We start from the raw sequence: 199654 nt of genomic DNA, 5'->3' as shown, positions 1-199654 counted from the left end.
CAACATCTACAACAACTTCTACTACAACAGAAACTACCACAACATCAATATCAACCACTTCTGAGGCAACAGAGATGACAACTACATCTGCATCAACAACCTCTGAAGCTACAGAGACAACAAGTACATCAACTTCGACTACATCTGAAACTACAGAAACGACAACAACATCTGCAACTTCAATATCAACTACTACAGAAACTACCACAACATCTACTTCTACTACAACTTCTGATACGACTACTGTTTCAACTACATCAACACCTGCAACAACCACAGAACCTATAGATTACACCGCAGGCGATGTAGATAACAGCGGAACTATCGATGCAGTAGACGCTTCCTATATCCTCGCTTACTATGCTCGCGTTTCTACAAATAAGGACGGCGGTTTCACCGTTTCACAGAAGCTTGCAGCAGATATAGACGGCGATGGTAAGGTAAATTCCGTTGATGCTTCTTATGTTCTTGCATTCTATGTTTACGTTTCAACAACAAAAGAAGACATCGTGACCATAATAGAATTTATTAAGAAAAAGTAAAATATTTTCTGCACGGAACTCCCCTTTTGGGGTAATGTCATTAAGCTAAGGAAAAGTAAAATAATCACAGGAATCAAAAAGATCCTGTGATTATTTTTTATGTATATAATGTAAATTTTTGCAAAAAGGTATTGACAAAAAGCCAAAAATGTGCGGCGCAGCTAATCAGATATACACATCTGATTGGAGGTTTTACCGTGCAAAAATACTGTAATATCGTCAAAAACAAGCTTAATACTCTTATCAGCAACATGGAGAAAAATATCTCTGATTTTGTAGTTGATCCTAAGAGAGATTTTGTTCGTAAAAGTGAGCTGTCTTTCTCAAAAACATTGAGATTCATTCTCGGAATGGGCAGCCAGACACTTGGCAAGGAGCTTGTAGAATTCTATGATTATGATTCAAAAATGGTATCTGTATCTGCTATCGTTCAGAGAAGAGCTAAGATACTTCCTGCTGTTTTTCAGTATCTGTTCCATAAATTCAATGAAACATTTTCTCAAACCAGTTTCTTTCACGGCTACAGGCTTTATGCTGTGGACGGTTCTGATATACATATTCCTACCGATCCTGATGATAAGGATACTTTTTATCGTGCAAATAATGATGTAAAAGGCTATAACCTCATGCATCTGAATGCTTTGTATGACATTATGAACCGTAGATATATCGATGCTGTATTACAGGACAGTCGCAATGAAAATGAGCATTCTGCTCTCATAAGTATGCTTGAAAATATCGGACATGAGTCCATTATCGTTGCGGATAGAGGATATGAATCCTACAACACGATCGCTCATCTTGAAAATAACGGCTTGAAATATGTGATGCGCATCAAGACAAGCGGTGGAATTGCTCATAAATTCAACATTCCCCATAATGAGGAAGCTGATTTTGCTGCAAATATTATTATTACAAGAAGACAAACTAATGAAGTTAAGGCTAATCCTGAACTTTATCGTTATCTTCCGCACTCTTCAAATTTCGACTTCCTTCCGAAAGAATCGAAAGATACATATCCTCTTAAATTCAGGATAATAAGGCTCAAGATATCTGAAGATAACTATGAAACCATTGTTACCAATCTCTGTGATGATGAGTTCTCTGCCGAAGATATAAAGATGATATACAAAATGCGCTGGGGGATCGAGACTTCATTCAGAGAACTGAAGTACCAGGTTGGTCTTATTGCTTTCCATTCAAAGAAAAAGGACTGCGTGATACAGGAAATCTTTGCAAGTCTTATCATGTATAACTTCTCTATGCTGATCACCGAAAATATCACCATAGATGACGATAAGCATAATGATTACCGCTATAAAATCAATTATGCTTTTGCTATAAATATCTGCATCAAATTCTTTCGCTCTGCACACGCAAATCCTTTTCTTTTGGAAGAGCTGATAGCAAGAAACAAGTGCCCTGTCAGACCTGATCGTATTGCTGATAGGAAAACTCGATATCATTCTGCTATTCCCTTCAACTACAGACTATCATAATTCTTCGATTATGTCAATCTTTTTTCGGGCAGATCTCGGATCTGTCTTTTCGTCATGCATTTTTTGCGAATGTAACAGCAGGAGTATGTCTGGTCATATTCCAAACATACTCCTGTTCTTTTTCGTATTTGATTAGCTTAATGACATTAACCGATTGGGAAGTCCTTTTGATATAAATAATTTCGTTTTCTCGTTCAGTTAAAGAAATAGGTGTTCACTCAGCTGTCGTGAACACCTATTTATAGCATTTTTTATTGGCAGAGCATACTAAACTCTAACTCGTAACTCCCACACTGCCCGAGACTACTTTTTCATTTCGCCAGAATTAATAATCTCAGATAATGCATAAAGCCACAAATCTTTAAACTAAGTAGTCTCTTATATTAAGGTTTTCTTCTGTACGCTGTTCCTCATCTATTATTCCAGGAACCAATTCGGTAACATATGTTTCTCCAGAAACAGGCTCAATGTAATAGCGGGTTTGTGCACCGGTATAGGATCTGTATAACACAACTATTTCATTGGCATCATTTGTTGTGACCTCCCAATAAACAGTGTATTCGTCCGAATCTGCCATATTTTTTAAATCAGGGTTCTTTGTTAAGCAATAATTCTTGATTGCATTCAAAGCCTGATCTTCTGTAATAGCTTCTGCTTCACTTGGCTCGGATGATGTTTCCTTGTTTTTATCAGACTGATCATCCTCAGTTTGATTATGCAGAGTATCCTCTGTTTGAGTGGGCTGAGTCGGCTCTGTTGTATTGTTTATCTGCTCAGTCTCTGTTACAGAGCTTGATTGTGCCTGCTGTAAAACTGTATTATCGGTTTTAGTGCCGCAAGCACATAAACCAACACACATAAAACATAAAGCAAATAATATCGTTTTCTTTTTCATAATCACTGTTCCTCCTAATTGTAGCATAGTCTATACTTTTCATACATCAAATAATAAAAACAATAATTTGAAATATATACATACAACATAAAAAATTATATCATAATGTTCTGTTAGAAACTAATCAAAAGTTGCTAAATTTAAAGGACGGCATAAAGCCGTCCTCATGTTTTTTAAGAAATTCTGTTAAGGTCTGCTTTGGCTTGACTGTTACATGGTATGCGTACATTTAATGCTTCATAAGGCTATTTAAAAGTCCCTTGCAGCCTTCTTCAATATCTGCGTAAGCTCTGCCAAAATCGCGGCTGTACCAAGGATCTGAAACGTCGTCGCCTCTGCCTGCAAAGGTAAGCAGTTTGTATATTTTGCTGTCTCTGTCGCTACCAAAAATACGGTTCATATTGCGAATATTGGCTGTATCCATACCAATGAAGTATTCATATTTTTCGTAATCCGCTTTTCTGAGCTGAACTGCAGTTTTTCCTGCACAGCCTATACCGTGCTTTGAAAGTTCAGAGCGTGCAGGAGGATAAACAGGATTTCCCAACTCTTCTGTGCTTGTGGCACTTGAAGCGATACAGAAACAGTCGCTGAGCCCTGCTTCTGAGACAAGCTTTTTCATTATAAATTCAGCCATAGGTGAGCGGCAGATATTGCCGTGGCAAACGAACATAATTTTTATCATATGTTTTTTCCTCTCTGCTTTGCTCTGTATTGTCATATGCTGCGCGATTTAACGTTATTTATTATTCTTACTGCCAATTTGACAAAGCAAAGCAAAAAATACAAAATGCGACAGGATTTTGCAAATTACAGACATCATTAGTAGTAGAAATCGTGAATTTTTACTACTAAGTGTTTATCGTTTCAATTCGCTTTCTTAATGCCCCTCGATATTATTTGCGAAAGGCGCACGTTTACACAGGAAAAAAAGGTATTCTCCTGCTTTTTCTGTTTCTTCGACATAGCAGCTCAAATCGTTCCATTCATAAGTGTCATCCAGTTTATCTCGCACATCAGACAGAGAAAGCTCTGATGTAAAAGTAATCTGTGTCAGACAGTCCACATGATTTCCCGTACCTGTAGTATTGCCGGTCTGAGATTCGGCAGAAATTATCTCGGTATTGGGAATTGCATCAACAATGTCACGGCGCAGACAATTTGTCTGTATACTGGTCGAGGCGTGATTGACGATCATACCGAAAATTTCAAATATTATCAAAAATAATGGTATGGCAACGATGCCGATAAAAACCTTTTTCATCGTTTTCATAATAACCTCCTAAAACAGCAGTTTTTTTAGCACGAAGGAATTCATATATTCCATCGAATGAGCTTTATTCCATATCATTATACCATAATTCTTACATTTCATCAAGACAAAAATGGCAATCCCCCCCGTTTAACGTTAATGACATTACCGAAACTGCGGAGCTTTTGTAATTAATATGCATGGAATGGTTGGCGCTTACGAATAAAGTCGAATTTGTTCGATTTTTATATCCACTTTCTTGAAAAAGGAAAAACAAAGCTAATTACTAATGAAAATAAGAATTTGCGGCTTTTCGTATAGCAAATATGACACAAGCCCCAATCATAACACCGCTCGTATTTAATATTATGTCATCAATATCTGTATGCCTTTCGGGACATAGCAATTGGGACAGCTCAATAAAGATAATAAAACAAATACCGGCAAACACAGTTTTTTTGATATTATCAAGCTTTCTAAAACAGATAGGCCATACTATTCCTACAGGTATAAACATTGCTATGTTACCGATAATATTGATAAGCCATCCATCATATCTGTCAAAGAGAAAAAAGAACGGGATTAAACTTATCATGTCAAACGGTGTCTTTGAAAATCCAATCGTTAGTGTACCTATTTTTCCATCAACAAAATGTAACGGGAAGTATACAAATCTAGCAATAACTATAAGGCATATGTATACAAGAAGCATCTGTATTTCGCGTTTTACCGAAAATTTCTTGAATCTGATCGCAATTATGAATCGCACAAGTATCCAAATGAGAGTTATAAAAATAAACATCTGTAGATAGGAAATCTCAATCATCGTCACTACATCATCCTTTCTTTAGCAGATAGCTTGATAAATCCCGATTTTTATTATTATTGTAAATTTATAAATCCAAGAATTTTTCGATAACGGTCATAATCTCCTCAAGACGCTTACCGCCGATACCTTTGATTTTACTCAGCTCGACTTCCAGTGCAGGAAGATCTATCGTCTTACCCTGATCTCCGAGCAACTCATCACCGTACTGAAGGATAAACTTTGTCAGAGTTTCACGATCCATTTTCTTTATCTTCTTATAGGTATCTCTATCAATTATTTCTTTTTGTGCCATTTTGTCACTCCTGTTCCGTTGTACTATTCTTCATATCAGTCTCAATTAGACTCATTATGAGCTCCGTCAGACTCATGCCTTTGGACTGAGCGTATTCCTTGTATTCGTCCTTTTTTCCTTTAGGTAAGTTTATGGTAAGCTTGTCACGGCTTCCTTTCATATACCTTATAGTTCTATTCTTGGCATTTTCGTTATACATAAATAGCTCCGATCCCGTTGCTACTTGTAGCAACGCAGCATATTTGGTACTCATAATTGTATCATATAGGGACGTTCCAGTCAAGCCAAAGAAAAAAACTGTAAATCTGCACAAAATAATAATTCGTATAGCCGTCTATATGTGTGCACTTATCCGAAAGCACATAAGAAATGTGATCATTTCACAGAAAAATATTGACGTATAGCCGTCTATATGCTATAATCTAAGCACAGAATTGAAAAAATATCCCGAAAACCAGTCAGCTGACCTATCGGCTCAAAAGCGGGGAGAAAGGAACTGTTATGAAGGAAACATATAGATCACTTGTTAAGCTTTATAAGTACAAGGGACACGAATATGCCATTGTTCAGGGAATTCATGACGGTATCATCAGAGCAATCAATTATAATTGTCTTGATGAAAACGGAAAAACTACTCAACCGTTGAACGGAATCGAGATGTTTTGCTCCAAGGAAGCCAATACGGTTGAGGAGATAATCAAGCGGATTAACCTAAAAATCGACTTTGATGAATACATCAAGCAAAATGACATTGACACCTCTGATATGAAAACTCTTGCAAGAGCATATAAGAGGTTCTATGAGAAGAATGAGAAAAAATCTTCCGTACAGGAAGAAGGACGGACAATATGAAAACAGGGGACGGTAAACTACAGTCCCCTTGTTATTATGATTTAGTCCTCATCGTCATCATCAGACCATGATGAATTAAAATGAATATCTCCTGTATCCATATCCATAGCCATATTATCGCCCATGCGCATCATAAAATCTCCATCTGAGTCGATAGCCATATTGTCGGAAATTGAATGGATAAAGTCACCGTCATCATAATCAAAGATGTTCTTACACATAATAATCCTCCTGTTCATTTCACTCTTTTGATTTCATGGTTGCTTGTTCCTGAAATGCGATGCACCTGATAAATATTACCATCAATATGAAAAGTAACCTTATTTCCTGCAAGAGAGTTTGTTATCATATTAGTACAAAGAAGATTAGCTTCATCATTCTTTCCACCAATCGAACTTGGAAAAATATGATGTATATTCCAGCCGCAAAAGATTTTCTTTCCTTTCCTTACAACGCAGAACTTACTATTACCATAAGCTGATTTACACATAAGGTTTCCGTGAAAGTCTTTCGCAAACTGTTTGTTTCCGAAATGCTGAGTCCATAAGCGCAGCGCATTTGTTTTTGTGATTTTCATAAATTCACCTCCAAACTGATTGAAAAATAAAAGTCCATACATTAATTGAGTGTAAGGACTTAATAGAATCAGTATTGAAGTAGCTTTACACACAACCTTAAAAAGACAGTTGTTTAAAACAATTGCCTTAATAATATATGGATGGGTGTAAAGCTTGGAAAACGAACGAAAAGTTCAAGACAAATTTGTCTATCGATAGCATAACGAGGGTGTACTGCTAAAGATAATCTCCGACAGGGTTACGGTATAGACATCGCAATGAATCTTGCTGAACTTCAAGGATACCTCGACTATCCCGATAATGGATTTAATAATCACATTATGTGTCTATCGATTGACCGAGTTCCCACACTCAATCAAACATGATATAGCAGTAACTGCATATATCACGCTTAAAGTATATCACTGATTAATCGTTTTGTCAAGGTGCGATTATATAAATCATTACCATGTGTAGCGGATAGTAAACATAGAAGAACCAACGATTGATTTTCTTTTTCAATGGAGTGCTGCTGCGGTCACGCTCACCGCTATATAGATGTATCGGTATCAGAGCGAGAAGCGCACCATAATTGAAAGTGAAGGAGGCAAAGCTGTCGTAGTATTTTAAGAATGTAATCGGCAGAATTATTATAGTTGCTGTGATAAATGCAACCAGCATCTTACACCTGTCTTTATTGAAAAAGAAAAATATTATAGTCCAGATTGGAATTATATAGCCCCAGTCCACAAACTGTGCAAATGAAATTGTAATTGCAGTTAATATACCTTTGGCTGTAAAGTCCAGCTTATCATTCGTCAGGATCAGCAAGCAGATGAACGAAAGCACCAACGCAAATAAGAAGTTCAGACTACATATAAACCGCAGTACACTGTCGGGTACACTTCCGTATACATATATATAATATACAGGCTGACTTATAGTAGCAAACAATAATAATCTTATGAAATACTTTTTTCTGTCATGCGTATATCTGAAACCTTCAGCGAGAAAGTAACACATGATAGGAGCCGTTGTCTTTCCTATCATGTGTAGGATATAATGCAGTGCTGTTCCAGATGGAACGAAAGTAAAAGCAATGTGGTCTAAGGTCATAGCTATTATCGCTATGACCTTTACTTGTGTTGCGGTCAATTTTCTCATAACTGAAATACTCCATTGGGCAGAACGTCAGCGTTTCGATGAATGTTCTCTTTGCTGACAAGCTCCTGAACATAAGTGCCAGCGCGAACCTGTTCGGCAATGGAGATAGCTCCGCTGAGTTCACGTATTTCTTTCTCAAGCTCTTTGACATGAAAGCGGAGCTAAAAAAATGTATTTTATTTCTTTTTGATATAATTTTCAAGAGAAATTATATCTCCTTTATCAGCAGTCGAAGCATAAGCATAGTAAGACAGTATCAGCGAAGCATCAATTGCATTTATTGCACCGTCGTTATTCACATCGGCAGCAAGCTCCTGATCAACGGTATATCCTCCGTCCTTATCGGTGGATATACGTGCGTAATACGCAAGTACTGATGATGCGTCTATGGCATTTATTAGTTCATCGCTGTTTATATCTCCGAGCTTGGCTAACTCTTTAAAGGTATAGCCGAATTTCTCAGCATATTTTTCAGCAGTAGAACCTTTATAACCCTTGATAACGCCCGAAAAATCTTCATCAGTATTAGAAATGGTCGTAGCCCAGCTATCACAGATCTTACATTCGGGATTAAATATGTATATCTCCTCAAGAGACTCACACTTAAAAAAAGCCTGTTGTTTGATCTCTTTCACTGATGCAGGTATTGTCACCGTTTTAAGAGAGGAACAGCTTAAAAAGGCGTTAAAGCCTATTTCGGTGACGGTTTCTGGAATGGTCAGCGAGGTTATTTCCGAACGTCTTTCTACTGCCTGATCGCATATTTTATTGACAGAAGAGGGAATGACCACATCTCCCGAAAGATCATAGTACACATAAACTAGCAGCCCGTTTATTATTATGAAAGGATCATCAATACTTTTCTGAGATTCAAACCACGGCGTATCCAAAAACGCAAGAGCACCGATATATGTTACGGACTTGGGTATGGTAATACTGCTCAGCTTTTCGCACCTTAAAAAAGCACTTGAACCGATATTTGTGACTCCGTTGGGGATAACTACTGATGTAAGGGATTTACAGCCCACAAATGAATAAGTATCTATGTTTTTCAGCGTGCTTGGAAGGGATAATGAGGTAAGGTTATTGCAGTAGCTGAACATTCCCATACCTATACTTGTGACGCCCTTGCCTATAACGACTTTTTTTATATCGTCCTTTAAGTCCTTCCACGGACACGGGGTCCTATCAAGAGCTTCGTCCATTTTTCCTGTACCGCTTACGGTCAGAGTACCTTTGCTGTCAAGCTTCCATGTGAGATCTTTGCCGCAGGTACCGCTGTTGCTGCTGTCGGCAGCTGACGCATAACGCAGGTTATGAGCAGGCACTGCTGTTGGAAGGAACATTCCTGACAGTATAGCAGCACCGAGAGTCATTGCAGTCATTCTTTTAGCTTTCATAATATCATCTCTCCCCATGACTTTTTATTTATCATAGCATATTCATGCTGAAATAGCAACAGATGCAAAAAAGTTTTTTCATTAAATATAAATCATGGGCATAATTGCCGTGTTATCCTGTGGAGCTTAGTCTGCATATGCCTGTATAAAAGCGAAACGCCGTCCATTGAGGACGGCGTTTTGCATTTTGAAATATAAGAACCTTTGCTATGTATTTATTTCATGTTTTTTATATTTTGAACTGAGTATTTTGAAAGGATTTATTTGAAACTGTATTTTATTATTTAAATGCGTATCTCATGAATGTATAGAGATGAGGCTTTACAGAATCAGCGCCGTGTCCGCCGCCAGGGATTGACTGGTAAACGTGTTCAACGCCGTTTCTTGTAAGGATATCGCTGTACTGCTTAGGGAATGTACCAACAACAGAGTCGTTTGTACCGCCTGTGATCATGAATACAGCGGGTTCAGGACCAACGTTTCTGAACTTCATTTCGCTCTCCTGCATACAACCGGGGTGTGTCATGAACATATCGCTGCCGGGTGTGATACCGGGAGCAGGGCAAGCACCGCCGACATATCCGAAGAGGTCAGGACGCATAAGACCGATGTAGATAGCCTCTCTGCCTCCCATAGAGAAGCCTGTGATAGCTCTGTTTTCTCTGCCTGTCTTTACAGGGTAGTTAGCCTCGATATAAGGGATAAGGCTGTCAGAGATATCATAGAGGAAGTTATCATATGCTTCGCAGGTCTCCTGATTGATACCGAAACCGCCGCCGCCGTTGCCGTTCTTGCTTGTGTACTGGCTTGGAAGAACGATGATCATTTCCTCAGCCTTACCTGCTGAGATAAGACCTGCAAGGAGCTCCTGAACACCCATACCGCTTACCATGCTGTTCTCGTCACCGCCGATGCCGTGGAGCACATACATTACAGGGTACTGCTTGTTAGGATTATAGTTAGGAGGAAGAACAACGTTACAGCTCTTCTGTCCGCCTGTGAATTTACAATTATATGTTTTCTTCTCGACCTTGCACTGACCGCTCTTCTCAACACCGCCGGGAACTGTAGTAGGCATATCCTGTCTGATCTGAGCGTTCAGACCTGAAGTAGCGTTACCGCCGTTGCCTGCGTCAGTACCGATAGTGTTGTTTGTGTCGTTGAAACCGCCAGCCATGCCGTTCCAGTCGATGTTTCCGCCGTTGTTCTGGTTGTTCCAGTCAAAGCCACCGTTATTCTGGTTGTTCCAGTCAAAGCCACCGTTATTCTGGTTGTTCCAGTCCCAGTTATTGTTGTTCCAATCGTTGTTTACAACACCGTTCCACTGGTTGTTGTTCTGATTGTTCCAATCCCATGTATTGTTCTGGTTCTGGTTGTTCCAGTCATTATTCTGACCCCAGCTGTTCCAGTCGTTGTTCTGCTGACCCTGATTGTTCCAATCAAAGCCGCCGTTATTCTGACCGCTCCAGTTGCTGAACTGGCTCCAGTCATTGTTCTGGTTCCAGTTATTCTGATTATTCCAATCCCAGTTATTATTGTTCCAATCGTTGTTTACAACGCCGTTCCACTGGTTGTTGTTCTGATTGTTCCAGTCCCATGTGTTGTTCTGGTTCCACTGGTTATTGTTGTTCCAGTCGTTATTCTGATTCTGGTTATTCCAATCGAAACCGCCGTTGTTCTGATTCCAGTTATTCTGGTTATTCCAGTCCCAGCTCTGGTTGTTCCAATCATTGTTTACAACACCGTTCCACTGGTTGTTGTTCTGATTGTTCCAATCCCATGTATTGTTCTGGTTCTGATTATTCCAGTCATTATTTTGACCCCAGCTGTTCCAGTCATTGTTCTGGTTCCACTGGTTATTGTTATTCCAGTCATTATTTTGCTGACCCTGATTATTCCAGTCCCAGCCGTTATTCTGATTCTGGCTGTTCCAATCGAAGCCGCCGTTATTCTGACCCCAGCTATTCCAGTCGTTGTTTTGACCCCAGCTGCTCCAGTCATTAGTCTGACCAAAATTGCCCCAGTCATTATTCTGGTTGCCCTGATTCCAGTCGTTATTCTGATTCTGGTCGTTATTCTGGTTCCAGTCATTAGTCTGCTGACCGCCGCCTGCACCTTCTGTAACAGTTACGCTCTTTACGTTTGCAGAACCGTTTGATCTGTAACCTTCAATATTGAGTGATACTTCGTAGAGAGTACCAGACATATCAAGACCTGCTTTTTCCCAAGCTTCGAAGTGCTTTGATACGTCAATAGTGCCCTTCATGTAGTTAGTCTGGTTGTTAGCCGAACCGCTCTGTGTACGAACGCTCCAGTACTGTGGGAATGTAGCTGTACCGTCGAGAGATGGCTGATTGTAACGCATAGACTTGCGTATGTCGTAGGTATTGCCATTGAGAGTTACAGTACCCTTGTTTTCGCCGTCATTTCCGGGTGGTCTCCAGTCGCCCCAGCCTTCTACGATGTAGTATTCCATGAGAGGGTTTCTGGTCCAGCCGTAAACACACATATAAGAGTTGCCTCTTGGTGTGTACTCGACGTCATAAGTAAGAACGATATTTCCGAAAGCCTTGTAATTTTTCTTCTGGCTGTCGTAATTCTTACCCATACGCGCAAGGAAGTTTTCAATGTTGCTCCAGGAACAGGTGAAAGAGCCTGCACCGGGGTTCATTGAAACCTGACCCTGACCGTTCTGGTTCCACATTTCGTAGTCGTATCCGCCGATATTGCCTCTTGTCTGCTGGTCAGCAGCTGAAGCAACAGCAGGGATAGCGGCTGCGAGCATCATTGTGGACGCGCCTGCGCCGATGATCCTTTTGATTTTTTTCAAATTCACTTCGCTCACTCCTTCTGAGTCTTTTTTTAGATTAAGTTATCCCTCAGAATTTAAACGAGCTCGTATGTCTATCTGTACATAATTATAGTATTTTGACGATCTGCAATACAAGCCAAAAATTGCTGTTAAAATAATAACTGACCATAAATTGCTATAATTTACTCTTGCTTTTGGCGGTTTTTCGTTTAAATAATGTTGTTTACAGCAATTTGGGGAATTTAACTTAAAATATAGTTAAGCGCATATTTTTACCAAAAATGATTAAAAATGAATATAAAAGCCAACGGCAGAATACAGACGTATATCTTGAAGCAAAAAGAAGCACCCGACTTTTGTGCAAGTCGGGTGTTTCAAATTCCATTATAAATAAATATTCAAAAACTGTGGTATCGACCGAAAAAGAAAATGGTATTAATAGTAGTAAATTTTAGTATAAATCGCCTATTATTCTCTCTACTCTTTTTAATGTCACAAGGCATTCTGCAATAAGTTTTTTGTCATCTTCGTGCATTAATTTCTTTATTTCCTGTTTCCCCCGTACAGTGGTTTCCTGTTTTCCCCATTCAACTACATCTGGTGTTTTTTGGTCGTATGAATTATTAAGGTTACCGAACATTTCAATACACATTGTCATTTCTCCTTATTATGTAGATTATAAAAATTGATTAAGCTTGGTATCTTAGTGTGATTTTTGGTTTTCGATCAATGTAGTTTTTGAATAAATTAAATGCAATTGGTTATCTTTTTCTTTCAGGATATTTTTTATAAAACTCCTCCTTATCGGCGTACATATTACTGTCCGCAGTTTGAAGGGCTTTTCTTATAGTTCCGACAGTAGCGTAGCACCAGCCTGCGGCAAAGCATACGTTGTCGGGAGATGAGGTCATTTCCTTAAAGTGTTCGACCTTTTTTATAAATACATCTTTGTCAGCTTCAAGTGCAAGCACCATGAATTCATCGCCGCCTGCACGGTAAACTTCATACTCAGGAAAGTGCTTCTGCAAGGTGAGGGCGGCGTCTTTCAGCAGCAGGTCGCCTGCAAAGTGTCCGTCGTTGTCGTTTACCTGTTTAAGTCCGTTAAGATCAGCGAATACTATTCCTACTGGCTCGTCGGAATCGGAGTTGTCTGCAATGAAGCCGTCAATGCGGTTATTCATGGCATTTCTGTTCATAACTCCCGTGAGAACGTCCTTTGAACTCAGAGTTTCAAGGCGGTTGAAAAGCTGGTGATTAGCCAGCTCGGAAGCTACGAAATAGGTAGTCAGTTCCAGAGTCTCTTTGATCTTCAGCGTCTGACTTACATCAAAATTAGTAGCCCAGATGAAACCGAGTATATCATTGCGGTATCTCAGGGGAAAGAGTATGATATTATTCACACCGCCTGACTTTATTGAATTATACCACACTGAATTGATCTTTTTGAGCCTTTCCCAGTCCTGATCGTCCTTTATGATAGCACAGGTACTGCCTGCAATAGTTTCATGCCATGTATCAACAATAGAAAAGAAATCATCAGTGACATAATCCTTCATAGGAGCCAGAGAAGCATTTTCTTTGATTGCTTCGCATAAAACAGAGCATTTTCTCTGTCCGAAATCAGTTGTAAGGATACAGCAGCGTTCAGCAGTGCTTATGCTGCGTATATCTGATATGACCTCGCTTATGGCGCTCATAAAATCATTGGCACCGCGGAGCTTCATACATATCTGCAATACATTTGATGCGATATCCGGAGCAATATTGGTCATCAGCTCATAATCGGGCATTTCCGAAAAGCTTTGCACATATGCACAGTAGCCGATGTTTGGCTTGTCTGATCTCAGCGGAAAAGCTGTCAGATGTATCCAAATAGGCATTCTTTCGGGATGTATATATGTATGCAGCGTTTCGCCGCGGATAGCACTGTTATAGCAGAATTCCTCAAAATTCTTGTCCTTGGGGATATAATGCTCATAAGGCTGATTCGGGACAAACTCGGTATTATATATACCTTGTTCGCCGATCTTATTGCGGTTTTCTTCCGTATTTTTGAAGAAGATACTATTACCTGTAACAAGGCGTATGTTTCCGTAAGTTCCGTCAGGGAATACTTCAACTGAAAAAACACTTGCCATTGCATTTATATGTTCTGAAAAGAAATGGAAGTCAGAATTCATAAAGATCCCCCTTGAAGCTGCAACAGCTTATATTTTATTATAAATGCGTCTGCTGATTGAGTCTAATCAATAATTGCGATTGTGAGTTGAAAATTGCTATTTTTTATATCCTTATAGTAAATATTATATAGCGTTAAGCGAATTGTATAAAAATACATAATACAAAGACGCGTTTTTGTGCTTATTATTGTACCATAATTAAATTAAAAAGTCAACCTGCGAAAAATAGTGAAGGAAAAGTGGATGTTTTATTTTTATATGTCCGAAAAAGCCGATATAACATTGATTATCAGTCCGAAAAGAAAAGAGCTCCCAGAATAGGGGAGCTCCTTTCGGAAAAGTTTACTTTTTCTTAATAAATTCTATTATAGTCACGACAGTTTCTTTAGTTGTTGAAACGTAAACATAGAATGCAAGAACATATGAAGCGTCAATAGAATTTATCATACCGTCACCGTCTACATCTGCTGCAAGCTTCTGTGCCTCGGTGAAGCTGCCTTCCTTATTTGTGGAAATGCGTGCATAATAAGCGAGTATAAGTGAAGCGTCTACAGCATCAACAGTACCTGTATTGTTGATATCGCCGGGGGTATATGTTATTGGCTGTGTAGTTGTAGTAGTTGTTGTCTGTTCGGGCTGTGAAGTTGTTGAAGTGGTTGTTGTGGTTGTTTCTGTAGACTCAGAGGTTGTTGAAGTAGATGTAGTAGTTGTTTCTGTAGACTCAGAAGTTTTTGATGTAGATGTAGTAGTTGTTTCTGTAGACTCAGAAGTTGTTGATGTGGATGTAGTAGTTGTTTCTGTAGACTCAGAAGTTGTTGATGTAGATGTAGTAGTTGTTTCTGTAGTCTCAGATGTAGTTGAAGTTGTAGTGGTTGATGTTGTAGAAGTGGTAGATGTAGTTGTCTTGCTTGTTGTAGTTGTGGTCTTTGAAGTTGTGGAAGTGGTAGATGTAGTTGTCTTGCTTGTTGTAGTTGTGGTCTTTGAAGTTGTGGAAGTGGTAGATGTTGTAGTCTTGCTTGTTGTAGTTGTTGGTTTTGATGTTGTAGAAGTGGTAGATGTAGTTGTCTTGCTTGTTGTAGTTGTTGGCTTTGATGTTGTAGAAGTGGTAGATGTAGTTGTCTTGCTTGTTGTAGTTGTTGGCTTTGAAGTTGTGGAAGTGGTAGATGTTGTAGTCTTGCTTGTTGTAGTTGTTGGTTTTGATGTTGTAGAAGTGGTAGATGTAGTTGTCTTGCTTGTTGTAGTTGTTGGCTTTGAAGTTGTGGAAGTGGTAGATGTTGTAGTCTTGCCTGTTGAAGTTGTTGTAGTTGATGTTGTTACTGTCTTGGCAGGAGCGTTTACACCTACGTTTATATCGCAGGTCTTTCCGTCGGAAGCCTTGACATTGATAACAGCTTTACCTGCTGCTATAGCACTGATAACACCGTTCTCGTCAACTGTTGCCACCTTCTTGTCTGAAGATGTGTATTCAAGCTTAGTATAATCAGATTTGATAGTGTAGGTATCTCCTGCTATCATTGAGATGTCCTTAGGACCTAAAACAACTTCTCCGTCAAGAGGAACGAATTTGTATTCGTTTGCTGCTGCAAATTTCTTTGCAATAGAATCAGCGTAGCCGTAGATAGTGCCTGCGTAATGCTCATCAAATGACTTGTCAGCTATAGAGCAATCCTTGCTGTAGATATATACATCTGCTGTATCGCCTATGAAAGTACCTGTCTTGATGAAGTTAACACCGTCAGGTACCTCAACATATCTGAGAGCAGGGCAGTTGTTGAATGCATAATCTGCGATCAGTTCAATATCTGAATCGTTTATATCGACTTCTCTGAGAGTTTTCATACCAGAGAATGCATACTGTGGTATCTTATCTCCGCCTGTAACAGTTATCTTTGCGATCTTATACGGTGAGAAGTCCATTTTATCGTTTTCCCAGCTCCAATTTTGTGAAAGGAAGAGATCGGCAACTGAGCAGTGCTGATTTATGTCACCGTCCATATCAGTACAGGTCTTTACTGTTCCTGCATATGGGATAGTAAGTGTTTCAAGCTTTGTGCAGCCGTTAAGCATAAGTGTTCCCATAGATGTTATGGAATCAGGGATAGTAAGAGTATGTATTCCTGTACAATTCTTGAAAGCATATTCTCCGATAACTCTAAGGTTCTTTGGAAGCTCGAAGTTTGTCATCGACTCACAGTTTGTAAATGCATATGAGTTTATGTTTTTCAGAGATGTAGGTAATTTGAGAGTTGTGAGATTTACACAGTTGTTGAATGCGGCATCTCCTATAGTTGTTATCTTAGTGTTGCTGAGATCTATCTCCTCAAGGTATTTCATTCCCGAGAAAGCATATTTAGGTATTACATCTCCACCTGTGATAGTAACTTTTGTAAGAGCATATGTTGAGAAATCCATATTGTCATTTTCCCAACTCCAATTCTGTACAAGGAATAAGTCAGCAACAGAACAGTGCTGGTTGACATCTGCGTCACCCTGAGTACCCTTTAATGTTGTAGCAGCATATGGAAGAGTAAGTTCCTTCAGTGATGTACAGCCGTTGAATATCTGTGTACCAAGTGATGTAACTGTAGGAGGTATAACAAGCTTTTTAATGCCCTTACAATTCTGGAATGCATAGCTTCCGAAGCTTGTATAGGACTTAGGTATAGTGATGTCGCCGAAGTTCTGACACTCTGCGAATGCGTAACTGCCTACTGTCTTGATATGTCCGTTATCAGGAAGTTTTGTGATTGGTGTACCATAGTAAGAATAATTGCCGATTGATGTAACAGTATCAGGTATCTTTATTTCAGCAAGTTTACTGCAATTCCAGAATGCGTAATCACCTATTGTATTAATAGAAGTATTGCTGAGGTCGATCTCTTCAAGAGTCTGCATATGTGAGAATGCGTATGAAGGAATCTTGTCACCGCCGGTTATGGTGATTTTTCTGATAGCATAGTTTGAGAAATCCATACCGTCATTCGGCCAGCTCCAATCCTGAGTAAGGAAGAGATCGGCTACAGAACAATGCTGATTTACTTCGCCGTCAGAAAAAGTACAGCTTTTTAATGTGCCTGCGTATGGAAGCTGTAATTCTTCAAGTTTTGTACAGCCGTTGAATATCTGTGTTCCCAAAACTGTAATTGTATCAGGAATTATCATTGATGTGATTTTTTCACAATTCTGGAAAGCACGTCCACTGATAGTATCAAGTCCGTCATTCAGAGTAATCTCAGGTAATGCTGTGCAGTTTCTGAATGCATATTCACCGAGCGTATGAAGTGAATCAGGTAAAGTTATCTTTTCAAGTGCAGTACAGTCGTTGAAAGCGTACTTGCCAATAACAGTAAGTTCTGTACCGCTGAGGTCGATCTCCTTAACGCTTGTCATGTGCGAGAATGCATATGCCGGAATTATTTCGCCGCCTGTTATAGTGATCTTTTCAAGATTATATGATGGAATAAATTCCATATCTGAATTATCCCAACTCCAATCTTGACTGAGGAATAGGTCAGCAACTGAACAATGCTGATCGAGAGCACCGCTTGTAAGAGCACAGCTGTTCTTTGTTGCTGCATATGGGAGAGTAAGATCTGTCAATGCAGTACAGCCATTGAACATTTGTGTACCAAGTGTTGTAACTGTTGCCGGAACAACGAGTTTCTTTATTCCAAGACAATTCTGGAATGCATATGCGCCGATAGATGTGTATGATGCTGGGAATGTAGTGAATGTAAGCTTTGAGCAGTCAGCAAATGCATATTCACCTATTGTCTTTATCTTTCCGTTGTCAGGAAGAGATGGTATAGCGGTATTGTAGAATGCATGACCGCCGATATTCATAGTTGTTTTAGGGAGCTTTATTGTTGTAAGGTTTTTACAGTTCCAGAAAGCATAGCTGTTTATATCGTATATTTTTGACTTGCTAAGGTCGATCACCTTAAGAGTGGTCATATTTGAGAAAGCATAGTCTGGTATTCTGTATCCGCCTGTTACAGTGATGTTTGAGATGGAGTAGTCGGAGAAGTCCATGCCATCATTTGTCCAACTCCAATCCTGAGCAAGGAATAGATCTGAAACCGAGCAGTGCTGGTCAATTTTGCCTTCTGCGTCTGAACAGCTCTTGGAAGTTGCTGCATATGGTATTTCAAGATTTACAAGAGAAGTACAACCGTTAAATATGAGATTACCCATATATGTAACAGAACTTGGGATAGTGAGGTCTGTTAAGTTAGTACAACTGTAGAATGCCCCCTTTCCTAAAGATGTATATGTCGAAGGAACAGTTACCTTTTTCAGATTTGGGCATTCACCAAATGCATAATTTCCTGCTGATGTAATTGCACCGTTATCAGGAAGAGCAGTTATCGGGTTTCCGTAATATGAATAGTTTCCGAGTGTTGTAACTGTCTTTGGAAGCTTGACTTCTGTGAGATTATTACAATTCCAGAAAGCATAGTCTCCTATTGCACTGATAGAAGTGCTGCTGAGGTCTATATTCTTCAGTGTAGTCATGTGAGAGAATGCATAAGAAGGGATAACTTCGCCGCCTGTTACAGTGATATTTGCAATAGAGTAATCGGAGAAGTCCATACCGTCATTTGTCCAGCTCCAATCCTGAGAAAGGAACATATCTGCTACTGAACAATGCTGATTGATCTCAGCGTCCTTGAGAGTATAGCTCTTATCTGTTGCTGCGATTGGGAGAGTGAGATCGGTAAGAGCAGTACAGCCGTTGAAAGCAAGTCTGCCGATAGCTGTAACTGAATCAGGGATAACAAGCTCTGTTATGCCTGTACAGTTCTGGAATGCGTATTCGCCGATGCTTTCGATCTCCTTGCCTAAAGGAAGATTTTTGATAGCTGAGCAGCCCTTGAAAGCATATGCTCCTATCCTTTTAAGGTGCTCAGGAAGGAGGAGTATATCCTCTGTTGGTTTAACACCATGTGTACAAGTCGAATTATTTAGTGAAGTAAAGCCGTCAAATACGTGATTTCCTATGCTTGTGATAAAGAGATCTTCTTCAGGTGCTTTATCCTGGAAAAAGATCTGCTTTACCATTGCTCCATGTGAGAAAGCAGGTGAGTTGAAATCATACATATCGCCGTAGCCATAAATATTAAGATACCCATTATCGTAAATAGTACCTGTAATGTGGTCGCCAAGCTGTATTGATTCTATCGTTCTCGGAGCAGGCTTAGGATTTGCAGGCTTACTTCCGCTTGAAGCAGAAGGGAATACTTGCTGCGTTGTTGCAGGAGGTGAAACAGGTTCTCCGCTATTATTATTGTCATTGTTATCTTGTGATGAAATTACACCGCCGTCTTCGTTTACAGTTATTGTACCTGAGACGGTAACTGTTTTGCTTGAATAATAAACGTCAAAGTCTTCATGGAAAGTTTTTCCGTCAACTGTTACATAAGCAGTGTATGACTTGCCTTTACCGTCAACTGCACCTTTACAATAGACTCTTTTTCCCGAAGGTATTGTAACGTCGTCAATTTTTATTGAAAGCTGATTTTTGGGAACAGTTGTTTCTCTTGGGGTTCCATCAGCACTTATAGTTTCACGTGTGATTTGAGGATCTATTGTAATTTGGTATGCTTTGATAGGGCATTCAGAGAGAAGATTTAACTGTAGTTTTGAAAGGGATGAAGATAACCAGTTTGAATCGTTCTCTGGATCAATAGTTTCAGCAGATGGATCAAATTCACCAAGTGAAAGATGATAATCACCTGCTTTGTCAGAGTACGATAATAAAGTAATACTGTTAGAAAATTTTAAAATAGGAAGTTTGTCAAGGAGCTTAATGTCAAGGCCAAAAGAACCAACAAGTGAAATTTCACCAGTTATACAGGTATCGCAGGCGTGTATTGAATCACCTGACATACTTGAAGTACATAATATATTTTTGGTTCCTGTTATATTCGCTTTGTTTTTTCCTGCTGTGTCATCGCATAGATGACCTGTTATTTGTATTCCAAATTTTCCGAACATTGATATTGAAGCAAGATCTTCATCTATTATCGCACATCCGAGGCTAACTTTTAGTCCAAAGTATATAGTACCAGATATTTTGACATCGGTACAGGTTCCTGAAGACAGACCTATCTTAGTTAGTCCATTATCATTATCATAGTAGAAGCCAATTTCAACAGTGGCTTTATATGACACTTTTAATTCACCTTTTATTTCAAAAACAAATTTTACTGTTATTGGAACTGTAAGTCCAGGGATAGATGTAGCGACAGTGATGCCAAAAAGCTTGATACCATCTTCTTCTGCTTTGTCTGTAACTAATGCACCAGTTCCTGTTAGAGCTATAGATATAGAAAGCTCTGATTCTAATTTCAAATCAAATTCAACATTTACATCCAAACAGTCCTGATAGAAATTTACGGTCAGCGAATATTTGATAGTTGCAGAAGGAGTTATCTTAATATTGGCGTTATCTGGTCCAAATTGTAAAGGGAAACTATCAGAAACTATTCCTGTTACGGTGTCACTGTAATTATATTCGTTATATTGTTGCATTTCTTGAGTAATATGATATGCAAGATCATCCGAATCAACTACTATCTTATCATCTGAGCCGTCCTCGCTTTTCTGAATTTCATAGCCGATACCTGTATCTGAATTATCAACAACACCATCAGCAACAGTTGAAACAGATTCGAATTTTACGAAATCAAACATCTCTTGTATATCATTGTTACCTTTAATAGTTGTTATGTTGTTTTTGGTGCTGATATCATTTACTTTGATAGCAATTATATCCTCTTCGTTAGGCTGACAGTAGAGATACTGACCATTTTCCACATTGAGAAGGATTTCATCTGCGTTTTCAAATTTATAGATGTTATTGTCATAGTCAACGGAAATGAGCTGATTCTTGTCTTCAGAAACATCGACCTTGACTGTATCGTCGCTTAGAACGATAAAGTTGGTATTTTCACTTTCATCAAAGTTAACTACCTTATCCGAGTCGAAATCATTGATGTCTGTGGCGATGAACTCGTGTACCTTTTCTGTATACTGTGTTCTGGTATAATCAGCGCAGAGTCTTGTGCCAAATCTGTCAAGAAGATGAGCTTTGACAACGAAGTATTCAGGAAGAAGCAGAGTATCAATATGACCTACGCTTTCAATGACTTCTCCTTTTTCAACGTTGATCTGAGTTGATGTGATCAGCTTGTTGGACTCATCATCAAAGAAATCGACTTCTACTGTACAACTTTCAGACTGAGTAGAAAAGACATGGATATCTCCTGTTTGGGGATCAAAATCAAGAGCTGTGATCTCAAATTGTCCTTCAATTAAGTCGTTTTTGAATGATAGTTTTTGGACTTTGTTTTTGTCTTCGATTGTTTCCTGGAAATATTTTCCAAGAGAGTTTGTCGCCTTCAGTTCTGCATCGGAAGCATTGACATCAGCCGAACTGCTTCCTCCCGAGCCTTTTTGATAAAGCCCCGGATAAGAACCTGAAGTGACCGCCGATGCACATAAGACAGCACTTAGTGCAATAGCAATGGTTCGTTTGAACATTTTACCACTCCTTACATAAAAATTAGGATAAAACCAATTGTGTGAACTTAATCTCACAATTTACGTAAATTATATCGTATTTTATACGAATAGTCAATATAATATAAGAAAAAAGTTAACAAACCACGTTTGAATTTGTATGATATACAACTTGTCGAAAAGCTATAAATAGGCTTTTGTGGTGAAATATGAAATGAATAGTTTTCTGTATCGAAAGAGAGCAGTGATGAAATACGGCTGTTAAATCATAAAATGAAAAGCTGAAAATAACGCAGCAGCGTTAAAAAATCCCGATTGGCATTTTTGATGAATTTTATCTGTGCGATTTGTGTATTATGCAGACTCGTTTTTCAAAAATCATAGGCTCTGATCTTCGTGAAAAAAGAGAAGCGTATGAAAAAAATAATACTTTCAGGATTTTTTTGTACAAACTGCAAAATGCATTTATTTGTCCGAATCTTATAAAAGAACAATAATATGGTAAAATTTCTATGTTAAAAGATAAAAATAATATTATGTTTTGTTTTTTTTAAGTATTTTTTTACATCTTGTAAAACAGCTCCTTTTGGTTAACTATTGTAAGTAGATACGTTGTTTTGGGCTTGTTTACGCCGTAGAGATATGCATATCCGATAGCAATTTTTGATTAGTTTGAACTATTAGGGCAAAAAATGACTTGTAAAATATATTGCCAAGAAATATAATTATGACATAAAGAAAGCACCAAACAGGGAAATTACTTAATTCTGAAATTACTTATTATTTTTGTAAAAAAACAAAGGAGTGATTAAGAATGAAGCTTACAAAACTCAAAAAGATCATTAGCGCAGGCGCTTCTGCAATGATGATCGCAGCAAGTATCCCTGCTGTTGCTTCAGCTGCTGATCAGCAGACAAGAGGTAATATCGGCGGATACGACTACGAAATGTGGAATCAGAACGGTCAGGGTCAGGTTTCAATGAACCCGGGTGCAGGTTCATTTACTTGCTCATGGAGCAATATTGAAAACTTCCTTGCACGTATGGGTAAGAATTACGACAGCCAGAAGAAAAATTACAAGGCTTTCGGAAATATCGTTCTTACATACGATGTTGAGTACACACCAAGAGGAAATTCGTATATGTGTGTATACGGATGGACAAGAAATCCTCTCATGGAGTACTATATCGTAGAAGGCTGGGGCGACTGGAGACCACCCGGAAATGACGGTGAGAATAAGGGTACAGTAACTCTTAACGGCAATACATATGATATACGCAAGTCAATGCGTTATAATCAGCCATCACTTGATGGTACAGCAACATTCCCACAGTACTGGAGCGTTCGTACACAGAGTGGTTCGGCTAATAACCAGACAAACTACATGAAGGGTACTATCGACGTATCAAAGCATTTCGAGGCTTGGGAAAAGGCTGGTCTCGATATGTCAGGTACACTTTACGAGGTATCACTCAATATTGAAGGCTACAGATCAAATGGTTCCGCTAATGTAAAGAGTGTAACTGTTACAGAAGGTGCAGGCGGCGGTGGCGGCCAGCAGTCAAATGACTGGGGCGGTCAGCAGCAGAACAACGACTGGAACAATTGGGGCGGTCAGCAGCAGAACAATGACTGGAACAATTGGGGCGGTCAGCAGCAGAATAACGACTGGAACAATTGGGGTCAGCAGAACAATGACTGGAACAATTGGGGCGGTCAGCAGCAGAACAATGACTGGAACAATTGGGGTCAGCAGAACAACGACTGGAACAATCAGTCTTGGGACTGGAACAACCAGGGTCAGCAGAATAATACATGGGATTGGAACAATCAGAACAACAACCAGTGGAATGGTGTTGTAAACAATGATTGGAACAATCAGAGCTGGGACTGGAATAACCAGGGTCAGCAGAACAATGACTGGAACAACTGGGGCAACCAGAACAATGACTGGAACAACTGGGGCCAGCAGAACAATGACTGGAACAATCAGTCATGGGACTGGAACAACCAGAACCAGAATAATACTTGGGACTGGAATAACCAGAATAACAACCAGTGGAACGGCGTTGTAAACAATGACTGGAACAACCAGAGTTGGGATTGGAACAATCAGAATAACTGGAACCAGAATAACGACTGGAACAATAACAACCAGTGGAACCAGAACAACGATTGGAACAATAATAACCAGTGGAACCAGAACAATGACTGGAACAACAATAACCAGTGGAACCAGAATCAGGGCTGGGACTGGAATAATCAGGGTCAGCAGCAGAACAACTGGGACTGGAACAACCAGAACAACAATCAGTGGAACCAGAACCAGGGTTGGGACTGGAATAACCAGAACAACAACCAGTGGAACGGCGTTGTAAACAATGACTGGAACAACAATAACTGGAACTGGAACAACCAGGGTCAGCAGAATAATGACTGGAACAACTGGGGCAACCAGAACAATGACTGGAATCAGGGTCAGCAGAACAACGGCGGTCAGCCTCAGGGCGGCGGCGTACAGGCTGGCAAGAAGCTCTGCGCTATCTCATTCGATGACGGTGCATCAGCTACAAGCAAGTCAGATCCGGGTTACAGAATCATTGACGCTCTTATCAAGAACAACATGACAGCTACATTCTTCATCGTAGGTGACTGGATCAAGACAAACGATCAGGTCAAGTACGAGTACCAGAACGGTATGGAAGTAGCTAACCATACAAAGTCACATCAGTCACTGGGTTCACTTGGTTCACAGCAGATCAGAAGCGAGTGGGAGCAGTGCAACAGCAAGCTCAAGAGCATCATCGGTGCTGAGCCTTCACACCTCATGAGACTTCCATATCTCGATGGCGGCGGACAGGTTAAGTCAGCTCTCTACGATGTACCGCTTATCAGCTGTGCAATCGACACTCAGGACTGGAACGGCGCATCTAAGGATCAGATCGTAAACACAATCAAGCAGGCTGCTCAGAACGGCTCACTTGAGGGTGCTATCGTACTCTGTCACGAGAACTATGCTACAACAGCAGCAGCTATGGAAGAGGTTCTCCCATGGCTCGCACAGAATGGTTACCAGAACGTAAACATCTCTGATCTTGCAGCTGCAAAGGGCAAGACTCTTGCAGGCGGACAGATCCACACACGTGTTTGATCTTAACTTACTAATAGACCGATAAACTATCGTGCCGATCATCTGATCGGTGGTCGGCACACTTTAATCAAGATTTCTCCAATTTTAATATCCCCTGAAAGGCAGTCGTTTTACGGCTGTCCTTTCTTTTTTATGGTATATTATAATAGGAAGAGAAGAAAAAAAGTGTTTTAGAACAAAAAGAAATTCTTTTCTCTGTCGGTGAAAAATAAGTCGGCGGAGGAAATTTTTTTGTGTTTTTTTATCCCACGAATATAACGTATCACGGTCGTTTGAACGTTTTGCGGCTCTTTGCTGTAAAAAAATTTTTCCTTTTTTTGTCCGATTGTGGTAAATGGGTGCGATTATTATTTATAGAAGCGATCGCCCATAAAAACAGAAGGGAGGAATGCAGGTGACTGACAAGGAACTCAGAGCAAAGATGAAAAAGTCCCCTGCGGAAGCAAGAAGAGCATTTTTTGATGAATATTGCAATTACGTATACGCTATTGTGATAAACAAGCTTAGAAATTCATGTAGCCGTGAGGATATAGAGGAATGCGTAAGTGATGTTTTTCTTGATTTCTTCAGAAGTTTTGATACTATAAGTAAGCGAAACGAAGAACTTAAAGGCTTTATAGGCGTTATAGCTAAACGCCGTGCTATAGATACATACAGACGTCTTAGCAGAAGCATTGGGAAAACGGTTTCAATCGATGATGATGACCTCGACGAAATTGCGTCGTCTGAAAACGTTGAGCGTGAAACAGAGAGATCCGAGAGAAATGAATTGCTGCTTAAAAAAGTGCATGAACTCGGTGAACCTGATTCGACCATAATCATTCAGCAGTATTACTATAACCGAACAACTATTGAGATCGGAAATGCTATATCAATGACTGCTGCCGCAGTTCAGAAAAGAAGCGTGAGGGCGCGAAAAAGGCTTAGATCAATGCTGACTGAGATCGGTGTCAGTATATAGGAGGATAAAATGTCAGAGAAAACCGATTTTTTTGATGAAATTATTGATGAGAAGACAGTGGAGAAGATATCAGAGGACTATCCCGTACTTTCAGATGAAGAAAAGGATAGGATATTCTCTATTGTTGAGAGAAAACTGAATATAGATAAAGCTGTAAACAATGACCACAGCGGAGAGGTAAGCGGAGTTGAGGAATATACAAGACCGCGCTTTATGAATATTATAAGCATTGCTGCGTCGGCAGCCGTATTGTTCGGAGGTATCGGCAGCAGCCTGTGCCTTATGCGTAATATGAAAAAAGGCGCCCCTGATGATCCTGCACCGGAAATCGTCACAGAGTCTGTAATTCCTTCTTCTGAAAAATCTGTTGTATCGGATGAGACAAGAAAAACGGCTGAAAACCAAAACAATTATCCCGTACCAAAGGCCACAAAAGCCGTGGAAGACCACCTTGCCGAAACTGATGCAAAGGATAATACAGCAAAAACTCCCGCTGTGGCCGCTGTTTCAATGAAAAATGATGAAGCAGCGGAACAGGATATAACATCTGCTTTTATTGCAGATACAACAGAGGCAGAAACGAATGAGCCTCATGAAGATATTCAGACAGATACAGCGGTCACCACGGCGGTGACGGCTGTATCACGTGAAAGTATACAGACTACAGCTGTACAGAGCACAGATGATTACGAAAAGCTTGTTGATACGGCAGAGTGCCTTATCGCAGATTATGATGCCATAAGGAATATCACAGATGTAAAACTTCCTGTTATTGAGGGCAGTACTATAACTGTTACCCACAAAATGGCAACTCCGTCAGGTGATGGAGTGTTTAACAGGCTTCTGGAATACGGACAGGTAGATCCTGATGTATACCCCGATATACAGACCTTGAAGGAACGTTTTTACTCTGTGATGTGCAGCTCGATTATAGAAAGCGATGTATTTGGCGATGAGTTCTCCTCAGGCTCATCTCCCGAAGGTATCGTGGTCGATCACGCATATTCGTACATCACATATGACGGCAAGCTTTACAGGCTTCTGGGACGGGAAAAGCATGAGCTTGAACCGCTGCCGTATGAAAAAGCAATTGTTTACAATGTAAGCGAATGTGCGTTTACAGCTGAAAAGAATTATATTGATCTTACTGACGGCAGTACCGTTACGGTAAAATACGGTGTAGTAAGAGATTTTAAGGCCAACAAGTGGTCTTTATTGAATGTCACATCGGACTGAAATGATAAATAAAAGGATAAATATGATCAGCAATATAGTATTGCATTACAGAAAGGAAAAAATTATGATTAAGAAGATTTCTGCATTCGCAGCAGCACTCGCACTCACAGCTTCAGCAGTAAGCGTACTTCCTGTCGCAGGCGAAGCTAACATATTCACAGCATCAGCAGCAGAGAACACTGAGTTACCAAGAAAGCTTGACTTGACAACAAGCCCGTTTTTCCCTGAAATAGATAATCAGAATTACGGTGACTGCGGAGCTTTCTCAACAACATGGTATCAGTTTACTTATGAGGCAAGAAAAGCACTTTATAATAAGTATAATCAGTATTTTGACGTTACTTATTCTCCTGTTTCAACCTTTAATCTGCTTAACCGCGGATTAGGTGAAGCAGTATGCCCTGATCAGGTATATGATCTTATTAAGGAAAACGGTGCTTTGACTGTCGATCAGTTTGCATATTACGATGAAAATCATAAAGCTATCTCTGACAGGATATTCCCTAATGATGCTGCAGAGCTTTGTAAGGGTCTTGGTGTAAGAGTAGTAAATGTTAATGATAAAAAATTCAATTGCTCAACTGCAAATGGTACACGTAAAGGTATCCAGTTTATAAAGGAAATGCTCAACAATGACAGCCCTGTTGTAACTGTCGGAGATTTCTGGTATGGTGATTATCTTGATTATGATTATGACTACGATAATAATAAATGGGTATACTACGTAAAAGATGACGCTAAGAGCTGGGTTAAGTCAACAACCAATGCAAAGGGCGAAGAAGAGTTTGTATTTACTCAGGCTCTTATGAAGAAAATCGGAAAAGACGACAAGGGAAAAGATAAGGAAAACAAATTCGGTGAAGGCTGCCACGCATTCAATATCGTAGGTTATGATGATGATTTCGAGGTAGAGCTTGACGATCATACAGTTATGAAGGGTGCATTCAAGGTTGCCAATTCATGGGGTGAATGGGCAAACAGCGGCTGCATCTGGATCATGTACGATGCTCTTAACCTTGAAAGTGCTCAGGGACTTACATATGATTCCGAAAAATATACAAGATACGGTGCATTTGAATGGGCAGGTCAGGCACACAACTGCTTCATATATACTATCGAAGCAGGTTTACCTGATGTTAAGCTCATATCAGAAGCAGACATTATGTCTACAAACTACTATGGTCTTAATGTTGAAACCAAGGACTTCGCAACCGATAAAATGAGAAGTCTTAATTACAATGACTTCTACAGTGCACCTGATAAAGATGGCAACAGAACATACGGAGGAGCAGTATTCAATGGTCCTATCATCACTGATATCTCAAATATGTATGATAGCAATTACATTGATGGCAAGACCTTCTCAATTACCGTAAGCAACAATGACCGTGATTCAAAATTCTTTGTAAAGTCTGTTGCTCTGAGAGATAATTTAGGAAACCTTGTTGCTGTAAAGGATCTGGATTATGATACAAATGATTTCGTTTCTTCACTTAGCAGCAAGGACAACAGATATAAGGAAAACATTACAGCTTCTATCACACTTGATCTTAAGAGAGGTGATATTGACTATGACGGAGATATTGACCTTGATGATCAGGATATGATAAGAGAGTATCTTGCTGCAAACGATCAGCTTGCTAAGGATAAGTTCTCATCACTTCAGAAGGACCTCATGGATACAAACAATGACGGTGTAATTGATAAGAAAGACCTTGAGCTTGAAGATTTCTTCTTTACAGAAGACGGAAGATACGAGGATAAGAACGGTGCAATTTTCACAGGCTGGCATCTTATCAACGGAAATTATTATTTCCTGGATGAAAACGGTTACAAGGTAACAAACAGATTTATCGAAGATGAGAACAAGGGTGAGACACTCTTTGTTGATGAAGACGGACGCGAAGTTGTAAATCGCAGATTTGCTTTCAACGGTAATCAGTACTGTGCAGATCAGTTCGGACACATTGTAAAGGACAGAGAGGTAGCATTCTATATCTACGGCATCAACCGTACATATTACTTTGACGAGAATGGCGTTCAGGTAGTTGGCTGGAACGCAGACAATACAAAGTATTATTCTGATGCAGGTATGCTCACAGGCACTCATACAATTGACGGCGTAAGCTATACATTTGATGAGAACGGCGTACTTGTTCAGGGCTGAGACTAAGCTGTCACTGAACTTTATATAAAAGCCTCATTTTCGGAGTACAATTTTCTGTGATCTCCAGTACTCCGAATGAGTATATATGCTGATTTCAGACAAAATGAGCGCGCTGAAAGCAGCTAAAGCCCCGACATTCCTGAGTCGGGGCTTTTTGTATATATAGCTGTTCAGCTTCTGAAAAGGGTCAGAATCCGTATAGGCTTTTGTGCATTCTGTACAATATATATGTTTTTTATATTAGTACATTTCGTTTGGCAATACCATTTATTTTGGTTGACACATGAGAAGTGTTGTGATATAATAATATTGTCGATACGGACAATGAATTTTTTGTTACTGATGCATATAACATGGATTTTATAAGGCAGTGTACTCTCAATGCTGCTGAGTGCTTCTTTCCTCAAAGAAGCAGTAAAAACAGTAAACTCCATACAAACATATACCATTATCAGACGATGCCGCACTTTAAGTGCGGTATTGTCGTTTATACCGTTTTAACGTCTTGACCTGTGTCACAGACGTTTTTTTGTTATATAATGTATTATCATGTTGCAGAAGCGCTTGTTATAGAGTATAATAAAGTATGTGTAAAATAACAGACGATCATTGCGCAACATTTCAAAATTGTAATGTTGCGTAATGTTAAAAGCACGACATTAATACTGATAAGAGATATAATAAGATCATGGAAACGACAACAAAGACCGAAAGGAAATGATCTTATGAAAAAAATGTCAATATACACATTAAAAAACATTGCGAGGATAAGCAAGCTTATCTGCGTTCTGCTGAGCTTTGCGGTATTATATGATATATTCAGGGTGAAAGCGGTAAATGATCAGAGAAACGATCTGCTGACTATTATCTGGAGTCTTGATCTTGTTGCTGATTATTTTCTGAACAGGTATGTGTGCAGCCACAGCCATAATAACACAATAGGAATGAATTGAGGAGAAAGAACAATGCCATTACTTAAATTAGAGAACGTTGAAAAATACTACGGAAGCAGATCATGCCTTACAAAGGCTGTAGACAATATCTCATTCGATGTGGAAAAGGGTGAGTTCACAGCTATAATGGGTGCTTCGGGAAGCGGCAAGACTACACTCCTTAACTGCATCTCTACTATCGACCGTGTAACAGCAGGACATATTTACCTTGAAAATACAGATATAACAGCCTTGAAGGGCAAGGCTCTGAATAAGTTCCGCCGTGAAAAGCTTGGATTTATCTTTCAGGACTTTAACCTTATGGATACACTTACTGCTTATGAGAATATCGCTCTTGCACTTTCCATACAGAAGTATGCTGCAAAGGACATAGATAAAGCTGTAAAGACAGTTGCGGAGCAGCTTGGCATAACAGATGTGCTCAGCAAGTACCCTTATCAGATGTCAGGCGGACAGAAGCAGAGGGTAGCTTCTGCAAGAGCTATCGTGACAAATCCCAAGCTTGTGCTTGCAGACGAGCCTACAGGAGCACTTGACTCAAAGTCATCAAAGCTGCTTCTTGAAAGACTCAGCTATCTCAATCACGAGCATGATGCTACTATAATAATGGTAACCCATGATTCGTTTTCAGCAAGCTATGCTTCGAGAGTTCTTTTCATCAAGGACGGCAAGGTTTTCAACGAGATAAACCGCGGAGCAGATACAAGAAAGGTATTCTTCAATAAGATAATAGATGTACTTACACTTCTCGGAGGTGACGTAAGCGATGCTCTTTAAGATATCAATGAGCAATATCCGCAAGAGTATCAAAGATTACACTGTATATTTCTTTACTCTTATAATAGGTGTTGCTATATTCTATGTATTCAATGCTATAGAGACTCAGACAGCATTCCTGAAAATGAATGAAGATCAGAGGGAAATGATCAATATCCTCATAAAAGCTATTGCAGGTGTAAGCGTATTTGTAGCGGTAGTGCTTGGACTTCTTATCGTATACGCAAGCCGTTTCTTAATGAAGCGCAGGAACAAGGAGTTCGCACTTTATATGATGCTTGGCATGAGCAAATGGAAAATATCCTTGCTTCTGCTTTGTGAGACAGTCATTATCGGTGTAGGCTCACTTTTTGTGGGACTTCTGATAGGTATCGGACTTTCGCAGGTAATGAGCGCAGTCGTTGCAAATCTCTTTGAAGCCGACATGAACAGCTATAGATTTACGGTATCTGCATCAGCTATATTAAAGACCATACTTTACTTTAGTATCATGTATGTGGTCGTAATAATCAGAAGCGGATTTGTCATCAGCAAGTGCAGGCTCATAACTCTTATGCAGTCGGGCAAGCGCTCGGAAAAAATAACTATGAAAAATCCGTGGGTATGCGTTATAGTGTTCATACTTTCAGCCGCAGTCCTCGGATATGCTTACTACATGGTAGGCTGGGATTATCTCCGTATCAGCGGAAACAAACTGGTCACAGCTATCATAATGGGTGCAGTTTCCACATTCTTTATCTTCTGGTCAGTTGCAGGAATGCTTCTGAGAGTTATAATGTCAATGAAGGGCGTTTACAATAAGGGACTCAACAGCTTTACCTTCCGTCAGATAAGCAGCAAGGTAAATACAACAGTTGCTTCTATGACAGTTATCTGCCTTATGCTCTTTCTCACTATCTGTACACTTTCTACAGCTTTTGTTATCAGAAACTCTCTGAACAGGCAGGTACAGGAATTTTACCCTGTAGATATGTACGCTGAGTTCGGAAGAACAACAAGCGCTGAAACACCCGAAGAAGCAAAAAATTTTACTGAAAAGCCTCTTTATACAAGTCTTAAAGATGAATATGAAAAAAAGGGCTTGGATCTATATGAGGAATTTGGTGAATACTGCGATTTTCATAACTATGCAGACCCGAATTTTACTTTTAATACATTCCTCAGCGAGGCAAAGGATGAGTTAAAAAAGGAACTTCCTTCAGTGATAAGTACAGATGATGATTATTGGCTGGAGATCATAAAGCTCAGTGATTATAATAAATTAATGAAGCTCTATGGCTTAAAGACTCTTGACATCAATGATAACGAGTATGTTTTATGTGCGTCATTCGGGGGAATGATGGGATTTTACGATGAGATACTAAAGGATAAGGCAGAGATAAATGTATTCGGAAACACCCTTGTTCCTCATTTTAACAAGACATACAAGGGATTTATCCGCCCTGCGGTACAGCCGATAAATGGAGGGCTTTTCATCGTTCCCGATTCAGCGGTTGATGAGAATGCGGCGTGTGATAATATAATAGTCGGCAATCTGAAGGCATCTGATGCAAAAGAAAAGCAGAAGCTTGAAGAGAAATTCCGTGAAAAATGGGGAAATGTCATGGGAAACCTTGAAGGTGAAAAAGGAATAGGCTATTCCGAGTATATGTCCTCAAGACGAGAGGAGGCAAATTCCACTGTCGGTCTCAGCGCAATGGTAACATTCCTCGGTCTTTACATCGGATTTATATTCCTTGTATCCTGCGGCGCTATCCTTGCACTTAAAGAGCTTTCGGAAAGCTCAGACAGCGTTCCGAGATATACAATGCTCAGAAAGATCGGTGCAGAGGAAAAGGAAATAACAAAGTCACTGTTCATTCAGTCAGGAATATTCTTCCTGCTGCCGCTGCTGCTTGCCTGCCTGCACGCATTTGTGGGCATGAAATTCGGTATGTTTGCAATATCAATGATAGTAACAGGCGGTATGTTGAAGCCGATACTCTTTACAGCCGCAGTAGTTGTTCTCATTTACGGCGGATACTTCCTGCTGACATTCCTCGGCAGCAAAGCAATAACAAAGGAACAAAAGTAAAAAAAATTCCATGATATAGTTTTTGTGGCTCTCCGAAAGGGGAGCCCTTTATATTGTGCGGAAACATCGTATTTCTTATCATTTCCTTAAATCTTTCTTAATCCGTTGACTTCTGTATCGCTGATATGCTACAATTTTATTAAAGGGGGCGGTAATATGAAAAAGTTCGATAGACCAACGGATATAATACCCGAAAAGATACATAAACGGCTTCATCTTATATACTTTACGCTGAAAGCCTTGATAGGGGCTACGATTTTTTTAATATTGTATCTCGCCTTGTTTACAAAGATAATGGGACTTCCCGACAGAGGGACAGAGGAGTCGCCGTTCCTTTTCCACCAGTACTGCGGAACGTTTTTCGTTGAGTTCGACCGTGCCAATTCCTTTGCTTCCGATGCGGACTATTCTGCGTATCTTGAGCGCAGCAATGCAACTGTTGAACCCACAACGGCAGAGAATGTCCTGAGTTATCTCGGCATGATCCCAAGTTTAGTTCTTGTTGCTGCTATGATACTGGCACTTCGCAGCGGCGACAAGAAGCGTATTTTCTGCGGCAGGGCATGGCGTTACTTCCTTTTTGGCGGAGCTTTGTACGCAGCTGGCAATATTTATGCGTATATAGACAGCAATTTTATCAGTACGACCTCGGATTTTGACGGTATGACAAGCGTATTCACCGAGCGTCGGCAGTACTGCCAGATATACGATATACTTGGTATACCGTTCATTATGATATGCGGAGCATTTGTGCTTCTGATGTATGAAAAACAGCTTAATAGCCAAAACTCCGTAAAGGTTTCCGATACACTGAAAACGCTGTCAGCCCTAATTATTGCAGGCTCGGCAGGCTTCATAGCATGGAGGCTTGGTGTGCGTACCTATGAGCTTATCCGTGTTATGTCGGGCGATAAGTACAGCGTATGGCTGCCTTTCACAGTAATGGAGAGCCAGACGAGATATATGTGCAGGCTGCCCTTTGAGGACGCAGTTTCGGCTCAGGCTTATAAAAACGTGATACTGTTCAGATACCTGCGTGACCTGCCCGTTTTTGCACTTACAGGTGCGGCAGTATGGGCGTTTGTACGTGTACTGCTGAATACTGCAAAGGGAGAGTTCAATACAAAGCGCAACAGGAAGTACCTTCGCAATTCAATGCTTCTGCTGACAGCGGCGTCACTGATACTGAATATTGCAGGCTGGTTTGAGACAGACCTTTTTGACAGGAGCTTCACAGGCATATTCGGTAATACCACCTATACTATTGCATTACGCGCCATGACAGAGCCTCTGCTTTATGTTGCAGTCATATGGTTCTTCGGAACATATCTACAGGCTATACCCGAAAGTAAAAGTGAGTAGATAGTGGAGAAATAGAATGAACAAGCCCCGAGGTAAAACTCGGGGCTGACCTTTTGTATACTAATAACTAATTACTATGCACTATTCATTAACCACTGATACCTTCTTACTTATTAAAATGCTGAATGATTTCTCCACCAAAGACAGGAATATATATAAACCTACAAAATTTTCAGCCTCGTTTGAAATCTCTTGAAAACCGCTATTTTTAGTAGTATAATAGTAAACGTTGCGTGTCTTTAATAGAGAATTTTGAGAAAGAGGTTAGAAAAATGGCTGAAAAAGCATTGAAACCAACGGAAGAAAAGCTCAAACCAAAGCTTTTCTCGGTAATGAAGACCTATTCAAAGGAACAGTTCATCAAGGACATAATCGCAGGTATAATCGTTGCTATCATAGCCCTTCCGCTTTCCATAGCACTTGCACTTGCTTCGGGAGTAGGTCCTGAGCAGGGACTTTATACTGCTATAATCGCAGGCTTTATCGTTTCATTCTTAGGCGGAAGCCGTGTACAGATAGCAGGTCCTACGGCGGCATTTGCCACAACAGTTGCAGGCATCGTGGCTACAGAGGGAATGGACGGACTGGCAATATCCGCTATAATGGCAGGTATAATCCTTATAATCATGGGCTTCTGCCGTTTCGGAGCACTTATCAAATACATACCCGGTACTATAACCACAGGCTTTACATTCGGTATTGCTGTTACTATCCTGATAGGACAGATAAAGGATTTCCTCGGGCTTACGTTTGATAAGGAAGTAATGCAGGACAAGCTCGGTATTTCTTCTCCTATCGAGACAGTTGACAAGGTAAAGGCTATCTTCCTGTTTATGGATTCTATCAACTGGCAGGCACTTGCTATCGGTGCAGCTTCACTTGTAATACTCATACTCTGGCCAAAGAAGCTGGAAAAGATACCTGCTTCACTTATTGCCGTTATCGTATGCTCAGCTATCGTAAAGCTCAGCGGCATCAAGGTGAATACAATAGGCGACCTTTATCAGATATCAAATTCACTTCCTAAGCTCACAGTGCCCGAGGTAACATTCGGAAGAGTAAGAGCACTTATCCCCAATGCATTTACTATTGCAGTTCTTGCAGCAGTTGAGTCGCTTCTCTCCTGTGTTGTCGCAGACGGTATGGTAGGTTCAAAGCACCGCTCGAATATGGAGCTTATCGCTCAGGGTACAGCAAATATCGGTTCTGCATTCTTTGGCGGTATCCCTGCTACAGGTGCTATCGCACGTACAGCTGCTAACGTAAAGAACGGCGGACGTACACCTATTTCAGGTATGGTACACTCTGTAGTCCTCGTTGTAATTCTCGTAGTCCTCATGCCTTATGCTTCACTTATCCCTATGCCGACTATCGCAGCTATACTCTTTATAGTTGCCTATAATATGTGCGGCTGGAGAAATATCAGAAACACAGTAAAGACTGCTCCAAAGAGTGATATCGCTGTACTTTTCGTAACACTGATACTTACAGTAGTATTTGACCTTGTAGTTGCTATCGGTGTGGGTATGGTAATGGCTGCACTTCTCTTCATGAAGCGTATGGCAGATGTTACCGAGGCTCATGCATGGATAGATGTGGACGATGAGGACACCGATCCCGATAATATCCTCCTCAAGAAGATACCTCATAATACAAGAGTATTCGAGATAAACGGACCTATGTTCTTTGCAGCTACAGATAAGTACAAATACGTACTCAGCGATAAGGATATAGACGTACTCTGCATCAGAATGAGAAATGTTCCTGCTATGGACGCTACAGGCGTTGAAGCACTTATCCGCATAGTTAAACGCTGTCAGAGACATAATGTAAAGGTCGTATTCTCTCATGTAAACGAGCAGCCTATGAAGGTAATGACAAAGGCTGGCTTCATCGAACAGGTAGGTAAGGAGAATTTCTGCGATCATATCGACACTGCACTTCTCAGAGCAGAAGAGATAGAGAAGGAAATTGCTGCAAAAAGATCCTGATATAAAGAAAAAAGCGAACTTCGGTTCGCTTTTCCTGTGTTTTTTACACTTAATCTGCAAAAAATGAGTTGTATTTGACACGATAAAATGGTATTATACTATCAGAGAAGAGATCCAATGGGGTTTGTTCTCTGTTGAGAGCATTTGATGCTTTCTCTGAAGCCTGCGAGGGCTTAAATAAATCATCCTCATTGAACCGATACCGAAGTTTCAGTGTTCTTCGGTGTCGGGATTTTTTTGTCTTGATATAAAATGGTTTTTAAAAGCTATAATAAGCCATTTTTAGTTGTTGAGCAGACATTAATTAGTGAATCATTAAGAAGCTGGCGATCACTCGGTAATACTGCGTTATCATTGTTGAAAAGGGCGGAGTTCCTACAGAGGTGTTCAAAAATCAGCTTGGCAGGGATAAGATTTATTTAACAAGGTATTATTTTGCACAGAGCAGTACAGATAAAATAAAAACTCCCCGAAAGGGGAGTTTTTGGATATGAGATGTTATCCGACGTTTGTAAGGTCAGTGCCGAACCAATTGACGGATATTTCGGCAAGCTTGCCGTCCTGCTTCATGGCGGAGAGCTGATTCTGCACTTCATCGTGTAGAGTAATGTCGTCTTTTCTGAGGACGACATTGTGCAATACCTCTTCAAGACTTCCTTCGAGCTGGGTATAATTTTTTTTGAGTGTTTTTATGTAATAATTTGAAGCAGCGGTGTCGAGAAATACAGCATCTGATGAACCTTTGTCCATATCGCTTAGGGCATCTGCTATATTTTCGGCAGGAGCAAGTTTTATATCTTCAAAGACAGGAGAGAGTCCGAGGAAATTCTGAGCAGGAGAACCTGCCTTGACGCCGACGGTCATTCCTTCGAGGTAGTTAATGGAAAGGAGGTCACTGTAGGACGGTATAACGAATACCATTTCGGTTTTTACGATAGGCTTTGAAGCGTTTACAGTCTCATCACTTTCGATATCTGAGGATATGGCAGAGTTCCAGATAATGTCGACCTTGTGGTCGTTCAGTGCTGATTCGGGCTTATTTGAATCAACAGGCTGTTTTTCGAGCCCTATATCCATTCGGTCGCATAATTCCTGAGCAACGTCCACATAGAAACCGATGATCTCATTGTTTTCATCTGTAAAGCTCATAGGCACTGCACTTGTATCAAATCCGACAACAAGCTTTTTATTATCGTATACATTCTGTAGCGAAGGATCAAGCTTTGAGGTATTATCGGGATTGGCTTCTTCTTCCGCAGAATACTTCGTGTACGGCTGAGTGGTCGAGGCGGTGACAGCCTTCTTCTCTGAGGCAGTGCAGCCTGTCATAGCCGTCATTGCAATTACAGCAGTAATACCTGCAATAAAACTGCTGAAAAACTTTTTTCGCATTAAAAACCCTCTCTTTCAGTATCTTATATAGCTGATAAACCTATAATAGCACATTTCGACCTGTGTGTAAAGGAAGTAACAAAGGTTTTGGAACTTCATATAAATAATCACGTACTTACGGCGGTAATTTGGCGATTATTTGAAAAAAGCGGAGCTGAACGGCGATATATGGCGGCCTGCACTTTACAAGCCGTCCATAATATGGTATAATGGACAATGTTGTGCGGTAAATCATAATTTTGCAGCGTGACGCTGCACCCTTGCTCCGCGCTAAAATACTTCTGATATAGAAAAAAACCGCGAGAGACAATAAATTATTAGGGAAATATCATCGCGTGATTTGCTAAATGATGAAGCCTTTAGCTTTTTGCCATTAGGAAGCGGCTTCGCCGCTTTATTAGTGGGCGGATAATATCCGCCCCTACAATGGGCTAACGGCTAATGACTAACGGCTCAAATCATAATTTTGCTCCGCAAAATTATGATTTACGAAGGGAGAAAATATGATAACAGTAAGCAATGTGAGCGTGCAGTTCGGCGGCTCAACACTTTTTAAAAACGTAAATCTTAAATTCACTAACGGTAACTGCTACGGTGTTATCGGTGCAAACGGAGCAGGCAAATCCACATTTCTCCGTGTGCTCTGCGGCGAGCTTGAACCTGCTTCGGGTGAGGTCGTAATGCCAAAGGAGGAGCGCCTGAGCGTTCTCAAGCAGGATCACTTTGCATACGACGAGTACACAGTCCTCGACACCGTTATTATGGGCAATGCCCGTCTTTATGAGATAATGCAGGAAAAGGACGCTCTTTACGCAAAAGAGGACTTCTCTGAGGAGGACGGCGTAAAGGCTTCTGAGCTTGAAGGCGAATTTGCCGAGCTCAACGGCTGGGAGGCTGAGGCTGACGCTTCAAAGCTCATACAGGGACTCGGACTTTCCGAGGATATACTCTATACACAGATGTCCATGCTCTCAGGTAATGAAAAGGTAAAGGTACTGCTTGCACAGGCACTTTTCGGCAATCCCGACATCATACTCCTTGATGAGCCTACCAACCACCTTGATATAGACGCTGTACGCTGGCTTGAGGAATTCCTTTCCGAATACTTCGGTACAGTCATCGTGGTATCCCACGACAGACACTTCCTCAATAATGTCTGCACACATATCGTTGATATCGACTATAACAAGATAAAGATGTACGTAGGCAACTACGAATTCTGGTATGAGTCCAGTCAGCTCATACAGCGAATGATAAAGCAGCAGAACAAGAAGAACGAAGAAAAGATAAAGGAACTGAAAGACTTTATCGCACGTTTCTCAGCAAATAAATCAAAGTCAAATCAGGCTACATCACGCCGCAAGCTCATTGAAAAGCTGACAGTTGAGGAGCTCCCTGCATCAAGCAGAAGATATCCGTTCATAGGCTTTGATATGGACAGAGAGCTCGGCAAGGATATATTGCAGGTAGACGGCATCTCAAAGACCGTTGACGGCGTAAAGCTCCTTGACAACGTAAGCTTCACACTTGGCAGAACAGACAAGGTAGCATTCGTAGGCGAAAGCGAGCAGGCTATCACTATGCTGTTCAAAATACTCATGGAAGAGGAGCAGCCTGACAGCGGAAGCTTCAAATGGGGCGTTTCTGTAACAACATCGTATATGCCTGTTGACAACTCAGAGTATTTCAACGGCTGCGAGCTTTCTATACTTGACTGGATAAGACAGTATTCCGTAAAGGACGAGACAGAGACATATCTCCGCGGCTTCCTCGGACGTATGCTGTTCTCGGGCGATGACGTATACAAGCCCGTAAATGTACTTTCGGGAGGCGAAAAGGTGAGATGTATGTTCTCACGAATGATGCTTTTCGGCTCGAATGTACTCCTGCTTGATCGTCCAACAAACCACCTCGACCTTGAGAGCATCACAGCTGTAAACAACAGTCTTATCAACTTCAAGGGAGTTGTACTTCTTGCGTCACACGACCATGAGATAATGCAGACTACTGCGAACCGCATAATCGAGATACTTCCTGAGGGCTGCCTTGACAGACAGGGCACATATGAGGAGTTCATCGACTTCAAAAAAGCAAACGGAATGATATAATACAAAAAGTCCGAAAGCACGGGGGGATTGTACTTTCGGACTTTTTTTATACTTCTGATAGTTCACGGGGCAGCAATTCTTCACTGCACTTATTGCGCCATTCGCTGTAGTAGCTTTGGCTGTGGATAAGGTCTATGACTTCAGACGCCGTTTCGTCCTGTATCATACTTTTGTATGACTGAGTGTACTCATAGGCACGGCAGGCGTTGCTGCCTATAACAAGGTCGATAAAGCTGTATTCTGTCTCGATTACATCGGGATCAAAAGCAGCCTCTGAAGCTGTATATATGCTTCTTGCGCTGAAGGGGTCGATACCGCCTATGAGAGAATGCAGCTTTTCAAGCTCGTTATCGTCCAGAGCTGTAAGCTCGGTGATATTGCTGAAAGGCAATTTAGCCTCTTTCGCATTTCCTGTAAGAACAGCGTCGAACCAGATATCGTCCTCAAGCTGATAGTTTGAGGTATACTCCGTATCGCTTGTCCATAAACGGTTGAATTTGTCAATAGTACCTTCTTCACTCATGTAGAAACCGCACCATACTCTGCCATCTGACTGGATTATCAGGTCGGATTTGATATCTGAGTTTATATTGTAGAGCTTTTCGCGGTAGATTATCGTACTTGCCGCGATTTTTTTAGGAGCTGATGAAGGGGCGTTTGCGACTTCGGTTTTTATGACATTATCGCCCTGCGGTATTTCAGACTCGTTTTCAGATGAGCGTGAAACACAGCTTATGAGCATTATGGCAGATAAAGCGGCTGTAACCAGTCGTTTCATATTAAACCTCCTAAATTCGGGAGAAAACTTCTCCTATTCTGTCGCAGATGAGAAGATCTGCGCTGTTATCCATTTGGGTAGGTGCCATGTTGATAATAACTAAGTTGTTTCCGTTAAAGTAACGTATAAGACCTGCGGCAGGATATACGTTAAGGGAAGTGCCGCCGATGATAAGGGTATCGGCAGCAGCTATAGCGTGTACAGCGCCGCTTACCGTATCATCGTTGAGAGCTTCTTCGTAAAGGACTACATCGGGTTTTATAATGCCGCTGCATTCGCATTTGGGTATGCCTTCAGAGTTTGCGATGTAGTCAACGCCGTAGAATTTACCGCATTTTGTGCAGTAATTCCTGAGTACGCTTCCGTGGAGCTCATATACCTTTTTGCTTCCTGCTGCCTGATGCAGGCCGTCTATGTTCTGTGTAACAACGGCTGTGAGCTTGCCCTCAGCTTCGAGCTGAGCAAGCTTTAAGTGAGCAGCATTCGGCTTTGCATCAAGGCAAAGCATTTTAGCTCTGTAGAAGCGATAGAATTCTTCGGTCTTTTCCATAAAGAATGTGTGACTGAGAATAGTTTCGGGCGGATATTTCCACTGCTGATTGTACAGACCGTCAACGCTTCTGAAATCGGGTATGCCGCTTTCGGTGGATACTCCCGCGCCTCCGAAAAAGACGATGTTTCGGGAGTTTTTTACTATATCCGCAAGTTTTTCGATATTATCCATAACTCAATCTCCTATGACCTTGACGAAGAACTTTCTTGTTCTCGGGCCGTCGAACTCGCAGAAATAAATATCCTGCCATGTACCGAGAAGGAGTTTTCCGCCGCTGATGATAATAGTTTCACTTGCTCCGACAGCTGATGATTTAAGGTGAGCATCGGAGTTTCCCTCTGCGTGCTTGAAAATAGATAAGTCAGGGAACACCTTATCTATACCGTGAATGAAATCCGTCTGGACATCGGGATCGGCATTTTCATTTATGGTTATAGCCGCAGTGGTATGTGGACAGTAAACTATGCATATCCCTTCGAGAACACCGCTTTCTTTAACGGATTCACTAACCTCGCGTGTGATATCCACAAGCCCCTCAGCAGGTGTGCTCAGTTTGAAATTAAATAACATATATCAGTAACTCCTTTCGTGTAGATAGTTTTATTTATATGAAAAATATCGAAATTCAGTTTTGATAGAACCTACAGAAGTAATTCAGCGGACAGATATCGCATTTAGGCTTACGCGCATTGCAGATATCTCTGCCGAACTCTACGGTCCTGTGGCAGAAATCCGAGGATACTTCGGGAGGTATGAGCTTTACAAGGTCTTTTTCCACCTTTGCGGGCTCTTTGTTCTTGGTAAGACCAAGTCTGCCGGTAATGCGTATGCAATGGGTATCGGTCACCATTGCAGGCTTGCCGAAAACATCACCCAGCATAAGATTGGCAGTCTTTCTGCCTATACCCGAAAGGGTGAGGAGCTCCTCCATAGTGTCGGGGACTTCGCCGCCGAAGTCGTTTATGAGCTGATTAGCCATTTCCTTGAGGCTTTTGGCTTTGTTATGGTAAAAGCCGCAGGGCTTTACGTCCTGTTCAAGCTCGGCAAGGTCGGCATTGGCAAAGGCTTCAAGAGTAGGATACTTCTTGAAAAGTGTCTCCGTGACTACGTTTACTCTCGCGTCGGTGCACTGAGCCGCAAGACGGGCTGCGAACATAAGCTCATAGGGCTTATCGTAGTTGAGAGTACACGCTGCATCGGGGTAGAGCTTTTCAAGCTCCTTTACGGCAAGCTCGGCAATTTCCTTTTTGGTCATTAGTCAGACTCCTTCAGCTTTTTCTGTTTTTCAAGTATCCCGTCATAGACCTTGTACATCTTCTGCACAGTATTTTCAAGGAAGTAGTAATGCTTGATATAGAATGCAAGGAGCACAAGTATCATAGTGACCAGAATAAGTACGGGGATACTTGTTTTGAATATTGTAACAGCCATGAATATGGTGAGAACAACAGCGAAAAGCATAGTCACAAGAAAATGAACTATCCTCTCATGCTGCATAAAGGCGATCTTGTCCTTATGCTCTGACATTATCTCGTCCAGTTCATCAAGGCTTGAACAGCTTTCAAGGCGCTGCTGAATGTATTTCATGTAATTAGTAAGGTATTCGGTCATTTTCTCACGCTCCATGAACAAAGTAAACGAAACTCTAATCAAATTATACACCTTTTTATATAAAATGTCAATATATACTCGAAAAAATATGTAGAAAAAATGACTTTATTAACACTTTAGTAATTTAAGCTTAAATTAAGCTGATTTTTGCACTATATGTCAAACTTGTTTTCTCCCAATTGTGCGTGTATACGAAAATTATATACAATATAAAAACATTGCGATGTACTTATTGATTTTAACTGAAATTATTACTATAATTAAAGTACAGAAATTTTTATTTAATAGGAGGATATTAAGCATGGGAATTAAAATTCTTAAAAAAGCAAGCTCTGCAATCATGTCAGCAGCCCTTCTGCTGAACTGTGCTGTTTACAGTGCTCCCACGGTAACAGCTGCCGATGCTCCCCTTAAATTCGAGTTTGAGGACGCAAAGTATACAGGCACTATAACCGTTGAAAAGGACGCAAATGCAAGCGGCGGTTCTGCACTTAAAATGACAGACAGCGGAACTATCACAATGACAGTAAAGGTCGATGAGGCAGGTCCTTACAAGCTTATTTTCCACGCTTTCGGAATAGGCACAGACAAGCAGCAGAATTTAAGTGTCAACGGCACTTCACAGGGCGCACTTGGAATACCTGAGGGTACAGATTATCAGGAGATAGCACTTCCTGCCATCGTACTCAAAGCAGGTGAGAACACAATTACTATCGACAAGTCATGGGGCTGGTCACAGTTCGATTGTCTCGAAGTAGAGCCAATGGGCGCAACAAAGATAGAGGCAAAGCAGACAACTCCCTGCGATCAGTTGGCAACAGTGGAGACCCAGAGCCTTATGGCTTATCTTGCTGAGGTATATGGCAAGAACATAATCTCAGGTCAGCAGGAGATATACAGCGGCGGACCTCACGGACTTGAGACCGAGTTCGAGTACTTAAAGGAAACAACAGGACATTATCCTGCTATCCGCGGCTTTGACTACGGTAATTTCTGCTGTCCGCTCTATGGCAGCGATGACGGCTCTACAAAGCGTATCATCGACTGGGTAAAGAACAAGGGCGGTATCGCAACAGCTTCATACCACATCAACGTGCCTAAGGATTTCGCAAACTATACTATAGGCACAAAGATGGACTGGTCATTGTCCACCTATACAGCAAAGGATACGGACTTCTCGCCTTCAAAGGCTGCAACTCCCGGCACTAAGGAGAACGAGTATTATCTCTCCACACTGAAAACACTTGCCGCAGAGTTCAACAAGCTTGAAGCTGAGGGCATACCTGTTATCTGGAGACCTCTCCACGAAGCCGAAGGCGGCGGCGGTGAGGACGGTTCATGGTTCTGGTGGGGCAGAGAAGGCTCCGAGGCTTACAAGAAGCTGTGGATATACACATACAATACCCTTACCAACGACCTGAACTGCCACAACCTTATCTGGGAGTGGAACAGCTATAACTACGCTAATTCCGCTAACTGGTATCCGGGCGACGCATATGTTGATATAATCGGCTATGACAAGTACAACTGTACTGTATACCTTGAAGAGAATGGCTGGCAGGCTTCGCTGAGACATGACGACAGCCCGATAAGCTCCACATTCTACGGTATCATAGACAAGTATAACGGAGCAAAAATGGTTGCAATGGCTGAGAATGACTGCTTCTCAACACCTGACAAGCTTCAGGAGGAAAAGGCAGGCTGGCTCTATTTCTGCACATGGTATGACGGCGGAAGTGATAACAACAACTTCCTTACTAATCCGATCTTCAATACCAAGGAAGACACGATCGCAATGTATCAGAGCGATTACTGTATAACTCTTGACGAACTTCCAAAGGATCTCTACAAGAAGGAAGGCATCACTCCTCCCGATCCTTCCAAGACTACAACTACTACCACTACAACTTCTGATCCCAGCGTAACGACCACGACAACGACTGCTCCTTACAAGTTCTCGATTCAGAAGAAGAGCGTAACTATCCCTGAAAAGCCTGAGCTTGCTTTAGGCAAGACTATGGCAATAGAAATAACAGGCGCACCGAATGCATCTATCGGCGGAGCAATAGGCTACGGTACAACTGCTGATGACTGGGTAAATGTTGAGTGGAAGGGCACAGCCGACAAGGACGGCAAGCTTTCATTAAACGTTGATATCAGTGATATGCCTGACAGCTTCAAGACCTGCGAGGTACAGGTATGGTGGTCGAATGTATGGAATTCAGCTGCTGAAAAGGCTGTCGATCAGCCTTACACTATCGACAGCTGCGAGGTACACTACCTCATGGGCGGCGATAAAGACCCGTTATGGGGCGATGCAAACTATGACGGCGAAGTTGATATGAGCGACGTTGTACTTATAATGCAGTCTCTTGCAAATCCGAACAAGTACGGACTTGAAGGAACCGATCCGTATCATCTTATTAAAGAAGGTGCAGATCTTGCAGACGTTGACAGATCAAGTGCAGGCATCACATCAAACGATGCTCTGAGGATACAGGAGTATCTCCTTAACAAGGTAGATACACTTGATCCAACAGCAAAATAAAACGAAAAAGCTGCACTTTATGTGCAGCTTTTTTGTTGACATATCAGGCTTTCTGAGGTATAATCTTAGTAAAATAGATCAAAGGAGCAAACAATGTATAAATATATGCGTATTCAGGGCAGAGATGATTCCTATATAACCAAATATCCTAAAGGTGTATTCAGTCTGTGCTGGAATTTAATAAATAATAAGGTAATGAATGATGAAGATGAATAGCTGTTCATTTCAATTAATGAATGGTTCAAGGAAAATCTTCCCGAACCTGAGTCCTGTAAAAATCACGAACAAGTCATAACATTTTTTAAATGCGAAAGCACTGAACACATGATAAAAAAACTCGAACCTGCCATAATGCTGCTGGAGAAATATAAAAAGCCTTATGATGTTGTGTACACCAACTTCGTCGGCACTATAGTTTATGAAGATGATTGGCAGGTGGCTGTTTCGGTACAGGACGGGAAAATGGTCTGATACATTATAGTGTATGATAAAAATAAACCCGAAAGCGTTCGGATAATGAAGCTTTCGGGTTTTGTCAATTTGTGTATTTCTCGCACGGGTGAGCGGAACTCGTCCCTACAAGCTAACGGCACGGAACGCCGAGGCGGCGTTCCCTACTTTGCCATGTTACGGTATTGGTTAGGCGTTACGCCTACCGTTGCAAGGAACTGACGCAGGAAGTATTTACTGTCCACATATCCGCACTGCTCAGCTATCTCCGCCATACTCAGCGGTGTCACCGTCAGGCAGTAGGTAGCCTTTGCCATACGTGCGTTGATGCAGTCCTTATGTATGCTCACGCCGAAGCACTTCTTATAAACCTCACGGAGATGTCCTGCACTGTAGGGATAGAGCTTGCGAAGCTTCTCCGACTCAAAGCTGTCCTGAGGATTGCTGTAGATATAGCTCCTTATACTGAGCATATCCTCATAATGCGGACGCATACGCATTTCCATTTTCTCGCGCTGACGCTCGGCAAGTATATCCGTGCACAATGCCGTAAGCTTTGTATATGATTTTTCTCTGCACTTTATGGCAGCACATACGAAGGAATCAAGTCCGTACTGGTCTATATAGATATTGTGCTGGAGCATTATAGATGTCAGCCTGTTCTCAAGAAGCTCGGTATCTGTTTCGCCCTGTATTATGCAGGCAAAGGTATTATCATTGACCCTTCCGCAGATATCATTGCTTCCGCAGAACTGGTTTATAGCCTCAGCCGCGTCCATTACAGCAGGTATCTTGCCGTTGAGCTCATAAAATCCCGCATTTGCAATACCTATCCTCATCATTACGATAGAATACTCCTGATTGTCTATATCAAGCGTATGATAAGCCTTTCTCATACCCGTCTCGTTATACATTCCCGTAAGGGTATCACGCATATCCGAAAGGTTCTGGCACTGGGTAAGATACTGTATATCATTTTTCATGCGCAGGAATTCAAGTCCGTTGGATACGGATTTGAGCCAGTTTCTGTAGATATCGTCATAGGTATCTGGATCATGGTATTTGAGCACAAGATGTCCGAAAATCCTGTCATTGAAGAACAGCGGATTGAAATAATATACCGCAGGCTCATAATTCTTGGAAAGAAGTGCCGAGAAATTGAATTTGTGCATATCAAAGGGAGTTCTGTCCTCCCAGTTGACCATGCTCTGACACGACAGTATCTCGCTCAGCTCTGCATCTGTATCATACCAGTTTTTGTAAAGACACAGATAAAAGCTCTGGATACCGCGCACCTGCCAGTGAAATTCACTGCATATATCCGTAAATTCACCAAGTGTACGGCACTCAGTCAGCTTCTGATCAAGAGGGTTGAACAGATTCCAGTTGTCGTACTCCTTTTTGGTACGGGCGTATTTCAGCTCCTCCTTGTACTGTATACGGTCTATGCCGCAGGTGCAGCTGGTACCGCATATCATCTCGCCCTTTGGCGGTGCAAAGAGAAATTCACGCTTTTTCAATTTGCTGTATACAAAATTTGCCGCGTCCTCACCTATAGTTTCACGGTTTCTCTTGTAAGTCGTGAGCAATGGCGAATGCATAAAACGATCGCCTACGAATTCGTAGCCTACTACCGTAACTTCGTCAGGGACTCTTATGCCAAGCTCATCAAATTTGTCTATAAGTCCGTAAGCCATATAATCATTGGCACAGACTATAGCCTGCGGCAGAGGAAGCTCGCCGCTGTAATAGCGCTCGGCAAGCTCTTCGCCTGAATTCATCCAGAAATTTCCGTAATGGACACGCTTTTCATCGTACTCGATACCATGCTTTTCGAGGGATTTCCTGTAGCCGTTTACTCTGAGATTTGATGCTTCGATAAAATCATAGCCCGTGATTATATCTATTTCCGTAAAGCCGTGTTTTTCTACAAGATGGTCGGTAAGATCCTCGATATCATTTTCGTCGCTGGTATTTATAAATGTACACTGCGGCATATCAAGCTCGGCAAGGTACGTGCCTACAACGACTATGGGTATCGTCTTGCGTGACAGAAGATCTGCGATCACCTTGCGCAGCTCTTCATTTACAAAAGATTCTGAAATGATTATCAATCCGTCGATCTCGTCAGAAAGGATAAGATCGTATATCCTGTTTTCACAGAAAAGCTCCTTTTCCTTTATATTAGGATTATAATTGTTGGAGAAAATGACCGTATCCACTCCGACGCACTGATCGAACCTTGCAATTCCCTTTATGACCTGACGCTGTTCAATACTGTTCGCCTCAGCAGCTACAACGCCAAAAATCATTCTCTTTTTTTTGATCACGTTTTCCACCCCTATATTAGAAGTTACATATATTATACATGATTTATTAAGAATTGTCAATGAACTTTTCTGCGTTTTTTCCACCATAAGAGCATTTTTGTGGGTTGAATATTTATATACCGTTATAATCCACAATCAGACGCTTTACATTTTGTTTAAATCGCTGATTTTATACATTTTTTGCAGCAATCTGCATTCTCAAAGACACATAGTTTATGAATTCGAATTCAAAGGAGGGATCCACATGAATGACTACTCAGCAGATGTCAGGCTGGCACGTGAAGGAAGTACAGAAGCATTCTCAAGACTGTATGCAACAGTTTACGAGGATCTGTATCATATAGCCCTTTACAGTCTGCGAAGCCCCCATGACGCTGCCGATACAGTAAGCGATACCGTACTGGACGCATTCTGTTCCATAAAAAAACTGCGCAACCCCGAAAAATTCAGAAGCTGGATAATGACTATCCTTGCAGCTAAGATAAAAAGAAAACAGCGCTCTTATTTCGAGCCTGCCGATGAACTAAACGAAAACACAGACCTTACCGAAAGCTTTAACTATGAATCAGTGGAGCTTCGTGAAGCAGTGGATAATCTTGATACACAGTCACGACTGCTGCTTTCCATGTCTGTACTTGAAGGCTATTCAAGCGATGAGATATCCAAGGTCTGCGGAATCAAGCCAAGTACCGTCCGTTCACGGCTGACGAGGATAAAGCAGAAGCTGAAACTGGAGCTTACTCCCGAAATATGAGTCCGAAAGGAGAATACATATGAACAATGACGAAAAGCTCAGAGAGATGATGAACAAAGAGCCTGTTCCGGACTCTCTCAAACCTGAAAATATAAAGAAGATGCTTGACGAACAAGCACCAAAGAAAAAGAGAAGCGGCATAAAGCTTGCAGGGCGCATAACCGCTGCTGCGGCTGCTTGTACCATTATCGGCGGTACGGCTGCATATTCACTGAACAACAGAAATACAAATAAATATGATGACAAGGAAGTCACTGTTACCGAGCCTGCTACGGCACATGATATCAACAGCACCACAGATCAGGAAATAAAGAAGCAGGGAAGCTATATGAGCGGTGCTTCCGACTATGAACAGGTATATACCATGTTCAAGAAGTCCTACTCAAAGGCTGAAAGAGAGAACAGAAGAAACAAATATAAAAATGCCATTGCAGATGAAATGGTCGAGGAAGCTGTATTTGATGATGCAGATATCGGAGCAACAGGTGCCGAAGTCCCTGTTTACGGCAGCGATGAAGATTTCGGTGCAAGCACTTCACCTAAAACATCAGGCGGACCTGATACCACAACATTTGAACTGCCCACCGAGGCTGAGACAAAGCCTGCTACTGCTGTAGAAACCCCAGAAACTGAGCCTGCTACAGAAACTTCCGAGCCCGAGGAAACCGATCCCGAGCATTCCGATACCTATAATCAGGAACAGGACGTTCTCGAAGCTGATATCGTAAAGACTGACGGAAAACATATCTATTATGTTTCCGGTAATTATGATATGTATCGTAATACGCTCTTCGTTGCAAACGCAAAAAACGGAAAGTTCACCCACAGCTTTTCTATAAATATCAACGAGGCTATTGGTATAGACGACGAGCATTATACAAATATCAACGATATGTACGTCTATAACGATATGATAGTTGTTATAGGTACAGATACTACCTATGACAGTTCAGTTAATTCGTCATACGTCTATACATTTGCAGCTTTCTTCACCACAGGTGACGAGCCTGAGCTTATAGATGTTTACAAGCAGGACGGCTATTGCAATGACGTAAGAATATCTCCCGAGGGCTATATGCTCCTTATCTCAGATTACTCGACCTGCTCATTCGATACAGTCGAGGACTGTGAGGATACGATACATTATATACCACGCTATGGCTTCAAAAAGAACTATGACGTTATCGCAGCTGAGGATATACTCCTCCCCGAGTGCGGCTTCGGCAGCTCATACTCCCTCAGCTACAGCGTTATAGGAAGTGTTGACCTTAACAAGTCAGGCGAGCCGAAGGCTAATGATATAAAGACTCTCGCAGGTTATTCGGGAAGCGTTTACTGCTCCGCAAATAATCTCTACACAGCTACTACACGCTATGACGACGAGAACGGTGTTTACAATACCTCCGATATCACACGTATATCTATCGCAGGCGGTGCTATCGTTCCCGAAGCAGGCGGCATTATCAAGGGCTATGTAAAGGATCAGTTCTCAATGAGCGAGTATAACGGCTACTTCCGCGTAGCTGCTACCTATAACGAGCAGAAAAGAACGTTCTATAAATACACTGATGATGATAAGACTTTCATTGAGGACATATGGGGCACTCTCACAGGCGATGATGAGGACGGCTACTACACATATGAGAATGTCAAAACAGATACTCATGTCTATGTCCTTGATATGGATATGAACTTAGTCGGCGAAGTTGGTGACCTCGGTGTGGGCGAGCAGCTCAAATCTGCAAGCTTCAGCGGCGATATGGCTTATGTTGTAACATTCCGTCAGACTGACCCGTTATACGCTGTTGACCTCAGTAACCCTGCCGAGCCCGTTGTACTTGACGAATTCAAGATAAACGGCTTCAGCACATATATGCAGAGCTGGGGCGAAGGACTTCTTCTCGGCTTCGGTCAGGACGCTGACGACGACGGCAGAATATCAGGCCTGAGACTGACTATGTTCGATAACTCCGACCCTAACAACTTAAAGTCTGCCGACGTATTCACATGGAACAATGAGGACTTCCAAGACTACGACTACGGCGATGATACAGGCACAACGGCAACGTGGTATGAATCAACGGCAGTTTGGGAGAGAAAGGCTCTGCTTATAGCTCCCGAGAAAAACCTTATAGGTGTACCGATATCAATATCATTAGAACACTACAGCAATGAAAAAGGCTGGAGAGCTTCAACAACATCTCAGTATGTTTTCTTCAGCTTTGAGGACGGTAAATTCGTTGAAAAAGGCACTATCTCAGAGAAATTGAACGACGAGAACGATCTTGCCCGCACTAATCGACCGGGCTTTGAAAGAGCGATATATATAGGCGACTATGTATATGCTCTATCCGGCAGCAAATTCGTCGCAGCATCTATTGACACACTTGAAGTTACTGATGAACTGGTATTCTGATAAAAAAACTCCCACGGTTAACCGTGGGAGTTTTTTATTCAAAAATACGGCATGGAACGTGACATACTGAAGAAATTGAAAACTATCATACAGAATACTATGATAAACGTTCCGGAAAAAACAGCCATAAAGCACGCTATTGCGCTTTTGGGACGTCCTGACAAAATATTTATAATGAACATCATTACACCTATCGGCATGAACAGCGATATCAGCACCATAAGGATATTCGGCTTGTCGTTAGGATCATTTTTTATAGGGAAACCAATATTTCTCAATTTATCCTGCATATCCTCTATATTTACGGTTGTCTTTTTTGTATCAAGATAAGAATCACAATACGGACATTTCTCTTCTGCATCGGAGATCGAAGCTCCACAATTTGGACATCTCATATAAAACTGATACCTCATTTATATATCATACAAAAAACGCAAAAGTTATTTTATCAGCCAAATAACAGTGAATAAAACACAGCCAGTATTGAAAAGAGAATCGGTAATAAAAAGAAGGAACACCCTATTAATAAATAAACCGTTCCGCTTTTCTTCATTCCGGCTGTAATCAATATCGCACCAATTATTACACCGAATATCGGAATAAACGAAACCAAAAGCAATACAAGTCTTATTTTATCATCTTCAGGCTTGAAATTACTTGCAAAAGAATTACGCGGCTCAAAATTTGCTTCATCACGCGACTTATAAATTATCTTTTCAGGATCATTTTCAAAATTATGTTCAACAAACGAATCACAATACGGGCACTGTACTTTAAACTCAGATATTGAAGCTCCGCAATGTGGACAGATCATACCATTTACCTCCTTAGTATCTTAAATCAATAATGCGAAAAAAGAAAAGAAATGAAAAACAATGGAAAGAACCAGAAGCAGCAAAATAACGTATCTTGCCGCAGCAGCAAGCAGATAGGCATTTCCTGCTCTTTTTTCGCCGTTTTTCAGGCAGATGCAGCCAAATATTATCCCAACAAGAGGGACAAGCAGAGAGAGTATTATTATACCTGTTTCGGCAGGTGTATCATTTGGCTCATAGCACGGCATACCGCTTCGCTGGTCAACAGGCGGCACCAAGCCGTGAAACTGTGAATTATTTACGCCTGCTCTCGGTGTTTTACAGTAAGGACAGCATGGCTGTACGTCATCGTACATCGAACCGCATTTCTGGCAATACACCGATGATCTCCCCTTTACCTCATAAATATATAAGTTGTGTATCCTGCATATACCGCAAGCATCAGTGCGCCGTGCCACCTGAGCAGCTTTTTCTTCGGCAGACACAGTATAAGCACCAGCAGGCTCATAGCTATAAGAACAGCGGTATCTATAGTGTTCTGCATAGTGAAGGCTATAGGCGATATAGTCGAAGCTATACCGAGTACGAACAGGATATTGAATATATTTGAGCCTACTACATTTCCCAGAGCCATATCCACCTCGCCTTTTCTTGCGGCTACGATAGATGTTACAAGCTCGGGAAGGCTTGTTCCGAGAGCAACTATGGTCATACCTATAAGGTTGTCCGACATTCCGAAAGCACGTGCTATATCAGAAGCACCGTCAACGACCATTTTTCCGCCGACTGCTATGGCAGCAGCTCCGCCCACTATACAGACAAGGCATTTCCACACAGGCATTATCTTGTATTCGTCCTCTTCTGTAAGCTCTCCTGCATCTCTTGCTTTTTTAGCTGAGCTTATCATCATATAGAGGAAGATCGCAAAAAGCGCAAGAAGTATAATTCCTCCCCAGCGCATTACAGTTCCTGTTATTGTTCCGAGAGCAAGAAGCACACCTGCTACTATTATAGAGAAAGGCAGGTCTTTTTTCAGGGTCTCCCTGCCTATAGCCATAGGACAAAGCACCGCACAGACTCCGCAGACGACCATAAGGTTAAATATATTCGACCCCACGGCGTTGCTTATGGCAAGATCATTCTTTCCCAGCACGGAAGCACTTACGCTCACCGATGTTTCGGGCAGACTTGTTCCCATTGCAACTATAGTCATTCCGATTATCAGAGCAGGTACTTTCAGGCGCTTAGCCACCGCCGAGCTTCCGTCAACAAAAAAATCCGCTCCTTTAATAAGAAGTATGAATCCGACTATGAGCAAAATATATTTAAGCATTAAAAGATCTCCTTACAGCAGTTTATAAATTCAAGTTCACAAGAACTCTTTATAAGTTCTTTAACTCCTTAATCTGTATATCTTATTATATCACATAATTATGAATAAAGCAATACACATCAAAAATTTTTTTGTTTTTGCCGCCGAAAGGCTGAAATGTTTTATTTTCACGAATATTTTTGACGGCACAATAACAAAAATATCTGCACTTTTCAATTAAAAAAGTACAGCTTATCCAAAATTCGGCATTTCAGAAAAAATATCAATATTTGCCTTGAATTACATCCCCTTTTGTGCTATAATTCGCTATGGTATATTTCCTATTAAATAGGAAAGGTTTTATTACGCGGAGCTGTTCCGCTCTTATGGAGGTTTTTTAATGACAGCAGCACAGATCTTTGCCGTTATTATCTTCGTAGGAATGTTCATTATGATCGTTCTCGACAAGATAGAAAGGCACTATGTAACCCTCGGCAGCGGCATCCTTACGCTGGTAGTCGTTTTCGGCATATGTATGCACAACGGCACAGCTATCATGGACACCCTCGCTTTCAAGAATTTCGCTACAAAGGACTTCTGGTATCAGGTCACTGAAAGCGAAAGCAAAGGCATAAACTGGGCGACTATAATCTTTATTGCAGGTATGATGGTCATGGTAGAAGGCATGGCGAAAGCAGGCTTCTTCAGATGGCTGTGTATGAAGATAGCCTATCTCGTAAAATGCAAAACTATCCCGATATTCATTACATTTATGGTAATGTCCGCTGTACTCTCTATGTTTATCGACAGTATTACAGTTATCATGTTCCTTGCAGCTGTCACTATAGAACTTGCCTCACTACTCAAATTCAATCCCGTACCTATGATACTTTCTGAGATATTCTGTGCTAACCTTGGCGGTTCGGCAACAATGTGCGGTGATCCTCCGAATATCATCGTTGGTACTTCACTGGGCTTTTCATTCTTCGACTTCCTTACAAATACAGGCCTCTGTGCAGGTATTTGTCTGGTAGTTTCGGTACTTTTCCTCTACTTTGCATTCCGCAAGGAGCTTGCATGCAATGGTAGTGATCCTGTGGATATGAGTAAATTTCCTAAGCCCTCAGAGGCTATCACTAACAAGAAGGACTTTATCATCAGCAGTATCATCTTCGCTTGTGCTGTTATACTCCTTGTTACTCACGCAACTACTCACCTCACTGTAGCAACTATCGGTCTTTTCATAGCAGCTATCACTCTCATAGCTTTCGGCAAACACGCTCTTGAGCTTCTCAAAAAGGTAGACTACAAAACACTTATTTTCTTCATCGGACTCTTTATCGTTGTAAGCGGTCTTGAAGAAACAGGCATACTTAAACTCATAGCAAACTTCATCGGTGACATCAGCGGCGGCAATATAAAGCTTATGATAGCTATTATCCTCTGGGTATCCGCTATCGCAAGTGCTTTCGTAGACAATATCCCGTTCGCAGCAACTATGGTGCCTATTATCCAGAGCCTTGCAGAGACATCGGGCGTTCCGATATCAACTCTTGCATGGTCACTTGCTATCGGTACAGATATCGGCGGAAGTGCTACTCCTATCGGAGCTTCCGCAAACGTTGTGGGTACTTCTGTTGCACAGAAAAACGGTTATCCAATCGGCTGGGGAAGATACTGTAAGAAGATCGCTCCTGCAACCGTTATAGTACTCGCTATCTCAACCGTTTATCTCTTTGTACGTTATTTATAATTTAATTTAAGGGGGAATATATATGTCACAGGTAATCATTTCAGTAGGTCGTGAATTCGGAAGCGGCGGTAAGAATATCGCCGAACAGCTCGCAAGGCGCTTCAATATCCCGATATACGACCGCCATCTCATCACAGAGATCGCCAACAAAACGGGCCTTACTCCCGAGGAGATCGAAAAGTACAACGAAAAGCCCAAAAATCATCTCCTTTCACGCAGAGTAAACGGTTACAGCAATTCCATTGAGGACAATATTGCCGAGATGCAGTTCAACTTCATCAGAGAAAAGGCTGCAAGCGGCGAGTCCTTCGTAGTTGTAGGACGCTGCTCAGAGACTAAGCTCCGCGATTTCAAGTGCCTCGTTTCACTGTTCATACTCGGTGATATGGACGAAAAGATCAAGCGTGTAATGAACATTTACGAGCTTTCCGAGGACAAGGCAAAAGCTTTCATCGACAAGAAGGACCGCAAGAGAAAGCGTTACCACAACTATCACTGCGACGGTCACTGGGGCGATTCAAGGCTCTATGACCTCAGCATCAACAGCTCACGTCTCGGCATCGACAGAACTGTTGATCTGCTTGAAGAGTATATAAAATCAAGAATGACAGAGGACTGATGAGCCATTAGCTGTTTATCAGCCGTTTGCCTTTAGCCTTTAGCCATTAGCGAGGACGCCCATAGGGCGTCCTTTTTATTGTATTCTGAATCACCGGTAAAAACGGGGAGGTTCAGAATACAATAAAAGCCGCAGCACGTAAATGCTGCGGCTTTTATCATTTTATTAATGTGCGGATAATATCCGCTAATTATCGGGACATCGAGGACTCCCAACAGGAGCCGCGACCCTCTGTCAGCTTTGCTGACATCTCCCTGTACTACAGGGAGTCACCGCCCCCTACAAATGGCTAAAGGCTTACTTAGCCTTACCGAGGAATGCAGCACCGATGATACCTGCATCGTTGCCGAGCTTAGCGATAACGATCTCTGTATTCTTAGGTGAGTTGCGTGTATATACTTCCTTAGCAACAAGCTCCTTCATAGGGAGGAGGAGCGGATCGCCCTCGTTGCAGACACCGCCGCCGATGCAGAGAATATCAGGCTGGAAGATATTGATAGTATTTGTGATACCTGCTGCGAGATACTTTATGTACTTGTCAACAACAGCCTTAGCGTATTTGTCGCCTGCTCTCATGCAGTCAAATGAAGTACGTGCTGTTACCTTGCCCTTTTCCTTTTCTGACTGAGCCATGATACAGTCAGGGTGTTCAGCGATAGCTTCCTTAGTCATGCGGATAAGACCTGTAGCTGAGGAATAAGCCTCAAAGCAGCCCTTTCTGCCGCATGAGCACTGTGCTCCGTCGACCTCGATAACAGTATGACCAATCTCAGCACCTGCAAAGTTAGAGCCTGAGTAGATCTTGCCGTCGATAATGATACCGCCGCCAACGCCTGTTCCGAGAGTTATGCATACAGCGTTCTTTGCGCCCTTTGCAGCACCTGCTACGAATTCGCCGTATGCAGCAGCATTAGCGTCATTTTCAATAAATACAGGCTTGTCGATAGTCTCCTGAATGTACTTGACCATAGGAGTATCCTTGAAGCCGAGATTGTTTGAGTACTCGATGATACCTGTTTCGCTGTTAGCGATACCGGGAGTACCAACGCCTATCCATTCGATCTGATCCATTGAAAGCTTTGCGTTCTTTACAGCTTCGATAGCCATTTTTGCCATATCGTCAGCGATAGCCTTTTCCGGACGTGGGCAGTTTGTCTTTGTGCTTGCCTTTGCGATGATATTATAGTTTTCATCAACAACACCTGCAACGATATTAGTACCGCCAAGGTCAATTCCTACATAATATTTCATTTTATATCCTCCTTATGGAATTGTGGTGATAATGACATCACAATTTCCTTTTATAACGTAATTTCCTGTGCCTGCGGGAACAAAAATACTTGTGCCCATTTCAAGGCTTATGCAGCAGTCGTCTGTGCTCAGCTCGCCGCTGCCGCCGATAACGAGAACATGAGAGAAGGAACTGTCGTCGGCGAAGAGCTCAGCCTCCTTGATAAGTCTCTCTCTGTTGACGTTGAAGTAATCACATTCAGCCAGAAGCTGTATAACTACGCCGTCAAGCTCCATGCCATAGACAGGTTTGTGCGGGTCAAGGGGCTCTGTGTTAGTTACTTCGAGAGCCTTTTCAATGTGGAGCTGTCTCGGTTTGCCGTCAGCACCAAGTCTGCCGTAGTCGTAAACGCGGTATGTAACATTGGAGCTCTGCTGTATCTCGGCAATGAGTATGCCCTTGCCGATAGCATGGAGAGTGCCCGGCTCAATGAAGAAAACGTCGCCTTTTTTGACAGGAACGCGATTCACCTTGTCCATGAGGGTATTGTCCTCAATAGCCTTGCGGAACTCGTCCTTTGTTGTCTTCTCCTTGAAGCCGTAAACAAGCTCTGCATCGGGCTCGGCATCGATAACGTACCACATTTCGGTCTTGCCGTTGTCGTTTTCGTACTTCTGAGCGTATTCGTCACAGGGATGTACCTGTACCGATAAGTCATTTTTAGCGTCGATAAGCTTTACAAGTACGGGGAAGCTGCTGAATTTCTTGCAGTTCTTTCCCAGTATCTCGGGATGCTTTTTTATAAGCTCGGAAAGCTTCATGCCGTCGAATTCGCCGCCGCTGACAACAGACTCGCCGTCAGGGTGACAGCTTAGCTCCCAGCTTTCCGCGAGGCGTTCCAGGTCGCTTTTCTTGCCGAAGATATCCCTCAGCTTTGTGCCGCCCCAGATATAGTCTTTAATAGGTGCATTGAGTAAAAATGGTTTCACGATAGTGCCTTTCTGTATGGAACACCGCCAAAGTGTCACGTAATATTTGTCATGATATTGCTTTTTTATTATTCGGCATGGGGAATTCCTTTTCAAATTCTTCCACAGAGCCGTTGTATACGTTGAAGTCGATATGCTCTTCGTCGCCGTCATAGCCTGTAAGAGTGCCCTTGTCGCTGTACTGCCAGAACTTCCAGTCGATGAGGTCGGGCTCGCAGTTAACACTTCTTATCCACAGCGGATAATCCGAAAAGCTGCCCTTTACGTATCTGTAGTACACAGGCAGGGTAGTATATATTATGGGCTTGACGCCGTAATACTCCTCAATCCTTGTGATAAGCGGACGAAGTATCTTTTCGGTCTCTTCCTTTGAGGGCTTGTTTCTGCGCTTGTCGGCATAATACTCTATGTCGATAACAGGCGGAAGGGCTATTTCATCAGGGCTCACAGACGAGATAAAATTTTCAGCCTGAGTTTCACCCGCGCTGTCAAAGCTGAAGAAGTGGTAGGCTGAGACTCTGATGCCTGTTGAAGCTGCTCTGTCAAGATTTCTGCGTACCGATTCGTCAGTGTGACCACTGCCCTCCGTAGCCTTTATAAAAGCGAATGATACATTCTGTGATTCAAGCTCCTGCCAGTTGATATCGCCCTGATAGTTTGAAACATCAACGCCGAATACAGGATATTTCGTCTTGTTGACCTTAGCTGTGGCAAAGAACAAAGCCGAAGCCGCAGCAGCGGTTATAAGAAATGAGCCCAGCAGAGAGCAAAGGATATTTCTTTTTATGATATGCATATCAGATGCAGCCCCCTCCAAAGCTCTCGGACGCTCCCTTATCGGAACACACTGAGCCAAGAATCCAAAAGTCATACAATATATATAATAAACTAAAAACTGAAAATAGTCAACAGTTTTTTTGAATTTCTTTTCTGCGGTGTGTTGACAAATGAGTAGAAAAATGATAGAATTTATTTAACAATGCATCAAGGAGGCAGTGGTACTGTGGATTTTGAAGAAGAATACAAGCAGAACAGGACACAAATGAAGAAAATAAAAAAAGATGACACCAAAATGTTCGTAATATTTATGTGTAATATCGCTGTTGCAATATTGTGCCTTATTGCATTTGTACTTTCGGGAAATATGGGGGCGCTGCTTGTTTCTTCACTGGCTGCGGCTGCTTCGGTAACAGGTCTTATCAGTGTATATAATAAAAATATCGCGCTTTCTGTAGTCTCGGGAGTGCTTCTTATAGCGGAGATAATATCTATGTTTTCTGTTGGCAGTTTTACTATTCTCGGATTTGTGGAGTTCGCCGCATTCGTATGGGTCGCTGTCAGAAGCTTCAAGAATATAAAGCAGTATCAGTGGCTTGCACAGCAGGATGGCTTTCCTCAGTTCGAGCCAAAGCTGAAGGAATATGACATGAACAGGACTAAGTGGGAGACAAAGAATCCGTACGCTCAGAAAATGGCAGAAAGGCAGAAAAACTCCTCAGGCAGCATGGAAGAGCTTTAAAGCTTCGTATGGATGAGATATACTGAATATGAAAAAAGCAGCCGACAGGCTGCTTTCTTTTTATATAATACCGAAGAACTGTTTTTTGTCACGTGGGTCAAAGGGTACAAGCCTGCGGCTGCCGCGGGAAAGTACGTATCCGTTTGTACAGCCGAGAGGAGTCAGGGTATAAAGACCGTCCCGTCTGTGAGCAGCTCTGAAAATGCTGCCGAGATGAGAGTTTACGGGTATTCCGTTATGCTCAAAGGTTATGCCTTTTTCCGTTACCCTGACTTTAAGGGCAGGCATATCTGAAAACGGGTGGCACACCATTCCGCTGACAATGTAGTGTCCGCGCAGGGGAGTTACCTTTGTATCGCGGTAAAAGCGGTAGAGAAGTGCTGCAACAGCCTGCTCTGTATCGTAAAGACGTTTTTTTATAGTATATTCCGGTGCAGTGAAAAGCTCATGTGCAGCTTGGCATATAGCGGCTGAATTGGTATTTATCGCAGTCGAGAAGCTGCTTCGCATTGCAAAGCGGCGGAGATGAGTATAGTTTATATGCTGCTCGGGCACAAACTCGGGATACATTACCCGTGCCAGTTCCTCATAACGGATATGAACACTGCGAAGCTTCGAGAAGTAGGTCATTTTTGCTGCGTGTGGGAGACAGCACATATCCGACATCATATGCACAGCTCTTGCAAGATAGACTGCACCCTGCTTTACAAAGCCATTCTGGTGCATAGTCAGAGCCATTGTGTAGTCCTCCTCGAACATTGTACGGGCACTTTTGGCGAAGAGGTCCTTGCCGTTTTTATAGTAGCCGCAGACAGGTCTGAGGGGCTTTCCGTTTGTGTTGCAGGCGCAGTAATAATGCCTGCCTGCGCCGTTTTCGCGGTCATCATTGTCGTCGGCAATAACTGTATACGGAAGCATTATGTTGAGCTGCGGACGTATGAGCTCGGCAGCTTCGGGAGCGGTCTCATCAAGGAGCTTCAATGCTCTGATGAGGATATCCTCATGTATCTGCGACTGCGGCTGAGTTTTTATTGTTGTATATTGTTTGGTAAGTCTTTGAAGTTCGTCAGTGACCTTTTTCCATTTATTATTCACATTATCACCTTATATACTTTATATTGAATCTGTAGGACGGAGATGTCCGCCCGAGACTGATACGCTGTTATTACCTTATTAAATTATACATCACTTGTCAAAAATTGTCAATGATGTTGATGTGGAAGTACATTATTGCTGAAATATTGCTGCTTTCACTAAATCATCACATTTCAGCTTTATACTTATATAAGTATGTTTATTTGAAAGGAAAATAATTATGAAAAAAACAAGAATTGCTGCATTCTTATTTGCGGTATGCTTAGGTGCAGTTTCAATGACAGCCTGCGGCGACACCAAGGACAACAAGAAGACAAAGACAAGTTCAAAATCTGCTGAGGACATAGACGAAAAAGACCTTGAGGACGCTCTCAACAAGCTCGATGAAGAAACATCAAAGGAGCTCGCAAAGGAGAAAGAAGAGGCAACAGAAGCTGAAACAGAGCCTACAACTGCTGCTGAGATAGTATATGAGCCCACAGAGGAGATAAAGAACGCTTCGTTCAGGTCGGGATATATTCAGATAGGCGATACAGTATTCCGAAACGGCTGCTATATCACAGTTGCGGATTTTGTTGATAAATATGGCGATAAGTTTGATATGTCCGAAATAGCTCTTGATGAATATTTAACACCGGGAGAGCTTAAGGTTTCATCTGCTCCGTCTTTAGAGGATACAAGGATTACATTGAAAGTATGTTATGGGAAAAACCATGCTGAAGATAATGAGAGAGTAAAAATCCAAGATGCTATTGTATCAACTGTATCAATAGATGGCGATGGTGAAGGTATTGTTTATTATCCTACAGGAGTATATACAATGGATTATGATACTGCGAAATCTTGCATTACCGATATGGGATTGAAAGAAATTAAGGAAGTTGGCTTTACTACGTTAGATAATGACGCTTATATAGAACAGAAAGATTATTTTTACACTGATATTGACGGAGATGAAGATAATTTGTATGGGGTTAAACCTAAATACTTTTATATTTTCAGCTTTGACCCAAGTACTTTGAAAGGAACTAAAATTTATATCGATAAATTATGGAGCTGACTCTAAATATCCTTATACGTTTTGATTGAAGTAAAATTTATATAGTTAATTCAGCATATATAGGCACTCAAATCGAGTGCCTTTTCTTTGTATACTGACATACAAAAAGGGCGTTCGCAATGAACGCCCTTGAATGTTGCATATATATCAGCTATTAGCCGAGCTCTGCAAAGTACTTGATTGTTCTTACCATCTGTGATGTGTAAGAATTCTCGTTGTCGTACCATGAAACAACCTGTACCTCGTAGAGGCCGTCACCGATCTCAGCTACCATTGTCTGTGTAGCATCGAAGAGTGAACCGAATCTCATGCCGATAACGTCAGAAGAAACGATCTGATCCTCGTTGTAACCGAATGACTCGGAAGCAGCAGCCTTCATAGCAGCGTTGATGCCTTCCTTAGTTACGTTAGCACCCTTAACAACAGCTGTGAGGATTGTTGTAGAACCTGTAGGAACAGGAACTCTCTGAGCGCTGCCGATGAGCTTGCCGTTGAGCTCTGGGATTACAAGACCGATTGCCTTAGCAGCACCTGTGCTGTTAGGAACGATGTTTGCAGCACCAGCTCTTGCTCTTCTGAAGTCGCCCTTTCTGTGAGGACCGTCAAGGATCATCTGATCGCCTGTGTAAGCGTGGATTGTGCTCATGATACCGCTCTGGATAGGAGCATAATCATTAAGAGCCTTAGCCATAGGAGCGAGGCAGTTTGTTGTGCATGAAGCAGCAGAGATGATCTTGTCATCCTTTGTAAGAGTCTTCTCGTTTACGCTGTAAACGATTGTAGGAAGATCGTTGCCTGCCGGAGCAGAGATAACAACCTTCTTAGCACCTGCATCGATATGAGCCTGTGACTTGTCCTTTGAGCAGTAGAAACCTGTGCACTCGAGAACTACGTCAACGCCGATCTCACCCCATGGGAGCTCTGCAGCGTTAGCCTTAGCGTAGATTGTAAGTGTCTTGCCGTCTACAGTGATTGTGCCCTTTTCATCATCAGCAGAAACTGTGTGAAGGTTCTCACCGATCTTACCACAGTAACCGCCCTGAGCTGTATCATACTTGAGAAGCTGAGCGAGCATTGAAGGCTTTGTAAGGTCGTTGATTGCAACTACCTCATAACCTGGAGCGTCAAACATCTGTCTGAATGCAAGACGACCGATACGGCCGAAACCGTTAATAGCAACTTTAACTGACATTGGATATACCTCCTAAAAATTTGTATAGATTAATTATACCGCAACTCGGAAAATTTTGCAAGTGGTTCGATAAAAAAATAACAGATTTTTTTGTAAAAGTACATATTAAACAAATGTCAGGAATACCGCCTAAAAATTTTTGTTATAAATTTCTGTGGCAAAAAATAGGCTTCGGCTATTTCATTTCATTTTAAAATGTAGTATAATATAATATATTCATTTTTTGTATACAAACATTGCGATCGGAGAAAATATGGACGAGAAAAACGAGCTTCGGGACTTTTTTGAAAGTCCTTTTGCCAAGGATTATATAGCTTATACCGAGTATCTCGTGAGGCGTTCGGTAACAGGTATATCGGCTTCTTGCGAGCTTTTAAGAGAGATTGCCGACAGGCACGGAACAAAAAAGGAGAGCGAGCTGATAGAGGGGATACTGACAATGTGCTGCGACCTTATGAGAAATGCAGAACTGAGTAAAGCCCTTATCGCTTCCCCCGACGACGCAGAGAGAACAGGCACTGTAAGGACAGATACCTTCCTTGCTGATCTTGCCGCTAACTGTGAGGCAGTTACGGCAGGGAAGTGCAGGATAACAGTCATGGAATGTTCGGCATCATTTGTTCGTACCAACAGTGATATACTCAGATTGCTGCTGCTCAGCTTTATCAGAAAGTATATGCTTGCAAGCGGTTCTGAAAAAAACATATTTGAAGCCTTTTGCAAAGAAACTGTTGAAAATGTCAAAATTTGCATAAGAGCCGCAGGGACATTTGTGGACGGAGAAAACATCGGTCTGCCTGATGTATTTGAAAATTATCCCAATGAGACCGTGCAGGGACTTGCTGCCCGTATCGGTGCGGAAGCAGTGTTTGGCGATAACGAGATAACAGCCGTAATACCGCTTTCTGACGGTAATGCGTCGGCGGTGCTCGAAGCGCCCTCCGCAGAATTTGGCGAAAGCTTTTTCAACCCGTTCAATCTTATGCTGAGAGATCTGCCCCTTTAAAGGTGACAAGTATGTGACAGTATGATAAAACTTAGCATTTTAGACAGAATAAATCAGGATTTTTGTTGACATTATTCAAAAAAAGTTGTATAATGTATATGTTGAAAGATTTCAACTTTTACGGAGCAGTATTTTTGCTTTTGGGAGCGTGCTTTATGAGTAAATCATATGAGATCGAAAGAAAATTTCTCGTTGAGTTCCCCGATGTTTCCACTCTTGATGTGAAGCGCAGGATCGGTATTGTCCAGACTTATCTGAAAAGCGGACAGAACGGTTCCCAGCGCAGAGTCAGATCGGTGGATGAGGATGGCAATGTTAAATATACCTATACGGAAAAGATCTTCCATACTCATGTCACAAGGGAAGAAAATGAGTTTGAGATAAGCGCAGAGGAGTATCAGAGCCTTCTCAGCGGTGCGCGGAGAGACTGTCCGCCTGTTGAAAAGGTGCGTTACTGTTTTGATTATCACGATCAGCTGTTCGAGCTTGATACTTACCCGTTTTCGGATAAGCTTGCAATAATGGAGCTTGAACTTGGGTCACCCGAACAGAAAATAGATTTTCCCGATAATGTCAGGGTGATCATGGAGGTCTCGGACGATGTGCGCTATTCCAATGCAGCACTTGCAAAAGCAGGAGCTTTTCCCGAGCAATAGATTGGAGAATTAGTTGATGTCAGAAAAATTTGTGCCCGCAGACAGTCCCGAACAGCTTTCCGCTCTTTTCGGACAGCTTGACGGAAATGTGGACAGAATACAGAAAAACTTCAATGTTACCGTCGTAAGCAGAGACGGCGGTATAAAAATAATCGGAGATGATGAGAATATCGGCGGTGCGGAAAAAGCTCTCAGGGCTTTGATGACTATGGCTGATAAGGGCAACGCTGTAAATGAACAGACGGTGCGCTATGTCTCATCTATGGTAGCCGACGGCGCAGAGCAGGAGCTTCAGGAGCTTGGCGGAGATGGTATATGTGTTACAGCTTCGGGTAAGATACTCCGTCCGCGTACAGTCGGTCAGAAGCGCTATACAGACGCAATAAAGGACAATACTATAGTTCTCGGCATCGGCCCTGCGGGTACAGGCAAGACCTATCTCGCTGTTGCAATGGCAGTAAAGGCATTCCGCGAACATAAGATAAAGAAGATAATCCTTACCCGTCCCGCTGTTGAAGCAGGCGAAAAACTGGGATTTCTTCCGGGTGATCTTCAGGATAAGGTAGACCCTTATCTCCGTCCGCTCTATGACGCTCTTTTCGATATGTTCGGAGCCGAGAGTTTTGCAAGATACATGGAAAAAGGCATAATCGAGGTCGCTCCGCTTGCATATATGCGCGGACGTACACTTGATGAAGCCTTTATCATTCTCGATGAAGCACAGAATACTACATCGGAGCAGATAAAAATGTTCCTGACCCGTCTCGGAAACGAGAGCAGAATGGTCATCACAGGCGATATTACACAGATCGATCTTCCTGATACAAGAAAATCGGGCCTTGTTGAGGCTATAAAAGTGCTTAAAGGTATCGACGATATCAGCATACATCGCTTTACCGAAAAAGACGTTGTAAGACACAGACTTGTACAGGATATTATTAAAGCTTATGAAAAATATAACGAAGGGAGAAAAAATATTCATGGCTAAGTTAAAGGTATATGTTAAGAATAATCAGACAGAGGTGAAAGTCCCCGTTGGTATAAGACTGCTTATCAGAAGATGCTGTCAGGCAGTTCTCACGACTGAAAATTTTGGTAAGGACGCAGAAGTAAGCGTTTCATTCGTAAGCAATAACGAGATAAAGAATCTCAATAAAATATACAGAAATAAAGACAGCGTTACAGATGTGCTCTCATTTCCGCTCACAAGCGAGGACGGCACTGTTGAGGTAAATCCCGAAACAGGTGCAGTACAGCTCGGTGACGTTGTTATTTCACTGGAAACTGCTGTCAAGCAGGCTCAGAACTACGGTCACTCACTTGAGCGTGAGGTAGGCTTCCTCACAGTACATTCAATGCTCCATCTTCTGGGCTACGATCACGAGACAAGCCAGCTCGATCAGCGCATCATGCGTGAGAAGGAAGAGTCTGTACTCGAAAAGCTTGGTATCTCACGTGATGTTACTTTCGTTGTGAACGGAGATAATAACTGATGTCAAGGACCGCTTTCGTTACTATCGCAGGACGCACAAATGCAGGAAAATCCTCTCTCCTCAATGCTATCGTGGGAGAGAAGATAGCTTCTGTCAGCAGCAAGCCTCAGACTACCCGTACACGTATAACGGGTATACGCAATATAGATGATGTTCAGCTGGTATTCTTCGATACTCCGGGACTGCACAAGCCTGTAAACAAGCTCAGCGAGCATATGCTCAACACTGTCAAGGAGTCCGTCAGCGATATTGATGCAGTAGTATTTGTTATGGACTGCACAAAGAAGATAAACGAGCAGGAGCTTGAACTTCTGAAGTCCATGAACGCATCTAAGATGCCGATAATACTTGTGCTCAACAAGATAGACCTGCTGAAGAACAAGGACGAGCTTGCCCCTGTGATCGCCGATCTGACTTCAAAAGTGAAGTTTCAGGCGGTCGTACCTGTTAGCGTGACCGAAAACAGCGGCGTTGATATCGTGATTGATGAGATAATCGCAATTTCTGAAGAGTCAGTACACTTCTTCCCTGATGATATGATAACCGACCAGCCCGAAAAGGTGCTGGCAGCAGAGATGATACGCGAGAAGCTGCTGATGCTGCTCAGCGATGAAGTACCTCACGGTATTGCTGTTGGTGTAGAGCAGATGAGCGAGCGCGAGGACAAGGATATCCTCGATATATCGGCTGTTATCTACTGTGAGAAGGAGTCCCACAAGGGTATAGTTATCGGCAAGGGCGGAGCAATGCTGAAAAAGGCTTCAACTGCCGCAAGAATGGAGCTTGAGGACTTTTTCCAGATAAAGGTCAACCTCAAATGCTGGGTAAAGGTCAAGGAGGACTGGCGAAACAGGGAAAATCTCATCAGAAGCTTCGGACTTTCCGAGAAATAATTACCGCTGATATTATGACCGATACCGCAGAAGATATTATGGGGGATATCCCCGTATCATCAACTGCGGAGGTAAAAATGTCGGAGGATATACTTTGGAATAAATTTGCCGAAAGCGGCAGCATAGAGGACTATCTGCAATATTCGGCGCATAAGGAAGATAACCATGACAACTGTTGAAGGCATCGTCCTTAAAGAACGTTCTGTTGGTGAACAGGACAAATTCATTGATATACTGACGGGAGAGAGCGGAGTTATCGAGGTTTCCGTAAAAGGCGCAAAGAAAATAAACGGAAAATCGGGCAGCTCCACTCAGCTTCTGGCATATTCACGGTTCTGCATAGACAAGAGAGGTAAATATCTGTACCTCAACAGTGCAGAGCCGATACATATTTTTTACGGACTTCGTGATTCGCTTTCAAAGATATCTCTGGCTAGCTATTTTGCCGAGATAATGCGCTTCTGCATCAAGCCCGAGGCTCAGAACGGTGATATAATGCGGCTTTTGCTGAATTCACTCCACTACCTCGAAACAGGTCAGCGTGATGAAAAGCTGCTGAGATCCGTGTTTGAGATGAGGCTCATGTCCGAGATAGGCTATATGCCCGATGTGGTAGCTTGCAGAGGCTGCGGAGTTTACGAGCCCGAGGAGCTGTTTTTCTTTATGGAGAGCGGCGGCTTTTACTGTTCTGACTGCTTTGAAAACGACACAAAGGAAAACTATATGAAAGTAAAGCTGCCTGTGCTGAGCGCGGTGCGGCATATAGTGCTTGCTGATTTCAGCAGGCTTTTCAATTTCCGCGTATCTGAGGAGACTCAGCAGAAGCTCTCCGCACTTACGGAAACATATGCACTTACTCACCTTGAACGCAGCTTCGGCACATTGGATTTTTACAAATCGCTTTTGAGTTGTTAGAAAGTATAAAAGTTGAGAGTTGAGAATTGAGAGTTGAGAGTTAATGTAGTTACTGGGCTCACATTATTTCAATTTGTCGCCGTAGACGACACCGCAACTCTCAACTCTAAACTGAATAAAAAGGATAATTATGGATAAATATTTGAAAACACTTGAACTGGACAAGATACTTGAAATGCTTGCCGAGCTCACCTCAAACGAGGAGACTCACCGCATGGCATTGGCGGTACGTCCCGACAACGACCTCGAAAGAGTGCGCTATGAGTGTCTTAAAACCTCACAGGCACTGTCTCTTTCAGTACAGTTCGGAACACCGCCTTTCGGCAATTTCAAGGACATAAGCTCTGTAGCTGCAAGAGCAAAGTCGGGAGCAGTCATATCGCTCCGCGACCTTATGGATATAGCAGCAATGCTGAGACAGATAAAGTCTTTGGCGGACTGGTATGCTCACTGCGAAAACGTTGAAACTGAGCTGAGCTACCTGTTTTCAAGATTGCAGCCCAACGACTGGCTGCTTGAAAAGCTTGAGCGTTCGATAATCTCCGAGAACGAGATAGCAGACGCTGCAAGTGCGGAACTGGCTGCAATACGCCGAAAGATAAACCGCGCAGGTATGCAGCTCCGTGAGACTCTCGACAAAATGATAAAAAACAAGACCACACAGCAGTATTTGCAGGAGAGCAATGTCACTATCCGTGACGGACGTTTCGTTCTGCCTGTAAAGTCAGAATACCGCGGACAGGTAAGCGGTCTTATACATGATACATCGGCTACGGGACAGACTATATTCATCGAGCCTATGGCAATTGTCGAGGCTAATAATGATATACGTCTCCTTGAAGCAAAGGAGCAGGAGGAGATAGAACGCATTGTCCGTCAGCTCTGCCGCGAGTGCGGAGAATATGCGGACATACTTGCGGAGAATTACAAGGTCTGCACAGAGCTGAACCTTTATTTTGCAAAGTCTAACCTTGCCGCAAAGCTCAACTGCTCGCTGCCCGAGATAACCGATGACGGAAAGATGTACCTTAAAAAAGCCCGTCACCCCCTTATCGACAAGAACAAGGCTGTGCCTGTTGATATAAGTCTCGGTGAGGACTATCAGGCACTTATAATCACAGGTCCTAACACAGGCGGTAAGACTGTATCGCTTAAAACCGCCGGGCTTCTTGCGGCTATGACAATGTGCGGACTCCTTATACCCGTTGCTGACGGAAGCAGGATATCCGTATACGATCATATCCTCGCTGATATCGGCGACAGCCAGAGCATAGAGCAGAACCTTTCCACATTCTCGTCCCATACAAATAAGGTTATCGAGATACTTCGCACTGCCGATGAGCAGTCACTTGTACTCCTTGATGAGCTTGGTTCGGGTACAGATCCTGTTGAGGGTGCGGCACTTGCCATATCAATAATCCGCCGCCTTATGCAAAACGGCGCGAAAATAATGGTAACTACTCATTATCAGGAGCTTAAAGTCTTTGCTATCGACGGTGAGGGCATCGAGAATGCTTCCTGTGAATTCGATATCGAAACTCTGAGACCTACATACAAGCTTATCGTAGGCTCTCCGGGTAAATCCAACGCTTTTGCGATCTCAGAAAGTCTCGGTATGCCTGCCGATATCATCGCGGACGCGAAAACAAGAGTAAGTGAAGCAAATACCCGACTTGAAGAGGTAATAGGCAAGCTTGAGAGTACACGACTTGAGCTTGAAAAGCAGAAAGAGGAGATATCACGCCTGAAAGCTCAGACTGCCGAGCATGAAGAAGCTATCAGGACAGAGCGCGAAAAGCTTGAAGCTGCAAAGGCTGACGAGCTTGAAAAGGCAAGACTCCGCGCTATGACTATCATCGAGCAGACTAAGGCTGAGTCCAACGAGCTTATCGACGAGCTTGAAAGACTTCGCAAGGAGAAGGATAAAAAGGACTTCAGCGCAAACGTTTCAAACGTTAAATCCAAGTCAAAGCAGAGCTTCAACAAGATGTACGATACGGCTAATCCTATCGATAAGCGTGATCCCAACGAGGGCTATGTGCTGCCGAGAAAGCTGCGCCGCGGCGATACGGTCTATGTTGTTGACTTGCAGCGCAAGGGCATAATCTCGGGCGACCCTGACGGCAGCGATTTCGTATACGTACAGATGGGCGTTATGAAAACTAAAATGAACATATCCCGTCTGCGTCTTGAAGAACCCGAAAAGGTAACTGTGAGCAACAAGTCCATACGTCCTAACCGCAAGATGAACAAGGTAGGCGTAAAGGCTGAGCGCAGAGGCAAAATGGAGCTCGATATACGCGGAAGCGCCTGCGATGACGGAGTTTACCAGCTTGACGCATTTCTCGATCAGGCTGTTATGTCCAATATCTCAATGGTGACTATTATCCACGGAAAAGGCACGGGACTTCTGAGACAGGCTGTGCACAAGAGACTGAAATCACACCCGTCAGTCAAGAGCTTCCGTCTGGGACTCTTCGGCGAGGGCGAGGACGGAGTAACTGTTGTTGAGTTAAAATAATAGCAAAATAATGGTAAAATAACGGCAGAATACCGACATAACTGATATGATGAAGGCATATTTTTTTTATAATTCTTGTATAAGAGTTGAAAAAATATGCCTTTTAGTGTATAATAACAATAAGACTTATTTTATACGAAAGGGGGATCTGTTGTGAAGAAACGCAAGACTATAGCAGTCATCGCAGCCGATGTTTTCAACAGCTACATGAATCGCATATTTATCGGCATTTCCGAGCAGTGCAGATCTCTCGGATATGATGTGCTCACATTTCTTATGGCTTTTAACCTTGACAGCGGCGGACTTATACAGCAGGGCGAGGAGAATATCTTCTCACTTATAAAAGCCGATGTTATCGACGGAGTTATACTCCTTGCGGGAAATCTTGCCAGCCAGAATCTTGTGGATAAATTCGTAAAGGTATTTTCACATTGGGGAATACCTGTAGTAGCTCTCGATCACGATTTTGATTTCTGCGACAGCCTATATGCTGAGGATACTGAGCTTTTCGAGCAGATGACAGACCATTTTATAGAAGCTCACGGCTGCAAGAAGATAATGTGTCTTACAGGTCCTGAGGGAAGCCCTCCTGCAATGTCAAGACTTGAGGGATATAAACGCTCAATGAAGAAGCACGGACTTGAAATAGCCGAAGATGATATTATTTACGGCGACTTCTGGAAAATAGTTTCGCAGCGTCTGGCAAAGCAGTTCATTACGGGCGAAAGACCTATTCCCGATGCTGTTGTGTGTGCAAATGACGATATGGCAAGAAGCCTTTGCAACTCAATGGTAAAGGGCGGCTACAGGATACCCGAGGACTTCAGGATATCGGGCTATGACGGCTCTAATAAGGCTGTACTGGAGATACCCTCCATATCTACTTTGTGTCCCGAAAATATACGAATGGGCGCGAGAGCGGTATGTATACTTCATAAGAAGATAACAGGCGAAGACGCTGAACCTCTTGAAACACTGGAGCGCGGCAGGCTTATTCTTGCACGTTCATGCGGCTGCGGCAGCAATACACTGTACAGCGTCAACGTCGGCGAGGCATTCAGTAACAGGATAAAGCGCTATGATGACTATTATACAAAGAGCTGTATGCTGGACGGACTTATGGAGGAAGAAAACCTTGACAGTCTGCTGCGCAGGCTTAACGGATATATATATACCATAAAAGGTCTTGATACCTATATGCTCTGTCTTTGCCGCAACTGGGACAATGTTGAGAATGAAAAAGACGATGATTATATACGTGAAGGCTATGCAGATATAATGGAAGCCAAGATGATATACACAAGAAGGCAGACTGAGTTCATAGGGCGCGACTTCAGATCGGCAGATATAATCCCCGATTTCATGGACGAATACTGCGAAGGTCCGTCGGTATTTTTCCTGCTTCCTCTGCATTATATGGACAGATGTTTTGGTTATTCGATATTCAGATTTGATGATATACGCAATGCCGAGAGCAAGGTATTTGCGGAATGGAACAGGAATATAGGTCTTGCACTTGAATATCTCCGCGTCCGTACAAAGCTCACAAGTATCAATCAGCGTATTTTCATGAACTCTATCCGTGATACCCTCACGGGAATATACAACCGCAAGGGATTAAAGCGAATGGCGGAAGGTCTATTCCGAAAAGCCTGCGAGGAAGGTGAGATATTTTTTGTTATCATCGCTGACCTTGACCGTCTGAAAATGATAAATGACAATTACGGCCATATTGAGGGTGATAACGCTATCATCGTTGTTGCTAATGCATTGCAGTCCTGCTGCGGAATGAATGAGGTATGCGCGAGAATAGGCGGAGATGAGTACGCCCTTATAGGCTGCGGAGATTATTCGGAAGAGAGTGCGGAAAAGTACTTTGGTTACATACGCAGCTATTTAAAAAGATATAATAAAGCATCAGGCAAGCCCTATAAGGTAGAGGCGAGTCTCGGCGCATTCTGCGGTGTCCCTGAAAAGGGCTCGAATATCGACGGATATATCAGCAAAGCTGACGCAAAAATGTATGAGGATAAGCAGAAGCGAAGAAAGCTGCGCGAGGACTGAAAAATGCTTTTTTAAAAGGGCTGAAAAAACGGCTTTTTCAACGGAAAAGCATTGAATATCGGAAAACGATACAGGATATTCGTTTATATGCATAATTAGCAGACTGCATAATTGTGAAAAACTTATAATGCGGACAGGGATCGCTGTTTTCGGCGTTCCCTGTTTTTTGTGTGCGCTCAAATGAAAAACAGGGATAAAATGCGGTTTTAAGTATTGACAAAAACATGAAAATATGATAAAATAAACTGAATTGCAAAAGAAGCTTAGGTTTCGGAGCAAGACTATTGACCACTCCTTTTTGGAGTCGAGGCCATACGGACAGCCGGGTCAAATGCCGACCGCCGATTTTTCGGCTGGCAACTTCTGTTGCCTTATTGATTCGACTGTACGTCGATAAAGTTTTTATAAGTTCTCATCAGCTTGTGAAAGGTCAATAAGAGTAGTAAAAGGTAGTACTTGCTTGTATAGACTCTGAAACCGTAAATGAAGTTTCTGCGCACCGCGAAGATATTTCATGCACACAATGGCTGGTAAGGTCTTTTGTGTGCATTTTTTGTTTAAAGGTGTGGTTTTATGGAGAATAAACTGAAGCTTTATGGGTTCAACAACCTTACAAAGTCGCTTAGCTTTAATATATATGATGTCTGTTATGCAAAGACAGCCCGCTCACAGCAGGAGTATATCGCTTATGTTGATGAGCAGTACAACTCTGAGCGTATAACGGACATAATGACCCATGTTACTGAGATGATAGGAGCACAGGTGCTCAGCGTATCCCGTCAGGACTATGACCCTCAGGGCGCATCGGCTACTTTCCTTATTGCCGATGATACCATGATACCTGTAGGCGGTAATGAGACTGTGGCACATCTTGACAAGAGCCATGTCACTGTTCATACCTATCCCGAATTTCACCCCGATACTTCTATCGCTACATTCCGTGTTGATATAGATGTTGCTACCTGCGGCAAGATAACACCTCTTACCGCACTGGATTATCTTATCGGCAGCTTTGATTCGGATATCATCACTATGGATTACAGAGTAAGAGGCTTTACGCGTAACCTTGACGGTGAAAAGCTCTTTATCGACCACGATATAACTTCCATACAGAACTATATCGACGCTAAGGTGCTTGATAAATACGATGCTGTGGATATAAATGTCTATCAGGCAAATATGTTCCACACAAAGATGCTTATAAAGGAGCTCGATCTTCAGAACTATCTGTTCAATACAGATGTTAACGAGCTTCCGCCGAGACGCAGACTTGAGATAACAAATGCGCTCCAGCGGGAGATGATAGAAATTTTCAGCGGAAGGAACGTGTTCGGAAATGGCTGAGCTTTCCCAAGTAAATGCTCCGATATATGAGGCTCTGAGAAAATTCAGAAGAATGAGAGTCGTTCCCTTCGATGTGCCGGGACATAAGCGCGGCAGGGGAAATATGGAGCTTACCGAGTTTCTCGGGGAGGACTGCATGAACGTTGATGTCAACTCCATGAAGCCTCTGGATAACCTCTGTCACCCTGTTTCCGTCATCAAGGACGCGGAAATGCTGGCGGCAGAAGCCTTCGGTGCGGCAAATGCCTTCTTTATGGTGGGCGGAACTACCTCTGCGGTACAGAGCATGATAATGTATGCCTGCAAGGAGGGCGACAAGATAATCATGCCCCGAAATGTCCACAGAAGTGCCATAAACGCAATAATCCTTACGGGAGCTGTTCCCGTTTATGTAAATCCCGACGTAAACCACAAGCTGGGCATCGCTCTCGGTATGTCGGTGGCTCAGGTGGAGCAGGCTATTCTCGAGAATCCCGATGCAAAGGCTATAATGGTCAACAATCCCACATACTACGGTATATGCTCGGATCTGAAAAAGATAACCGAGCTTGCTCATGCTCACGGTATGCTTGTACTTGTGGACGAGGCTCACGGTACGCATTTCTACTTTGGTGAGAACTTTCCCGTAACTGCTATGGCTGTGGGAGCTGACTGTGCTTCGGTAAGTATGCATAAATCGGGCGGAAGCCTTACACAGAGCTCTTTCCTGCTCATGGGTAAGAATATAAATTCAGACTATATGCGTCAGGTAATAAACCTTACACAGACTACAAGTGCTTCTTATCTGCTGCTTTCAAGTCTGGATATTTCCAGAAAAAGACTTGCTCTCGGCGGCAGGGAGATATTCGCACAGACTGTGGAAATGGCTGAATACGCCCGCTCCGAGATAAACGAGATAGGCGGATATTACGCTTATTCACGTGAGCTCATAAACGGCGACAGCATATACGATTTCGATGTGTCAAAGCTGAGTATTTACACTCTGCCTATCGGACTTGCAGGTATCGAGGTCTACGACCTTCTCCGCGACGAGTACGATATACAGATAGAATTCGGCGATATCGGAAATGTGCTTGCCTATATCTCTGTAGGCGACAGAAAGCGCGATATCGAACGCCTTATAAGTGCGCTTGCCGAGATAAAACGCCGCTTCGGAAAAAGTGAAGCCAATATGCTGACACAGGAGTATATCAGTCCTGTGGTTGCGGAAACTCCGAGAAAGGCATTCTACTCAAGCAAACGCTCACTTCCCCTTGACGAAACAGCAGGAGAGGTTTGCAGTGAATTCGTAATGTGTTATCCTCCGGGAATACCGATACTTGCTCCGGGTGAGCTTATCACTCCCGAGATAATCGAATATATAAAATATGCAAAAGAAAAAGGCTGTCAGATGACAGGTACGGAAGATCTTAATATAGAAAGACTTAATGTTATAGACAAATAAGGGATTTCAGAAAAACAATGTATACAAAACGGGGTATTAATTTTTTCAGGAGGATCAATTTATGAATATGAAAAAAATCGGATTACAGATGAATATACTTATGGCGGTAACACTCAGCTTCTGCCTTTCACTTTTAGGCAATCTCACTTCGGGACATTTCACGGTTCAGGGATTTCTTATGAGCTTCGGAATAAGCACTATCATAAGCCTTATCATCGGCTTTTTAGTACCCATGAAAAAAGTAGAGGACGGACTTGTACGCAAGTGCGGTCTTGAGGAGCGCAGTCTCCCTGCAAGACTTCTTTCAACTCTTGTATCCGATCTTATCTATACACCTATTCTCACATTTTCAATGGTGTTCATGGCATACAAGCAGGCAACTGCACACGGTTCAAAGATGCCGTTCCTGCCTTCTTTCATCAAGTCACTTATACTCAGCCTTATAGTTGCATATATCGTCATTTTCATCATAACACCTGTATTCCTTAAATTCGTTATGAAGCAGAATGGTGTATCGGGACCGCCCGCAGGAGGTCCTCCCACAGACAGAAATTAAAAACGGCTATGTAAGGGGCGATGCCCACATCGCCCCGATCATTTATCTCGGGCAGATGTAGGTGTCTGCCCCTACAATAGTAGTGGCGGATATTTTTCGCCAATATGCTTAAATATCAATTGTATCGGCTGCATTTGCAGTATACATTTCATTTAAGAACGCTGTGAACGGCGTTTCTTGCTGATCAGTTATTACTATCCGCTGATCACTAAGGGAGGTATAGTATGGAATTATGGTTTACGGAGAGACATACTCCGAATGTAAAGTTTTCAATAAAGGTGGATCATCAGCTCTACAGCGGCAACAGTGAGTTCCAGCGCATAGATATATTCGATTCAAAGGAGTTCGGACGCTTCCTTACTCTTGACGGCTACATGATGCTGACGGAAAAGGACGAATTCATCTATCACGAGATGATAACTCATGTGCCTATGGCTGTTCACCCTAATCCAAAGAATATACTTGTAATAGGCGCAGGCGACGGCGGAGTAGTACGCGAGCTGACACGCTATCCCTCTGTTGAGAATATCGACCTTGTGGAGATAGACGAGCTGGTCGTTGAGGTGTGCAAGAAGTATCTCCCGACAACAGCCTGCCGTTTCGACGATCCGAGAGTCCACGTGTACTATGAGGACGGCGTTAAGTTCATTCGCCGCTGCACTGATAAATACGATGTTATTATCGTTGATTCCACCGATCCCTTCGGACCGGGTGAAGGACTCTTTACAAAGGAATTCTACGGAAGCTGCTTCAAGGCACTCCGTGAGGACGGCATCATGGTAAATCAGCATGAAAGCCCGTTCTACGATGAGGACGCAGCTGCTATGCAGCGTTCACACAAGCGTATAGTTGAGAGCTTCCCCATAAGTAAGGTCTATCAGGCACATATACCGACTTATCCGTCGGGACACTGGCTCTTTGGCTTTGCTTCAAAGAAGTATCACCCCACCAACGACTATAATGGCACAAAATGGAGTATGCTTGGTTTGAAGACCAGATACTACAACCCAAGACTTCACGTAGGCTCATTTGCGCTTCCGTGTTATGTAGAGGAGCTTCTCAGAGATGTTGAATAAGAATATACAGACTTTTATTGCCTGCGATGTCGAATACGATGAGGCTAAGATAGTACTTTTCGGAGCAGGCTTTGACGGCACTACAAGTTTCAGGCCCGGTACACGTTTTGCTCCTTCGGCAATAAGGAACGAAAGCTTCGGTATCGAGACATACAGTCCTTATCAGAATAAGGATATGACAGACTACAGCTATTTTGACAGCGGCGATCTTGAACTCCCGTTCGGAAGTACGGAACGCGCTGTAGATGATATATCTGACCGTGCAGATGTGATAATTGCAGATGATAAGCTGCCCTTTATGATAGGCGGCGAGCATCTTGTGACTCTCGGTACTGTAAGGGCAGTCAAGAACAAATACAGCGATCTTTATATCGTTCATTTTGATGCTCATGCAGATCTCCGCGATGACTATCTCGGTCAGAAGCTCTCACACGCCTGTGTACTCAGACGCTGCCATGAGCTTGTGGGTGACGGGCATATCTTCCAGTTCGGTATCCGCAGCGGTGATCGTGAGGAATTCCGCTTTGCGGACAAGCATACGGAAATGCACAAATTCAGCTTCGACGGACTTGAAGAAGTGGTTGAAAAGCTCAGGGGCAAGAATGTTTATTTTACACTTGATCTCGATGTGCTTGACCCGTCAATATTCCCGGGTACAGGAACTCCCGAGGCAGGGGGAGTTACATTTGACGAGCTTAGAAAGGCTGTAACACTGGTGTGCAGCAAGCTCAATATAGTTGGCTGTGATGTGAACGAGCTCAGCCCTGTTTACGATCAGAGCGGAGTTTCCACAGCAGTTGCCTGCAAGATCATAAGAGAAATGCTGCTTGCACTTTCATAAGCATCATAAGAGAATATCTGTACGAATGACGGCTTCACGGATGAAACGAAGTCACATTCATATAAATGATATGGAAAATCGGGGAAGAAAAATGAAAAATCATGACAATAACAATTATGAAAACTACAATAATGATCACAGAATAAGTTACAAAGATCCTGAATTTGATTCTCTTCCTGATGAAGAAAAGGTGAAATATCTGACAAGAGGACAGAAACGCGGCGTTATGTCCTGCGCGGTCATTTTTTGCGGAATTATAACCTTGTTCTTTGTGGCGGTAGGAGTGATCTTTATAAGATCAAATCTGAACGGTAAAAAATCATTGGAAAAGGATCATAGACAGTGCTCTGAACTGGTTGAAGGAATCGTGACAAACATAAACAGCAAGGAGTTCACTGAAAGGGACAGTGATGACAATATTACAAAATGGACAGGCTATGCTCCTGAATTTACATACACATATAATGGACGTGAATATACCTACCAATCACATTATTACAAGCATAGGCAGATTTATGAGATCGGTGATTCAGAGCAAATCTATATAAACCCTGATGATCCTGCTCAGGTATATATACCTTATTATGATTCCAGAAAAGATAATGGAAATACAGGTCTTATTATCGGTATAATAATTATAATAGCTGCTGTCGGAATATTCCTGACCGGTATTATTGGGTTAGGAATTAAACTGTATAAAAAAAGTGATTATTAAAGGAGATATAAATGAATATATTCAGAGCACAGAATGCTTCGGGACTGGCGGATATACGTATAAAATATCTCCGCGAGGACTTTCCCGAAATGACAGATGCAGAGGCTGCTAAAATAAAGGCAAGGCTTCCGCGGTATTATGCCGATCATCTAAACTGCGATTTCTTTGCATATCTTGCAGAGGACGGCGGAAAGCTTGTGGGCTCGGCTTTTCTTACAGTAGGAGAGCTGCCGCCTAATCCAAGTTTCCCTAAAGGAAGAGTCGGAACGGTGCTCAATGTTTTTGTCGAGTCGGACTATCGCAGACAGGGAATAGCTACAGAGCTTATGAAGCTGCTTATAGCTGATGCGAAGGTAATGGAGCTTGACTATATCGAGCTCAAAGCTTCCGTGGACGGCTATCCGCTGTATAAAAAATTAGGATTTGAAGAGACAGTATCATCATTCACACCAATGAAGCTTGTTTTTTGAAAGTAAAATGATAATATTGATTGTGATTGTTCTTTTGATTTTTTTAGTGCCGGGCGTTAGGATAATAATAAATGTGATAAAATCAAAGAAAAAGTGTACAGAGTATGCTGATGCCACTGTTGTAGATTTCGAAACAAGATACAACAGAAGAGGAAGAGTTTCATATTATCCTGTTTTCAAATATGAATTTGATGGAGTGGATCATAGAAGAGCGAGCAGTTTTTATTCTGAATTTCTTGGATTTAATGTGGGCGATAAGACAGGACTTTACATTGATCCTGATAATCCTGAAATGTTTTACTGTCCGAAGGAAACAATACAGAAAGTTATTGCTAATCTGATAATTTGCGGTGAGAGAGCATTTGTTGTGTTAATTATTTATTTTAAATTTGGTATAAAAAATTATATCTGATTTTCGTTCGGTATTTTAATCCCGAAAAACCTAAATCATATTTTGTCCTGCAGAAGAAAGGCATGTTAATATACCGACCATAAAAGTTCTTTTTATCGTACTTGGTGTTATACTGGTCATAATACCGTGTATCAAGCTGCTTAATATATATTGTACACGCATCTGAGATTTAATGATAAAAACAGGAAAGTGAGGAAATGATAGATTAATGTTAATTTTTTCCATTATTTTTTTGTGGTAGGTGCTTGGGGAATAATAGATATAATAATAAAAAAGAAAAGGTGTACAGAGTATGTTGAAGCGATTGTTGTAGATTTTGAAATAGAACGCAGCACTGACAGTGATGGTAATACCAGTTATTCATATTACCCTGTTTTTGAATATAGATTTGAAGGTAAAGATTATATGAAAAATGGGGGAGTATCTTCTCCATTTCTCACTTGGCATAAAGGTGATCGTGTAGGTCTTTACATTGACCCTGATAAGCCTGAAAGTTTTTACTGTCCGAAGGAAACAATACATAAAATTATTGGATTTCTGATATTTGCTGTTGCGGGAGCAGTCGTTATGTATCTTCTTGCTTTTAAATGATACATAAATATTATTATATGTTTTTTATTCGGCTCAGGTTATTGATCTGAGATAAGACAGCGGCTCTTACTGAAAAGTGCCGATAGTTTATGTGGATAAAACAGAAAGACAGGTTAGGCATTGGTGAAAGAAAATGCAGGATATAGAGAATGTAGAAGAATACCTATTATGGAAATTTGTATTGCTGATACCGACAGTAATAGCTCTGGTGGATTATTTAGTTATCAGAATGCTGAGACGCAAGTGTACAGAGACGGTCAGAGTCATGATCAAAAGAACAGGAGTATACTATGACGGGAAAGAAAAACTCGAATTGGTCTATGAATATGATAATCGGCTGTATGAATCCGCAAACGATACAAGTTTGATCAATCATTTGGAAAGAAGCGGTCAGCGTGAAATTAAGGTAAATCCAAATAACCCTGAAATGTATTATTGTCCTTCAAGACAGAAAAAACATAACTTTACAGATCTGCTTTTAGCGGCAATTGGCATTTATTTGGTAACACATATAAATTTTTAAAGATACGGAGGAAATAAAAATGGGAAAATGTATGATCATCGGCTGCGGAGGAGTTGCTTCCGTAGCAATTCACAAGTGCTGTCAGAACAGCGAGGTATTTGAGGGCATAATGATAGCAAGCCGTACTAAGTCAAAGTGCGACGCGCTGAAGGAAAAGCTCCAGCCTACAACAAAGACAGTCATAGAGACTGCTCAGGTAAACGCTGACAATGTTGACGAGCTTGTTGCTCTTATAAACAGCTATAAGCCTGATGTAGTGCTGAACCTTGCACTTCCTTATCAGGATCTTACTATCATGGACGCTTGTCTCGCTACAAAGACTCATTATGTTGATACAGCTAACTATGAGCCTCTTGATACTGCTAAATTCGAGTACAAGTGGCAGTGGGCATACCGTGAGAGATTTGAAAAGGCAGGCATCACAGCTCTCCTCGGAAGCGGCTTTGACCCGGGCGTAACAGGAGTATTCTCGGCTTATGCTATGAAGCATCAGTTCGACGAGATAAACTACATTGATATCCTTGACTGCAACGGCGGCGACCACGGTTATCCTTTTGCTACAAACTTCAACCCTGAGATCAATATCCGCGAGGTATCTGCAAAGGGCAGCTACATCGAGGACGGCAAGTGGGTAGAGACTGAGCCTATGGAGATAAAGCGCGTTTACAACTTCAAGGGCGTAGGCGAGAAGGATATGTACCTTCTCCACCACGAGGAGCTTGAGTCCCTCGCACTCAACATCAAGGGCATCAAGCGTATCCGTTTCTTCATGACATTCGGTCAGAGCTACCTTACACATCTCAAGTGCCTTGAAAATGTAGGTATGACATCTATCGAGCCTATCATGTATGAGGGCAAGGAGATAGTACCTCTCCAGTTCTTAAAGGCTGTACTCCCCGATCCTGCATCACTTGGTCCGAGAACAGTTGGTAAGACAAATATCGGCTGTATCTTCCGCGGAAAGAAGGACGGCAAGGACAAGAATTACTACCTCTATAACATCTGCGATCATCAGGAGTGCTACAAGGAAGTGGGCTCACAGGCTATTTCCTATACAACAGGCGTACCTGCAATGATCGGTGCTATGATGATAATGACAGGCACATGGAAGAAGGCAGGCGTTTACAACATCGAGGAATTCGATCCCGATCCGTTCATGGAAGCACTCAACAAGTGGGGACTTCCTTGGGAAGAGGACTTCGATCCTACTCTTGTTGACTGATATGAGGGCTAAAAAGCTTATAGTTTTTGCTCTTTTTGCAATATATGCCGGTGTTGCGTATTATCTGCTCTTTTATATCAGGAGCAGCTTGCTGAACTTTTACACCTATGGCGAATATTTCCGTGAGAATACCAATTTCGTACCCTTTCGCACCATAGCAGAGTTTGTCACGTATTACCGTGCAGACGATGCAGTGTACGGGGATTTCTCCTTTGACAATCTTTGGGGAAATTTAGCGGTATTCATGCCTGCGGGAGTATTCTTCCCTGCGCTGTGGAAAAAACAGCGCAGCTTCAGGGTGTTTGCACTGACCATTGCGGCAGTTGTGCTCGGAGTGGAAGCATTGCAGTTCCTTACAATGCGCGGTGCCTGCGATATAGACGATTTTATCCTGAATGTTTCTGGAGCGTTCATAGGCTTTGCATTTTCAAAGCTTAATATAGTAAGAAAGCTGCTATTTACGGATAACAGCGAAAAAGGAGAAAAATAAATATGAAGAGTTTTAAGAATATCAAAAAGATGTTCACAGCTGCTTTGGCAGCTACTATGCTTATGATGACAGGCTGCGGCAGTTCTGGTTCATCTGACTCAAAAAAGAACGAGACTACTACAGCAGCAGGACAGTCGGGCAATACAATTATTATCACGCTTTATCCTGATAAGGCGCCCATTACCTGCGCTAACTTTGAAAAGCTGGTAAACGAGGGCTTTTATAACGGACTTACTTTCCACCGTGTAATTGACGGATTTATGGCACAGGGCGGCGACCCTGAGGGAACAGGAATGGGCGGCAGCAAGGAGACTATCAAGGGCGAGTTTTCTGCTAACGGCGTTGACAATCCTACTTCACATCAGCGCGGAGTAATATCAATGGCTCGTTCTCAGGATCCTGACAGCGCATCAAGCCAGTTCTTTATCTGCTACTCAGGACAGTATTCATCTTCACTTGACGGCTTCTATGCTGCATTCGGCAACGTTACCGAGGGCATGGAGGTAGTTGATGATTTTACAAAAGTACCTCGCAAACAGGGCAGCGACGGAGAGATGTCATCACCTGTTGATCCTATCATTATGGAAAAGGTCGAGATGATCGACCCTGATGAGAATGGTGCTCCGAGAGTTAAGATCACCATGAACGATTTCCTTAAATAAGCTTATGTTTGATAATACAAAAATGCCGACTCCCTGCTATGTAGTGGACGAGTCGGCACTTATTCACAATATGGAGATACTCCGCGGCGTTTCACAGCGCACGGGAGCTAAGATACTCCTTGCTCAGAAGGCTTTTTCATGCTATCATGTCTATCCGCTTATGAAGGAATATCTCGACGGAACAGCTTGCAGCGGACTTTTCGAGGCAAAGCTGGGATATGAAGAAATGGGAAAGGAAAATCACGTTTTTTCGGCTGCTTACCGCGAAAATGAAATAGACGAGATAATATCCTACTGCGGACATATCATCTTCAATTCCTTTACTCAGCTTGACAAGTACCGTGACCGCGTACTTGCGGCAGGAAAGAAGATAGGGCTTCGTATCAATCCAGAGTTTTCAACTCAGGAGGGACATGAGATATACGATCCCTGCTCGCCTAAGTCACGACTTGGCATCACGCGGAAGAACTTCCGTACAGATGACCTTGACGGCGTTACGGGAATACATTTCCACACTCTCTGCGAGCAGAATTCCGATGACCTTGAAGCTACACTTGATGCTGTAGAGGAAAAGTTCGGCGATGTGCTTGAAAAGATGGAGTGGATAAACTTCGGCGGCGGTCATCATATAACCCGTGCAGATTACGATATACCGAGGCTTGAACGCTGCATACGCCGTATGCAGGAAAAGTACGGACTGGAAGTATTCCTCGAACCCGGTGAAGCAGCCGCTCTCAATGCAGGCTGGCTCGTGACTGAGGTGCTGGATATCACGGAAAATGATATGCCAATGGCGATACTTGACACCTCCGCAGCCTGTCATATGCCTGATGTACTGGAAATGCCGTACCGTCCGCCACTTGTTGGTTCGGGAGAGAAAGGCGAGAAGAAGTACAGCTACAGACTTGGCTCACAGACCTGTCTTGCAGGCGACTCTATCGGCGAGTACTCCTTCGATGAACCGCTGCATATAGGTGACAGGCTTGTTTTCGGAGATATGGCGATATATTCAATGGTCAAGAACAATACCTTCAACGGTATGCCGCTGCCCTCGATACTTCTGCTGAAAAAGGACGGCAGCTTTGTGACTCTTCGCAGCTTCGGCTATTCTGACTTTAAGGAGAGACTGTAATGACTAATATTTACTTTGTACGTCACGCACAGCCCGACTACGCTTTCGCAGATGCGGCAAAACGTCCGCTTACCGAGGAGGGAGAGAGAGATATTCTTAAAGTTGTGGAAGCAATGAAGGATATCCGTATCGACTTCGCTGTTTCAAGTCCGTATAAGCGCAGCTTTGATACCATAAAGCAGACCGCAGACGAGCACGGGCTCGATATTGCCATCGACGAGCGTCTGCACGAGCGTATCAACGGCAAAAACAGCAATAATCTTGAGATGTTCCGCAAACGCTGGTCTGACCTGAGCTACAGTGAAAGTGACGGTGAGTGCTTGCAGTCTGTAATGGACAGGAATATTGCAGCGGTAAACGATATACTTGACGCGCACAGAGATGAGAATATAATGATAGGCACTCACGGTACTGCTCTTAGCACTATACTCCACTATTATGACAACAGCTTCGGAGTTGATGATTTTATGCGTCTTATCGACTTTATGCCCTACATTATCCGCCTCGGATTCAACGGCAGGGAGCTTGTCGAAAAAGAGGAGATACTCATAGTCAAAAAGGAATTCAAAGGCGGTAATAATCGATAAAAAAGGACAGCGAAAGCTGTCCTTTTCTTTTATAAATCAAAATTTGCAGCGTCACGCTGCAAAATTATGATTTATAAGAATATGTATTTAAGTACAAAGAGTACCGCAAGGATATACATGATAGGATTGATCTCCTTGTACTTCTTGCAGGCAAGGTTTATAACAACGTAAGATATAACACCGATAGCGATGCCCTCGGAAATGCTGTAGAACAGCGGCATAGCTATAACACTGAGATATGCAGGAATAGCCGATGCGTAGTTCTTCTCGTCAACCTTTATCTCAGACACGGTGCTGAACATGAGGAAGCCGACGAGTATAAGTGCAGGAGCAGTTGCAAATGCAGGTATTGCGATGAATATAGGTGCAAGGAACATAGAGAGCAGGAACAGTACAGCTGTTGTAAGAGCTGTAAGACCTGTTCTGCCGCCTGCTGCCGTACCTGCTGAGGACTCCACAAAAGTAGTAGTGGTAGAAGTACCAAGCACTGCACCTGCGGTAGTTGCAACAGCGTCAGCCATAAGAGCAGGTCTTATTGCAGGGAGCTTGCCGTCTTTGTCGAGAAGTCCTGCCTTTGTACTTACGCCGATAAGAGTGCCGAGAGTGTCGAAAAGGTCAACGAAGAGGAAGGAGAATACAACAACTATAAAGTTGAAAATACCAACAGCATCAAAATCCACGTTGAAGCACTGACCGAACGTTTTGCTGATAGATGTGAAATCAGTCATATGGAAAGAGGGTATAAGTGTGTAAGCACCCATATCAGCATCAGGCACGTAAAGTCCAGCAAGCTCGCATATGATACCGAGAATCCATGTTGCAAAAATACCTATTAGGATAGATCCTCTTACTCTTTTGATGTAGAGTATCGCCATTGTGAGCAGTCCTATAACAGCAAGGAGAGCGCAAATTCCCGTGGTACTGAAGTTTTCACGGAAGTCCACAAGCTCTACGAGAGTTGCGGAGTCTACTGCAAGACCTGCATTCTGAAGTCCGATAAATGCGATGAAAAGACCGATACCGACCGATACCGCACGTTTCAGCGACAGTGGGATAGAATCGAAGATAGCTTCTCTTACCTTTGTAAGTGAGAGTATGATGAAAATGATACCTTCGATAAATACCGCAAGGAGTGCCACCTGCCACGAATAGCCAAGATTTCCGCAGACTGTATAAGCCATGTATGCGTTAAGTCCCATACCTGCGGAAAGTGCAAAGGGCAGATTAGCCATGAATGCCATGCAGACAGTACCGATAAATGAAGCAAGGCAAGTTGCAAGGAGTACGGCAGTTGCGTCCATACCTGTGCTTGAAAGGATATTCGGGTTAATGGCAAGTATATAAGCCATAGTCATAAAAGTGGTGATACCTGCCGCAATTTCAGTCTTTACATTAGTTCTGCGCTCTTTGAGTCTGAATAGTTTTTCCACCATTTTAGCCACCTCATTCGCTGAATTCCGCTATATACGGTAAATTTCTGTAGAATTCACCGTAGTCGAGTCCATAGCCTATAACAAAATAATCGGGGATAGTGAAAAGGGAATAATCGGCTTTAAGCTCTACTATGCGGCGATCGGGCTTGTCAAGGAGAGTCATTATCCTCAGAGACAAAGGATTCCTGACACCGAGTATCTTTTTTATTTCGTTGAGAGTTCTTCCGGTGTCGATGATATCCTCAACAATGATGACATGATACTGACTGATGTCGTGTTTTAAGTCCATAGTTATCTCAACATGACCTGATGAGACAGTGCCCTCAAAGTAGCTTTTTGCCGCCATAAAAGCTATCTCACATGGAACAGTGACTTCGCGGCACAGGTCAGCCATGAACACGAAAGCGCCCTTCAGTATGCTCACAAGGAGTATGGGCGAACCGTCGTATAAAGAGTTGATGTATGCACCTGCTTTTTTGATCTCGCTGCGTATTTCCTCTTCGGAAATTATTACTCGCTTGATCTTGCTTTTCCATTCTTCTGTGCTGTCAAATTTCATAATAAACCTCCTGAGTTGTAATGATATAAATAATAGCCTGATTTAATTAAAGTCTGCTCAATAACCGCCTTCTGGCGGTTATTACGTACACATTTATTATACCATTTTGTAGTATGTTGTCAATAAGGGAAAACACAAATTTGCCTTAAAATAGGGGGGGATATATCATTTAAGGATATTTTACCCAAAGAGAATAAAGAACCATTGTATATATCCACAAAAATTAATGTAAAATTAACGATTATATTTACATTTTGTAGTGAGTATGTTATAATTATGGTGTATAGGTGCATATTCTGCGGAGTCTTTTCCTGTAAGCTCGCGAATTGTGCCAAGAAAACAATTTCAGGCTAAGGATCGCGCTTTAGGCAGTGTAAGATCCCAAAATTCAAAAGGAGTGATAATAATGGTCGGCAGGACACGAAAGCTCAATCTACAGATCATTTCGTTTGTTTCAGCCATGATCGTATTACTGGCATCATTTGCCGTAGTACAGCCATTGAGATCCAATGCAGCAGGTACAGACCTGTATGTCGGATACTCGGGCAGAAACAACAACTTTTCCACAGTGCAGGCTGCTGTTGACAAGGCAGCAAGCCTCAATCCCTCATCAGAGGCTAACCGCGTTACCATACACATTGCCCCCGGTACATACCGTCAGCAGGTAATTGTACAGACACCGTACATTACATTTGTAAATGACGAGCCAAGCAAAGGCGATGCTGTACTCACATGGTACTACGGTATCGGCTATAAGTATTACAGTGCAAACTCAAAGGGCTATTACGATGCAAATCTTGCCAATTCAAAGAGCGGCAAGAACGTTTCAAACTATCGCTGGGGAGCTACAGTACAGCTCTGGCCTAAGGCTACAAACTTCAAGGCTAAGAACATAGTATTCGAGAACTCCTTCAACCGCTACCTCACACAGGAAGAGTTAGCAGACGGCGTTGAGTGTACAAACGAGACACTGAAGGTACAGCGCTATAACGGCGTTGATGTGCAGTCAAAGGCTTATACAGAACGTGCAGCAGCTCTCTCAGTAGATACAGGCTATGCTGAGTTCCTTAACTGCAAGTTCCTGTCAAGTCAGGATACACTTTACACAGGCGGCTCACCGCAGTATTACAAGAACTGCCTTATCGAAGGACAGACAGACTATATCTTCGGCGGCAGCAATGCAGTATTCGACAGCTGCGAGCTTCGCTGGAAGGGCTACAGCAGCGGTTCTGTAGGCGGATATATCACAGCAGCAAGAGAGCAGGGAAGCCCGTATACAGGCTATCTCTTCAAGGACTGTAAGGTAACTGCAAATTCACAGCTCACAGTAAGTGCAGGTTATCTCGGCAGACCATGGGGACAGACTGCAAAGGTGCTCTTTGTAAATACTACTCTTCAGAACAGCAATATGATAACAGCAGCAGGCTGGACTTCCATGAGCGGCGTACAGCCCGAGAGCGTTGACGGCTTCAAGGAGAACGGTACAAAGCTCTCAAACGGACAGAGAGTTGACCTTTCACAGCGCAAGGGACATACCGTATCGGACAGTGACGCTGCAAACATCAATATCACAAGCTATATGAACAACTGGACTCCTTCTTTCCTCAATGGTGAAGGAAATACAAGCGGCAATAACAATCAGCCTTCATCAAATGTTGAAGGTGCAATAAAGACCTGCGGCGGCTGGTATGAAGAAGCCTTCGTAGAGTGGGACAGCTCAAAGCTTGGCAATAATGTCAAGGTAAGCTACGCACCCGAGGGCAGTTCAAGCTATACAGCTGTAGACTCACAGCTTATAAGAAATTCAAGAGTCGATATTCCCGGACTCAAGGGAAATACATCTTATACAATAAACGTTTCGGGCTCTAACGGCTCTGCAAGCTGCACAGTCAAGACAATGGCATTTGACCGCAGCGGCTACGCTCACTATAACACATCAGAAGCTGTGGGCGCTTACAATAACGACGGTACTCTGAAATCAGGCGTTACAGTCATCTATGTGAACAACTCAAACAAGGACAGCATTACCTACGGCGGTCAGACAGGTCTTTACAACATCTTCTACAGCGGAAAGCCTAAGAACGTTGTATTCAGACTTATTGGCAGCATTGATGTGCCAAAGGGTGCAAAGGCTAACGACGGTCAGCAGAACGACGGCTCAAATATGCTGTATCTCCAGAACGCTGAAAACGTTACTATCGAGGGTATCGGCTATGATGCCGCACTCAATCAGTGGGGCTTTGAGATGAAGCGCTCAAAGAGCTGCGAGGTCCGCAACCTGTGGCTGGGCAAGTACCCTGATGACGGCGTATCCATGACAGGCTCTGCCGACAACAAGTCAAATCATATGTGGGTACACAACTGTACTATCGAAAAGGGCTATAATGCTTATGCAGGCAACGGTATAGTAGATGCCGACAAGGCAGACGGCGACGGTTCACTGGACATAAAGTGGAGTGAGTATATAACAGTTTCATATAATCTGTTCAAGGATGGTCACAAGACCTCACTTGTAGGCGGCGGAACCAATCATGAGCAGGACTGGATAACCTATCACCACAACTGGTTCAACAATACCGAGTCACGTAATCCCCGTGCGAGAAACGCACATATCCACAGCTACAACAACTACTTCTACAATAACAAGCAGTACGGTATCGGAGCTTCCTACAACTCAAAGGTGTTCTCTGAGGCTAACTACTACGAAAAGACAAATCTTCCTCTTGATGCTGAGAATATGGGAAATGACGCATATTCGGGAACTATCAAGTCCTACGGTGACAAGTTCGACAGCTGCAATATGGGCAGCGGACTCGCTTATCAGATAGTAAATTCAAGAACTGCACAGGCTTACATCAACAACCTCAAGAGCGGCGGACAGGGCTATGATAACTTCGATACAGATTCATCGAAGATATACACCAGCTACAAGGTGCAGTCCGCAGACGCTGCTAAATCCGAGGTAATGGCTTATGCAGGAAGAATGCAGAACAAGGCATACAATGCAGGAACAGTTTCTGATGGCGGAGATCCAGTAGTTATCGACGATACACTTAAGAGCGAACTCATTGCTAAGCTTGAGGTCAAGGACGCAAGCTACGGCGCACAGTGGTCTATCGTTGAGAACTTCAGCACAGGCGATAAGGCATTCGGCGACCGTGAGCACGTTATCGCTTCTGTTCCTTCAAGCATCAGCGGCGGTGAGCTTATCCGCACAGCCTGCAACTCGAAGAATACTGATTCCGACCTTGCTGTAATTACTGCTGCAAAGGATATAACAGTATTTGTAGCTATGGACGAGAGAGTAACTTCTATCCCGTCATGGCTGTATAACTTCAGAAAGACAGGCGAGATCGTTGAGATCAACGACAGCGAGGCTGTTAGACCTTTTGATGTATATGCAAAGGAGATAAAGGCAGGCGAGACCGTAACTCTCGGCACAAACGGCATGAGCGGAGCTTGTATGAACTACATTGCTTTCGTTAAGGAAACACCTGTAGTTACTACAACTACCACGACAACGACTACAACCACGACAACAACTACTACCACTACAACTACCGCAACAACACAGCCTCCGCAGGGACTTGCAGGCGATGCAAATATGGACGGCATTGTTGATCTGTCAGATGCAGTTCTTATCATGCAGTCACTGGCAAATCCGAATAAGTACGGCATAAACGGTACAGACGAGCACCACCTCACCGATCAGGGAGCTGCAAATGCAGATGTTGAGGGCAGAAACGGAATAACCTCCAATGACGCTCTTGCAATTCAGCGTTATCTGCTTCGTCTTGTAGATGCACTTCCGATCAATTGATATAACAAGCGTTCAGAATATAAAAGTACAGCCCCGAAGTGATGTAAACATCGCTTCGGGGCATTGTTTTGATCTGAAAACTTATAATGAAAAGGGCTGCACATTTTGTGCAGCCCTGATTTATACTGATTATTCAGCGTCCTCAGCAGGAGCTTCCTCAGCCTCGTCCTCTTCATTCTCAAGAAGAGCACGCATTGAGATGCTGATTCTCTTTGACTCTTCGTCGATATCAATGATCTTAACATCAACCTCGTCGCCTACTGAAAGAACGTCCTTGACATTCTCTACCTTCTGGTCAGCGATCTGTGAGATGTGGATAAGACCGTCAACGCCGTCGATGATCTGAGCGAATGCACCGAAGCTTGTGATAGAAACGATAGTAGCCTTAACTACATCGCCAACCTGATACTGTGACTTGAAGATCTCCCAAGGATTGTCCTCAGCCTTCTTGAAACCGAGAGAAATTCTGTTAGCTTCCTGATCGAGATCCTTGATGTATACCTCAAGAGTATCGCCAACGTTAACAACTTCGCTTGGGTGCTTGATTCTCTTCCATGAGAGCTCTGAGATATGTACCATACCGTCGATGCCGCCGAGATCAACGAATGCACCGAAGCTTGTGAGTGACTTTACCTTACCTGTGTAAGTCTTGCCAACCTCAGCTGTCTCCCAGAATCTTGCCTTAGCTTCTTCCTTCTTAGCGTTCTGAACAGCCTTGATAGAACCAACGGCTCTCTTTCTGCCGCCCTCAGAAACCTCGATAACGATGAACTCTACCTTCTTCTTGAGAAGCTGATCGAGCTCTGCGCCTCTTGGAAGGCCTGTAAGTGAAGCAGGGATAAATACTCTTACGCCGAGAACTGTGAGAGTAACGCCCTTGTTAACAACGCTCTGAACAACGCCCTCAAGAACTGTGCCTTCCTGCTGAGCCTTAACGATCTTTTCGTAGCCGGCCTGCTCGTCAACCTTTCTCTTAGAGAGAGCAACTGTACCCTCAGCATCGTTTACCTTGATAACAACAAGGTCGATTTCGTCGCCGACGCTGACAATGTCAGAGGGCTTTTTTGAAGGATCATCTGTAAGATCATCAAGAGCAACATAGCCTGTGTGCTTTGTTCCGAGGTCAACGATAACTTCTGTATTATTTACAGCGATAACTGTGCCTTTAACTTTCTCTCCTGTATGTATTTTTTTGAATGACTCATCGATCATCTGAGCGAAGTCGATATCCTCATTCTGATTAGCTGCAAGAATTTCATTTTCTGCCATTTTGGTTTGTACCTCCTTGATTATATAGGCGGGGGTTGATGCGCCTGCAGTGATGCCTATTCTATCGGCATTTGGAAGCTTTAAAGACCGAAGCTCGTCCGAATTCTCTATATGATACGTTTTACAGTAGCGGCTGCAAACCTCGTAAAGCTTGACAGTATTTGAACTGTGTCTGCCGCCTACCACAAGCATGATATCCGAGTTTTTCGCAAGTTCGGCAGCGTCAGTCTGACGTGTGTCCGTTGCGTTGCATATCGTATCATATATAACAATGTCGGGGTCGTCCTTCGGGATCACGTTTAAACACTCACCCCATACTACTATATTATACGTCGTTTGCGCCACAATTGCAAGCTTTTTTTGCAAATTTTTATAATTTTTTTCAAAAAAGGCTTTTAGCTCAAAGTTGTCCTTGAAAACGAGGCAATTTTCGTCACAATGACCAACAATGCCCTGTACCTCAGGGTGATCGCGGTCACCTGCAATGAGGATAAAATAACCTTCTGCGGACTTTTCAGCCACTATTTTATGTATACGCGAAACGAAAGGGCAGGTAGCGTCAAGCATTTTGTTGCCTTTAGCCTCAATCTGACGGTATATATCGCTGCCTACGCCGTGGGAGCGGATAACTACAGTTTCATCGGGAGCGAGCTCGTCAACGGAATTTATTATCCTGGCGCCTTTTGCCTGCATATCGTTGACAACGTCCTGATTATGTATGATAGGTCCCAACGTCGCCACATGGGTATTTTTTTCAAGCTCGCCGTAAACCATTTTCACGGCTCTGTCCACTCCGAAGCAGAAGCCTGCGGACTTTGCAACAGTTACCTTACTCATTGCTGTCGTTCTCCTTTACTTCGATCTGTTCCTCGGGCTCACCCTCGACGAGGAGCTTGATATCTGCCATATAGCGGTTCTTGAGCTTTACAAGCTGACGTGGATTGGGTTCATCGCAAACCTCGCAGTATTCTGTGGGTTCGATAGGAGTTCCGAATTTCAGAGTGATGGGAGTGCGGAATTTCAGCTTTTCACCGTAGCATATACCTGCCGGGACAATAGCCTTTCCCGAACGTGCGGAGATAAGAGCTGCACCTGTGTGTCCGCGTCCCACCTTGCCGTCCTTTGAGCGAGTACCCTCGGGGAATATCATAAGGCTTCTTTTACTGCCAAGTCTTTCAACGGCAGTGTCGATAACTCCGGTATCGCCTTTACCGCGGGCAACAGGGAAAGCTCCGAGGGAACGTATCAGCCACGCGAAGAGCTTGTTTTTGAAGAGCTCCTCCTTAGCCATGAAAGCGAATTTGCCCTTTGACCATGCACCCAGCAGCGGAGGATCGGCGTTGCTTCTGTGGTTGCAGGCGTAGATGACAGTAGTATCATCGGGAATATTCTCCTTGCCCTCAATGCTTATCTTGTACATCATGCGGAAGTATAAACGAACCAGAAACTTGACTATGTAATACATATTGTTTCACCTCTGTACAGGCTTTTTATCAGCCTATCTTATCTTTGATGACCTTAACGATAGCTGCTGCGGACTCTTCTAAGTTAAGCTTTGTTGTGTCAACGAGTACAGCGTCCTCAGCCTGTTTCAGCGGAGCAGTCTCGCGGTGCATATCCTGATAGTCGCGCTTGATGATATCGTCAAGTATCTCCTGATATGTGGGGCAGTTCGGCTTTTCTGCAAGTTCCTTGTAGCGGCGGTTTGCACGCTCCTCGGCAGAAGCTGTCAGGAATATCTTAACGTCAGCATTTGGCAGTACCACTGTACCGATATCGCGTCCGTCCATGAGTACGTTGTTCTCACGGGCTATCTTCTGCTGAGTCTCGAAGAGGTATGCTCTAACAGCAGGGATAGCAGATGTGTGTGAAGCAGCCATTGATATCTCGGGAGTTCTTATCATATCGGATACATCTCTGTCACCGAGGAAAACTCTCTGTGCGCCGTCGATGAATTTAAGTGAAACGTCAGCCTTTTCAAGAGAAGCTTCGATGTCCTCATCGGCAATGTTGTTTTCGGTTATATAAAGCGCGATAGTGCGGTAAAGCGCACCTGTGTCAACATAGATGTAGCCAAGCTCCTTTGACACCATTTTTGCGATAGTACTTTTTCCTGCACCTGCAGGTCCGTCGATAGCGATGTTGATAGTTTTCATAGTTTTACTCCTTTATTTATAAAGCATAAATGCTTTTTTATCTGTTCAGATATGTTTTTCGGAATTTCCGTATGCTGAGTATCAGCATGAGAAGTCCAAATGCTATTATTACTATCCCGCCGGGGACTGTCTTTTTCAGTGTCCAGATACCTGCAATGAATATGCAGACGAAGAAAGCCGCAAAAAACAGTATTGTCAGACCTATTAGGATATAGCGTAAAGGCTTTGGTACTTTTGGGCTCTTGCTTGCTTCGTAAATAATCTCCATTATAAGTACAACGACCAGTCCGAAAATATGCTCCATAACATCACCTGTCCTTCAGAAGCTGATATACCGAGATGACAAAATCGGTGATTATCACAGCTGATATGGTGATACCTGCGCCGATGCATACGGGCTTCGGCAGCTTTTCGCTGAGCTTTCCCGAAATTGGGTGGAGCACATAGAAATACACCACGGCAAGAAGCCCGAATATGGCGCTTGATATAAGGCTTGATCTGTCAAGTATGGAGAAATACCAGTTGTGATAGGTCCAGAACTGCTTATGGAATATGAATTCCAGCAGGTATGCAGAACCAAGCTCAAACAAGGTCGTTACTACAAGGGCGAACAGGAATATGAAAACGGGATTTCGTTTTTTTCTGAGCATAGCCAGAAGAATGAACGCTCCCACTGAATATATTGGTACTATGGGCAGATGAAGTATGCCGCGGTTCTCGAAATAGTGGTTCATCGCCCATGTTATGCCTACCTCGTACAGCCAGCCTACAAAGCCTGCAACTGCAAATTCAAAAACGTATCTGAAGAAATTGCGTGAAATATCTTTTTTCATGTCGTTGTGCCCTCCACTCAGTCAAAAATAGGATAAAAGCTGTAGAGGAGCAATGGCATTGCTGCACAGATACAGAAAGCAGTCAGATAAGCTCTGCCGAGCTTGGGGCTTGATGCTTTGATGAGTGCCATTAAGACAAGCTCTATGATGGCAAGAACGCCGTAATATACGAGTCCGACCGTGAACAGGAGTCCCACAGCGACCTCACCGTAATACAGTATCCTGCGTACAGTTTCCGTATCTTCCGATACTGCCTTATTTGTCAGGTTTGCAGCCAGTATTATCAGTGTTGTGATAAGAGGCGGAAGTGTCAGAACAAGCTGAGCGATACCGCATTTTTTCTCTTTTTTACCGTGATTTGTCATGGATATCACGGCAAGTGTCAGCAGAAGCAGCGGAACAGTATATACAATAATTATTTTTATCATGATACAGCCCAGCCTTTACTTTACTTCAGCGCCAAACGGCATAAGTGCCAGCTTGGCAAGCTTGAACATCTGCAAGCCGAATGGTATACCGATAATAGTGATACAAAGCACCAGACCGATAGCTGCAAATTCTATAGCCATTACAAGTCCGCCGAATATGAGCCACAGCAGATTTACGAGGAAGCTTACAGTGCTGCCGCCGTATTCCACCTGTTTGCCAAAGGGCATGAAGGAAAGACCTGCTATTTTGAAGCACTGCTTGCCTACAGGTATGCCGACTATGGTTATACACCACAGCAGCCCTGTCAGACACCAGCTGAGACCGCTGAAAAAGCCTCCGAAAATGAACCATAAAAGATTGCCAATACATCCCATATATCATTTACCCCTTTTTACATATTTACTGCCGCAGTATAGGCAGTAGAGAAAGCTATCTGTAAATTGAAGCCGCCTGTGTAAGCGTCAACGTCTATGACCTCCCCTGCGAAGTAAAGACCGCTCACCAGTTTTGACTCCATAGTTTTCGGATCAATTTCCTTTACAGATATCCCGCCGCTGGTGATGATAGCCTCATCAATAGGGCGGAACCCCGATATCCTTACAGGAAATGCCTTTATAAGCTCTCCGAATTTATGACGCTGCTCCTTTGTTATGCCGTTTATCTTCTGCTCGGGAGATATTCCCGAAAGCTTTACCATAACGGGTATCAGCTTTGCAGGGAGCAGCTTTCTGATACCGTTCTGGAAGTCGCGGTTGAGATTTTCGGCAAAGTCGCGCTGTATCCTTGCATCGAGCTGCTCGGGAGACAGTGCAGGCTTCAGGTCTATGAGCAGCCTGAAGCGATTCGGCTGCATATCTCTTATATGAGAGCTTGCGCTCAGTACCAGCGGTCCCGATACCCCGAAATGCGTAAACAGCATCTCACCGAGCTCGCTGTATATTTTTTTATCCCTGTCGAAAAGGTTAAGAGTAACATTCCTAAGTGAAAGTCCCATCATCTCCGCGCAGTATTTATCGGGAGAGGTGAGGGGGACAAGGCTCGGTTTCAGCTCGGTCACTGTGTGTCCCAGCTCCTGTGCCAGTGTATATCCGTCACCTGTAGAGCCTGTAGCAGGGTATGACTTTCCTCCGCAGGCTATCAGCACCGCAGCCGAGCGGTATTCCTCGCCGCCTGCCTTTACGCCGCATACTGCGCCGTTCTCCGTGAGTATCTTCGTGACTCGCTTTTGTATGACCTTAACACCGAGCTGTTTCATTTCATGTTCCATAGCGTCCGCGATGTCGTTGGCGTTGTCGCTTACGGGGAACACCCTGTTTCCGCGCTCTGTTTTCAGAGGTACGCCTAACTCCTCGAAGAATCTCATGGTGCACTCGGCATCGAAGCTTGCAAAGGAGCTGTACAGAAACCGCGGATTTACGGGGATATTCTTCATGTGCTCCTCAGAGGAGCTGTTGTTGGTTACATTGCAGCGTCCCTTTCCCGTTATGCGCAGCTTTCTGCCAAGCTTTTCGTTTTTCTCGAAAACCATAACGGACTTTCCGTATCTTGCGGCTGTAACAGCTGCAAAGCAGCCTGCTGCACCGCCGCCGATTATGATAATATCAGTCATTTTTTCCTCTTTTATCAGTTTTGTTCAAAAGCCTTTTAAGCCGTTTTGCTGTTCGGCTCCGTCTTTGCTCTGTGGCAGCCTTATCCACAGTCCACGCCCTGTTATAGGTGAGAACATCGCCCTCGGCAGCATTTTCGGGGAGCAGGCTGCGCTCAACGTTTATCATGCCGTCGTCTGTTTCAAGCACAGCGAGATCTCCTTCAAATCTGTCAATTATTATCATTCCGTGCTCCTTTCGGGAGTGAGGGACAGCTTTTTGCCGTCGGATTCTATGACAATAGTTCCGCATACGTCGGTGCGGTAGATGTGGTCGGTGTACTCTTTCAGCCTTTTTATGGTACTGTCGGCAGGGTGACCGTAGGGATTTTCCATGCCGCAGGATATCACAGCTATGTCAGGTCGGATAACTGCAAGAAGATCTGAGGTCGAGGAGTAAGCACTGCCGTGATGACCTGCCTTGTAAACAGTTACCTTGCCTACCTTTTCGGTTTTCAGCATCTGAGCTTCTTCATCAGCCTCAGCATCGCCTGTCAGCAGGAATGAATTGTTTCCGTGATACAGCATAAAGCTTATGGAGTAATTGTTTATATCCTCCTGAAATGTGTTGTCCGGAGCTATTATCTCTGCCCTTGCATCACCTATATTTATTATCCTTCCCACATTTGCGGCAGTTACAATAGTTTCTCTTTCCTCGCAGGCATCAAGAAACCTTTCGTAAAACATTGTTGTTGGGATCTGTTCCTCGGGCATCAGCGGTATCATCACTTCGCCCACATCGAATGTCTCGATGATGCGGTACATACCGCCCATATGGTCTGAGTGCGGGTGAGTAGCAATAACATAGTCAAGCCGTCCGATGCCGAGTTTTTTCAGATACTTTATGATCTGAGCCGATACCGCATCTTCGCCGCAGTCCACAAGCATAGTAGTACCGTTTGCGGCTATGAAAGTGCAGTCGCCCTGTCCAACGTCAATGAAGTGTACTTCAAGTATATCCTTTGCAGGAAATGTATGTGCAGGCTTGCTCCAGTAGTGTCGGCAGGCAAATATGATAATGCCGACTATGAGCAGAAATCCGATGAATTTTAATGTTTTTTCTTTCCGTGCGGAGCGTTCTTTTTCCCGTTCCTCTGCGAGCTCCCGAAGGTACTGTTTTTGCTGCGCATTGAGCTTGTATTTCTCTCCTGCTGCTTCGACGAAGCTTTCCGTGTCTTTGAAGTATTTTGCCACGACTTGTCACCGCCCTTTCGGGGAGCATTTCCCTGTTTGTGAGAGTCTCCCTCTATGAGGCATTTCGGCGACGAGCCTATAAGGTCGCGCCTGCCTGCGGCTTTGAGAGCTTCGAGGACTATCTCTCTGTTCTGAGGGCGGAAATATTGCAGCAGAGCGCGCTGCATAGCTTTTTCCTTCGGAGTTTTCGGTACGTATACCTTCTCCATTGTATACGGGTCGAGCTCCGTATAGAACATAGCCGTTGAGATAGTACCGGGAGTAGGGTAGAAGTCCTGCACCTGCTCGGGACGTATCTTGTTTTCCTTGAGGAAAACGGCTAAGTCGATAGCTTCGTTGAGAGTGCTTCCGGGGTGTGAGGACATGAGATAGGGAACGAGATACTGCTCCTTTCCCATGCCTTTTGTTATTTCGTAGAAACGCTTCTGGAAGCGTTTGTAGGCTTCGATATGGGGCTTGCCCATTTTGTCAAGGACTACCGCCGAACAGTGTTCGGGAGCGACTTTGAGCTGACCGCTTACGTGGTGCATGATAAGCTCGCGCATGAATTCGTCGTCCTTGTCCTCAATGAGATAATCATAGCGTATACCCGAGCGGATAAACACCTTTTTCACTCCCTTGACCTTTCGTATTTTTCTCAGCATTGAGAGGTATTCCGTGTGGTCGACTTTAAGTGCGGGACATGGTGTTGGTGCAAGACATTTCTTGCCCATGCAAAGTCCTTTGGTTATCTGCTTATCGCAGGACGGACGGCGGAAATCAGCGGTCGGACCGCCAACATCGTGTATATATCCCTTGAAATCGGGCATCTGAGTAATTCTTTCAGCTTCTTTGAGTACCGATTCAACGCTTCTTACGGTTATGCGTCTGCCCTGATGAAGAGCTATCGAGCAGAAATTGCAGTAACCGAAGCAGCCGCGGTTGTGAGTGATAGAGAAGCGAACCTCCTCGATACCGGGGACACCGCCTAAAGCCTCGTAGGACGGGTGTATCGCACGGGTATAGGGGAGAGAATAAATGTGGTCAAGCTCCTCGGTGGTGAGACTGTAGGCAGGGGGAGTCTGTACCAGCATCATTTTGCCGTGACGCTGTATTATGGTCTTTCCGTAGACCTCGTCCTGCCAGTCATACTGTATTTTTACTGCCTTTGCGTATTCGGTCTTGCTGTCGCGCACCTGCTCGAATGAGGGGCACTGTGCTGCACCGATAGGCGTATTGACAGGCTCTGTGAGGTAGCATATTCCGCGGATATCAGTCATATTGCGGATACTTTCGCCTGCGGCAAGACGTGGACATATCTCCTGTATCTGATGTTCGCCCATGCCGTACATGAGTATGTCCGCACCGCTGTCAACGAGCACAGAGGGGCGAACAGCGTCGTCCCAGTAGTCATAGTGGGCAAAACGGCGCAGTGAAGCCTCAAGACCGCCGATAGCTATTGGTATGTCACCGAAGTACTCGCGGAGCTTCTGACAGTAGACGATAACAGCTCTGTCGGGGCGTTTGCCAGCAACGCCGCCTGCGGTGTAAGCGTCATCGGAACGCTTGCGCTTTGCGGCGGTATAGTGAGCCACCATAGAGTCGATATTTCCTGCGGTAACGAGGAAAGCGTACTTAGGCGCACCGAAGCGGCGGAAGTCCTTGTCCGTATGCCAGTCGGGCTGTGAGATGATACCGACAGTATAGCCCATATCCTCGATAAGCCTTGTGACGATAGCCGCTCCGAAGCTTGGGTGGTCAACGTAAGCGTCGCCTGTTATGTATATAAAATCGAACTGTTCTATGCCAAGCTCGTCCATTTCTTTTTTTGTTGTAGGCAGAAAGCCTTCATACATGGTATCACCTCCTGCAAAACATATTTTTGCGGAGCAAAAATATGTTTTGAGCCGTTAGCCGTTAGCTGTTAGCCCATTGTAGGGGCGGATATTATCCGCCCGAAATGTAGGGGACGGCGCAGCTAACAGCTGCACATACCTTCTGTCAGCTTTGCTGACATCTCCCTACACTGTAGGGAGTCACTCGACGTCCCATTAAGGGAACGCCTTCTCTTGCAAGGCGTTCCCTCTTCAAAAACAGTCCACTGGACTGTTTTTGAATTCACCCTTTGCGATGCGCCTTCGTATTATTTCGCTGTTCATTAAAAAATGGGAACAGCGACCAGAGACGCTGTCTCTGGACTCTGCCAAAGGAACACAGTCCCTTTGGAATCCCGTTCATACGCTCGGCAAGTTAAGCTGTTAATTATAATTCAGAAAATCACGCGATGATATTTCCCTAATAATTTATTGCCCCTCGCGGCTATAATTTGTTTATCAGATATATTTCAGCGCGGAGCAAGGGTGCAGCGTCACGCTGCTAAATTTTGATTTATTCGTCCATTCTGCGAAGCCGCCATTCGTCGTACTGCATTTTTGACATGAGCACCTTACGGGGCTTAGCACCTTCGCTTGCACCGATAACTCCGCGTTCTTCAAGCTCGTCCATGATACGTGCAGCCCTTGCGTAGCCAAGCTTCAGCTTTCTTTGCAGCATTGAAGTTGAGAGCTGACCTGCTTCAACAGCTACCTTTATAGCTGATTCAACGATATCCTCATCACTGCCGCCGCCTGACGGAGCGCCGCTGTCAGCTCCGCCTGAGCCGTTCTGAGACTGGGGCGAATATCCCTCAACAGCACCTGTGATAGCGGGATCGTATGAGACATCTACCTGAGACTTTACATAACGGACAGTTTCCGCGATATCTTCATTTGACGAGAAACAGCCCTGTACACGGACAGGCTTTCCTGCACCTATAGGCATATACAGCATATCGCCGTTTCCGAGGAGCTTGTCTGCACCTGCCATATCAATGATAGTACGGGAGTCTACCTGAGACTTTACGGAAAGAGCTATACGGCTGGGGATATTAGCCTTGATAAGACCTGTGATAACATCGGTAGTAGGACGCTGAGTAGCAACTACAAGGTGCATACCTGCGGCACGTCCCATTTGTGCAAGACGGCAGATGAAGTCCTCGACTTCTTTTCCTGCCACCAGCATCATATCAGCAAGCTCGTCGATGAATATAACTACCTGCGGCATAGGTGAGCGGTCGCCGTCCACTTCCGCAAGCTCGTTGTATGAGCGCAGATCGTTTGCACCCGCCTCTGCGAAGATGTTGTATCTGCGCATCATCTCGTTTACAGCCCAGCACAGCGCACCTGCGGCACGTTTGCAGTCTGTTACGATAGGTATGAGAAGATGGGGGATATTCTCGAATATCTTGAATTCAACTATCTTTGGATCGATAAGTATGAGCTTGACCTCATCGGGAGTTGCGTTGTAGAGGATACTCATTATAATAGAACGTGTGCAGACGGATTTACCCGAACCTGTAGTACCTGCAATGATAACGTGAGGCATTTTTGCGATATCACCGAGAATGATATTGCCTGTGATATCCTTGCCCACTGCAAATGTGAGCTTGCTCTTTGACTCTCTGAATTCGGGAGAAGCTATTATCTCGCGGAGAGTTACCATATCCTTTGTGGTGTTAGGTATCTCGATACCTACAGCAGCCTTTCCGGGAACAGGAGCTTCTATACGAACGCCCTGTGCAGCAAGGCTGAGAGCGATATCGTCCTCAAGTCCCTTTATCTTTGACACCTTTATTCCGGGACCCGGCTGTATTTCATAACGGGTGATAGACGGACCTCGGAATATATCCTTTATTTTTACTTCGACACCGAAGCTCGAAAGTGTATTCTTGATGACCTCAGCCTTTTCACGCATTTCCTCAACAGCCTCGGCACGGTTTGATCGTATTTCGGGGCGTGTGAGTATATCTATAGGCGGAAGGAAGTACATTGGCTTTTCTTCCTCGGCTTCGATCTCTTCCTCGATGATCTCTTCCGTTGGAACAGGCTTGCTGTCGGCAGCCTTGCTGATAAGCTGCTCCAGACCTTCGTCTGTAGGTTCGGGTTCGCTTATTTCCTCAACAGGCGGAGCAACATTATGTACAGGAGGAGCAATATCCTCTTCTATCGGCTGTGCAGCCGCAGGAGCTTCTTCCTCGCCGTAGTCGATAAGGTGGTCGGTAGGGAGCGGTATATCGAAAAATCCATCAGGGAGTGCCTCGACATTTTGCTTGTCCTGAGCTTTCTTTTCCGAGGGCTTTCGGCTTGATTTTTTTGTGTTGGTCATGCTGATGGCCTCAAGGTCAGCATCGAAGTCCTTTCGCTCCTTGTCGTCATCAAGGTCATCGTCACCGAAAGCGTCAACGAATTCGCCGCCTACGAACATATTCTGTATACCGTTTATGCATTTTCCTATGAATACGAAGGGAGTAGCCAGAAGCTTCAGAAAATCGGTAAGATTACGCCTTGAAAGGAGCATACCGAACACGAAGAACAGCACCAGAGAGATGAGCCGTGCGCCAAGCTTTCCAAAGAGCTTCAGCAGGGGAGCGGCAAATACCATACTTGCAACGCCGCCGCTTTCGTATTTTATTCCGCCTTTGTATAAAGCCTTTACCTGATTTAAAAAGCGTATTTTTTCGGGCATAGATCCCACAGCGAATATCTGGAAAGCCGCACTTGCCAGAAAAATTATGGCTACACACCAGACAGCTCTGATACCATTGCCTCTGTCTTTGCTGTTATCTGACGGTTCTGCACCGAGCTTTATAGCCGAATAGATCAGGGCTATTGGCACAAGATAAGAAGCTATGCCGAAAAGTCCGCGTAAAAGATGATGCATGGCAAGCCAGCCCTTTGTACCGGGTATGAGTACCATCAGAGCTGCAAGGATACCAAGTGCAAAGAGGATTATAGACCAAAGCTGATTGTTTTCTTTTTGTTTTGCCTTTGCATTGTTATTTTTGGCAGGTTCTCTGCGCGGAGCTTCGGATTTTTTCTGTGTTTTTCCCGAAGCCTTCTTTTTAGTTTGTGTTTGTGCCATGTTAGCCTCCGTTTTGTTCTATTGTATATGTAGCTGTGCCATTATAGCATATTTTCGGCGCAAAAAAGCGCGTATCGGCACAGCTGCGGTCAGTCCGCATATCTTTTTTCTGTATGTTCTATCATATCGTACAGACAGTCCATAGCGTCTCCGAGACTGCCGAGGCTGTCGATAAGTCCCAGCTCTACGGCTTTTTCTCCCTCGATAACGCTTCCCACATCCAGTACAAGCTCCTGAGTGTTCATCAGCAGGGTGCGGAAGTTTTCCTCCGTGATATTGCTGTTCTGAGTTACAAACCTCACTATCCTGTCCTGCATCTTGTCAAAGTATGAGAGAGTCTGCGGAACTCCCAGTACAGTACCGTTCATGCGTACAGGGTGGATAGTCATTGAAGCAGTCGGGACTATAAATGAATGCTTGGCACATACCGCAAGGGGAACGCCTATGGAATGTCCGCCGCCGACCACAAGTGAAACAGTGGGAGTTTTCATGCCCGAGATTAGCTCGGCAATGGCAAGCCCTGCCTCAACATCTCCGCCGACGGTGTTCAGGATAATGAGCAGTCCCTCAACGCTCCTGTCCTGTTCGATAGCCACAAGAGCAGGGATAATGTGCTCGTATTTGGTAGTTTTGTTCTGTTCGGAAAGGACATAGTGCCCTTCTATCTGTCCCACAACTGAAAGGCAGTGTATAAGGTGCTTTGAGTTGCGTGAAACTGTCTGTCCGTTTTCGCGCGCAAGCTCAGCGTCGTCAAGAAGCTCTTCCGAAGGGGACTTGTCCTGTTGTTTTTCGTCTGACATTATATACACCTCCGACAGCTATTTTGCGCAGCTTTCAAGAGCGTATACATTATTATTATATACTTTTGCATTTCAAAAGTCAATACTTGGAATGGTCAGCAGCCGCCGCTGCTGACAGCTTGTACTGAGCGTGCCGCGTCGGGGAGTAGTTCCAACAGCCTTAAAGCACCTCGGATAACCGTTTTGAGCAGTAATAACGTTGCTTCTCCTGACAGCAATAAATGAAAACTCAGCAATAAACAGTAAACAAAATGTACAATAATTATATGCTTAGTTTGTGAGAAATGATAGATGCAATGATTTTTTTATTCGCATTCCATAAAATATTGACTACATAAATCACAAGTGCTATAATATGGCTTGAAATTTCTCGGGAATTGTCCTGAGAAAAATAAAAAGGAGAATATGAGTATGAAAAAGAAGTTATTAGCTATCGCTCTCGTTGCTATGATGGGACTTACTGCCTGCGGAAAGTCAGAGAGCTCGGAAAAGTCTGAAAAGAAAAAGACTGAAACCACTACAGAAGCTGAAACAACTACTGAGGAGGAAACTACCGAAGCAGAGACTACAACTACCGAGGAAGCTACTACAGAGGCTGTAACTACTACAGAAAAGTCTGATGAAAAGGATGAAGATAAGGACAAGGACGAAAAGAAGTCTGATCCCAAGCCTGTTGAGGGCCTCAGCGCGAATTATGCTGATCTCGATAACAGAAGCTTTGCTTATGATGGAAAAGTATTCACGGTTGGCGAAAATACTTTACAGGATCTTATTGATGCAGGAGTTCCTTTCAAGGAGAATGACGCTGCAAACTTTGATAACAACGTAAATAAGAACCACAGCACTGCCTGGTATTCTATAAAGATATCAGATTATTCATCACTTCAGTTCCAGTTCAGCAACTATACAGACTCAAATCTGAAGGAAAAGGAATGTGTACTTTCTTATGCAAGATGGTTCACTATCTACACTCCTCTCAGCACCTTTGAGGAAGACAGAAACAAGGATATAGCCGCAGATCTTGACAAGGCTGCTGAGGTCGTATCTTTCGCATTCCCGATCACTCTCAAGAAGGACGAGCTTCTTGCTAAGTGCCCTGAGCCTACTGAGCAGAAGGAGAATATGAACAGCGTCCTCTATAAGGTGGATTCAACTGTTTACTACGGCAGCAGCGGATACGAGTTTCAGTTTGAAAAGGACAACGATCAGCTCAAGGACGTTTACATCACATGGCTTCCATAATGATAAATATTTGACCGTAAGCAGTACAGCCGCAGGGCTGTACTGCTTTTTTGTGGAAAATGGTATTTTTTACTTGACAAATCGGTGCGGATATTGTATATTTAAAATGTATAGGTGTGGAATTTACCGTGCCTTAAATATTTAATACGAGAGGGGTATTAAAAATGATAATCAAAAAAATAACGGCAGCAGTTTCTGCACTTGCAATGTCAGCAGGTGTACTTGCTTATATGCCCGTCAGCACATTGGGCAGCGTAGCAACAGCAGCAGATTCGGCTTCCAAGTACAACTACGCAGAGGCTCTCCAGAAGTCCATGTTCTTCTATGAGGTACAGCAGTCAGGAAAGCTTCCTGAGTGGAATCAGGTAGCATGGCGCGCAGACTCAATGGTTGATGAGGACGGAAATGAGACAGACGTTGTTCCGGGCGGCTGGTTCGACGCAGGCGACCACTTCAAGTTTACTCTTACCAATGCTTACTCAGCATCTATCATGGCTTGGGGCTATATCAATTATAAGGATGCTGTTGACAAGGCAGGACTTGGCGAGGTATACCGCAACAATATCCAGTGGGGTATGGACTACGTTATGGCTTGTGACAAGGGCGGCGGCGAGATGATCGGTACTATCGGCGACTTCAAGGGCGGCTCTACAGATCATAACATCTGGTGCAGTGCCGAGGTATATCTCCGTAAGCATCATCTCAACAGCGGCGACTGGAAGAGACCTTATGATACTATAAAGAATGCTTCTGTAGCAGGACTTTCAGCAGCTTGTCTCGCTGAGGGCTACATTATATTCAAGGATACACAGCCTGAGAAGGCAGCTCAGTATCTCAAGCACGCAAAGGATCTCTTTGAGGGTGCTGACAAGATCAGAGCAAACAAGGATATCGGCGGCATGACAGGTATGTACAATACCGATTCTTGGCTCGATGACTGTATGTATGCTGCTAACTGGCTGTACATTGCTACAGGCGACAAGAGCTACCTCGACAAGATCGAGAAGGACTATATCCCTAACTTCCCACTTGAGAACCAGTCAACTGAGCGTAAGTTCACATGGGGACTCTGCTGGGACGATACTTCACAGGCAGCTGCTTTCCTCTATGCCCTTAATACAGGCAATAAGGAGTGGACAGAGCACATTTCTCACCACCTTGACTACTGGATAGACGGTTACGGCGGAAAGAAGGTAGACTATACACCTGACGGCCTTGCATGGCTCTTCAACTGGGGAAGCGCCCGTCACGCTACAACAACAGCATGGCTTGCTAAGCTTGCAAGTGATACTTTATTCAAGGACGATGCTGCACTTTCAAAGAAGTACAATGACTGGGCTAAGTCTCAGATGGACTATGTATTCGGCGATAACGGTCTGAAGATGAGTTACGTTCTCGGTATGGGTGACAATCAGCCGACTGCATTCCACCACAGAACAGCTTCAGGTATACACGATGACCACTGGAACGACCTCGGTCAGAAGTCAGGCGGAGATGAGGGCTGGCAGACAGAGTATGCACATACTCTCTACGGTGCTCTCGTTGGCGGACCTGACAAGTCAGGCAGCTATAAGAACAGTGTTGCTCAGTATGAGTATTCAGAAGTTGCTATCGACTACAACGCAGGCTATACAGCTTGTCTCTGCGCAATGGTAGACGATTACGGCGGAAGCATTGATGCTTCGTTCCCGCCTGCTGAGACTCCGAAGTGGGCTGAGTGGGAGGTAGCCGCAGTTATCAACGGCACACCTGCTGCAAGCTATACAGAGATCAAGGCATGGGCTATGAACCACACAGCTTGGCCTGCAAGAGTTGCAAAGGACGTTGAGTACAGATACTTCTTCGATGTATCAGAGGTTATCGAGAACGGTCTTTCTGTTGATGATATCAAGGTAGAAGGAAAGTCACAGCAGTACGAGAGCGGACAGGGTCACGCTACAGTTACAGGTCCTCACAAGTACGAGGGTGATCCTACAGGAAATACATACTATGCAAGCATCAAGTTTGAGGACGGCAGAGCTATACAGCCTACAGGTCAGAGCGAACACAGAGACGAGGTACAGTTCAGAATTTCTATCCCTGATGCAATAGACGGCAAGTCAACAGCAGGCGCTTGGGATACTTCAAATGACTGGTCATATCTTGGCGGACTTGCAAAGGCTACAGACCTCAAGAAGGCTGACTCTCTCAACGAGCATATGCCTATGTATGTAGACGGCGTTATCGCATGGGGCGAAGAGCCTGACGGCACAAAGTTTGTTGCAAAGCCATGCGTAAAGAATGGGAGTAACGAGCCGACCAACGTCACGACCACAACAACAAAGCCTGTTACAACAACTACTACAACTTCAACAACAACTACAACAGTTACAACAACTGTCACCACAACAACAGAAGGAAATGAAACACCTGCTGTTACAAAGTGGGGAGATGCTAACTGTGACGGCGAAGTTGATTTTGCAGACATCGTTCTCATAATGCAGAGCCTTGCAAATCCGAATAAATATGGTGTGGACGGAACTGACAAGTCACATATCACAGAGCAGGGAATAGCCAACGGCGACGTTTATGACAACGGCTCAAAGCTCACAACAAATGACGCGCAGACACTTCAGAAATACCTGCTTCATGTCATTACAGAGCTCCCCGAGAAAAAATAATAATCAATTCACAAAATAGAAATAAGAGGGAAATTATTCCCTCTTATTTTTTTTACCTTTTTGTTTATTGTGTACAGAATTATGAAACTCCCATTAGAGAAATGAACGAATTTCAAGAAAACTATTTACTTTTTTTTTTCGATATAATATAATATGATTGATGAGTCGGATTAGTGCAGAGTCCGACAGGACGTAAAGGCTCATTGCTCGAATTTACGGTATATATACGCGGTGTTTGCACTGACGCTGCGTTATAAACTATATTCTTAAATATTCAGGGAGGGTATTCAAATGCACAAGAAAACTAAAAAAGTTCTTGCCGGCGTTATGGCTATGGCTACAATTGCTCCTGCTGTTGTTTCTACAATAGCACCTTTAACAGCATCAGCTGGCCTGGTAGTTGGCGAAAGCTCTTTCACACACAAGGCTCTGCCTTGGCACACTTGTGAATCATCACCTGCTAAGCAGAACTTTAACCTTGAGGACGGCACATTCCACGTTGTTGTTGAAGAACCGGTAGGTGCAGACAAGGAAAAGTGGGATCTTCAGGTAAGACACAGAAACCTTAACTTCAAGGCTGGCCACGAGTACAAGGTTAGCATGAAGGTAAAGGGCAGCAGAGCTGGTATGGAGCTTTGCTCAAAGATCGGTAATATCGCTGGTACAGAAGAGTATTTCGAGCTCGACGGCGGTTCAAAGGATATGCACATGGGACCTGATATGGGCGGTCAGTGGCCACAGGCTGCTGTAAAGCTCACAACAGACTGGCAGACATTCGAGGGTACATTCAAGCCTACTAAGGATCTTGAAGCTTGTGAGTGGTGCTTCCACTATGCAAAGGGTACTCAGTATCAGGGTAATGCTCAGAAGGGCGACGAGATCTGGTTCGACGATCTTTCTATCGACTGTGTAACTTGTGGTGACAAGGAGCCGGGCGAGGGCTGCTGCAACGCTGATCCTAACGAAGGCTACGGCGCTACAAACCGTGACTACAGTGCTAATACAGATGCTAACCTCAAGAAGGGCGGCAAGACTGTTAACTTCATTTCCGTAAACCAGGTTGGTTACTTCACAAACTACGCTAAGATGGCTACACTCGGCGATAACAAGGGTGATGTTCTCTATGGCGCAACAACAATCAACCTTTCAGGTTCATATACTTGGGAGCTCGTTGACGCTAAGTCAGGTACTGTTGTTGAGACAGGTGAGACAACTACAGCAAAGGCTGATAAGGATTCAGCTGATACAGTTTGTAAGATCGATTTCTCAAAGGCTAAAACTCCAGGCAGATACTATCTCCGCATAAAGGGCGAAGACTGGAGATCTATGGAATTCAATATCGGTGATGACATCTACACAGACAAGTCACACGATATGCTCAAGAATGCTCTTAACTACTTCTATCAGAACCGTTCAGGTCTCGATATCGAAGAGAAGTATATAACATCAGGCGATAAGTCTACTCTTGCTCATGAGGGTGGTCATAAGACTGATACAGCTTATGTTCAGACTGAGTGGCACAACGAGTATTTATCAAACTCAGAAGCTACAAGCACATACGCTTCTTCAAAGATCACAGCTAACAAGGGCTGGTACGATGCCGGTGACCACGGTAAGTACGTTGTTAACGGCGGTATCTCTGTATGGACTCTCCTTAATATGTATGAGAGAGCTACATACAACAGCAATACAAAGGATAAGTTCGCTGACGGTTCAGGCACAGTAAATATCCCAGAGAGCGGCGACTCAAAGAAGATCCCTGATATCATCGACGAGTGTCTCTATGAGCTCGAGTTCATGACAGCTATGAAGGTTGACGCTTCTGAGCCTACATGGGGCAAGAAGTGCGCAGGCATGGTTTACCACAAGCTCCACGACCATAAGTGGACAGGACTTGCTACAAGACCTTGGGACTATTCAGGAAAGACACTTTCCGACGGTTCAAAGGGTTGGGAAACTGAGCGTATCGTTAAGCCACCAACGCTTGCTGCTACACTGAACTACTCAGCATGTTCAGCTCAGATGGCAAGACTTATCAAGCCATACGATGCTTCTAAGGCTGAGTTCTATCTCCAGGAAGCTAAGGACGCTTATGAGGCAGCTGACAAGAACTGGTACGAGGCAACTTCAACAGAAGAGTCAAACAAGACTTCACTCTATGCTCCGTTCAATCAGGCTAAGGGCGGTGGTCCTTACGGTGATAACGAAGTAAGAGACGATATGTACTGGGCAGCTTGTGAGATCTTTACATCTTGTAAGGCTCTCGATGATGCTGACGCTGATACATACCTTACAAAGCTTTCTAAGTATGAGAACGCATTCAAGATTCCTGAGAGAATCACAGGCGGTGAAAACCAGACAGGTACATTCTCAGTTCTTAACTGGGGTAATACAGCTTCTGCTGGTTCAATCTCACTTCTCCTTAACAATAAGTACCTCACAGATGAGCAGAAGGATACACTTATCACTTCACTCAAGAAGACTGCTGATGCATACATCGAAGAGGAAGAGACACAGGGCTACGGTATCCCATACAAGTATGACGGACCCGGATACACTGATGAAAACAACCTCTCCAAGGATATCATCATCAAGGGTTATGAGTGGGGTTCAAACTCAATGGTTATCAACAACCTCATGGCTATGTCATACGCTTATGATGTTACAGGCGATGCGAAGTACATGAACGGTGTTCTTACAGGTATGAACTATCTCCTTGGCTGTAACCCGCTTTCATTCTCATATGTAACAGGTTACGGTACATACAAGGAAAAGAATCCTCACCACAGATATTGGTCTTACGAGCTTGATAAGACTCTGCCTATGGCTCCTGACGGAGTTCTCTCAGGCGGTCCTAACGCAGGTCTCCAGGATCCATATGTACGTGCTCTCGGATTCGTTCCCGGTGCTGAGGATAACCCGTCACAGAGATGCTTCGTTGACTCAATCGAAGCTTGGTCAACAAACGAGGTTACAATCAACTGGAATGCTCCTCTTGCATGGATCGTTGAGTTCCTCCAGGATAAGGACGAGGAATACAGCTATCTTAAAGATAAGCCGCCAGTATCGACAACTACAACAGCTACAACTACAAAGCCTGTTGTTACAACAACAACTGTTTCAGGCGTTACACCTTCAGTTACTGTATGGGGCGACGCAAACTGCGACGGTGATGTAGATATGTCTGATATCGTTCTTATCATGCAGAGCCTTGCTAACCCGAACAAGTACGGTGAGGGCGGTACAGATAAGTCTGCTATCACAGCACAGGGTAAGGCAAACGCTGACGTTGATACATCAAGCAAGGGCATCACAACTCAGGACGCAGTTCGTATCCAGAACTACCTCCTCAACAAGATCTCTTCACTTGATCCAACTAAGTAATAACAGGATATAATTCCTATTAGTAAACCGAGCGGTGTATCCGCTCGGTTTATTTTTGTATATATGCCTATTGAAAATATGACAGAAAAGTGATATAATGATATATAAAGAAAGAGAACAAAAATTGCATCAAAATTATATAATCTGATTTGCGGTAATACTTTTATTGTATTCCAATATTTTCAGACAGGGGTGAATTTTTTGGCGAACATTCTTGATTACCTCGACTGGCGGGGAGATGTTCCGTTTTCAGCTGATCCGTTCAATGAGATAGACGGACTGATCTTATCACAGTTTTGTTATGTTCCTCTGGAGGACGTAGTTCCCGAAAGTTTTTCTGAAAGTATCTCTATTCCCGAGGCATATAAAATATATGATCCGGAAAAGGTCGATAAAAAGAGGCGTATCATAACATTTGAGCAGGATAATATGCTGTTCAGAAAGCTTGCGGAGTCAAGGCGCTACCGAGGCACATTGCTGAGCGGATATGTGTGTATGGTCGAGCATTCTGAGGATATGCAATTTTCTGCACTTACCTATAGTCTTCCCGACGGAAGCGGATTTGTAGCATTTCGCGGGACTGACGGCACAGTTGTGGGGTGGAAAGAGGATTTTAATCTCAGCTTTATGCAGCAGACCGCAGGTCAGCAGCAGGCAGTCTGTTATGTTGACAAAGCTTTTTCGGGCACAGATATACCCATTCGTCTCGGCGGTCATTCAAAGGGCGGCAATTTTGCGATATATAGTTCTATGTTCTGTGACGAAAACATTCGCGGACGAATAAAGGAGATATATGCTTATGACGCTCCCGGATTCAGGGACGAGATAATTGATTCAGATACATATAAAAAAATGCTTCCGTATATCAGAAGCTACATACCTCAGGTCTCGATAGTAGGAATGCTTCTTGGGAGCAGCTGCGAGCCGAAAATAGTAAAGAATACGGCTATAGGACTCAGTCAGCATTTTTCCTACAGCTGGGAGCTTCGCCGGAACCGCTTTATGCTTGCGGATAAGCTGAAAAAGTCGGGTGATGTAATAAATAAGGCTATATCGGGACTTCTTGAGGAGTTCAGCGACATAGAGCGTCAGATATTTACCGACTCATTGTTTGAGGTGCTGAATTCCACAGATAAGGATACTTTGAAGGAGATAAACAAGCTCCGTCTTTACCCGGCGCTCATAAAGGCATATTCCAAGCTCCGCCCTGAACAGCAGGCGATAATGAAGGGAGCTATCAAAAAGATAGCAAAGGACGGAACAGGCGCTATATTCAAACCTCAGCAGACATAACACAATAACAAAAAGGCTTCACAGAAATGTGAAGCCTTTAATATTAGCTATTATTTATCAAACACCGTACTTAGCTGTAGCAACAGGAACACCGGGACCCATTGTTGAAGTAACTGTGCAGCTCTTGAGGTAAGTACCCTTAGCAGCAGCAGGCTTTGCCTTAACAACAGCTTCCATAAGTGTGTTGAAGTTTTCTTCGAGCTTAGCAGCACCGAATGAAGCCTTACCGATAGGACAGTGAATGATGTTTGTCTTATCGAGACGATACTCGATCTTACCAGCCTTTGCCTCTGTAACAGCCTTTGCAACATCAGGAGTTACAGTACCAGCCTTTGGATTTGGCATAAGGCCACGAGGTCCGAGAACCTTACCAAGACGACCAACGAGACCCATCATGTCAGGTGAAGCGATAACAACGTCGAAGTCCATCCAGTTTTCCTTCATGATCTTGTCTACGAGATCCTGACCGCCAACGAACTCTGCGCCAGCACCCTGAGCAGCCTCATACTTGTCTTCCTTGCAGAATACGCATACACGAACAGTCTTACCTGTACCGTTAGGGAGAACAACAGCGCCTCTAACCTGCTGGTCAGCGTGTCTTGAGTCAACACCAAGACGAATGTGTGCCTCTATAGTTTCATCAAACTTAGCCTTTGCGTTCTTGCAAACTAAGTCAAGAGCCTCTGCGGACTCATACTGCTTTGCATAATCAACAGCCTTTGCGCTGTCAACATATTTCTTGCCGTGTTTCATTATATTTCCTCCTATTTAAGTGGTAATACCGAGAAGCTTATAGCTTACCCGATTAGCGGAATTTTCCTCCCACCAATAGAACTCTGAACGGGAATAACTCCCACTTCATCATTCAAAAAATTGATTAGTCAACAACTACAACGCCCATTGAACGAGCTGTACCAGCGATCATGCTCATAGCTGCTTCGAGTGAACCTGCGTTGAGGTCAGGCATCTTTGTCTCAGCAATCTTCTGAACCTGTTCCTTAGTGATGTTAGCGACCTTAGTCTTGTTAGGTACTCCTGAACCGCTGTTGATATTGCAAGCCTTCTTGATGAGAACAGCTGCGGGTGGAGTCTTAGTGATGAACGAGAATGAACGGTCTGCGTAAACAGTAATAACAACAGGGATTATCATACCGATGTCGTTCTTTGTTCTCTCGTTGAATTCCTTTGTGAATGCCATGATATTAACACCGTGCTGACCGAGTGCCGGACCAACAGGTGGTGCAGGAGTAGCCTTTCCTGCTGCGATCTGAAGCTTAATGTAGCCAACTACTTTCTGTGCCATGTATTCGCACCTCCATAAATGTGGTAAATGGCGAGGCAAGAATTATTTTACCTCTCCCACTGAACCCATACTGCGGGTTCTTTTTGACCTGAATTAATCCTCCACCAATACGACCTGGCTTATAGGCAGGGTAGTGGGGGTCTCACGACCGAACATTGAGACAAGAAGGTCTACAGAACGGTCTTCAAGATTGATATTCTGAACGACACCGATAAATCCGTCCATAGCAGTACCTGAGATACGTACACTATCGCCGACCTTGAAGTTAACGGTAACAGAAGCGACCTCAAGACCAAAGAGCTTTTCGACTTCCTCTTCTGAAAGGGGAGTAGGCTCTGAAGCAGGACCTACGAAGCCTGTACAGCCTCTGGTGTTACGTACAACATACCATGAATCGTCGTTCATTATCATCTTAACGAGAACGTAACCGGGGTAGGTTTTGCGTTCTACTTCTTTGGTTTTTCCATCTGTGATCTCAGTTGCTCTTTCAGTAGGAACTCTGACCTCTTGGATAAGTTCATGAAGCTTACGGTTTTCTACAACCTTTTCAATATTCTGAGCTACCTTATTTTCATAGCCTGAATATGTGTGGATAACATACCACTTTGCTGCTTCTGACATAATTCTCCTCCTGATCTCCTCTGAATTAGTGAGCGTTATAGATCAGACGCATTAAAGCGTAAAAGAGCTGATCAATAGCTCCTACGAAAATTGCTGATCCAACGATAACACTCAGAACGACTGAAGTGTTATTGATAACAGTTTTCTTGGATGGCCAAACCACTTTTTTGAATTCTACTTTGAGGTCCTTGAACCATTTGCGGATCTTTCCGCCTTCTTTTTTCTCGGACTTCTTTTCCGAAGTTGTATTCTTAGCCATAAAAATACCCCTTCCGATTACTTTGTTTCCTTGTGAAGAGTATGCTTTCTGCAGAACTTGCAATGCTTCATCATTTCAATTCTGTCAGGGTCGTTCTTCTTGTTTTTCTTGGAAACATAGTTGCGCTGCTTGCACTCTGTACAAGCTAAAGTAACCTTTACTCTCATATCGGCACCTCCTGAATTAGTACTTCCTTTGTTACCAAAGGTAGGTTGTTTGCCTCCCTCGCACGGGGACAAAAAAATAAACCCCCAACGAGGTACTACTATTATAACACATATAAACGCCAATGTCAAGCTTTTTTAGAAAGTTTTTGATTTATATTGCTTAGTGGTAATTGCATAGTGATTAGTGGTTAGAGTTGTAGGGACGACCATCGGTCGTCCGCGCCTTATGCAATAAATATCATGAGTGCACTGTAGGGGCGAGTTACGCTCGCCCGTGTATACCTAAAGATGCAAACAACATGAACGCACTGTATGGCGGCGTTACCTTATTAATGTATGTGTCACGCGATGATACATATTTTTCGTGTATTTTATCTCGCGGCTTAAATTATGTCCGGTTTAAATACTGTGCGCGGAGAAAGGGTGCAGCGTCACGCTGCCCGTGTCGAGAGGCGACTGCCCTTTTGATGATATCCACCCGAGTAAGGGAGCGCAGGCTCTGCGCCGTCACGCTGTCGCTGCATGCTATTGACTTTTGACACCTAAAAGCATATAATATAATAGTATAAAATAAGCAGCAGGGGAGATGATGGCTATTTCGGACAATATTATCATATCAGTCATAGTGCCTGCACATAACGAAGAAAAGTATGTTGTGCGCTGCATAAATTCGGTAAAACAAGCAGCTTCACGTGTAAAATGCGGAGTTGAGACAATTATCGTCTGCAACAGGTGTACAGACAGTACAGCCGATCTTGCACTTGCAAACGGAGCACGTGTTGTTACAGATGAGAGCAGGTGCATAGCCACAGTCCGAAATGCGGGCATCAATGCTGCACGGGGAAAGGTAATAGTTACCATTGACTGCGACAACCGTATGACAGAGGATACCCTGCGCGAGATACTTGGTATGCTCAACAGCGGAAAGTACATAGGCGGCGGAGCACCTCTGCGCTTTGAGAGGTATTCGGCAGCACTTTGGATAAACGATATTATCTGTCGGCTTGGATTTAAGCTTACGGGACTTTACTGTGGTATATTCTGGGCGAGAAAGTCCGATTTTGATGCTATAGGCAGCTTTGTTGAGAAAAAAGCTGGTGAGGACATCGCCACAGCCAAGGCACTGAAAGCCTATGGCAGAAAGAAAGGTAAGAAGTATGGCTGTCTGAGGAAAAATCATCTTATCAATTCCACGCGGAAGTACGATGATATGGGGGACTGGCTTTACTTCAGGCTCATATTCAAAAATGCAGGGGCACTGATAAAAGCTGCATTAGGTGACCGCAGCGGCTACGATAAGCTTATGGACGAAATGTTCTACGATTACAATAAATAATTTTTCTGTTCAGCCCTCAGCGAATGGCTGGATACGGAGGTATATATGAAGTTAAAAAGGTGCATATCAGCCGTGCTTTCTGCGGCAATAATAGCAGGAGCAATCCCAAGCGGCTATATATTCACAGGCAATGCAGGCGGAGCTCAGGCTTCAGAGTATTCCATTGCCACATCATCAGGCATAACATATCATAAATACTCAGACCACGTTGAACTGAGCAATGCAGCGGTATCGGGAAAGATAGAGGTACCTTCACAGATAGCAGGACTGCCTGTAACTATTATCGGCGATAATGCATTTGCAGGCAGAGAAGTAACGTCGGTCACATTGCCGGAAAGTGTTGCTGAAATAGGCAGATATGCTTTTAAGGACTGCCGAAAGCTTGAGGAGATAGTGATATACAATAAGAACTGTACTGTATCAGACAGCGGTGATACCATATGCAACTCAGCAGGCAGCGGAAGCAATGCGGCAGTATACACCGGAAAGATAGTCGGAACTGAAAGCTCTCCTGCCTCTGAATATGCTGCCAAGTATAAGTACAGCTTCGAGGCATTGGCGGTCAAAACTCTTGCAGCAGCCACATCAACAACGTCAAAAACTACCACAACTACATCAAAAACTACCACTACAACATCTAAAACAACCAAGACTTCCACAACTACTTCAAAGACAACAACTACGACCTCAACTACTTCAACTGCATCTACTTCTACTACCACCACACGTACAGCAGTACAGGGCAAGCCAATATTTAAGCTCAGCCGTACAGAGGTATATCTAAGTGAGGCACAAAACCGTAAAGAACAGGTCACTATCACAGTTGAAGGCGCAGAAAAGCTCTACAGTGAGACGGTGCTCTATGTTTATTTTGACAGCAGACTTAAAATAGGGGAAGCCACAGCAGGTCAGGCTATCGAACAGCTCACAGGTGAACAGGCTTTAGGCGACACTAAGGACTTCATCGTCCTTACAACAGGCGGAGCGACCGACGCAGGCAAGGACGGACTTATGTGGACAGTAGATGTTACACTTCCTGCTGACTGCAAGGTTGGAGATGTGTTCAGCTTTGAGGTAGGAAAGTCAAAATACGGGAAGATACAGCCTCTCTTTACTAATTTTGCCAACGATGACAAGGGCAAGACAATGACTAAATTCATATTCAGCGACGGACTTGATAAGGGCAGCATAACCGTAATAGCTGATCCGCCTTACGCAATGGGCGATATAAATAACGATAAGCTTGTGGATTCAGTTGATGCTTCTGTACTTATGAAAGAATATGCATATATATCCAGCGGCAAGGAATCTACATTCAAAGATGCACGACAGGCACTTGCAGCAGATGTAAATAATGACGGCATGGCAGATGCAGTCGATGCGTCACTGATACTTGCTTATTATGCATTTAATTCGGGAACTGATGAAAAAACAGACTTCAGTGACTTTATCAAAAACAGAAAATAGAAGATGAGCCCCGAGGCAAAGCCTCGGGGATTTTTGTAGGGGACGCCCTCTCTTGCAGGGTGTCCCCTACATTTCGGGCGGATGATATCCGCCCCTACAAACTAATCACTCCTCACTAACCGCTAACGGCTTTTTTGCGGTTTTACAGCAGCAGGCGCAGTGTACTGAGACTGCGCCGTTTTCTTTTATCACGGCGGTAAGCTCACGGAGCGTACTGCCTGTAGTGCAGATATCATCAACTATGAGGACGCGCTTGCCTTTGAGCTTTTCACCGTCAGCAGAAAAAGCATTTTTCAGATTGAGCGATCTTTTCAGATGGTCGAGCTCTTTCTGAGCGCGGGTGCGCCGTGTCTTGAGAACAGCTTTTGCCTCAACGGGAATACCGAGGATACGGCTTATCTCTTCAGCGATGAGCTGTGACTGATTGAACCCTCGTCTGCGCAGATCCTTTTTATGCAGCGGTGCAGGAACGATAATGTCAATTTTCTCATTTATTCCCTCAGCTGATAAACGTTCGGCGAGTATACTTCCGAGAGCGTAATCAGCGTTGCCGCCTATACCGTTTTTCATAAGGAATATAGCAGGCTTTATCGAGTCGTCATACTCAAATGCAGCTGTAAAGCTTTCCGCACCCGCGATACTGAACTTTCCATCATAAACATTCAGCTTTTCTTCGCAGGACTTGCAGAACTTGTCCATAGCACCGATGATGTCGCCGCATACGGGACATCTTGTGGGAAAGAAAATGTGCAGTATCCTTCTTTTAGTTACAAATCTCATATCATCACCTAAATCAAAAGCTCCGTGGTCACGGAGCTTTTATCTTTTAAAAATACATATATAACTGGCACTTTATCATGCCGTTGTAGAGCTTTCTGCGTTTGTGAGCATCTGCTCCGAAGAACTTCTCAAACTCCTCATGGGGGGAGATGATGTAGCTCTGCTTACTGCCGCCCTTGCCGAGAACTTTTCCCATTTTTCTGTAAATATTCTCAGCCTCTCTCAGCTCAAGGAGTCTCTCGCCGTAAGGCGGATTACAGATAACAATGGAATTTTCGGGCTGAACAAACTTAGTTATGTCAGCCTGTTCAATAGTGAGTCGTGACTTGATACCGGCTTTATGGGCATTGTCAAGAGTAAGAGCAACTGCCGCATCGTCGATATCAGCGCCTATACCGTGGAACTCGGCAGACCTGTCAACACTGTCGATAGCTCTTTTTCTTTCCTCCTGCCAGATCTTTGAGTCAAGAGAGCCCCACTTTTCAGCAGCAAATCTTCTGTTGATACCCGGAGCTATTTTCAGAGCCTTCAGAGCGGCTTCGATAAGGAGAGTACCACTTCCGCAGAACGGATCGCATACTATGGAATCAGGACGGACTCTTGCAAGGTCGATAATTCCTGCTGCTAAAGTCTCCTTGATAGGAGCTGCATTTGAATTCCGTCTGTAGCCGCGCTTGTGGAGTCCCACACCGCTTGTATCCAGATATATGGATACAACATCTTTAAGTATGCTGAACTTTATCTGTACCGTAGGACCTGTTTCATCGAACCAGTTTATACCGTACTTGGCTTTCAGCCTTTCAACAGCAGCCTTTTTGACTATGGACTGACAGTCGGGAACGCTGTGCAGAGCCGAGTTAAGTGAATGACCCTTTACAGGGAAAGCATCCTGAGGACCTATATAGCGTTCAAGCTCTATAGCCTTTACGCCCTGGAAAAGCTCTTCAAAGGTCGTAGCCTTGAATTCGATAAGCTCAATGAGCACACGCTCGGCAGTTGACAAGCAGAGATTAGCACGGGCGAGGATATTCTCGTCGCCCGTGAAGCTTATTTTACCGTCGCTGACCTTTAAGTCAGTACCGCCGATCTTTTGTATTTCGTACTTTAATACGCTTTCCAGACCGAAGTGGCATGGACAGCATAATCTTATTTTATCGTTCAATTTATCACCTGTTTTTAGTATTAAACGCCGCCTGCGGCATCTCCGCCGCCAACAGCAGCACCACCGCCTGCGTCACCGCCGCCAACAGCAGCTCCGCCGCCTGCATCACCGCCACCGGTATATCCGCCTGCACCTGCGTCACCGCCGCCTGTATATCCGCCTGCGCCTGTATCGCCGCCAGCAACAGCACCGCCGCCTGCATTTCCTCCTGCTGCGGCTCCGCCTGCCGTGTCACCGCCTGTTGCAGCATTTGTAGTTGTCTGAGCAGGAGCAGTATAATGAGCGCCCTGACAGTACGGTGGCGAGTAATTATCAGTAACCTCTGACTTCCAGTAGCCGATAGCTCCCTTTCCGCAGCCTGCGCCTGCGATAAGACCTGTGCTTGTACACATAGGCATTTCGATTACAGTCTTGACCTTTTCAAAGTCGCTCGGTGTATCAGGATAGTGTGTATTTGCCCAGTCGCCAATGATATTTCTCCAGATCTTTGCAGAGATACCCGACGGGATATTAAGAGGATCCTGCTTGTACTTGAAACCTGTGGTTATACCGCTGATAAAGTCAGGTGTAAGACCAACAAAGACTTCATCGTACCAGTCCTCGGTAGTACCTGTTTTACCGCAGACTGTCTTATTTGAGAGTATTGCGGCTGTACCTGTACCGTTCTGGACAACGTTCTTGAGGAGACGATTCATAACATAAGCAGTCTCATCTGAGATGACCTGTCTCGGATTACCGTTGTTCTGATAGATTATCTGCTGAGTGCTGTCCTCTATCTTTGAGATTATGTGAGCTTCGTTGTATATACCCTCATGTCCGTAAGGGAGATAAGCGTTAACAAGGTTTTCAAGAGTAACACCTTCATGGAGAGAGCCGAGGGTAAGAGGTGAAGGACCTGATTTATCGTTGGGAACAAGATCAAGTCCGAGCTTTTCAGTAGAGAATTTCCATATTTCATCAACGCCGAATTTTTCACAGAGCTGAGCAGGGATGGTATTGAATGAGTTCTGGAGAGCTCTCCATACAGGGATCTGTGCGCCTGTACCCGCAGCTCTTCCGTAGTTGTAAGGCCATGGATTGCCGTCCTCACCTGTCATTGTAGCTGAATCGGGGAATGTGGTGCTCCAGTGGAGGAGATTGTTTTCAAGTCCGTAGCCATAGCCGGATATAGGCTTGATAGTAGAACCGACCTGACGCTTGTTCAGTACTGCGTAGTTATCAACGAGAGAACCTGTCTTTTCGCCTACATTTCCGACTGCACAGAGTACCTCACCGTCATAGTTCATAGCGATGAAGCCAACGTGAGGAGTATATACCTCAGGCTTTCCGTCGGGGTGACCGAGAGGCTCAAGGTCAAGCTCGTGAGTTACCTGACTTACATAAACAGGGTAGAAATTCTCGAGGCTTGACATTTTTTCCTCGACGTATTTCTGCATCTGGTCGTCATATGTGGTATAAACTCTGTAGCCGCCCTTCTGGAGTTTTGTCATCGCCTTTGAGTAATCAAGGTCGAACTTGTCCATGAATATCTTGACAGCTTCATAATAAGTAGCATCAACTACCCATGTATAAGCCTTTTCTCTCTCTTCAAGCTCCTTAGCGTCATCTTCAGGGTGGAGCTTTTTGTACTCCTCGGAATTTCTGAAGAGAAGGGGAGTAACAAGGTATTCCTGATACTCGTCGTAGGTTATTGCGCCGTTCTCATAGAGCTTGTAGAGAACGTATTCCTGACGGGGCTTGTTGTTGGCACGTCCGTCAACTACGATAGGCTCATTTGGATCGTTGTCCCTGTGATAGATAACATCGGGACCGTATTCCTCAGGGCTCTTTGGTATAGCAGCAAGAACAGCAGCCTCGGGGATAGTGAGGTCGTCAACGCTCTTACCGAAGTAAGTGATAGCAGCCTGCTGTATACCGTTTACAGGACCGCCGAAGCCGATATAGTTGAGGTACTCTTCGAGTATCTCGTCCTTTGAGTAAGTTTTTTCAAGCTGCATAGCCGAGAAGATCTCACGTATCTTACGTGACGGAGAAGGCTCGTCATCACCTGTAAGGTTTTTGATGAGCTGCTGAGTGATAGTCGAACCACCCTGTTCTGTATCATAGAAGTGGAGGAACAGGTTGAGAAAAGCGGAGAAAGTACGCTTATAGTCAACACCGTCGTGTACGTAGAAACGCTCGTCCTCGGTATAAACAAAGGCATTTCTTACGTGCTGGGGTATTCTGTCGATAGAAACAGGGATACGCTGGAAGTCGCTCTTTATTCTGTGGATAACAGCAAGCTCCTTTTCGCCGTTCTCATTTGTTTCGTTTCCGTAGAAGTAGGTATCGCTTCCCGATTCAAGCTGCTGCAGTGTAACGTTTGTGGAGTCGTCCATAAAGTTGAGTACATAAGCAGCCATAGCTGTACTTACGATAGTACCCGTGATTATGATGACCAGCAGCAGAGACAGCAGGGTAGTAGCGATGACAGTCATCAGCTTTTTGAAAACAATGTATACCTTGCTGTGTTTTTTCTTTTTCTTTTTTGGGGGTGTCTGGCGGACTACTCCTCCGTTGCCGTATGGACTTTGCTGAGGAGAAGCGTCGAAATTTTTATCTTTCATTTTGTCAGAATGACCGTCTTAAAGCGGCGGCAGGCTCCTTTCAAAGATTTTATATGTATTTGGTTATGTATATAAATATACATCTTATATTATAGCACGTTTGAGATGAAATGTTAAGAGCTTTCGGAAAATTCGGCAATTTGTATAATATCGAAAAAACGGGCGATAATAATTAAGGCAACACCGCACAGATTAAGCGAATATCCGACAGGTGCTGCCTGAGTGATAATACTTCAAGGGAGTAAAAATATGACATACAGAAGTGCAAAGAGAATATATTTTACCATAGTTTCTGCCATAACAGTCTCAGCCTTTATGGTAATATGCACACTTGGTCAGGCTGTACGCAGGAAAAAGGTCGAAACGCGGCTTGCAGCGGCTGCCATAGAGCAGGAAGAGCCCGAATATACAGTCCGCGAGTACGGCGGACGGGCGGTAGTGTTCCGCTGCGGCAGTGATGAGCCTTATATCTATGTAGACGTTGATATGTCACTGCTTTCCGATATGGACAGGGAGCAGCTCCGCGAGGGTATAAGCTTTGATACCGACCGTGAGCTGCGGCAGTTCATCGAGGATATCTCCTCATGACTTCTTCGGCGGCTTTCGGTGCTTTTTCTTTTTTCTGACGGAGAAGCCGAAATCCCCAAGCTTTCTGCCGATAGCGAAATACTCACCGTGAGCGAAAGCCATAAGTCCGCACTGCTGCAAATTCAGCTTGCCCTTGCTGTCGATGTATTTTTCATCAGCGTCGATACCGACTATCTCAGCAAGAAACATGGTATGAGAGCCGAGAAGCTTTGACTCCGTAACTCTGCACTCAAGACTGAGAGGACATTCCTCGATAAGGGGTGCACTGACCTTTTGAGCGGGTACTGCGTGAAAGCCGCAGGCTGCAAGCTTATCCATATCCCTGCCGCTTTTGACTCCGCAGAAGTCAGTCTCGCGGCACATCGCCGAGGTAGTGAGATTTATGACGAATTCACCCGACTCCTTGATGATGTCGTGGGAGTAGCGTTCGGGACGTACCGAAATATAGGTCATAGGCGGTCTCGTACATACGATACCCGTCCAGCCGATAGTGAGGACGTTAGTTTTTTCCACAGTGCCGCAGGTAACGAGGGCGGCAGGCACGGGAGCAAGCAGGGTGCTGCCCTTCCAGAATTGTTTAGCCATTTTTTCTCCTTTGGTGATCCTTGTTTTTTACAGGCGACGACTGACTGCCGCCGATGAGATACTTGTAGTCTCTGAGGTTGTATTTTCCCTTTTCACGGGTGACTGTTCCGTAAAATATCGCGTCCTTCGGACAGTTTCCGATACACGCCATGCAGTGTGTGCAGGTATCGCCCCATACAGGCTTTTTGTTCTTTATGATGATATTGTTCAGCGGACATACTCTCGCACATTTGCCGCAGCCGATACAGCTGTCGGTGGTGAAAAAGTCCTTTGCTTTCATCTTGTACTTTGACCATACGGGATTGAAGGGGATAGTGATTATCTTTTCAAACAGGAAGATATACCGCGATTGCAGCTTTTCGCCCTTTCTGATCTTATCTGCGATCTCGTTCACTTTCTCACAGGCGTTGTCAAGACGCTCCTTTATTTCTTCCTTTGTCTGCACGGGATAATGGCTGATAAAGTAATTACGCGGCATTACTATCTCGTTATATCCCTTGAAGCACAGCTTCTTGTGCCTTGCTATCTTTTTGGCAAGATATCCCGATATACCGCCGTAGCCTGCACTGTTGACGATGAAATATACGTCTTTGCTGCCCTTCAGCGGCACTTTTTTTATGTAATCACTGAAAAAGCGCGGCATTTCGCATACATACACGGGAGCACATATAACGAAGGGCTTATCCGAGCGTATCTCGGAGTAGTCCTTATTTTTTATCCTTTTAAGGAGATTAAGGCACTCATCGCCTGTCTTTTTTGCAAGCTCGGAAGCCAGAAACTCCGTATTTCCCGTAGCTGAGAAATATAATATCATATTATTCCTCCTAAAACAGTTGCTAATCCATTATAGCATTATTGGAACCGACTTGCAACTTATTTTATGCTTTTTTCAGAAAAACACTTACAGGGTGTGAGTTTCGACAAAATCCTGCATCATGCAGTGGTATAATGAGGCATGAAAAGGCTGCAAAGGGCAGCGAAAAGGAGGTACAGCATTGAAAATAGATATAAAAAGTGAGAATGGAACGGCAATTGCCACTCTCAGCGGTGAAATTGACCACCACAACGCAAAGGAGCTCCGCGCAGAGCTTGACCGCTTCATAGTCAGCGCACAGCCGCGGCAGCTTGCCATAGACTTCGGCGGCATAACCTTTATGGACAGCTCGGGCATAGGACTTATAATGGGCAGGAGCAAGCTGATGAAGGAGTGCGGCGGCGCACTTGAGGTCCGCAATCCGCAGCCATACATAAGACGTGTGCTGAAGCTTTCGGGCATAGAGAGGATAGTAAAAATACGATAAAGGAGAAGAAAAATGGAAATACTCAACGAGATAAAATTCACCATGCCGTCACTTTCGGTAAACGAGGGGGCAGCAAGAGCAGTGGTGTCATCATTTCTGATACAGGCAGACCCAACTGTGGAGGAGCTTTCCGACATACGGACAGCAGTATCGGAAGCAGTGACTAATGCGGTAGTCCACGGCTACAGGCATAAAAAGGGGAATATCGAGCTTACAGTGCGGCTGCTGCCCGAAAGAGTGATATACATAAGAGTCAAGGATAAGGGCTGCGGTATAGAAGATGTGGAGCAGGCGATGGAGCCGCTTTTCACCACAGCTCCCGAGGAAGAGCGTTCGGGACTGGGCTTTTCGGTGATGCAGTCCTTCATGGACAGGCTTAAAGTGAAGAGCACTCCCGACAAAGGTACTACCGTCATCATGAGAAAGAGGCTTTCAGCACATGGAGACTGAAACAAAGAAGCCTGTTGCGGAAGAAAATCTGGGACTTGTACACCTCTGCGCAAACCGCTTCCGCGGACGGGGCATAGAGTACGATGACCTGTATTCAGCAGGATGTATCGGACTGCTCAAAGCGGTAAAAGCATTTGACAGCGGACGTGGAGTGAAGTTCTCAACCTATGCCGTACCTGTGATACTCGGTGAGATAAAGCGGCTTTTCCGCGACGGCGGAGCTATCCGCGTCAGCCGCGGTCTGAAAGAGCTTTCCCTGCGTCTGCAAAGGCTTTGCGAGGATTTCCGACAGCGTGAGATGAGAGAGCCGACTATCACGGAGCTTGCACAGCTTTCCGGTGCAAAAGAAAGCGACGTATCCGAGGCGTTATGCGTGAGCCAGCCCCTCATATCTCTTACAGCAGGTGACGATGACGAGGGGCAGACTGATATCCCTACGGAGTCCCCCGACGAGAGCATAACCGATCTGCTTGCCCTGCGCCAGATAATGTCACGGCTCGAACCAAATGACAGAGCACTTCTTGAGCTGAGATACTTCAAGGGGTTAACTCAGTCAAAGACCGCAAAGGCACTTGGTATGACGCAGGTGCAGGTGTCAAGACGCGAAAAGAAGCTCCTCACACAAATGAGGGAGGAGCTTCTGAGCTGAAACCTCATGTTTTTTCATGCAAAGTCAAAGTCAGAAAAAACTCCTGCACCAACACTTGCGGCAGCGGCAGGCAAATGACTGATTATTGCTGAAATATGCAAAATATCGTTGACAATCAGGACAAAATGGGTTATAATGATGTTGACAATTTCGTAAAATTGCTGAAAATTTATATTGAGAGGGGTCTTAATATGTCAAAATCATTTTTTAAGAGGCTGGCAGCAGTTTCAGCAGCTGCCGCAGTATTCATTCCTGCTTTAAATCAGCTTCCCGAGAGAGCGACTATCGCACTGGCTGCTCCCGACGAGTACCACGATGACTGGCTCCATGTCAATGATAAAGCACAGATCGTTGATATGAACGGCAATGAGGTATGGCTGACAGGTGTAAACTGGTTCGGCTACAACGTAGGAAGCCAGATCTTTGACGGTGCATGGTCGGCAAACGTTCATGACTGTCTTGATCTTATTGCAGATCACGGATTCAATCTTCTCCGTGTACCTATGTCCACAGAGATACTTCTCCAGTGGAAGGCAGGGAAGCCCGATCCCATAATCAAGCTCAACGAGTACAAGAACCCTGAGCTTACTGTTGAGGGAGTTGAGGGCGGTACTCCTATGTACAGCTTCGACATCTGGAACAAGGTAGTTGAATGGTGCAGAGAGGACGGCATCAAGATAATGATGGATATCCACTGCGCTACCACTAATTCCGCAGGTCATAACTTCCCGCTATGGTACGACAGCAGCTTCAGCGAAAAGGACTGGCTCGATGCACTTGCATGGTTCGCGGACTACTACAAGGACGACGATACCGTTATCGCTATCGACTTAAAGAACGAGCCTCACGGCAAAAAAGACGAGGGAAGCTTTGCAAAATGGGATGGTTCCTCCGATGCCAATAACTGGCGTTACGGCGCTGAAAAGGGTGCTAAGGCTTGTCTTGACAAGAACCCTAATCTTCTTATAATGGTAGAGGGTATCGAGGTATACCCGAAGATCGAAAAGGGCTATGACTGGAACTCGCCTTCTACCGACTACGCTCACTATGGTGAGTCCGAATATCAGCCGTATTACGGCGCATGGTGGGGAGCTAACTTCCGCGGTGTAAAGGATTTCCCCGTAGACTTAGGCGAGCATCAGAGCCAGCTGGTTTATTCTCCGCATGATTACGGTCCGTTCGTATATGAGCAGGAGTGGTTCCACTTAACAGGCACAAAGCCGAACTGGACAAGCTATAAGTTCGATGAGGAGTCTCTCCTTAAAGAATACTGGTACGACACATGGGCATATCTCGTAGAAGAACATAAAGCTCCGCTGCTCATGGGCGAATGGGGTGGCTTCATAGACAAGGTAAATGATCCGTCAGGTGCAAATACTCACTGGCTCACAACTCTTCGTGACTACATGATAAAGAAGCGTATCCACCACACATTCTGGTGCTTCAATGAGAACTCCTCTGATACAGGCGGACTCATGTACGATAACTTCCAGAAGTGGGACGACGAGAAGTACGAATTCGTAGAGCCTTCACTCTGGCAGACAAAGAGCGGCAAGTTCATAAGCCTTGACCACAAGATCCCGCTCGGAACAGCAGGCAACGGCGTTTCGCTTGGTGACTTTGTAGCTTCGGGCGAGGGCAGCAATATGGACGGCGGTACAAATGGCAGCGGCATAGTTGTTCCAAAGACAACAACTACTACAAAGCCTGTAACTACCACCACTACAACAACTTCTGCAACAACGAGCAAGACCACAACTGAAACAACTACAACTACTACAACAAGCAAGACAACTACTTCTGCAACAACTTCGACTACAGTAACAACTCCTCAGACAACAACGAGCGTTATTGATACTGACGGAGTATGGGGCGATGCTAACGGTGACGGCACAGTAGATATGTCAGACGTTGTTCTCATCATGCAGAGCCTTGCAAATCCTAATAAATACGGTGTGAACGGTACTGACAAGAATCATATCACAGCAGCAGGACTTAAATACGGTTCTGTTGTAAACAATAACGGCAGCGTTACAAACGGTGATGCTCTTGAGATACAGCTTTTCTTACTCGGAAAGCGTACTGATCTTACCCCTAAAGCTTAATAAGAACTGCGGCACGGTATTTACCGTGCCGTTTTTTATACTTCAAAAAATACTTTACAAACCACGGGATTTCTGGTATAATCATAATGAGTAATTATGTTTGAAAAGAGGTAAAACATTGGCTAACGACAAGATCAGAAATTTCTGTATTATAGCACATATAGATCACGGCAAGTCCACTCTTGCCGACCGTATTCTCGAAAAGACCGAGACTGTTGCCATTCGTGACATGGAGGATCAGCTTCTCGACAATATGGACATCGAGCGTGAGCGCGGCATCACTATAAAAGCCCGTGCAGTCCGTCTGAAGTACACAGCTAAGGACGGTGAGGACTATATATTCAACCTCATCGACACTCCCGGTCACGTTGACTTTAACTATGAGGTATCACGTTCACTTGCAGCCTGTGAGGGCGCTATCCTTGTAGTTGACGCATCACAGGGTATAGAGGCACAGACACTTGCAAATACTTACCTTGCTATCGAGCACGACCTCGAAGTCGTACCTGTAGTAAACAAGATAGATCTCCCCTCCGCAGACCCTGAGAGAGTATGCAACGAGGTGGAGAACGTCATCGGTATACCTGCAATGGACGCACCTAAGATATCAGCGAAAATGGGCATAAATATCGAGGAAGTCCTTGAAAAGATAGTTACCGATATCCCTGCACCTCAGGGCGATCCCGAAAAGCCGCTGAAAGCTCTTATTTTCGACAGCTATTACGACTCATACAAGGGCGTTATCATTTATGTCCGCGTAAAAGAAGGAAGAGTCAAGGTGGGGGACAATATCCGCCTTATGGCTACAGGAGCTGTTTTCAACGTAGTTGAGGCAGGCTTCATGGACGCTACCAACCTTGTGAACAACGGCAGCCTTGAAGCAGGCGAAGTTGGATATATAGCTGCATCTATCAAGAGCATCGGCGATACACAGGTAGGCGATACCGTAACTAATGACGAATGCCCATGTGATGAGCCTCTCCCCGGATACCGCAAGGTAAATCCTATGGTATTCTCGGGTATTTATCCTGCTGACGGAGCAAAATACGGCGACCTCCGCGAAGCGCTTGAAAAGCTCCAGCTCAACGATGCATCGCTTTCCTTCGAGCCTGAGACATCTATTGCCCTCGGATTTGGTTTCCGCTGCGGCTTCTTAGGACTTCTCCACATGGAGATAATACAGGAGCGACTTGAGCGCGAGTATAACCTCGACCTTATCACAACAGCACCGTCGGTTATCTACAAGGTAACACTTACCAACGGTGAGGTTCAGTATATCGACAACCCTACAAACTACCCTGACCCTGCGGTCATACAGGTGGCAGAAGAGCCTATGGTAAAGGCAAGCATTCTTGCACCGTCGGACTACGTAGGAAATATCATGGAGCTTTGTCAGGACAGACGAGGTGTATTCAAAGACATGAAGTATCTTGATGATACCCGTGTTGAGCTTCACTACGAGCTGCCGTTGAATGAGATAGTGTACGACTTCTTTGACGTACTGAAATCACGTACAAAGGGCTATGCTTCATTTGACTATGAGATGATGGGATATGTGCCCAGCAAGCTTGTCAAGCTGGATATACTCCTCAACGGCGATATCGTTGATGCCCTTAGCTTCATAATCCACACCGACAAGGCATATTCCAGAGCACGTAAGATAGCAGAAAAGCTTAAAGAAAACATTCCGCGCCAGATGTTTGAGGTACCGATACAGGCAGCTATCGGCGGAAAGATAATTGCCCGTGAGACAGTAAAGGCAATGCGCAAGGACGTACTTGCAAAGTGCTACGGCGGTGATATCACACGTAAGAAGAAGCTTCTTGAAAAGCAGAAGGAAGGTAAGAAGCGTATGCGCCAGCTGGGAACAGTAGAAGTTCCGCAGGAGGCATTTATGAGCGTTCTGAAGCTTGACAGCTGAGAACGGGAGGATATTATGATAAACTATATCATTATCGTACTGCTTGTGGTCATACTTGCCGCAAGTCTGATAACAGTCATCACCGAATACTTTATACCAAAGAATACAGACGCAGGCAGAGTACTGCGTGCAGTAAGGATAAGACTGCGTGAGAAGTCATTTACGAGCTTCTGTGTAGCTGCATTGGTCATCATGATATTTGCCCTTGTGACGGGTGACGATAATATGCGTGTGGTGCTCGCATCGCTTATAATAATGCTTATCACGCTGATAATCCTTCACCCCGAGGACCTGATAAGCATTTTCAGACACAGAAAAAAGAAAAAGAAAGCAGTACGTCTCGGACTTACTCCCAAGCTTGCAGGCGAAGTTCCCCTTGCAAAGCCTGCAAAGGAGCTCGAACCCGTAGTGGTGGAGGCTAAGGCAGTATCTGAGGAAGGAAAGGAATAATAATGAGTGTATATACTTGTCCGCACTGCGGCGAAAAGACATTTACTCCCATAAGAAAGGCTATGGCAGGGAATATGAAATCCAAAGGCAAGCCCTGTCCGAAATGCGGAATGCTCTGCGTGAACGGCAAGGGAGCAACTATATTTGATGCTATATACTGCCTTGTTGCATTTATTTTCGTTATCTATGTCTATCTTAACGGAACAAAGAACGAATGGTGGTATTATCACGAATGGCCAATAGTCTTTGGACTTGTCATGTCAATGCTTATTGTTCCGAGGATAGTTCATGCGTTTTTCTTCAAGCTTACAGAGTCCATACGCATAGACGCATACAAATGAGTACATTAGGTATATATATCCACGTACCTTTCTGCGGCAAAAAATGTGCTTACTGTGATTTTTATTCCGTAAACTGGACTAAATCACAGGCAGAGGAATACGTCGGGGCAGTTCTGCGGAATATCCGTCATTACGGTGACTGCGGAGCTAAAGTTGATACTGTATATTTCGGCGGCGGTACTCCGTCGCTTCTTTCTTCTCTACAGCTTGAAAGCATTATGACCGAAATAGGCAGATGCTTTTCTCTTGACAGCGATGCGGAGATAACTCTCGAAGCAAATCCCTGTACCCTTACCGTGGATAAACTGAAAGAACTGCGCAGTGCAGGCATAAACCGCCTTTCCATAGGCGTTCAGTCCATGATAGATGACGAGCTTAAAACTCTTGGCAGAGTACATTCTGCGGTGAGAGCGGAGCAGGCTGTAACAGACGCGGCAGATGCAGGCTTTGAAAATATCTCCTGTGACCTTATGATTGCGCTTCCCGACCAGAAAAAGGAGAGCCTGCAATACTCAGCGGAAAGGCTGACGGCTCTGCCTGTACAGCACATCTCGGCTTACATACTAAAGACCGAGAGCGGCACTCCCTTTGACTGCGAGGAGATACGCCTCCGACTTCCCGACGAGGACGCGGCTGCGGAGCTTTATCTCGAAATGGTGAAGCTTCTTGAAGAGCGCGGTTTTATGCAGTATGAGGTGTCGAATTTTGCAAAGCGCGGCTATGAGAGCAGACACAATAGCCGCTACTGGAAGTGCAGCGACTATCTCGGCATAGGTCCTGCGGCGCACTCCTGTTATAAGGGAAAGCGTTTTGCGGTTGAGCGTGATGTTGCGGATTTCATAGCAAGTGAATTTCAGAACATAACGGTAACGGACGAAAGTCCATGCGGCTTTGAGGAGTTCGCAATGCTCAGGCTAAGGCTGAAAGAGGGACTAAGGCTAAGCGATGTTTCTGAGCATCGCAGTGATATAGAAAAGAAAATGCCGTCTCTTATCAAGGACGGCTATGCAGAGACAGACGGAGAGCGGATTTGGCTGACCGCAAAAGGCTTTCTCATGTCAAATTCCGTTATCGAATATCTTATTTTCTGATTATTCAGGTGGTGAATCAAGTGGAAGATGTAACCGAATATAAATGCCCGTCCTGCGGAGCACCAATGCGCTTTGATATAAACGACCAGAGCATGGTATGCCGCTTCTGTTCAAAAAAATACGACATTGAATATGCACGTTCACATTTTGATGAAATAGCCGATGATAAGCTCTCGGATTTCGACTGGGTAGACAGGACGAAATATGTGTGGGAGCCCTATGAGCAGGAAAAGCTTGAGGAATTTGAATGCTCTTCATGCGGCGGAAAAATAGTAACAAAGTCCTTTTATGCGTCTGCCAGATGTCCTTACTGCAAGCACTATGTGATAATCCACTCTGATCTTGACGGCGATATCCGTCCCGATAAGGTGATACCTTTCAAAGTGACCTCAGCGGAGTTCTGGGATAAGTATACCGAATATCTGTCTGAGTTCAAAAGAGTACCGAAGGAGTTCCACAGCAAGTCCGCCAAGAAGGATATTATCGGATACTATATCCCAATATGGCGGTACAGCTGTAAATACGAACCCGAGGAAAGCTACAGCGTGATCGTAAATGATTATCCTATACTTGCCAATGATGCAGATGTGAAAGAAGATGTCTTTTATGCGCTGCTGCCCTATGACTACAGCGAAGCAGAGGAGTTCAGCGAGTCATGTCTTACTGGATTTTGTGCCAGCAGATATATTATCGGTGCGGAAAACGCAATGAAAATGACAGACTCGGTCTTAAGGATGGATTATAACGTTTACATAAACGCTGTTTTTTTACTGAAAAAGGATGATGAAGAGCCTTTGGATACAAGCGAAAAACTGGACAGGCTTATGAATGAAAGTCTGAATCAGTATATGCGTAACCGAAAGCTTGCATATTATCTTGTACCTGTATGGCTTCTGAAAATAAAGTATAACGATGAAGAATTCACGTATGCCATGAACGGACAGACTGGAGAAATGAGAGTTGACAAGCTTCCAAGAAAACCAAGACTGAAATCCGTTTTCTGGTCAGCGTTTGCGTTGATAGTTTTATTTATATCGCTACTGTTCATTTATAAAAACAATGATCTTTTAAGGAGCTCCAGTGTGGTATTAATATTTTTTCTGTGCATAGGGATCATTTTAATAATAGCGTTTTATGCCTTTGCAAGGGAAGTAGTCAATGCAATACCGATCAAAAAAGTCTACTACAATTCAAAGCGTTATGACGAGCAAAAGATCTGGAGCTTAGACGACTTCTCATCAAAACACCTGTCCAAACGAAAACGCAGAAGATAAAAACCACCCTTAACGGGTGGTTTTATTTATGTAAGGTCAGAGATGATACGCTCAAATGTAGCGATATCCTTATCGTAGGTTTTCTGCATATCTGCCTGTGAAGCGTCCATTAAATCTTTAGGCTTGCGGAGCGCAAAGAACATATCATCGGTTATGTAACTCTTCGGGATCCCCAGCTTTTCAGCAAAATCAGTGTCCTTGAGGTAGAAGAAATATTTTTGTACATGAGGATTATCCGGATACAATGTACTGAGGTCTATCAGTGACTCCTCAGGTGTGACGATAAGATCGGTAATGGTTTTTTCATTGCCGATTATCATAATGCCTTCATCGTTATTGAGGTAAGTAGTAAGCTTATTTGTAACTCCGTTCTGGTAATTTGCGTAATCGTCATCGCCGTAGGGAATATAGTATACTGAGACCTCTGTTTTGCCGTTTTTATTTGAGTCCTCGCCGAATTCACTGAAGTATTCTTCAAGGTAAACCGAGTTGCCCACAGCAGCGTTATCGCAAAGCATAAGTATTATCATATCGGGACGGGGCTTTGTAACAATGTCGTATATCAGGTAAGAGCCAAGAAAGACGAAGAACACGGCAAGTCCCAGCCACCATTTGTTATGATAGAAGAAATTGCTTATCTTTTTTCCGAAGGTGAGTTTGATCTCTTCTTCCTTTTCCTCGTGAATGGTCTCGCTTTCTTCAATAATTCCCTGCTTCAAGCGCATAAGCTCGATCTTTTCATCAAGGAGCTTTTTTTCGTAAGCCTCCTGTTTTTCCTTTTCGCGCTGAGCGTACTGACGTTCAAGCTCTGCCTGCTTGGCTTCAAGCTCTTCCTGACGCTTCTGCTGCATTTCCTTATTTACTTGGAAAACACTCTTTTGTATGTCAAGCTTTTCATCGTCATCTGTTAGCGGTCTATTGTTCTGATTATCCTTCATGAATATATCCTTTTATGGTAATGGGCGGCAATTGCCGCCCTTATGTTTTTATTTATCAAGACTTTTAAGTGTGGGGAAGAGCAGTACGTCTCTGATAGACGGACTGTTTGTGAGAAGCATTACAAGACGGTCGATACCGTAGCCGATACCGCCTGTAGGAGGCATACCGATCTCAAGAGCATTGAGGAAGTCCTCGTCTGTACGGTTAGCTTCTTCGTCGCCCTGACTGAGAGCTTCTTCCTGAGCCTTGAAACGCTCACGCTGGTCGATAGGATCGTTGAGCTCAGAGTAAGCATTGCACATCTCTCTGCCTGTGATAAAGAGCTCGAAACGCTCAACATAGTCGGGAGCATCAGGCTTCTTCTTGGTAAGAGGAGATATCTCTATGGGGTGATCCATGATAAATGTAGGCTGAATGAGGTGCTCCTCAACATAAGCCTCAAAGAAGAGGTTGAGGATATCGCCGCGCTTATGGCGGTTCTCATACTCTACGCCCTTTTCGTCAGCTATTTTGCGAGCTTCTTCAAGAGTCTTTATCTCGTTGAAGTCAACGCCTGAATACTTCTTTACAGCATCTATCATAGTAAGGCGCTCGAAAGGCTTGCCGAGGTCGATCATGTGCTCACCGTAAGGAACGCAGGTAGTACCGCATACCTCCTGAGCAACATGGCGGAACATATTCTCTGTAAGATCCATCATTCCGTAGTAATCAGTATAAGCCTGATAGAGCTCCATGAGAGTGAATTCAGGGTTATGACGAGTATCTACACCCTCATTGCGGAAAACTCTGCCGATCTCATAAACTCTTTCAAGTCCGCCTACAATGAGTCTCTTTAAATAAAGCTCAAGACTGATACGGAGCTTTACATCTTCATCGAGAGCGTTGTAGTGAGTCTCGAAAGGTCTTGCAGCAGCACCGCCTGCATTGGAAACGAGCATAGGAGTCTCAACTTCCATAAAGCCCTGATCGTCAAGGTAACGTCTGATAGAAGATATTACCTTTGAACGCTTGATGAAAGTGTCCTTTACCTCGGGATTGATAACGAGATCGAGGTAACGCTGACGGTATCTTGTATCTGTATCTCTGAGACCGTGCCACTTTTCGGGAAGTGGGAGAAGTGACTTGGTGAGCAGAGTAATGCTCTTTGCGTGGATAGAGATCTCGCCCTTGCGAGTTCTGAAAACGTATCCCTCAACACCGATGATATCACCGATGTCCCACTTTTTCTTGAATTCCTTGAAAAGGTCTGCACCAACATCGTTGGAACGTACATAGACCTGTATACGGTCAGACTTGTCACGAACGTCGATAAAGTTAGCCTTACCCATATCTCTCCAGCTCATGATACGGCCTGCGATACGGATAATATTTTCGTTAAGCTTTTCAAGCTCAGCAGCCTTTTTCTCTTCGTCATCGCCAACAGCAGCAAGTATCTCGGCTTCCTTTGCCTCGTACTCCTTCTTGTAGTCAGCAGCGTGACCTGTAACGTCAAACTTGGTTATAGTAAACGGGTCGTGACCAAGCTCACGGAGATCAGCAAGCTTATCGAGTCTGTCCTTCTTGAGTATATTGATATCCTGTACAGGCTCTTCCTCAGCCTGAGCAGGGGTGTTTACCTGATTTTCGCTCATTTTAAATGTCCTTTCGCATTTTACTTGGAGATCTCAACGACCTCGAATTTCAGCTCACCTGCGGGAGCTTCAACGATGAATATATCGCCGACTCTCTTTTTCATAGCAGCCTTGCCGATAGGGGACTCGTCTGAGATAAGTCCCTCTCTTACGTTAGCGTGGTTTGTACCAACGATAGTGAAAGTCTCGATCTTGCCGTTGTCAAGGCGTTTGATAGTGATCTTGGAGCTCATACCGATCTCGTCAACGGAAATGCTTTCGTCGTCAACGATCTCAGCGTTGTCAATGGTATACTGAAGCTCCTGAATATGAGCTTCGAGGATAGCCTGCTCGTTTTTAGCTTCGTCGTATTCAGCGTTCTCGGAGAGGTCTCCGTAAGAACGTGCGACTTTAAGTCTTTCGGCAACTTCCTTACGTTTATTGATTTTAAGGTCATCGAGCTCAGCAACGAGCTTGTCGTAGCTTTCTCTGGACATCTTCTTTGTAGCCATATCAATGCACTCCTTATATATTTAATAATAAATAGCATTACATACAATTATACTATATTACGCAGAAAAAGTCAACCCTGAGCAGTCAGAAAAATAAGAGCTAAGAACTAAGAGTTAAGAGTTTAATTTTCGTTGGATTAAAGTTTAGAATTGAGAGTTGAGAGTTTGAGGAGAGTATTTCTCCGCCTGTAAGCCTTGATGTGTCAGTAAATTCCTTTGTTATCAAACAAAAAGGCGCACAATGTGCGCCGAAACCAATCATTTATTATTGTCCGAGGAGAGACATAGCAGCGTCTATAGCTCTGTTTTTCTGTTCATCGTACTCCTCAAAGGTGTTTTCAACAGTATAATCGGGTACAAGTCCCACGCCGTCGTAGCACTCCGAGACAGTAGTTTTGTACTTAGCGACTGTAAGGACTACAGCGCCGTTTTTGTCGAATTCGGTAGTCTGCTGCATAACGCCCTTGCCGTATGTTCTTTCGCCCACAAGGACAGCACCGCCGAAATCACGGAGAGAAGCTGCAAAAAGCTCTGCTGCACTTGCAGTATTGTTGTTTACCAGCACCACCATTGGGATATCAAGCTCGGTTGCGTCCGAATATACGAGAGTCTCACTGTGACCGTCCTTGTATTCAGCTGTAGCTATAACTCCCTCAGGGAGAAGCGGATCAACGCAGTCTGAAAGTGAGTCAACTATACCGCCGCCGTTATCACGTACATCAAAGACAATAGCCTTAGCGCCGTTTGAAGTAAGACGCTCAAGGGTATCAATGAACTGCTGTGGAGTATTCTTTTTAAAGCCTGATATCTTGATATATCCGACCTGTTCGTTTATCATTTCGCCGCTGACCGTTATCATTTCGATAGAGCGTCTTGTGAAGGTATAGTCCTTGTCGATACCGTCTCTGCGGACAGTAAGCTTGATCTCTGTGCCTTCTGTACCGCGCATGGACTCAACAGACTCTTCAAAGCCTGCTGCAAGAACGTCAACACCGTCAATTATGGTGATAACATCGCCTACCTGAAGTCCTGCATCTACAACAGGGGAATCCTGCATTATTTCAGCAATACGGATATATCCGTTATCGTCCTTGCTGAGAGTAAGACCAAGACCAACCAGCTGACCTTCGTCCTCACTTTGCTCGCTGAGGTACTCTTCTTCGGTAAGATATCTTGAATACTTATCGTCAAGGCCTGAGATATAACCCTTTAGGATACCGTCGCTCAGGTCGTTTTCGTTGATATCGCCGAGATAGTTCTCGCGGACGTAGGAATCCAGCACCTGAAGCGAATTGTATTTCTTACTTTTTTCGTTTACATCGACGACCTTTTTGTTGAAGCTCTGGAGTGAGAAGAAGGAAGTCAGTATGAACGTTACCGCAGAAGCGATAGCGATAAGGCTCAGTGCAAGACCGAGGCTGATTTTCTTATTCATATTATCATCGCTTTCTGACAAAAATTCGGGCAGTTGAGTAAACTGCCCTTGTTTTTGATATTAACTTTTTTACGGACTAACGTAGCCCATAGGATCCTGAGCAACACCGTTCACACGCACCTCGAAATGGAGATGAGCGCCTGTTGACCAGCCTGTAGAGCCGATATATCCGATTACCTGTCCCTGAGATACGTACTGACCTACAGAAACTGCTGCTGAAGCAAGGTGACCGTAGAGAGTAGAGTATGTACCATCGTGGGATATTACAACATAGTTGCCGTAACCGCCGCCGCATCCGCAGCTGCTGTTTTTAGCATAGTCATGAGTACATGAGTTGCATACAGAGATAACAGTACCGTCCTTTGCGGCGCAAGCAGCACCGCCGTGGATACCTGCATCACCGATATCTATACCTCTGTGGGTAGTACCCCATCTGTAACCGTAGCCGCTTGAGATATAGCAGAAGCCGGGTGCAGGCCATGCAAAGCCTGATGCAGAAGGAGCGGGGATATAAGCAGGTTCGCTGTATGTAGGAGTATAGGACTCGCCGTTCTGTGCAGCCTGCTGAGCTGCGGCAGCCTGAGCCTGACGGGCAGCTTCCTGTTCGGCAGCTACTCTTGCCTCGTAAGCTCTCTGAGCTTCTTCAGCCTGTCTCTGTATCTCAGCCTGTATCTGAGCGTCGAATTCTGCGTTCATAGCAGCAAGATCAGCCTTATCGCTTTCAAGTGTCTGCTGCTCGAGGGAGAGACGATCTATCTCAGCCTGACAAAGTCTTGTCTTTTCGTAGTAGATCTCCATTTCAGCGTCTTTTTCTTCCTTGCGCTTTTTCTGCTCGTCAAGTCTCATTTCGAGAGTGAGCTTTTCAGACTCAAGGTCTTTCTTAGACTGCTCCATGGCATCGATCTCGCTGAGTATCTCGTTTATAAGCTCCTCATCGTAAGAAGCTATACGGTTTACCATTTCCACTCTTGAGAGCATATCGTAAAAGCTTGATGTACCGACTACAACAGTAGCGAGGTTATCGTTGCCTGTAACGTACATAGCGCACAGACGTTCCTTGAATACCTCGACCTTCTTGTCGATAGCTTCCTGCTGGTTTACGATAGATGCATCAAGTGTATCAATGTTGTTTTCTGTAGTTTCGATATCCGAATTGATGCTATCGAGCTCCTTGTTGAGGAGAGCGATATTGTTCTTTATGATCTCTATCTGATCATTAAGGGTTGCCTGATACTGTTTTTCCTCGTTTTTGTTTCCTTCGAGTGAGTCGATCTGTGACTGAAGATCTGCGATCTTTGCTTCGTTTGCTTTTCTTTCTTCCTGAAGCTCTGCAATAGTTTTAGCAGATGCCTTTGTACCGCCGTTGTTCGAGTAAATAGTGTAAGCGGTGATCATACCTAATGATAATGCGGAGCAAGTAACGAAAGAAAGAGTTTTTTTGACAATATTTAGCTTTTTCATAATTAAGCTGCGTATCGGACCGAGAAATTGCTGTCCGAATGCACACTCCTTTCATAAAAAATTTTCATATTACTTCTTTCAGATCAAACGTCAATATGCTTTCTTGTACTTATAACACTACCGAGAGCGCCGATAAGAGCACCCGCAATAAGGTAAGCAAGTACGACTATTAGTCTGATTTTGTCGAACGGGATAAGACTGTTTACACCAACGGTATTCATTATCATACCCTGTTCTGTTATCATGTCATAGACTGAGTTGTAAACAGCCCATGTGATGAAATACGCGCCTGCGCCTGCGAAGAAGCCTGTTACCATACCTTCTACGAAGAAAGGCATACGTATGAAGGCGTTCGTAGCACCAACGTATTTCATTATCTGTATCTCCTCACGGCGGGCAAAAACGCTTGCCTTTGTGGTATTGGAGATAATGATCATAGAGATTATCGAAAGAGCGATGATTATAGCACCTGCGATAATAGATACCATTTTTCTGAGCTCTCTCAGGAATTCAGCTACCTGCGGTGAAGCAGATGCGCTCTGTACATTTGCAACAGCCGATATCTGAGCGGTAGTATCAGCGATCTTGTCTGTATCCTTTACAGTTACGCTGAAGCCGTCAGGCATAAAGCTTGCATCAGAGCCTATATATTCATCGAATATTTTCTGAGCATTAGGAAGGTTTTCCTTCTGTCTTGAAAGACCGTCCTCTTTAGAGATAAATGTTACCTTATCAATATTCGGGATAGCCTTGATAGCTTCCTCGGCGGCTGAATTTTCTTCCTCGGTAGTACCTACCTTCATGAATACAGCGACCTCGTTCTGGCTTCCCAGACCCTTTATCATGGAATTCAGGTTCACATAGAAGAGAGCCGCGATACCAACGAGAAGAAGGGATATGAGCAGCACACAGAAGGTAGCGAAAGCCATCATTTTATTTTTCCAGATATTTTCAACGCCCTGATTGGCGAGATATCTGACACCGCTTATTTTCATTCTGCACCTCCCTCGGTTTTTTCGGTCAGTGCAGCCAGCAGAGCTTCAGGTGATTCGGGATCATCTTTCTTTATGCTCTTGCTGAGGTCAACGTCGATATTGTCCGCAAGCTTCTGCATATCTTCTTTTTTCTCCTCGGAAGAACCGTCGGGGATACCGCCTATAGCGGATATGATATCATCTGCGGTCATATTTTCGATAGGAAGGTCTATAGCCTCCTCGGTGTTGACCATTTCGGCTTCATCAGCTTCATGAGGCGGCATATCGTTTATTCTTTCAGCCTCGCTTACGGCATCAGCCATAGCGTCGGCAGGCATCTCTGAGCCAATATCTGCAAGCAGCTCGTCATTGGCACCTGAGATGACTTCATCGAATACGATCTCACCTTCGGTTATGTTGATGATACGTCCGCCGAAGTGACGGACAAGATCATGCTCATGAGTTACCATGAGTATTGTAGTACCCTGATCGTTGATACCTTTAAGAAGCTCAACGATCTCATATGAAAGCTCGGGGTCGATATTACCTGTAGGCTCGTCTGCGATTATGAGCTGAGGATCGTTTACCAGAGCTCTTGCGATAGCCACACGCTGTTTTTCACCGCCCGAGAGTTCATCGGGGTAAGAGTTTGTCTTTGCGTGGAGTCCTACGAGACTTATAACGTAAGGGACTCTTTTGCGTATGTATTTGATCGGTGCGTCGATAACTCTGAGAACGAAAGCGATGTTCTCATATACTGTCATTGACGGGATCAGTCGGAAATCCTGGAATACAAAGCCGAGTGTACGGCGGAATTCAGGTATTTTTCTTTTTTTCAGCTTGTTCAGGTTATAGCCGTTTACGGTAACTACTCCGCTTGTAGCGTCTATTTCCTTGAGAAGCAGTTTTATCATAGTACTTTTGCCCGCACCTGATGAACCTACAACGAAAGCAAAGTCGCCGTCGTTGATCTTGAGGCTGACGTTATTGAGAGCGTCAACGCCGCTTGAGTAGGTCACGGATACGTTTTTAAGTTCTACCAATGGGTTACACCTACCTTAATCTTTGGGACGGGGGGAACGTCCATAGTTCAGACAACGGATATACCGTTATCAGAACTTGACAGGATTAGCAGACAGGTACTTCTTTACCATGAGGGCGATCTTGAATATGATAGCGTGATCGAACTCACGAAGATCGAGACCTGTGAGCTTCTTGATCTTTTCGAGTCTGTAAACGAGTGTATTTCTGTGAACGAATAATTTTCTTGAAGTTTCTGAAACGTTGAGGTTGTTCTCGAAGAACTTCTGGATAGTGAAGAGAGTTTCGTGATCGAGTGACTCGATGCTGCCTACCTTGAATACTTCGTGGAGGAAAGTCTCACACAGAGTTGTAGGAAGGTGGTAGATAAGACGAGCGATACCGAGGTTGTCGTAGCTTACGATCACCTTGTCTGTATCGAATACCTTGCCGACTTCAAGAGCCATCTGAGCTTCCTTGAATGAACGTGCAAGATCCTTGACGCCTACAACAGCAGTACCGATACCAACGTTTACTCTTGTATAGAACTCACTGCTGAGAGTATCAGCTATAGAGCGAGCAAGCTTTTCGAGATCCTTTGAGTCAACAGCACTCTTGAGCTCCTTGACGAGGACAATATCAGTCTCAGTGATATTGAAAACGAAGTCCTTGTTCTTGTCAGGGAAAAGGTTCTGGATAACATCATAAGCGGAAATATCATTAGCAGAGATTATTCTGATAAGGAATACAGCACGGCTTATCTCGGCATTGAAGTGAAGCTCTCTTGCCTTGATAACGATATCACCGGGGAGTACATTATCGAGGATAACGTTTTTGATGAAGTTGTTTCTGTCATACTTCTCATCATAGTACTGCTTGATATTTGAAAGAGCTATAGCGAGGATGCTTGCATATTTAGCGGCAGCATCGTCAACGCCCTCAACGAAAACCGCATAGTCGGGCTTTACTCTTGAGCCGAAGGGCTTGTATGTGAAGCCGTCGCGGATGAAAATGTCGTGCGAATCGCTGAGATCGAGTGAAACGAACTCATTTGTAGTGCCTACACGAGTCAGATCGCTGCAGGCGATGATTGTAGCGGTCTCGTCAACAACACCGATAGTAGCGTCGATAGAGTCGCGCATCTGATGAACTAAACCCTGAAATAATCTGTTGGACATGATTTACATCCTTTCTCTTAATAAGATCTTTATTTTGAGCGGACCTTCAAGGAGAGTCGCGGAGCACATAAGCTCCTCAATATATTACAAATTGTAACACATTTTTGGCTCGAATTTGTTAACAAAGTGTTAACATTCGTCTGAAGGCTCACAAACATGACTTACATATATGTTGATTTTTGTTAATATTTCACAAAGGAATTAGATTCTTTGTAACCAAGCTGTAATTTTTAAGGTGGAAAATGTAATTTTTACATTTTCTCAGGTCTGTCGATATTGAGTATCTCCAGAGCGTTCCTGAGAGTCTGACGAACAGCAACACTGAGAAGTATACGTGCATCTCTAAGCTGTTCATTCTCCGCATTCTTTACGCTGCAAGCGTCGTAGAAGCGGTGGAAGAGAGTAGCAAGATCAATTGCGTACTTTGTTATCTTTGCAGGATCGTAGCTCTTAGCCGCTGCATCTATCTCCTTCGGAAGTGAAGCGAGATGACGGATAAGCTCTATCTCTCTCGGGTCTGTAAGGAGGTCAAGGTCTGCGGACTCGGGCACGTTTATGCCTTCCTCGGCGAGAGCCCTGAGCATACTGCAAATTCTTGCATGAGCGTACTGAACGTAGTATACAGGATTCTGCGAGGTCTTTTCAATAGCAAGACCGAGATCAAACTCGAACTGTGAATTGGCTTCACGGAGATTGAAGAAGAAACGAGCTGCGTCTATCGGTATCTCATCAAGGAGGGTGACCAGTGTGATAGCCTTGCCGCTTCTCTTTGAGAGCTTTACTGTTTCGCCGTTGCGGACAAGTCTTACCATCTGCATGAGAACTACGTCCAGCTTTGTCTCGTCAACGCCGAGAGCATTGAGAGCAGCTTTAAGTCTCGGAACGTAGCCGTGGTGGTCTGCACCGAGAACGTTTATAGCCTTGTCGAAGCCTCGTGTTACCAGCTTATTATAGTGATAAGCGATATCGGGGACGATATATGTGTAAAGACCGTTGCTTCTCTTCAATACGAAATCCTTATCCATTCCGTATTCCGTAGCCTTGAACCATATCGCACCGTCCTGCTCGTAAGCCTTTCCTGCTTCCATGAGCTTGTCAACGACCAGCTTTGTCTCATTCTTTGCGTGGACTGTGCTCTCTCTGAACCAGTTATCGTAAACGATACGGTACTTTTTAAGGTCGCGCTCCAGACCTGCTATATTAATAGGAAGGGCGTAGTCAACGAGAGCCTTGCGGCGTTCCGCCTCAGAGACAGTCTCCATAGCCTTTCCGTTGATGTCGTAGAAGTTCTTTGCGTGTTCGATGATATCAGTTCCGAGATAAACGTCCTCGGGCATCTCGAACTCTCCGCCTTCACCGCTGCCTTCGTAAATTACAGAGCAGAGCTTGTCGGTGTCGTCCTTGTACTGAGCAATGAGCTGCTGACCCTTGTCGGAGCAGAGCTGTAAGTATCTGAGCTCAAGGGACTTTCCGAACTTTTCGATCTGATTGCCTGCATCGTTTACGTAGAACTCGCGCTCTGCGTGATAGCCTGCCCATTGGAGTACGCTTGCGAGACAGTCGCCGATAGCACCGCCTCTTGCATTACCGATATGCATAGGACCTGTGGGGTTTGCGGAAACGAACTCAACGAGCACTTTCTTGCCCTTGCCGAGCTCGGTCTTACCGTAGTTTTCTCCCTCTTCGAGAACATTTTTTACAACGTCCGAGAACCAGCTTCTTCCTAAGAAGAAATTGAGGAATCCGGGACCTGCAACTTCGGCTTTCTCGAAGATAGTGCCTTCGAGGTCAAGCTTCTCACATATCATCTCAGCGATCTTTCTCGGCGGCATTTTCAGAGCCTTAGCGCATACCATTGCGGTATTTGCTGCGAAATCGCCGTGCGACTTGTCGGCAGGTATCTCAATATTGAATGACGGAAGCGGAACTGCGGGAACTGCTTCCTCGGCAACCAGTCGTCCGAGAGCTTCCATGATTATCTCACGGAGTCGGAGCGATGCGGAGTTTATAAGGTCTGACATTATATCTATCCTTTCTTGTCAGGTTCAGTTCTGAGCCTGCATTGTCATGATTATCTCGTTATCTGAAAGATACGAGGAATTTAAGTCAAGGGTATACTTTAAATAAAGCCTTCCGTTTTCGGCGAGAGTGTTTTCGATAGCGTGAGTATAAACACCGATCTGAAGGTTTCCGTAGGGAGTACCGTACTGACAGAAGTGCTTGCGTCCTATCTCAAGGGAAAGGACAGAATTTGCAGAGCCTTCACGGGTTATGGAAGCGTTTTTGCAGTCATCTACTTTAATAGTAGTGACCGATCCCTCAAAGCCTGTTGCTGAGGTATCTTCGTAGGAAATTATATCCCAGCCGTTTTCTCTTTTGAAATTGGCTTTTGTGAGAAGCTCTGTTTCATTTTTTTCATCTTCCTGCCACTGGATACTCGTAAGGGAAATCAATACGTTATTTTTCAAAACAATCTCCTTTATAGCATCATGATTTATTTTATGATATCATACTGGTATCGGAATGATATCAGTGTGATATTAGAATGATATCAGTATGTTCTGTCTGCGTTATCGACAGCCTGTTCGATAAGAACATCTATAAGCTCGTCGTGTGAAAATCCAAGTTCTTCCATAAGCTTCGGGAAAACGCTGTTTTTTCTGAGGCCGGGCATAGTGCCTATCTTGTTGAGGAGAAGCTCGCCGTCCTCTGTGAGGAAGAGATCGACTCTTGCCATGCCCTTGCAGCCCAGTGCCTTGAATGCCTTTATTGCTATATCCTGAGCGGCTTTTTCTACTTCCCTTGAGATGTTTGCGGGAATAATAAGATCATCGCCTGTACTAACGTTAAAGTTGGTGGGATCGTAGTGCTTGTTTGAATCCTTTATCTCACCGATAGCTGAACAGACAGGGGAATCATAGCCGTATACAGCTGCTTCGAGCTTGCGTGCCTTTACGTATTTTTCCACAACTACCTTATTGTCGCTTGAAAAAGCAAGCTTTACTGCACTTATGAGCTGTTCCGCATTTTCGGCAAAGCTTGTACCTGCGTTGCTGCCGCTGTTGGCAGGCTTTACTACCAGCGGAAATCCCAGTTTTTTGGCAATATCTGCGCATCTTTCGTCGAGCATATTTATTTCGCGCTGAGTGATGAGCTGCCATTTTGCAGTTTTTATATCGTAATCGTCCATTACCATGTGGGTGTGGGATTTATCCATACATGAAGCGGAAGCAAGTACGCCGCTTCCCACGTAGGGAATCCCCGAAAGATCGAGAAGTCCCTGTATAGTGCCGTCGCCGCTGCGCTTTCCTGTGAGTATCGGAAATACAACGTCTATTCTTTTTACCGAGGTCTCACCGTTTTCGATAGTGATTATTCCTCTGTGCAGCGGATCGGGTGATATCAAAGCGGAAGTGCAGTCTGTATTCTGCTCCCATGTTCCGTCGGCTATCTCGTCTGGAGAGCCCGGAAAATAAAGCCATCTTCCCTTACGGGTTATTCCTATGCTGATTACCTCATATTTATCCCTTGGAATGTTCTGTATGACCTCCGCAGCAGAGGCAAGAGACAGGTCGTGTTCGCGCGAGGTGCCGCCAAAAATCACAGCAGCCTTGATCTTTGCCATATGTTTCTCCTTTTAAATAGTAGTCTCTTTTTTTTATTGTCATTTTCAAGTATCACTATATTTTATCACATTTCACAAAAAACTGCAAGTATTTTTTGCGAAAATGCGGAATAGGACAGTGAATTTCGCAAGGATAACGCACAGCGGACAATTTTCAACTATTGAAATTGTGCATAATGACAACAAAAAATTCGGCTTTTCATCAATTTGACGGAATACCCCTTGTTAAAAATGACGAAGCATAAAGCAAAAAGAGACTGTCGTAAGACAGTCCCTTTTCATGAAAGTGAGTGATTTAAGATGTTGCCATAAAACAAATACCATTATCTGATACCAAGTGTATCATCTTCGGGCTGAAGCTTGTCATACTTCAGAATATAATCATATATCTCCTGAACAGTAGTAAAAGCGACTCCCACATAGCTGTCTGCACAGCCGTAATATATAGCGATGCGTCCTGTATCTGCATCTGTGAGGGTTGCGCACGGAAAGCACACGTTCGGCACAAATCCGCGTTCTTCATACCACTCCTCTGGGGTGAGGATATAATTCGAGCAGCGGTGAAGTAATTTTGAGGGTTCATTAAGATCAAGTATGGCTGCACCGATGCTGTATACGTAGCCGTTGCAGGTGTTAACCACACCGTGGTAGAAAATGAGCCAGCCCTTGTCAGTCTCTATGGGAGCAGCTCCGCCGCCTATTTTCAGGCTTTCCCACCAGTTCTCGCAGCGTCCCATGACATGGCGGTGACGTCCCCAGTAGACCATATCCTTACTCTCTGTGAGGAATATGTCGCCGAAAGCCGTATGACCGTTGTCACAGGGGCGGGAAAGCATTACGAAATTACCGTTGATTTTACGAGGGAAAAGTACCGCATTGCGGTTGTAGGGGAGGAAAGGGTTTTCTAATCGGGTGAAGGTTTTAAAATCGGTAGTTTTCGCAATGCCTATCGTAGGACCGAATGCGTCCTGACACCACATTATATAATATGTGTCCTCGACTTTTACAAGCCGCGGGTCATAAGCGTATATTGGCATGAAGGGCTCGCCGTCTGAATTTGTGAAAGGGATCTTTTCTTCGTCAAATTCCCAGTGAATGGCGTCCTTGCTTCTGCCGAGGTATATATGAGGGATACCGTTTCGCTGTTCACCGCGGAAAACACCGATATATCCGTCACCGTAAGGCATTACGGCACTGTTGAAGATCCTTGCTACATTTGGGAGAGGGTTTCTGTCGATAATGGGGTTTTCGCTGTATCTCCATACAGGAGAGGTGCATTTTTCGGGCTTTTCCTGCCACGGCATTGAGGGCAGACTGTTTCCGATAATTTTAATATCCGCCATGATATACTCCTTTAATTAAGAGTGACTTAATCGCCTGATTAAATCATACCATGTTTTTACATAAATGTCAAGAGGCGAATTAAAAATTAAGTGATAATTTAAAAATGCAACTTAGTCACCGCGGATACTGCATGAGCTTAAATTTACAGAATGTTATAGACTATGGGCGGCATATGAGGTATAATTATATAAAACGGAGGGAAACACCATGAAATACACAACGGAACATAATAAGAAATTCGGCGGCATACATTACTTTTGTGCGGAAATACTCGGTTCTCCCGTTACCTGTTATGTGCTCAGAGGCAGGGACGGCGATATGCTTATAGATACGGGGATACCCTTTATGCGCAGGGCGCTTGAGGAGTACCTTTCAGACTTCGATATCCGCTATATACTGCTGACTCATGCTCATGTTGACCATGACAGCAACGCGGAGAAGCTGCGGAAAAGTCTTGGTGCGGAGATTCTTCTCGGAGAGCGTGACAGGGAGCTTATAGGACATTACGGCAGACAGCCTGTGAAAGCGACTCTGAGACGGTACAGGCTTCGCAATATACAGCAGAATGTTTGCGGCAGAATGAAGCTTTTCAGCACGAAGCCCTATGTGCCCAATTTACTCCTCAACAACCATAATACAGGCGTACTGAGAGGGCTTGGCTTTGACGCAGATGCTGTCATGCTCCCGGGACATACTCTCGGTTCTGTGGGGGTACTGTCTGAAGATGTGCTGTACTGCGGTGACGCATTCACGGCAATGTGGAAAAAGCCTGATATCACACCCCATGCAGCTTCTGTTGAGGCTATGGCAGGGTCACTTGAAAGAATAATCGGTATCTCTCCGAAATGGCTCGCCTGCGGTCACGGACTGCCTGTAGCTATGAGAGATGCAAGACCTGTGATGAAAAAATACCTGTTTTCATACCGAAAACGTTAACTTAAATAATCGCTTAAAGGAGATAATGTTATGAAGATATATGAACTTATCAGCGGTCTCTCGGACGGCAGATTTGATGATCAGCTCAAAAGGCTTTACGGCTCTTCCGAAAAGGCTGTTATCAGGAACAGAGCCCGTTATCTCAGTGCGGCTGAGAATTTTTCAAGGCTTTATCCCGAATGCGAGGAGATACGCGTATTTTCGGCTTCGGGAAGAACGGAGGTCGGCGGAAATCATACCGATCATCAGCACGGCTGTGTATTTGCGGCAGCTGTAAGCCTTGACATTATCGGCATCGTAAGATTTCATAATGATGGAGTGATACGCATAAAGTCCGAGGGTTATATGGCTGACGAAATAAAGCTTTCATCTTTTGAGGTAAACGATGCGGAAAAGGGAACGCCTGCTGCGCTTATTCGCGGCATAGCTGCAAAATTTACGGAAATGGGTGTGAATATTGGCGGCTTTGACGCTTATTTCACTTCGGAGGTGCTGAGCGGAAGCGGACTGTCATCATCTGCGGCTTTTGAGGTGATAATAGCAACTATAATAGATTACGGATATAATGAGGGAAGTTCGGACGCAGTTGAGATAGCAAAAATAGGTCAGTATGCGGAAAATGTATATTTCGGCAAGGCAAGAGGTCTTATGGATCAGATGGTTTGTGCGGCAGGGGGATTTGTTGCTGTTGATTTTGCCGATCCTGATAAGCCTGTTATTAATTCTATTGACTTTGACTTTGAAAAGGCAGGATATTCCGTATGCGTTACTGATACAAAGGGGAGCCATTCTGAGCTTACAGAGGATTACAGTGCAATATCAGCAGAGATGAGGCACGTTGCCGAGGCTCTGGGCTGCGAATATCTGCGAGATGCGGACGAAGGTGAATTTTACGAAAAGCTGCCTGAGCTGCGCAAGAGCTGTACGGACAGAGAGCTTCTGAGAGCGGCTCATTTCTTTGCAGAAAATGCAAGAGCGGTCGAAGAGGCAAGGGCTCTTATGGAAGGGGATACAGAGTATTTCTTTGAGCTTGTGAACCAATCGGGAGCTTCATCGGCGGAGCTTTTACAGAATCTGTATCCGTCGGGCGAGCCTCAGTCTCAGCCCATAACACTGGCAATAATGCTGAGTAAGCGTTTCCTTAACGGCTCGGGTGCTGTTAGAGTTCACGGCGGCGGTTTTGCAGGTACGATACAGGCTTTTGTGCCTAATTACCTCACTAATGATTACGTTATGGAAATGGAGCGTGTTTTTGGTGAGGGCAGCTGCTATGTGCTGTCCATAAGACCTGTGGGCGGTTATGAGCTTAGTGAGCAGTAAATACTTATAGTAAGAGATTATAGCGAAAGGAATTATAATATGGATTTCCCTGAGTTTATGAAAAGAGAAGCGAACAAGATACCTGCTCAGCAGCAGAATACTCCCGATATTGAGGGCTATTATTATACAGCTCCCGACGGAAGTCAGATGGCGTTCTGGACTTACATGGCTGACAGAGTTTCAAAGGAACACGTTCACGATTATGATGAGTATATGATCTGCGTTGAGGGTGAATATACGGTTACGATAAACGGTGAGGCTACGGTGCTTCATGCAGGCGATGAAATGTTCATACCCAAAGACTCGCTGCAGGGCGGAAGCTGTAAGGCTGGCACAAGAACCATACACGCTTTTGGAGGAGAAAGGGTAAAATGTACGAAATAAAGAAATTCTCGGCAGATATGCAGCAGGACGTAAACGAATTTTTTACGAATGTCTTTCCAGAGTCGGGAAAAGCTTACGAGCCTGAAGGCAGACACGCTCTTTTTGCTGACGCTGAGCATAACTTTATCGGTTTCTGGTGTTTGTTTGATTATGATAAGCTTATCGGTACTGTTGCGGTGAAAAAACTCAGCGATACCGAATGCGAGCTTAAAGGGCTTTACCTTTATGAAAAATACCACGGACAGAAGCTGGGATACCGCCTTGCAAAAACTGCGGTTGATATCGCAGGAGAAATGGGATTTTCCGTGATGAAGCTGGATACGATCTCAACTTATGATAGGGCTGTGAAGCTCTATCGACAGATCGGCTTTGTTCCCACGGAACGATATAATGATAATCAGAAAGCGGATATTTTTATGTCATTGATGCTTTAAGAGGTGAGGGTATGATAAGAGAGATAAACGAAAATGATTTTGACGGGCTTATGAAGCTGTATATGGAACTTCATAACAATCCGTTTCCCGAAAAGGATCAGCGGGTTATGTCAGTATGGGAGAGGATAATCTCGGATAAAGATCATCATATTATCGTTGCAGATGAGGACGGCATCATAGCTGCAAGCTGTGTATGTGTCATTATCCCTAACCTTACACGGGGGCAGCGTCCTTATGCCTTTATCGAAAACGTGGTGACTTCTGAGAAGTTCAGAAGAAAAGGTCTGGGGACTGCCTGTCTTGACTATGCCCGCGATATCGCTGTCAGTCATAATTGCTACAAAATGATGCTGCTGACAGGTTCAAAGGAGCAGGGGACTCTTCGCTTTTACGAAAAGGCCGGCTATAACAGTTCCGATAAAACTGCTTTTATACAGTGGCTGTGAGGAGAAATTAAGTGAAGATAAGAGATTTTGTAAGCTCAGATGCCGAACATATCATAAGCTGGATATCCGATGAGAGAGAGTTCAGATTATGGTGTGCTGACAGATATGAGCGATATCCTGTTGCTGCCTCCGATATCATCGAGCAGTATTCGGAAAGCTTAAAGGGCGGACGGTTCTTTCCATTTACTGCCGTAGATGATAATGGTGCTCCTATAGGTCATTTCATTCTCAGATATCCAACCGATGATAACAGCGTCCTGCGGTTGGGCTTTGTTATCCTGAGTAATTCAGCACGCGGTCACGGCTTTGGACGAGAAATGATAGAACTTGCTAAGGAGTACGCTTCCAAAGTCCTTAATGCTCGGAAGCTTACATTAGGCGTTTTTGAAAACAATACATCTGCCTTGAAATGCTACCTTTCAGCCGGCTTTGTCCCAGTTGTCGAATCGGGGTCTGTTGCATTTTTTGATGAAAACTGGAAGTGTATAGAAATGGAAATCAGCCTTTAAAAGAAGTATATAAAACGAGATACTATTGTTAAAATAAAAAAATATTTGCCTTACTGTTGACATCACCCTTCGATCGTGATATAATAATATAGTCGCAGATGATACTGCACAATATATCGCGGTGTGGAGCAGCTAGGTAGCTCGTCGGGCTCATAACCCGAAGGTCGTTGGTTCAAATCCAGCCGCCGCAACCAGAAACAAGGACTATGTTGCTTAACATAGTCCTTTTGCTTTATGGCTTAGAATAGCAGTTTAAGACGATATTGCTACAAGAATCTATGGCGTTAAGTAACTATATTGCGTACAAAAAAGAAAGTAGAGCGGAGCTTGGTATAAGCTTCATTTCCGTTGTATTTCCGTTATGATGGTGAAAAGTTAAGTCAAGTGACAATCAAATATGAACCATACAGTCAGTACGATTGACCTTTCTTCCTATCTGTGTTATAATTGTAACTAACATAAATCGGAATTTATAGCAGAAAGGGATATTACAGTATGAAAAAAACAGTCACACTACTATTGCTCCTTGCAATGACACTATCACTAACATCCTGCAATAAAGCTGCAGAGGACTCATACAGCTCCGCATCCGTAGAGCAGACCACCGAACAGACGCAGGAGATTTCTCCTACCAAGCTCACGAATAAAATGACAGAGACAGAACTCGACACAGTGACAAAACACGCTCTCACTCTGCTGGACGAGCCGCCAAAGCTCAGTTCAGACCCGAATGCCGAACACAAGGTCAGTATCGAGTTTCAGACGATAGACATTGAAAACTGGCGCTCCTCGATCAATGAGAACCGCGATGAGATGACCGATGACGAATATAAGGAAGCAATGGAAGCGATACAAAAGGCTGAAGAAACTGGAGAGGGCCTGCGGTATCCGCTCCCACCAATTGTAGACGGCTATATCGTTGCAAATTCTGTCCCTGAGGCAGATGTATTCGAGAACGGCGGTTTATATAAGTTTACGACTTCCACTATAGACGAAAACGGCGAGTGGCAGGTCAAAGACCTTTCATTTGCTTCGTTTGAGGAGTATCTGGACTATATCCGGGAGCAAGATGCCAAGCAGGGCTTCACCGAAGAGGAAACAGACCTTGATATCTGTTTTACGCAGCTTGCCTACGATGCGCTGTGCTCAGGTAATTATGAGGAGCTTCCCTCAGGTGCAGTGGACAGGAACGACACTTCACAGTACCTCTGGAGCTATTTTCACAATTACAGAAGCGATTGGGAATACAATCGCGAAGAAGTAGAGGAGATAAAGGATTCTGTTGACGAGATATATGTTTACGATGAAGAGCTGCAAAGGTCATTCACCGTCCATGTAACGCTACCGCCCGATTATGAAAAGGCAAAGACCTATCCCGTTTTCTTCCTGACGGACGGTATATGGCGCTTCGGCAACTGTCCCGCGCTTAGAAAATGTATGGAAAACAAAGAGGCTGCACCCGTTATCCTTGTTAGCCTTTATTACAGCTATGATGTCACTGACCCTGACCAAGGGCTACGCTATGAGGATCTTGTCATAAACCGCAGCGAGCTGCTGGATTTTATTACCGACAACCTCATGCCGTATCTCTGCGAGAACTATAACATCGACTGCACAGATTCCACGCTGTACGGTCATTCGGATGGCGGCGTATTCACGCACTATGCTCTGTTTAATTCGGACAATTACGAGAATCAGCCCTTCGGCCATTATATCATCGGCAGCCCTGCACTTTGGGGACTGCGGCATTATAATGAATACGAAGGCATAAGCAATGACATTTATATGAACGATTACGGCTATTTTGACAGGAACATAACTCTGAATAAAACCGTATTCCTTTGTGCGGGCTCACAGGAAGATCCCGATTATGCCGACAATTACCGTGAGGGAGATGATACAACGCTCGAGGGCGTTGCGAAGCTGAATGAACGCCTGGAAGCGCACGGCGCAGAGCTAACCTATAAGCTCTATGACTCGCACCACTATCAGTATATTCCTGAAATGCTGATTGAATATCTGAAAGAAACGTATCTGTGTTAATTGAAGATTAAATTCTGATTTATCTTAGTAACATAATAAACATAATGCCCCTGAGCTCTTTGTAACACTCAGGGGCAAAAATTCTATATGGGGATATGTCTTTGTGGAGAAGGAGCTTCTTGTTACTTTGCCTCTTCCTTGCCATTGTCATGATGAAAGGGATTGAGTTTTCCGTCTATCACATCTGAGGCTACTTCATCAGCTGACTGTATTGCATGGACATATATCTTGCTCGTTGTAGTTATAGAAGAATGTCCAAGACGTCTTGAAACAGTGGGTATAGATACTCCTTCAGCAATGAGAAGAGTAGCGTGTGTGTGTCTGAGCGAATGAGGAGTAAAATGGGGCAGCTTATTACGTTTTACAAAATTACTTGTCCAGTCAGTCAGACTGTCGGGGTTCATAGGTGTAGTATCATCCTTGATGAATAGTCTGTCGTTTCTGACTGTCTGTGTACTTCCGTCTGCAAGAGTAATAGTGATGAAGTGCTCCCAGCGATCAAGCATATCGTTACGCAGTTTATTCCAGTAAGCCTGATACTCACGAAGAAGATCAAAGACAAACTCCGGAAGCTTAACGGTACGGTATGAAGTGGCGTTCTTAGGTGATTTGGTAATAATGCCCATGTGCTGAACGTACTGACTGGTTCTCTTGATATGTATGATTCGTTTATCGAAGTCGATATCTTGCCACTCAAGTCCGAGAAGCTCACCACGACGCATACCGCTGAACATAAGCAGGTACATAGCTACTTTCCATTTGAGCGGTTCGTCATTGAGCAGTTCCAAAACGTGTCTTGCCTGTTCTTCATCAAGGAAAGCAGCTTCTGATTGTTCCAGCTTAGGTGCTTTCATGTAGTTGTGATCAGCTACATTGAACGGAACCAGCCTGTCGCGTGTAGCTTGTGCAAGAATTGAACTTATGAGCCTATGGTAATGAAGAATCCTATCCGTGGTACAGTTACATTCACAAACGGCGAAGTATTGCAGACAGGTGAAATCACAGGCGATATTTCTGAGAAGGATATGCGTCGTATCCAGATAAGAGAAACTATTCTTTCTCACTTTGAAAAGGAAGAAAAGCTCTATAATATGGGAATAAAGACGCTTTCCTTGTTCTTCATTGATGAAGTTGCAAAGTACCGTCAGTATGATGATAACGGCGATGAACTACTTGGAGAATACGGTGAGATGTTCGAGCAAGAGTATACCAATATCCTGAACGATAACCTCACTATGTTTGATACGGAATATCAGAAATATCTACGCAGCACCTGCAGTGATGTGGCAAGAGTTCATCGCGGATACTTCAGTATCGATAAAAAAGGCAGGAGCGTTGACAGTTCCGTTAAGCGTGGCAGCGATATATCTGATGATATCTCAGCCTATGATCTGATCCTCAAAAACAAGGAAAGGCTACTGAGTTTTGAGGAGCCTACACGTTTTATATTCTCACATTCTGCCCTTCGTGAAGGCTGGGATAATCCAAATGTTTTTCAGATATGCACACTGAAGCATTCTGACAGCCAGACGTTGAAACGTCAGGAAGTAGGAAGAGGTCTCAGATTATGCGTTGATCAATCTGGTAATCGTATGGATAGCGAATCCTGTGGTGATAATGTTCACGGTATAAATATGCTGACAGTTATTGCAAGTGACAGCTATAAGGATTTCGTTGCAGATCTGCAGGCAGATATTAAGACGGTTCTCTATGACAGACCATCAAAGGCTTCAATAGAATATTTCGTAGGCAAGACTGTGATGAACGGCGAAATTCCTGTTGTAATCGATAATAAGCAGGCAAAGTCAATATATAAATATCTTCTTAAAAACGACTATATTGATGACGATGATAACGTAACAGCAGAATATCGAAATGATCTTGCAAATAATGCACTTATTCCTGTTCCGGAAGAATTGAAAGATATTGAGACAGGCATACATAAGCTGATACAGGGCGTATTTGACGAGAGCGTATTGAAGGATATGATATCAGACGGACACGAAACTAAGGTAAAAGATAATCCGCTTAATGATAATTTCTATAAAAAAGAATTTCAGGCTTTATGGAAATCCATCAATCATAAGTATGCATATACCGTTGATTTTGACAGCTCAGAATTAATAAAAAAAGCTATCGATTATATCAATACTAATCTCTATATTTCGGAGCTTCAATACACTACTACTACCGGTCAGCAAAAGGCAGATATCAATCAATATGAGATTGAGAGAAACGATTCTTTCGATACGGCTAAAACAAGAACACAAACGCTTCGTCATGCACAAGTTAGTCAGATAAGATATGATCTCATAGGTAAAATAGCCGAAGGCACTGTTCTGACAAGAAATACTGTTTCAGAAATCATAAAAGGCCTGCGAATAGACAAATTTGCAATGTTCAAGTATAATCCGGAAGAGTTCATAGCAAAGATGATACGCCTTATACGCGAGCAAAAAGCAACGATGATTAGTAGATCATATAAGCTATAATCAAATTGATGGTGAATATGATTCAAACATTTTTACAGTTGACAAAAGCAGTCAGAGTTTTGATAAGGCCTTCAAGGCACAAAAGCACGTTCAGGACTATGTTTTTACAGACGGAATGGCTGAGAAGAGTGTTGAACGCAGATTCGCTGAGGATCTTGATTCAGCAGCAGAAGTGTGTGTATATGCTAAACTTCCGAAAGGTTTTAATATTCCAACACCTTTAGGTCATTATTCTCCTGACTGGGCGATAGCATTTAATGAAGGAACAGTAAAGCATATTTATTTTATTGCCGAAACAAAAGGTTCAATGTCAAGTATTGACCTTAGACCAATTGAAAAGGCGAAGATTGACTGTGCTAGGGTTCTTTTTAACAAGATGAACACAAATACCGTCAAATATGATGTGGTAAAGAGTTATCAAGATCTATTAAACAAAATTCAATGATGATTATTGTAACCGCCCTTCATCACGGGCGGTATTCTTTTATCTTGACTTTTTTTATTATAAATGCTATAATGATAGCGGAACATATATTCTATTTGAATGTTGGGAGGCGATCTTCGTGTGTATGTCTCTGAGGATAGAACCAAAGGAAATGGCGGAGGTTCTCATTAAGATAAGAAAAATGTCCTTTGCTCAGGAAATGTCGATAAAACTTGGTAAAAGCCTGATTATGTCAGGTGATTTATTCCCGTCAGATATATCTCCGGTTCTTGCACCGAACAAATACGGACAAATGGCTATATTTCCTATGGCATGGGGATTCACACATAAGGCTTCATCTAAGCCACTTGTCAACTGTCGAGTGGAGACTGCTGATACAAAGGTACTGTGGAAAGATTCATGGTACAGGAGAAGGTGTGTTATCCCTGCATCATGGTATTATGAATGGGGATACCCAGTATATGAGGACGATAGCCGCAGCATGAAAGAGCATCGCAATACCAAGAAGGCCAAATTCGCCATACAGACCGAAGGTTCAGATAGAACATATATCGCAGGACTATACCGATATGAGGAACATAGCGGCATGCAGGTGCCTATGTTCTAATACTTACGCGAGAAGCTGCAGGCAGTGTAAAGGATATCCATGACCGTATGCCCCTTATACTAGATAAAGGGGACGTAAAGGACTGGATACGTCCCGATGGAGACCCTTTCAGCATTGCTGAGAGAGCACTGACAAATATGGTCATCGAAACAGCCGTTGAGTATCACAGATCTCCGATGGAGTTCATAACAGCATAGGAATAATAAGGCCGCCTCCCATATGGGAGGCTTTTTTTAGGTTATCATTCAAAACAAATGAATGCTTATTTATTAGATTCAAATATCACAATGAACATATTATATATATTCACTTTATGTTCATTGATTGTATGCACAATAAATGCTATAATGTAATTATAACTGATTAGTTGCAGTTGTGATATGCGACTCACTTCAGACAAAGTCACGTATATTTGCGACTGCAAGTGGATACGGCAAATTCAAAGGAATATGGGAATTCCCCAGTGGAAAGATAGAACCGGGCAAAACTCCGCAGCAAGCATTAGTTCGTGAACTCAAAGAAGAACTCGCCACGATAGAATATGATTATCATGAGTTTCATCTGTCGATGGACTGCTTCTGGTGCGAGGTAATCGAGGAAGATTTGATCTTACTTTAAGCACAGGATGCATGGTGGCTTACGAAAGGTGAGCTTGATAGTGTGGAGTGGCTGCCTGCGGATATGGGATTGGTGGAGATAATTAATGAACAGATGTGTTAGTTTGATAATAAGCTTGCTTTTTAAGAAAAGGAGAATCGTTATGGACAGCAACCTGCATAGTGTTCAAAAATTGAGAGCTGATATACAAGCTTCAAAATCATTTCGTTTTTTAATGACTAAAGAACAAAGAAAAGAAGCGGAAAGGATAGAGAATCAATTAAACCATTCAATTGAAGTAATCGAAAAATATTATAAGTATTTTTCTGGTTCAGGTTGGTGCTTGTATGATTCTATGAATATAGAAGTAGCTGAAAAAGCTGTTATAGCGTATGAAACTAAAAGCAAGGATGAAGGAGAAAAAGTTTTATTATCATTTTATATAAGCGATGTTAAAGAAGAAATTCATCGGATAAAGAATAAAGCTAAGCCATTTATGGATAGATTCGATTTAATTCAAAAAGCATTTGACGATCACATTAATGCACGTTATTACGCAAGCGTTCCGCTATTTTTAATAATAATTGATGGAGCAGTTAACGATTATACACGTAGCAAAGGTTTCTTTGCTGATGGAACAGATGTTTCGGCGTGGGATTGTTTAGTTGGATGTGATGATTCACTTCAAAAAATCAAAAAAATATTCACACAAAAAAGAACCAAAACAAATGCAGAAGAAATCAGAATGCCATACAGAAATGGAATACTCCATGGAAGAGATCTTAATTATGGAAACGAATATGTTTCTTGTAAGTGTGTCGCATTATTATTTAGCCTGGCTGATTGGATGCAACTAAAATCCAATGAATCTAATAGAAAAGAGAAGTTTGAAAAAGAGAATAATCCTCCTCCGCTCTCAGTATCTCTGTCTAAAATCAAACAAAACCGGGAGGACAGAAAAATAGTTTCTGAATGGAAACCGCGTAAAATGATCATTGGGCAAGATATTCCGCGATGTCCTAAATTGGAAGACTGCGAACAATACCCTTACGTCGTACCAATAATAAAAACATTTGAAGCTTGGCAAAAAAGAAACTACGGTGAATTATCCAAACATTTGAAGAAACTATTTTCAAATGAAGGTACAGACAGCAAAAGAGCAGGCGAATGCAAAAGGCTTTTTTCTTCAAAACAACTAATTGATTTTGAAATACAAGAGATTGAAGAGCGTGGATGTTGCTTAACACGCATATTAACTAAAGCAACATGGAAAAAAGAGGATGAAACCATAACGGAACCATTAGAATTTGGAGTCGAATATGTAAATCAAAATGACGAAATTGCTCCACCTTGGAGAAATAATGGTGAATGGCAGATAATACCTTGGAAAGTACAAGGATTAAATAAGTAATCATTTATAATGTTAGCTTTATTAAGTATACCCACGGTTTACTTGCTTTTTCCGAAAAGCTGTGCTATAATACAGGTATAGTCAGAAAATCAATGGTCAAGAATGACCTCTGTATCAAAAATAATTACGAAAGGAGTTACCCGAAATGAAACAGTTTACTATGGTTTATCTGTACAGCGAACACTATGAGGAAAGTTTCTATCATGAGAGTGAAGAAGCTCTTATTGTGCTGCGTACAGAACATAGTGGATAGTCATTTCGGAGAGCACTTTCTTTGTGTTGTGATCCATACAAATGATAAACACCGTCTGTATGCAAGCAGGCGGTGTTTTGGTTTTCATAATACAAGGAAAGGAGTTGCTCACGATGCCAATTATCGATGTAAAGGCAACAGGTAATAATATCAAAAATATCATAAAATCCAAAGGTTTCAAAATATCCGATGTTCAGGCAAGATGCGGTTTCAATACACCGCAGGCTATACAGTCGGAGCTTTTTTTATGACTTCATGTATTTTTTTGTGATATGCGAAGCTGTATTGCTGCACAGGCTATAGATGAAAGAACGCCTATTATAGCTCCTGCGGAGACATCGCTCAGGTAATGCGCTCCGAGTAACATTCTTGTGAACATTATGATGATACAGAAAATAAAGCCTGCAACGAAAAGCTGCATCTGCTTATTTTTCAGCTTAGGAAACAGCCATGCAAGAGAGGGAAATATGCACGTTGACAGGCTGCTGAATATACTGTGGCCGCTGGGAAAGGAGCGGAATTCGTCGGCATTGATACCGTATGCAGCAACGTATTTCTCAGCGCCTGTAAACGGTTTGTACCACGGAACAAATGTTATCCCCTCATATCCGAGGACTGCGGTGCGGTATCGCGGACGGTCAAAAAAGTTTTTCATCACCTGCATGGATATAAATGCGAAAAGCAGCACAATGAAAAGTCCGAATATTCTTTGTGTAAGCAGCTTGTCATCTGATTTTTTTGCGTAAAAATATCCTATAAAAAACAGGGGATATTCAAGTATTGCACTGATTATTATTATCACGGGAAGATTTCCGATGAATGACGGAAATATTTCTCCTAAGTTGTTTCTTGATGCAAGGGTTTTTCCGCCGTTGAATCCTAAGAATAACGCTGTAAGAATAAAAAAGGTGCATATAACCATTTTGAACTGCTTGCTTTTTGACGAATGAAGGGTCCGTTCGTAAAGGGCTCCGTAAAACAGTACCTGTACCGCATATATAGGGTAGACCCCTGTTGACGTTATGACCTTAATAAAAGTATTATCTGGAGAGAAAAGCGTTTCCGCCGCAGCCCTGTCGCAGAATGTTCCCGTCAGGAACAATAAGATAAGTAAAAGCAGAGCAGCTATGAGCAGCTTTATCATCTTCCTGTATTTATTTGTATCGTTGATCGCTTTTTGTGTCATTATCGGTACTGATTTCCTTTCCTGTTGCTGCTTCACAAAGCAGCTGAATGATATAGCTCCTTAATTTTAGCATACAGCTATGTATTAGTCAAGTCAGCGTTTCGTAAGTATTTACCCTGTTACAAAGATATTTTTGTGACAAATTATATATTTTCGCGTTGACTATGTTTAAAAAATGTGCTATATTATAAGTACTATGATAAAGAGAGGGGGTTTCTTATGAAACCAAACAAGTTTTTTGCGGCAGTTACAGCTATAATGCTTGCCGCAGCAAATTCAGCAATTCTTACACCAACATTTTGTGCAACGGCAGAAGAGGGAACGTCTGTTGACATGTTTTGGGGCTCAGGAGAATGCACTGTGACCATATCCGTTGTGGATATCGACACAGGCAAAAACATTGAGGGAGTTGAGCTCTGGTTTGAGCAAAATCCCCATGGTACAGGGTTGGGATCCGGGCCGTGGAATACATCTGACGAACCTGTTAAGACCTTTGAAGGCCTTGATGAAAACTACCTGTACGCTATCCATTTCAGTGATACTCCGGAAGAATACGATCTCCCTTCTGAAATGGATTTCAGGTTTGATAATGAGGGAGAGAACAAGGAAATAGTCATCAGAGGCGTTCCGAAAAATGCCAAAAGGGGCGTACGCTTTTTCGCAGATAACTGGACAAACGCCGTTCCTTCGGAAGATGGCAGATATATGGCGGGGACAAAGGAGTATAATGATTTCCTGTATGCATATGTATATGATGAGGACGGTAAACGCTTTACATCTAAGTCACTGGGCTGGGGCGTATATGATATGTATCTTCCTGACGGCAAGTACAAGATAAAAGTAGTTCCAAGTGACAGCGATTATGAGGTGATAACCGAGGATTTAGATATCGCAAAGACCGCTATGGATATGGAGTTCATAAAAGATTATCTGGAATTTCCCGATAAGGACGGTTTTATGGATATCGAGGTAGTAGGCGGAAAGCTTACGAAGGAAATCACATATTATATACGTATGAAGCCTGAGGTGGTTGAATATACCAAGGACGGCTGTAAGGTAAATGTATCTATAGTTGATATGTATACAAACAAGCCTGTAGAGGGCGTAAAGGTAAAGTTCATAACCGATATCTTCACCGCGAAGGGCAAAAAAATTGACGAGTGGGATACAACAGATGAGCCCGTAAAACATATTAAGGACTTAGCTGCTCTCCGGTGGTATTCAGTTGAAATAGTGGATATGCCTGAGGGATATCATATTGATAAGAGTACTTCATTCAATTTTTCAAAGCTTGGCGATACAAAAGATATTGTGATAAGGGCAGTTCCGATCGAAGAGGATAAGAAGCCAAATATAGACATAACCGTTTATGACTGGACAGATCTTGTTGTGGATCCCGCAGACGGAACCTATGAGGGCTACAGGGTAATGGATCAGAGCGAGTATACTCTGCAAGTATATACCGATGAGTACGGAAGCTTTGATGCTACAGCAAGAGATATCCACTTACCTGACGGAAAATATAGTTACCAGGTATTTTTCGACAAAAATGATTATATGCAAGTTGATGAACAGGGATATAAGGCAAGAGCGGTACGCAAGATATTCGGAAAGGATTTCGTTATCCCTAAAGAAGATGAAGCTTTATCACTTGAGATAAAGGACGGCGTTACTGTAGGTCAGCCTTGTCTGTTCGTTGAAAGCTGGAACAAGTCAAAAACTAACTGTACACTTGATCTTAAAGTGATTGACGGTGTAACAGGAAAGCCTTTTAATGGTGCAGAGTATAGAGTAGTTCGTCTTACAGAGGAGAATGAGGAAAAGGCTGATGAGCTTGGCATTGAGGCTACCAACGGCGGTTTGATACCTGCGGAAGGATATGGAGTAGTGCCCGAGAGCGGAACAGTTACCGTTAATGGGCTTGAACCGTATGTAAAGTATGCTGTTATCGCCAATTCAGAAAATATGTCTATTATCAATCCTGCACCCAGATTTATAACATTTGACAAGGACGGCGATAAAAAGGAAGTTACCTTGAAGCTTTACCATGTTAGTGAAACAGAGGGCTGTTCTGCGAAGATATCTGTGCTTGACGCAGAAACAGGCAAGTCCCCGTATACAAAATTCAAGGTAATGCGTATTCCTGAGGAGTATGCAGCAAAAGCAGAGGAACTCCATATATCCGATATAGAAAAGATAGGAGTAAAGTGTATAGAGGGTGATACCACTGCCGAAGCAGGTACTATTGAGGTAAATCTTGAACCGAATGCAACATATGCAGTTATACTTACTGATTTTGAAGAGAAATACACCGGTGCAACTCCGGTTATCGTGCGCTTTGATGGTACAGCTTTACAGAAAAAGGAAGTAAATATTACGCTCACACCTTTCTACTATATGAAGGGCGATGCTAACTGCGACGGTCAGGTTGATATGTCAGACGTTGTACTAATAATGCAATCTATCGCTAACCCGAACAAATATGGCTTAGGTGGAATATCTCCAAGTGCTATAACGGAAAGAGGTAAGGAACTTGCTGATGTTGATACCTCAATAAAGGGTATTACCGGAAATGATGCTTTAAAAATACAAAAGTATCTTCTCAACCTTATAAGCAGTCTTAATCCAATCGAATAATTTTTATTACAATGGCTCCTCCTTTCGGAGGAGCTTCATTCTTATGTATTTACATTTTATCGGTATTATGCTATAATTGGTGATAAGAGAAATGATAAAGGAGCTACATATGGCAAATCAAGAGATTATTGACAGAGCCACCTATAAGAAGATCAAGAAGATGAACCGAGAGGAGCTTACAAAGTTCATTCTTCGATATGGTGATCAGCTTCTCGGAGATCAGGGCAAGACCATTGATCTCCCGGCTCTTGAAGCGGAACTGAGCAAAATCAAAGGTATCGGTGGTAAGCGTCTGGAAGAGATAATGACAGTTATAGAGAAATCCTTACAAGAATAAATATTTCAAAAACTTATGGGACGGCTTCACGCCGTCCCTTTATAATCATTAACCTTGTTATATTCCCACCTGCATTGAATATGTAAGCACTCTCTTATGCCCCATTGATTTTACGTCATTTCGCCAAAATTCCCATTGTTGTTCCGGACACATCATATTCAAAATGCAGCATAACCGACAAAAACAAAAATCATGGCTCATGCTCCAACAAAAGATATAGTTATTCTCAACTTTATTTTTCCTACACTTCTCCTGCGGTTGGACAAATAATTCTGCAAAGGGATCACACTGCAATTCCGCGCAAGCCCGAAAAAGCAGGCCCAAACCTGTACTAAACTCAAAAAAGCGCGTTTTCAATACATCACTGTACATATCAAAGCTGATGTTTACTATTCTTTCCTTTACTTCCCAGACATATGGTTTGATTTTCATTTCCAGTTCCGGGATATAAATAATGTCGCCTCTTGTCTCGGAATGCAGCTCAATAAAGCTTGAAAATTCACCATTTAGGATTCTATCAAGTATATCTTCTTTTGTCAGTATCTTTGCTTTGTCTACACTGATCAGCTGTAATATATGAACACTAAAAAGTTTTTATAAACCGAGAAGTCCCATCTGTACAGCAAGTGCATCTGCGTTGGTAACGCCGTTGTCATCGTGATCGGCATTTTTTCTTCCCTGCGGAGTCAGTTTGTATTTATTAGGATAGGATAGAGACTGCATTATTAATACCACATCGGACATATCCACGTTTCCGTCGATATTGGAATCACCTGTTACGGTTTTGAACAGGTCAAGGGAGCTCATGTAGCTGATTATTTCATTTTCTTCCTCATTGATTTTTTCTTCTGTCTGCGGATCATTCATGTTTTTTATTTCTTCATTTATTATTGCAATAGGATCAAGGGACGGATTTTCTGCATAATACTTGTCGAGCATATCGAGTATATCATCATAATCCGAAGCTCCTACAGCCTTTGCAATGTAAAGCTCTATACACTCAAGTTCTCCAATATCACAGCTGACACCGTTATTGTTAAAGTCGTAATCGTTATTGAAAGCGTCACGTACTTCCTGAGGTGCATCTATTTTCGCATAGATAAAGTATGAAGGAGCTTCAGGCGCCGGTATCTCAGTAAAAAGATCCTTGAAAAATGCATAATCCTGAATGTCGGTCTTTCCGTCCTTGTTTATGTCAGGCTCAGGGATCTCACCTTTCTTGACAGCATCATAATACTCAGGGAACATCTTTTCTATGTCATATTTTGCGAACCGCGGATCAAGAGGCTTGTCTTCGGGGCTTCTGACAGCGTTTACGCCGTATGTTTCGTAAATATTCTTGTATTTATAGAGATATCCCCATATATCCCAGCTGATGAAATGGTTTTCCTCGCTGTTATAATAACTGCTGTCAAAGATCTCAGGGCTGAAATTCGTATAGTTGGTTATATAATATATAAACAGCGTCTGCTCAATATCAGCGAAGCAATGGAGCGAATACTGAGAAGCGGTATCATAGAATTTTGTTGCCTTTTCCCATTCACTCTCTGAAAGCGGATGATTGGTAGTATAGTCGGTTTTCTCATCATAATTTGGCATTTCCTTCAGGAAAGAAATATATTCTTCATAGTCCTCAAGGAAGCCGTCATATGTTCTCTTTCTTTCATGTATCTGACCCGGTTCCAGACTGTGATATTCATCATTTTCGTCCCAGTAACCATAACAGGTCTCATAATAATCATCATAGAATTTGTCCCGGAAGTTATACAACATCATGATGTCATCAAAACCGATCTCACCGTCTGAATCGATATCAGCATCAACTAAGCCATTATCCATAAGCTCAGCCATTACATTATATGATGCATTGGTATAGCACATAGCTGATTTGAGATAATATTCTATAAAATAATGTATAGGCGACATTAACTTGTCTGCGGAATCGCTGCCGTGGTATTTCAGTCTTTCAAACTTACCGTCCGACTCTTCGTAGAACATTGTATCGTAGAAATCAATTATATCGAAATCGCCGTCATCATGCCTGATATATTCAAGCGGAACAGGTTCATTATATGTATCAGGACAGTTGTCAATATAGTAATTAGGGTCAAAGTATTCAAGCTTTACCGGCTGAGTACGTACATAGTATTCCGTAATATCACAGATATTCGCATTCAAGCCTGTAGCCTGCTTGAATTCATTTATCTTTTCTTCGCAGGCGTTTATATTATTGACGATATATTCAGGAAGTTCGTCAGAACAATTGCGTTCAACTGCATAGGCGTCAAAGATGTCAAATTTACCGTCATCGTTTATGTCAATATCAAGATCATAATCTTCAATGCAGGTTATCAAGTTCTGGATATAATCAGGATACTTGTCTGTACGTGTATACTTTAACGGCTCTTCAGATGCAGCATTTGCAGCTGATACATTCGGAAGCATGAGCAAGGCGGTTGAAAGTGCGGCAAATCGTTTCATAATAATTCTCCCTTCGTTTAATGGTTGTTCATTATCATATGTTGTAACAGTTTCTGTAGTTTCCACAGGAACAAATTCTGTCTGTACGGCTGCTGACGAAATAATACTGTCAACGGCATTGGAAGACGCAGATGCTTTATCAGATGATTTGGTAGTTTTTGATGAGGATACATCTGCTGAAGAAACAGCTGTTGACCCTGCTTTCGTTACGGAAGCTGCTGCGGATGAATGGCTTGCTGTCGTTGATAAGACAGCAGCTGCCTTTTCGGCAGTCGGAGAAGTAACAGGTTCTGTAATATCTTCGATGATGTTACTGTTATCAGGGGACATGTTAATGAATTTGGCTGAATCCTTGAGATGCCAGATACAGAATGCGGCTGCGGCTGATGCTGCAATACCTGAAACAGCGACTGATACTTTTCGGATACGGCGTGTATGTTCAGCTTTTTCAGCGATAATAGCATCGCCTCTTTCCTTGACGATAGCGGCCATTTCCTTATAGTCCATCATATTCAGCATCCTCCTTTTCGAGTTCTCTTTTCAGAGCATTTTTCGCTCTGTAAAGCAGATCACGTATCTGCTTGCTGCTTTTTTTCATTATCTTGCCTGCTTCGGCATTATCGAAATTCTCGAAGTAGATAAGACAAAGAATCTGGCTGTATTCGGGTTTCAGCTTGCTCACAGCAAGTCTCAGCATTGAACACTTCTCCTGCTGCAAGTAATTCTGTTCGATATTTTCCCCGGTCGGGACGGAATAAGCGCCATCGAGAGATATTTCCGTTATCCTTGAGCGTTTCCGCTGGATGTCAAAGGCTTTGTTCCTTCCTATAGTATATAACCATGTCTTGAATGCGGAATTTCCGTTGAAAACAGGTTTATCTACATAAAGCTTTATGAACACATCGATCGCGGCTTCCTCGGACAGCTCCATATCTCCGATAATACTGTAGATGTAATATATAAGACCATCTTTATAGTCTTTTATGACTTCCTCAATTGCGTCCCTGTCACCTGAGAGAAAACGGCTGTAGCTACCTGAACCGTTACTCATTGTTATTCTCCTTTCGACAGGAAATATTTCCTTTGATAATTAGACGTACGGAACATCATGAATGTCGCACCCTTTAAAAAATTTTTTTGAGAAGCGATATCTATATTATCAGAATGATATTATTGCGTCTGTTTTCATCTGGTTTTCCTTTCTTTTGATTGTACATATTATATCATATCAGTTTCTGTGATTCAATGCTAATTGATGAATTGCTTGCGATACTTCTACTATTATTGAAAGCTGCAAAAAATGATGACCGCCCTATGTGCGGCCATTCTTTTTTTAGAGCATAAAAAAGCTCTCACAGCCGAAACTGTGAGAGCCTTATTGTTTTATTCAGATAAACACATTAACGTGAATATCACGCCAGCTTAGTATCCTACGCTTAGTGGACTTCGCGTAAAGGTATTCTTTAGCATCGTCCAGATTCAGCGTAAAATAGCCAATCTGAGTATATTTCCGAATTACTTCTTTTCGCTTATTGCAGCCTGAGCTGCAATTGATGAAAAATATAATGCATATCAAAAAGTGCGAGTTGATATTTCCTACACTTTTCCTACACTTACAAAAAAATTTATGCAAAAGATTTTGTTGTCACTCAGATAAAAACTTTCGAAAAATCGAAGAAAAACAGGAATAATATAAAGTGATCTAAACCGTAGAATATCTGTACTGATAGGATTGTGGTTTCGAAGATTGTAGAGCATACAAAATCAACGTTATAACATGATGGCCGCCAATGGCGGCCATTCTTTTTTAATAGTGTACAAAAAAGTCCCCACAGCCGGAACTGTGAGAGCCTTGTTGTTTTATAGATAAACCCATTAACGTGAATATCTTTTCGGATAGATCTCCTACGTTCAGATGTTTGAGAAATACGGGAATAAAATTAGCGGCATTTGCAGTTGACTGCTTCCTTGACAAATATGCAAAGTCATGTTATACTAACAGTAAGTTTTTTAACATGAAAGGATGATTATTATGTCTCTGGAATCACAGGTAGGACCGAACGAGCACATTCTCTGGTCTGGAACAAAAAACAAAAAAGTTTCTGTTATGGAAGCAATTTTTAATCCGCTGCTGCCGTTTGCATTGATTTGGGGATTAATTGATTTGGGATTTATCTTCATGGCGACAGGTGCTTCACATTCTCATTCATCAGCCAGTGCAGAAAAAAGCTTCTTGGGATTCCTTATTCCATTTTTTCTGCTTCATCTGATGCCTGTCTGGCTGTATCTTGGAGGTGTGCTGACTTCTGCTGCGAGAGCGAAAAATACATACTACTGCGTTACCGATCAGGCAGTTTATATTCAGCACGGTATTTTCAATACCACCACCGAGCGCATTACCTATCAGCAAGTTATCTCAGTTGGTACACACCAATCTTTTTTTGACAAACGCTTATTAACGGGCGATGTTGTTCTGAAACTTGACGAGATCGTATATGCCGGCAAGCAGCGTACACCGCATCAGCGCGATATCAAGATCGAAAATATTTCGGATTACGAAAATCTTTATCAGACAATCATGCAGTATCAGCCGTCTTTTGCTACTGGCATGCCCGGAAATGCCCCGAGGGATATGCGTTCGTATATGCAGCAGTATAATAATTCGCCTTATGATAATTCACCTTATGACAATGAGAACAATGACAGGCGATGGTGATTTGAAAGATCCGATCACATCCCGTAATATGTTAATTATAGATCAAAAGCGCCCTTTTGCAGAGGGCGCCTTTTTAATGAGAATGTCTGACGTCGTGGCCTTTTTTTGCCGTCCAGATACCGAGAGCATTTGCTACAGCCCCTTGGATACAGTTGCTGCTGAAGGCAGCACCTACGGAGGTATATATCCATTCATCATTTGTGACAAATATAGGGCTGATTATCTGTTAATAATAGCCCTTATATAGTTTAGAGTTACAGAATAAGAAAAAGGTTAATTACCGAATTAAGTACAAAAAACGCCCTCCATTTGTTTTTTATGGAGAGCGTTTGATTTTAAATCTGACTTGGAATATTATGTTTTTATACAAGCTGAGCTGTAATTGTTCAGGATCACATGTAAGTCTATCTATTACTTTAAGCCATTTTTTGAATAAACTGTTTTTGTAATGTTTTCATCAATAAAGTCAAAGAGAATTACACCAGTATAACAGCTTTCTTTTTTGGAAATGCAGTCCACTACACGAGGATTCAGATAATCAGCAAATGATTTGGGAGATTGGCCGTTTCCCGCAGCTCCTGCCCAACCAGTAACCGCACTTACATAATTGATCTTTAATTTGTTCTGATCAAATGGAATATCTAAATTCTTCTGTATAAGTGAAAGTTTAAAATTCTCGACACCATGTGGTTCAAATTCGTTAAACTGCTTCCTCAAATCACCTTCAAGTGGATTGTATACATCTTGTATCAGCATATCAGGAATATTGTTTTCTCCGTATTTAAAGCCATATCCATGACTGAAGAAGTAATTACCAGTAAGACCATCGAGAACAACTACCTTTCCTCTTACTTCCTTTAATTTAGGCCACTCTGTTTTGCCGTTTCTCCTCCAGAACAGATCACCATACTCTGAAGTTAAAAAACTAAGGTTATAGTCCATGATAGATACATTATCCTCATTTTCAAGCCGTGTTCTCATAAGAATCGTTTCTTTGGGATTTTCTTTAAGGAATGATCTTATCCATTCCATTGCCTTCCACAGAGAATCCTTACAGTCTATAATGCCATGACGTCCATCAAGATTCTGATTGAACCTTATGTCTAAAAATCTGCAACCGATGTTCAGCTGCTCCATAATATCGATACCCTGTGTTTTGGCAGTGCTTTCAACTACTGCATGAGGAACACAGTACGCAAAAGAATCATGTGTTCCGGGAATATCCAACTTATTCAGAGGAGTTTCATCATCTATCCATCCCATCCATCTTGATGGCGTTACAGGCCCATTCAGATTATACTCTGCTGGTTTATATTCAGGTGCTGGTTCCTGCTTTTTTTCTTCTACTGTTACAACCATCACACCATCATGCAGCCAAGCAACTTTTTGAGGGGTTGAAGGAATGCCGTTAAACTTCAAACGTGTAACATTAAAATTTCGTTCGTTGGCATCAAACAGAGAAATGTGCACTTCTTTTTCCGGAGAATTACCAAGACAGTATATGACTGTACCGCGGTCATCACCTTTTGCATGAAAGATACATTCATCCCATTCAACGTAAATAGTTGCACTTGAGTTTGCTTCAATAGTTTCAGGAAAACTCCATGCATCCATCTGATATGCTTTACAATAACGTCTTATCATTTTTGAATCTGTTTTGTTTTCAATTTTAATTTTACCGCCCTGTCCCATAATTTGGACCTCCTTTTTAATCATTTAGAATAAATATTGTTTGTTTTCGCGCTGAATCATTTTATCCATTGGTTTAGTATTCTGACCGCATACTTAACACAAGAGACGCAAGATGTTATTACATCAGCTGCAAATATGACACCTGGATGATAAGTTGTTTCCCTTGGTGTGATTACATGATATCATATTTCTTCAGCTAAATGTGCAGAATTACAGATTTGTAATTAAATTACAATTTTGTAATCGGTGAATTTTGCGCTGTTATAGCTTATCACTTTGTCTGACTTGGACAGCTTCGCATAGGAGCGTAGCCCATATATGAACTTATTGTAGATTTAAAGCAATGTATCATGTCCGACAAAGATAGGGCTGATAATTCGGTAATAATAGCTCTTGTATAGTTTATAGAATAATGGTAACATATCACCAACTAAAAAGAAAAGAGTGTGATATGATGCAAAAAATTATAGATCAGGATAAAACAGGACAGTATATACGATACCTGTGTGATCATGCAGGAATAAAGGTGACAGAGCTACAGGAAATACTTATGCTTGACAGCTATCAGTCAATATATCATTGGTTCTGGGGAAAATCACTTCCGACTGTCGATAATCTGTATGTACTTGCTTGTACTTTGCACCTGCCTGTAGAAGGTCTCCTTATATTACAAGACGACAGTACTGCTGAAAATCATATTGCTGATATTATTAAATGGGTAGCAGGAAAAGCGAAAAATTCTGAAATGCTGAGAGATGTATATATATCATGCCTGGACATTATAATATAGTAAAAAAGCTCTGTAAACGGCGTATTTATAAGATATGCCGTTTTTTATTTCTAAACCACAGATTTAGTGACAAACATATATATATATGGTATAATAGTTGATAACAGAAGGCTGGTGAGATACAATGATATATATAACCGGAGATATACATGGCTCCCTTGATCCGATATTTGAGCTCTATGAGAAATATGAGCCTGAAGAGGGAGATATAATAGTTATTCTCGGGGATGTAGGCATAAATTATACAGGAAGGCTGAGAGACACCTTTATAAAAGAAGAAATGAATAATATGGGCGCTGTTTTCTTCTGCATTCACGGCAACCATGAGAACCGTCCACAGAATATAGCTTCATATAAGGAAATGGAGTGGAACGGCGGACGCGTTCTTTATGAGGAAGCATACCCGAATATACTGTTTCCTGTAGATGGAGATATATTTGAGCTGGAAGGAAAGAAATGCATAGTTATAGGCGGCGCATACAGCGTTGATAAGTTTTATCGCCTGAGAAACGGCTATAATTGGTGGCCGGACGAGCAGCCGTCGCCGACAATAAAGGAATATGTTGAGAAACAGGTAAAGAATAATAAGATAGACGTAGTATTTTCTCATACCTGTCCGTATAAATATATCCCCACAGAATGTTTCCTTTCAGGAATAGATCAGTCAAAAGTAGATAACAGTACGGAACAATGGCTTGATACCATAGAAGAAGCAATAGAATATAAGGCATGGTATCTCGGCCATTGGCATACAGATAAGCATATTGATAAAATGCACTTCCTGTTTCATAGTGTTGAAACGTTATAGGGTGCAAAAGGAGATCAGAACATTGGCAAAAAAAGCAATAAGAGGCGGTATCTGATGCATTATGTCCTCTCAGATATTCACGGCAATAAGGAAGCGTTTGATACTATACTATCCATGATAGACCTGAAACCGGATGATCATTTATATATACTCGGAGATGTTATAGATCGCGGAGATTATGGTATTGAATTGCTGCAGCAGATACGTACAATGGAAAATTGTACATTGCTGCTGGGAAATCATGAGTATATGATGGTAAATGCTCTGCGGCATCCCGAAAACCTGCACTATAAATATATGTGGAGGAATAACAGAAGCCTAATAACTTTTGATAAGTTTTTCAAACTTACAGAAAAGGAGCAGGAAGAGCTGCTTTGCTATCTGGAGACACTTCCTGTACAACTAGAGATAACTGTCAACAGGCGTAAATTCATACTGGTTCACGCCGCACCGCAGGAGCTTTTTGAAACCGAAAATATGAGGCGCTATCACCTGAAAGAATTTATGGTATGGCACCGTTTGACGCCATATTCCCAAATGCCTGCGAGAAAAAATGTCATATTCGGTCATACTCCGACACTGCAGTTTCATAAAACGATGCATATATTTCACGGGAAGCGAATGCTTGATATAGACTGCGGCTGCGGATTCCCTAACTCCGGCGGACAGCTTGGCTGCATACGGCTTGAAGATATGACCGAATACTATTCCAATGACGGCGTTTTTACAAAAGAAGAGGCTGCTGAATGGCAGAAGACACATTGAGAAATGTATCTGCAGAACACTGACCTGTATCAGCTTCAGACCTCTGCCCGATGAAACAGCTCACCAGATCAGCCATAAATTTCAACTGTATAAATGATTGGAGGAATACAAAAATGAAAAAAATGACATCTGCACAGGCTGCAAAAGAACTGAAAAGACTGAATGAATTACATAGCGCCCTGCTTGATAAAGAGCAGAAGACCTCGGTGTTCACAGCTGCTATTCAAGAAGATATAGAAATGGCACGTCCGGAATACTCATATATCGAAATGCAGGCAGAGCTTCAGAATATTGAGAAACAGATTATCAGCCTGAAGCACAGTATCAACCAATTCAATCTGTCCTATGTAATCCCGGGATTTGATGTGACTATTGATCAGATGCTTGTATATATCCCGCAGCTGACAGCAAGAAAGAAGAAACTTGAAAGGATGGCAGCTCGTCTGCCTAAGGAAAGAGTAAACAGCAGTTTATCCCATTCTTCCAACTTCATTGAATATATTCACAGCAACTATGATGTCACTGCTGCAAAAAAAGACCTTGATGAGACCTCAGCACTTCTTGCTGAAGCTCAGATGGCGCTGGATCTGGCAAATACAACAGTGGAATTTGATGTAGAGATATAAATGTTTTCCGAGATCAGGCAGTTTTCAGATAACAGCGGAGTGAGGTTTATTGTAAAACACTCTATTATCTTAGGTTATTAATAAAAATGTTATCTGTTATATGTCAACGTTCACTTTCTGACTGTTGAGAGACACAGCCGATGATACAAATATGCCCTGCCTGATCTGAAAACCTTGTGTTCGGGGCGGTCAGCCGTTTCGTGCACTGAGCAGAGGAGGTTCGGTTTCAGTCTGCTTATATATAAATAAAGCTTATAAAATGACAAAACTCCCTGTGTTTCGGCACGGGGAGCGATTTATAACATTTGTATTATTTTTTGTGAAAAATACTTGCATAAAATATATTTATGTGGTATAATATATAAAACGATATTTTAGGAGTTGATAGAATGCTTATCTCTTTAAAGGTAAATAACTGCTTTATTTATAACACAGAAACAGAGTTTACTATGCGCTCTGATATGAGAAACAAGCATTTTCCAAGCAATGTAGTCTCGATAAACTCAACTAATGTATTGAAATCTGCAATAATTATGGGACCGAATAATGTCGGAAAGACTAACTTTATTAAATGCATTAATGCCATAAGGGGGATTATGCTTAATGAAGGCACGGTAATGACCACCAATATTTTTACAGATAATACAGTCAGCGAGTTTGCAATTACTTTTTGTGATAATGAGTATGAATACTGCTTTGAACTAAAGTATGATTTCCCAAAGAATGACTATATTTATGAGAAGTTTTCAAAGATAACATACGATGTCCATAAGAATAGAAAGGAAACCGTAATACTGCTCAGAGATACTAAAAACAAGGAGTATGTATGCAATACGTTTCATGAAGAAGAGAAGCAGGCTGTAATATCGGCAATGAAGTTTACAGCAAAGAATAATATCCTTATTTACCTTCTTGATACGTCGCAGTTTTCTGTGCTTACTGAAATAAAGGATATCATCACTTCATTTGCAAAGAAGATAGATATTGTTGATATGAATAATATACCGATGAAAAAGACTATTGAAATGCTTAAAATGTCTGACAAAAAGACAAAGAGGATAGTTAATTTCATTCTTAATGCTGATCTTTATCTTGAGAACTACCAATTCCTTAATGATGATGAGTTTAAAAAAAGTATGATGGGAAAGTTTGCTTCTTTTTCAGAATCGAATCCTCAGGAAAAGGTTTTACAAAGCTCAAGTTCATTTATGGATCAATTGCATTTGTTTTCGACATATAAGGGACTAACTGTTCCAAGTATTGTATTTGATTCTACAGGAACTAAAAAGATAGCCTGCCTTGCAAGTTATGTGATAGAAGCACTTGAAAGCGGACATATCCTTGTGGTAGACGAACTTGATAACAGCCTGCATTTTAAGCTCGTAAGAGCTATAATAGCTATGTTTAATAACGAGCTCAATACAAAGGCGCAGCTTATATGCACTGTTCATGATGTTACGTTGCTTGACTGTCAGAAGCTGTTCAGAAAAGAGCAGATATGGTTTGCACATAAGGATATGGATAATGCGTATTTATATTCGTTATCCGAGTTTACTGCTGAAAAGGACGGAGTAAGAGATACAAGCGATCTTATTGAGAAATATAAGCGCGGCGTGTTCGGTGCTCTTCCTGAGCCAGACCTGTTTGAGTCTTTGCTGGAGGTGCAGAATAATGGCTAAGCCTCCGATTAGTTATAGGCATCGTGTTTGTGTTATTTGTGAAGGGCTTGAGGACACTAAATACTTCAACAGGCTTTTGCAACTTAACGTATGGTGTACAGACATTTATGACTTCTATCCGATCAACGCCAAAAGTGCTTCAAATATTTTTGCAAGATATCAGGATGCATACAATAATGATGCCTACGAAGTTATACTTGTATTTTGTGATACGGATAAAGCTCCGTACAGAGAGTATTCTCAGATAAAAAATAAGATCAACGGCTTCCATGCAAAATCAGAAGCAACGGATAAGGTCGTTATATTTGCAAATCCATGTACAATGCAGATCGTTTTATCTCATTTTGGCGATGTTGACCTTAAAAATCAAGGTAAAAAGACAAATGGTAACATTATCGAGGAGCTTACAGGTATTGTAGGTTATGATGCACATGCAGATCAGGTCAAGGAGTTGTGTTCAAAGATATTTAGACGCAGCTATTACGAAATGCGTGAACGTGTAAAAGAAATGGATAATGGTGATGATGTATCAGGCAGCACCAACTTTATTCATTTTATTGGGAAGTTTGAAAATGCGGATATTTCTTGGATCAAGGATATTAATGATTACCTTGGATGAATAATTGATTCGAAATATGATTAATTATTAGTTATCATATAAGGAGATTATTATGCTTATAAATGAAATTGTTGAATTTTGTAATTCAGAATACCGCAATGCAGATACTACTCACTTATGTCATGACTGCAATCATCCTTCAGAATGTTCGGGAAGTTGTAAAATTTGCCTTGAACAAGTTCATTATCCTTCAAAATATCCTAATGGAAAAAAGGATTATGATTGCGAAAATATGATTAATTTCTATGTCTGCGATTACATAAACAAATACGCATCTGAAATGCTATATTTACTCCGCAAAAGTGAGAAATTAAAGGAAATAGAGGAATACCATATTCTTTCAATTGGCTGTGGCGCAGCACCAGACTTAATGGCTTTTGAACAATATGCTCATGAAGCCGATGATATAAAAGATATTCGTTACTTTGGTGTTGACGTTAATCCTCGTTGGCGAATGATACATGATAGAATAATGGCTTATAATAGCATATTTATCAATCATGTAGAGTTTGATTATAAAGATGCAATAAAGTATTTTAACGAAGAATCCATTATTGATACAAATGTTATAGTCCTTCAATATGTTATATCTCACTTTTATAATACAGGACAAATAGGTATTGTACGGCAGTTTTTTTCTGATCTTATCAAGAATGTTGTAGAAACAAGAAAAAAGGATGATCCATTTATCATCATAATAAATGATGTGAATAGCTGTAACAGAGGCAGAAACTTCTTTGAGGATTTGGTTGAGGCTCTTAAAAGCCATAATTATCACGGACGATGTGAATGCTATTATTTTGATTACAGAATTAAAAATGATTTTCAAAAATACGGTGAGAAACATCCAAGTAATGATACATTATTCGATCTATCTGAGTATGATTTAGAAATATATGAACCGTGGAGAGATTGTTCTAGTGCTCAAATGCTTATTGAAATAGAATAGAGGTGATTTGATGATTATAAGTGCCAGCAGACGAACAGATATACCCACATACTATTCAGAATGGTTTTTAAACAGAATAAAAGAAGGTTATGTCTGTGTTCGTAATCCAATGAATATCCATCAGATCAGCAAAATAGACTTGTCACCTGACGTGGTTGATGGCATTGTATTTTGGACTAAAAATCCTATTCCAATGATTGAAAGAATATCTGAATTAGAAAAGTATATATATTATTTTCAGTTCACTTTGAATGCATACGGAAAGGATATTGAACCGAATGTTCCGTCCAAAAACGATTATATCATTCCTGCTTTTCAAAGGTTATCTTCTCTCATCGGAAAAGAAAGAGTAGTGTGGAGATATGATCCTATTTTTATAAATGAGTATTACACCATCGAATATCACAAAAAGTATTTTCAGACTCTTTGCTCAAAATTAAGTAAGTTTACGGAAAAATGTACGGTAAGCTTCATTGACTTATATAAAAATACTGCTCGCAATACCAAACGCTTTAATATCCAGACGCTATCAAATGATGATGTGCTTGAACTTATGAGCTATTTTATTTCCGTTGCTAAGAATGAAGGCATATATATAGACACTTGTGCTGAAGAATATGATCTTTCATCATTGGGTATAACCCACGCTTGCTGTATTGACAAGCAGAGATTAGAAAGATTGGGCAATTATACGCTGAAGATAGGCAAGGATAAAAATCAAAGAGGTGTTTGTGGCTGTATTGAAAGTATAGACATCGGCATGTATAATACCTGTGAAAATGGTTGTGCATACTGTTATGCAAACTACAATTCAAGCGTTGCATCAAAAAATCATTCTGCTCATATTTCAACTTCGCCACTTATTTGCGGGAATATAGGAGACGAAGATAAGGTTAATATAAGAAAAGTTCAGTCTAATATTGACTCTCAATTGACATTGTTCTAATTAGCATTGAATTAAATTTATATTTAAAAATATGAAAAAGCGTCCTGTGAATAAACACAGGGCGCAGATTGTAATCAGAGAATGTAATTTTTAAATTTAATACTAAATTATATTACTAATACATTGTGATACACAGATATATAAGTGTGAATCCTGATAGAGCAAAAGAAATCGGCATATACCAAAAGAAAACGCAAAAACCAAAAGAATTCGCGGTATAGCAAAAGAAAACGCGAGGTACCAAAAGAATACGCCCTTCTGGTTGTATCAAAATTGGCGTACTTTGGCATATCGGAACCCTTATTTTAATACAAAATAAGGGTTCTTTTTTATGCCCGTAGAAACTGTAAATATAGGCGAATATGGCTATATGCCGTTTTCTTTTGACTGTGCAATGGCTGTTTATAATGGCGGAATTTACATAAAATTTGCTGTATTTCTTTGTTCAGATAATAGTGCATTCCTCCGTATCTTGTATCGGTGTTCTCTATGCTTTGATTATAACACGGAAATTCTTAACAAGTCTTTAACTTTTGAAAAGATGCAAGGTTACGATATAAAACCGCCTGAATAACGGTGAGATCCGATACTCAGGCGGTTGATAACCGGTATTTATTTATCAGTGCCAAGTCACCATAAAGGGGACTCGGCTTTATAAGAGAGTGGATTTATAAAGGCGTCAGAATATGTTTGCATCCCACTTTTGTATCTCGAGTGCATCGAGAGGAGTAACGCCGTCACCATCACCGACAATGTCAGCAACCTCATAGCCTTCTTCATACATAGGGTATTTCTGAGAGTTAGCAATAAACTGGAGTATGGTCAGTGCATCCGCAAGCCCGACTTGCCGTCTGCGTTTGCGTCGCCTTTTTGAGAAGTGGAACTACCGTTAGTGTAATGTTTCATTATATCAATATTATACTCAGGTACATCCCCTTCACAATTCCTACAATATTCATTATAGAAATCTGAGTTAAATATAGTCAATAAACAGCACAGATAATTATGTGCTTTTATTTCTGCTTCTTGAACCGGAGAAAATGCTGTATTATTTGCTAATTTTGAATTTACAAACGATATGTATTGTTGATCTATATCAAAAAACATTGTATCCCATCCTGAACTTAAATCATCGAATCCATAATATTCAAGACTATAAAATGGGATGAACTCGATAGTTCCGTCTTCTTTTTCATAGGTTGACCACGTTCTCAATTTCATTATCTCTTCTTCACTGCGAGAGGTCTTAAAGGTTCCTGAACCGCCCCTGTTATTTTCTTTTTGCCATTTATAAGAAGCTGTAATGTCCAATGAGCAGCCATTTAATGTCGACCATGAAACTTGTTTAGAAATTTTTTTCATAAGATCATTTTTTATGACTCCGTTTTCCATATTAGCATGACTAAAAGTATGACATGCAGGAAAAAGCCCGAAATATCGGGCTTTTTTGCTGCCAAAATTCCGAAAATATTCTTGAAAAAATGAGGGATGACATTGGGGTATTTTAGGCCTCTGGCTGGATTTGAACCCTCACAAGGAAAAATTTCGGAGTGAATATAGGTCGAAATACAGGCAAATATCGATTTTCTCGGCAAAAAATAGTACACAAAGTTTCGGACTCGGTTTTAGCGGTTTTCACGAAATGTGAAAACACTGGAATCGAGTCCTTTTTTGTTTCTTCGAAAACCGAGTGATAGTAAACCTATCAGCGATTTGTGAGCCGTTTTTGTCGGCATCGGTTGCAGTTCGGGAAACTGCACCATCGAGAGCAACAAAAGCCGCTGTGAACGATTTGTGCGGTGTGTGAAGCGGTCGAACAGTAAAATTCTCCTGCGCGGAATATAAGTTACGATTACAGAACAATTATGACGCGAAAAAGCCAGCGGAGGCTCTCCGCCAGATACATAGAAAGCAGATCACGCCTGCTGTCTATGGAATAATTATGTAACAGGAGGAATCAGATGAACAAATTCTACATGAACGGTAAGCTGATACACAAGGCTTCCGATCACAACACCAAACGATGTGAGGTCGAGAAATGGGTGTTTCTGCCTCACTCAGACTTTGAAAGGCTGAAAGCAAACCCATATCAGGAGCATGAGGCGATAACTGCCGCCAGGGACCTTATGTACGAGGACAAGAATGCCTACCACTGCATAATGCTGCTTGATGAGTACGGCGAAGACGGACTGCTCATCGAGGCTGAAGGATTTGATTATCCTCGCCTTTCCATGTTCGTGCCTGATGCTAAGTCGATCTACGATAGGTACCAGACTTCCGAACCCGAACTGAAACTTCACGACATGATCAAGGATACTGTTGAAAAGATCACCGAACTTGCTCACACTGGCAAAACAGACTTCACATCAGCTGATATGATTGACATGGATGAGGTTGAGAGCCTTGTCAAAAATGCTATCATACAGCAGCTCGCTCAGAGGGATGACATCTCTATGGCGAAGAACACAGATATCGGCGTAGACTTTCAGCCGGATATCCATGTTGAGGCTGAGAAGCTCACTGAGCTGAAGTTCTACTGTCCCCTTAAAGTTCAGCGAGAGATCAAGCCTTCATTTGATGAGGATGAAGACGAATTCTTTGAGGACACCGAGGAACTCTCGGATTTCGAGGTGCTTGAGTACGAAAGCGAGATCAGCAGTGCTATTGAGGCATATCAGTGTGATGAGGAAGAAAACCGTGGAATTATGGCATATCTCGGAGACAGAAAACGTTTCGCAGATAAGGTCTACTCCATATTCCCCTCCGTTGAGAAGGTCGGCGACAGGCTCATGGGAGTATTTACCTGCCAGACCTGCGGTGAGCTTGACAGCTACGAGTATGACGAATTGCTTCATGAGCTCCGTGGACAAGCAAGTGATGGGTGGGCCGAGTCTTTTGAGCAGCATGAGATCCACACTTCCGAGGGAGATATCTACGTCAGCTTCTATGACACCTGCGGTGCATGGGACCTTATGACAGAGGAAGAAGTAAAGGCGGCTCCAGAGTCGCCGTTAGAAGATGTCGAATTAAAAATGTGAGGTGAGCTACTTATAAACACGACTGTCGAGTTTGAGGCTGATATATAAAGCGGTTCCGTAATCAGGCAGCTTTCTGTGCCAGTATATGTAAGCCCTTCAGACGGCGGTACAGTAGTTATCAATAAAGACGGAACATATAAGTTCAGCCACACAGACGGAACGGTCTCATCAGGAAAAGTTGAATTAGGATTTTATACCATTGGCGGTCAGGTATTTCAGAGTATCCAGAATAAACTCCTTAACAAGTAATTAGTGTCTCCTCAATAAGCAGTGTTTTCAGAAAGCGCGACTTTTTCATCATCAAAAATGACAAAGGATAAGATAAATTTAAGAAGGCGCAAAAACAATGCCGCAAGTCGGTCGATGTTCATTGCAATGATGCTGAGAACGATCAATTCTTTTGTTGTATCTTCTCTTTTTGTGAGCAGCAGACCAAGACCGAATTTGCGTTTTGCAAGACTGAACTTTCGCTCCACTTCTATTCGGTCGGTATTATCCTGATATGCAGTCTTAGTCTCTGCTTTCGTATCAGCATATTTTTTAGGTCTGCCAAGTCTCTTGCCTGAAAGACGAATGCCTAGATTGCTGCAAAACGTAATATTTTCACGATTGCGGTATATCTGATCAACAAGCACTCGCTCCGGATAATGACCTGTGCGCTGCTTGTAGTTTTCAATTGCAGTTTTCAGAACTGCACTTTCATTGTACGCATCAAAGGAAAGCTTTTCGAGCCTGCACATTCCTGTTTCATCAACTGACAGATCAAGCTTGGCACCAAATTCAACAGGTGATTTTGCCTTGCCTCTGACTATCGGACGAATATATGGCTGACTTATGCTGACTATCCTGTTTTCCACTGTGTGCGTATTGTTTTTAAACATATACCGCTGCTGTTCGTATACGGTTATAAGGATATTAAGAAGCTCTGCATCAGAAGCAGACAGTTCAACACTATTGTTTTCAATCAGATTATCCATATATCCGAGGTCGCGGCGAATGTACTGAAGCTGCTTTTTGATCGCTTTTCTTATCTTCTTAGCTCCACGCTTTCTGCATTTTGCAAGCGCCAGATAATCCTTACGTGCCTTTTCTTTGTACATTCTCGGTCTGTAGAAGCCGTATTCATCGGAGATCCTGCATAACATATCTTCAAGCTTTTCACGAGTTTCATTCAGCAGTTCGATATCCTGCGGATATTTGATATTCTGCGGAGCACAGGTCGCGTCAAGTATCAATGTACCGCTATTTTCAGAGGAATCAGAAGTGCTATCAGTATCATTGCTGCCGCTGTCATCTCCGTCTTTGCCGTCGTTATCATCATCACTTTTCTGAGCATTGTATTCGATGATCATTTCGTTGATCTCATTCAAAACATCTTCAGAAAGACGCTTGCGGAACTCAACGAGAAGCGACGGTACAAATGGTATCTTATCCTCATATCTGGGCATACCGATGAAATACTGATAGTACGGATTTTCTCTGATCTGCTCTACCAGTTCCTCATCAGGATAGTGATACTGCTTCTGGATAAGCAGCGAACCGAGTGCCATACGCAACGGTTTTGCAGGCATACCTGTTCTGCTTGGGAACAGCTTGGCATATTCTTTTTCTATTGTATCCCAGGGTATCATTTCGGCTTTCTTGATCCATCTGTTTTCAGGATTCATCTGCAGCCCCTGCGGCTGATTAAAATCTGTAAATGATAACTGCTTTTCCTCAAATCTATACATGACGTCCTCCGAAGTGCAAGCTTTTTCTTTGTTTTTCGCACTTTCCCTTGCACTTCTATTATATCACATCATTTCACTTTTGTCGATATTTCGGTGAATGTTTAGGGCTTGAGGAGAGACTAATTAGCCTTGACGAAAAAAAACAAATGCCATAGAGTTAAAAACTCTATGGCATTTTTATATTTATGGAGAATTATTATGAGCCTGTTTTTCCATAAATTCTTCCATTGATATTATTCCTTCCTTTTCAGTTGAGGTATAAGCATAATAGGACAGAATATTTGAAGCGTCCACAGCATTGATACTGCCGTTGCGGTCAACGTCTGCCGCAAGCTTCTGTTCCTCATCATATCCACCATCCTGATTTGTTGAGATCATAGCATAATATGCAAGAACTGATGAAGCGTCAACCGCATTTATCAGCCTGTCATTATTTACGTCGCCAAGCTTATACTCAGTAGTTTCATCAGGGTTAGCCTTTGTTGTGACAGTAGTTGTAGTGGTTGGCGTTGTTGTCGTAGTTTTTTTCTCGCCGAGTATCCTGATGTAGCCGTTGTAGATACCCTTAGTGAATACATAGGTCATCTGAAGTTTTCCTGCCTCGTCCTTATGACTGTTTATAAAGGTATCAGCTACTATGCCGTCGTCTGTATACGCCAAGCCTATGGGATAGACTTCACCCTGCTCAGCATTTTCGGGAACTATAAAATCAATGGTGAATAAACAGCTGTGATTCAGCAGAGTATCCTCGGCATATGCATAGAATGCCAGCTGTCCGTCTTCGATCTTTGCCGAGCCTGTAGTGAAGCCGTTTAATCCTTTGCCTGGTGTTATGAACTTACCTGCTGAGTTTTCTTTGACAGTCAGACGAGTGTCATAAAAAACGTGGAACTTGATGTAGCTGACCGGTTCCGTTGCGCCTGTAATACTGAAATAAACTCGCTGGACCTTGCCCTTTGCATATTCGGGGTCAAGTCCTATCTTATCGAAATAGAGCATAATGCCGCCATCATAATCCCTGGGATCTATCTTCGGAGTATTCCAATCCTTCGGCTGTACCCAGCGAGTTCTGTCGTAGGGGACTTCCATGTCGTCCTGTTTGTCAAAGGGATTATCTGATATCGTATCAGACGTATCAGCGACACTTTCTGCTTCGGTGAGATCTGTTGAATTTGCTTTTATGATGCTGTCGGGAAAGCAATAATAAAGCGATAAGACCAGTGCAAGACTTGTTATTAATGATATAAAGCGAGTCAAAAGTCTATTTTTCATAATTGACCTCCTGTTACACGGCAATTCAGTAATAACAGATTATCATAATTTCTGCAATGTGTCAATACCTTTTATGGAAGAATATATATAGAACAAGGCAGTCCAACGGACTGCCTTGTTGTAATGTTCAGATACGTTTTCTGTTCTGATTTGTCCCTTACAATTAATATTAGAAATTATATCAATCTGTGCAGTGCTATGTGCAGATGCGCCGCACAGATCAACATCGGAAAAGAACTATAACATCAGCTATTGATGTGTATGGATCAGTAAAGCCACTTTGAAGCAAATGTATCTGCGAATGAGTCTTTATTCTTTGGAAGAGCAAATACAGATGTCTGAAGCTCTTCAAGGTTCATTTTCGGCTGTATTCCGTATACGTGATAGTCGAAATACTGTACCATTTTCTCGACGTCCTCTGCTATGACTGCGTGGCCTGATTTATGGATATTTATAGCAAGATGATCGCTGATACCGACATAATCCCATACGTGCTTCATACCGAGGTAAGCCATCCATACTGACGGAGCATTTACCCAGTCCTCGCTCTCGCATGAGCCGATTATAAACAGATACCTGTCAGGATCACAGCAGAGAGCGCCCAGCATATGCTGATCCATTGGGAACTGTTCGGCGTTTCTGAACTCCATGAATCTTCCGTTGAACCAGCCCTGCTCGCCCGAAGCCTGTAAGCTTCCGAGAGGCTCATTTTCCTTATATGTATACGATGAAGATCCGCCCTTGCTGGAGAAGTCATAGGTCTTTCCAACTGAGCTGTAGCGATACAGTGCAAGACCGCCTGCACCAGAGCATGAAGGAGCACACATCTTGATACGTGTATCAAATGCTCCGCAGACAGAAGCGGCTTTACCGTATCTTGAAACACCTGTAACGATAGAGCTGTCAGGATTGATGTTCAGTTCCTTTGCGGCTCCATTGTAAAGAGCGTCGAGTATCCTGCCGATTCCCCATGACCATGCCATAAGATCACCAGTCTGCTCGTCCCAGTTCCTTCCATAAGGATAGAGATCATAGAAAGCACCCTTATGCTGGTTGTTGTCCTGTGCAGTTCCCGGAGCGCTGAACATTCCGTCACTGTCGTAGGTTATAACTGCATAGCCGTTTGAAGTAGCGGTGCTTTCAGAAATACCCTTGTGCATACCAAGGATAACAGGAGCTCCGCCCTCATGGCGGACATTCTTAGGAAGATTTATAACTGCCTTGAATGAAGCTGTCTTGCCTGTGCTCTTGCGCTTAACGTTGACAGTCATGCTGTTGCCGCTAATGCTGTAGGTAGTTTCATCATCGGAGCCGTCTATCCATTTGCCGTACATATAATACTCATACATACAGCTGATCTCGCTCTGACGCTTCCACCAGTCGTCGGTGGATTCTACCTTTGAACCGTCCATAAATATGAAAGGATCGGGAATATCCTTTGAGCTCTTCAGCTGATTTACAGCAGGGAAGTTGTAGCTCTTTTCAAAAACAGGCTTTTCTGTGACAGTTTTTTCGGCCACGTTGAACTCTTTTATCTTACCGATTATAAAGCTCCGGAGCTGAACAAGGTCTGCTACCTCTGCCTTGCCATTCTGATCTATGTCAGCGGCTTTCTTTATGTTATTATCCTGGAAGCCGTTTATGAGTCCCTTTCGCATGATAACTTCATCAAAGGAAGTTATCATCTTATCTCCGTCGAGGTCTCCGTAAATAAACTCGGGACTGTCGTTACCCTGTGTTGCAGGCTGAGTTGGCTGTGTCTGCTGCTGATCATCAGAGGCATTTAAATAGCCCTCGATCTGTTCGAGCCAGTATTTTCCCATCTTCTCATAGCCGCCTGCGTTGGGGTGAACTCCGTCCGCAAGGTCCTTTGAAGCGTCTATTACGCTGTGGATATCTGCATATATAACGTTTTTGCTGCTGTATTCGTTTGCTACTTTCTTTACAAGCTCGTTATACTTGGCAATATCACCGTTTTTACTGCTGTTATTGCCCCAGCCTGAATTGCCCAGGTCTGGGATAGTAGTAAGGAAAACCTTTCCGTTTGACGGCATATTTTCTCTCAGATAGTCAAGAAGCTTGTGCAGACGTTCCTCTGAGCCGTCAAGATGACCGTTTGAAACATCGTTTGTACCTATCTGAAGAAGTATTATATCGGGAGAGTACTTTTTTATATAATCTCCGCCCTGCATTGTCTCAAGGATACCGTTGAGCTGACCGAACCAGCCGCCCGGCAGGTTGGTTATGGTATAGCCGCTGTATCCTGCGTGATTGTCGTCGTACTTGACACTCTGACCGTTGTAATTGAAGGAAGCGCTGTCCTTTCCCTCAGGTCCTACGAGATCAACATTTGTGTAGCCCTTTTGCTGCAGAAAGTAGCTGAGATACTTTCTGTAGCCGCCCTCGTCAGCCATACCGTATGTGATAGAATCGCCCAGAGGCATGATCTTGATGGTGTCGGCTGCTGAACTCTGCCTCGGTGCAGAGGGAAGCAGGCTTAGTGTAGAAATCGAAAGTGCAAGAGATGTGCCGATTCTGAGAAAACGTTTTATTGTTTCCCCGACAATAAAGTGCTTTTTCATAAGTACCTCCCAAATAAAATTAATTAAATGAATGTGTGCTTTTTGTTTCCCCGCCTTTTGTTTTTATCAAGGCAGAATGCATAATTTTATTATACAAAATATAACATAATTGTGAATTGCCTTTGACAACAATATACACTAATCAACCGCGAATTGTAAAGAGTTTGTGAACAAAAGAGCAATTTTTGGTCAACAAACAGCAATAATTGTTGATAAAAAGGTAATATATTGATGTTGTATGCAAAAATATATCAAAATTGTTACCGCATAAGCTGGATTCGTAACAAAAAATCCATATTCAAATCGTGCTAACAATATCATTTTCGGGTCAGATTGGGCATAGTTATATTTATTTCTTAACTGCTCGTAACTTCTGAAAAAAGACTGGCTATTAGTGCACTTAATTTAATTAATACACATTGGGTGGATAATATCAATTAAGAAGATAATGTATTTGATCAACATAATCTGACAGGCTGAATTAAAAAACATATTGGCAAATAGAAATATGTGTGCTATAATATATTTGTTCTAATCGCCTTATGGCGGCATTGCTCAGAACTTCGTTCGCTGGAGCGCAAATTCTTTATCCACACGTGGAGTCCTATGGTTTGCTCATACGAATTAGACAATCTCCCGAAACTTTAATTTAACACCAACACTGTCAAATCACTTTAATTTTATAAATGAAGAATCATTGGACGAATGGCTGTCAGAAGCCGATGAGAATGATCCTATAAGGCGCGCTTTTCTGAAATGTAAGATACATGATGCCTATAAAAGGACAATCTGATTATCCTGTGCATTCTACGGAGACATCAGCCTGAGAAAGCTGAATGGTCTGAATAGAAATTATACTTGATATTCAAATAATAAAATGCTATAATATCTATAACATGACTTATCTCTATAATACGCAAGAAAGGAAGCAATTTTAATGCTCAGAATATTCTACGGCGAACTCGATACTCCCGAATACATCTTTAATCCAGATGTTTATTTTAATAATACATATGATGATGAATGGATCACAGATCCGATGTCTGTAAAGATGATCAAGGATATTGACGGATCTGAGGTCAAGGGTGCGAGACTCATAGATAGTCCGTATCTCGGTGGTATTCCAACGGAACGACTTTCCGGGGGAGTTAAAACGCTCATGCTTATGAAGTTTGACTCAGAGCATATCTTCAATGCATCAGCTTGCGGAGATAACTGTGCTTCTTGGATACTCAAGATCGCTGAAGAGAAAGATTTAACGATCAGACTTGGGTATCTAATGGATTTTGGCGATGATACTTTTGAAATTGAGATCGTTAATCTTCATAAGATAGTTCACACTATGAAAGAGCTGAATGAAGCAGTGCTTGACAACAGACTTATATGAGGTAATGGTTTTATGATAGGAAAATATGATATTGAACTTTATAATAATAAGGTGCATTATTTTCTGACCGTAAAGAGAAATATAACCATGCTTCAGGGAAATAGTGCAACAGGAAAAACAGAACTTATAAGGTTAATTGGTGATTATGAAGCGAATGGAGCGTCTTCAGGTATTACGATGATTTGCGACGTAAAATGTACAGTTCTTACTTCAATTGATTGGGAATTAAGATTATCAAGACTGAAACAGCATATAGTATTCATAGACGAAACGGCTTCATTTCTGAAAACAAAAAGATTTGCCGAATTGGTTAATGGTTCAGATAACTATTTTGTGATAGTAACTCGTGATGAATTGAGTCAATTGCCCTATAGCGTAGAAGAGATATACGGTCTTAGAAATGTATCTGATAATCAGAAGTATAAAAACTATAAACGAGTTTATAATGAGATGTATAAGCTTTACAATTTCGATGTAACTGAGGATTATGAACCAGAAATAGTTATCTCAGAAGATTCAAATGCCGGACATGAATTTTTTGATCTTATCTATCCGAATAGATGTATATCTGCACAAGGCAAAAGCAATATATATCATATGATCAGAGAGTCTCAGGAAAAACAAATACTTGCAATTGTAGACGGTGCTGCATTTGGACCTGAAATAGGAAAGATATATCGTTATCTTCTATCAAGTCAAATAAACTGTGTTCTATATGCACCTGAATCATTCGAATTCCTGCTGTTAAGCGCGGGGATTGTAGATGTTTCAAATGAGATACTTGAAAAGACGTATATGTATGCTGATAGTTCTAAGTATTTGAGCTGGGAAGCGTATTATACTTATTATCTATCTGAAGTAACAAGAAATACTGTGTTTCAGTATAATAAATCCAGATTAGCAGCCGCATATAAAACAAGTGGCGCTCTATCAAGAGTATTAGCTTTAATGCCAGATAAGATAAAGTTAAAAACAACTCATAATGATTTGGCAGATTAAGTTCGATAATGTTTTATTCGGTCAAGGAGATTTGTTGGCGAAGTAATATGAATACATATTCGCTTAAATTTTTCAGTTTTTTTCTTTACAAAGTAAGCGTATTGTGTTATAATAAAAAAGTACTAAACAGGAAACTATTTGATCTTGACGCAATGATGATTCGGAAACAACCGAAAAATAGCGAATTATTATGCGTCATACTTTTAGTCATGGACTGACAGAAACAAGGACTATGTTGCTTAACATAGTCCTTGTGTTTTAGGCTTAGAATAGCCGTTTAGGGCGATAGCACTACATGGAACGAGACTATGTTGCGTACTAAAAATAAAGCAGACCGGAGCTTGATATAAGCTCCGTTTTCGTTATATTTCCGTTATGATGGTGCAAGGCTATGCTCAATGACGATCAATCACGAACCATTCAGATAGTCTTGGCAACCACGCATCACACATCTTATACCACTTGTTCAGACAGAAAAAGCTCCTTCCCCATTGTGGAGAAGGAGCTTCTTGTTAAATATAAAACGGAGACCTTCGGTGCTCCGTTTACATTTTACGATTGATAATCGCTGTATAGTGTGGTATAATTACTAATGTAAACGCTATACATTGTTTTCAAACAAAATGAAATAAGTTGACGATAGAGAAAGGCTTATATGAATATGAAAGATCGCAAAGCAATAGCAAAACCGATGATATACGCTGCCATAATAATGGCGCTTTTCTCCTGTTTATTATTCGGATGCAATAACAATGATAAATCAGACAATAGCAACTCCGAAACGACTAGTCAGACTGAATATATCTCACAGGATAAAGAATCTGTCGGATATTATAAACGGATCGGGATCTCTAAAAACGGCGAGACATTTGAAGAAATGAAAGAATCACTCGATATAATGAAAAAGGGCTACCTTGTTTTGAAAGATGATGGCACAGCTTTCTTCGAACTTGATGGAGAGATAACAGAGTATACTTTTGACAAACAGAATTTTTATCTGATTAATGATACAGAAAAGGCCAGTGGATTCCCGTATACGTATATTGGCGGAAGACTTGTTGTCAATGACGGAGAAACGATAACACAATACCTAAGACTCAACGATGAAGAACTTGAGTCTTACCTTGCATTGAAGAAGGAATAGAATTTATGGATATTGAAAAGATAATGGAAGCTCCGTATTATATATATTAGATATACTTCCTAATTCTCGAAAAAAAGCTCCTTCCCAATTGTGGAGAAGGAGCTTCTTGTTACTTTGCCTCTTCCTTATCATCGTCGTGGCGAATGGGATTGAGCTTGATTTAGTGATACATGATAAAATTGGAGAAGTCTTTTCGCAGTTATAATTTTCTCATATCGATAATCCTATGTATTGTGAAATAATATTATAAAAGTGGGGCCATTTTGGTCCCGCTATATTTGAGACTTTTTCTCACGGATCTTTGAAATTTAAAAATTTCACTATGAGTATATGGCTGTAATACGTGCTATCCTCAAAAACGGGACCTAAAAGGTTCCGAAATAAATTGACTTTTTTTAATGGCTGTGTTATGATTATGCCATCAGAAATCAACACGGATTTTCTTTAGGAGGAAGAAACATGGATGAAAAAATATAATAAATCAACATGAAGAGCGCTTTGATAATACAGTTGAAAAAAATGCATTTTCAAAATTCTTCAAGCTAAAATTAAAAGAATTAAATGAAAAATCTTCGCACAGAATCACAAAAAAGGATATTGCACAAAAGCTTGGTATAACCGATGAAATGTTCCGCAAGATCGTTAATAAAGAAAAAACGACAAAAAACGTGATTGTATCATAGCTATATGTATTGCACTTGATCTGCAAACAAGTGAGACGAATGAAGTTTTAAAAGCATATGGATTTAACGAGATGCTTGATCAGGATAACGACAGAGATCTTCTTATAATGGAAACTATAGATCAGAACGGATATGATCATGTTTCAAATGATAAGGATAAACGTTCAGCAGGCATAGGAAGTCAGGCTTTGAAGCTTCTTATTGAACGCTATCCAGATGCGCAGATAGTAACAGAATTTGAGACTCCTGATGACAGCTGTGATAATAATGCTTTCAGACTTCGCAGACGTGATTTTTATCTGAGGAACGGCTTCTATAAAACAGGCTGGTACAGCTTTTACGATGATACGGAATTCACCATAGCCTGCTCCAAACCTGCTTTTGATAAAGAGGGCTTTGAACGATTTACAGCATATCTCAGTTCAATAGTCCCTGACCATATACCAAAACTTTACACAAAATGAAGCGGCAGCCCATTGGGCTGCCGTGATTATTATGTTATTGGTTTATAGATACATGGTTGATCTCGGCAATAATATCATTTGCTTTTCTTATCTGTCTGAAGAACGTAATGTAGTAAACTACTGCGCTTATTATAAATGGAATAGTGACTGAGAGGATCATTTGCCACATGGCATTTATATCTGTATCAGCTATAATATCGGCAAGCTTTACGAATCCAACAGTTGTGCCTATTACTATGGCATACTGAGCGATCAATACGGGTATAGCGGCAGGACATAAAGTCGCATATGGTAAGTTCTTCGATAAGAAGGCAGGCTTTATAAGTCTTGAATGGCTGCCGTATTTTGCAAATTACAGGCGTGATGGTTACGACTTTGACTCCGCGTGGGAGGATAGTAAAGTTAACCGCCGCGAAAAGCTTATAATGGACGTTCTTACAGAGACAGACAGCGATGGCGATATTATCTGGACAGATAAGCAGGTACTGTCAACTGAGCTGAAACATCTGGCAGGCTTCGGAAAAGGCGGTGAGAAGAACTTTCAAGGCATAACAACAGATCTTATGATGAAAACATATCTTGTTACTGCTGACTTCCACAGGCGCAGAAACAAAAAAGGAGCAGAGTACGGTATGCCTGTTTCGGTGCTGCTTCCGCCCGAAGCTGTATGGGGATATGATGCGGTTACTTCTGTATACAGCGAATCTCCGCATGAATCTTGGCGGCGTATAGTGGAGCGAGTACAGCAGTTATATCCCGATGCTCATGATGCCGAGATTATAAATCTTATCGGAAAAGAGCCAAAGTGAAAAGGCGGGTGATACCAAGCAGATAATCGCTGCTGCACTCAGGGGCTTGATGAACTATAAAGATGATGAGACCGAAAAAATATTCGTTGACTTTGTTGTCTGTGGCGATGACTATCTTGCCGACATAGCCAAGGATTACTGGGAAGACGCTGAATAAATGGGCATGAGTGGATAAAATGGACAAGATAAGGAAATCTCTAATGCTCGTATATTGTCATTTAAGGGAGTTGAAGCCTCTTGTCAACTGCCGCGTAGAGACTGCTGACAGCAAGTCTTTGTGGCGGGATTCTTGGTACAGGAGAAGATGTGTTATCCCTGCCTCTTGGTATTATGAGTGGGGATATCCTATATATGATGACGATAGCCGCAGCATAAAGAGCACCGCAATACCAAGAAGGTCAAATTCACCATACAGGCCGAAAATTCGGATATTACTTATATTGCAGGACTATACCGATATGAGGAGCATGGCGGTATGCAGATACCTATGTTTTCTATCCTTACGCGAGAAGCAGCAGGTACTGTAAAAGATATACACGATCGTATGCCAATAATACTGGATAAGGACAACGTACTGGACTGGATACGACCTAACGGAAGTCCCAGTGCCATAGTTGAGAAAATGCTGACTAATATGATATTTGAGAGAGCAGTTGATTATCCTCGATTTTCACCTGAGACCATTACAGCATATAATAATATTGAAGCTTTAAAAGCACTTTCTCTCAAAAATCTCAAGCTGCTGAGGTTCAATATCCACTTTCACTTCAAGAGGAACATAAGCCATGAATATACGGAGCAGACTGTCAGGTGTCGGAGTAATGCTCAGCTTTGCGGAATTCGTATAGACATCACCCTGGTAAGCAATGAGGTTATACTTGTTATGCTCCATTTTCGGCAGCCAGTATACGATGAACTCGTTCATTTCTTCTTCGGTCAGCCCCATATATGTAAGCTTTTCCTTGAGGAAGCTTTCCGTATCACTTCCTGCAACACAGAAGTCCTTTGAAAAGTCAAATCTTGTGCGAGCATTCACACTTTCCCAGAAAAGGTACTTATGATTTGTACCGTCTGCCTTATTGAGAAGCGAGCCGTCGGGATATGCTGTTACGTCCCAGTCATTATTATATCTTGGATATGTTGTATAGAGATCGGAGGTAGTCAGTTCAAGCTCAACATGAACATCGGTCTCTTTTTCGGGATAGATATATATTACCGGCTTACCCCACTGTGCACCCAAATAAACCGATATATTGGAATCTGAAGAGTTTACCCAACCATAATGTCCGCAGTATTCCGTAAAGAAACATGGATCGTTTCCATTCTGATATCCGAGCTCAGTCCGTTGTCGATATGGGTAGCTCCATAAGTATTGCGAAAATATATGGCAGAATCAAAATCCGTCGGTATCCAGTCGGGAAGTGCGGCGGAAGCCCCCGTTCCTTCTGCGAACGCTGTGGAAGGCGTAAGAAAGTCGGGACTTTTTACCGAAAGCGGTGTGACTACGATTGCAGCTGCGAGAATTGCAGCAGTAAGTTTTGAGAACTTCATAAAATTCACCTACCATTCTTCAGATTGACAGCACATAGCTGCTTGAGTTCATGATATAACGATATCTTCATGAATGCAAGAGGTATTCGCATTTTTTGATCTATATTTGATTTAACGTATGAAAATGGTGAAATGTGAGGCTGAATTATTAAACTTTTTATGAATATATACTTAAAATGAAATCGGCTGCCGCTCTGTATATCAGTTTCATAACACAATGAAGATAGCGTATTATTAGATTGATGCGAAATCTGTTTAAAAAAGGATAGAAGAAGGCATACATGAAATGTAGATATAATCCACAAGTGACGATTGGGGAAAAGCATATTATCATCTTGAAGGAAAACCAGAAAAAAGGATCGAATTTGATATGTGGAATGCTAATGAGCGCAATTTCACTGTGAACCAGATCGGTTTTGAAGGTATATCTTCTGATGCCCAACGTATATCTTGGAGTCACGATGGTGTAATGCTAATAGAAATATTGGATAATGAAACAAATTTAGATCTGAAAAATGGATGTCAAGAATTGACGATAACATACCTCTAAACAAGCTGAGTATTCCGGGCACACATGATTCGCTAACATATGATCTTCCATATGCTGTGTTACCGGATACGGCTAAGACACAAGATATAGGTATTATGCCGCAGCTGAATCTGGGATGCAGATATCTTGATATAAGAATCAACTCTAATTTAGAAGGACGACATGGATTTATAGACTGCCGTCATGGCCTTTGGAACGTAATGAAATGGGTCAAGGAAATCCTTGATTTGAATAAAGATGAGACCATTGTTATGAGAATCAAGCATGATGAAGGCGGAAATGTCAATTTTTAAGATGTTGTTGATTCAATGGTACTCAGAAAAAATGATTCGTATTCAGGATTAAGAATAAGCTCTCCATTAGATTCTTTTAATACTTTGTAAAGGATCAAAATATTAAGAAACAGGGATACCGATATTGAAAGTCATATTGCTAAATAACATAAGCCATTTATATGGATTTCCCTGCTTATTCGGTTCAGTTACAGTTTCAGGAGTGAAAAACAAACAGCCTCCTTTCGGAGACTGTTTGTTTTTACTTAATAAGGTGTGTATATTATGAATTGATCATATTATTGAGTTCCTGATAATCGTTGATATCAACTACACCATCGTCATTGGCATCAAGGAGTTCAATCTGGAATGATGAGAATTTATCATTGATTGTTTTTTTCTGATTGTTATCAGAATATCTATTATACAGAATATTGAAATATTCATTTATCTTTTCGGAATCATTCCGGTCTAATTTGTGATCATAGTTCATATCACCCTTGGGGAAATCGACAGCAAGTGATTCTTCAAAGTAAGTTCTTCTGTTACCGTTATCATATTCTGAATAAAAATCATTTTCGTCCATGATCTTTTCAGCAACAGTATTTCCTAAACTGTCTTTTATACGTACTGCTTTTACTGAGAAATGTGAATCATATTGATCAATATTTTTGAGTTTAATGTTATATGTATTATGATTTCCGTATTTTAAATGTTTGTCATTTACTATTATATCATTGCAATCTTCTGTAATATCGTTGAATAAAGAGCCACTGAATACTGCCGGGTCGTTTATTAACTCGTAACGACCTTTATCTTCATTATAATCGCGGTTGCATATTGCATAAGTCGGGCTATTGATATTATCATTTACGATCGCATATGTATTATTGGTAATAAGCTCAACTTCAGATACAAGAGTAACAGGTTTTTCTTCAACATCTATTGTATAGTAGCCTCTGTGACTGAATGCATGGCAACGTTCAATAGTATACTCTTTTTTCTTTCCTTCTGAGTCGGTGTATGGTCTGGTAACATTTGGTATTACGCAACCTGCCTGACTGGTAGGATATAATGCATCATACATTATCCATGCAAAACCTTCATTACCCCAGTAGGTTCCCCATGAATTAGCAATTTTAAATGCACCTTTTTCACTATCCTGTATATATCCATCGTTGTTTATATCACATGCAATATTATCGTCGTATCCTACTATAGTAAATGCATGCGATCCTACACTTGAGAAAGCCTCTTTATCTGTATATGGATTGGGCGAGAAGTTATAAAAGAATACGTTATCTCTTTTATTATTCGTAACTTTATTATTTACATCATAATTGACAGCAGACTTCATATTTATGTCTTCGCAATCATCATTATCATAGCTGAATACTCCGGAAGTTACAACAACTTTCTTTTCGCAAATTCTTTTTTTGATCTCGTTTATCTCTAATTTAATGTCTTCAATGCTGTTCTGGTTATAACAGTTCAGATCTGATTCGCCTTTTAATCTCCATTTTAATGCACTAATAATATCTTTAGGATTAGTTTTTTGCGGATTGATCCTGTAACTATTTACTACATAATAATATCTTAATGGTGAAGCATCATTTATATTTCTGTAAACAGGAATATAGCTTTCTCTTTCTGTATCTGAAAGTGCATTATACTCATTGGGAACTATATACACTCCTTTACGTCTGTATTGACCGCAAATCGGCTCATAGAAATTCTTTTCGTCATTTCGGAGATTATTAAATTCCCAGTTGTTAATATATCTTATAGCGGGTTTATCATTTTTACTTATTTGATCATAATAACTATCATATCCGAATTGATCAAGATTAAGTGCTCCATGATTCTTTAGTGAAGCATATGCATTTAATATACATGAACCATTATTTTGACCAAAATTAATAAGATTATACATATATGCCGGTGAATAGAAGAAATTCAAGTCAGCATAGTTATCATTCTTAAACATAGCACGCCTTACTTCATATGTAAACTGATAATATGTTGTTGCACAAGCGGTGCATGACCCCTGTCTTCCTTGATTGAAAATTTTAGGAAAGAAATTATATGTTTCCAGATTAGTGCTGATATCAAAGCTTTCAGGGAGAGGTGCTGCAGCAATTGCTGAAGCAGGAGCCGCAGTTGCTGCAGTGGAGACAAGTATAGCCAGTGAAGCAACAAAAGATGTGATTTTTTTGTTCATAATAAATTTCCTTTCTGTTTTGAAATGTTATTTTGATATTTGTTGGATAATGTATCGATATTTTTAGTAAGCGCTTACTGCCTTTGTTAAGTACAATCGAGAATTTTTTTCAGTATCGGACATATATTGGAAAAATTTTTTTGAATTTGTGATATATATGATAACTTTAAAACTGGTCAATCTGATTATATCGATAAAATACGGTATATTCTATCGGATAATATAGTTTGAGCAGAAATGCTCTGGAATTGTAGAATGTGTTATAAATGTATCTTTTAAGGAAAAGGCATACTTTTAAACTCGCCTGAAAATTCTCTTGCTGCAAAGATTATTCCGACGGGAAAACAAGTTTTAAAAATCACACCAAAGCCTGCTAAATAAGCACTCTATTCCATCTATTAAAGAATTCTACATATATATGACGCAGGAATACCCCTTCCTTGCGTTTACATTCAAGGGACGAATAAAGTCCCTTATAAGCTCGGAAAAAAATTCAACGGGTATATCCTTGAATATATTTACAAGTATTATAAAAATAACGGGAAGTTCCCGTCGGAAGCCGAAATAAAAAGCAAGCTCATATGTTTCCGTGACCTCATCGCGTACAGCATAGTTATTTCAATGCCTGCCTGTCATGTGAAAAACGGCGAAGGAAAAAGGAATATCGAACAGAAATATCTCTATGAAATAGCTGATATAGTGCCCGAATTCCTTGAAGAAAGAGGCTTCATAGCAGAGCTTTCGGGCTTCTCCGAGGACAGGTATTCAGACAAGCTCAAAGAGGCTGTCAGACCCTATTACCGCGACTATGTAACATTTCCGAGAAGCACGGGCTATCAGTCCATACACATAACCTTTTATGACAATCTTGCCCGCTGCTATACGGAATTGCAGCTGCGGACAAAAGATATGGACGACTTTGCGGAAATAGGCGATGTCAATCACTTCGGATATGAAAAATTGCAGGAGGCAAGACGTACCAAGCGCGATGAGATACCTGTGGGCGAGTGTATTTATTTTGATGAAGCATACCAGCGCCTCACGAAATTACAGCAGCTGGAGCTTGCAGAGATTGACGTGAATATGTTCAAGGCTATAAACAATCAACTCATAAACGACGGCTGCGGACTGTTCAGAGGTCGGCAGATCCTGCCTTTCGAGCACTTGTCACGTTTTCAGAACGACCTTATTGATTAACAGCGATTGGCAAATTCTATAATAATTTACAGTTGCCAGTAATAAAAAAACGTGGTAAAATGGTATATGGAAGAAACAAACTATACAGGCAAAAAAGCAGTATAAACGGAGGTATTAAAATGTGGGCTTATGAAAGTGTATTCTATCAGATATATCCCCTCGGTTTCTGCGGGGCACCCTTTGAAAATGACGGTATTACCGAATCGAGGATTTTGAAGGTTATAGACTGGGCTGATCATATCAGGAAACTCAATTGCAATGCAGTCTATTTTTCGCCGATATTCGAGTCAGACTCTCATGGCTATGACACAAGAGATTATACTAAGATCGATTGCCGTCTTGGCAGCAATGAGGACTTTGCAAAGGTCTGCAAGGAGCTTCACAAAAGAGGCATAAAAGTAGTCCTTGACGGCGTATTCAATCACGTTGGCAGAGGCTTCTGGGCGTTTCAGGACGTACTCCGCAATCGTGAGAATTCACGCTATAAGGACTGGTTTCATATCAATTTCGGCGGAAATTCCAACTATAATGACGGTTTCTGGTATGAGGGATGGGAAGGTCACTATGAACTTGTAAAGCTCAACCTCTGGAACAATGAAGTCGTTGAGCACATTTTCTCCTGCATCAAAGGCTGGATAGATGAGTTTGACATAGACGGTCTGAGACTTGATGTGGCGTACTGTCTTGACAAGGAATTTCTGAAAAAGCTCCGCGGTTTTACGAACGGACTCAAACAGGATTTTGTACTTATAGGTGAGCTTCTGCACGGCGATTATTCGCAGTTCGTAAACAATGATATGCTGCATTCAGCAACGAACTATCAGTGCTATAAGGGACTGTATTCAAGCTTCAACAGTATGAATATGTTCGAGATATGCCATTCCCTCAAAAATCAGTTCGGACCTGAGCAGTGGTGTCAGTACAGAGGTATGCATCTGCTCAGCTTCGTTGACAATCACGATGTTTCAAGAATCGCAACGATACTTACAAACAAAAATCACATTCCTCTTGTATATTCGATAATGTTTGGAATGCCGGGAATACCGTGTATCTACTATGGAAGCGAATGGGGCGCGGAGGCTGACAAAAAGGACGGCGATCCCGCGCTGAGAGTATCATTCGATAAGCCGACAGAAAATGAGCTTTCGGCGTATATCTCAAAGCTGGCAAAGATACATCGTGAGAGCAAGGCTCTTTGCTACGGTGACATAAGTGTTCCTGTGCTCACAAATAAGCAGTGCATCATTCAGCGCAGATGTGATGACGAGAGGATACTTATCGCTATAAATGCAGAAGATCAGCCGTTTACAGCGCACTTCGATGCAGGCTGCGGCACGGCTGATGAGCTTATAACAGGTACAAAACACGATTTCGGCGGAGGAAGCGAATTGCCGCCGTATTCGGCACAGATCTGGAAAATGGAGCGTTGATTTTTTATCGGCAGTGTCTGACAAATTCCCTGAAAATAAGATGGCTGTTCTCATCTTTGAGGTAAGAGAATTCGGGATGCCACTGTACTGCCCAGAGGAATTTCTGCTTCGGAGCATAAACGGCTTCAATAAGTCTGTCGGGAGCTTTCGCCATTGGTAAAAGTGCAGGTGAAAGCTCTCTTATACCCTGATGATGATAGCTGTTCACAGGAAGGGTATCCGTTTTCAGAAGATCGTATAAAGGAGAGCTATGCTCTATAGTTACTTCATGTATCGGAACATCATACGGCGGCTTCTGACAATGCGATACACTATAAGAGAACTGGGAGGGAATATCCTGCCAGAGTGTACCGCCAAGCACAGCGTTTATGAACTGTATGCCGCGGCATATGCCAAGTATAGGCGTATCAAGCTTCATTGCGCGTTTCAGGAGCAGCTTTTCCATAACATCACGTTCGGGGCAGCATTCACCGCAGGCACCTATTTTTCTTGCAGAGTACAGTTTCGGATCAACGTCCTGACCGCCTGTAAACAGTAATCCGTCACATATATTTGTTATCTGTTCGATATTATTGCTGTCATCTGTGAGCGACAGCATTACAGGCAGACCTTCTGCTTCAAGTATTCCGCCGAAATATCCGGGCAGCATCCAATAGCTTTTTTTATTATAGTCGACAAGAGGTACAACTCCGATAACAGGTTTTTTTCTCATAGATCTTCCTCCAATACAAAAAAGGTGCATACGGTAAATACCGCAGCACCTTTGCTTTATATAACGATTATAGTACTTTTTATCAGGAAAGTCAAGACTGTATTTTCATGGCGTTTTCTTGTGCGTTTTATCTTTTTTGTGAAATGAGCGTTTCTTTTTGCGTTTAAAGTACCAAAAATATATATAAACTTCCGAAGTTATCAAAAAGGCATTGACAAATCGCTCACAAGGGGCTATAATGGCAATGTAAACAGCAAGGGCGCTGCGGATGATAAGTCTGCAGCGCTGTTTTTGGTTTTATAGCGCTAAATCCATACACAAAGGGGTGTATGATGTGCCGAGGTATCGGTGCATCGTATGCCCCTTTAAAATTTATGCTGTATCTTTTTAGGAGGAATTTCTATGGACTCTCAGACAATTTTACAACAAGCCATGGATGAGACAGGCGGTCTGGTCTTTGGCGTATGGTTTTTAATAGGCGCTGCTCTTGTATTTTTTATGCAGGCAGGCTTCGCAATGGTGGAGACAGGCTTCACCCGTGCAAAGAATGCAGGCAATATCATCATGAAAAACTTAATGGACTTCTGTATCGGTACAGTTGTTTTCATTCTCATAGGCTTCGGTCTTTTATTCGGTGAAGACCTCGTTGGTATAATCGGACAGCCCGGATTTGATATCTTCACTTCCT

General features: G+C 42.8%; 175 protein-coding genes, 1 tRNA gene and 4 pseudogenes. 99 read left to right on the top strand and 81 right to left on the bottom strand.

The features are described 5' to 3' along the window. Both L870_RS19475 and L870_RS0104345 read left to right on the top strand, forming a co-directional pair. Positions 1-542: dockerin type I domain-containing protein (locus L870_RS19475; protein ID WP_028517093.1), on the top strand; the 542-nt coding region annotated here is incomplete at its 5' end. A 197-nt stretch (positions 543-739) separates the two neighbouring features. Continuing rightward, positions 740-2041, top strand: a complete 1302-nt coding sequence (locus L870_RS0104345) for an IS4 family transposase (RefSeq protein WP_037271132.1) — start codon at positions 740-742, stop codon at positions 2039-2041. Between the two features lie 361 nt (positions 2042-2402). Here L870_RS0104345 and L870_RS0104340 read toward each other — a convergent pair whose 3' ends face one another. From L870_RS0104340 to L870_RS16620, 6 genes are all read right to left on the bottom strand, one after another. Further along, positions 2403-2936 (bottom strand): hypothetical protein, encoded by a 534-nt coding sequence (locus L870_RS0104340; RefSeq protein ID WP_028517091.1) that lies wholly within the window; start codon positions 2934-2936, stop codon positions 2403-2405. 229 nt (positions 2937-3165) lie between these two features. Then, a complete protein-coding gene (locus tag L870_RS0104335; RefSeq protein ID WP_028517090.1) occupies positions 3166-3621 on the bottom strand; it encodes a low molecular weight protein-tyrosine-phosphatase in 456 nt (151 codons plus the stop codon). Positions 3622-3816: 195 nt separating this feature from the next. After that, positions 3817-4209: a hypothetical protein gene (locus L870_RS0104330; protein WP_028517089.1), complete on the bottom strand. Its 393-nt coding sequence runs from the start codon at positions 4207-4209 to the stop codon at positions 3817-3819. 265 nt (positions 4210-4474) lie between these two features. Beyond that, positions 4475-4900: a VanZ family protein gene (locus L870_RS0104325; protein WP_242836485.1), complete on the bottom strand. Its 426-nt coding sequence runs from the start codon at positions 4898-4900 to the stop codon at positions 4475-4477. A 181-nt stretch (positions 4901-5081) separates the two neighbouring features. Then, positions 5082-5309, bottom strand: coding sequence for a hypothetical protein (locus L870_RS0104320; RefSeq protein WP_028517087.1), 228 nt, complete (start codon positions 5307-5309; stop codon positions 5082-5084). A gap of 4 nt (positions 5310-5313) precedes the next feature. Next, positions 5314-5508, bottom strand: a complete 195-nt coding sequence (locus tag L870_RS16620; protein WP_037271127.1) for a hypothetical protein — start codon at positions 5506-5508, stop codon at positions 5314-5316. 302 nt (positions 5509-5810) lie between these two features. Here L870_RS16620 and L870_RS0104310 point away from each other — a divergent pair, with 302 nt between their 5' ends. Beyond that, the gene (locus tag L870_RS0104310; protein ID WP_028517086.1) at positions 5811-6161 is read left to right on the top strand and encodes a hypothetical protein; all 351 of its coding nucleotides are present in this window, start codon (positions 5811-5813) and stop codon (positions 6159-6161) included. Between the two features lie 41 nt (positions 6162-6202). Here the strand turns inward: L870_RS0104310 and L870_RS0104305 are convergent, their stop codons facing one another. The 8 genes from L870_RS0104305 to L870_RS16605 form a co-directional block, all read right to left on the bottom strand. Then, entirely contained in the window at positions 6203-6382 is a 180-nt protein-coding gene (locus L870_RS0104305) for a hypothetical protein (RefSeq protein WP_028517085.1), read from the bottom strand. A gap of 14 nt (positions 6383-6396) precedes the next feature. Next, a complete protein-coding gene (locus tag L870_RS0104300; RefSeq protein ID WP_028517084.1) occupies positions 6397-6738 on the bottom strand; it encodes a hypothetical protein in 342 nt (113 codons plus the stop codon). 421 nt (positions 6739-7159) lie between these two features. Beyond that, complete coding sequence (locus tag L870_RS0104295) at positions 7160-7882, bottom strand: TraX family protein (RefSeq protein ID WP_028517083.1); 723 nt, start codon at positions 7880-7882, stop codon at positions 7160-7162. 176 nt (positions 7883-8058) lie between these two features. Beyond that, a complete protein-coding gene (locus L870_RS18355) occupies positions 8059-9282 on the bottom strand; it encodes a leucine-rich repeat protein (protein WP_051411410.1) in 1224 nt (407 codons plus the stop codon). Positions 9283-9562: 280 nt separating this feature from the next. Beyond that, on the bottom strand, positions 9563-12118 hold the full coding sequence (locus L870_RS19215) for a glycoside hydrolase family 11 protein (protein ID WP_051411409.1): 2556 nt from the start codon (positions 12116-12118) through the stop codon (positions 9563-9565). Between the two features lie 427 nt (positions 12119-12545). Continuing rightward, positions 12546-12746, bottom strand: a complete 201-nt coding sequence (locus L870_RS0104280; RefSeq protein ID WP_028517082.1) for a hypothetical protein — start codon at positions 12744-12746, stop codon at positions 12546-12548. A gap of 109 nt (positions 12747-12855) precedes the next feature. After that, positions 12856-14274 carry a GGDEF domain-containing protein gene (locus L870_RS0104275; protein ID WP_051411408.1) on the bottom strand — a complete coding sequence of 473 codons (1419 nt, stop codon included), beginning with the start codon at positions 14272-14274 and terminating at the stop codon, positions 12856-12858. Positions 14275-14616: 342 nt separating this feature from the next. Continuing rightward, on the bottom strand, positions 14617-21819 hold the full coding sequence (locus L870_RS16605; RefSeq protein WP_037271124.1) for a leucine-rich repeat protein: 7203 nt from the start codon (positions 21817-21819) through the stop codon (positions 14617-14619). Between the two features lie 793 nt (positions 21820-22612). Here L870_RS16605 and L870_RS18925 point away from each other — a divergent pair. The 9 genes from L870_RS18925 to L870_RS0104225 all read left to right on the top strand — a co-directional run bounded on the left by L870_RS18925 (position 22613) and on the right by L870_RS0104225 (position 36470). Beyond that, positions 22613-24949, top strand: coding sequence for a glycoside hydrolase family 11 protein (locus tag L870_RS18925; RefSeq protein WP_155250143.1), 2337 nt, complete (start codon positions 22613-22615; stop codon positions 24947-24949). A 388-nt stretch (positions 24950-25337) separates the two neighbouring features. Then, positions 25338-25910, top strand: a complete 573-nt coding sequence (locus tag L870_RS0104260; protein WP_242836483.1) for an RNA polymerase sigma factor — start codon at positions 25338-25340, stop codon at positions 25908-25910. Between the two features lie 9 nt (positions 25911-25919). After that, entirely contained in the window at positions 25920-27146 is a 1227-nt protein-coding gene (locus L870_RS0104255) for a hypothetical protein (RefSeq protein WP_028517079.1), read from the top strand. A 64-nt stretch (positions 27147-27210) separates the two neighbouring features. Continuing rightward, positions 27211-29313, top strand: coding sequence for a hypothetical protein (locus L870_RS0104250; protein WP_155250142.1), 2103 nt, complete (start codon positions 27211-27213; stop codon positions 29311-29313). Positions 29314-30038: 725 nt separating this feature from the next. Then, positions 30039-30266: a hypothetical protein gene (locus tag L870_RS0104245; RefSeq protein WP_028517077.1), complete on the top strand. Its 228-nt coding sequence runs from the start codon at positions 30039-30041 to the stop codon at positions 30264-30266. A gap of 12 nt (positions 30267-30278) precedes the next feature. Further along, entirely contained in the window at positions 30279-31043 is a 765-nt protein-coding gene (locus tag L870_RS0104240) for an ABC transporter ATP-binding protein (RefSeq protein ID WP_028517076.1), read from the top strand. Then, the gene (locus tag L870_RS0104235) at positions 31033-33117 is read left to right on the top strand and encodes an FtsX-like permease family protein (protein ID WP_028517075.1); all 2085 of its coding nucleotides are present in this window, start codon (positions 31033-31035) and stop codon (positions 33115-33117) included. The genes L870_RS0104240 and L870_RS0104235 overlap by 11 nt, the downstream gene beginning before the upstream one ends. Before the next feature lie 156 nt (positions 33118-33273). Then, complete coding sequence (locus tag L870_RS0104230) at positions 33274-34479, top strand: hypothetical protein (RefSeq protein ID WP_028517074.1); 1206 nt, start codon at positions 33274-33276, stop codon at positions 34477-34479. Between the two features lie 272 nt (positions 34480-34751). Continuing rightward, positions 34752-36470, top strand: coding sequence for a SulP family inorganic anion transporter (locus L870_RS0104225; RefSeq protein WP_028517073.1), 1719 nt, complete (start codon positions 34752-34754; stop codon positions 36468-36470). A gap of 498 nt (positions 36471-36968) precedes the next feature. Here L870_RS0104225 and L870_RS0104220 read toward each other — a convergent pair whose 3' ends face one another. Then, complete coding sequence (locus tag L870_RS0104220) at positions 36969-37862, bottom strand: transporter substrate-binding domain-containing protein (RefSeq protein ID WP_028517072.1); 894 nt, start codon at positions 37860-37862, stop codon at positions 36969-36971. 503 nt (positions 37863-38365) lie between these two features. On the opposite strand from L870_RS0104220, the gene L870_RS0104215 reads away from it, so the two are divergent. Then, the gene (locus L870_RS0104215) at positions 38366-39970 is read left to right on the top strand and encodes an ABC-F family ATP-binding cassette domain-containing protein (RefSeq protein WP_028517071.1); all 1605 of its coding nucleotides are present in this window, start codon (positions 38366-38368) and stop codon (positions 39968-39970) included. 46 nt (positions 39971-40016) lie between these two features. On the opposite strand, the gene L870_RS0104210 is transcribed toward L870_RS0104215, so the two are convergent. Genes L870_RS0104210 through L870_RS0104190 form a run of 5 tightly spaced genes read right to left on the bottom strand, consistent with a single transcriptional unit; the run spans position 40017 to position 42912 of the window. After that, positions 40017-40748, bottom strand: a complete 732-nt coding sequence (locus L870_RS0104210; RefSeq protein WP_028517070.1) for a hypothetical protein — start codon at positions 40746-40748, stop codon at positions 40017-40019. 10 nt (positions 40749-40758) lie between these two features. Next, entirely contained in the window at positions 40759-41472 is a 714-nt protein-coding gene (locus tag L870_RS0104205; RefSeq protein WP_028517069.1) for an NAD-dependent protein deacylase, read from the bottom strand. A 3-nt stretch (positions 41473-41475) separates the two neighbouring features. Next, a complete protein-coding gene (locus L870_RS0104200; RefSeq protein ID WP_028517068.1) occupies positions 41476-41871 on the bottom strand; it encodes a secondary thiamine-phosphate synthase enzyme YjbQ in 396 nt (131 codons plus the stop codon). Positions 41872-41926: 55 nt separating this feature from the next. Further along, positions 41927-42556, bottom strand: coding sequence for an endonuclease III (nth, locus tag L870_RS0104195; RefSeq protein ID WP_028517067.1), 630 nt, complete (start codon positions 42554-42556; stop codon positions 41927-41929). Continuing rightward, a complete protein-coding gene (locus L870_RS0104190; protein WP_028517066.1) occupies positions 42556-42912 on the bottom strand; it encodes a hypothetical protein in 357 nt (118 codons plus the stop codon). Before L870_RS0104190 ends, nth begins: the two co-directional genes overlap by 1 nt. 301 nt (positions 42913-43213) lie before the next feature. Between L870_RS0104190 and L870_RS0104185 the strand changes: the two genes are divergently transcribed. Next, positions 43214-45460, top strand: coding sequence for a glycosyl hydrolase (locus L870_RS0104185; protein ID WP_028517065.1), 2247 nt, complete (start codon positions 43214-43216; stop codon positions 45458-45460). Between the two features lie 324 nt (positions 45461-45784). Beyond that, positions 45785-45931, top strand: coding sequence for a hypothetical protein (locus L870_RS19210; RefSeq protein ID WP_155250141.1), 147 nt, complete (start codon positions 45785-45787; stop codon positions 45929-45931). 143 nt (positions 45932-46074) lie between these two features. On the opposite strand, the gene L870_RS0104170 is transcribed toward L870_RS19210, so the two are convergent. Next, entirely contained in the window at positions 46075-48240 is a 2166-nt protein-coding gene (locus L870_RS0104170; protein WP_028517064.1) for a substrate-binding domain-containing protein, read from the bottom strand. A 244-nt stretch (positions 48241-48484) separates the two neighbouring features. Between L870_RS0104170 and L870_RS0104165 the strand changes: the two genes are divergently transcribed. After that, positions 48485-48994: an RNA polymerase sigma factor gene (locus L870_RS0104165; protein WP_028517063.1), complete on the top strand. Its 510-nt coding sequence runs from the start codon at positions 48485-48487 to the stop codon at positions 48992-48994. 19 nt (positions 48995-49013) lie between these two features. Continuing rightward, a complete protein-coding gene (locus L870_RS0104160; protein ID WP_028517062.1) occupies positions 49014-51410 on the top strand; it encodes a beta-propeller domain-containing protein in 2397 nt (798 codons plus the stop codon). Between the two features lie 38 nt (positions 51411-51448). On the opposite strand, the gene L870_RS0104155 is transcribed toward L870_RS0104160, so the two are convergent. From L870_RS0104155 to L870_RS0104140, 4 genes are read right to left on the bottom strand one after another with little or no spacing between them, the layout of a single operon-like run. After that, complete coding sequence (locus L870_RS0104155; protein ID WP_028517061.1) at positions 51449-51805, bottom strand: toprim domain-containing protein; 357 nt, start codon at positions 51803-51805, stop codon at positions 51449-51451. Between the two features lie 53 nt (positions 51806-51858). Beyond that, a complete protein-coding gene (locus L870_RS0104150) occupies positions 51859-52224 on the bottom strand; it encodes a hypothetical protein (RefSeq protein WP_028517060.1) in 366 nt (121 codons plus the stop codon). 21 nt (positions 52225-52245) lie between these two features. After that, complete coding sequence (locus L870_RS0104145; RefSeq protein ID WP_155250140.1) at positions 52246-52605, bottom strand: hypothetical protein; 360 nt, start codon at positions 52603-52605, stop codon at positions 52246-52248. Positions 52606-52619: 14 nt separating this feature from the next. Continuing rightward, complete coding sequence (locus L870_RS0104140) at positions 52620-53558, bottom strand: calcium/sodium antiporter (protein WP_028517058.1); 939 nt, start codon at positions 53556-53558, stop codon at positions 52620-52622. Positions 53559-53937: 379 nt separating this feature from the next. Between L870_RS0104140 and L870_RS0104135 the strand changes: the two genes are divergently transcribed. Beyond that, positions 53938-55290: an ArsB/NhaD family transporter gene (locus L870_RS0104135; protein ID WP_028517057.1), complete on the top strand. Its 1353-nt coding sequence runs from the start codon at positions 53938-53940 to the stop codon at positions 55288-55290. 22 nt (positions 55291-55312) lie between these two features. Further along, complete coding sequence (locus L870_RS0104130) at positions 55313-55909, top strand: cytidylate kinase-like family protein (RefSeq protein ID WP_028517056.1); 597 nt, start codon at positions 55313-55315, stop codon at positions 55907-55909. 297 nt (positions 55910-56206) lie between these two features. Here the strand turns inward: L870_RS0104130 and L870_RS0104125 are convergent, their stop codons facing one another. From L870_RS0104125 to L870_RS0104115, 3 genes are read right to left on the bottom strand one after another with little or no spacing between them, the layout of a single operon-like run. Beyond that, entirely contained in the window at positions 56207-57160 is a 954-nt protein-coding gene (locus L870_RS0104125) for an ROK family protein (RefSeq protein WP_028517055.1), read from the bottom strand. 12 nt (positions 57161-57172) lie between these two features. After that, on the bottom strand, positions 57173-58129 hold the full coding sequence (locus L870_RS0104120) for a type I phosphomannose isomerase catalytic subunit (protein ID WP_028517054.1): 957 nt from the start codon (positions 58127-58129) through the stop codon (positions 57173-57175). Between the two features lie 49 nt (positions 58130-58178). Beyond that, the gene (locus L870_RS0104115) at positions 58179-58925 is read right to left on the bottom strand and encodes a GH25 family lysozyme (protein ID WP_028517053.1); all 747 of its coding nucleotides are present in this window, start codon (positions 58923-58925) and stop codon (positions 58179-58181) included. A gap of 207 nt (positions 58926-59132) precedes the next feature. Here L870_RS0104115 and L870_RS0104110 point away from each other — a divergent pair, with 207 nt between their 5' ends. Beyond that, positions 59133-59648, top strand: coding sequence for a hypothetical protein (locus L870_RS0104110; RefSeq protein WP_028517052.1), 516 nt, complete (start codon positions 59133-59135; stop codon positions 59646-59648). A gap of 60 nt (positions 59649-59708) precedes the next feature. Here the strand turns inward: L870_RS0104110 and L870_RS0104105 are convergent, their stop codons facing one another. Continuing rightward, a complete protein-coding gene (locus L870_RS0104105; RefSeq protein ID WP_028517051.1) occupies positions 59709-60743 on the bottom strand; it encodes a phospholipase C/P1 nuclease family protein in 1035 nt (344 codons plus the stop codon). Between the two features lie 220 nt (positions 60744-60963). Between L870_RS0104105 and L870_RS0104100 the strand changes: the two genes are divergently transcribed. Further along, a complete protein-coding gene (locus L870_RS0104100) occupies positions 60964-61803 on the top strand; it encodes a hypothetical protein (protein ID WP_028517050.1) in 840 nt (279 codons plus the stop codon). Between the two features lie 154 nt (positions 61804-61957). Here the strand turns inward: L870_RS0104100 and gap are convergent, their stop codons facing one another. Further along, the gene (gap, locus tag L870_RS0104095) at positions 61958-62995 is read right to left on the bottom strand and encodes a type I glyceraldehyde-3-phosphate dehydrogenase (protein WP_028517049.1); all 1038 of its coding nucleotides are present in this window, start codon (positions 62993-62995) and stop codon (positions 61958-61960) included. A gap of 253 nt (positions 62996-63248) precedes the next feature. Between gap and L870_RS0104090 the strand changes: the two genes are divergently transcribed. From L870_RS0104090 to L870_RS0103975, 24 genes are all read left to right on the top strand, one after another. After that, on the top strand, positions 63249-64001 hold the full coding sequence (locus L870_RS0104090; RefSeq protein ID WP_028517048.1) for a hypothetical protein: 753 nt from the start codon (positions 63249-63251) through the stop codon (positions 63999-64001). Between the two features lie 155 nt (positions 64002-64156). Then, positions 64157-64657 (top strand): CYTH domain-containing protein, encoded by a 501-nt coding sequence (locus L870_RS0104085; RefSeq protein ID WP_028517047.1) that lies wholly within the window; start codon positions 64157-64159, stop codon positions 64655-64657. 16 nt (positions 64658-64673) lie between these two features. After that, positions 64674-65645 carry a PhoH family protein gene (locus L870_RS0104080; protein ID WP_028517046.1) on the top strand — a complete coding sequence of 324 codons (972 nt, stop codon included), beginning with the start codon at positions 64674-64676 and terminating at the stop codon, positions 65643-65645. Continuing rightward, the gene (gene ybeY, locus L870_RS0104075; protein ID WP_028517045.1) at positions 65638-66150 is read left to right on the top strand and encodes an rRNA maturation RNase YbeY; all 513 of its coding nucleotides are present in this window, start codon (positions 65638-65640) and stop codon (positions 66148-66150) included. Before L870_RS0104080 ends, ybeY begins: the two co-directional genes overlap by 8 nt. Further along, on the top strand, positions 66150-67043 hold the full coding sequence (era, locus tag L870_RS0104070; RefSeq protein WP_028517044.1) for a GTPase Era: 894 nt from the start codon (positions 66150-66152) through the stop codon (positions 67041-67043). Before ybeY ends, era begins: the two co-directional genes overlap by 1 nt. A gap of 14 nt (positions 67044-67057) precedes the next feature. Beyond that, positions 67058-67222, top strand: a complete 165-nt coding sequence (locus L870_RS19205) for a hypothetical protein (protein WP_155250139.1) — start codon at positions 67058-67060, stop codon at positions 67220-67222. Next, positions 67209-67958 (top strand): DNA repair protein RecO, encoded by a 750-nt coding sequence (gene recO / locus L870_RS0104060; protein WP_028517043.1) that lies wholly within the window; start codon positions 67209-67211, stop codon positions 67956-67958. The genes L870_RS19205 and recO overlap by 14 nt, the downstream gene beginning before the upstream one ends. A 130-nt stretch (positions 67959-68088) precedes the next feature. Then, complete coding sequence (locus L870_RS0104055; RefSeq protein WP_028517042.1) at positions 68089-70479, top strand: endonuclease MutS2; 2391 nt, start codon at positions 68089-68091, stop codon at positions 70477-70479. Positions 70480-70632: 153 nt separating this feature from the next. Continuing rightward, a complete protein-coding gene (locus tag L870_RS0104050) occupies positions 70633-72543 on the top strand; it encodes a diguanylate cyclase domain-containing protein (protein ID WP_028517041.1) in 1911 nt (636 codons plus the stop codon). A gap of 573 nt (positions 72544-73116) precedes the next feature. Next, complete coding sequence (gene speD / locus L870_RS0104045; protein ID WP_028517040.1) at positions 73117-73887, top strand: adenosylmethionine decarboxylase; 771 nt, start codon at positions 73117-73119, stop codon at positions 73885-73887. Further along, a complete protein-coding gene (locus tag L870_RS0104040) occupies positions 73880-75331 on the top strand; it encodes an aminotransferase class I/II-fold pyridoxal phosphate-dependent enzyme (RefSeq protein WP_028517039.1) in 1452 nt (483 codons plus the stop codon). Before speD ends, L870_RS0104040 begins: the two co-directional genes overlap by 8 nt. A 61-nt stretch (positions 75332-75392) precedes the next feature. Beyond that, the gene (locus tag L870_RS0104035; protein WP_028517038.1) at positions 75393-75887 is read left to right on the top strand and encodes a hypothetical protein; all 495 of its coding nucleotides are present in this window, start codon (positions 75393-75395) and stop codon (positions 75885-75887) included. A gap of 224 nt (positions 75888-76111) precedes the next feature. Continuing rightward, complete coding sequence (gene speE, locus L870_RS0104030; RefSeq protein ID WP_028517037.1) at positions 76112-76963, top strand: polyamine aminopropyltransferase; 852 nt, start codon at positions 76112-76114, stop codon at positions 76961-76963. Next, the gene (gene speB / locus L870_RS0104025; RefSeq protein ID WP_028517036.1) at positions 76953-77804 is read left to right on the top strand and encodes an agmatinase; all 852 of its coding nucleotides are present in this window, start codon (positions 76953-76955) and stop codon (positions 77802-77804) included. Before speE ends, speB begins: the two co-directional genes overlap by 11 nt. A 91-nt stretch (positions 77805-77895) precedes the next feature. Continuing rightward, complete coding sequence (locus L870_RS0104020) at positions 77896-78519, top strand: DUF3592 domain-containing protein (protein ID WP_028517035.1); 624 nt, start codon at positions 77896-77898, stop codon at positions 78517-78519. Between the two features lie 11 nt (positions 78520-78530). Then, positions 78531-78989 (top strand): GNAT family N-acetyltransferase, encoded by a 459-nt coding sequence (locus L870_RS0104015; protein WP_028517034.1) that lies wholly within the window; start codon positions 78531-78533, stop codon positions 78987-78989. 73 nt (positions 78990-79062) lie between these two features. Further along, positions 79063-79401, top strand: a complete 339-nt coding sequence (locus tag L870_RS0104010; protein ID WP_028517033.1) for a DUF3592 domain-containing protein — start codon at positions 79063-79065, stop codon at positions 79399-79401. A 234-nt stretch (positions 79402-79635) separates the two neighbouring features. Next, complete coding sequence (locus tag L870_RS0104005; protein WP_028517032.1) at positions 79636-79992, top strand: DUF3592 domain-containing protein; 357 nt, start codon at positions 79636-79638, stop codon at positions 79990-79992. A gap of 133 nt (positions 79993-80125) precedes the next feature. Next, positions 80126-80515, top strand: coding sequence for a hypothetical protein (locus tag L870_RS0104000; protein ID WP_028517031.1), 390 nt, complete (start codon positions 80126-80128; stop codon positions 80513-80515). A gap of 19 nt (positions 80516-80534) precedes the next feature. Beyond that, positions 80535-81737, top strand: coding sequence for a saccharopine dehydrogenase family protein (locus tag L870_RS0103995; RefSeq protein ID WP_028517030.1), 1203 nt, complete (start codon positions 80535-80537; stop codon positions 81735-81737). 1 nt (position 81738) lies between these two features. Further along, on the top strand, positions 81739-82227 hold the full coding sequence (locus L870_RS16595) for a VanZ family protein (protein ID WP_051411407.1): 489 nt from the start codon (positions 81739-81741) through the stop codon (positions 82225-82227). A gap of 2 nt (positions 82228-82229) precedes the next feature. Then, complete coding sequence (locus L870_RS16590) at positions 82230-82889, top strand: peptidylprolyl isomerase (RefSeq protein WP_080676340.1); 660 nt, start codon at positions 82230-82232, stop codon at positions 82887-82889. A gap of 4 nt (positions 82890-82893) precedes the next feature. Then, on the top strand, positions 82894-84021 hold the full coding sequence (nspC, locus tag L870_RS0103980) for a carboxynorspermidine decarboxylase (protein ID WP_028517029.1): 1128 nt from the start codon (positions 82894-82896) through the stop codon (positions 84019-84021). After that, positions 84021-84608 (top strand): histidine phosphatase family protein, encoded by a 588-nt coding sequence (locus L870_RS0103975; RefSeq protein WP_028517028.1) that lies wholly within the window; start codon positions 84021-84023, stop codon positions 84606-84608. Before nspC ends, L870_RS0103975 begins: the two co-directional genes overlap by 1 nt. Positions 84609-84679: 71 nt before the next feature. On the opposite strand, the gene L870_RS0103970 is transcribed toward L870_RS0103975, so the two are convergent. Together L870_RS0103970 and hpt are read right to left on the bottom strand one after the other, a co-directional pair. Then, positions 84680-86041, bottom strand: a complete 1362-nt coding sequence (locus tag L870_RS0103970; protein WP_028517027.1) for an NCS2 family permease — start codon at positions 86039-86041, stop codon at positions 84680-84682. A 10-nt stretch (positions 86042-86051) separates the two neighbouring features. Next, a complete protein-coding gene (hpt, locus tag L870_RS0103965) occupies positions 86052-86600 on the bottom strand; it encodes a hypoxanthine phosphoribosyltransferase (RefSeq protein WP_028517026.1) in 549 nt (182 codons plus the stop codon). A gap of 406 nt (positions 86601-87006) precedes the next feature. Here hpt and L870_RS0103960 point away from each other — a divergent pair, with 406 nt between their 5' ends. After that, on the top strand, positions 87007-90420 hold the full coding sequence (locus tag L870_RS0103960) for a pectinesterase family protein (protein WP_028517025.1): 3414 nt from the start codon (positions 87007-87009) through the stop codon (positions 90418-90420). Positions 90421-90549: 129 nt separating this feature from the next. On the opposite strand, the gene L870_RS0103955 is transcribed toward L870_RS0103960, so the two are convergent. From L870_RS0103955 to L870_RS0103895, 13 genes are all read right to left on the bottom strand, one after another. Beyond that, on the bottom strand, positions 90550-92526 hold the full coding sequence (locus tag L870_RS0103955) for a bifunctional 4-hydroxy-3-methylbut-2-enyl diphosphate reductase/30S ribosomal protein S1 (protein ID WP_028517024.1): 1977 nt from the start codon (positions 92524-92526) through the stop codon (positions 90550-90552). Then, complete coding sequence (locus L870_RS16585) at positions 92519-93154, bottom strand: lysophospholipid acyltransferase family protein (protein ID WP_037271116.1); 636 nt, start codon at positions 93152-93154, stop codon at positions 92519-92521. Before L870_RS16585 ends, L870_RS0103955 begins: the two co-directional genes overlap by 8 nt. Positions 93155-93182: 28 nt before the next feature. After that, a complete protein-coding gene (cmk, locus tag L870_RS0103945; protein ID WP_028517023.1) occupies positions 93183-93845 on the bottom strand; it encodes a (d)CMP kinase in 663 nt (220 codons plus the stop codon). Between the two features lie 37 nt (positions 93846-93882). Next, a complete protein-coding gene (locus tag L870_RS0103940; protein WP_028517022.1) occupies positions 93883-94149 on the bottom strand; it encodes a hypothetical protein in 267 nt (88 codons plus the stop codon). A gap of 4 nt (positions 94150-94153) precedes the next feature. Continuing rightward, a complete protein-coding gene (locus tag L870_RS0103935; protein ID WP_028517021.1) occupies positions 94154-94678 on the bottom strand; it encodes a putative ABC transporter permease in 525 nt (174 codons plus the stop codon). Positions 94679-94695: 17 nt separating this feature from the next. Continuing rightward, on the bottom strand, positions 94696-95106 hold the full coding sequence (locus L870_RS0103930) for a hypothetical protein (RefSeq protein ID WP_028517020.1): 411 nt from the start codon (positions 95104-95106) through the stop codon (positions 94696-94698). Between the two features lie 15 nt (positions 95107-95121). Beyond that, complete coding sequence (locus L870_RS0103925; protein ID WP_028517019.1) at positions 95122-95481, bottom strand: YccF domain-containing protein; 360 nt, start codon at positions 95479-95481, stop codon at positions 95122-95124. Between the two features lie 17 nt (positions 95482-95498). Continuing rightward, complete coding sequence (locus tag L870_RS0103920) at positions 95499-96716, bottom strand: BaiN/RdsA family NAD(P)/FAD-dependent oxidoreductase (protein WP_028517018.1); 1218 nt, start codon at positions 96714-96716, stop codon at positions 95499-95501. Further along, positions 96709-96939 (bottom strand): DUF3006 domain-containing protein, encoded by a 231-nt coding sequence (locus L870_RS16580; protein ID WP_037271112.1) that lies wholly within the window; start codon positions 96937-96939, stop codon positions 96709-96711. Before L870_RS16580 ends, L870_RS0103920 begins: the two co-directional genes overlap by 8 nt. Then, a complete protein-coding gene (locus tag L870_RS19865; RefSeq protein ID WP_278244601.1) occupies positions 96936-97691 on the bottom strand; it encodes a ComEC/Rec2 family competence protein in 756 nt (251 codons plus the stop codon). Before L870_RS19865 ends, L870_RS16580 begins: the two co-directional genes overlap by 4 nt. A gap of 110 nt (positions 97692-97801) precedes the next feature. Then, positions 97802-99781 (bottom strand): YgiQ family radical SAM protein, encoded by a 1980-nt coding sequence (locus tag L870_RS16575; RefSeq protein ID WP_037271110.1) that lies wholly within the window; start codon positions 99779-99781, stop codon positions 97802-97804. A 532-nt stretch (positions 99782-100313) separates the two neighbouring features. Next, positions 100314-102884, bottom strand: coding sequence for an FtsK/SpoIIIE family DNA translocase (locus L870_RS0103900; RefSeq protein ID WP_028517016.1), 2571 nt, complete (start codon positions 102882-102884; stop codon positions 100314-100316). A gap of 89 nt (positions 102885-102973) precedes the next feature. Continuing rightward, a complete protein-coding gene (locus L870_RS0103895) occupies positions 102974-103684 on the bottom strand; it encodes a ClpP family protease (RefSeq protein ID WP_028517015.1) in 711 nt (236 codons plus the stop codon). 411 nt (positions 103685-104095) lie between these two features. On the opposite strand from L870_RS0103895, the gene L870_RS0103890 reads away from it, so the two are divergent. The 4 genes from L870_RS0103890 (at position 104096) to L870_RS16570 (ending at position 112263) form a co-directional block, all read left to right on the top strand. After that, entirely contained in the window at positions 104096-104926 is an 831-nt protein-coding gene (locus L870_RS0103890; protein WP_051411406.1) for a hypothetical protein, read from the top strand. A gap of 164 nt (positions 104927-105090) precedes the next feature. Further along, positions 105091-107586 carry a glycoside hydrolase family 9 protein gene (locus L870_RS0103885; protein ID WP_028517013.1) on the top strand — a complete coding sequence of 832 codons (2496 nt, stop codon included), beginning with the start codon at positions 105091-105093 and terminating at the stop codon, positions 107584-107586. A 291-nt stretch (positions 107587-107877) separates the two neighbouring features. Beyond that, on the top strand, positions 107878-110970 hold the full coding sequence (locus tag L870_RS0103880) for a glycoside hydrolase family 9 protein (RefSeq protein WP_028517012.1): 3093 nt from the start codon (positions 107878-107880) through the stop codon (positions 110968-110970). Positions 110971-111171: 201 nt separating this feature from the next. Continuing rightward, positions 111172-112263: an Mbeg1-like protein gene (locus L870_RS16570; protein WP_051411405.1), complete on the top strand. Its 1092-nt coding sequence runs from the start codon at positions 111172-111174 to the stop codon at positions 112261-112263. Between the two features lie 57 nt (positions 112264-112320). Here L870_RS16570 and rplA read toward each other — a convergent pair whose 3' ends face one another. From rplA to rpmG, 5 genes are all read right to left on the bottom strand, one after another. Then, positions 112321-113016 (bottom strand): 50S ribosomal protein L1, encoded by a 696-nt coding sequence (gene rplA / locus L870_RS0103870; RefSeq protein WP_028517011.1) that lies wholly within the window; start codon positions 113014-113016, stop codon positions 112321-112323. 124 nt (positions 113017-113140) lie between these two features. Continuing rightward, on the bottom strand, positions 113141-113566 hold the full coding sequence (rplK, locus tag L870_RS0103865; RefSeq protein ID WP_019680811.1) for a 50S ribosomal protein L11: 426 nt from the start codon (positions 113564-113566) through the stop codon (positions 113141-113143). Positions 113567-113659: 93 nt separating this feature from the next. Beyond that, entirely contained in the window at positions 113660-114187 is a 528-nt protein-coding gene (nusG, locus tag L870_RS0103860; RefSeq protein ID WP_028517010.1) for a transcription termination/antitermination protein NusG, read from the bottom strand. 25 nt (positions 114188-114212) lie between these two features. Next, positions 114213-114446: a preprotein translocase subunit SecE gene (gene secE / locus L870_RS0103855; protein ID WP_051411403.1), complete on the bottom strand. Its 234-nt coding sequence runs from the start codon at positions 114444-114446 to the stop codon at positions 114213-114215. A gap of 17 nt (positions 114447-114463) precedes the next feature. Continuing rightward, on the bottom strand, positions 114464-114613 hold the full coding sequence (gene rpmG / locus L870_RS0103850; RefSeq protein ID WP_009984160.1) for a 50S ribosomal protein L33: 150 nt from the start codon (positions 114611-114613) through the stop codon (positions 114464-114466). A gap of 589 nt (positions 114614-115202) precedes the next feature. On the opposite strand from rpmG, the gene L870_RS0103845 reads away from it, so the two are divergent. Continuing rightward, positions 115203-115949, top strand: a complete 747-nt coding sequence (locus L870_RS0103845) for a glycosyltransferase family 2 protein (protein ID WP_051411401.1) — start codon at positions 115203-115205, stop codon at positions 115947-115949. 45 nt (positions 115950-115994) lie between these two features. Continuing rightward, positions 115995-117416 carry a leucine-rich repeat protein gene (locus tag L870_RS18345; protein ID WP_028517007.1) on the top strand — a complete coding sequence of 474 codons (1422 nt, stop codon included), beginning with the start codon at positions 115995-115997 and terminating at the stop codon, positions 117414-117416. Positions 117417-117521: 105 nt separating this feature from the next. On the opposite strand, the gene L870_RS0103835 is transcribed toward L870_RS18345, so the two are convergent. Genes L870_RS0103835 through L870_RS0103825 form a run of 3 tightly spaced genes read right to left on the bottom strand, consistent with a single transcriptional unit; the run spans position 117522 to position 121964 of the window. Then, positions 117522-118196: a ComF family protein gene (locus L870_RS0103835; protein ID WP_028517006.1), complete on the bottom strand. Its 675-nt coding sequence runs from the start codon at positions 118194-118196 to the stop codon at positions 117522-117524. Between the two features lie 46 nt (positions 118197-118242). After that, positions 118243-119358 carry a THUMP domain-containing class I SAM-dependent RNA methyltransferase gene (locus tag L870_RS0103830; protein WP_028517005.1) on the bottom strand — a complete coding sequence of 372 codons (1116 nt, stop codon included), beginning with the start codon at positions 119356-119358 and terminating at the stop codon, positions 118243-118245. A 20-nt stretch (positions 119359-119378) separates the two neighbouring features. After that, the gene (locus L870_RS0103825) at positions 119379-121964 is read right to left on the bottom strand and encodes a transglycosylase domain-containing protein (protein WP_028517004.1); all 2586 of its coding nucleotides are present in this window, start codon (positions 121962-121964) and stop codon (positions 119379-119381) included. A 249-nt stretch (positions 121965-122213) separates the two neighbouring features. On the opposite strand from L870_RS0103825, the gene L870_RS0103820 reads away from it, so the two are divergent. Further along, the gene (locus tag L870_RS0103820; RefSeq protein ID WP_028517003.1) at positions 122214-122552 is read left to right on the top strand and encodes a hypothetical protein; all 339 of its coding nucleotides are present in this window, start codon (positions 122214-122216) and stop codon (positions 122550-122552) included. On the opposite strand, the gene L870_RS0103815 is transcribed toward L870_RS0103820, so the two are convergent. Both L870_RS0103815 and L870_RS0103810 read right to left on the bottom strand, forming a co-directional pair. Beyond that, positions 122547-123137: a flavin reductase family protein gene (locus tag L870_RS0103815; protein ID WP_028517002.1), complete on the bottom strand. Its 591-nt coding sequence runs from the start codon at positions 123135-123137 to the stop codon at positions 122547-122549. The two genes, L870_RS0103820 and L870_RS0103815, sit on opposite strands and share 6 nt — an antisense overlap. After that, the gene (locus tag L870_RS0103810) at positions 123130-123951 is read right to left on the bottom strand and encodes an EFR1 family ferrodoxin (protein ID WP_028517001.1); all 822 of its coding nucleotides are present in this window, start codon (positions 123949-123951) and stop codon (positions 123130-123132) included. Before L870_RS0103810 ends, L870_RS0103815 begins: the two co-directional genes overlap by 8 nt. Before the next feature lie 181 nt (positions 123952-124132). Here L870_RS0103810 and L870_RS0103805 point away from each other — a divergent pair, with 181 nt between their 5' ends. The 9 genes from L870_RS0103805 to L870_RS0103765 all read left to right on the top strand — a co-directional run bounded on the left by L870_RS0103805 (position 124133) and on the right by L870_RS0103765 (position 132719). Beyond that, on the top strand, positions 124133-124438 hold the full coding sequence (locus L870_RS0103805) for an STAS domain-containing protein (protein ID WP_028517000.1): 306 nt from the start codon (positions 124133-124135) through the stop codon (positions 124436-124438). A 12-nt stretch (positions 124439-124450) separates the two neighbouring features. Continuing rightward, positions 124451-124888, top strand: a complete 438-nt coding sequence (gene spoIIAB, locus L870_RS0103800; protein ID WP_028516999.1) for an anti-sigma F factor — start codon at positions 124451-124453, stop codon at positions 124886-124888. Then, entirely contained in the window at positions 124878-125537 is a 660-nt protein-coding gene (locus tag L870_RS0103795) for a sigma-70 family RNA polymerase sigma factor (protein WP_028516998.1), read from the top strand. Before spoIIAB ends, L870_RS0103795 begins: the two co-directional genes overlap by 11 nt. 191 nt (positions 125538-125728) lie before the next feature. Next, positions 125729-127642: a cellulase family glycosylhydrolase gene (locus L870_RS0103790; protein WP_028516997.1), complete on the top strand. Its 1914-nt coding sequence runs from the start codon at positions 125729-125731 to the stop codon at positions 127640-127642. 118 nt (positions 127643-127760) lie between these two features. Then, on the top strand, positions 127761-129563 hold the full coding sequence (gene lepA, locus L870_RS0103785; RefSeq protein ID WP_028516996.1) for a translation elongation factor 4: 1803 nt from the start codon (positions 127761-127763) through the stop codon (positions 129561-129563). Between the two features lie 15 nt (positions 129564-129578). Beyond that, the gene (locus L870_RS0103780; RefSeq protein ID WP_028516995.1) at positions 129579-130013 is read left to right on the top strand and encodes a hypothetical protein; all 435 of its coding nucleotides are present in this window, start codon (positions 129579-129581) and stop codon (positions 130011-130013) included. A gap of 2 nt (positions 130014-130015) precedes the next feature. Next, positions 130016-130354: a hypothetical protein gene (locus tag L870_RS0103775; RefSeq protein WP_028516994.1), complete on the top strand. Its 339-nt coding sequence runs from the start codon at positions 130016-130018 to the stop codon at positions 130352-130354. After that, positions 130351-131445, top strand: coding sequence for a radical SAM family heme chaperone HemW (gene hemW, locus L870_RS0103770; protein ID WP_028516993.1), 1095 nt, complete (start codon positions 130351-130353; stop codon positions 131443-131445). Before L870_RS0103775 ends, hemW begins: the two co-directional genes overlap by 4 nt. Positions 131446-131465: 20 nt before the next feature. Then, positions 131466-132719: a TFIIB-type zinc ribbon-containing protein gene (locus L870_RS0103765; RefSeq protein WP_028516992.1), complete on the top strand. Its 1254-nt coding sequence runs from the start codon at positions 131466-131468 to the stop codon at positions 132717-132719. 26 nt (positions 132720-132745) lie between these two features. Here L870_RS0103765 and L870_RS0103760 read toward each other — a convergent pair whose 3' ends face one another. From L870_RS0103760 to L870_RS0103705, 12 genes are all read right to left on the bottom strand, one after another. Beyond that, positions 132746-133657: a hypothetical protein gene (locus L870_RS0103760; RefSeq protein WP_028516991.1), complete on the bottom strand. Its 912-nt coding sequence runs from the start codon at positions 133655-133657 to the stop codon at positions 132746-132748. Positions 133658-133705: 48 nt separating this feature from the next. Then, complete coding sequence (gene lysS, locus L870_RS0103755; protein WP_028516990.1) at positions 133706-135289, bottom strand: lysine--tRNA ligase; 1584 nt, start codon at positions 135287-135289, stop codon at positions 133706-133708. A 20-nt stretch (positions 135290-135309) separates the two neighbouring features. Next, positions 135310-135780, bottom strand: coding sequence for a transcription elongation factor GreA (gene greA, locus L870_RS0103750; protein ID WP_028516989.1), 471 nt, complete (start codon positions 135778-135780; stop codon positions 135310-135312). A 265-nt stretch (positions 135781-136045) separates the two neighbouring features. Next, entirely contained in the window at positions 136046-137215 is a 1170-nt protein-coding gene (locus L870_RS0103745) for a S41 family peptidase (protein WP_028516988.1), read from the bottom strand. Between the two features lie 69 nt (positions 137216-137284). Continuing rightward, complete coding sequence (locus L870_RS18340; protein WP_028516987.1) at positions 137285-138676, bottom strand: murein hydrolase activator EnvC family protein; 1392 nt, start codon at positions 138674-138676, stop codon at positions 137285-137287. An 83-nt stretch (positions 138677-138759) separates the two neighbouring features. After that, positions 138760-139671 carry a permease-like cell division protein FtsX gene (gene ftsX / locus L870_RS0103735; protein WP_028516986.1) on the bottom strand — a complete coding sequence of 304 codons (912 nt, stop codon included), beginning with the start codon at positions 139669-139671 and terminating at the stop codon, positions 138760-138762. After that, positions 139668-140693 (bottom strand): cell division ATP-binding protein FtsE, encoded by a 1026-nt coding sequence (gene ftsE, locus L870_RS0103730; RefSeq protein ID WP_028516985.1) that lies wholly within the window; start codon positions 140691-140693, stop codon positions 139668-139670. Before ftsE ends, ftsX begins: the two co-directional genes overlap by 4 nt. Before the next feature lie 69 nt (positions 140694-140762). After that, complete coding sequence (locus tag L870_RS0103725) at positions 140763-141848, bottom strand: helix-turn-helix domain-containing protein (protein WP_019680782.1); 1086 nt, start codon at positions 141846-141848, stop codon at positions 140763-140765. A 251-nt stretch (positions 141849-142099) separates the two neighbouring features. Next, positions 142100-143869: an arginine--tRNA ligase gene (argS, locus tag L870_RS0103720; RefSeq protein ID WP_028516984.1), complete on the bottom strand. Its 1770-nt coding sequence runs from the start codon at positions 143867-143869 to the stop codon at positions 142100-142102. 24 nt (positions 143870-143893) lie between these two features. Further along, on the bottom strand, positions 143894-144316 hold the full coding sequence (locus tag L870_RS0103715; protein ID WP_028516983.1) for a YwiB family protein: 423 nt from the start codon (positions 144314-144316) through the stop codon (positions 143894-143896). A gap of 83 nt (positions 144317-144399) precedes the next feature. Then, positions 144400-145473, bottom strand: coding sequence for a D-alanine--D-alanine ligase family protein (locus tag L870_RS0103710; protein WP_028516982.1), 1074 nt, complete (start codon positions 145471-145473; stop codon positions 144400-144402). A 323-nt stretch (positions 145474-145796) separates the two neighbouring features. Beyond that, positions 145797-146816, bottom strand: a complete 1020-nt coding sequence (locus L870_RS0103705; RefSeq protein ID WP_028516981.1) for a glycoside hydrolase family 130 protein — start codon at positions 146814-146816, stop codon at positions 145797-145799. 208 nt (positions 146817-147024) lie between these two features. Between L870_RS0103705 and L870_RS0103700 the strand changes: the two genes are divergently transcribed. The 8 genes from L870_RS0103700 to L870_RS0103665 all read left to right on the top strand — a co-directional run bounded on the left by L870_RS0103700 (position 147025) and on the right by L870_RS0103665 (position 152889). Beyond that, the gene (locus L870_RS0103700) at positions 147025-147753 is read left to right on the top strand and encodes an MBL fold metallo-hydrolase (RefSeq protein WP_028516980.1); all 729 of its coding nucleotides are present in this window, start codon (positions 147025-147027) and stop codon (positions 147751-147753) included. Between the two features lie 30 nt (positions 147754-147783). After that, a complete protein-coding gene (locus L870_RS0103695) occupies positions 147784-149073 on the top strand; it encodes a galactokinase (RefSeq protein ID WP_028516979.1) in 1290 nt (429 codons plus the stop codon). Positions 149074-149112: 39 nt separating this feature from the next. Beyond that, positions 149113-149457 (top strand): cupin domain-containing protein, encoded by a 345-nt coding sequence (locus L870_RS0103690; protein ID WP_028516978.1) that lies wholly within the window; start codon positions 149113-149115, stop codon positions 149455-149457. Beyond that, the gene (locus L870_RS0103685; RefSeq protein WP_028516977.1) at positions 149445-149891 is read left to right on the top strand and encodes a GNAT family N-acetyltransferase; all 447 of its coding nucleotides are present in this window, start codon (positions 149445-149447) and stop codon (positions 149889-149891) included. Before L870_RS0103690 ends, L870_RS0103685 begins: the two co-directional genes overlap by 13 nt. Positions 149892-149902: 11 nt before the next feature. Continuing rightward, positions 149903-150337: a GNAT family N-acetyltransferase gene (locus tag L870_RS0103680; RefSeq protein ID WP_028516976.1), complete on the top strand. Its 435-nt coding sequence runs from the start codon at positions 149903-149905 to the stop codon at positions 150335-150337. Positions 150338-150348: 11 nt separating this feature from the next. Next, positions 150349-150846, top strand: a complete 498-nt coding sequence (locus L870_RS0103675) for a GNAT family N-acetyltransferase (RefSeq protein ID WP_028516975.1) — start codon at positions 150349-150351, stop codon at positions 150844-150846. A gap of 117 nt (positions 150847-150963) precedes the next feature. Next, positions 150964-151040, top strand: a tRNA-Met gene (locus L870_RS0103670). Positions 151041-151341: 301 nt separating this feature from the next. Next, positions 151342-152889 carry an alpha/beta hydrolase gene (locus L870_RS0103665; RefSeq protein WP_080676338.1) on the top strand — a complete coding sequence of 516 codons (1548 nt, stop codon included), beginning with the start codon at positions 151342-151344 and terminating at the stop codon, positions 152887-152889. A 122-nt stretch (positions 152890-153011) separates the two neighbouring features. Here the strand turns inward: L870_RS0103665 and L870_RS16555 are convergent, their stop codons facing one another. Continuing rightward, a complete protein-coding gene (locus L870_RS16555; protein ID WP_051411399.1) occupies positions 153012-153743 on the bottom strand; it encodes a site-specific integrase in 732 nt (243 codons plus the stop codon). Between the two features lie 87 nt (positions 153744-153830). On the opposite strand from L870_RS16555, the pseudogene L870_RS16550 reads away from it, so the two are divergent. The 6 genes and pseudogenes from L870_RS16550 to L870_RS16540 form a co-directional block, all read left to right on the top strand. Then, positions 153831-155826, top strand: a pseudogene (locus tag L870_RS16550) (restriction endonuclease); the annotation flags it as partial. A 124-nt stretch (positions 155827-155950) separates the two neighbouring features. Next, positions 155951-156433, top strand: coding sequence for an SOS response-associated peptidase family protein (locus tag L870_RS20015; protein ID WP_278244599.1), 483 nt, complete (start codon positions 155951-155953; stop codon positions 156431-156433). A gap of 47 nt (positions 156434-156480) precedes the next feature. Beyond that, positions 156481-156630 carry a hypothetical protein gene (locus tag L870_RS20010; protein WP_278244598.1) on the top strand — a complete coding sequence of 50 codons (150 nt, stop codon included), beginning with the start codon at positions 156481-156483 and terminating at the stop codon, positions 156628-156630. A gap of 178 nt (positions 156631-156808) precedes the next feature. Then, a complete protein-coding gene (locus tag L870_RS18915) occupies positions 156809-157051 on the top strand; it encodes an NUDIX domain-containing protein (RefSeq protein WP_341349458.1) in 243 nt (80 codons plus the stop codon). A 142-nt stretch (positions 157052-157193) separates the two neighbouring features. Continuing rightward, complete coding sequence (locus L870_RS0103645) at positions 157194-158441, top strand: hypothetical protein (protein WP_028516973.1); 1248 nt, start codon at positions 157194-157196, stop codon at positions 158439-158441. A gap of 366 nt (positions 158442-158807) precedes the next feature. Beyond that, positions 158808-158945: a hypothetical protein gene (locus tag L870_RS16540; RefSeq protein ID WP_242836481.1), complete on the top strand. Its 138-nt coding sequence runs from the start codon at positions 158808-158810 to the stop codon at positions 158943-158945. Between the two features lie 2 nt (positions 158946-158947). Here the strand turns inward: L870_RS16540 and L870_RS0103630 are convergent, their stop codons facing one another. Further along, positions 158948-159880, bottom strand: coding sequence for a phosphatase PAP2 family protein (locus L870_RS0103630; RefSeq protein ID WP_024859461.1), 933 nt, complete (start codon positions 159878-159880; stop codon positions 158948-158950). Between the two features lie 219 nt (positions 159881-160099). On the opposite strand from L870_RS0103630, the gene L870_RS19710 reads away from it, so the two are divergent. Then, positions 160100-162517, top strand: a complete 2418-nt coding sequence (locus L870_RS19710; RefSeq protein WP_028516972.1) for a dockerin type I repeat-containing protein — start codon at positions 160100-160102, stop codon at positions 162515-162517. 109 nt (positions 162518-162626) lie between these two features. Next, positions 162627-162854 carry a hypothetical protein gene (locus tag L870_RS0103620; protein ID WP_028516971.1) on the top strand — a complete coding sequence of 76 codons (228 nt, stop codon included), beginning with the start codon at positions 162627-162629 and terminating at the stop codon, positions 162852-162854. 594 nt (positions 162855-163448) lie between these two features. On the opposite strand, the gene L870_RS19860 is transcribed toward L870_RS0103620, so the two are convergent. Beyond that, a complete protein-coding gene (locus L870_RS19860) occupies positions 163449-165845 on the bottom strand; it encodes a hypothetical protein (RefSeq protein WP_028516969.1) in 2397 nt (798 codons plus the stop codon). Next, the gene (locus tag L870_RS0103605) at positions 165832-166386 is read right to left on the bottom strand and encodes an RNA polymerase sigma factor (protein WP_028516968.1); all 555 of its coding nucleotides are present in this window, start codon (positions 166384-166386) and stop codon (positions 165832-165834) included. The genes L870_RS19860 and L870_RS0103605 overlap by 14 nt, the downstream gene beginning before the upstream one ends. A 981-nt stretch (positions 166387-167367) precedes the next feature. Between L870_RS0103605 and L870_RS16535 the strand changes: the two genes are divergently transcribed. Next, positions 167368-168051, top strand: a complete 684-nt coding sequence (locus tag L870_RS16535) for a PH domain-containing protein (protein WP_051411397.1) — start codon at positions 167368-167370, stop codon at positions 168049-168051. Between the two features lie 411 nt (positions 168052-168462). Here the strand turns inward: L870_RS16535 and L870_RS0103590 are convergent, their stop codons facing one another. Continuing rightward, positions 168463-169743 carry a phosphatidylinositol-specific phospholipase C domain-containing protein gene (locus tag L870_RS0103590; RefSeq protein WP_028516966.1) on the bottom strand — a complete coding sequence of 427 codons (1281 nt, stop codon included), beginning with the start codon at positions 169741-169743 and terminating at the stop codon, positions 168463-168465. Positions 169744-170194: 451 nt separating this feature from the next. On the opposite strand from L870_RS0103590, the gene L870_RS18335 reads away from it, so the two are divergent. The 8 genes from L870_RS18335 to L870_RS0103545 all read left to right on the top strand — a co-directional run bounded on the left by L870_RS18335 (position 170195) and on the right by L870_RS0103545 (position 176925). Then, positions 170195-170533 carry a helix-turn-helix transcriptional regulator gene (locus L870_RS18335; RefSeq protein ID WP_155250137.1) on the top strand — a complete coding sequence of 113 codons (339 nt, stop codon included), beginning with the start codon at positions 170195-170197 and terminating at the stop codon, positions 170531-170533. A 124-nt stretch (positions 170534-170657) separates the two neighbouring features. Continuing rightward, the gene (locus L870_RS0103580) at positions 170658-171341 is read left to right on the top strand and encodes a metallophosphoesterase family protein (protein WP_028516965.1); all 684 of its coding nucleotides are present in this window, start codon (positions 170658-170660) and stop codon (positions 171339-171341) included. Positions 171342-171395: 54 nt separating this feature from the next. Then, positions 171396-172106 (top strand): metallophosphoesterase, encoded by a 711-nt coding sequence (locus L870_RS0103575; protein WP_028516964.1) that lies wholly within the window; start codon positions 171396-171398, stop codon positions 172104-172106. Between the two features lie 113 nt (positions 172107-172219). Next, entirely contained in the window at positions 172220-172732 is a 513-nt protein-coding gene (locus L870_RS0103570; protein WP_028516963.1) for a hypothetical protein, read from the top strand. A gap of 389 nt (positions 172733-173121) precedes the next feature. After that, positions 173122-174411, top strand: a complete 1290-nt coding sequence (locus tag L870_RS0103565; RefSeq protein ID WP_028516962.1) for an AAA family ATPase — start codon at positions 173122-173124, stop codon at positions 174409-174411. Further along, positions 174404-175030 (top strand): hypothetical protein, encoded by a 627-nt coding sequence (locus L870_RS0103560; protein ID WP_028516961.1) that lies wholly within the window; start codon positions 174404-174406, stop codon positions 175028-175030. Before L870_RS0103565 ends, L870_RS0103560 begins: the two co-directional genes overlap by 8 nt. 52 nt (positions 175031-175082) lie before the next feature. Beyond that, on the top strand, positions 175083-175979 hold the full coding sequence (locus L870_RS18330; protein ID WP_155250136.1) for a hypothetical protein: 897 nt from the start codon (positions 175083-175085) through the stop codon (positions 175977-175979). A 10-nt stretch (positions 175980-175989) separates the two neighbouring features. Then, on the top strand, positions 175990-176925 hold the full coding sequence (locus tag L870_RS0103545) for a DUF1848 domain-containing protein (RefSeq protein ID WP_028516959.1): 936 nt from the start codon (positions 175990-175992) through the stop codon (positions 176923-176925). An 822-nt stretch (positions 176926-177747) separates the two neighbouring features. Here the strand turns inward: L870_RS0103545 and L870_RS0103535 are convergent. Further along, a complete protein-coding gene (locus tag L870_RS0103535) occupies positions 177748-178317 on the bottom strand; it encodes a hypothetical protein (RefSeq protein WP_155250135.1) in 570 nt (189 codons plus the stop codon). A gap of 569 nt (positions 178318-178886) precedes the next feature. Between L870_RS0103535 and L870_RS0103530 the strand changes: the two genes are divergently transcribed. Both L870_RS0103530 and L870_RS19195 read left to right on the top strand, forming a co-directional pair. Beyond that, a complete protein-coding gene (locus L870_RS0103530; RefSeq protein WP_028516957.1) occupies positions 178887-179963 on the top strand; it encodes a DUF6329 domain-containing protein in 1077 nt (358 codons plus the stop codon). Positions 179964-180038: 75 nt separating this feature from the next. Continuing rightward, positions 180039-180212 (top strand): hypothetical protein, encoded by a 174-nt coding sequence (locus L870_RS19195; RefSeq protein WP_009986681.1) that lies wholly within the window; start codon positions 180039-180041, stop codon positions 180210-180212. An 11-nt stretch (positions 180213-180223) separates the two neighbouring features. Here the strand turns inward: L870_RS19195 and L870_RS0103520 are convergent, their stop codons facing one another. The 3 genes from L870_RS0103520 to L870_RS0103510 form a co-directional block, all read right to left on the bottom strand. Next, complete coding sequence (locus L870_RS0103520) at positions 180224-181693, bottom strand: IS5 family transposase (protein ID WP_028516956.1); 1470 nt, start codon at positions 181691-181693, stop codon at positions 180224-180226. 183 nt (positions 181694-181876) lie between these two features. After that, positions 181877-182965 (bottom strand): dockerin type I domain-containing protein, encoded by a 1089-nt coding sequence (locus L870_RS0103515; protein WP_028516955.1) that lies wholly within the window; start codon positions 182963-182965, stop codon positions 181877-181879. Positions 182966-183231: 266 nt separating this feature from the next. After that, positions 183232-185547, bottom strand: coding sequence for a glucuronyl esterase domain-containing protein (locus tag L870_RS0103510; protein WP_028516954.1), 2316 nt, complete (start codon positions 185545-185547; stop codon positions 183232-183234). Between the two features lie 937 nt (positions 185548-186484). Between L870_RS0103510 and L870_RS0103505 the strand changes: the two genes are divergently transcribed. The 4 genes from L870_RS0103505 (at position 186485) to L870_RS18320 (ending at position 190224) form a co-directional block, all read left to right on the top strand. Next, entirely contained in the window at positions 186485-186934 is a 450-nt protein-coding gene (locus L870_RS0103505) for a DUF4869 domain-containing protein (RefSeq protein ID WP_028516953.1), read from the top strand. 12 nt (positions 186935-186946) lie between these two features. Then, positions 186947-187933, top strand: a complete 987-nt coding sequence (locus L870_RS19705; RefSeq protein ID WP_028516952.1) for a hypothetical protein — start codon at positions 186947-186949, stop codon at positions 187931-187933. A 655-nt stretch (positions 187934-188588) separates the two neighbouring features. After that, positions 188589-189077, top strand: a complete 489-nt coding sequence (locus L870_RS0103495; protein WP_028516951.1) for a hypothetical protein — start codon at positions 188589-188591, stop codon at positions 189075-189077. A gap of 754 nt (positions 189078-189831) precedes the next feature. Next, entirely contained in the window at positions 189832-190224 is a 393-nt protein-coding gene (locus tag L870_RS18320; RefSeq protein ID WP_051411394.1) for a hypothetical protein, read from the top strand. Positions 190225-190258: 34 nt separating this feature from the next. Here L870_RS18320 and L870_RS0103485 read toward each other — a convergent pair whose 3' ends face one another. Next, positions 190259-190480, bottom strand: coding sequence for a hypothetical protein (locus L870_RS0103485; RefSeq protein WP_028516950.1), 222 nt, complete (start codon positions 190478-190480; stop codon positions 190259-190261). On the opposite strand from L870_RS0103485, the gene L870_RS16510 reads away from it, so the two are divergent. From L870_RS16510 to L870_RS20000, 3 genes and pseudogenes are all read left to right on the top strand, one after another. After that, positions 190476-191033, top strand: coding sequence for an AlkZ-related protein (locus L870_RS16510; protein ID WP_423752167.1), 558 nt, complete (start codon positions 190476-190478; stop codon positions 191031-191033). The genes L870_RS0103485 and L870_RS16510 overlap by 5 nt on opposite strands. 176 nt (positions 191034-191209) lie before the next feature. Continuing rightward, positions 191210-191323: pseudogene (locus L870_RS20135) on the top strand (hypothetical protein); the annotation flags it as partial. A 119-nt stretch (positions 191324-191442) separates the two neighbouring features. Continuing rightward, positions 191443-191607 (top strand): annotated as a pseudogene (locus L870_RS20000) (SOS response-associated peptidase family protein); the annotation flags it as partial. Between the two features lie 135 nt (positions 191608-191742). Here L870_RS20000 and L870_RS16505 read toward each other — a convergent pair. From L870_RS16505 to L870_RS0103450, 3 genes are all read right to left on the bottom strand, one after another. Beyond that, complete coding sequence (locus tag L870_RS16505) at positions 191743-192273, bottom strand: hypothetical protein (RefSeq protein WP_051411391.1); 531 nt, start codon at positions 192271-192273, stop codon at positions 191743-191745. A gap of 29 nt (positions 192274-192302) precedes the next feature. Beyond that, positions 192303-192584, bottom strand: coding sequence for a hypothetical protein (locus tag L870_RS0103465; protein WP_028516949.1), 282 nt, complete (start codon positions 192582-192584; stop codon positions 192303-192305). A 1105-nt stretch (positions 192585-193689) separates the two neighbouring features. Further along, positions 193690-195627 (bottom strand): C1 family peptidase, encoded by a 1938-nt coding sequence (locus tag L870_RS0103450; protein ID WP_028516947.1) that lies wholly within the window; start codon positions 195625-195627, stop codon positions 193690-193692. Positions 195628-196263: 636 nt separating this feature from the next. On the opposite strand from L870_RS0103450, the gene L870_RS16500 reads away from it, so the two are divergent. Together L870_RS16500 and L870_RS0103440 are read left to right on the top strand one after the other, a co-directional pair. Further along, positions 196264-196824 carry a nucleotidyltransferase family protein gene (locus L870_RS16500; RefSeq protein WP_341349456.1) on the top strand — a complete coding sequence of 187 codons (561 nt, stop codon included), beginning with the start codon at positions 196264-196266 and terminating at the stop codon, positions 196822-196824. A gap of 119 nt (positions 196825-196943) precedes the next feature. Next, positions 196944-198254, top strand: a complete 1311-nt coding sequence (locus tag L870_RS0103440; RefSeq protein WP_028516946.1) for an alpha-amylase family glycosyl hydrolase — start codon at positions 196944-196946, stop codon at positions 198252-198254. 4 nt (positions 198255-198258) lie between these two features. Here L870_RS0103440 and L870_RS0103435 read toward each other — a convergent pair whose 3' ends face one another. After that, a complete protein-coding gene (locus L870_RS0103435; RefSeq protein WP_028516945.1) occupies positions 198259-198966 on the bottom strand; it encodes a gamma-glutamyl-gamma-aminobutyrate hydrolase family protein in 708 nt (235 codons plus the stop codon). A 402-nt stretch (positions 198967-199368) separates the two neighbouring features. Between L870_RS0103435 and L870_RS16495 the strand changes: the two are divergent. After that, positions 199369-199654: pseudogene (locus L870_RS16495) on the top strand (ammonium transporter); the annotation flags it as partial.

The organism is Ruminococcus flavefaciens ATCC 19208 (assembly GCF_000518765.1).
In the GTDB taxonomy this organism is placed as follows: domain Bacteria; phylum Bacillota; class Clostridia; order Oscillospirales; family Ruminococcaceae; genus Ruminococcus; species Ruminococcus flavefaciens.
The sequence above is the reverse complement of the archived record's forward strand: the minus strand, read 5'-3'. Positions and strand labels throughout refer to the sequence as shown.

Bases quoted from the DNA above. Each gene is read 5' to 3' on its own strand.
- L870_RS0104340 (WP_028517091.1), bottom strand. From the start codon at position 2,936: ATGAAAAAGAAAACGATATTATTTGCTTTATGTTTTATGTGTGTTGGT.
- L870_RS0104335 (WP_028517090.1), bottom strand. From the start codon at position 3,621: ATGATAAAAATTATGTTCGTTTGCCACGGCAATATCTGCCGCTCACCT.
- L870_RS0104330 (WP_028517089.1), bottom strand. From the start codon at position 4,209: ATGAAAACGATGAAAAAGGTTTTTATCGGCATCGTTGCCATACCATTA.
- L870_RS0104325 (WP_242836485.1), bottom strand. From the start codon at position 4,900: ATGCTTCTTGTATACATATGCCTTATAGTTATTGCTAGATTTGTATAC.
- L870_RS0104320 (WP_028517087.1), bottom strand. From the start codon at position 5,309: ATGGCACAAAAAGAAATAATTGATAGAGATACCTATAAGAAGATAAAG.
- L870_RS16620 (WP_037271127.1), bottom strand. From the start codon at position 5,508: ATGTATAACGAAAATGCCAAGAATAGAACTATAAGGTATATGAAAGGA.
- L870_RS0104310 (WP_028517086.1), top strand. From the start codon at position 5,811: ATGAAGGAAACATATAGATCACTTGTTAAGCTTTATAAGTACAAGGGA.
- L870_RS0104305 (WP_028517085.1), bottom strand. From the start codon at position 6,382: ATGTGTAAGAACATCTTTGATTATGATGACGGTGACTTTATCCATTCA.
- L870_RS0104300 (WP_028517084.1), bottom strand. From the start codon at position 6,738: ATGAAAATCACAAAAACAAATGCGCTGCGCTTATGGACTCAGCATTTC.
- L870_RS0104295 (WP_028517083.1), bottom strand. From the start codon at position 7,882: ATGAGAAAATTGACCGCAACACAAGTAAAGGTCATAGCGATAATAGCT.
- L870_RS18355 (WP_051411410.1), bottom strand. From the start codon at position 9,282: ATGAAAGCTAAAAGAATGACTGCAATGACTCTCGGTGCTGCTATACTG.
- L870_RS0104280 (WP_028517082.1), bottom strand. From the start codon at position 12,746: ATGTGTATTGAAATGTTCGGTAACCTTAATAATTCATACGACCAAAAA.
- L870_RS0104275 (WP_051411408.1), bottom strand. From the start codon at position 14,274: ATGAATTCTGACTTCCATTTCTTTTCAGAACATATAAATGCAATGGCA.
- L870_RS16605 (WP_037271124.1), bottom strand. From the start codon at position 21,819: ATGTTCAAACGAACCATTGCTATTGCACTAAGTGCTGTCTTATGTGCA.
- L870_RS18925 (WP_155250143.1), top strand. From the start codon at position 22,613: ATGAAGCTTACAAAACTCAAAAAGATCATTAGCGCAGGCGCTTCTGCA.
- L870_RS0104260 (WP_242836483.1), top strand. From the start codon at position 25,338: ATGCAGGTGACTGACAAGGAACTCAGAGCAAAGATGAAAAAGTCCCCT.
- L870_RS0104255 (WP_028517079.1), top strand. From the start codon at position 25,920: ATGTCAGAGAAAACCGATTTTTTTGATGAAATTATTGATGAGAAGACA.
- L870_RS0104250 (WP_155250142.1), top strand. From the start codon at position 27,211: ATGATTAAGAAGATTTCTGCATTCGCAGCAGCACTCGCACTCACAGCT.
- L870_RS0104245 (WP_028517077.1), top strand. From the start codon at position 30,039: ATGAAAAAAATGTCAATATACACATTAAAAAACATTGCGAGGATAAGC.
- L870_RS0104240 (WP_028517076.1), top strand. From the start codon at position 30,279: ATGCCATTACTTAAATTAGAGAACGTTGAAAAATACTACGGAAGCAGA.
- L870_RS0104235 (WP_028517075.1), top strand. From the start codon at position 31,033: ATGCTCTTTAAGATATCAATGAGCAATATCCGCAAGAGTATCAAAGAT.
- L870_RS0104230 (WP_028517074.1), top strand. From the start codon at position 33,274: ATGAAAAAGTTCGATAGACCAACGGATATAATACCCGAAAAGATACAT.
- L870_RS0104225 (WP_028517073.1), top strand. From the start codon at position 34,752: ATGGCTGAAAAAGCATTGAAACCAACGGAAGAAAAGCTCAAACCAAAG.
- L870_RS0104220 (WP_028517072.1), bottom strand. From the start codon at position 37,862: ATGCGAAAAAAGTTTTTCAGCAGTTTTATTGCAGGTATTACTGCTGTA.
- L870_RS0104215 (WP_028517071.1), top strand. From the start codon at position 38,366: ATGATAACAGTAAGCAATGTGAGCGTGCAGTTCGGCGGCTCAACACTT.
- L870_RS0104210 (WP_028517070.1), bottom strand. From the start codon at position 40,748: ATGAAACGACTGGTTACAGCCGCTTTATCTGCCATAATGCTCATAAGC.
- L870_RS0104205 (WP_028517069.1), bottom strand. From the start codon at position 41,472: ATGGATAATATCGAAAAACTTGCGGATATAGTAAAAAACTCCCGAAAC.
- L870_RS0104200 (WP_028517068.1), bottom strand. From the start codon at position 41,871: ATGTTATTTAATTTCAAACTGAGCACACCTGCTGAGGGGCTTGTGGAT.
- nth (WP_028517067.1), bottom strand. From the start codon at position 42,556: ATGACCAAAAAGGAAATTGCCGAGCTTGCCGTAAAGGAGCTTGAAAAG.
- L870_RS0104190 (WP_028517066.1), bottom strand. From the start codon at position 42,912: ATGACCGAATACCTTACTAATTACATGAAATACATTCAGCAGCGCCTT.
- L870_RS0104185 (WP_028517065.1), top strand. From the start codon at position 43,214: ATGGGAATTAAAATTCTTAAAAAAGCAAGCTCTGCAATCATGTCAGCA.
- L870_RS19210 (WP_155250141.1), top strand. From the start codon at position 45,785: ATGATAAAAAAACTCGAACCTGCCATAATGCTGCTGGAGAAATATAAA.
- L870_RS0104165 (WP_028517063.1), top strand. From the start codon at position 48,485: ATGAATGACTACTCAGCAGATGTCAGGCTGGCACGTGAAGGAAGTACA.
- L870_RS0104160 (WP_028517062.1), top strand. From the start codon at position 49,014: ATGAACAATGACGAAAAGCTCAGAGAGATGATGAACAAAGAGCCTGTT.
- L870_RS0104155 (WP_028517061.1), bottom strand. From the start codon at position 51,805: ATGAGATGTCCAAATTGTGGAGCTTCGATCTCCGATGCAGAAGAGAAA.
- L870_RS0104150 (WP_028517060.1), bottom strand. From the start codon at position 52,224: ATGATCTGTCCACATTGCGGAGCTTCAATATCTGAGTTTAAAGTACAG.
- L870_RS0104140 (WP_028517058.1), bottom strand. From the start codon at position 53,558: ATGCTTAAATATATTTTGCTCATAGTCGGATTCATACTTCTTATTAAA.
- L870_RS0104135 (WP_028517057.1), top strand. From the start codon at position 53,938: ATGACAGCAGCACAGATCTTTGCCGTTATTATCTTCGTAGGAATGTTC.
- L870_RS0104130 (WP_028517056.1), top strand. From the start codon at position 55,313: ATGTCACAGGTAATCATTTCAGTAGGTCGTGAATTCGGAAGCGGCGGT.
- L870_RS0104125 (WP_028517055.1), bottom strand. From the start codon at position 57,160: ATGAAATATTATGTAGGAATTGACCTTGGCGGTACTAATATCGTTGCA.
- L870_RS0104115 (WP_028517053.1), bottom strand. From the start codon at position 58,925: ATGCATATCATAAAAAGAAATATCCTTTGCTCTCTGCTGGGCTCATTT.
- L870_RS0104100 (WP_028517050.1), top strand. From the start codon at position 60,964: ATGAAAAAAACAAGAATTGCTGCATTCTTATTTGCGGTATGCTTAGGT.
- gap (WP_028517049.1), bottom strand. From the start codon at position 62,995: ATGTCAGTTAAAGTTGCTATTAACGGTTTCGGCCGTATCGGTCGTCTT.
- L870_RS0104090 (WP_028517048.1), top strand. From the start codon at position 63,249: ATGGACGAGAAAAACGAGCTTCGGGACTTTTTTGAAAGTCCTTTTGCC.
- L870_RS0104085 (WP_028517047.1), top strand. From the start codon at position 64,157: ATGAGTAAATCATATGAGATCGAAAGAAAATTTCTCGTTGAGTTCCCC.
- L870_RS0104080 (WP_028517046.1), top strand. From the start codon at position 64,674: ATGTCAGAAAAATTTGTGCCCGCAGACAGTCCCGAACAGCTTTCCGCT.
- ybeY (WP_028517045.1), top strand. From the start codon at position 65,638: ATGGCTAAGTTAAAGGTATATGTTAAGAATAATCAGACAGAGGTGAAA.
- era (WP_028517044.1), top strand. From the start codon at position 66,150: ATGTCAAGGACCGCTTTCGTTACTATCGCAGGACGCACAAATGCAGGA.
- L870_RS19205 (WP_155250139.1), top strand. From the start codon at position 67,058: ATGACCGATACCGCAGAAGATATTATGGGGGATATCCCCGTATCATCA.
- recO (WP_028517043.1), top strand. From the start codon at position 67,209: ATGACAACTGTTGAAGGCATCGTCCTTAAAGAACGTTCTGTTGGTGAA.
- L870_RS0104055 (WP_028517042.1), top strand. From the start codon at position 68,089: ATGGATAAATATTTGAAAACACTTGAACTGGACAAGATACTTGAAATG.
- speD (WP_028517040.1), top strand. From the start codon at position 73,117: ATGGAGAATAAACTGAAGCTTTATGGGTTCAACAACCTTACAAAGTCG.
- L870_RS0104040 (WP_028517039.1), top strand. From the start codon at position 73,880: ATGGCTGAGCTTTCCCAAGTAAATGCTCCGATATATGAGGCTCTGAGA.
- L870_RS0104035 (WP_028517038.1), top strand. From the start codon at position 75,393: ATGAATATGAAAAAAATCGGATTACAGATGAATATACTTATGGCGGTA.
- speE (WP_028517037.1), top strand. From the start codon at position 76,112: ATGGAATTATGGTTTACGGAGAGACATACTCCGAATGTAAAGTTTTCA.
- speB (WP_028517036.1), top strand. From the start codon at position 76,953: ATGTTGAATAAGAATATACAGACTTTTATTGCCTGCGATGTCGAATAC.
- L870_RS0104020 (WP_028517035.1), top strand. From the start codon at position 77,896: ATGAAAAATCATGACAATAACAATTATGAAAACTACAATAATGATCAC.
- L870_RS0104015 (WP_028517034.1), top strand. From the start codon at position 78,531: ATGAATATATTCAGAGCACAGAATGCTTCGGGACTGGCGGATATACGT.
- L870_RS0104000 (WP_028517031.1), top strand. From the start codon at position 80,126: ATGCAGGATATAGAGAATGTAGAAGAATACCTATTATGGAAATTTGTA.
- L870_RS0103995 (WP_028517030.1), top strand. From the start codon at position 80,535: ATGGGAAAATGTATGATCATCGGCTGCGGAGGAGTTGCTTCCGTAGCA.
- L870_RS16595 (WP_051411407.1), top strand. From the start codon at position 81,739: ATGAGGGCTAAAAAGCTTATAGTTTTTGCTCTTTTTGCAATATATGCC.
- L870_RS16590 (WP_080676340.1), top strand. From the start codon at position 82,230: ATGAAGAGTTTTAAGAATATCAAAAAGATGTTCACAGCTGCTTTGGCA.
- nspC (WP_028517029.1), top strand. From the start codon at position 82,894: ATGTTTGATAATACAAAAATGCCGACTCCCTGCTATGTAGTGGACGAG.
- L870_RS0103975 (WP_028517028.1), top strand. From the start codon at position 84,021: ATGACTAATATTTACTTTGTACGTCACGCACAGCCCGACTACGCTTTC.
- L870_RS0103970 (WP_028517027.1), bottom strand. From the start codon at position 86,041: ATGGTGGAAAAACTATTCAGACTCAAAGAGCGCAGAACTAATGTAAAG.
- hpt (WP_028517026.1), bottom strand. From the start codon at position 86,600: ATGAAATTTGACAGCACAGAAGAATGGAAAAGCAAGATCAAGCGAGTA.
- L870_RS0103960 (WP_028517025.1), top strand. From the start codon at position 87,007: ATGGTCGGCAGGACACGAAAGCTCAATCTACAGATCATTTCGTTTGTT.
- L870_RS0103955 (WP_028517024.1), bottom strand. From the start codon at position 92,526: ATGAGTAAGGTAACTGTTGCAAAGTCCGCAGGCTTCTGCTTCGGAGTG.
- L870_RS16585 (WP_037271116.1), bottom strand. From the start codon at position 93,154: ATGTATTACATAGTCAAGTTTCTGGTTCGTTTATACTTCCGCATGATG.
- cmk (WP_028517023.1), bottom strand. From the start codon at position 93,845: ATGAAAACTATCAACATCGCTATCGACGGACCTGCAGGTGCAGGAAAA.
- L870_RS0103940 (WP_028517022.1), bottom strand. From the start codon at position 94,149: ATGGAGCATATTTTCGGACTGGTCGTTGTACTTATAATGGAGATTATT.
- L870_RS0103935 (WP_028517021.1), bottom strand. From the start codon at position 94,678: ATGAAAAAAGATATTTCACGCAATTTCTTCAGATACGTTTTTGAATTT.
- L870_RS0103930 (WP_028517020.1), bottom strand. From the start codon at position 95,106: ATGATAAAAATAATTATTGTATATACTGTTCCGCTGCTTCTGCTGACA.
- L870_RS0103925 (WP_028517019.1), bottom strand. From the start codon at position 95,481: ATGGGATGTATTGGCAATCTTTTATGGTTCATTTTCGGAGGCTTTTTC.
- L870_RS0103920 (WP_028517018.1), bottom strand. From the start codon at position 96,716: ATGACTGATATTATCATAATCGGCGGCGGTGCAGCAGGCTGCTTTGCA.
- L870_RS16580 (WP_037271112.1), bottom strand. From the start codon at position 96,939: ATGATAATAATTGACAGATTTGAAGGAGATCTCGCTGTGCTTGAAACA.
- L870_RS16575 (WP_037271110.1), bottom strand. From the start codon at position 99,781: ATGTATGAAGGCTTTCTGCCTACAACAAAAAAAGAAATGGACGAGCTT.
- L870_RS0103900 (WP_028517016.1), bottom strand. From the start codon at position 102,884: ATGGCACAAACACAAACTAAAAAGAAGGCTTCGGGAAAAACACAGAAA.
- L870_RS0103895 (WP_028517015.1), bottom strand. From the start codon at position 103,684: ATGTCAGACGAAAAACAACAGGACAAGTCCCCTTCGGAAGAGCTTCTT.
- L870_RS0103890 (WP_051411406.1), top strand. From the start codon at position 104,096: ATGAAAAAGAAGTTATTAGCTATCGCTCTCGTTGCTATGATGGGACTT.
- L870_RS0103885 (WP_028517013.1), top strand. From the start codon at position 105,091: ATGATAATCAAAAAAATAACGGCAGCAGTTTCTGCACTTGCAATGTCA.
- L870_RS0103880 (WP_028517012.1), top strand. From the start codon at position 107,878: ATGCACAAGAAAACTAAAAAAGTTCTTGCCGGCGTTATGGCTATGGCT.
- rplA (WP_028517011.1), bottom strand. From the start codon at position 113,016: ATGAAACACGGCAAGAAATATGTTGACAGCGCAAAGGCTGTTGATTAT.
- rplK (WP_019680811.1), bottom strand. From the start codon at position 113,566: ATGGCACAGAAAGTAGTTGGCTACATTAAGCTTCAGATCGCAGCAGGA.
- nusG (WP_028517010.1), bottom strand. From the start codon at position 114,187: ATGTCAGAAGCAGCAAAGTGGTATGTTATCCACACATATTCAGGCTAT.
- secE (WP_051411403.1), bottom strand. From the start codon at position 114,446: ATGGCTAAGAATACAACTTCGGAAAAGAAGTCCGAGAAAAAAGAAGGC.
- rpmG (WP_009984160.1), bottom strand. From the start codon at position 114,613: ATGAGAGTAAAGGTTACTTTAGCTTGTACAGAGTGCAAGCAGCGCAAC.
- L870_RS0103845 (WP_051411401.1), top strand. From the start codon at position 115,203: ATGGCTATTTCGGACAATATTATCATATCAGTCATAGTGCCTGCACAT.
- L870_RS18345 (WP_028517007.1), top strand. From the start codon at position 115,995: ATGAAGTTAAAAAGGTGCATATCAGCCGTGCTTTCTGCGGCAATAATA.
- L870_RS0103835 (WP_028517006.1), bottom strand. From the start codon at position 118,196: ATGAGATTTGTAACTAAAAGAAGGATACTGCACATTTTCTTTCCCACA.
- L870_RS0103825 (WP_028517004.1), bottom strand. From the start codon at position 121,964: ATGAAAGATAAAAATTTCGACGCTTCTCCTCAGCAAAGTCCATACGGC.
- L870_RS0103820 (WP_028517003.1), top strand. From the start codon at position 122,214: ATGACATACAGAAGTGCAAAGAGAATATATTTTACCATAGTTTCTGCC.
- L870_RS0103815 (WP_028517002.1), bottom strand. From the start codon at position 123,137: ATGGCTAAACAATTCTGGAAGGGCAGCACCCTGCTTGCTCCCGTGCCT.
- L870_RS0103810 (WP_028517001.1), bottom strand. From the start codon at position 123,951: ATGATATTATATTTCTCAGCTACGGGAAATACGGAGTTTCTGGCTTCC.
- spoIIAB (WP_028516999.1), top strand. From the start codon at position 124,451: ATGGAAATACTCAACGAGATAAAATTCACCATGCCGTCACTTTCGGTA.
- L870_RS0103795 (WP_028516998.1), top strand. From the start codon at position 124,878: ATGGAGACTGAAACAAAGAAGCCTGTTGCGGAAGAAAATCTGGGACTT.
- L870_RS0103790 (WP_028516997.1), top strand. From the start codon at position 125,729: ATGTCAAAATCATTTTTTAAGAGGCTGGCAGCAGTTTCAGCAGCTGCC.
- L870_RS0103780 (WP_028516995.1), top strand. From the start codon at position 129,579: ATGATAAACTATATCATTATCGTACTGCTTGTGGTCATACTTGCCGCA.
- L870_RS0103775 (WP_028516994.1), top strand. From the start codon at position 130,016: ATGAGTGTATATACTTGTCCGCACTGCGGCGAAAAGACATTTACTCCC.
- hemW (WP_028516993.1), top strand. From the start codon at position 130,351: ATGAGTACATTAGGTATATATATCCACGTACCTTTCTGCGGCAAAAAA.
- L870_RS0103760 (WP_028516991.1), bottom strand. From the start codon at position 133,657: ATGAAGGATAATCAGAACAATAGACCGCTAACAGATGACGATGAAAAG.
- lysS (WP_028516990.1), bottom strand. From the start codon at position 135,289: ATGAGCGAAAATCAGGTAAACACCCCTGCTCAGGCTGAGGAAGAGCCT.
- greA (WP_028516989.1), bottom strand. From the start codon at position 135,780: ATGGCTACAAAGAAGATGTCCAGAGAAAGCTACGACAAGCTCGTTGCT.
- L870_RS0103745 (WP_028516988.1), bottom strand. From the start codon at position 137,215: ATGAATAAGAAAATCAGCCTCGGTCTTGCACTGAGCCTTATCGCTATC.
- L870_RS18340 (WP_028516987.1), bottom strand. From the start codon at position 138,676: ATGAAAAAGCTAAATATTGTCAAAAAAACTCTTTCTTTCGTTACTTGC.
- ftsX (WP_028516986.1), bottom strand. From the start codon at position 139,671: ATGAAAATAAGCGGTGTCAGATATCTCGCCAATCAGGGCGTTGAAAAT.
- L870_RS0103725 (WP_019680782.1), bottom strand. From the start codon at position 141,848: ATGTCCAACAGATTATTTCAGGGTTTAGTTCATCAGATGCGCGACTCT.
- argS (WP_028516984.1), bottom strand. From the start codon at position 143,869: ATGTCAGACCTTATAAACTCCGCATCGCTCCGACTCCGTGAGATAATC.
- L870_RS0103710 (WP_028516982.1), bottom strand. From the start codon at position 145,473: ATGGCAAAGATCAAGGCTGCTGTGATTTTTGGCGGCACCTCGCGCGAA.
- L870_RS0103705 (WP_028516981.1), bottom strand. From the start codon at position 146,816: ATGGCGGATATTAAAATTATCGGAAACAGTCTGCCCTCAATGCCGTGG.
- L870_RS0103700 (WP_028516980.1), top strand. From the start codon at position 147,025: ATGAAATACACAACGGAACATAATAAGAAATTCGGCGGCATACATTAC.
- L870_RS0103695 (WP_028516979.1), top strand. From the start codon at position 147,784: ATGAAGATATATGAACTTATCAGCGGTCTCTCGGACGGCAGATTTGAT.
- L870_RS0103690 (WP_028516978.1), top strand. From the start codon at position 149,113: ATGGATTTCCCTGAGTTTATGAAAAGAGAAGCGAACAAGATACCTGCT.
- L870_RS0103685 (WP_028516977.1), top strand. From the start codon at position 149,445: ATGTACGAAATAAAGAAATTCTCGGCAGATATGCAGCAGGACGTAAAC.
- L870_RS0103680 (WP_028516976.1), top strand. From the start codon at position 149,903: ATGATAAGAGAGATAAACGAAAATGATTTTGACGGGCTTATGAAGCTG.
- L870_RS0103665 (WP_080676338.1), top strand. From the start codon at position 151,342: ATGAAAAAAACAGTCACACTACTATTGCTCCTTGCAATGACACTATCA.
- L870_RS16555 (WP_051411399.1), bottom strand. From the start codon at position 153,743: ATGAAAGCACCTAAGCTGGAACAATCAGAAGCTGCTTTCCTTGATGAA.
- L870_RS20015 (WP_278244599.1), top strand. From the start codon at position 155,951: ATGTCTCTGAGGATAGAACCAAAGGAAATGGCGGAGGTTCTCATTAAG.
- L870_RS20010 (WP_278244598.1), top strand. From the start codon at position 156,481: ATGCCCCTTATACTAGATAAAGGGGACGTAAAGGACTGGATACGTCCC.
- L870_RS0103645 (WP_028516973.1), top strand. From the start codon at position 157,194: ATGGACAGCAACCTGCATAGTGTTCAAAAATTGAGAGCTGATATACAA.
- L870_RS16540 (WP_242836481.1), top strand. From the start codon at position 158,808: ATGCCAATTATCGATGTAAAGGCAACAGGTAATAATATCAAAAATATC.
- L870_RS0103630 (WP_024859461.1), bottom strand. From the start codon at position 159,880: ATGACACAAAAAGCGATCAACGATACAAATAAATACAGGAAGATGATA.
- L870_RS19710 (WP_028516972.1), top strand. From the start codon at position 160,100: ATGAAACCAAACAAGTTTTTTGCGGCAGTTACAGCTATAATGCTTGCC.
- L870_RS0103620 (WP_028516971.1), top strand. From the start codon at position 162,627: ATGGCAAATCAAGAGATTATTGACAGAGCCACCTATAAGAAGATCAAG.
- L870_RS19860 (WP_028516969.1), bottom strand. From the start codon at position 165,845: ATGATGGACTATAAGGAAATGGCCGCTATCGTCAAGGAAAGAGGCGAT.
- L870_RS0103605 (WP_028516968.1), bottom strand. From the start codon at position 166,386: ATGAGTAACGGTTCAGGTAGCTACAGCCGTTTTCTCTCAGGTGACAGG.
- L870_RS16535 (WP_051411397.1), top strand. From the start codon at position 167,368: ATGTCTCTGGAATCACAGGTAGGACCGAACGAGCACATTCTCTGGTCT.
- L870_RS0103590 (WP_028516966.1), bottom strand. From the start codon at position 169,743: ATGGGACAGGGCGGTAAAATTAAAATTGAAAACAAAACAGATTCAAAA.
- L870_RS18335 (WP_155250137.1), top strand. From the start codon at position 170,195: ATGATGCAAAAAATTATAGATCAGGATAAAACAGGACAGTATATACGA.
- L870_RS0103580 (WP_028516965.1), top strand. From the start codon at position 170,658: ATGATATATATAACCGGAGATATACATGGCTCCCTTGATCCGATATTT.
- L870_RS0103575 (WP_028516964.1), top strand. From the start codon at position 171,396: ATGCATTATGTCCTCTCAGATATTCACGGCAATAAGGAAGCGTTTGAT.
- L870_RS0103570 (WP_028516963.1), top strand. From the start codon at position 172,220: ATGAAAAAAATGACATCTGCACAGGCTGCAAAAGAACTGAAAAGACTG.
- L870_RS0103565 (WP_028516962.1), top strand. From the start codon at position 173,122: ATGCTTATCTCTTTAAAGGTAAATAACTGCTTTATTTATAACACAGAA.
- L870_RS0103560 (WP_028516961.1), top strand. From the start codon at position 174,404: ATGGCTAAGCCTCCGATTAGTTATAGGCATCGTGTTTGTGTTATTTGT.
- L870_RS18330 (WP_155250136.1), top strand. From the start codon at position 175,083: ATGCTTATAAATGAAATTGTTGAATTTTGTAATTCAGAATACCGCAAT.
- L870_RS0103545 (WP_028516959.1), top strand. From the start codon at position 175,990: ATGATTATAAGTGCCAGCAGACGAACAGATATACCCACATACTATTCA.
- L870_RS0103535 (WP_155250135.1), bottom strand. From the start codon at position 178,317: ATGGAAAACGGAGTCATAAAAAATGATCTTATGAAAAAAATTTCTAAA.
- L870_RS0103530 (WP_028516957.1), top strand. From the start codon at position 178,887: ATGAACAAATTCTACATGAACGGTAAGCTGATACACAAGGCTTCCGAT.
- L870_RS0103520 (WP_028516956.1), bottom strand. From the start codon at position 181,693: ATGTATAGATTTGAGGAAAAGCAGTTATCATTTACAGATTTTAATCAG.
- L870_RS0103515 (WP_028516955.1), bottom strand. From the start codon at position 182,965: ATGAAAAATAGACTTTTGACTCGCTTTATATCATTAATAACAAGTCTT.
- L870_RS0103510 (WP_028516954.1), bottom strand. From the start codon at position 185,547: ATGAAAAAGCACTTTATTGTCGGGGAAACAATAAAACGTTTTCTCAGA.
- L870_RS0103505 (WP_028516953.1), top strand. From the start codon at position 186,485: ATGCTCAGAATATTCTACGGCGAACTCGATACTCCCGAATACATCTTT.
- L870_RS19705 (WP_028516952.1), top strand. From the start codon at position 186,947: ATGATAGGAAAATATGATATTGAACTTTATAATAATAAGGTGCATTAT.
- L870_RS0103495 (WP_028516951.1), top strand. From the start codon at position 188,589: ATGAATATGAAAGATCGCAAAGCAATAGCAAAACCGATGATATACGCT.
- L870_RS18320 (WP_051411394.1), top strand. From the start codon at position 189,832: ATGCTTGATCAGGATAACGACAGAGATCTTCTTATAATGGAAACTATA.
- L870_RS0103465 (WP_028516949.1), bottom strand. From the start codon at position 192,584: ATGAAGTTCTCAAAACTTACTGCTGCAATTCTCGCAGCTGCAATCGTA.
- L870_RS0103450 (WP_028516947.1), bottom strand. From the start codon at position 195,627: ATGAACAAAAAAATCACATCTTTTGTTGCTTCACTGGCTATACTTGTC.
- L870_RS0103440 (WP_028516946.1), top strand. From the start codon at position 196,944: ATGTGGGCTTATGAAAGTGTATTCTATCAGATATATCCCCTCGGTTTC.
- L870_RS0103435 (WP_028516945.1), bottom strand. From the start codon at position 198,966: ATGAGAAAAAAACCTGTTATCGGAGTTGTACCTCTTGTCGACTATAAT.